Origin of the sequence: Halomicrococcus pelagicus (genome assembly GCF_051917725.1) — an archaeon.
GTDB lineage: Archaea > Halobacteriota > Halobacteria > Halobacteriales > Haladaptataceae > Halomicrococcus.
The window spans coordinates 1-230686 of record NZ_JBQBLX010000007.1 but is presented as its reverse complement, the minus strand read 5'-3'; the positions used below and the strand labels follow the sequence as shown (position 1 = coordinate 230686).

Annotated in this window: 205 protein-coding genes and 1 pseudogene (1 of these 206 cut by a window edge); 98 read left to right on the top strand and 108 right to left on the bottom strand. The window is 65.4% G+C overall.

Translation table 11 applies throughout. The features are described 5' to 3' along the window. The 4 genes from ACTF4R_RS18965 to ACTF4R_RS18950 all read right to left on the bottom strand — a co-directional run. Nucleotides 1-1173, bottom strand: the 5' portion of a protein-coding gene (locus ACTF4R_RS18965; RefSeq protein WP_440009770.1) for an extracellular solute-binding protein. It extends 81 nt beyond the left edge of the window; only the first 1173 of its 1254 coding nucleotides appear in the window; the start codon lies at nt 1171-1173; the stop codon falls past the left edge of the window. 223 nt (nt 1174-1396) lie between these two features. Further along, a complete protein-coding gene (gene iolM, locus ACTF4R_RS18960) occupies nt 1397-2551 on the bottom strand; it encodes a scyllo-inosose 3-dehydrogenase (RefSeq protein ID WP_440009768.1) in 1155 nt (384 codons plus the stop codon). Between the two features lie 103 nt (nt 2552-2654). After that, nucleotides 2655-3458, bottom strand: a complete 804-nt coding sequence (locus ACTF4R_RS18955; RefSeq protein WP_440009767.1) for an HpcH/HpaI aldolase family protein — start codon at nt 3456-3458, stop codon at nt 2655-2657. Continuing rightward, nucleotides 3451-3693: a hypothetical protein gene (locus ACTF4R_RS18950; RefSeq protein ID WP_440009764.1), complete on the bottom strand. Its 243-nt coding sequence runs from the start codon at nt 3691-3693 to the stop codon at nt 3451-3453. The genes ACTF4R_RS18955 and ACTF4R_RS18950 overlap by 8 nt, the downstream gene beginning before the upstream one ends. Before the next feature lie 29 nt (nt 3694-3722). Here ACTF4R_RS18950 and ACTF4R_RS18945 point away from each other — a divergent pair, with 29 nt between their 5' ends. After that, nucleotides 3723-4955: a mandelate racemase/muconate lactonizing enzyme family protein gene (locus tag ACTF4R_RS18945; RefSeq protein WP_440009761.1), complete on the top strand. Its 1233-nt coding sequence runs from the start codon at nt 3723-3725 to the stop codon at nt 4953-4955. 3 nt (nt 4956-4958) lie between these two features. On the opposite strand, the gene ACTF4R_RS18940 is transcribed toward ACTF4R_RS18945, so the two are convergent. Then, nucleotides 4959-6023, bottom strand: a complete 1065-nt coding sequence (locus tag ACTF4R_RS18940) for a Gfo/Idh/MocA family protein (protein ID WP_440009758.1) — start codon at nt 6021-6023, stop codon at nt 4959-4961. A 107-nt stretch (nt 6024-6130) separates the two neighbouring features. Here ACTF4R_RS18940 and ACTF4R_RS18935 point away from each other — a divergent pair, with 107 nt between their 5' ends. Continuing rightward, nucleotides 6131-7138 (top strand): C-terminal binding protein, encoded by a 1008-nt coding sequence (locus tag ACTF4R_RS18935; protein WP_440009756.1) that lies wholly within the window; start codon nt 6131-6133, stop codon nt 7136-7138. 22 nt (nt 7139-7160) lie between these two features. On the opposite strand, the gene ACTF4R_RS18930 is transcribed toward ACTF4R_RS18935, so the two are convergent. Further along, complete coding sequence (locus ACTF4R_RS18930) at nt 7161-8900, bottom strand: thiamine pyrophosphate-binding protein (protein WP_440009754.1); 1740 nt, start codon at nt 8898-8900, stop codon at nt 7161-7163. A gap of 108 nt (nt 8901-9008) precedes the next feature. Then, on the bottom strand, nt 9009-9812 hold the full coding sequence (locus ACTF4R_RS18925) for an aldo/keto reductase (RefSeq protein WP_440009751.1): 804 nt from the start codon (nt 9810-9812) through the stop codon (nt 9009-9011). A 272-nt stretch (nt 9813-10084) separates the two neighbouring features. Here ACTF4R_RS18925 and ACTF4R_RS18920 point away from each other — a divergent pair, with 272 nt between their 5' ends. Continuing rightward, nucleotides 10085-10870: an SDR family NAD(P)-dependent oxidoreductase gene (locus ACTF4R_RS18920; RefSeq protein ID WP_440009749.1), complete on the top strand. Its 786-nt coding sequence runs from the start codon at nt 10085-10087 to the stop codon at nt 10868-10870. Nucleotides 10871-10882: 12 nt separating this feature from the next. Here ACTF4R_RS18920 and ACTF4R_RS18915 read toward each other — a convergent pair whose 3' ends face one another. Then, entirely contained in the window at nt 10883-11860 is a 978-nt protein-coding gene (locus tag ACTF4R_RS18915; RefSeq protein WP_440009747.1) for a TIGR03557 family F420-dependent LLM class oxidoreductase, read from the bottom strand. A 338-nt stretch (nt 11861-12198) separates the two neighbouring features. Between ACTF4R_RS18915 and ACTF4R_RS18910 the strand changes: the two genes are divergently transcribed. Next, nucleotides 12199-12996: a sugar phosphate isomerase/epimerase family protein gene (locus tag ACTF4R_RS18910; protein WP_440009744.1), complete on the top strand. Its 798-nt coding sequence runs from the start codon at nt 12199-12201 to the stop codon at nt 12994-12996. Nucleotides 12997-13129: 133 nt separating this feature from the next. Here ACTF4R_RS18910 and ACTF4R_RS18905 read toward each other — a convergent pair whose 3' ends face one another. Continuing rightward, nucleotides 13130-14629, bottom strand: a complete 1500-nt coding sequence (locus tag ACTF4R_RS18905) for a CoA-acylating methylmalonate-semialdehyde dehydrogenase (protein ID WP_440009742.1) — start codon at nt 14627-14629, stop codon at nt 13130-13132. 249 nt (nt 14630-14878) lie between these two features. Here ACTF4R_RS18905 and ACTF4R_RS18900 point away from each other — a divergent pair, with 249 nt between their 5' ends. After that, on the top strand, nt 14879-15670 hold the full coding sequence (locus ACTF4R_RS18900) for an IclR family transcriptional regulator (protein ID WP_440009740.1): 792 nt from the start codon (nt 14879-14881) through the stop codon (nt 15668-15670). Between the two features lie 177 nt (nt 15671-15847). On the opposite strand, the gene ACTF4R_RS18895 is transcribed toward ACTF4R_RS18900, so the two are convergent. Continuing rightward, nucleotides 15848-17812: an archaea-specific SMC-related protein gene (locus tag ACTF4R_RS18895; RefSeq protein WP_440009737.1), complete on the bottom strand. Its 1965-nt coding sequence runs from the start codon at nt 17810-17812 to the stop codon at nt 15848-15850. Between the two features lie 641 nt (nt 17813-18453). Between ACTF4R_RS18895 and ACTF4R_RS18890 the strand changes: the two genes are divergently transcribed. Continuing rightward, complete coding sequence (locus ACTF4R_RS18890) at nt 18454-19968, top strand: sulfatase family protein (RefSeq protein ID WP_440009735.1); 1515 nt, start codon at nt 18454-18456, stop codon at nt 19966-19968. A 62-nt stretch (nt 19969-20030) separates the two neighbouring features. Here ACTF4R_RS18890 and ACTF4R_RS18885 read toward each other — a convergent pair whose 3' ends face one another. After that, nucleotides 20031-21239 (bottom strand): hypothetical protein, encoded by a 1209-nt coding sequence (locus tag ACTF4R_RS18885; RefSeq protein ID WP_440009733.1) that lies wholly within the window; start codon nt 21237-21239, stop codon nt 20031-20033. Nucleotides 21240-21342: 103 nt separating this feature from the next. Between ACTF4R_RS18885 and ACTF4R_RS18880 the strand changes: the two genes are divergently transcribed. Both ACTF4R_RS18880 and ACTF4R_RS18875 read left to right on the top strand, forming a co-directional pair. Further along, a complete protein-coding gene (locus tag ACTF4R_RS18880) occupies nt 21343-22971 on the top strand; it encodes a bZIP transcription factor (protein ID WP_440009730.1) in 1629 nt (542 codons plus the stop codon). Nucleotides 22972-23151: 180 nt separating this feature from the next. Beyond that, nucleotides 23152-24156 (top strand): hydroxyacid dehydrogenase, encoded by a 1005-nt coding sequence (locus ACTF4R_RS18875; protein ID WP_440009727.1) that lies wholly within the window; start codon nt 23152-23154, stop codon nt 24154-24156. 270 nt (nt 24157-24426) lie between these two features. Here the strand turns inward: ACTF4R_RS18875 and ACTF4R_RS18870 are convergent, their stop codons facing one another. Next, nucleotides 24427-26244: a PQQ-binding-like beta-propeller repeat protein gene (locus tag ACTF4R_RS18870; RefSeq protein ID WP_440009725.1), complete on the bottom strand. Its 1818-nt coding sequence runs from the start codon at nt 26242-26244 to the stop codon at nt 24427-24429. A 657-nt stretch (nt 26245-26901) separates the two neighbouring features. On the opposite strand from ACTF4R_RS18870, the gene ACTF4R_RS18865 reads away from it, so the two are divergent. Beyond that, the gene (locus tag ACTF4R_RS18865) at nt 26902-28239 is read left to right on the top strand and encodes an aminotransferase class III-fold pyridoxal phosphate-dependent enzyme (RefSeq protein WP_440009723.1); all 1338 of its coding nucleotides are present in this window, start codon (nt 26902-26904) and stop codon (nt 28237-28239) included. A gap of 7 nt (nt 28240-28246) precedes the next feature. Here ACTF4R_RS18865 and ACTF4R_RS18860 read toward each other — a convergent pair whose 3' ends face one another. From ACTF4R_RS18860 to ACTF4R_RS18850, 3 genes are all read right to left on the bottom strand, one after another. After that, the gene (locus ACTF4R_RS18860) at nt 28247-29011 is read right to left on the bottom strand and encodes an endonuclease/exonuclease/phosphatase family protein (RefSeq protein WP_440009722.1); all 765 of its coding nucleotides are present in this window, start codon (nt 29009-29011) and stop codon (nt 28247-28249) included. A gap of 85 nt (nt 29012-29096) precedes the next feature. Continuing rightward, nucleotides 29097-29825: a glutamine amidotransferase gene (locus ACTF4R_RS18855; RefSeq protein WP_440009719.1), complete on the bottom strand. Its 729-nt coding sequence runs from the start codon at nt 29823-29825 to the stop codon at nt 29097-29099. A 101-nt stretch (nt 29826-29926) separates the two neighbouring features. Further along, nucleotides 29927-30751 (bottom strand): PIG-L deacetylase family protein, encoded by an 825-nt coding sequence (locus ACTF4R_RS18850; protein ID WP_440009717.1) that lies wholly within the window; start codon nt 30749-30751, stop codon nt 29927-29929. Nucleotides 30752-30926: 175 nt separating this feature from the next. On the opposite strand from ACTF4R_RS18850, the gene ACTF4R_RS18845 reads away from it, so the two are divergent. The 4 genes from ACTF4R_RS18845 (at nt 30927) to ACTF4R_RS18830 (ending at nt 34455) form a co-directional block, all read left to right on the top strand. Further along, nucleotides 30927-31907: a Gfo/Idh/MocA family protein gene (locus tag ACTF4R_RS18845; protein WP_440009715.1), complete on the top strand. Its 981-nt coding sequence runs from the start codon at nt 30927-30929 to the stop codon at nt 31905-31907. Further along, on the top strand, nt 31904-32896 hold the full coding sequence (locus ACTF4R_RS18840; protein ID WP_440009713.1) for a Gfo/Idh/MocA family protein: 993 nt from the start codon (nt 31904-31906) through the stop codon (nt 32894-32896). Before ACTF4R_RS18845 ends, ACTF4R_RS18840 begins: the two co-directional genes overlap by 4 nt. A gap of 120 nt (nt 32897-33016) precedes the next feature. Further along, a complete protein-coding gene (locus ACTF4R_RS18835; RefSeq protein WP_440009710.1) occupies nt 33017-33394 on the top strand; it encodes a Rid family detoxifying hydrolase in 378 nt (125 codons plus the stop codon). Then, nucleotides 33391-34455 carry a glucose 1-dehydrogenase gene (locus ACTF4R_RS18830; protein WP_440009707.1) on the top strand — a complete coding sequence of 355 codons (1065 nt, stop codon included), beginning with the start codon at nt 33391-33393 and terminating at the stop codon, nt 34453-34455. The genes ACTF4R_RS18835 and ACTF4R_RS18830 overlap by 4 nt, the downstream gene beginning before the upstream one ends. Nucleotides 34456-34532: 77 nt before the next feature. Here the strand turns inward: ACTF4R_RS18830 and ACTF4R_RS18825 are convergent, their stop codons facing one another. Then, nucleotides 34533-35741 (bottom strand): aminotransferase class V-fold PLP-dependent enzyme, encoded by a 1209-nt coding sequence (locus tag ACTF4R_RS18825; protein ID WP_440009705.1) that lies wholly within the window; start codon nt 35739-35741, stop codon nt 34533-34535. A 104-nt stretch (nt 35742-35845) separates the two neighbouring features. Here ACTF4R_RS18825 and ACTF4R_RS18820 point away from each other — a divergent pair, with 104 nt between their 5' ends. Next, the gene (locus ACTF4R_RS18820; protein ID WP_440009703.1) at nt 35846-36844 is read left to right on the top strand and encodes a hypothetical protein; all 999 of its coding nucleotides are present in this window, start codon (nt 35846-35848) and stop codon (nt 36842-36844) included. On the opposite strand, the gene ACTF4R_RS18815 is transcribed toward ACTF4R_RS18820, so the two are convergent. Further along, complete coding sequence (locus ACTF4R_RS18815; RefSeq protein ID WP_440009701.1) at nt 36845-38545, bottom strand: amidohydrolase family protein; 1701 nt, start codon at nt 38543-38545, stop codon at nt 36845-36847. A gap of 69 nt (nt 38546-38614) precedes the next feature. Beyond that, complete coding sequence (locus ACTF4R_RS18810) at nt 38615-39931, bottom strand: neutral/alkaline non-lysosomal ceramidase N-terminal domain-containing protein (RefSeq protein ID WP_440009699.1); 1317 nt, start codon at nt 39929-39931, stop codon at nt 38615-38617. Nucleotides 39932-40114: 183 nt separating this feature from the next. Between ACTF4R_RS18810 and ACTF4R_RS18805 the strand changes: the two genes are divergently transcribed. Beyond that, nucleotides 40115-41092 (top strand): mannonate dehydratase, encoded by a 978-nt coding sequence (locus tag ACTF4R_RS18805; RefSeq protein WP_440009930.1) that lies wholly within the window; start codon nt 40115-40117, stop codon nt 41090-41092. A 126-nt stretch (nt 41093-41218) separates the two neighbouring features. After that, on the top strand, nt 41219-41956 hold the full coding sequence (locus ACTF4R_RS18800; RefSeq protein ID WP_440009697.1) for a fumarylacetoacetate hydrolase family protein: 738 nt from the start codon (nt 41219-41221) through the stop codon (nt 41954-41956). Nucleotides 41957-41979: 23 nt separating this feature from the next. On the opposite strand, the gene ACTF4R_RS18795 is transcribed toward ACTF4R_RS18800, so the two are convergent. Next, nucleotides 41980-42105: a hypothetical protein gene (locus ACTF4R_RS18795; protein WP_440009695.1), complete on the bottom strand. Its 126-nt coding sequence runs from the start codon at nt 42103-42105 to the stop codon at nt 41980-41982. Nucleotides 42106-42321: 216 nt separating this feature from the next. Here ACTF4R_RS18795 and ACTF4R_RS18790 point away from each other — a divergent pair, with 216 nt between their 5' ends. Further along, a complete protein-coding gene (locus ACTF4R_RS18790) occupies nt 42322-43314 on the top strand; it encodes a Gfo/Idh/MocA family protein (RefSeq protein WP_440009693.1) in 993 nt (330 codons plus the stop codon). Here the strand turns inward: ACTF4R_RS18790 and ACTF4R_RS18785 are convergent. From ACTF4R_RS18785 to ACTF4R_RS18775, 3 genes are read right to left on the bottom strand one after another with little or no spacing between them, the layout of a single operon-like run. Then, nucleotides 43299-44099, bottom strand: coding sequence for a M55 family metallopeptidase (locus ACTF4R_RS18785; protein WP_440009690.1), 801 nt, complete (start codon nt 44097-44099; stop codon nt 43299-43301). The genes ACTF4R_RS18790 and ACTF4R_RS18785 overlap by 16 nt on opposite strands. A gap of 39 nt (nt 44100-44138) precedes the next feature. Then, a complete protein-coding gene (locus ACTF4R_RS18780) occupies nt 44139-44357 on the bottom strand; it encodes a hypothetical protein (protein ID WP_113278083.1) in 219 nt (72 codons plus the stop codon). A 49-nt stretch (nt 44358-44406) separates the two neighbouring features. Continuing rightward, nucleotides 44407-47613 carry a heparinase II/III domain-containing protein gene (locus tag ACTF4R_RS18775; RefSeq protein WP_440009687.1) on the bottom strand — a complete coding sequence of 1069 codons (3207 nt, stop codon included), beginning with the start codon at nt 47611-47613 and terminating at the stop codon, nt 44407-44409. Between the two features lie 81 nt (nt 47614-47694). Here ACTF4R_RS18775 and ACTF4R_RS18770 point away from each other — a divergent pair, with 81 nt between their 5' ends. Then, nucleotides 47695-48564: a sugar phosphate isomerase/epimerase family protein gene (locus ACTF4R_RS18770; RefSeq protein ID WP_440009684.1), complete on the top strand. Its 870-nt coding sequence runs from the start codon at nt 47695-47697 to the stop codon at nt 48562-48564. Here ACTF4R_RS18770 and ACTF4R_RS18765 read toward each other — a convergent pair whose 3' ends face one another. Next, nucleotides 48565-49803 carry a HEAT repeat domain-containing protein gene (locus tag ACTF4R_RS18765; RefSeq protein WP_440009681.1) on the bottom strand — a complete coding sequence of 413 codons (1239 nt, stop codon included), beginning with the start codon at nt 49801-49803 and terminating at the stop codon, nt 48565-48567. Nucleotide 49804: 1 nt separating this feature from the next. Then, entirely contained in the window at nt 49805-51025 is a 1221-nt protein-coding gene (ilvA, locus tag ACTF4R_RS18760; protein ID WP_440009679.1) for a threonine ammonia-lyase, read from the bottom strand. A 310-nt stretch (nt 51026-51335) separates the two neighbouring features. On the opposite strand from ilvA, the gene ACTF4R_RS18755 reads away from it, so the two are divergent. Then, a complete protein-coding gene (locus ACTF4R_RS18755) occupies nt 51336-52571 on the top strand; it encodes a CapA family protein (protein ID WP_440009677.1) in 1236 nt (411 codons plus the stop codon). Here the strand turns inward: ACTF4R_RS18755 and ACTF4R_RS18750 are convergent. Continuing rightward, entirely contained in the window at nt 52568-53650 is a 1083-nt protein-coding gene (locus ACTF4R_RS18750; protein ID WP_440009674.1) for a Gfo/Idh/MocA family protein, read from the bottom strand. The genes ACTF4R_RS18755 and ACTF4R_RS18750 overlap by 4 nt on opposite strands. An 87-nt stretch (nt 53651-53737) precedes the next feature. On the opposite strand from ACTF4R_RS18750, the gene ACTF4R_RS18745 reads away from it, so the two are divergent. From ACTF4R_RS18745 to ACTF4R_RS18735, 3 genes are all read left to right on the top strand, one after another. Further along, entirely contained in the window at nt 53738-55177 is a 1440-nt protein-coding gene (locus ACTF4R_RS18745) for an enolase-like domain-containing protein (protein WP_440009672.1), read from the top strand. A gap of 261 nt (nt 55178-55438) precedes the next feature. Then, nucleotides 55439-56320, top strand: coding sequence for a Gfo/Idh/MocA family oxidoreductase (locus ACTF4R_RS18740; protein ID WP_440009669.1), 882 nt, complete (start codon nt 55439-55441; stop codon nt 56318-56320). Between the two features lie 4 nt (nt 56321-56324). Further along, on the top strand, nt 56325-56450 hold the full coding sequence (locus ACTF4R_RS18735) for a hypothetical protein (RefSeq protein WP_440009667.1): 126 nt from the start codon (nt 56325-56327) through the stop codon (nt 56448-56450). Nucleotide 56451: 1 nt separating this feature from the next. On the opposite strand, the gene ACTF4R_RS18730 is transcribed toward ACTF4R_RS18735, so the two are convergent. The 3 genes from ACTF4R_RS18730 to ACTF4R_RS18720 form a co-directional block, all read right to left on the bottom strand. After that, nucleotides 56452-57507 (bottom strand): Gfo/Idh/MocA family protein, encoded by a 1056-nt coding sequence (locus tag ACTF4R_RS18730; RefSeq protein WP_440009664.1) that lies wholly within the window; start codon nt 57505-57507, stop codon nt 56452-56454. A gap of 4 nt (nt 57508-57511) precedes the next feature. Further along, nucleotides 57512-58489, bottom strand: a complete 978-nt coding sequence (locus ACTF4R_RS18725; protein WP_440009661.1) for an LLM class flavin-dependent oxidoreductase — start codon at nt 58487-58489, stop codon at nt 57512-57514. Nucleotides 58490-58716: 227 nt separating this feature from the next. Next, on the bottom strand, nt 58717-60459 hold the full coding sequence (locus ACTF4R_RS18720) for an ABC transporter substrate-binding protein (protein WP_440009658.1): 1743 nt from the start codon (nt 60457-60459) through the stop codon (nt 58717-58719). A 201-nt stretch (nt 60460-60660) separates the two neighbouring features. Here ACTF4R_RS18720 and ACTF4R_RS18715 point away from each other — a divergent pair, with 201 nt between their 5' ends. The 9 genes from ACTF4R_RS18715 (at nt 60661) to ACTF4R_RS18675 (ending at nt 68689) form a co-directional block, all read left to right on the top strand. Next, nucleotides 60661-61065: an FxLYD domain-containing protein gene (locus ACTF4R_RS18715; protein WP_440009657.1), complete on the top strand. Its 405-nt coding sequence runs from the start codon at nt 60661-60663 to the stop codon at nt 61063-61065. 229 nt (nt 61066-61294) lie between these two features. Beyond that, the gene (locus tag ACTF4R_RS18710; protein ID WP_440009655.1) at nt 61295-62260 is read left to right on the top strand and encodes an ABC transporter permease; all 966 of its coding nucleotides are present in this window, start codon (nt 61295-61297) and stop codon (nt 62258-62260) included. Then, nucleotides 62247-63239, top strand: a complete 993-nt coding sequence (locus ACTF4R_RS18705) for an ABC transporter permease (protein ID WP_440009653.1) — start codon at nt 62247-62249, stop codon at nt 63237-63239. Before ACTF4R_RS18710 ends, ACTF4R_RS18705 begins: the two co-directional genes overlap by 14 nt. Nucleotides 63240-63243: 4 nt before the next feature. Further along, entirely contained in the window at nt 63244-64308 is a 1065-nt protein-coding gene (locus ACTF4R_RS18700) for an ABC transporter ATP-binding protein (protein WP_440009651.1), read from the top strand. Continuing rightward, on the top strand, nt 64305-65414 hold the full coding sequence (locus ACTF4R_RS18695) for an ABC transporter ATP-binding protein (protein ID WP_440009649.1): 1110 nt from the start codon (nt 64305-64307) through the stop codon (nt 65412-65414). Before ACTF4R_RS18700 ends, ACTF4R_RS18695 begins: the two co-directional genes overlap by 4 nt. A gap of 52 nt (nt 65415-65466) precedes the next feature. Next, nucleotides 65467-65718: a hypothetical protein gene (locus ACTF4R_RS18690; protein WP_440009646.1), complete on the top strand. Its 252-nt coding sequence runs from the start codon at nt 65467-65469 to the stop codon at nt 65716-65718. Nucleotides 65719-65977: 259 nt separating this feature from the next. Next, nucleotides 65978-66733 carry an IclR family transcriptional regulator gene (locus tag ACTF4R_RS18685; protein WP_440009643.1) on the top strand — a complete coding sequence of 252 codons (756 nt, stop codon included), beginning with the start codon at nt 65978-65980 and terminating at the stop codon, nt 66731-66733. Nucleotides 66734-67202: 469 nt separating this feature from the next. Next, nucleotides 67203-67832, top strand: coding sequence for a hypothetical protein (locus ACTF4R_RS18680; RefSeq protein WP_440009641.1), 630 nt, complete (start codon nt 67203-67205; stop codon nt 67830-67832). A gap of 2 nt (nt 67833-67834) precedes the next feature. Then, nucleotides 67835-68689, top strand: a complete 855-nt coding sequence (locus ACTF4R_RS18675) for a metallophosphoesterase family protein (protein ID WP_440009639.1) — start codon at nt 67835-67837, stop codon at nt 68687-68689. Between the two features lie 33 nt (nt 68690-68722). Here the strand turns inward: ACTF4R_RS18675 and ACTF4R_RS18670 are convergent, their stop codons facing one another. The 4 genes from ACTF4R_RS18670 to ACTF4R_RS18655 form a co-directional block, all read right to left on the bottom strand. Next, the gene (locus ACTF4R_RS18670) at nt 68723-69679 is read right to left on the bottom strand and encodes a Gfo/Idh/MocA family protein (RefSeq protein ID WP_440009637.1); all 957 of its coding nucleotides are present in this window, start codon (nt 69677-69679) and stop codon (nt 68723-68725) included. 97 nt (nt 69680-69776) lie between these two features. Further along, a complete protein-coding gene (locus ACTF4R_RS18665; RefSeq protein WP_440009635.1) occupies nt 69777-70541 on the bottom strand; it encodes a sugar phosphate isomerase/epimerase family protein in 765 nt (254 codons plus the stop codon). A 135-nt stretch (nt 70542-70676) separates the two neighbouring features. Next, nucleotides 70677-70823 carry a hypothetical protein gene (locus tag ACTF4R_RS18660; RefSeq protein WP_440009632.1) on the bottom strand — a complete coding sequence of 49 codons (147 nt, stop codon included), beginning with the start codon at nt 70821-70823 and terminating at the stop codon, nt 70677-70679. A 79-nt stretch (nt 70824-70902) separates the two neighbouring features. After that, nucleotides 70903-72132: a DegT/DnrJ/EryC1/StrS family aminotransferase gene (locus ACTF4R_RS18655; RefSeq protein WP_440009630.1), complete on the bottom strand. Its 1230-nt coding sequence runs from the start codon at nt 72130-72132 to the stop codon at nt 70903-70905. Nucleotides 72133-72235: 103 nt separating this feature from the next. Between ACTF4R_RS18655 and ACTF4R_RS18650 the strand changes: the two genes are divergently transcribed. From ACTF4R_RS18650 to ACTF4R_RS18640, 3 genes are all read left to right on the top strand, one after another. Further along, nucleotides 72236-73165, top strand: a complete 930-nt coding sequence (locus tag ACTF4R_RS18650; protein ID WP_440009627.1) for a Gfo/Idh/MocA family protein — start codon at nt 72236-72238, stop codon at nt 73163-73165. Then, nucleotides 73162-74160: a Gfo/Idh/MocA family protein gene (locus tag ACTF4R_RS18645; RefSeq protein ID WP_440009624.1), complete on the top strand. Its 999-nt coding sequence runs from the start codon at nt 73162-73164 to the stop codon at nt 74158-74160. Before ACTF4R_RS18650 ends, ACTF4R_RS18645 begins: the two co-directional genes overlap by 4 nt. 70 nt (nt 74161-74230) lie before the next feature. Beyond that, nucleotides 74231-75376, top strand: coding sequence for a GNAT family N-acetyltransferase (locus ACTF4R_RS18640; protein ID WP_440009621.1), 1146 nt, complete (start codon nt 74231-74233; stop codon nt 75374-75376). A 321-nt stretch (nt 75377-75697) separates the two neighbouring features. Here the strand turns inward: ACTF4R_RS18640 and ACTF4R_RS18635 are convergent, their stop codons facing one another. The 5 genes from ACTF4R_RS18635 to ACTF4R_RS18615 form a co-directional block, all read right to left on the bottom strand. Next, nucleotides 75698-76078, bottom strand: a complete 381-nt coding sequence (locus tag ACTF4R_RS18635; protein ID WP_440009620.1) for a DUF7970 domain-containing protein — start codon at nt 76076-76078, stop codon at nt 75698-75700. Continuing rightward, a complete protein-coding gene (locus ACTF4R_RS18630; protein ID WP_440009617.1) occupies nt 76075-76908 on the bottom strand; it encodes a ParA family protein in 834 nt (277 codons plus the stop codon). Before ACTF4R_RS18630 ends, ACTF4R_RS18635 begins: the two co-directional genes overlap by 4 nt. 412 nt (nt 76909-77320) lie before the next feature. After that, nucleotides 77321-77590: a hypothetical protein gene (locus tag ACTF4R_RS18625; protein ID WP_440009615.1), complete on the bottom strand. Its 270-nt coding sequence runs from the start codon at nt 77588-77590 to the stop codon at nt 77321-77323. 88 nt (nt 77591-77678) lie between these two features. Continuing rightward, nucleotides 77679-79469 carry an ABC transporter permease gene (locus ACTF4R_RS18620; RefSeq protein WP_440009613.1) on the bottom strand — a complete coding sequence of 597 codons (1791 nt, stop codon included), beginning with the start codon at nt 79467-79469 and terminating at the stop codon, nt 77679-77681. Further along, nucleotides 79466-80383, bottom strand: a complete 918-nt coding sequence (locus tag ACTF4R_RS18615; protein WP_440009610.1) for an ABC transporter ATP-binding protein — start codon at nt 80381-80383, stop codon at nt 79466-79468. Before ACTF4R_RS18615 ends, ACTF4R_RS18620 begins: the two co-directional genes overlap by 4 nt. A 239-nt stretch (nt 80384-80622) precedes the next feature. Here ACTF4R_RS18615 and ACTF4R_RS18610 point away from each other — a divergent pair. The 3 genes and pseudogenes from ACTF4R_RS18610 to ACTF4R_RS18600 all read left to right on the top strand — a co-directional run. Then, nucleotides 80623-80784: pseudogene (locus ACTF4R_RS18610) on the top strand (IS200/IS605 family transposon protein TnpB); the annotation flags it as partial. 214 nt (nt 80785-80998) lie between these two features. Then, complete coding sequence (locus tag ACTF4R_RS18605; protein ID WP_440009608.1) at nt 80999-81490, top strand: hypothetical protein; 492 nt, start codon at nt 80999-81001, stop codon at nt 81488-81490. 359 nt (nt 81491-81849) lie between these two features. Beyond that, nucleotides 81850-82155, top strand: coding sequence for a hypothetical protein (locus tag ACTF4R_RS18600; protein ID WP_440009605.1), 306 nt, complete (start codon nt 81850-81852; stop codon nt 82153-82155). A gap of 137 nt (nt 82156-82292) precedes the next feature. Here ACTF4R_RS18600 and ACTF4R_RS18595 read toward each other — a convergent pair whose 3' ends face one another. Next, nucleotides 82293-82721, bottom strand: a complete 429-nt coding sequence (locus ACTF4R_RS18595; RefSeq protein ID WP_440009602.1) for an OsmC family protein — start codon at nt 82719-82721, stop codon at nt 82293-82295. A gap of 150 nt (nt 82722-82871) precedes the next feature. Here ACTF4R_RS18595 and fer point away from each other — a divergent pair, with 150 nt between their 5' ends. Continuing rightward, nucleotides 82872-83531 (top strand): ferredoxin Fer, encoded by a 660-nt coding sequence (fer, locus tag ACTF4R_RS18590; protein WP_440009929.1) that lies wholly within the window; start codon nt 82872-82874, stop codon nt 83529-83531. Between the two features lie 57 nt (nt 83532-83588). On the opposite strand, the gene ACTF4R_RS18585 is transcribed toward fer, so the two are convergent. Beyond that, nucleotides 83589-83759: a hypothetical protein gene (locus ACTF4R_RS18585; protein WP_440009600.1), complete on the bottom strand. Its 171-nt coding sequence runs from the start codon at nt 83757-83759 to the stop codon at nt 83589-83591. 446 nt (nt 83760-84205) lie between these two features. Between ACTF4R_RS18585 and ACTF4R_RS18580 the strand changes: the two genes are divergently transcribed. From ACTF4R_RS18580 to ACTF4R_RS18570, 3 genes are read left to right on the top strand one after another with little or no spacing between them, the layout of a single operon-like run. Further along, the gene (locus tag ACTF4R_RS18580; RefSeq protein ID WP_440009597.1) at nt 84206-84823 is read left to right on the top strand and encodes a hypothetical protein; all 618 of its coding nucleotides are present in this window, start codon (nt 84206-84208) and stop codon (nt 84821-84823) included. Next, nucleotides 84820-86391, top strand: coding sequence for a sodium:solute symporter family transporter (locus tag ACTF4R_RS18575; RefSeq protein ID WP_440009595.1), 1572 nt, complete (start codon nt 84820-84822; stop codon nt 86389-86391). Before ACTF4R_RS18580 ends, ACTF4R_RS18575 begins: the two co-directional genes overlap by 4 nt. Nucleotides 86392-86393: 2 nt before the next feature. Further along, nucleotides 86394-86849 (top strand): hypothetical protein, encoded by a 456-nt coding sequence (locus ACTF4R_RS18570; RefSeq protein ID WP_440009592.1) that lies wholly within the window; start codon nt 86394-86396, stop codon nt 86847-86849. Between the two features lie 6 nt (nt 86850-86855). Here the strand turns inward: ACTF4R_RS18570 and ACTF4R_RS18565 are convergent, their stop codons facing one another. The 3 genes from ACTF4R_RS18565 to ACTF4R_RS18555 form a co-directional block, all read right to left on the bottom strand. Further along, nucleotides 86856-87605: a helix-turn-helix domain-containing protein gene (locus ACTF4R_RS18565; RefSeq protein WP_440009590.1), complete on the bottom strand. Its 750-nt coding sequence runs from the start codon at nt 87603-87605 to the stop codon at nt 86856-86858. 295 nt (nt 87606-87900) lie between these two features. Further along, nucleotides 87901-88446 (bottom strand): NUDIX hydrolase, encoded by a 546-nt coding sequence (locus ACTF4R_RS18560; protein ID WP_440009588.1) that lies wholly within the window; start codon nt 88444-88446, stop codon nt 87901-87903. 84 nt (nt 88447-88530) lie between these two features. Further along, the gene (locus ACTF4R_RS18555) at nt 88531-89190 is read right to left on the bottom strand and encodes a helix-turn-helix domain-containing protein (RefSeq protein WP_440009586.1); all 660 of its coding nucleotides are present in this window, start codon (nt 89188-89190) and stop codon (nt 88531-88533) included. Nucleotides 89191-89277: 87 nt separating this feature from the next. Here ACTF4R_RS18555 and ACTF4R_RS18550 point away from each other — a divergent pair, with 87 nt between their 5' ends. Next, nucleotides 89278-90288, top strand: coding sequence for an NAD-dependent epimerase/dehydratase family protein (locus ACTF4R_RS18550; RefSeq protein ID WP_440009583.1), 1011 nt, complete (start codon nt 89278-89280; stop codon nt 90286-90288). Between the two features lie 119 nt (nt 90289-90407). Here the strand turns inward: ACTF4R_RS18550 and ACTF4R_RS18545 are convergent, their stop codons facing one another. The 4 genes from ACTF4R_RS18545 to ACTF4R_RS18530 form a co-directional block, all read right to left on the bottom strand. Continuing rightward, a complete protein-coding gene (locus ACTF4R_RS18545) occupies nt 90408-91277 on the bottom strand; it encodes an ABC transporter permease (protein ID WP_440009581.1) in 870 nt (289 codons plus the stop codon). 79 nt (nt 91278-91356) lie between these two features. Beyond that, nucleotides 91357-92190, bottom strand: a complete 834-nt coding sequence (locus tag ACTF4R_RS18540; protein WP_440009579.1) for a polysaccharide deacetylase family protein — start codon at nt 92188-92190, stop codon at nt 91357-91359. 138 nt (nt 92191-92328) lie between these two features. Then, nucleotides 92329-94059 (bottom strand): TCP-1/cpn60 chaperonin family protein, encoded by a 1731-nt coding sequence (locus ACTF4R_RS18535; protein WP_440009577.1) that lies wholly within the window; start codon nt 94057-94059, stop codon nt 92329-92331. 77 nt (nt 94060-94136) lie between these two features. After that, entirely contained in the window at nt 94137-95108 is a 972-nt protein-coding gene (locus tag ACTF4R_RS18530) for an asparaginase (RefSeq protein WP_440009576.1), read from the bottom strand. A 197-nt stretch (nt 95109-95305) separates the two neighbouring features. On the opposite strand from ACTF4R_RS18530, the gene ACTF4R_RS18525 reads away from it, so the two are divergent. Beyond that, complete coding sequence (locus ACTF4R_RS18525) at nt 95306-96685, top strand: extracellular solute-binding protein (RefSeq protein WP_440009574.1); 1380 nt, start codon at nt 95306-95308, stop codon at nt 96683-96685. Between the two features lie 19 nt (nt 96686-96704). Then, the gene (locus ACTF4R_RS18520; RefSeq protein WP_440009571.1) at nt 96705-97577 is read left to right on the top strand and encodes an ABC transporter permease; all 873 of its coding nucleotides are present in this window, start codon (nt 96705-96707) and stop codon (nt 97575-97577) included. Nucleotides 97578-97650: 73 nt separating this feature from the next. Here ACTF4R_RS18520 and ACTF4R_RS18515 read toward each other — a convergent pair whose 3' ends face one another. The 3 genes from ACTF4R_RS18515 to ACTF4R_RS18505 form a co-directional block, all read right to left on the bottom strand. Next, on the bottom strand, nt 97651-98862 hold the full coding sequence (locus ACTF4R_RS18515; RefSeq protein ID WP_440009569.1) for an ABC transporter ATP-binding protein: 1212 nt from the start codon (nt 98860-98862) through the stop codon (nt 97651-97653). 3 nt (nt 98863-98865) lie between these two features. After that, nucleotides 98866-99999, bottom strand: coding sequence for an ABC transporter ATP-binding protein (locus ACTF4R_RS18510; RefSeq protein WP_440009567.1), 1134 nt, complete (start codon nt 99997-99999; stop codon nt 98866-98868). 266 nt (nt 100000-100265) lie between these two features. After that, the gene (locus tag ACTF4R_RS18505) at nt 100266-100388 is read right to left on the bottom strand and encodes a hypothetical protein (protein WP_440009564.1); all 123 of its coding nucleotides are present in this window, start codon (nt 100386-100388) and stop codon (nt 100266-100268) included. Between the two features lie 203 nt (nt 100389-100591). Between ACTF4R_RS18505 and ACTF4R_RS18500 the strand changes: the two genes are divergently transcribed. Next, nucleotides 100592-100798, top strand: coding sequence for a heavy-metal-associated domain-containing protein (locus ACTF4R_RS18500; RefSeq protein WP_440009561.1), 207 nt, complete (start codon nt 100592-100594; stop codon nt 100796-100798). On the opposite strand, the gene ACTF4R_RS18495 is transcribed toward ACTF4R_RS18500, so the two are convergent. After that, nucleotides 100780-103068, bottom strand: a complete 2289-nt coding sequence (locus ACTF4R_RS18495; RefSeq protein ID WP_440009559.1) for a heavy metal translocating P-type ATPase — start codon at nt 103066-103068, stop codon at nt 100780-100782. The two genes, ACTF4R_RS18500 and ACTF4R_RS18495, sit on opposite strands and share 19 nt — an antisense overlap. 386 nt (nt 103069-103454) lie before the next feature. On the opposite strand from ACTF4R_RS18495, the gene ACTF4R_RS18490 reads away from it, so the two are divergent. Then, entirely contained in the window at nt 103455-103685 is a 231-nt protein-coding gene (locus ACTF4R_RS18490; protein WP_440009557.1) for a hypothetical protein, read from the top strand. Nucleotides 103686-103784: 99 nt separating this feature from the next. On the opposite strand, the gene ACTF4R_RS18485 is transcribed toward ACTF4R_RS18490, so the two are convergent. Together ACTF4R_RS18485 and ACTF4R_RS18480 are read right to left on the bottom strand one after the other, a co-directional pair. Beyond that, nucleotides 103785-104033: a HalOD1 output domain-containing protein gene (locus ACTF4R_RS18485; RefSeq protein WP_440009554.1), complete on the bottom strand. Its 249-nt coding sequence runs from the start codon at nt 104031-104033 to the stop codon at nt 103785-103787. Between the two features lie 165 nt (nt 104034-104198). Then, nucleotides 104199-104855, bottom strand: coding sequence for a helix-turn-helix domain-containing protein (locus tag ACTF4R_RS18480; protein WP_440009552.1), 657 nt, complete (start codon nt 104853-104855; stop codon nt 104199-104201). Nucleotides 104856-104941: 86 nt separating this feature from the next. On the opposite strand from ACTF4R_RS18480, the gene ACTF4R_RS18475 reads away from it, so the two are divergent. The 3 genes from ACTF4R_RS18475 (at nt 104942) to ACTF4R_RS18465 (ending at nt 107772) form a co-directional block, all read left to right on the top strand. Further along, nucleotides 104942-106159 (top strand): FAD-dependent oxidoreductase, encoded by a 1218-nt coding sequence (locus ACTF4R_RS18475; protein ID WP_440009549.1) that lies wholly within the window; start codon nt 104942-104944, stop codon nt 106157-106159. Between the two features lie 139 nt (nt 106160-106298). Continuing rightward, nucleotides 106299-107198 (top strand): CPBP family intramembrane glutamic endopeptidase, encoded by a 900-nt coding sequence (locus ACTF4R_RS18470; protein WP_440009547.1) that lies wholly within the window; start codon nt 106299-106301, stop codon nt 107196-107198. Nucleotides 107199-107322: 124 nt separating this feature from the next. Next, on the top strand, nt 107323-107772 hold the full coding sequence (locus ACTF4R_RS18465) for an AAA family ATPase (RefSeq protein ID WP_440009544.1): 450 nt from the start codon (nt 107323-107325) through the stop codon (nt 107770-107772). Nucleotides 107773-107880: 108 nt separating this feature from the next. Here ACTF4R_RS18465 and nirK read toward each other — a convergent pair whose 3' ends face one another. The 7 genes from nirK to ACTF4R_RS18430 all read right to left on the bottom strand — a co-directional run bounded on the left by nirK (nt 107881) and on the right by ACTF4R_RS18430 (nt 114833). Beyond that, nucleotides 107881-108945: a copper-containing nitrite reductase gene (gene nirK, locus ACTF4R_RS18460; RefSeq protein ID WP_440009541.1), complete on the bottom strand. Its 1065-nt coding sequence runs from the start codon at nt 108943-108945 to the stop codon at nt 107881-107883. 186 nt (nt 108946-109131) lie between these two features. Beyond that, a complete protein-coding gene (locus tag ACTF4R_RS18455; protein WP_440009539.1) occupies nt 109132-111426 on the bottom strand; it encodes a nitric-oxide reductase large subunit in 2295 nt (764 codons plus the stop codon). Nucleotides 111427-111692: 266 nt separating this feature from the next. Then, on the bottom strand, nt 111693-111920 hold the full coding sequence (locus ACTF4R_RS18450; RefSeq protein WP_113278901.1) for a DUF2249 domain-containing protein: 228 nt from the start codon (nt 111918-111920) through the stop codon (nt 111693-111695). Nucleotides 111921-112100: 180 nt separating this feature from the next. Next, complete coding sequence (locus ACTF4R_RS18445) at nt 112101-112481, bottom strand: cupin domain-containing protein (RefSeq protein ID WP_440009537.1); 381 nt, start codon at nt 112479-112481, stop codon at nt 112101-112103. Between the two features lie 99 nt (nt 112482-112580). Beyond that, nucleotides 112581-113912 carry a hypothetical protein gene (locus tag ACTF4R_RS18440; protein WP_440009535.1) on the bottom strand — a complete coding sequence of 444 codons (1332 nt, stop codon included), beginning with the start codon at nt 113910-113912 and terminating at the stop codon, nt 112581-112583. Further along, the gene (locus ACTF4R_RS18435) at nt 113909-114121 is read right to left on the bottom strand and encodes a DUF2249 domain-containing protein (protein ID WP_440009532.1); all 213 of its coding nucleotides are present in this window, start codon (nt 114119-114121) and stop codon (nt 113909-113911) included. Before ACTF4R_RS18435 ends, ACTF4R_RS18440 begins: the two co-directional genes overlap by 4 nt. Nucleotides 114122-114293: 172 nt before the next feature. Then, nucleotides 114294-114833: a DUF7998 family protein gene (locus tag ACTF4R_RS18430; RefSeq protein WP_440009530.1), complete on the bottom strand. Its 540-nt coding sequence runs from the start codon at nt 114831-114833 to the stop codon at nt 114294-114296. Between the two features lie 194 nt (nt 114834-115027). Between ACTF4R_RS18430 and ACTF4R_RS18425 the strand changes: the two genes are divergently transcribed. From ACTF4R_RS18425 to hemG, 3 genes are read left to right on the top strand one after another with little or no spacing between them, the layout of a single operon-like run. Beyond that, entirely contained in the window at nt 115028-116113 is a 1086-nt protein-coding gene (locus ACTF4R_RS18425; RefSeq protein ID WP_440009528.1) for a radical SAM protein, read from the top strand. A gap of 43 nt (nt 116114-116156) precedes the next feature. Beyond that, nucleotides 116157-116522, top strand: coding sequence for a hypothetical protein (locus tag ACTF4R_RS18420; RefSeq protein WP_440009525.1), 366 nt, complete (start codon nt 116157-116159; stop codon nt 116520-116522). A 26-nt stretch (nt 116523-116548) separates the two neighbouring features. Beyond that, the gene (gene hemG / locus ACTF4R_RS18415) at nt 116549-117850 is read left to right on the top strand and encodes a protoporphyrinogen oxidase (RefSeq protein WP_440009522.1); all 1302 of its coding nucleotides are present in this window, start codon (nt 116549-116551) and stop codon (nt 117848-117850) included. On the opposite strand, the gene ACTF4R_RS18410 is transcribed toward hemG, so the two are convergent. After that, nucleotides 117828-118451: a helix-turn-helix domain-containing protein gene (locus ACTF4R_RS18410; protein ID WP_440009926.1), complete on the bottom strand. Its 624-nt coding sequence runs from the start codon at nt 118449-118451 to the stop codon at nt 117828-117830. The genes hemG and ACTF4R_RS18410 overlap by 23 nt on opposite strands. Before the next feature lie 113 nt (nt 118452-118564). On the opposite strand from ACTF4R_RS18410, the gene ACTF4R_RS18405 reads away from it, so the two are divergent. Further along, a complete protein-coding gene (locus ACTF4R_RS18405; RefSeq protein ID WP_440009519.1) occupies nt 118565-118837 on the top strand; it encodes a DUF2249 domain-containing protein in 273 nt (90 codons plus the stop codon). Nucleotides 118838-119068: 231 nt separating this feature from the next. Here ACTF4R_RS18405 and ACTF4R_RS18400 read toward each other — a convergent pair whose 3' ends face one another. Beyond that, the gene (locus ACTF4R_RS18400) at nt 119069-120436 is read right to left on the bottom strand and encodes an SRPBCC family protein (RefSeq protein ID WP_440009516.1); all 1368 of its coding nucleotides are present in this window, start codon (nt 120434-120436) and stop codon (nt 119069-119071) included. 906 nt (nt 120437-121342) lie between these two features. Here ACTF4R_RS18400 and gfo6 point away from each other — a divergent pair. Then, on the top strand, nt 121343-122428 hold the full coding sequence (gfo6, locus tag ACTF4R_RS18395; RefSeq protein ID WP_440009514.1) for a D-xylose 1-dehydrogenase Gfo6: 1086 nt from the start codon (nt 121343-121345) through the stop codon (nt 122426-122428). A 147-nt stretch (nt 122429-122575) separates the two neighbouring features. On the opposite strand, the gene ACTF4R_RS18390 is transcribed toward gfo6, so the two are convergent. Then, complete coding sequence (locus ACTF4R_RS18390) at nt 122576-124051, bottom strand: aldehyde dehydrogenase family protein (protein WP_440009511.1); 1476 nt, start codon at nt 124049-124051, stop codon at nt 122576-122578. Between the two features lie 170 nt (nt 124052-124221). On the opposite strand from ACTF4R_RS18390, the gene ACTF4R_RS18385 reads away from it, so the two are divergent. Further along, nucleotides 124222-125130 carry a dihydrodipicolinate synthase family protein gene (locus tag ACTF4R_RS18385; protein WP_440009508.1) on the top strand — a complete coding sequence of 303 codons (909 nt, stop codon included), beginning with the start codon at nt 124222-124224 and terminating at the stop codon, nt 125128-125130. Between the two features lie 102 nt (nt 125131-125232). Here ACTF4R_RS18385 and ACTF4R_RS18380 read toward each other — a convergent pair whose 3' ends face one another. From ACTF4R_RS18380 to ACTF4R_RS18355, 6 genes are all read right to left on the bottom strand, one after another. Then, nucleotides 125233-126540 (bottom strand): ABC transporter substrate-binding protein, encoded by a 1308-nt coding sequence (locus ACTF4R_RS18380; protein ID WP_440009505.1) that lies wholly within the window; start codon nt 126538-126540, stop codon nt 125233-125235. A gap of 103 nt (nt 126541-126643) precedes the next feature. Next, complete coding sequence (locus ACTF4R_RS18375) at nt 126644-127648, bottom strand: Ldh family oxidoreductase (RefSeq protein WP_440009503.1); 1005 nt, start codon at nt 127646-127648, stop codon at nt 126644-126646. A 1-nt stretch (nt 127649) separates the two neighbouring features. Continuing rightward, nucleotides 127650-128816, bottom strand: coding sequence for a UxaA family hydrolase (locus ACTF4R_RS18370; RefSeq protein ID WP_440009500.1), 1167 nt, complete (start codon nt 128814-128816; stop codon nt 127650-127652). A gap of 5 nt (nt 128817-128821) precedes the next feature. Next, entirely contained in the window at nt 128822-129148 is a 327-nt protein-coding gene (locus ACTF4R_RS18365) for a UxaA family hydrolase (protein ID WP_433627682.1), read from the bottom strand. A 69-nt stretch (nt 129149-129217) separates the two neighbouring features. After that, nucleotides 129218-130213 (bottom strand): YeiH family protein, encoded by a 996-nt coding sequence (locus tag ACTF4R_RS18360; protein WP_440009497.1) that lies wholly within the window; start codon nt 130211-130213, stop codon nt 129218-129220. Further along, complete coding sequence (locus ACTF4R_RS18355; RefSeq protein WP_440009494.1) at nt 130210-130347, bottom strand: hypothetical protein; 138 nt, start codon at nt 130345-130347, stop codon at nt 130210-130212. Before ACTF4R_RS18355 ends, ACTF4R_RS18360 begins: the two co-directional genes overlap by 4 nt. 108 nt (nt 130348-130455) lie before the next feature. Between ACTF4R_RS18355 and ACTF4R_RS18350 the strand changes: the two genes are divergently transcribed. Beyond that, complete coding sequence (locus tag ACTF4R_RS18350; protein WP_433627688.1) at nt 130456-131430, top strand: carbohydrate ABC transporter permease; 975 nt, start codon at nt 130456-130458, stop codon at nt 131428-131430. A 1-nt stretch (nt 131431) separates the two neighbouring features. Further along, nucleotides 131432-132298: a carbohydrate ABC transporter permease gene (locus ACTF4R_RS18345; RefSeq protein WP_433627691.1), complete on the top strand. Its 867-nt coding sequence runs from the start codon at nt 131432-131434 to the stop codon at nt 132296-132298. A gap of 118 nt (nt 132299-132416) precedes the next feature. Here ACTF4R_RS18345 and ACTF4R_RS18340 read toward each other — a convergent pair whose 3' ends face one another. After that, nucleotides 132417-133385, bottom strand: coding sequence for a C-terminal binding protein (locus ACTF4R_RS18340; protein WP_440009491.1), 969 nt, complete (start codon nt 133383-133385; stop codon nt 132417-132419). Nucleotides 133386-133392: 7 nt separating this feature from the next. Further along, on the bottom strand, nt 133393-134655 hold the full coding sequence (locus ACTF4R_RS18335; RefSeq protein ID WP_440009489.1) for a mandelate racemase/muconate lactonizing enzyme family protein: 1263 nt from the start codon (nt 134653-134655) through the stop codon (nt 133393-133395). Between the two features lie 138 nt (nt 134656-134793). Between ACTF4R_RS18335 and yicI the strand changes: the two genes are divergently transcribed. The 3 genes from yicI (at nt 134794) to ACTF4R_RS18320 (ending at nt 139247) form a co-directional block, all read left to right on the top strand. After that, nucleotides 134794-137133 carry an alpha-xylosidase gene (yicI, locus tag ACTF4R_RS18330; protein ID WP_440009487.1) on the top strand — a complete coding sequence of 780 codons (2340 nt, stop codon included), beginning with the start codon at nt 134794-134796 and terminating at the stop codon, nt 137131-137133. A gap of 69 nt (nt 137134-137202) precedes the next feature. After that, the gene (locus ACTF4R_RS18325) at nt 137203-138333 is read left to right on the top strand and encodes an ABC transporter ATP-binding protein (RefSeq protein ID WP_440009485.1); all 1131 of its coding nucleotides are present in this window, start codon (nt 137203-137205) and stop codon (nt 138331-138333) included. A 134-nt stretch (nt 138334-138467) separates the two neighbouring features. Beyond that, nucleotides 138468-139247, top strand: coding sequence for an IclR family transcriptional regulator (locus tag ACTF4R_RS18320; RefSeq protein ID WP_440009483.1), 780 nt, complete (start codon nt 138468-138470; stop codon nt 139245-139247). A 566-nt stretch (nt 139248-139813) separates the two neighbouring features. Here the strand turns inward: ACTF4R_RS18320 and rdfA are convergent. Continuing rightward, on the bottom strand, nt 139814-140431 hold the full coding sequence (gene rdfA, locus ACTF4R_RS18315) for a rod-determining factor RdfA (protein ID WP_440009481.1): 618 nt from the start codon (nt 140429-140431) through the stop codon (nt 139814-139816). Nucleotides 140432-140598: 167 nt separating this feature from the next. On the opposite strand from rdfA, the gene ACTF4R_RS18310 reads away from it, so the two are divergent. The 3 genes from ACTF4R_RS18310 to ACTF4R_RS18300 all read left to right on the top strand — a co-directional run bounded on the left by ACTF4R_RS18310 (nt 140599) and on the right by ACTF4R_RS18300 (nt 142974). Then, the gene (locus ACTF4R_RS18310; RefSeq protein WP_440009478.1) at nt 140599-140739 is read left to right on the top strand and encodes a hypothetical protein; all 141 of its coding nucleotides are present in this window, start codon (nt 140599-140601) and stop codon (nt 140737-140739) included. A 979-nt stretch (nt 140740-141718) separates the two neighbouring features. Further along, nucleotides 141719-142603, top strand: a complete 885-nt coding sequence (locus tag ACTF4R_RS18305; protein WP_440009475.1) for a ParA family protein — start codon at nt 141719-141721, stop codon at nt 142601-142603. Further along, a complete protein-coding gene (locus tag ACTF4R_RS18300; protein ID WP_440009473.1) occupies nt 142600-142974 on the top strand; it encodes a DUF7970 domain-containing protein in 375 nt (124 codons plus the stop codon). The genes ACTF4R_RS18305 and ACTF4R_RS18300 overlap by 4 nt, the downstream gene beginning before the upstream one ends. Before the next feature lie 787 nt (nt 142975-143761). Here ACTF4R_RS18300 and ACTF4R_RS18295 read toward each other — a convergent pair. Both ACTF4R_RS18295 and ACTF4R_RS18290 read right to left on the bottom strand, forming a co-directional pair. Beyond that, on the bottom strand, nt 143762-145036 hold the full coding sequence (locus tag ACTF4R_RS18295; RefSeq protein WP_440009471.1) for a Cdc6/Cdc18 family protein: 1275 nt from the start codon (nt 145034-145036) through the stop codon (nt 143762-143764). A gap of 1506 nt (nt 145037-146542) precedes the next feature. Further along, entirely contained in the window at nt 146543-147391 is an 849-nt protein-coding gene (locus ACTF4R_RS18290; RefSeq protein ID WP_440009468.1) for a hypothetical protein, read from the bottom strand. A 516-nt stretch (nt 147392-147907) separates the two neighbouring features. Between ACTF4R_RS18290 and ACTF4R_RS18285 the strand changes: the two genes are divergently transcribed. After that, nucleotides 147908-148933: a hypothetical protein gene (locus ACTF4R_RS18285; protein WP_440009466.1), complete on the top strand. Its 1026-nt coding sequence runs from the start codon at nt 147908-147910 to the stop codon at nt 148931-148933. Nucleotides 148934-149227: 294 nt separating this feature from the next. On the opposite strand, the gene tbsP is transcribed toward ACTF4R_RS18285, so the two are convergent. Beyond that, nucleotides 149228-150049, bottom strand: coding sequence for a transcriptional regulator TbsP (gene tbsP, locus ACTF4R_RS18280; protein ID WP_440009464.1), 822 nt, complete (start codon nt 150047-150049; stop codon nt 149228-149230). Nucleotides 150050-150362: 313 nt separating this feature from the next. Here tbsP and ACTF4R_RS18275 point away from each other — a divergent pair, with 313 nt between their 5' ends. Next, the gene (locus ACTF4R_RS18275; protein ID WP_440009462.1) at nt 150363-151004 is read left to right on the top strand and encodes a dienelactone hydrolase family protein; all 642 of its coding nucleotides are present in this window, start codon (nt 150363-150365) and stop codon (nt 151002-151004) included. 75 nt (nt 151005-151079) lie between these two features. Here the strand turns inward: ACTF4R_RS18275 and ACTF4R_RS18270 are convergent, their stop codons facing one another. Beyond that, complete coding sequence (locus tag ACTF4R_RS18270) at nt 151080-152276, bottom strand: AGE family epimerase/isomerase (protein WP_440009459.1); 1197 nt, start codon at nt 152274-152276, stop codon at nt 151080-151082. A gap of 124 nt (nt 152277-152400) precedes the next feature. Between ACTF4R_RS18270 and ACTF4R_RS18265 the strand changes: the two genes are divergently transcribed. From ACTF4R_RS18265 to ACTF4R_RS18230, 8 genes are all read left to right on the top strand, one after another. Beyond that, entirely contained in the window at nt 152401-154533 is a 2133-nt protein-coding gene (locus ACTF4R_RS18265) for a beta-galactosidase (RefSeq protein ID WP_440009457.1), read from the top strand. 2 nt (nt 154534-154535) lie between these two features. Continuing rightward, nucleotides 154536-157055 (top strand): COG1470 family protein, encoded by a 2520-nt coding sequence (locus ACTF4R_RS18260; RefSeq protein ID WP_440009455.1) that lies wholly within the window; start codon nt 154536-154538, stop codon nt 157053-157055. Between the two features lie 348 nt (nt 157056-157403). Continuing rightward, nucleotides 157404-158681: an extracellular solute-binding protein gene (locus ACTF4R_RS18255; RefSeq protein ID WP_440009452.1), complete on the top strand. Its 1278-nt coding sequence runs from the start codon at nt 157404-157406 to the stop codon at nt 158679-158681. A 6-nt stretch (nt 158682-158687) separates the two neighbouring features. Further along, nucleotides 158688-159674: a carbohydrate ABC transporter permease gene (locus ACTF4R_RS18250; protein ID WP_440009450.1), complete on the top strand. Its 987-nt coding sequence runs from the start codon at nt 158688-158690 to the stop codon at nt 159672-159674. Between the two features lies 1 nt (nt 159675). Then, nucleotides 159676-160548: a carbohydrate ABC transporter permease gene (locus tag ACTF4R_RS18245; protein WP_440009449.1), complete on the top strand. Its 873-nt coding sequence runs from the start codon at nt 159676-159678 to the stop codon at nt 160546-160548. A 44-nt stretch (nt 160549-160592) separates the two neighbouring features. Then, a complete protein-coding gene (locus ACTF4R_RS18240; protein WP_440009448.1) occupies nt 160593-161219 on the top strand; it encodes a YesL family protein in 627 nt (208 codons plus the stop codon). Next, nucleotides 161216-161422, top strand: a complete 207-nt coding sequence (locus tag ACTF4R_RS18235) for a hypothetical protein (protein ID WP_440009446.1) — start codon at nt 161216-161218, stop codon at nt 161420-161422. Before ACTF4R_RS18240 ends, ACTF4R_RS18235 begins: the two co-directional genes overlap by 4 nt. A 227-nt stretch (nt 161423-161649) precedes the next feature. Then, nucleotides 161650-163566: a hypothetical protein gene (locus tag ACTF4R_RS18230; RefSeq protein ID WP_440009445.1), complete on the top strand. Its 1917-nt coding sequence runs from the start codon at nt 161650-161652 to the stop codon at nt 163564-163566. Between the two features lie 22 nt (nt 163567-163588). Here the strand turns inward: ACTF4R_RS18230 and ACTF4R_RS18225 are convergent, their stop codons facing one another. Beyond that, nucleotides 163589-163930, bottom strand: coding sequence for an ArsR/SmtB family transcription factor (locus ACTF4R_RS18225; protein WP_440009442.1), 342 nt, complete (start codon nt 163928-163930; stop codon nt 163589-163591). Nucleotides 163931-164119: 189 nt separating this feature from the next. On the opposite strand from ACTF4R_RS18225, the gene ACTF4R_RS18220 reads away from it, so the two are divergent. The 3 genes from ACTF4R_RS18220 (at nt 164120) to ACTF4R_RS18210 (ending at nt 167533) form a co-directional block, all read left to right on the top strand. Further along, the gene (locus ACTF4R_RS18220) at nt 164120-165220 is read left to right on the top strand and encodes a family 10 glycosylhydrolase (protein ID WP_440009441.1); all 1101 of its coding nucleotides are present in this window, start codon (nt 164120-164122) and stop codon (nt 165218-165220) included. A gap of 88 nt (nt 165221-165308) precedes the next feature. Further along, complete coding sequence (locus ACTF4R_RS18215) at nt 165309-166505, top strand: ABC transporter ATP-binding protein (protein WP_440009438.1); 1197 nt, start codon at nt 165309-165311, stop codon at nt 166503-166505. Nucleotides 166506-166507: 2 nt separating this feature from the next. Further along, complete coding sequence (locus ACTF4R_RS18210) at nt 166508-167533, top strand: alcohol dehydrogenase catalytic domain-containing protein (RefSeq protein WP_440009436.1); 1026 nt, start codon at nt 166508-166510, stop codon at nt 167531-167533. A gap of 154 nt (nt 167534-167687) precedes the next feature. Here ACTF4R_RS18210 and ACTF4R_RS18205 read toward each other — a convergent pair whose 3' ends face one another. The 7 genes from ACTF4R_RS18205 to ACTF4R_RS18175 form a co-directional block, all read right to left on the bottom strand. After that, a complete protein-coding gene (locus ACTF4R_RS18205) occupies nt 167688-168476 on the bottom strand; it encodes a sugar phosphate isomerase/epimerase family protein (RefSeq protein WP_440009434.1) in 789 nt (262 codons plus the stop codon). Further along, entirely contained in the window at nt 168473-169528 is a 1056-nt protein-coding gene (locus ACTF4R_RS18200; RefSeq protein ID WP_440009432.1) for a Gfo/Idh/MocA family protein, read from the bottom strand. Before ACTF4R_RS18200 ends, ACTF4R_RS18205 begins: the two co-directional genes overlap by 4 nt. 246 nt (nt 169529-169774) lie before the next feature. Continuing rightward, nucleotides 169775-170620, bottom strand: a complete 846-nt coding sequence (locus ACTF4R_RS18195; protein ID WP_440009429.1) for an ABC transporter permease — start codon at nt 170618-170620, stop codon at nt 169775-169777. After that, nucleotides 170617-171603 (bottom strand): ABC transporter ATP-binding protein, encoded by a 987-nt coding sequence (locus ACTF4R_RS18190; RefSeq protein ID WP_440009427.1) that lies wholly within the window; start codon nt 171601-171603, stop codon nt 170617-170619. Before ACTF4R_RS18190 ends, ACTF4R_RS18195 begins: the two co-directional genes overlap by 4 nt. 218 nt (nt 171604-171821) lie before the next feature. After that, nucleotides 171822-172520, bottom strand: a complete 699-nt coding sequence (locus ACTF4R_RS18185; RefSeq protein ID WP_440009424.1) for a type 1 glutamine amidotransferase domain-containing protein — start codon at nt 172518-172520, stop codon at nt 171822-171824. A 223-nt stretch (nt 172521-172743) separates the two neighbouring features. Next, the gene (locus ACTF4R_RS18180; RefSeq protein ID WP_440009422.1) at nt 172744-173529 is read right to left on the bottom strand and encodes a YihY/virulence factor BrkB family protein; all 786 of its coding nucleotides are present in this window, start codon (nt 173527-173529) and stop codon (nt 172744-172746) included. 201 nt (nt 173530-173730) lie between these two features. Further along, nucleotides 173731-175062, bottom strand: a complete 1332-nt coding sequence (locus ACTF4R_RS18175; RefSeq protein ID WP_440009421.1) for a permease — start codon at nt 175060-175062, stop codon at nt 173731-173733. Between the two features lie 262 nt (nt 175063-175324). Between ACTF4R_RS18175 and ACTF4R_RS18170 the strand changes: the two genes are divergently transcribed. Further along, nucleotides 175325-176029 (top strand): DUF2270 domain-containing protein, encoded by a 705-nt coding sequence (locus ACTF4R_RS18170; RefSeq protein WP_440009419.1) that lies wholly within the window; start codon nt 175325-175327, stop codon nt 176027-176029. 105 nt (nt 176030-176134) lie between these two features. On the opposite strand, the gene ACTF4R_RS18165 is transcribed toward ACTF4R_RS18170, so the two are convergent. Then, entirely contained in the window at nt 176135-178453 is a 2319-nt protein-coding gene (locus tag ACTF4R_RS18165; protein WP_440009923.1) for a nitric-oxide reductase large subunit, read from the bottom strand. Nucleotides 178454-178949: 496 nt separating this feature from the next. On the opposite strand from ACTF4R_RS18165, the gene ACTF4R_RS18160 reads away from it, so the two are divergent. After that, nucleotides 178950-180281, top strand: a complete 1332-nt coding sequence (locus ACTF4R_RS18160) for a M14 family zinc carboxypeptidase (protein WP_440009418.1) — start codon at nt 178950-178952, stop codon at nt 180279-180281. A 246-nt stretch (nt 180282-180527) separates the two neighbouring features. Further along, nucleotides 180528-183350: a M14 family metallopeptidase gene (locus ACTF4R_RS18155; protein WP_440009415.1), complete on the top strand. Its 2823-nt coding sequence runs from the start codon at nt 180528-180530 to the stop codon at nt 183348-183350. A gap of 46 nt (nt 183351-183396) precedes the next feature. Here ACTF4R_RS18155 and ACTF4R_RS18150 read toward each other — a convergent pair whose 3' ends face one another. After that, the gene (locus ACTF4R_RS18150) at nt 183397-185166 is read right to left on the bottom strand and encodes an acyl-CoA dehydrogenase family protein (protein ID WP_440009413.1); all 1770 of its coding nucleotides are present in this window, start codon (nt 185164-185166) and stop codon (nt 183397-183399) included. Nucleotides 185167-185548: 382 nt separating this feature from the next. On the opposite strand from ACTF4R_RS18150, the gene ACTF4R_RS18145 reads away from it, so the two are divergent. The 5 genes from ACTF4R_RS18145 (at nt 185549) to ACTF4R_RS18125 (ending at nt 191670) form a co-directional block, all read left to right on the top strand. After that, nucleotides 185549-187156: an ABC transporter substrate-binding protein gene (locus ACTF4R_RS18145; RefSeq protein WP_440009410.1), complete on the top strand. Its 1608-nt coding sequence runs from the start codon at nt 185549-185551 to the stop codon at nt 187154-187156. A gap of 105 nt (nt 187157-187261) precedes the next feature. After that, nucleotides 187262-188263, top strand: coding sequence for an ABC transporter permease (locus ACTF4R_RS18140; RefSeq protein ID WP_440009408.1), 1002 nt, complete (start codon nt 187262-187264; stop codon nt 188261-188263). A gap of 1 nt (nt 188264) precedes the next feature. Continuing rightward, the gene (locus ACTF4R_RS18135) at nt 188265-189257 is read left to right on the top strand and encodes an ABC transporter permease (RefSeq protein WP_440009407.1); all 993 of its coding nucleotides are present in this window, start codon (nt 188265-188267) and stop codon (nt 189255-189257) included. Between the two features lie 2 nt (nt 189258-189259). Further along, the gene (locus ACTF4R_RS18130; protein WP_440009404.1) at nt 189260-190375 is read left to right on the top strand and encodes an ABC transporter ATP-binding protein; all 1116 of its coding nucleotides are present in this window, start codon (nt 189260-189262) and stop codon (nt 190373-190375) included. Then, the gene (locus ACTF4R_RS18125) at nt 190372-191670 is read left to right on the top strand and encodes an ABC transporter ATP-binding protein (RefSeq protein ID WP_440009402.1); all 1299 of its coding nucleotides are present in this window, start codon (nt 190372-190374) and stop codon (nt 191668-191670) included. Before ACTF4R_RS18130 ends, ACTF4R_RS18125 begins: the two co-directional genes overlap by 4 nt. Here ACTF4R_RS18125 and ACTF4R_RS18120 read toward each other — a convergent pair. Continuing rightward, a complete protein-coding gene (locus tag ACTF4R_RS18120) occupies nt 191661-192182 on the bottom strand; it encodes a DUF7974 family protein (protein WP_440009400.1) in 522 nt (173 codons plus the stop codon). The two genes, ACTF4R_RS18125 and ACTF4R_RS18120, sit on opposite strands and share 10 nt — an antisense overlap. A gap of 173 nt (nt 192183-192355) precedes the next feature. Then, the gene (locus tag ACTF4R_RS18115) at nt 192356-193258 is read right to left on the bottom strand and encodes a DUF6920 family protein (RefSeq protein WP_440009398.1); all 903 of its coding nucleotides are present in this window, start codon (nt 193256-193258) and stop codon (nt 192356-192358) included. 190 nt (nt 193259-193448) lie between these two features. Here ACTF4R_RS18115 and ACTF4R_RS18110 point away from each other — a divergent pair, with 190 nt between their 5' ends. Beyond that, nucleotides 193449-194273: a sugar phosphate isomerase/epimerase family protein gene (locus ACTF4R_RS18110; protein ID WP_440009395.1), complete on the top strand. Its 825-nt coding sequence runs from the start codon at nt 193449-193451 to the stop codon at nt 194271-194273. Nucleotides 194274-194331: 58 nt separating this feature from the next. On the opposite strand, the gene ACTF4R_RS18105 is transcribed toward ACTF4R_RS18110, so the two are convergent. From ACTF4R_RS18105 to ACTF4R_RS18095, 3 genes are all read right to left on the bottom strand, one after another. Continuing rightward, nucleotides 194332-194799, bottom strand: a complete 468-nt coding sequence (locus tag ACTF4R_RS18105; RefSeq protein WP_440009393.1) for a DsrE family protein — start codon at nt 194797-194799, stop codon at nt 194332-194334. Between the two features lie 154 nt (nt 194800-194953). Beyond that, entirely contained in the window at nt 194954-196075 is a 1122-nt protein-coding gene (locus ACTF4R_RS18100; protein WP_440009390.1) for an MBL fold metallo-hydrolase, read from the bottom strand. 259 nt (nt 196076-196334) lie between these two features. Beyond that, nucleotides 196335-197684: an FAD-dependent oxidoreductase gene (locus tag ACTF4R_RS18095; RefSeq protein WP_440009388.1), complete on the bottom strand. Its 1350-nt coding sequence runs from the start codon at nt 197682-197684 to the stop codon at nt 196335-196337. A 98-nt stretch (nt 197685-197782) separates the two neighbouring features. Here ACTF4R_RS18095 and ACTF4R_RS18090 point away from each other — a divergent pair, with 98 nt between their 5' ends. Beyond that, the gene (locus ACTF4R_RS18090) at nt 197783-198322 is read left to right on the top strand and encodes a DUF1684 domain-containing protein (protein WP_440009385.1); all 540 of its coding nucleotides are present in this window, start codon (nt 197783-197785) and stop codon (nt 198320-198322) included. 83 nt (nt 198323-198405) lie between these two features. Here the strand turns inward: ACTF4R_RS18090 and ACTF4R_RS18085 are convergent, their stop codons facing one another. Continuing rightward, nucleotides 198406-198870 (bottom strand): DUF6653 family protein, encoded by a 465-nt coding sequence (locus ACTF4R_RS18085; RefSeq protein ID WP_440009383.1) that lies wholly within the window; start codon nt 198868-198870, stop codon nt 198406-198408. A 177-nt stretch (nt 198871-199047) separates the two neighbouring features. On the opposite strand from ACTF4R_RS18085, the gene ACTF4R_RS18080 reads away from it, so the two are divergent. Further along, complete coding sequence (locus tag ACTF4R_RS18080) at nt 199048-200793, top strand: cation:proton antiporter (RefSeq protein ID WP_440009381.1); 1746 nt, start codon at nt 199048-199050, stop codon at nt 200791-200793. 120 nt (nt 200794-200913) lie between these two features. Here ACTF4R_RS18080 and ACTF4R_RS18075 read toward each other — a convergent pair whose 3' ends face one another. Together ACTF4R_RS18075 and ACTF4R_RS18070 are read right to left on the bottom strand one after the other, a co-directional pair. After that, nucleotides 200914-201177, bottom strand: coding sequence for a hypothetical protein (locus ACTF4R_RS18075; protein WP_440009379.1), 264 nt, complete (start codon nt 201175-201177; stop codon nt 200914-200916). Nucleotides 201178-201277: 100 nt separating this feature from the next. Then, nucleotides 201278-202222 (bottom strand): glycosyltransferase, encoded by a 945-nt coding sequence (locus tag ACTF4R_RS18070; protein ID WP_440009377.1) that lies wholly within the window; start codon nt 202220-202222, stop codon nt 201278-201280. A gap of 707 nt (nt 202223-202929) precedes the next feature. Between ACTF4R_RS18070 and ACTF4R_RS18065 the strand changes: the two genes are divergently transcribed. After that, nucleotides 202930-203907 carry a polysaccharide deacetylase family protein gene (locus ACTF4R_RS18065; RefSeq protein ID WP_440009375.1) on the top strand — a complete coding sequence of 326 codons (978 nt, stop codon included), beginning with the start codon at nt 202930-202932 and terminating at the stop codon, nt 203905-203907. Nucleotides 203908-204108: 201 nt separating this feature from the next. Beyond that, on the top strand, nt 204109-205332 hold the full coding sequence (locus ACTF4R_RS18060; protein WP_440009373.1) for a cellulase family glycosylhydrolase: 1224 nt from the start codon (nt 204109-204111) through the stop codon (nt 205330-205332). A 37-nt stretch (nt 205333-205369) separates the two neighbouring features. On the opposite strand, the gene ACTF4R_RS18055 is transcribed toward ACTF4R_RS18060, so the two are convergent. After that, a complete protein-coding gene (locus ACTF4R_RS18055) occupies nt 205370-206140 on the bottom strand; it encodes a NosD domain-containing protein (protein WP_440009371.1) in 771 nt (256 codons plus the stop codon). 610 nt (nt 206141-206750) lie between these two features. On the opposite strand from ACTF4R_RS18055, the gene ACTF4R_RS18050 reads away from it, so the two are divergent. The 4 genes from ACTF4R_RS18050 to ACTF4R_RS18035 all read left to right on the top strand — a co-directional run bounded on the left by ACTF4R_RS18050 (nt 206751) and on the right by ACTF4R_RS18035 (nt 210808). Then, entirely contained in the window at nt 206751-208130 is a 1380-nt protein-coding gene (locus tag ACTF4R_RS18050; RefSeq protein WP_440009370.1) for a hypothetical protein, read from the top strand. 381 nt (nt 208131-208511) lie between these two features. Continuing rightward, nucleotides 208512-209327 carry an ABC transporter ATP-binding protein gene (locus tag ACTF4R_RS18045; protein ID WP_440009367.1) on the top strand — a complete coding sequence of 272 codons (816 nt, stop codon included), beginning with the start codon at nt 208512-208514 and terminating at the stop codon, nt 209325-209327. Then, nucleotides 209328-210074 (top strand): ABC transporter permease, encoded by a 747-nt coding sequence (locus ACTF4R_RS18040; RefSeq protein WP_440009366.1) that lies wholly within the window; start codon nt 209328-209330, stop codon nt 210072-210074. Continuing rightward, a complete protein-coding gene (locus tag ACTF4R_RS18035) occupies nt 210074-210808 on the top strand; it encodes a hypothetical protein (RefSeq protein ID WP_440009364.1) in 735 nt (244 codons plus the stop codon). The genes ACTF4R_RS18040 and ACTF4R_RS18035 overlap by 1 nt, the downstream gene beginning before the upstream one ends. A 174-nt stretch (nt 210809-210982) precedes the next feature. Here ACTF4R_RS18035 and ACTF4R_RS18030 read toward each other — a convergent pair whose 3' ends face one another. The 4 genes from ACTF4R_RS18030 to ACTF4R_RS18015 form a co-directional block, all read right to left on the bottom strand. Further along, complete coding sequence (locus ACTF4R_RS18030; RefSeq protein WP_440009362.1) at nt 210983-211249, bottom strand: DUF7542 family protein; 267 nt, start codon at nt 211247-211249, stop codon at nt 210983-210985. Between the two features lie 59 nt (nt 211250-211308). Further along, complete coding sequence (locus tag ACTF4R_RS18025; protein ID WP_440009360.1) at nt 211309-212376, bottom strand: endonuclease/exonuclease/phosphatase family protein; 1068 nt, start codon at nt 212374-212376, stop codon at nt 211309-211311. A 130-nt stretch (nt 212377-212506) separates the two neighbouring features. After that, on the bottom strand, nt 212507-212851 hold the full coding sequence (locus tag ACTF4R_RS18020) for a potassium channel family protein (protein WP_440009357.1): 345 nt from the start codon (nt 212849-212851) through the stop codon (nt 212507-212509). A gap of 342 nt (nt 212852-213193) precedes the next feature. Next, nucleotides 213194-213661: a pentapeptide repeat-containing protein gene (locus ACTF4R_RS18015; RefSeq protein ID WP_440009355.1), complete on the bottom strand. Its 468-nt coding sequence runs from the start codon at nt 213659-213661 to the stop codon at nt 213194-213196. A 312-nt stretch (nt 213662-213973) separates the two neighbouring features. Here ACTF4R_RS18015 and ACTF4R_RS18010 point away from each other — a divergent pair, with 312 nt between their 5' ends. Together ACTF4R_RS18010 and ACTF4R_RS18005 are read left to right on the top strand one after the other, a co-directional pair. After that, nucleotides 213974-215323 (top strand): glycerate kinase type-2 family protein, encoded by a 1350-nt coding sequence (locus ACTF4R_RS18010; RefSeq protein WP_440009354.1) that lies wholly within the window; start codon nt 213974-213976, stop codon nt 215321-215323. 111 nt (nt 215324-215434) lie between these two features. Further along, entirely contained in the window at nt 215435-216661 is a 1227-nt protein-coding gene (locus ACTF4R_RS18005) for an MFS transporter (RefSeq protein ID WP_440009353.1), read from the top strand. Nucleotides 216662-216693: 32 nt separating this feature from the next. On the opposite strand, the gene ACTF4R_RS18000 is transcribed toward ACTF4R_RS18005, so the two are convergent. Both ACTF4R_RS18000 and ACTF4R_RS17995 read right to left on the bottom strand, forming a co-directional pair. Beyond that, nucleotides 216694-216939, bottom strand: coding sequence for a hypothetical protein (locus ACTF4R_RS18000; protein WP_440009350.1), 246 nt, complete (start codon nt 216937-216939; stop codon nt 216694-216696). A gap of 366 nt (nt 216940-217305) precedes the next feature. After that, the gene (locus tag ACTF4R_RS17995; protein WP_440009348.1) at nt 217306-218724 is read right to left on the bottom strand and encodes a sugar porter family MFS transporter; all 1419 of its coding nucleotides are present in this window, start codon (nt 218722-218724) and stop codon (nt 217306-217308) included. A gap of 423 nt (nt 218725-219147) precedes the next feature. Between ACTF4R_RS17995 and ACTF4R_RS17990 the strand changes: the two genes are divergently transcribed. Beyond that, entirely contained in the window at nt 219148-220662 is a 1515-nt protein-coding gene (locus ACTF4R_RS17990; RefSeq protein WP_440009346.1) for an alpha,alpha-trehalose-phosphate synthase (UDP-forming), read from the top strand. 75 nt (nt 220663-220737) lie between these two features. Here the strand turns inward: ACTF4R_RS17990 and ACTF4R_RS17985 are convergent, their stop codons facing one another. After that, nucleotides 220738-224061 (bottom strand): PAS domain S-box protein, encoded by a 3324-nt coding sequence (locus ACTF4R_RS17985; RefSeq protein ID WP_440009345.1) that lies wholly within the window; start codon nt 224059-224061, stop codon nt 220738-220740. Between the two features lie 242 nt (nt 224062-224303). On the opposite strand from ACTF4R_RS17985, the gene ACTF4R_RS17980 reads away from it, so the two are divergent. After that, the gene (locus ACTF4R_RS17980) at nt 224304-224726 is read left to right on the top strand and encodes a DUF7344 domain-containing protein (RefSeq protein WP_440009344.1); all 423 of its coding nucleotides are present in this window, start codon (nt 224304-224306) and stop codon (nt 224724-224726) included. A 62-nt stretch (nt 224727-224788) separates the two neighbouring features. Here ACTF4R_RS17980 and ACTF4R_RS17975 read toward each other — a convergent pair whose 3' ends face one another. Then, nucleotides 224789-224986, bottom strand: coding sequence for a heavy-metal-associated domain-containing protein (locus ACTF4R_RS17975; RefSeq protein ID WP_433634664.1), 198 nt, complete (start codon nt 224984-224986; stop codon nt 224789-224791). A gap of 249 nt (nt 224987-225235) precedes the next feature. On the opposite strand from ACTF4R_RS17975, the gene ACTF4R_RS17970 reads away from it, so the two are divergent. Further along, the gene (locus ACTF4R_RS17970) at nt 225236-225391 is read left to right on the top strand and encodes a hypothetical protein (protein ID WP_433634654.1); all 156 of its coding nucleotides are present in this window, start codon (nt 225236-225238) and stop codon (nt 225389-225391) included. A gap of 182 nt (nt 225392-225573) precedes the next feature. Here ACTF4R_RS17970 and ACTF4R_RS17965 read toward each other — a convergent pair whose 3' ends face one another. The 6 genes from ACTF4R_RS17965 to ACTF4R_RS17940 form a co-directional block, all read right to left on the bottom strand. Further along, nucleotides 225574-227112 carry a glycosyltransferase gene (locus ACTF4R_RS17965; RefSeq protein ID WP_440009341.1) on the bottom strand — a complete coding sequence of 513 codons (1539 nt, stop codon included), beginning with the start codon at nt 227110-227112 and terminating at the stop codon, nt 225574-225576. Nucleotides 227113-227324: 212 nt separating this feature from the next. After that, the gene (locus tag ACTF4R_RS17960; protein WP_440009339.1) at nt 227325-227579 is read right to left on the bottom strand and encodes a HalOD1 output domain-containing protein; all 255 of its coding nucleotides are present in this window, start codon (nt 227577-227579) and stop codon (nt 227325-227327) included. Nucleotides 227580-227765: 186 nt separating this feature from the next. After that, nucleotides 227766-227981, bottom strand: a complete 216-nt coding sequence (locus tag ACTF4R_RS17955) for a DUF8119 family protein (protein WP_440009941.1) — start codon at nt 227979-227981, stop codon at nt 227766-227768. Nucleotide 227982: 1 nt separating this feature from the next. Next, nucleotides 227983-228444: a universal stress protein gene (locus ACTF4R_RS17950; protein ID WP_440009338.1), complete on the bottom strand. Its 462-nt coding sequence runs from the start codon at nt 228442-228444 to the stop codon at nt 227983-227985. Between the two features lie 3 nt (nt 228445-228447). Continuing rightward, nucleotides 228448-230118: a VC_2705 family sodium/solute symporter gene (locus tag ACTF4R_RS17945; protein WP_440009335.1), complete on the bottom strand. Its 1671-nt coding sequence runs from the start codon at nt 230116-230118 to the stop codon at nt 228448-228450. Continuing rightward, nucleotides 230115-230543: a DUF4212 domain-containing protein gene (locus tag ACTF4R_RS17940; RefSeq protein WP_440009334.1), complete on the bottom strand. Its 429-nt coding sequence runs from the start codon at nt 230541-230543 to the stop codon at nt 230115-230117. The genes ACTF4R_RS17945 and ACTF4R_RS17940 overlap by 4 nt, the downstream gene beginning before the upstream one ends. Nucleotides 230544-230686: the final 143 nt, after the last annotated feature.

Below are 230686 nucleotides of genomic sequence, written 5' to 3'. Positions count from 1 at the left end.
TCCGGTCAGTGCGGTGTTGAGGAGCCTGCCCTGGGTCGCCTCGAGTTCGCTCCAGAGCGGCGTCCGGGGCCGCCACTGCGCAGTCTGGAGACTCTCGAACAGCGCCGGGAACCACGGCTGAGCGTCCATGTTGTTCTGGAACGTGTCTCGTCGGAAGGGGACGCCGCCAAGGTCGACGTACATCTCCTGTGCTTCCTGCGAGACGAACGACCGCAGCACCTGCCCGGCGGCCCGCTTTTTCGCGTCGCTGACGAACGAGTTGATGCCGGTGATCCAGTTGCCCTGCTGCGGGGCGCGTCGTTGTCCTTCGGGAATCACCGTGAAGCGGATGTTGTCCGCCTCGTCGGCCTGCTCCGGATTGAGGAGAATCGACGCGGCCGCGGGCCACGCGGGTGCCTGTGCGGCGCTTCCGTCCCCGAGGCTGTTGAGCACCTGGTCGCTGTCGAAGGACGCGACGCCATCCGGGCTGATCGACTTCAGGTCGTTGACGTAGAAGCTCACGGTTTCGGCACCGTTCTGGTCGTCCCACCGGTACCGCCAGTTCTCGTCGAACATGTCCCCGATTCTGGACATCCCCAGGCTGAAGAAGTTCGCCATGATGGGATTCCCACGCCTGCCCCGGATGTTGTATCCGCTGGTTCCATCGATCTGCTCGTCGATCTTCCGGCCCGCGCGGAGTACGTCCTGCCACGTGTTCGGTTCCGACTCGTTCACCTGGTCGTAGAACTGCTGATTGTACGCGAACAGTTGCGTGTTACCGACGACGACGAGTCCCTTGAGTTGCTGCTCCTGTCCCTGTGCCGACGGCGGGTTCGGACCGCGCGGCGCTGGCCACGTCGCGATGTCGATCGTGGTGTCGATGAACTGATCTTCCGGGATGTCGCTCGGAAGCCACTGCCGAATCGGGTCGACGTACCGGGCGAACAGTGGGAACCACGGATCGTCCATGAACACGATGTCGAACGCCGTTCCGTTCGTACTCAGGACGCTGTTCGTCCGCTCGAACAGGTTGGCGTACGGGAACAACGAGACGTCGACGTTGACCCCCGTGTCGTCCTGCACGTACTCGTTGATGAGACGACGGAACAGCTCTCCCTCTCCACCCCCGACCGCGGCTACGGAAACGCTCTGTGCGGCCTGGTTCGCTCGGAATCCACTAGCGTATCCCGACACCAATCCAGCCCCGAGTCCTGCCGTCGCACCGAGGAATCGGCGTCGCGTTCGTGAACGAACGGATGACTCTCCCCCCGCATCTCTGCCATGTGATGGCATGACCCGATGTACAATATCACGGATAATAAAACGTTCTCTATTGTTCGCCTATGCTACACGTACGGTTCGATCTACGGTCGCGAACTACGGCCACCCCGAACGACATCTCGGTCGGACGGAGGGGTCATATTTCGATAAGCACCTTCCCGTCGACGCGCTCTGCCGCCTTTCGAACTGCGACGTCGGCGTCCGAAAGGGCGTACGTGTCGGTGACGAGCGGTAGATTGTCCAGATGCCCCGCGGCCATCAGCCGAATCACCCGGGGAAAGATCCGCTGACCGGTGTGGCCCTCGGATCCGTATATCTGGGCGGAGTTGCCCTGGTACTTCCGGAGATCGATCTCCGGGCTCGTTCCGGCGTTGCTGATGTGAACCACGTTCGCTCGCTCCGCCAACGAGTCCTCTATGGCGGGATAGGTCTGTCGCACGGCCCCGGCCGTTTCGACGTGGACGTCGGCCCCCTCGCCGTCGGTCACGTCGTGGACGGTCGTAGCGGGATCCGCCACCGTCGGATCGAAGACGTGTTCGAAGCCGAGCGCGCGCGCGATCTCCCGACGTTCCGGCGACGGTTCGAACGCGATCACCGTCCCGGCCCCGGCGGCGCGCGCAACGTTCATGCCCGTCAGACCGATGGGACCGGCCCCGTGGAAGACGTAGTAGTCGCCGGGGACGATACCCTCCGCCCGGCCGAACAGCCCGTAGTACGTGATCGTACTCGGTTCGACCGTCGCCGCGGCCCGGAGCAGGTCGTCCTCGGAGTCGTACGACGCTCGAAGTGCGGACACGTCCCAGAGGATCTTCTCGGGGACGGCGACGTACTCCGCGTGTGCACCGGGAATCGTGAATCCGATCTGTTCGAAGTTCTCGCAGTGGCCGTGGAACCCCCGTCGGCACGTCTCGCACCGCCCGCAGTAGTCCGTCACCTCTGCCGTGACCAGATCACCCTCGGAAAACAGCCGCACGTCGGGGCCGGTTTCGACCACCTCGCCCGAGAACTCGTGACCGAGAACGTTCGGCAGGCTAGCGTACGCCGAGTAGTGGAGGTATCCCTCGTCGTCCGTCTCTATCATCGAGACGTCGCTGCCGCAGACGCCAGCGTACCGGACCCTGACGAGCGCCTCGTCGGGCGCCGGCGTCGGTCGGTCACGGTCCACGACTCGCAGCGTCGGGTCCGTCCACACCTGAGACGCGTTCGTCGCGTTCCGCGTCCGTCGCTCGTCGTCGGTCAGGTCGTAGTCCGGACGTGGATTCCAGTCCCCGTCGAGGACGAGAGCTTGCATGTGAACCACTGTGCGATCGATCGGTATAATGTTGTGTGGTATCCTGTAACGCCCCGTCAGACGAGGCGTTCGCCCCGTACCTTCGGAGACGATGGCCGCACCGTCAGTCCCGACCCCCGGATTCGGTATCACCGATTCGGGAAACCGTCCGGTCGTAGAGTTCCTTGGCCTCCTCGTTCGCGGTACGGAGATGCGAGGTGTCCTTGCCGACGATCAGGAAGTCGAAGCCCTGTTCGAGTCGAGTCTCGACGTCGTCGGGGTCGACGGTGAGCGTCCCCACGGGAGTGTTCGAGCGATGTCCGGCCTCGACAACTCCTTTCATCGCGTCGGCGAGTCCGGGCGACTCCCACTCCGAGAACATCCCGAGGGAACTCGAGAGGTCCGCCGGCCCGACGAACAGCGCGTCGACGCCGTCGACTGCGGCGATCGCCTCGGCGTTTTCGAGGCCCGCTTCCGTCTCGATCTGGACGATGGTGAGGTTCGTTCCGTTGGCGGTGCGGACGTACTCCTCGAAGTCGCGTCCGTAGCCCGACGCCCGACCGGACGCGACGCCGCGGATTCCGTCCGGCGGATATCGGACCGCCCTGACGAGTTCCCGCGCCTCGTCGGCGGTTTCGACCATCGGTACCATCACGCCGTCGACGCCGATGTCTAGCACTCGCTTGAGTCGAACCGCGTCGTTCCACGGCACTCGGACGACCGCGGCCGTGGGTTCCTGGACGGCGTCGACTGCCCGGACGAGGTTCTCGACGGTTTCGAGATGCATCGCGGTGTGTTCGGTGTCCACGAGGACGAAGTCGAACGCCGACATCGCGCTGACCTCCGCGACGGTCGGATGTCCGATAGATACCCACGTCCCGGCCGGATACTCGTACGCCCGAATGGATTCTTTCAGCTCGTTAGTCATGATTGTACAGTCGCTGGTCGTTTACGTCGGCGGTCTCCTGCCATGAACTGCCCTGCTTCGAGGCGTCATCTGCAGGTCTACTTCCGGTTTTCACGCCGAACGACATAAAAATGCTCGCCGGGTTCGCCCCCGCGAGAAGCAGTCGACACCCACCGGAAAGTATAATCCCGTCGCTACCGACACAGTCGTCGTCGCGGAACGTTCGAAGAGCGGAAGAGGCGGCCACTTTCGCCACGATTTCGCGTTCGCGGAACGGTAAAAGCCATGTACGAGGACTTCGCTTCGAAACTCGCGGCCACGATGTGGGCGGACTTCGACGTGACGCCCGACCGGGACGGGCCGACTGCAGGGGTAGAGATCACCGACCTCTCGACGAGGGTGATCGACGGGAACTTCCCGTGGACGCTCGTCACGGTCGAGACCGACGACGGGACGGTGGGCGTCGGCGAGGCCTACCCCTCCCCCGGCGTCCACGAAATCATCACCGACTACCTTCGACCGGTGTTGGTCGGTGAGAACCCCACCGACGTCGAACGGTTGTACAACCTGATGCGTGCGAGCCTCTCCGGTCGCGGCTCCCAGCAGGGCGTGGGAACGATCGCGATCAGCGGGGTCGAAATCGCGCTGTGGGACGCGACGGGGAAGCTACTCGATCTGCCCGTCTACCAGTTGCTGGGCGGAAAGATGCGGGACTCGGTTCGAGTGTACGCCGATTGCCACGGCGGCGACGCGATGGTCTCGTCGGCCGAAGAGGGACAGACGGAGGAAACGTACCGGCCGGAGGCGTACGCGGCGGCCGCACGGAGCGCGGTCGACGACGGGTTCGACATCGTCAAATTCGACCTGGACGTTCCTGCCGGTCACGGCGGTGATCGGAAGGCGCGCCACCTCGAAACCGCCGAAGTCGAACACAAACGCCGGCTCGTCGAGGCGGTGACCGACGAAGTCGGAACCGAGGCCGAGGTCGCGGTCGACCTGCACTGGAACTTCAGTCCGGAGGCCGCGGAAGCGCTCTGTCGAGCCATCGCGCCGTACGACGTCGCGTGGGTAGAGGACCCACTTCCGCCGGAGAACACCGACGCGCTGGCCGAACTCGGTCGGCGCGTCGACCTGCCGCTCCTGACCGGAGAGAATCGGTACGGTCGCCACGGGTTCCGCGACCTGATCGAGGACGAAGCGGTCGCTTTCCTCGCGCCGGACGTGCCGAAAACGGGCGGCATCGCGGAGACCAAGAAGATCGCCGACCTCGCCGAGACTCACTATCGAACCCTCGTCCCGCACAACATCGGCAGTCCGGTCGCGACCGTCGCCTCGGTGCACGTGGGCGCGGCGGTTCCGAACTTCCTGGCCCTCGAGTACCACGCCCGAGACGTGCCCTGGTGGGACGACCTCGTCGCGGGCGACGACCTCATCGACGACGGACGCATCGAAGTGCCGGACGGTCCGGGACTGGGCATCGAACTCGACTGGGGAGTCGTCGACGAGCACGAGCGGTGAGCATCACTCGTCCCGGTACGTCTCGAAGAGGTCGACGATGAGCGCCACGTCGTCGCGGGCTTCGGCGAACGTCGTACGCACGTCGGCATCACCGCGGACGCAGTCGACGAAGTACTCGAGTTCCCGTTTGAACGCCTCTTCCCGGGTTGGCGTGTAGACGGTGTCGGTGAGGTCCTCGACGCCCTGTTTCACTCGCAACGTTGCGGGATTGTACCGAAGCATCGGATGGCCGAACTCGAGCGTGAGTAGACGGTCGGGCGCGTCGACGCGAACGTACTCCTCGAAGAAGTTACGGCCCGAGAGGCCGGTTTCGAGGATGCACCGTTTCCCGTCCTCGTACTCGAGCGCCGCCGTCGCGTACTTTCCGTCTGCGAAGATGTCGACGTGTCCGATCTCCTCGACGCGACCGAAGAGTCCGCGGAGCACGTTCACGTCGTGACAGACGTGTTCGAGCTGGAAGTCGTACGCCCACGCGAGCGTCTCGTCGGTCGTGCCGATCGCCTCCTCGACCTGCCTCCTGCGCTCGTCGGCGCTGTCCTCGACGAACGCGTCCGGAAGCTCAGGGTCGACGAGGTCGTAGACCGTCGGGACGGTATGGGCGTAATCGGGGTCGACGTCGAGGCAGGTGACGAGGTCGACCTCCTCGACTCGGTCGAGCTCCCGCTTCGCCAACCGATACGCCGGCTCGTAGCGCTTGTTGTACGCGACCATCGCGGTCGCGTCGGCGTCGTCGGCAGCCTCGACGAGTCTGTCGGCGTCCTCGACCGTCACTGCGAGCGGTTTCTCGACGAGCGTGTCGATTCCGGCCTCCAGGGCGGGGACGGCCACGTCCACGTGCGTGTGCATCGGCGTCGTGACGATGACGGCGTCCAGTTCGGCCGCGTGATCCGCGACCAGTTCGGTCGGATCCGTGTATCGGTGCGGGACGGCGTACCGGTCGCCGACGGACTGGAGTACGTTTTCGGCGGGGTCGGCGATAGCGTGCAGCTCCGTCTCGGGGAACGCGGCGACGTTCGGGATGTGCATAATCTGTGCGATGCGCCCACATCCGAGGACTCCGAACTGCATCGTACCCCTCAACAAGCGTCGGGGATAAAAAGGTGTGTATTGGTATCGATTATCATCGTCCTGCGGGACTACCTTTATACTCTGGAACGGTGAAGCGGGGATAGCGTATGAGCACGGACGGAGGTCCACCGTTCGACGTCGGAGTGACCGGTGGGCGGCAGTTCGACCTCGAGGTCGAGCGACGAGTCTTCGAGGGACTCGACGTGCAACTCCGACCGGTCGACATCGAAACGACGGACGACGCGATCGACGCGTTCGCCGACGTCGACGCGATAATCGACCGGCTCCTGACCGCACCGTACACGACTGCGGTCGTCGAGTCGCTCGCGAACTGCGCGGTCATCGCTCGCTGTGGCATCGGCGTCGATGGAATCGACACCGAGACGGCAGCGAGGCGCGGAATCTACGTCGTCAACGTTCCGGATTACTGCCAGGACGAAGTGGCCGAACACACGCTCCTCTTGCTGCTCGCACTCACACGGAACCTCCTCGAGTACGACTCGACGCTGAAAGCGGGCGTGTGGGAACGGCGGGTTCCGGACGCCGATATCCATCGACTGAGCAGTTCGACGCTCGGACTGGTCGGGTTCGGCAGTATCGCCAGAGCCGTGTCACGGAAAGCGCAGGCGTTCGGTATGGACGTCGTGGCAACCGACCCCTACGTCGACGAAAGCGAGATGGCGCACCACGGCGCGTCGAAACTAACGTTCGAACGCGTTCTGAAGACCGCGGACGTCGTCTCCGTCCACGCACCACTTACGGAGGAGACCAGGGGGCTCGTCGACGCAGACGCGTTCCGGACGATGAAGGAGACGGCGGCACTGATCAACGTCTCGCGGGGGGAAATCGTCGTCGAGGACGCTTTGATCGCGGCGCTCGACGCCGGTGAGATAGCGGGGGCGGGCCTCGACGTGTTCGAAACGGAGCCGTCGGGACGGCGAGTGCCGTTCGAGAGCGCCCTCCGGGACCGGGACGACGTCGTGCTCACCCCGCACGTCGCGTGGTACTCCCGGGAGGCGGACAGGGAGCGTCGCCGCAAAGCGGCACGGGACGTCCGCCGCGTTCTCGAGGGGACGCGACCGGAGAACGCGGTGAACCGTCCCGACGTGTCGTAGATCGACGCAAACAGCGAGCGGATCAGTTCTCCAGGTCGGCGAGGTCCCACTCGCCGGTGATGATCGCCCCCGAGTCGGGATCGTCCGGCCGAACCATCGCCTCGACGACGGCTGGTCCGTCGTGTGCGAACGCGTCGTCGAGGACGTCGACGAGCGCTTCGGGTTTCACGACTCGCTCGGCGAACTCGACGTTGAACGCGTCGGCGAGCTTCAGGTAATCGATGTCCGTCTCCGGGTCGAACTCGGTGTCGAGCACCCGGTCCCAGCCGTACTTCTCGACTTGCAGGTTCCGAATCGACTTCCAGCCGTGGTTGTTGAGGACGAGGTACACGAGGTCGACGTCGTGCTGGACCGCGCAGGCGACCTCCTGGTTGGTCTGGAGGAAACTGCCGTCGCCCTCGACCGCGACGACCTGACGACCCGGGCGAGCGAGTTTCGCGCCGATGGCGGCGGACACGCCGAAGCCCATCGTCGAGAACCCGCCGCAGGAAACGTTGGTTCGCGGTTCGTAGACCGGGAATTCGGGATTGGTCGTCTCCTGCGGTTGGCCCGCGCTGGAGACGACGATACCGTCTCGGTCCATGGACTCCCGAAGGGCCGCCAGGACGCGAGAGATGCTCATCGGCACGCCGTCGTCGGCTCTGCGCGCTTCGACCATCTCGACCCACTCGTCCCAGCGTCGCTGGACTTCCTCGTAGTACTCGTTGCCGTCCGTCTCGACCGGGTCGGTCCTGTCGGCCACAGCGTCGTGAATCTGGTCAGTGACGACTTTGGCGTCACCCTGGATGCCCACTTCGACCGGGTAGTTCTTGCCGATTTCGTGGGGGTCGATGTCGACGTGGACGAGCTCGCTCGGCGGAATCTCGAAGCTCACGCCCGGTTCGAACGACGAGGTGTGGAGATCCGAGAACCGCACGCCGATGGCGAGGATCACGTCGGCGTTGCTGGCGAGTTCGTTGGCCGCGGTACTCCCGATCCAGCCCGCGTAGCCGACGAAGAGGTCGTGATCCTCGGGAACGACCCCCTTGCCCTGGAAGGTTGGACTGACCGGTGCCTGCAGATACTCGGCGAGGCTCCGAACCTCGTCCCACGCCTCGGACAACACGCACCCGCCGCCCGGGACGATGACGGGGCGGTCGGCGTCCGCCAGCAGGTCGGCGGCCGCCGCGACCGACTCGGGGTCGCCACCGGGCCGGCTCTGCACCCGCGAGTGCTCCGGGTCGGGTATCTCCACGTCGGCCACGGCACCCTGAACGTCCATCGGCACTTCCACGTGAACCGGGCCGGGACGACCGGTCAGCGCCTCCTGAAATGCACGCCGGAGAATTCGCGGCAGTCGCTCGACGTCGTGGACGACGAAACTCTGTTTCGTGATGGGCTCCATCACGCTCGGGAAGTCGCCCGGCTTCTCGCGCTCTATCTCCTGCAAGATGCCTTCCCCGTACTCGTGGGTCTGGGGACCGCCAGTGAACACGACCATCGGAATCGAATCGACGAAGGCCGTCGCAACTCCCGTCACGGTGTTCGTCGCGCCTGGCCCGATGGAAGTGAACACGGCCAGCGGTTTCCCGCTCGCACGAGCGTATCCGTCCGCGAGGTGGGCCGCCCCCTGCTCGTGTCGAGGCTGTATCACCTCGACGTCGGAGTCGTTGAACGCGTCGAGTAGGTTCGTGCTCCCGTGTCCCGGAATGCCGACGAGATACTCTACTCCCTCCTTTTCGAGATACTCGGCGATGATCTCGCCCCCGTTGAGCTCCGCCATGACAACGAACACCATCGACGATTCGGCGCTTAAAGATTCGGCTTCCGATACTGCTTCTGTTAGCTCGTCGCGAGAAACGAACGGCCGGCGGTGACGGCACCCCTCGAATCACCACATGAAGTCGGGGCTTTCCAGCCGCATCGTCCGGTCGATGCTCTCGATGCGAGCCACGTCCTCGTCGTCGAGTTCCAGGTCGAGTGCGGCGTAGTTGTCCCGGACGTGCTCCTCGCTGGTGGCCTTCGGAATCGGTACCACGTTCTCCTTCGACAGCAACCACGCCAGCGACACCCGGGCTTCGCTGACGCCGTGTTTGGCCGCAATCTCCCGTAACACAGGTACGTCGAACACGTTCCCTTGCGCCAGCGGCGAATAGGCCACGAGAGTCAGGTCTCTGTCGCGGAGGAAATCGAGCAACTCCTCCTGCTGGAGCAACGGATGCATCTCCACCTGGTTCGCGAGAATCGGCGCGTCGGAGACCGCCAGGGCGTCCCGGAGGTGGTCGACGGTGAAGTTGCTGACTCCCAGATGGCGTATCGCACCCTCGTCCCGAAGGTCGTTCATGACGGGGAACACCACCTCGGGGTCGTAGTCGTCGGTCGGCCAGTGGACGTACAGCAGGTCGATGGCGTCGACGCCGAGTGCCTCGCGGCTCTCGGCGACCGCGGCTCTGACGTACTCCGGCGTCGGCTCCGGCTCCGTGAAGTGGCCGAACTTCGTCGCGACGAACAGGTCGTCGCGGTCGATTCCCGACCGTCTGATTCCCTCTCCGACGACGTCCTCGTTTTCGTACATCCGTGCCGTGTCGACGTGCCGGTACCCGACGTCGATAGCGGTAGCCACGGACTCCGCTCCCGTTTCGCCTCGCACGTCGTACGTTCCGTACCCGAGCCGCGGAATATTCGCTCCGCGCATAGCCGGACGTACGCCGAGCGCGACCGTAAAGCTATCTCGGAGACCCGTCGTCCCCGACGAGTGCCGTCCTCGGGAGACAGCCGTGAGGCGTCGGTTCCACCGATGTCGACGAGGACGACGGTGGTCGTCCTGACCGTTGCCGCCAGTTGGACCTCCGTTCGAGCGCCGACGGTGGGGACGTGAGGGCCGTCCCCGTGAACGTTCACCGACCTGTCACGGACGTCGATAGACGCGAAACAGTGATGTCGACGGTCGACGACTATCCTTCTCCAATGGGGCGAGTTAGCTACGACTACACGGGCGAGACCGTCGTCGTCACGGGTGGAAGCTCCGGAATCGGCCGGGAGATAGCGGTACGGTTCGGGGAGGCCGGAGCCACCGTGATCAACGGAGACGTGCGCGAACGACCGAAGGACCGGGGAGAAGAGAGGCCGACTCACGAGGCGATACGGGAGGCCGGCGGGCAGGCCGAGTTCGTCGAAACCGACGTCTCGGACCCGAGCGCGATACGCACGCTCGTCGCGTCGGCCGGCGAGTACGGTGGCGTCGACGTCATGGTGAACAACGCGGGATGGTTCCTCGAATCGTCGCTTCGCGACGTGAGCCCCGAAGAGTTCGACCGGATCACGTCGATCAACGCCGGTGGGGTCTTCTTCGGCTGTCAGGCGGCGGCCGACGACATGATAGAGCGCGGCGAGCCAGGTTCCATCGTCAACACCGCCTCGATCAGTTCGACGCACGCGCAGAAGAACCAGATTCCATACGACGCGACGAAGGGCGCCGTCCGGATGATAACTCGGGGTGCAGCGCTGGAACTGGCGGACCACGACGTCAGAGTCAACGCGGTCGCACCGGGTCACATCGCGACGGAGTTCGGGAGCGGCGCTGAGAAGAAGAAAGAGGCGGTCGCCGCGGGCGAGGTGGCCAAGCCGGTTCCCATCGAGCGCGCGGGCACGCCGGAGGACGTCGCCGGTGCGGTCCTCTTTCTCGCCAGCGAGGACGCCTCCTACGTCACCGGTGAACTCCTCTACGTCGACGGGGGGTGGCAGGTGTACTGAGACGGCCACCGCTCAGAGCGACGGAACGACCTCGTCGCCCATCACCTCGAACAGTCGACCGGGATCGGGACTCGTGTTGGCGACGGCGATGCGGTCGAACCCCATCGCAGCGTACTCCTCCAGTCGGGCGGCGAGCGTCGACGGGTCGTCGGCGACGAGGAACTTCTCCTCGACCTGCTCACGGGTAGCTTTCTCGCCCTCGGCCTCGATCCGCTTCGGGTTCGCGAGCCCCCGGTCGAAGACGTCCTGCGTCGTCGCCCACCACGGCCGCGTCCCCTCGACCGCCCGCTCGTAGTCCGGGTCGTACGACGCGATGACCAACAGCGTCGTCTCTATCGCGTCGGGGTCGCGTCCCTCCTCGGTCGCGTAGCGACGGACGGCCGGATAGAGACGGTCCGTGTACTCGTCGCCTTTGATGACCGTGATGAACCCGTCCGCGTGGCGGGCGGCGAGCCGAGCGGTGTTCGGGCCGTTCGCGGCGACGTGAACTTCGGGGGTCGTCTCGGGCGTCGTGTACAGTTTCGCGTCGTCCAACTGGAACCGTTCCCCCTCGTACGTGACGAAGTCGTCTTCGTCCCAGAGCCGTCGGACGATTTCGAGCGTCTCTTCGAGACGGTCGCGACGTTCGGAGTACTCCGGCCAGTCGAATCCGAGCGGCGTCTCGTTCATCGCCTCGCCGGTGCTCAGCCCCAGCACGACGCGCTCGTCGTGCATCTCCTGGAGCGTGGCGAACGCCTGCGCGACGACGCCAGGATGGTAGTGGCCGGTCGCGGGCGTCACGCAGGTGCCGATCGGAAGGGAGAGGCGCTCGGTTGCGGCCCCCATCCACGACCACGCGAAACCGGCTTCGGCGTCGGTGTGGAACCACGGATGGAAGTGGTCTGACGTCCAGACGAAGTCGTAGCCGGCTCCCTCGGCGCGTTCCGCGTACGACAGTAGCTGACTCGGGCTGTACTGCTCCTGGTGCGCCATGTAGTCAATCGAAACCATGTGTCGGTAGGTTCGAACGCGTTGCTGACGGCGAGTACCGGAGACGGGTTCGCCACCACATCGCCGACTGCCCGGAGTCCGACGACGCTACCGTCGGAGACCCCGCCGTCATCGAGCGCCCCCGTATCGACCCGAGCATCTCGCTGACCGCGGAAGACTACTGCGTTCACGAGTCACCCCCTCTCGCCGTCGAGACCGTTTCGCCCGTTGAACGGGCACTCTCAGTCGACATAAGTTTTCGGTGAGCCTCGGTGGTCTCGGGACCGATACGGCCCGGCCGAACGCCGCCGTCGGGGGTCACCCGAACCGTTAATACTCCGACCGTGGACGGAGTAGCCATGTCGGTGGGGTACTCGACTATCATGTACGATATCGATGAGATGGATAGAGCGATAAGCGACGTCGGAGCGTGTCGCTACGACGGCATCGAGTTCAGCCTCCCGGAAATCCGAGAGGCCGGTCCGGACGAGATACGAGACCGCTGTGCCCGCCACGACCTCGAACCGTACTGCGTGATGGGGGAGTGGCTCGAGTCGGACGAGCAGGTAGAGCGCGTGGCGGCGGGGGCGTCGCTGGTGGCAGACGCCGGCGTCACCCGATACGGACTACTCCCCCCGCGGCGAGGACTCGTCGGCGAGACCACGTTCGAGGACTGGTTGAACGACCTCTGTGCGGCGTGCGACGACGCGGGCGTCACGCCGTTGCTCCACCACCACGGCGCGACGCTCGTCGAACGGCCGAGCGAGATACGGACGTGGCTCGACGCGGGGCCGCCAAACCTGCGGCTCCTCTTCGACACCGCCCACTACTACCCGTACGGCGACGTTCGGGACGGGGTCGACCGGTTCGCGGACGACATCGGATACGTCCACTTCAAGGACGTTCGCCCACCGCACGGGTTCGAGGACCACGTCGAAGCGCTCACCGCGGCGAACTTCAACCTCGATCACGTCATCAACTACTTCCGGTCGTTCACGGACCTCGGCGACGGCGAAATCGAGTTCGGGGACGTTCGGGATCGACTCCGAACCGCGGGGTACGACGGGCCGATTACCGTCGAGGTGGAGAACAGACACCGGAAACCGCTCGTTCACGCGAAGGAGAACTACGACTACTACCACGAGCGCGTCCGCTGAACCGGAAATCCGTCCGTCTCGAATCGACCGACGGGGGACGACGGAAGCCGACCGGTGGACGAACGCGTCGACCCAGGGGTGTCCGGGAACGAACGTGCCCCGAGAAGAACCGCAGTGAACCGACCGCTCGGCACTAGCTGTACCAGCGCTCCATCACGACTTTCTTCTCGGTGTAGAACTGGACCGCGTCCTCGCCCTGCGCGTGGGTGTCTCCGAAGAACGAGTCCTTCCGGCCGCCGAAGTGGAAAAAGCCCATCGGGGCACAGACGCCGACGTTCACTCCGACGTTGCCGGCGTCGACCTCGTACTTGTACTTGCGGGCCTCGCTCCCCCTCTCGGTGAAGATGGACGAGGCGTTGCCGTACCGGGTCGAGTTGACCATCTCGACGGCGTCGTCTAAGTCGTCGGCGCGTGCGAGGCACAACACCGGGCCGAAAATCTCCTCCTGGGCAATCGCCATGTCGGCCGTGACGCCTTCGAGGATGGTCGGTCCGAGGAAGTTGCCGTCGTCGTGGTCGGGATGGTCGAAGTCGCGGCCGTCGAGGACGAGGTCGGCCCCCTCGTCGAGCGCTTCGTCTACCATCGCGACCACGTTCTCGCGGGCGTCCTCCGTGATCAGCGGGCCGACGTCGGTGTCCTCGTCGAGGCCGGTTCCGACGACGAGTTTCTCCGTGTTCGAGACGACCTCCTCGCGCAGGTCGTCGTACACGTCGCCGACGCCGACCACGACGTCGTTCGCGAGACAGCGCTCGCCCGCGTTGCCGTACACCGAACCGACGATGTTCGGAACGGTGTCGTCCAGGATGGCGCTGGGCGTGACGACCACGTAGTTTTTCGCGCCGCCCTGTGCCTGGACGCGCTTTCCGTGCCGGGCGGCGGTTTCGTAGACGTGTTTCGCGACCGGCGTGCTCCCGACGAACGAGACCCCCTCGACGTCCGGATGTTCGAGTATCGCGTTCACCGTGTCGGCCGCACCGTTGACGAGATTGACGACGCCATCGGGGAGTCCGACCGCTTCGATAGCTTCTACGATGAGTTGCGAACTCAGCGGGACGCGCTCGCTCGGCTTGAGGACGAACGTGTTCCCGGTCGCGACGGCGTACGGCAGGAACCACAGCGGAATCATCGCCGGGAAGTTGAACGGAGTGATAGCCGCGAAGACGCCGAGCGGTTGGCGGACGGCCGTCTCGTCCATGCCCGCGGCCACGTCTTCGACGGTTCCACTCCCCTCACGCATCATGTTCGGAATGCCGGCCGCGACCTCGACGTTTTCGATTCCGCGTCGAACCTCGCCGCGTGCTTCCGCGACGGTCTTTCCGTGTTCGCGGGAGAGCGTTCGTGCGATGTCCTCGTGGCGTTTCTCCAGCTCCTGCTTGAGGTCGAACAGGTACTGGACGCGGTCGACCGGGGGTACCCGTCGCCACGATTCGAACGCCTCGCTCGCGGCGTCGACGGCCGTACCGACGTCGCGGTCGGCCGACAGCGTCACCGTCGCCAGTGTCTCACCTGTCGCCGGATTCGTTACCGGAAGAGACGTTTCGGCGGTAGCGTCCACCCACTCCCCGTCGACGTAGTTACTGACGGAGTCGGGTACCGCAGGAGCGTCTCCCGCCTCTTCTTGCCTGCTCGTCATACCCGTAGAGCTACTCTGCACGTTTACAAAGGCATTACGTCCGCTCAGCGGAAAGAGACGGAGACGGCGCGTTCGAAGCCTTCAAACGACGCCCGAGGCGTGGACGCGTTCCGTGACCGTCCGTCCCGGCGATATCCGCCGTACGACGTCGACGAAGCGCCCGTGTTACCGCGCTCGGAGAGCGATCCGGGAAACGACCTCGTTTGAACGACACGAACAGTTATGTGGGAACGAGTGGTAACCTGTCGTATGTCGGGGGAATCCAGTCCGGGAACGCCGGAGGGGGAGACCGGTTCGAGAACGATCCAGGCGGTACAAACGACGCTCGACATCATCGACGTCCTGCAGGAACAAGATGGGGTGCGAGTGACGGAACTGGCGGATCGACTCGACCGCTCGAAGGGAACGATTCACTGTCATCTGGCGACGCTGTTACAGAACGAGCACGTCGTCAAAGAAGGAAACGAGTATCGACTCGGCTTGCGATATCTCGAACTCGGAGAGACGACGAAAGAGCGGTTCGGAATCTACGATATCGTTCGAGACGAGCTTACGGACCTCGCGGCGGAAACCGGCGAACTGGCGCAGTTCGCAACGGAGGAACACGGACGGGCCGTATACATCCACAAAGCCGAAAGCGACGAGGCGGTTCGGACGGCTTCCAGCGTCGGAACGCGCGAACACCTCCACTGTATCGCGCTCGGAAAGGCGATTCTGGCTCACCTCGGTGAACGGCGGGTCGACGAAATCGTCGACCGTCACGGACTGCCAAAGTTCACGGAACGGACGATCACTACTCGCGAGGAACTGTTCGACGAACTGGCCCGCGTGCGGGAACGGGGATACGCCATCGACGACGAGGAGAAGATAGAAGGACTTCGGTGCGTTGCCGCACCCGTGCGAACGTCTTCCGAAGTCCTCGGCGCAGTGAGCGTCTCGGGTCCGTCGAGTCGAATGGAGGGAGACTGGTTCGAGGAGGAACTTCCAGCCATGGTGAAGCGGTCGGCGAACGTGATCGAGATCAACGCCAGGTTCGCCTGAAGGCGGACTCGACGGGTCGTGTCCGCCTCTCACCGCGCGGGGTGCGGAGACGGAAGAGCCGTCCAGTGGAACGTATCAATCCGACAGGGGTTTGAGAGCCTCAAACCCGGCGTTCACGGGATCGGACCGGACGACGAATCACCGCTCGCGAGGAGCCGACCGATGGGGAGTTCGCGCTTAGATTTCGGTCACGCGCTCGTAGCTCTCGTCGAGGGCGGCAGCGTCCTCCGGGAGCAGTGCCGTGACGAGGTAGTCGGAGTACTCGCTGAAGTAGTCCACGAGCGCGGCGATGCGGTCGGAGTCGATCGCCTCCAGCGAGTCGAGGAGGATGAACGGCACTTCCTCGTACACGTCGTGGACGAGATAGCCGGCGAGCGCGAACACCAGCCCCGTGACCTCCCGTTCGGACTCGCTGAGGTGGTCCATGGTGTCCTCGTACGTCGCCCCCGACTCCGTACTCCTGACGACGTGCATGGTGAACGCGGTCTTCGAGACCTTCCGTCTGCCCTCCCGGACCTCCCGTTCGGTACGTTCGATCCAGATCCGGTCGAGGTTCTCGTAATCGAGCAGGTTCAGGACCGTCGCCATGTGCTCGTTGAACTCCTCGACCGCCTGGGCCTCGATCTGGTCGACGCGCGTCCGGAGTTCGGTGAGCTCCTCCTGAACGCTCTCGCGCTGGCTCTCCAGGTCGTCTCTGGTCGCCAGTTCGTCTTCGACCTCGCCGATCTCCTCTTCGACGGCTTCGAGGTCGTCTTCGATGCGACCGATCTCGACCTCGAGCTGGTTCGCCTCCTTGTGGAGATCGAGAATGTCGCCGTAATCGTCCTGTTCGAGCGCTTCGACCTCCTCTTCGAGGGTTGCGATTTCGTCGGCGAACTCGTCGCGGGTCGTCCGCAGTTCTTCGAGACGCGTCTCTCGGTCGTCGATCTCGGATTCCAGCTGTTCGAGACGACGAGTCGCTTCTTCGCGCTTTCGTCGTTCCTCCTCTATCGTGCGTTTCTCCGCCTGCAGGTCGTCGATCTCCGACCCGAGTTCGTTACGTTCGCTGCGTTTCTCGCGGCGAAGCTCGCGAAGTCGGTCGAGCGTCGTCTCGATCTCCTCGCGGTCGACTTCCGACCCGCAGGTCCAGCAGACCACCGTGTCCGTGTCCTCGACCAGTTGATCGGTGAGGGAGCCGTCCGTCTCCGAACCGGCGTCGTCGTCCGTTCGCAACGCGTCGGCCACGTCCTGGCTCGTGCCCTCGAGCATCTCCTCGTTGAACTGGACGACCGACTGGAGCTCCGACATCGTCGCTTCGATCTCCTGTTTCCGGTCGCGTAATTGCCGGATTTCGCTGTCGAGGTCGTCGACCGCTCGCTCATCGACGTCGCCGACGTCGTCCAGGTCGTCTTCGAGTTCCGCGACCTCGGCCTGCAGCGCCTCCAGGCTCTCCTTCTCGGTGTCGATGTCGAAGCGCGTATCTTCGAGTCGGGAGCGCACGTCGCGCAGTTCGTCGAGCTTCTCCTCGAGCGCTTCCTTTTCGGATCGGGTCTCGTCCAGGTCGGCGTCGACGTCCTCGATCTCGGCCTCCTTGTCGGCGAGGTCCTCCCGTTTTGCTTCGAGGTCGGATTCGAGACGCGATCGCTCCCGTTCGAGTTCGGGTAGTCGGTTAGCGAGCGTGTCGAGTTCGTCGAGTCGCTCGTCGAGGTTTCGTTTCTCGCTCTCGAGTTGCTCGATTTCGGCCTGGATTCGGTCCGTGTCGATCGGCCGCATGATGAGGTCGCGCAGGTCGTCGCCGCGCGCGACCGCCCGCCGGGCTTCGTTCGATTCGAGCAGGAACGCGAACAGGTCGGCGAGTTCCGGATCGTCGAGGTACGGGTCGCCGCTCGTCGCGATCGTCCCGTTCGATCGCGTCAGCGTGCGCGTGTACGTCTCGTCGCCGAGTTCCAGCGTGACCGTTCCCTCGTCGGCGTCGGCCTTGAGCGACGCGCGTTCGCTCCCGAGAGCGGCCATGAGGGCCTGTAGCAGCGACGTTCGGTTCGTCGCGTTCCGCCCCGTCAGTGCGGTTACACCGGATGCCAGCGTCACTTCCGTCTCGTCGATGCCACCGATGTTCCGGACCGAAATCACAGGGTGAAGACGTTTATCCTGAGTTGCTCCCATATCACTGTCGTAGTGTTGCTCATATATAAAATCCGGTCTTCGATATCACATCTATTACAGCCCTAAGACTGTAACAGGAGGAGTCACGCCGGACGGGCACAGACACGGACACCGCCTTCGTCGACTCGTCGACCGTGCACGACCGGCCGTGGTGTGACGGAACGCGGAATGTTCGGATTCACCGGGCAGGAGGGCTATTACGGACACAGTTCCGCAGGCTGGCGTTTGGAGATTAGAAACAGTACGAACGCGGGGGGAATTAAAGTTCTCATTCACGGGCAGGGTGGAAGGTACGGTGAGTCGAACTTTCCGAGCGTGACCGAGAAAACCGAGAGTTTCCAGTTTCGACGGTGTTGCTCCCGGACGAAGTGGTCGTCGCGCCGATTCCCTGCCTGCTGATTCATCCCTCGAGGTCGTGATACCACCCGCCGTTTAGTATGATAAAACCCCCTGGGCGTGAGTGGCGGACGGTGGCCGCTCGAAGAACGCCCGCAACCGCAGAGGGCCGAACGAGACGTACGCACGAAGCCGTTTCACTCGACGAGGAACCACCGGAAACGACGCACTGTCGTCGCTCGAACGTGTCACTGGCCTCACGAACCAAAAGAGAATTACTACGGGTCTATCAATTGAGACTGTTCATGCGTATCCTGTACTTCGACGTCGACTCGTTGCGTCCGGACCATCTGGGCTGTTACGGCTACGACCGCAACACCTCGCCGACCGTCGACGCACTCGCTGAGGAGGGCCGTCGCTTCACGAACTACTACGCTTCGGACGTTCCCTGCCTCCCGTCGCGGACCGCGCTGTTCACGGGACGGTTCGGCATCCACACGGGCGTCGTCAACCACGGCGGGCTGACCGCCGAACCGCACCGTCACGGCACGGAGCGGGCGTTCAAGAACCACCCCGACCACCGAACGTTCCCGTCGCTCCTCCGGGAGGCGGGCTATCGGACGGGATTCGTCAGTAGCTTCCCGCAGCGACACGGTGCCTGGCACGTCCTGGACGGGTTCGAGGAGTGGCGCGACCCTGGCGGCGAGGGGAGAGAGACCGCCGACGAGGTCGTACCGCACGCGCTCGACTGGCTCGACGCGCACGCGACCGAAGAGGACTGGTACCTTCACGTCAACGTCTGGGACCCTCACACGCCCTACAACACGCCAGAGGAGTACGAGAACCCGTTCGCCGACGAACCGGCGCCCGCGTTCCCCGACGCGGAGACGATCAGCGAGCAGTACGAGAGCTACGGCCCCCACAGCGCCCGCGAACCGCGAGGGTGGACGGACGGCGCAGCGATGGAGCGGACGCCCGACGAGATTTCTTCCCGGAGCAAGTTCGAGCAGTGGATAGACGGATACGATATCGGCGTCCGCTTCATGGACGACCACCTCTCGATGCTGCTCGAAGCACTGGACGAGCACGGCGTTCGCGAGGAGACGCTGATCGTCGTCTCGGCGGACCACGGCGAGAACCAGGGCGAACTCAACGTCTACGGCGACCACCAGACCGCCGACGAGCGAACGTGCAACGTCCCCCTCGTCGTCTCGGGGCCGGACGTCGAACCCGGCGTCGACGACGAGTTCCACTATCAGGTCGACCTCGCGCCGACACTCTGTGACCTCGCAGGCGTCGACTGGACCGCCGGCTGGGACGGCGAATCGTTTGCTGTCTCGGTCACCGACGGCGAGGACGTCGGCCGCGAATTCGTCGTCTGCAGTCAGGGTGCCTGGGCGGCCCAGAGGATGGTCCGGTGGGACGACTGGCTCCTGATTCGCACCTACCACGACGGTCTCAAAGCGCTCGACCCGGTGATGCTGTTCGACGTGGCCGCCGACCCCCACGAGACGACGAATCTCGCTCGCGAGCACGCAGACGTCGCCCGCCACGGCCTCTCGCTGCTCTCCGACTGGGTCGACGAACGGCTGCTGGAGTCGGCGACTGGCGTCGCGGGAGGGAATCCGTCGTCGCCCGGCGGCGTCACCGACCCACTGTGGGAGATGATTCGCGATGGCGGCCCGTTCCACGCGCAGGGTCACGCCGGGGAGTATGCGGAGCGCCTGCGCGAAACCGGTCGCGAGGAGCACGCCGAGACGGTGCTCGCACGAGGTGGCATCGTCGAGCAGACCGCCGCCGACTATCTCGACGGCGAGTAGGCCTCGCGGCGTCTGTCGGAGTTACCGACGGGTCCACCGCGACCGTCCGCGTCGTCGGGGGCTCAGGAGGGACGGATGACGTCGCCGCCCCAGGTGTACCAGGCACCGTCGTGCCAGACTGCCTGCTCCGGGTGACCCGACGAGGTGTTCGTGCCGTCGTCGTACCCGGAGTCGTGCGCGTACTGGCCGGGTGTGGACGAGAGGTCCGTCGGCAGAATCTCCCCCTCCGAGCGCGTGCGGTCGCCGTTGTCCGCGACGAGGTACGTATCGTCCCAGTTGATGTTCGACTCCATGTGGACGTCGCACTGGGTCGAGTTCTCGTCGACGTAGACGGCGCCCTCGAGGTGGTTCCGGAACAGGCAGTTCCGGACGTGCGAGTTGATGCCGCCCTTGAAGTCGACGCCGCGCTCGGACCGGCCGCCGGCGCCGGCCCCCTGGAAGTAGCAGTTCTCGATGGACGCCTGCGTGTTGTGAACCTGAACGTCCGCGGAGTACTCGTGGTCCTCGTTGGCGCGCTGGTCGTCGCCGTTCCCTTCCAGGTAGGCGTCGCGGACGAACTGGTTCGCGCCGGGGGCGAATCGAATTCCGTGATGGCCGTTGCCCTGGTAGACGCCGCCCGCGATGTGCGTGCCGTAGCCGCCGACGTTCGCGCCGATTCCGTCGTTGTCCCAGGCGACGCAGAACTGGAGTCGACTCGCGTGATTGACGCCGGAGAACGGTAGGTGGAATCCGTTACCGCCCACGGTGAACACGTGGACGTTGTGGAGGTAGTTCATGAAGGACACTCCCGAGTTCCCCGTCTGGTCGAGGCTCGCTACTCCGTGGGAGTTGGTGTTCCGTACGACCAGGTGCTGAATCGTCGCGGACGTTTCCGGCGAGATGAGGACGCCTATCTCTCCTCCCTCGACGCGGAGGTTCTGTATCGCGTGGGTGAGGGGGTACGGCCGCTGGCCGTCGTCGATGCCCTCGCGGATCTCGAAGACGTTCTCGCCGGAGTCGCCCGCGTCGACGACGGTGCTTCCGCGGTGAGCACCGGTTACGTTGACGTGATTGGACAGGACGATGGGGAACGACTCGTTCGCCGAGTCGTAGCTCTCGGTGACGTAGATGCGGCCGCCCGCGTCCACGTCGTCGTGGGCGGCCTGAATCGAATCGTACATCCAGTCCTCGTCGCCCACCACCTGTTCGGTTTCGAACGACGGGTCCGGTTGGCCGGAGGCGGCGTTCGCGGTTCCGCCTGCGACGCCCAGCAACCCGGCTCCGCCCGCCATTACCATCATCGCTCGCCGACTCAGTCGTAGTCCGTCTAGTTGTCTTTCGGCTGTCATAGTCGTATTCCGTGGTGATGGTGTCGAATCCACACCACACTAATGTATGCTACTCGTTACCTCAATAAACTTTATGTACAATTGTAGTCATTCAAGATGCTCACCGGGCGAGACTGGACCTGGTTCGACCGTACACGCGACCGGTCACGGGACCATCTCCACTGTATCACTCCCGAAATTTCTAATCGCAGGAAAATATAAGTATTATAGGAACGAAATAAATTCGTCCGGAACAGAGACGAGTTCCGGCAGGCAAACGATGAGCGAGAGAACTCAGGATAACCACGAGAAGTCCCGTATCGACGCCCTCGAACGACGAATCGAGACCCTCGAAGCCGAGAACGAGAAGTTGAAAGAGCAGACCAGCGGTGGCCTGTTGGGGTCGAAGACGCGGCGACAGGTGCTCGGCGCCATGGTCGGAGGCGGCACTCTCCTCGGCGCGAGCGGAACAGCGAGCGCCTTCGGAGACGATCACAACAGCAACGCCATCAATTACGTGGGCGAAAATGCCGAATACCAGTACGTCCAGAACGCAGTGGACAACCTCGCAGTCGACAACACGGAGTACAACGGCGAACCTCCGGTCCGCGCCGGGAAGGTCGTTATCGAAGGAGACTACGCGGTGCCGGACAGCTTTCCAATCAAACTCGGAACGAACGATTGGGAGGGAGGCAATATCGTAATTCAGGGACACGGTCCCGGAGCGACGAGGATATCCGGAGAAAACCCGATCTTCGAGATCAATCCGACCGACGATGCGGCGACGACACAGGTCACCATCCGGGACCTACAGGTCGAATACAGTCCCAACGTTGCCCGAGTGATGGGTGGCACCAACCACTACTTCGAGAACATCCGGTTCATCAAATCGAGCGGCGGAAGAGCCTTCAAATACGACGTCAACGAAGGCAACGACAACAAGGACAGCCAGTCGTTTTCGGCGACCTTCAGCCACGTCGACACCCACGACGCCGGGCTAATCAACGCGAACGTCGACGACGGAGGCAACAACGCCATGCGATTTTTCGGCTGCGACGTTACCTACCCTAGCGCAGTTCCACTACGGTTCAACAGCGGTGACTCGGATATCTCCCTGTTCGGTTGCACACTGCAACTGGTCAGGGACAGCCACTACCACGTGCTTCTCGACGACATCCAGTCGTTCAAGATGTACGGTGGATACACCGAGTTCAAGAACGACCAGTCCAGCTATCCGGACGGCCAGTGGCTCGTCGGCTCGCTGGACAACGGAGACAACTCCACCGGTAACAACGGGTCGATGATTCTCGTCGACGGCGTCTGGGCAAACGGAGGAACCGGGTACGTTCGGGCGATGGACGACGACGACCGGGTCGTCGTTCGAAACTGCGAGTACACCGGCGGGATGGAATCCCTCGTCAACATCCAGGACGCCAGAAACGTCTTCGTCGAACAGTCGTCGTGTTGGTCGTCGGGGGACAGTTCCGCCGACGAACCGATTTACTCGGGCGATTCGTCGGTGGTGCGTGGTGATGGCGCTCGGTTCGTCCCGCAGGACCTCTCGGCGTCCGGCGCGGCGGAAGGGAGAGACCACGGTGATCTGGCATTCCACACCGGCAGCAGTCCCCCCGTTCCCGCGTACTGGGACGCGAACGTCCCCGGCTGGCGACGGATGGACGACAACAATCTACTCTAGCGGACCGAACGACCGCCACGCAGTGCGTGGCGCAACCCTTCCAGAGGAGTGACGTCAGTCGGCCAGTCGAAGAAATCGCTCACGCGGACGGTACCGGCTACTCGTGGGGGGAGCCGAACGAAGGCGACGACACGTCCGTCGTCAGAACGCTTATTGTGTCACCCCCATACCTGCCAGACGATGGACGTACTGGTTACGCTTCCGGACGGGGAACTGCGCGAGAACGTCCTCCCCCCGGAGCAGCGTCGCCGACTCGAACGGCTGGGAAACGTGACGTACAACGAGACCTCCGAACAGCTGACCCGGACGGAGCTTTCCGACCGGCTCCGGGGCGTCGACGTCTGTGTCACTGGCTGGGGGACGCGGACGCTCGACGAGACGGTGCTGGCCGACGCCGAGGACCTCTCGCTCGTCGCGCACGTCGGGGGGAGCGTCGCGGTGATCGGCTCGCACGCCCTCTACGACGAGGGCGTCATCGTCTGCAGCGCCAACGAGGTGATGGCGAAATACGTCGCCGAGGGGGTTCTCACGTACGTCCTGACCGGGCTCCGGGACGTGGCGAACCTGACCGCGGAGACGAGGGCCGGCGAGTGGCCGGACGGCTGGAACCGGACCGAGACGTTGTTCGACCGGACGGTGGGGTTCGTCGGACTGGGCACCGTCGGTCGCGACCTGCTCGATCTGCTCGACCCGTTCGACGTCACGGCGCTCGTCTACGACCCGTACGTCGAGGAGTCTGCGCTCGACGGGTACGACGCCCGGCTCACGTCCCTCGACACCGTCCTCTCGGAGTCGCCGGTCGTGTCGATTCACGCGTCGCTGACGCCGGAGACCCACTACCTCCTCGACGCCGAGCGACTGGGTCGGCTCCGGGACGGTGCGCTGCTCGTCAACGCCGCCCGGGGGAGGCTCGTCGACCAATCGGCACTGGTCGACGAACTGGAGGCAGAGCGCATCCGGGCGGTCTTAGACGTCTACGAGGAGGAACCGCTCCCCGCCGACAGTCCCCTCCGGACCCTCGAGAACGCCGTCCTGTTTCCCCACGTCGCTGGCGCGCCCTCCCGGAGTCGGCTCGCCGAGACCGTGATATCGGAGATAGAACGTTTCGTCGAGGACGAACCGCTCCGTCACGAGATTCCGCGCGAGCGGTTCGAGCTGATGACCGACGACCACGTCGAGTCCTGAGCGTGGGGGTGGATGGGATTCGAGGACAGGGTGCCAGTCCTCGACGTCCACCGCGACGGTGTGTCCGTTGACGAACACGGCGAACGGCTACGGGGGTCGTCGACGGTCACCGGCTCCGCGACGTGACCCCGCGACCGCAACGGCGGAGCCGAGTTCGGTTCCGAACGCGGAACACCGACGTTTCGCTCGGCGAGAAGGCCATTTCCGAACGAGCGGAGACTCTCGCGGCCCACGTTCTTCGGGGTCGACCCCTTCCGGGGCCACGCTCGGTCACTCGGAGGGCGACGACTCTTCCACGCGGACGAGGTCGTACCCGGAGAGCGCGTAGATTTCGCCCTCGTCGCCAATCGTGATTCTGGGGTTGCCGTACCACTGACCGTCGAGTCCGTCGACGACGGTCGTCACGTCGTACGTTCGAGGATCGATCCTGATAACCGCCTCCGTGCTCAGCCCGTAGACTGCCCCCTCGTGCGTCGCCAGCGTGGTCCAGCCGTCGGTGACCGTCCCACGATGGACGACTTCGGGGACGTCGGGGTCGACGACGAAGAGGTCGCCGTCGACCGTGACCCCGTAAAGCATCCCGTCGAGAGCCACGACGTCGTCGATGCCCGTCGTCTCCTCGACCGGAGCGAGTTCCCACCCCGTCTCGAACGCCTCGGGGTCCCAGGAGACGAGGCGGGGGGTGCTCGCGACCGGTTCGATTCCGAGTCCACCCTGGATCTCGCTCCCGAGGTAGACGTCCTCGCCGTCGCGGGCGATGCTCGAAATCGATTGTTCCGCGACGACGTCCCGGTGGACCCGGACGTCGCCGGTCTCCCTGTCGAATGCGGCCACGGCACCGCCGATGTGCCCGTAATCCGGACGGGTCCCGACGTAGAGGGCGTCGCGACCCTCGTCGTAGTGGATGGTCCGCGACCGGTTCTGGGTCTCGCCGATAGTCGCGAGCGTCCGCCGTTCGTCTCTCTTGGGGTCGTACTCGACGACGCTGGCGTCTGGATACGTGGCGAGATAGATCGTGCCGTCCACGGCCACCATCGCCTTCCCCTCGCCGGGAACGCTCCGGGTTTCGACGGCGTCGCCGTCGCGATGGCGGTGTATCTTCCCGTGGGACGTGACGTAGACGGCGTCGTCGAGCGCGAGAGCTGCCTGGGGCCTTTCCGCGCCGCGACTCATGCCGGCGTCGGCCAGGTCGATCACTTCGACGTCGCCGACTCCGGACGACCAGACCGAGCCGTCCGACGACGCCCCGACGGCGGCCCCGTCGTCGACCGAGAGCCAGAAGGGCTCGAAGTTGTCTATGCCCGATCCGATCGGTTCCGGCCCTCGGTCGACTCCGTACTGGAGGACGGTCCCGTCCTTGAACCCGTACACCGTCTCCGCGTCGACGGCGACCGTCGAGACGCCCTCGTCGACGAGACGGAAAGAGGACGGGTCGTCGCGGTCGATCGCACAGAGCGTCCCGTCGGGAGTCAGCCGAACGATCACCTCGTCGTCGGTCAGCGCCAGTTCGTACGCCGTGTTCTCGTCGGTCAGTTCCGCTGGCAGAATCGATCGCTTCTCGCCACTCTCCCGGTCTACCGCGACGAGCTGTGCCTTCGTGCCCACGCCCACGTAGATGGTGTCCTCGCTGGCGACGATGCTCCGGGCGTAGTCGACGTCCTCGCGCGCCCGTCCCAGCGAACGCGCCTCCCCCGCTTCGACGTCGTACTCGCGGACCGTCGCGTGGGGGTACGTACCCGCGTACACGCACCCGTCGACGGCCGCCACGTCCCAGACGAACGTCTCGTCGTCGAACGTGGCCAGTTCCGTCACGCCCGCACCGTCGGGGTCGATCCGGTAGAGGCTCGCGGGGTGGTAGGTGCCGAAGTAGACGACTCCGTCGTGTTCGACCATCCCGCGGATGCCGCCGACGCCGGGTACCTCGTGCTGGGCGTCTGTCGTCGCACTCGCCAGGTCGAGTGCCGCGACCCTCGTCGGGTGGACGCTCCGGGTCCCGACGTGGACGGCGTCGCCGACGCGACACGACGCCGATATCGAGATGGTCGGTGCTGCCCGCCCGAGACTGGTGACTCGAAATCGCTCCTCCATACACCCCGATGCGGCCGTGCCCCTATAAATCGTATCCCTGCCGCACGAAGAATCGTCGAACTTCGAGCGAGTTGCCGCACTCGTGGCCCCAGTTCACTCGAATCGTCCTTCGTGTCCCGACCGTCTCAGAGGTCGATACCGTCGACCGTGAGCGAACGGAGTCCGTCGTCTCGAAGCCCCGCGTTTCGCGCTCCCAAATCGGCGTCGTTCGGCGGTCGAACCGCCTCTCGATTCCGGACGGCGTTCCATCGAGAGCTCCTCGTTGGCGAGGAGCAAGTCGCTCTCCAACACTTTTCACCGGCCTGTCCTTTACAGAGATAGAGATGTAACGCCTGTGACGCCGAATGGGAGCTATCGTTTGGCAACAGGAAACAGAGCCGGTCAGGAGGAGTGAGCGTCGCGTCGCCAGTGATTGCAGAACGCGTGGTGCAATTCCGGCGGAAAGCCCTGCGTCTGACCGACTCACCGCCCTTTACCGGTACCGGAGTAGCTGGTTCGGCATCACCGCGTTTCAAAGAGTCAAACTCCGCCCGGGAGGTCCGATTCCGAGACGAGGACGGCGGACGAACGACGCACCGATGTCGACCCACGTCCTGTTGACAGGAATCGACAGGGGCGGACGAAGATTTATTCGTCCGCGGTCACGTTCTCACGACAATGGACGACCAGCAGAGAGTCTCGACAGGGGAACGTCCACTGGAACGCTCGCGAGAGCTATTGCACCGCGCGACCGACGTCATCCCCGGCGGTTCACAGACCCAGAGCAAGGGGCCATCGAACTGGGTGCGAGGCGTCGCCCCGACGCACGTCGAACGTGGAGAGGGGTCGCACGTCTGGGACGTCGACGGTAACGAGTACGTCGACTACACGATGGCGCTGGGGCCGGCCATCCTCGGTTACGACTATCCCGCGGTAACCGACGCCGTCGAAGCACAGCTTCACGACGGGACGACGTTCTCGATGCCCCACCCTCTCCAGGTAGAGGTGGCGGAACTGTTCACGGACGTCGTCCCCTGCGCAGAGATGGTGCGGTTCGCCAAGAACGGCAACGACGTGACGACGCTCGCCGCGAAACTCGCCCGAGCGTACACCGGCCGAGACGTCGTCGCGACGCAGGGGTATCACGGCTGGCCGGACGTGTGGACGGGCGCGACGGAGATGGACCGGGGCGTGCCCGCGTCGACCGCAGACCTGACTGCGACGTTCGAGTACAACGACGTCGAAAGCCTCGAACGGATATTCGAGGCGCACCCCGACGACGTGGCGGCCGTCGTCACGACGCCGGTGAACCTCCACCCGCCCGAGGACGACTTCCTCCAGCGGGTTCGCGAACTGACCAGGGAGCACGGCGCGCTCCTCGTCTTCGACGAGGTGCTGACCGGCTTCCGATTCGCCCTCGGCGGCGCGCAGGAGTTCTTCGACGTGACGCCCGACCTCGGCTGTTTCGCCAAGGGGATGGCGAACGGGTTCCCGATATCGGCGCTCGCCGGCCGCGAGGACGTGATGCGGACGCTGGAGGACGACGACGTGTTCTTCTCCACGACGTACGCTGGCGAAGCGATGTCGCTGGCGGCGACGAAGGCCTGCATCGACGTAATTCGCGAGGAGGACGTCACCGACAGAATCGCCGTGCGGGGACGAACGCTCCGCGACGGCTACAACGACCTCGCCGTGGAGTACGGACTCGCGGACCGGACGAGCGCCACGGGGTATCCGTGGCGGTTCGCGGTGCGGTTCCACGACGAGGACGGCGACGTCGACACCGCCGCCAAGAGCCTGTTCATGCAGGAGTGTATGGACCGCGGCGTCCTCTTCTCCGGCACCCACTTGCCGTCGTACAGTCACACGACCGACGACGTCGCCTACACGCTCGACGTCTACGAGACGGCGCTCGCCGAACTGGCGGACGCCGTCGAGGACGACGAGGTCACCGACCGACTGCGCGGAGACCCCGTGGGTGCGACGCTCAGACAGCGCACTGGCGAACGCGACTGAGCCGCCGCTACGACGGCAGTTCGAGCGTCGCCGTCAGCGCGAGGTGGTCCGACGCGGGCGAGTGGACTCGCCCCACCGACCGCACGGCGACGTCCGGCGTGCAGAACACGTAGTCGATGCGGCGCTCCGGAGTCGTCGACTCGCCCGTTCCGTCGTTCGACGACGAAGCGGGGAACGTCGGCGCGTGGCCTGCGCCGCGGTCGTCGAACGCGTCGACGTACGTCTCGGTGAGCGCCGAGATGGGGACGCTGTCGGGCGGAGCGTTGAAATCCCCGACGAGCACCTGCGGCAGTTGCGTCTCTATCGCCACGTCGAGAATGGCCCCGGCCTGCCGTCGGCGTTCGTCGGCGGTCAGGCCGAGGTGCGTCGTGGCGAACGACAGCGACGTCCCCTCCAGTTCGACGTCCGTGACGAGGAGGACCCGCCGTTCCGACTCGGGGTCCGCCGGCAGTTCGAGCGTCCGCGACGACCGGACGGGGCCCTGGCTCAGCACGGCGTTGCCGTACTGTCGGGGGTCGCCGCCGGAGTCGTCGGTCGGCTCCCGTTCCAGCGCCGGTGCGAACACGCCGTGGGCGCCCAGTCGGTCGCGCAGCACCGCGAACTGGTCCTCGTACTCGCTGCTCGCACGGAACCGGCGGTCGACCTCCTGGAGGCCGACGACGTCGGGGTCCACCCGCCGGACGACGCTAGCGACGCGGTCGAGGTCGAGTCTTCCGTCGACGCCGATGCCGCCGTGAACGTTGTACGAGAGCACCCGGAGCGTCTCGCCCATACGCTACGAATAGCGGGCGGAGTGCTTCAAGCGTTCGACCCGGCCGGAGCACGGTCGGGTACCGCCCGCACGTCGACGGGACACGTCACGTCACCCGGTCCACGACGCGCTCCCACACCGTCGGGAGGTGTTCCCAGTCGAGCAGCGCCTCGGGGGCCCAGTGGGGAGCACAGTCTGTGGCGTAGGCGAACGCGCTCCCGTCGCCGGCATCGCCGACGACGAGGAAGGGGTCGTCGTCGACCGTCGCCCAGACCTCCGCCTCCGGTTTCGCCGCGAACCGGTTGTAACCGAGGACGTGGGGCCACTCCTCGGGCAGGTCGGCGTCGGGGACGCCGGCGTTCCGTGGGACGGCACCCGCGGGCTTCTCGACGCGGTCGTCGCCGGTCGACACCTCGACCGGGAGGACGTCGGCGACCGGGGTCGAGCCGTACCGCGCCTGCCCGCCTTTCCCTGCGAAACTCATGTAACCGCCCACCATTCCGAGCGCGCCCCCGTCGCGGACCCACTCCGCGAGCAGCGCACACCGGTCAGCGTCGGTGTCACCCGCAGCGACCCGTTCGGTTATCTGGAGCGTGTCAGCGCCGACGTCGCTCAGAACGACGAGGTCGTACGCGTCTAGCTCCTCGCGCGTCCGGGGGAACGACTCCGCGGCGACGTGACACGGCTGGTAGGTCACCGACGCTCCCAGCCCTTCGAGCAACTCGACGTACCGGTCGGCGGCCTCGCCGTATTCGCTGTCCCGAATGACGTTCCTTCCTTTGATTTCGAGCTGTACGGTCACCCACGATTCGCCGGCCAGGAGGATGTCTGTCATCGTTCGAGGGTCAAATGCATCCTCTATAACGGTGTCGGTCGATGGTAATTTCGCTGACAGGGTGCCAATGACGGACGTGCGGCCTGGCGGTCGGAGTAGGGTTAGAAGGGGAACAGTCGGTCGGCCGCCTCGTCGGTGAGCGGCCGGCCGTACTCGCTGGCCTCGAACGCCTCGGCGTACCGGACGTCTTCGCCGTCGACCCCGTACCGTTCGACGAGTCGGTCGCGGTAGCGGTCGGCGACGTCGGTCAGGGCCTCTACGTGCGGAAGGCCCCCGTCGCGTAGCCATTCGTACCGCTCGTCGGGGGCGTCCGGCACCTCGTCGAGCACGCCCTCGTTGTACGGCAGCCACTCGTACAGTTGGGACTCGTGACGGTCGAGCATCTCGAACTTTCGGTCCGCGACGTCGTCGACGGCGACGACGACGTCCGGTGAGAAGGGGTACGGCCGGTCGAACGCGTCGCTCAGGTAGGCGAAGACGGGGTTGCGGTCGAGCGCCGGCGTCGCAGGGCAGACGTTCGGAACGGTCACCATGTACGCCGCGTCCCGGACGAGCTGCGCCGTGTACCGGTGGTCGGGGTGGTAGTCGTTCGGCCGGTGGCTCAGCACGAGGTCGGGCGCGTACTCCCGTATCAGTCGGATGACGTCGTCGCGGTTCTCGAGCGACGGCCGGAGCCGACCGTCCGGGTTGTCGAACATGCGGAACTCGATGCCGGCGACGTCGGCCGCCGCGTTCGCCTCGGCGCGGCGTCGCTCGACCAGCGTCGCACCGGCCTGTTCGTGGTGCCCGGCAGCACCGTTCGTCATCGAGACGAACCGTACGTGGTGACCGCGGTCGGCGTACTTGCACGCGAGGCCGCCCGCCTTGAGGTCGCAGTCGTCCGGGTGCGCGCCGACGACGAGGACGCGAAGTGTGTCGGTCGTCATCGCTCGACACCAGTTCGCGAGGGGACATAAATGGTGGTGGGGCTCCGGCGCAGACGCCTGCCGTCTCGGAGGTGAGTGACGGGCAGTCATGCCCGGCAGGGATGTACCACTCCGGTGCGACCGGAGCGAGGACCCCACCCCGACGTTCATTACGGTGGCCGGCCATTGCTCCCGCATGCAACGACTCGTACTCGCCGGAACGGGCTTCATGGCCGAGACGCACGTTCCCCAGTGGCAGCGGATGGACGACGTCTCCGTCGAGGCCGTCGTCTCACCGAGCGGTCCCGAACCGTTCCTCGACCGTCACGGCCTCGACGCTGCGGCGTACACCGACACGGCGACGGCCTGCGAGGAGAGCGACGCTGACGCCGTCGACGTCTGCACGCCAACGCACACGCACGCGGACGTCGTCGACGCGGCAGCCGATAACGGTCTCGCGATCTTCTGCGAGAAGCCCCTGGCGCGGTCGCTCGACGAGGCTGCCGCCATCCGCGACACGGTGCGCGAGGCCGGCGTGCAGATCATGGTCGGGCACGTTCTGCGTTACTTCCCGCAGTACGCAGCCGCCAAGCGCGAGGTGGATGCCGGGGCCGTCGGGGGGCCGGGCGTCGCGCGCGCCCGGCGACTCTCGCCGTTCCCGGAGTGGGGGTCGGCGAACTGGTTCGCCGACTCGGACAAGAGCGGCGGCGTCTTCCTCGACCTGGCGATACACGACCTCGACTACCTCCGCTGGGTCTGGGGCGACGTCGACCGCGTGTTCGCCCGGCGAACCGGCGACGGCGCGCGCCAGCACGGCACCGTGACGCTCCGGTTCGCGAACGGGGCCACGGGCTACGTCGAGGCGTCGTGGGCGCAACCCGACTCGCGCGAACTCACGACGTCCCTGGAGTTTGCGGGCGACGAGGGCGTCGTCGCGGTGGACAGCGAGGACGCCCGACCGTACCGGGAGTTCACCGGGGACGGGGCGACCGTCGAGAGTCCCGTCGCGGAGGACGGCTACTACCGCGAACTCGCACACTTCGTCGACTGTCTCGAGAACGGAACCGCGCCGGACGTCGGCATCGACGAGGCGGTGGCGGCGATGCGGCTCTCGCTCGCTGCGCGGCAGTCGGCCACCAGCGGAACGCCGGTCGCCCCAGAGGAGGTGGACGCGTGAGCGTTCCCGTCGGCATCCTCTCGGCGGCCCACGTTCACGCCGGCGCGTACGCCGCGGCGCTCGACACGAACGCAGACGCGGAGTTCGTCGGCGTCGCGGACGAGGACGCGGACCGGGGCCGGAGATTGGCCGACGAGCACGGCACGGACTACTGCTCCACGGACGAACTGCTCGACCGCGCGGCTGGCGTCGTCGTCTGCGCGCCGAACGCGGCGCACCGCGACCGCATCGAGGCCGCCGCGGCGGCCGGCGTCGACGTCCTGTGCGAGAAACCCCTCGCGGCCGACCCGGACGACGCCCACACCGCCGTCGCCGCCTGCGAGGACGCCGGCGTCCGTCTCGGCGTGGCGATGCCGCTCCGGTTCAGCGAACCCGTGCGACGAGTGGAGCGGACGCTCGACGACGGCACGCTCGGCGGCGTACACGCCGTCACGGGGACGAATCGCGGTCGGTGCCCGGGCGGCTGGTTCGTCGACCCCAGCCGGAGCGGTGGCGGCGCGGTCGTCGACCACTCGCCCCACGTCCTCGACCTCGTCCACCACCTCCTCGGCGAGCGCGTCCGGGAGGTGTACGCCGAGTCGGGAACGCGGTTCAACGACATTCCGGTCGAGGACGTGAACCTGCTCTCGATGGAACTCGGCGACGGCACGCAGATAACGCTCGACGGGTCGTGGAGTCGGCCGGACGAGTGGCCGACGTGGGGCGACGCGACGCTCGAACTTCACGGGACCGACGGCGTCGCGACCGTCGACTGCTTCGACCAGACGCTGCTTCGCGTCGGCAGCGGGGGCGACCGCGACGCGACCTGGCCGTTCTGGGGGTCCAACCCGGACCGCGCGCTCGTCGCCGACTTCGTCGACGCCGTCGCGAACGGACGCGAGCCGGCGACGACAGGGCAGGAGGGCGCCGCGGTCGCCGCCGTCATCGAGGCCGCCTACCGGTCTATTGACCGCGGCGAGGCCGTGTCGGTCGACTACCGCGACGAGTGAGACGCGCCGCAATCCGCTCTCCGCCACGGACCCAGTAGAACGGCCGCTCCGCTCGACGGTTCCCGTCGCACGGACCGGCGAGGGATTTATGTCACCGCCGCGGGAGGGTGTAGACGAGTCATGGAAGAGATCAACACCGACGAAGCACCGCCGAGTATCGGTCCTTTCTCGCAAGCCATCCGCGACGGCGGTCGCATCTACGTCTCCGGCCAGGGCCCCGTCGACCCCGAATCGGGAGAGATAGTCGGGGACACCGTTCGGGAACAGACCGCGCGCACGCTCGAAAACGTCGCCGCCGTCCTCGAAGCCGCCGACCGGTCGCTCGACGACGTGGTGAAGGCGACGGTGTTCGTCCGTGACATGGACGATTACGACGCCGTCAACGACGTGTACGCCGACTACATGACGGAACCGTATCCGGCGCGCAGCGCCGTCGAAGTCGCCGACCTACCCATCGACATCGGCGTCGAAATCGAGGTCGTCGCGTCCGACCAATGAAGGCCATCGTCGTCGGCCGCGGGGAGTCGCGGCCGCGCGTCATCGAGAAATCGCGTCCGGAACCCGGGGCGGACGAGGCGCTCGTCCGGACGCTGCGGGTCGGCATCGATGGAACTGACCACGAGGTACTGTCGGGCAACCACGGCGGGTTTCCGGAGGGTACCGACCACCAGGTCCTCGGCCACGAGGCGGTCGGCGTCGTCGAGGACCCCAACGGCACCGACCTGGCGACCGGTGACGTCGTCGTGCCCACGGTGCGACGGCCGCCCGCCGACGGGTCGAATCGGTACTTCGACGCGGGCGAACCCGACATGGCACCCGACGGGATGTACCGCGAGCGCGGCATCGCGGGCGCTCACGGGTTCATGGCCGAGTACTTCACGAGTCCGGCGGAGTTCCTCGTCCCGGTCCCCCGCGAGTTCGCGTCACACGCCTTCCTGGTCGAACCCATCAGCAACTCCGAGAAGGCCTTCGAACTCGCGTACGGGTCGCGGTCGACGTTCGAGTGGACGCCCGAGAGCGCGATGGTCCTGGGCAACGGCCCGCTGGGACTGTTGACGCTGGCGATGCTCGACGAGAGGTTCGACCGCACCTACTGTCTCGGCCGGCGGGACCGCCCCGACAGGACCATCGACATCATCGAACGTCTCGGCGCGACCTACGTCGACTCGCGGGAGACGCCGGTTCCGGCGGTCGCCGACACGCACGAGCCAGTAGACTTCGTCTACGAGGCGACGGGCCACGCGAAACACGCCTTCGAGTGCGTCGACGCGCTCGCGCCGAACGGCGTCGCCGCGCTGCTCGGAATCCCCGAGGACTGGACGTTCGACGTCGACGGCGGCCGACTCCACAGGGAGTTCGTCCTCGAGAACAAGGCGCTCGTCGGCAGCGTCAACTCCTCCGTTCCACACTTCGAGGCGGCGAAGGAGTCGCTGGCCGCCTTCCCCGACTGGTTCCTCGACGAACTGGTCACGGGCGTCTACTCCCCCGACGAGGTCGACGCGGCGTTCGAAACCGGCGACGACGTCATCAAGACCGTCGTCGAGTTCGACTCGCCGTAACGACCGCGCTCCGCGGCCCCGTCCCCGGCATTAGCGGGTGGAGGGACCGTCGAGCGTACGTCGCCCCGGGCGAGTCGTTACGCGTCGAAGTGAGCCCGGAGACGGTCGATTACGTAGTCGGTCTCCTCGTCGGTGAGACACATGGGGTTGACCGTGAATCCCTCGGGGAGGCTGTCGGCCCCGACGAACACGCGCGGTTCCTCCCGGCGGAGCCCGGCGACCACCTCGGTCGCCGTGACGCCGGCCGCGTCGCCGTCGACCGTCGCGGCGACCTCGGGAGCGACCGCCGTCTTGTCGGTGGCGGTTATCGTCGTTTCGACGCCGGGAACCGAATCGAGAGCGTCCGCGACCCGCTCGGAGCGTGCCAGCCACTCCTCCCCGAGGGCGTCGTGGTCCTCCGCGACGAACGCCTTCAGCGCGCTGATGAGGCCGACGAGTTCCTCCTTGCCGACCTTCATCGGTCGGCCGATTCCCTGCCTGGGAACGCCGCCCAGTTCGTCCGGATCGAGGAGCGACGTCGGCGGTTCCCAGACGGACTCGGCTGCGTGCATGTCGAGATGCTGGGCCGCGACCGACGAGACGAGGTCGGCGCGACCCGCGAGGATGCCCGTCGTCTGGGGCCCCCGGATGGCCTTCCCGCCGCTGAACGCGACGAGGTCAGCGCCGGCGTCCGTGAAGCGTTCGAGGTTGGCCGCGGGCGGCAGTTCCGCGGCTGCGTCGACGACGACGGGAACGCCCTCGTCGTGAGCTATCGCGCAGACCGTCTCCAGATCGGGCTCCGTGTACGGTTTCGCCACGTAGGCGACGGCAGCGGTGTCCTCGGTGATGGCGTCGGCGTACTCCCACGGCTCGACGTTCCGTGACCCCGTACCGAGGTGGCGGTCGTTCGTTCCCACGTCGACGATGCGTGCCCCCGACGCCCTGATGGCGTGGTCGTACCCCGTTCGGTGGGTCCGCGCCATCACGACCTCGTCCGCCAGCCCCTCCGTGTCGGGGAGCCGGGCCATCGCGCCGAGGTCGTCGCCCGCGATGCAGGCCGCCGTGCCGAGCGCGAGGGCCGAGGCCGCCCCGCAGGTCACGTAGCCCGCGTCCGCGCCCGTGGCGTCGGCGACGAGGTCGCTCGCCCGGGCCTGCAGGTCGGAGAGCCGGACGAACGCCTCGGCCGCGCGGTCCATCGCCTCCCGGGCCTCGGGGCGGATTCGACTCCCGCCGATGCGCGTCTTGGTCCCCGTCGCGTTGACCACGCTCGGGACGCCCAACTCCTCGTATATCGTGCTCCCTGGCATATCCTACCGGGTAAGGTGGTTCGAACCCTAAATAACTGGTCGTCCACGCCGACCGGTAGGTCTAATTCCCGGGGGGCCGAGGGTGACGGTAACGGAGCACTCACATGACCGGCCTCGAAACTGGAACCAGCTACTTCGACGTGATGGACGTCCGGCACGCAGAGCGAGACCTCGACCGCTTCCGCGACGCCGGGCTAGACGCCGTCCTGCACACGTTCAGCGAACGGGACCGCGAGTACTTCGAACGAACGAAGGCCGACCTCGTGGCCGCGAGCCACGACCGCGACTTCACCGTCTATGTCAACCCCTGGGCCGTGGGCGGCGTCTTCGGCGGCGAGGCGTACTCCGGTCTCGTCGCCCGCGAGCCTTCGGTGCGACAGCGTCTCGCCTCGGGCGAGCGCGTCCCCGCTGCCTGCTTCAACGACCCCGACTTCAGGGAGTACGTCCGCGGATGGACCCGCGACGCCGTCGACATCGGCGCCGACGTGCTGTTCTGGGACGAGCCCCACTGGTACAACGTCGACTGGTTCCAGGAGTACGCCGACGACGACTGGAGCTGTCGGTGCGAGCACTGCCGAGAGCGCTACCGCGAGCGATTCGACGAACCCATGCCCGTGACCGAGACGGAGGCGGTAACGCGGTTCAGGGAGGAGTCGCTACTCGACTTTTTGGACGAGATGATGGCGCTGGGCCACGAGCGCGGCGCGGAGAACGCCGTCTGTCTGATGCCAAAGAAGACGGCCGACTACGGGTTCAGCGACTGGTCCAGGGTGGCGACGAACGACCACCTCGACGTCCTCGCCACCGACCCCTACTGGGAGGCGTTCGGCGAGTCCAACGACCCCGAGACGTTCGTCGCCGAGTTCGGCGAGACGGTGAGCGGCCTCGCGGCCGACAACGACCTGCGCAGCCAGCTCTGGGTGCAGGGGTTCGACCTGGAAGCGGGTGCCGCGGCGGACGTTCGAGCGGCAACGCGTGCGGCCCTCGACGTCGGCGTCGACAGCCTGTTCACGTGGGGCTACGACGGCTGTCGAACGATATCCGGAATCGCCGCCGACGAACCGGACGCGGTCTGGAACGCGTTCCTCGACGAACTGCCCTGATTACTCCAGTATCGACGCGAGGTTCCCGTGGCGGATGCGGTCTTTCGCCTCGTCGTCGACCGGCAACTGCTCGACGTGGACGTAGTGAGCGTCGAAGATGCGGAACGGCAGTTTCGGACCACAGACGAGGTTGTCGACGCCGACGTCGTCGACGATTTCGGCACCCTGGTGGGGAAAGAACATGTAGAGGTCGTCGAGGACGAACAGCGTCTCCCCGTCGCGGACAGCGTTGTGGAGGTGGACGCCGTCGGGGTACGACTGCGTCGTCTCCCTGGCGATACGGGCGGCGTTGTCCCAGGCGTCGGCGACGACGACGTCGGCGTCCGGGGAGGCCTGCAACAGGTCGATTATCGCGTCCGCCTGGTCGTCCGAGAAGTACTTGCTCCGCATCCCCTCGAACCCGTTGAGGACGACTCGCGGATGGCGCTGGCGCTGGTCCTCGATGCTCGCGGCGACGACGACGGGGACGTCCCGCTCCGCGCAGGCGTCCAGGAGTTCCTTCGCCTCGGGCGCGTCCGGGTCGTAGTCGTGGTGCGCCGGCAACATCTTCACCGCTCGCATGTCGAACTCGTCGATGCACTCGTCCAGGTCCTCCTCCCACGCTGGATACGTCGGGTCGATGGTCGCTACCGGAATCAGGCGCTCGTTACCGTCCAGGCGCTCGTGGAGTTCGCGGTTACCCGCGTGGGAGTTGCGATAGAAGAGGCTCTCTGCCGCCGAGACGAGCGCCCGGTCGACGCCCTTCTCGTCCATCGTCGCGAGGAGGTCGTCCGGATCGGCGTCGACCGGTCGGAACGGGAACTGCCCGACGAACGCGTTCGCGTCCACGACAGTGTCGGCGACAGGTTCCTCGGCCCGTTCGAATCGCTCGCGTATCTCCTTCCTGCGCCGGTCCACCTCCGTCTCCGGAAGCTTGTTCGCGGCGTCATCGGGTACGAGGTCCTCCATGTTGTAGGCGACCGTCGCCTTCTGGTCCGGCGTCAAATCGCACCCGAGAAGTTTGCCGACCCCCGGCAGGAACCACGTGTCGGTGCCGAAGACGAGGCGGTCGGCACCGAGGTAGTCGACGGCCATCTCCAGCATGCCGGTATCGGTAACGCTCCCGCTGACGTCGAGGTAGACGTTCTCCTGGTGCTGGATGTTCTTGATACGGTACTCCCAGTCGCCGCCGCCGGCGATGTGAGCGGCGATAATCTGCAGGTCCGGATACCGAGTCGCCAGTTCCATCACGTCCTCCGTGTACGACTCGGTCGGGTACTCCTCCGGATACGGCTCCTCGCGCTGCCCGACGTGGACGATGATGGGAACGCCCATCTCCGCCGCCGCCTCCGCGAGCGGGAAGAACTGGGGGTTCGACACCTTCATGTCCGACCCACAGATGTCCCCGGGACCGAAGTGGTTCTTCAGGCCGACGAGACCGTCTTCCTCGACGGCGCGCTCGAACTCCGCCACGGCGTCGTCGCCCCACCGCGGGTTCGCACGGGCCCACCCGTAGAAGAGGTCGGGGTGTTCCTCGACGTACGACGCCACTATCTCGTTGTTGCGGCGACACTCCTCGACGGTCTCGCCCAAGTCGCCGATGAGACAGATTCGGTCGACTCCCATCGTCTCGGCCATCTCCCGGACCTGCGACGCGCGCTCGGCCCGTTTTTCAGGGGTGGAGTTGTCCTCGGTCCAGAGGTGGAAGTGACTGTCTATCATCCGACAGTGACCGACGCGGGCGACCGATAAATAAGCATGGTCCACACTACGCGACGGTCGAGCGGAGTCTCACTCCACGACCAGGTCGAGGGCGATTTCGCGGAACGCCTCGACTCCGGCCGGTGCGAACTTGCAAGTGCGGACCTCGTAGCCGCCCTCGTCGAACGCCTCGACCGTGGGGAGGTAGCCGACGTACTCGTTCGCGTACCCGGCCACGACCAGCGGGTCGGCGTCCGCGGCCGCCTTGAACGCGAGACCGTGTTCGACGAACGCCTCGCCGGGAATCGAGAGAAAGCCGAGAGGGCCGACGTCGACGTACGCGAGTTCCGTCTCGTACGCGTCGCGGTTGCACTCCGCCAGCCGCCGTTTCTCCTCCAGATACCAGCGGTCCCGGAACAGCGACGCGAGCCGACTATCGTCGTCCTGCAGACTGTGGAAGTCGACGGCAGCGGGGTCGCCGCCAATCCGGTCGATTTCGGCCGTCAGTTCCGCGTGCCGTCGCTCCATCTCCTCGGGCGTCGGCGTCGCCTGGAACGCGAGTTCCACGGTCCGTCGCTCGACTGTCAGGCCCGCGACGGCGAGCGGGTCGGCGTCGCGGGCGTCGGCGACAGCGTCGAGCGCCGTCTCGGCCACCTCCTCGCCGACCGCCGCCACGTAGCGGTAGACCGCCTCGTCCGGTCGCGTCTCGGAACTCCCCCGGGGGTTGACGTCGCCAGCGGCACCGTTCAGGAAGAGCGTCTCCATGCCGGTTTCAGAGCGAACGCGCTCGTACAGCGCCCCCGGCCAGTCCGCGGCGACGAGCGTCGCGTCGGCCGTCGTGCAGACGGGGTGGCAGGCGAAGTTCAACAGCAGCAGGTCCCGTGCGTCCGTCTCGACGACGACGGCGACCAGTTCCGGGTCGACGGGACCGTCCGCCCGTCGGCGGTTCACCGCCACCGCGTCGTCGGTCGCACGCCCCACCCGGAGCGTCGCCGACGAGCTACGGTCGTACGCGTCCGATATCGCGTCGACGACGGCCCGTTCGACGGTCGCAACGTAGTCGGTCGTGTCCGCGTCGTAGGATAGCAGCGGATTCACTTCGAGGAACCGACCCGGGACGTAGGGCGCGGCGTGCGTGTGGGTCGCGGCAACCGTCACGTGGTCGACGCCGAGCGCCGACGCCTCCTCGCGGACGGCCGCCGTCAGTTCGCGGGAGACGTTCAACAGGTCGACGGCGACGACGGCGACGGTCGTCGTCCCGTCGTCGAGGACGAGCGCCGTCGCCGACAGCGGCGAGTGGACGCCGGTCGAGGTTCGGTCGAGCGTCCCCGGTCCGTAGCCGCTCAGCTGAATCGGTTCGTCGGGGGTGATGTCGGTCCGGGCGCTCCCGGCGCGAAGCGTCGGCATGACCGGGAGTTCGTGGCCGTTCACTTCAATCCTTCTCCCGCGCCGTTTCGGACGTCGCATCGTCCACCGGTCGCGTCGCGGTGTCGTGCTTCGACTCCGGGTCGCGACGGGGTAGTGCGGGTCGCTAACGCGCGGCGAAAGGATAAAGACGTTCTCGACCCACGTCTCGTCCGGTGACCACCGATTAAGACCGCAGTCGCACTCCCGGCAGAGCGCGACGAACGCTGGGAGCTGGCAGCACAGATCGGCGTCGAGCAAGCAGTCGTCCACCCGCACATGAGCGAGGTGGACAACGGCCGACGCGGCGACACGCCGTGGGAGTTCGACGACTTGCTCCGCATGAAAAACGCCTTCGAGCACGTGGGACTGGACGTCGGCGTCATCGAAGGCGGAACGCCGCTGACCGACGTGACCCGACTCGGACTCGACGGGCGCGACGAGGAGATAGATCGCTTCTGCGAGTTCGTCCGCACGATGGGTCGCCTCGACATCCCCGTCCTCTGTTACAGTTGGATGACCCACTTCTGGTGGCTGCGCACCAGCGACCAGTATCCGACGCGCGGCGGTGCGCGAACGACCGCGTACGACCACGACCAGATGCAGCGCGGCCCAGTCCCCGACGTCGGGGAGGTGACCGAGGAGGAGTTGTGGGACAGCCTGGAGTACTTCCTCGAACGAGTCGTCCCCGTCGCAGAGGACGCGGGCGTGCGCCTCGCCCTCCACCCGGACGACCCGCCGCTCAGTCCCATCCGTGGCGTCGGCCGCATCGTTACTAGCGTCGAGGCGTACGACCGGGTGATGGACCTCTATCCGAGCGAGGCGAACGGTATCAATTTCTGTCAGGGAAACTTCGCCGCGATGGGTGTCGACGTCCCCGACGCTATCCGGCACTTCGGGGACGACATCGTCTTCGTGCACTATCGCGACATCGAGGGCGACGCCGAACGTCTCGTCGAGACGTGGCACGACGACGGCGAGACCGACATGGTAGCGGCGATGGAGGCCTACCGGGACGTCGGCTTCGACGGACCGGCCCGACCGGACCACGTTCCGACGACGAGCGTCGAGTCCAACGATACCGCGGGGTACGAGTTCCGCGGACGACTGTTCGCCATCGGCTACATGCGCGGACTCATCGACTCGGTGTACGGGGCGACGTGACGCGGGCCTCCGTTCGTCGGTCGCCGACGCGGTACGGATAGCCGGCAGGGCGGGACGACCGGAGACGAAACGGGACGGGTATTCGACCCGAAACTTCGTAAGGCCCCCTCGCGAACGACCCACCGCATGCGCAAGATACGCTTCCGCGACGCGACGGGTATCGAACGAACCGGCGAGTGGCCCGCCGGTGGCGACATCGAGGCGGCCGGGAAGACCTACGACCCCGAGGCAGTCGACGTCCTCCCGCCGTGCGAACCGACGAAGGTCGTCTGTCAGGCCGGCGGCTACATGGACCACCGCGAGGAGTCCGGGTTCGAAGACCGCCCGGAGCGGCCCGAGCTGTTCCTCAAGGGGCCGAACAGCGTCTCCGCGTACGGCGACGCCATCGAGCTGCCGTCGGGCCGCGACGTCGTCGAGTTCGAGGCGGAGTTCGGCGTCGTCATCGGCGAGCAGTGTCGCGCCGTCTCCGAAGACGAGGCGATGGAGTACGTCGCGGGCTACACCTGCGTCAACGACGTCTCCAACCGCGACGACCAGCAGGAGGAGCGAAACTGGGTGCGGGGGAAGGCGTTCGACGGGTCGCTTCCGATGGGGCCGGTCGTCGCCACGCCCGACGAAGTACCGGAAGACGCGACGCTTCGTCTCCGGCACAACGGCGAGGTGAAACAGGAGACGACGACCGAGATGATGATATTCAGCGTGCCGGAGCTCGTCGCGGAGGTCTCCGAACTCATCACGCTCGAACCCGGCGACGTCATCGCGACGGGGACGCCGTACGGCCCGGACTCGCTGAGCGAGGGCGACACAGTCGAGGTCGAGTTCGAAGGCGTCGGCACGCTCGAAAATCACGTGACGACGCGCTAGGGTTTCGGTAGTCCCAGTCGGTCCTACTGGTCCTCGGCTACTGACGGCTCGTGCAGCGCGTCGACCAGCAGTTCCCGCATCGAGTTCTTCGGACCGCCCTCACCCGCGAGGTTCGTCTCCTGGCGCGGGTCGGTGTCGGTATCGAACATCGGGTCGTCGTGGCGGGCGTACGACGCCCCCCTCGAACCGCCAGACCGGACAGACGGTGTACAGCGGGAACTCGCCGACCTCGACGTCCTCCTTCGGTTCCTTCGGCTCGAAGTTGCCGCGCGCGTTCATCATCGTCGAGTGGAGCGCGGCGTCGACGCTCTAGTAACTATCCCGACCGGCGAACCTTTTTCTAACGTCGGGTTCTCGCCAGGGGTATGAGTTCACGAATCGGTATCGTCGGGTGCGGACTGATGGGTACCGAACACGCGAAGCGGATGGAGCGCGCGGGCGGAGACATCGTCGCGGGCGTCGACGTCGCCCCGGAGGCGCGCGAGCGGTTCGCCGACACCTTCGACGCCGACGTCTACGAAGACCACGCCGACCTCTACGCAGGGGATATCGACGGCGTCGTCATCACGTTACCGAACGCGTTCCACGAGGAGGCGGCCGTCGCGACGCTCGACGCCGGCCTCGACGTCCTGCTGGAGAAACCGGTCGCCCACGACCTGGCGAGCGCCGAACGCGTCGTCGCGGCCGCTCGCGACTCCGAGGGGTTCTGCATGACGGGATTCACCATGCGATTCTACGCAGAGGTGACCGAACTGATGGGTCGCATCGAGTCGGGCGAGTTCGGCGACGTCACCCACGTAGAAGCCAGATACGTTCGCCGCGACGGCGTGCCCGAGAGCGGGTGGTTCATCGACCCGGACCTCGCCGGCGGTGGCGCGCTCGTCGACGTCGGCGTCCACGTCCTCGACCTGGCGCTGGCGGCCCTCGACTTCCCCGCCGTCGAGGGCGTGTACGGTCGCACCTGGGCCAAACGCGAGGACATCGACGTGGAGGACTCGGCGACGGCGCTCGTCCGGTGTGACGACGGCGCGACGGTCAGCCTCGACGTGTCGTGGGCGGCGAACGCCGACCCGGGCCAGTCGGTGGCCGTCCGCGGTAGCGACGGCGGTGCCCTCCTCGACGTCGGCGACGGGACGCTACGAGTGTACGACGACGCCGATGACGCCACACGCGTCGAGACGGCCGACCACGACTGGCTCGCGCCCGAGGACGAGGCGTTCGTCGACGCCGTGGAGGACGGCGCACCGCCGGCCGTCAGCGACGTCGAAGAGGGGTTGGCCGTCCAGCGGGTCGTCGACGCGATTTATCGCTCCAGCGAGACCGGAACGCTCGTCGCTCCGTCTCAGAACGCGAGGTAGAACTCGTCGTGCGGCGCGACGACGCTCTCGCCGGTGATGCGGACGGTCCGGTCGTCGACGCGTTCGACGTGGTCGGCGTCCTCGTCCCACCACCCTTCGCCCGGCGGGACGGGGTCGTAGTGTCGAACGTCGAGTTCGTACGGGGGTTCGAGACCGGTGTACGGCGGAACGTCGTCCAGTCGTTCGACGGCGCGGGCGGTGCCGTCGCGGACCGCCGCGCAGGCGTCGTCCGGGTCCCGGTGGACGGCCGACTCCTCGCCGGTGCCGCGCTTGACCGCCACCGTCTCGATTTCCGGGACGAACATCTTCGCCTCGTGGCAGGCCTTGTCGTCGCCCGAGAGGAAGACGGTCGGGACGTCCTGATAACCGGCGACGAGCGCTCGACAGCCGAACTCGCCGACGAACGTGCCGTTCAGCCGGTAGGACTCGACCGACCGCGAGGAGTAGGTGTGTCGGAGTGGCGCGGCGACCGTTCCGGCCATCGCGTGCTGGCCGACGAACAGTTGGCCGTCGTACTCCGAGAGGTCGAAGTACGGCCGGCTATCTCCGGCCACGTACGTCGCGTCCTGGACGTCGTCCTCTCGCAGTCCGCCGGACCCGTGGCCGTCCCAGACGGTGACCTCGGCGTCGGGATAGACGTCTCGGACGCCGGCGATGCAGGCGTCGACCTCGCGGGCCAGCTGGTCCATCGCCGGAGCCTTCTGCGCTTCGTCTCGCGTGCGAGTGCGGTCGAAGGAGTCGATGCCGGCGACGCCTTCGATGTCGGTTACGACGAAAAATCGCATACGGTACGAGATGCCCGTCGGAGACCTTATGTGTTCGGGTCAGCCGCACTTCCGAACCATGTAGCCGGTCGCGACGGCCAACGGCAGTCCGACCGCTGCCGAGAGGATGGTCACGTAGTAGCTCCCCGTCCCGGGTTCGACGATGAGCGCCACGAAGCCGAGCATCACGAGGAACACGACGTTCAGCGCGAACATCAGTCCCCAGACGAAGTCGAACTCGCAGGCGACCGCCCAGAACGTCTCCCTGAACTCGCTCATACGCGCAGTTCGGAGAGGCAGGATTTAGTTCTTCCCGAACGCCGGTCGTCTACGGCTCCGGCGACCAGGTTTCGAACGCCGGCGACCGGACCCGGGCACCGGCCTCGACCACGTACTCGTACCCCGCGTCCGGGTCCTCCGGGTCGACGAACGCCTCGACGGTCGTCGCACCGCCGACGTCGAAGGCGACGCGGTTCTCCCCCCGCCGTTCGACCGATTCGACCGGGTACACGCCGTTGGCGTCGCCAGCAACGTCGACGTAGAGGAAGTCGCCGACGGCCGCCTCGGGGTCGACCGCCTCGTCGAGTTCGACGACGAGTTCGTTCGACGACGAGAGGTCGCGCGTGAACTCGACGAGGGGGCCGGCAAACCGGTGGCGGGACGGGCGGGAGACGAGCGTCGCGCCGTCGGCGGTGTCGAGTTCGTCGCCATCACAGAGCTGGGCGGCCACGGGCGCACCGTCGACCGCGGAGTAGCGAGCGAAGAACCCGCTGAAGGCGAACGCGTCGCCGACCTCGTAGGTGGCGTCCGGGTCCGACGCCCACGCGAGGTAGTCGACGCGGCCAGTGTCGAGTTCCACGCGAACGGCCCTGGCGTCCGGGAGAGCGCCGTCTTCCCCCTCGCCGTTCGACGGGTCGTCCCCCGGCGCGCCGCGGTCGTCCCGGCGGGCCACCGGCACCGCGGAGACGTCACGGACGCGGCGCTCCCCGCAGTGCGGTTCGAGGACGGCGGTGAACGCCGAGTCGGGGTCGTGGCCGCGATTGCGACAGAGCAGATAGCGGAGCGACTCGGGGTTGCCCGCCTTGTTCCGCGGTGGTTCGCCGTCCGCCAGCGTCACCTCGTCGTAGTCGCCGAGCATCGTCAGGGTGAGGCGAACGTCCGCGTCGTCGTCCCGGACGTCCCAGGTGTCGGTCGCGTCCCACTCGACCTCGAACGCCCCGGATGGGTCACCGTCGGTCGCGACGTCGGTGAGGTAGTTGAACCCGCTGCCGACCGCGCGGTCGTAGTCGGTAACCTCCTCGTCGGCCGGCCGCGGGACGTCCACCCCGGCGAAGGTCCCGTCCCGAGCAGTCAGGTCGAGACCCGCCGTCGCGACGTCCCCCTCGGGACCGTGGAAACTGTAGACGTGGTCCTCGCCGCCGGCCACCCGGAACAGGTCGACGACGTAGGCGTCCGACTCGTCTATCCGCACCATCGCCGTCGTTCGGCGGTAGACGTCCGTCTGCGGATAGACGCGGGGGGATTCGACGTCCGTCAGCGCCAGTCCGTCGGCGTCCGCGAAGTGGCGGGGAACGCCGACGGACTGCGGGCGTTGGCGCTCCGCGTCGACGACGACGGTGTTGTGACTGACGGTGTTTTTGGTCCAGAAGCGTCCCTTCGGCCAGTTGCCCGTGAACTCGGGATAGCCGAGGTCCGGCGAGAGACAGAGGCCGTGAGCGTACAGCGAGAGGTTCAGCGAGTCCTGGTGGGCGTGGCTCGTCCCCGTCTCGAAGCTGTTGCGTCCGTAGTACAGCCACAGCGCTCGCCGGTCGTCGTCCGTTCCGGCCGTCCCGCCGGTTCCACCCCGCTCGCTGGCTCCGGCCCCGCCACCTCGCTCGCCGGTTCGGGCCGCCCCGGCCGTCCCGCCCCGGAGCACGGTGAACCCGTACCCGGGGAGCATCCGGCTCTCCGAGTTGAAGCGGCCGCCGCTGGCGACGACGTCGGCGATGTGGTCGGGGAGCGACCCCGCGTCCGCCGAGAAGACGTCCCCGTGCAGCCCCTCGGCCGAGTCGTCGTTCAACAGGTGGGCCGCTCGAGCGAACTCCGGGTCACCGTACCGCTGGAACCCCCGGAGCGCCGTCTCGACGGCGATACCCCGATCCGGTTCGCCGGCTTTCCCGCTGTCGCCGATGGAGGGCATGTACCGGTCGAGCGTGAGCAGCGGGAAGTGCGCCCCCGTCGCCCGCCGGAGTTTGGGATGGGCGTAGAGGTCCGGGTCCACCGGGAGGTCCGCGGCGACGACGTCGGCGTACACGGAGAGGATGTCCGCGACGCGCAGCAGTTGGCGCTGGATGATGAGGTTGTAGTTGGGCGCGGCCTCGTCGGCGTAGCCGTCGCGGTCCAGGCGGTCGACCAGCGCGGCGGCGAGGTTACAGCCGGTCACGCGCCACTCCTGGGCTCTGGCCTCCTCGAATCCGGTTTCGCTGGCCGTCCACGGTTCCCCCGCCGCGTTGCGCAGTTCGCCCGACTCGAAGAGGAAGGAGAGGGCGTCGCCGGTGTAGCCTCCGGGGTCGTCGGCCACCACCGCCGCCATCGCCAGCGCGGAGTGGTGCATCCCGAGATTGCCGCGAATCTGGGCCCGCCTCACGCCGGGGAGCACCCGCCGAACCAGTCGGGTTTCGACGTTCTTCCGAATCGCCGAGACGGAGTCCTTCGACGGAAGGCCCGGGTACTCCTCGGCTTTCCCCGAGAGGAACTCGACGAGTTCGTCGTCGCCGTCCATCGCGGGGAAGAACGCGTCGTACGCCGAGACGTACGCCCGGACGAGGTTCGTCTCCCAGATGGAGCCGACGGCCTTCCCGTCGCCGGTGCCGCCGTGGGAGTTCCAGAACTTGTCGCCGTCGTGCGCCGAGATGTCGAGGTCGGGGTAGGCGTCGGCGATGCGGTCGAGGAGCACCGTCCCGGCGCGGGCGTACCGCTGCTCGCCGGTGTACAGGTACGCGTCCCGGAGTGCGACGACGGCGTCGCGGACGCGGTACCAGACGTAGTAGTGGTTGTACTGGGCGACGACGGTCATCGTCGACCCGGGGTCGGCCACGTCGCCGGCCTCGTCCTCCCAGCCGAAGCCGTCGTCGACGCCCCAGTCCTCGCCCCGCTCGGGGGAGCGTTCGTTGACGAGCAGCGAGTCGTCGGCCAACTCGGGATCGAACCACCCGCGTGCGTCCCGGCCGCTCTCGCGGTACGCCGCGAAGTCGTTCGTCGGCAGGACCGTCTCGCCGTCGGTGACCGTCCAGGGCTCTTCTCCGGAGGTCCAGCGGTCGTCCTGGGTGCCGTCGCCGGCGTAACCGGAGCGAGGTATCGCCTGGCCGGTCACCATCCGCCAGAGGCCGTCGAGGCCCCGTTCCAGGAACTCGGCTGCGGCTTCGACGGCCTCGTCGCGCTGTCGGGCCGCCCACTCGTACTCCTCGACGTTTCGTCGCGCTGCGGCCACTCGTTCGGGCGTGAAGTATGTCGGCCGCATCTTCGGAACGTACTCGGACATGTTGAAGGTCGTCACGCGAGGGTACGTGCATCGGTACCATAAATCCCGATGCCGGACGGGTAAGATACAAGGTCGTTCCGCGTGCAGTTGCGCTCGATGCAGACGTCAGTACTGACGAAGATGTTCGGTGAGCGAGACCTCCGCGACGCCTGCTCGGTGGCCGCCGAGGTGGGCTTCGACGCCGTGGAGTTGATGGGGCGCGACCCTCACTTCGGCGTAGAGACGGACGACGAACAGGCCCGCGAACTGCGGGCGCACCTCGACGATCTCGGTCTCGACGTCTCCTGCGTGGCGTCGTACACCGGAGGGTACGTCGACATGGACGAGACGGAGTGTGCGGAGCAACTCGACCGTCTGGAGCGGTTCTGCGAACTCGCGGACCTCGTGGATTGCGACATGATTCGCCACGGGCCGCGGGGTCCGCCAGAGCATCACGCGACCGACACGGACTACGACAGGGCGGTCGAGTGGATGCGGCGCGCAGCCGACCTCGCCGACGAGTACGACAAGGAACTGCTCGTCGAGATACACTCGGTGACGATAATCGAGTCGGCGTCGACGGCCCGCGAGTTCTTCGAGCGGGTCGACCGGGACAACGTCGGGGCCATCCACGACGCGGGGAACATGTACATCTCACGGACCGACTTCGGCCGCGACTCGGTGGCCGAACTCGGCGACTGGCTCCGGCACGTCCACGTGAAAGACGAACTCCGCGTCGCCGACGAGGCGCTCGGGACCTTCGAGATGGAGACGCCAGCGGGGACCGAACTGTTCCAGCCCCGCCTCCTCGGGGAGGGCGCGGCCGACCACGGCCCGCTGTTCGCGGCGCTCGCGGAGCGAGACTACGACGGCTACGTCGTCGCCGAATGTCACCTCCCGCCGCACGACGCGCTCACGGACCGCTCCATCGCGGAGTGCGAACTCGCCGCGATGGAGCGCCTGGCGACCGAACCGACGAACGCCTGACTACCCGTCCGGAGCAAGTTCGAGCGCGTTCCGAGCGGCGGCGCGCACCTCCGGGTCGGAGTCGTGTTCTGCACACGCCCGGAGGGCCTCGCGTGCCTCCTCGACCCCCGTCGTTCCGAGCGCGTACGCGGCATTCGCTCTGACGAACGCCGTCTCGTCGTCCAGCAACTCGACCAGCGACGGCACGGCGTCGGCCACGGTCGACGGGTCGCGTTCGCCGACGTACGAGAGAGTACCGGCCGCCGTCCCGCGGGTCCGCGCGTACTCGCCGTCCAGCAACTCGACGAGCGACGGCACCACCGCATCGAGCGTTTCGGCGACGCTCCCGGGAGCGGCCTCGGCCAGGGCGCTCATCGCGTACGCCGCCGTCGCGCGATTCCCCTCGTTCCCGTCGGTCGTCAACGTCTCGCACACCGCGTCTCGGCGGCCGAGCACCGCGTCCGGCCGCCGCTCCGCGAGCGCGGCGAGGGCGTCCAGCGCGGCCCGACGGACGCCGTCCGCCTCGTCGTCGAGGAGCGCCGCGAGCGTCGCCACGTGCGGCGCGACCGCCTCGGGGTCGTCGCCGGCGACGACCGCGAGGGTTCGGGCGGCGTGCTCGCGGAACGAGGCGGCCAGCGCGGGGTCGTCCGCCTCGTCCGCGGACGGCAACTCGGCCGGAAGCGCCGTCGCGCCGTCCTCGGCGTCGTCCGTTCCGAGATGCTCGACGAGGGCCGGCACGGCGTCGGCGACTGCGTCCGGTCGAGCGTCCGCGGCCACCGCCAGCGCTCGCGTCGCTCGCTCCCGCGTCGGCAGGCCGTAGTCCTCCGCGACGTACTCGCGGAGCGACTCCGCCAGCGGTGCGGCGACTGCCGGATTGGACTTCCCGAGGTCGGCCAGCGCGAGCAGCGCCGTGTTCCGGGCGTAGTCGAAGTCCCGCTCGACGATGGCCCGGAGCGCCGGCGCGGTCCGCTCCAGGGCGTCGGGATGGCGGTCGGCCAGTTGGGCGACGGTGCGCGCCGCGCCCTGGCGGACGCCAGCCTCATCGGATTCGAGGCGCGTCGTCAGGCGGTCGGCCGCGTCCGGGACGCAATCCGGACGCGCCTCGGTGACGGTCGTGAACGCGTTCGCAGCCTCGTGGCGCGCGCGTTCGTCCTCGGTCGCCAGGCAGTCGACCACGGCCTCGACGTCGACGGTCGCGGGGTCGGCGTCCGCGGCCTCGCGCAGTTCCCGGGCACGCTCGTACGCGTCGTCGTCTCTCATATCAGTTCACCTGCGTGATTTCGTAGCCGCGGTCGCGGATGGTGCGTTTGATGGTCTCGGCGTGTTCGGTGCCGCTGGTCTCCATCTCGAACGTGATGTACGCCTCGCCGACGTCGAGGTCCGCGTTCGCCCGGTAGTGGTGGACGGTGCGGATGTTCGCGCCGTGGTCGCTGGCGACGCCGGATATCTCCTCGAGCACGCCCGGCTGGTCGTCGATGAGCACTCGCAACTGGAGTAGCCGGTTTCGTTCGGTGAGTTCGTGGGTGAGGACGGTCTGAAGCATCGAAACGTCGATGTTGCCGCCGCTCAGTACTGGTACGACGGTTTCCCCAGAGACGTCGATGGCGTCGGTGACGAGCGGTGCGACGGCCGCGGCCCCCGCCCCCTCGACGACCTGCTTCGCACGCTCCATCAGCAGGATGATTCCGCGCGCGATGGTGCCGTCCGAGACGGTCACCACCTCGTCGACGTGCGAGTCGATGAGGTCCAGGGTCAGCGACGCGATACCGCCCGTCGCGATACCGTCGGCGATGGTGTCCACCTCGTCCTCCGTGTGCGGTTCGCCCTTCTCTAGGCTCCGGGGAACCGTCGCCGCCGACTCGGCCTGGACGCCGACGAGACGGACGTCCGGTCGAAGCGCCTTCAGCGCGACGCCCACGCCGCCGATGAGGCCGCCACCCCCGATGGGAACGATGACGGTGTCCACCTCGGAGACGTCCTCGAGGATTTCGAGGCCGACGGTAGCTTGCCCGGCGACGATGTCCGGGTCGTCGTACGCGTGGACGAACTCCGTGCGGTCTGCCTCGGCGAGCGACTCCGCGTGGTCCATCGCCGTCCGGAAGTCTCGCCCGTGGAGCACGACCTCGGCCCCGTACTCCCGGGTCGCGTCTATCTTCGCCTGCGGTGCGTCCTGAGGCATCACGATGGTCGCGTCGAGATTCGCGGCAGACGCGGCCAGTGCGACGCCCTGCGCGTGGTTGCCGGCGCTCGCCGCGACGACCCGCTCCACGACGGAGTCGGCCGCTCGCAGGCTCGCCATCTTGTTCGACGCCCCCCTGGTCTTGAACGAGCCGGTGCGCTGGAGGTGTTCCATCTTCAGAAACACCTCCGCGTCGGCCATCTCTCCCAGTGAGCGACTCCGGTCGACGGGCGTCCGCTCGACGATGTCGTCGTCGAACTGCTCCGCCGCGGCGTGTACGTCCTCGATGTCGACGCCGGTCATGCACGGTAGATACAGGTCATTATATTAGAGCGTTCCGCTACCGTGACCGGCCAGACCCGCCACCCGTGCCCGGTCGTGGGCGGGCGTTCGAATCGCGGGAAACGGAGACCGGGTCGTGGATATCCGTGGATTCCAGCACCCCTGCCGGTGGCGAATCGCCCCGACCGCTTCGCTCGCACCGCCGAACCGTGCGGCGACCGCCGCGCGACCCGCTGGCGGCGCACGGGGCCAACCTATTTATCGCAGGGAGTCCGTGAGGGAGGTGTGCTGTGCATCGAATCCTTCCGGACGCGACGCGGCGGTGATCTCGATGGCTGACGACCTTTCCTTCGACGCCGGGGGCGCTGGCTCGGAGTGGTCGCTGTTCGTCGCGGGCGACTGCGTCCCCGACCGGGACGACACCCCGCTCGTCGCCCCGGCGGTGGTCGACCGCATCGCCGACGCCGACCTCGCGGCCGCGAACCTCGAAGCACCCGTCGAGACGGACGCCGACCCCGTTTCCAAGAGCGGCCCCGCCCTGACGGCCGACCCCGACGCCCCCGAGCGTCTCGCAGACGCCGGGTTCGACGTCCTCGCGCTGGCGAACAACCACGCGATGGACTACGGCGCGACCGGGATGCGAGCGACCCGCGAGGCCTGTGCGACGGCAGGCGTCCGGACGGCGGGCGCCGGCGAGGACCGGACCGACGCCCTCGAACCGGCGCGGTTCGAGGTCCGCGGCACGGACGTCGCGGTGGTGAGCGTCTGCGAGCGCGAGTTCGGCGTCGCCACTGCAGACCGACCGGGAACGGCCTGGAGCGGCCATCGCGACGCGGTCGCGGCCGTTCGCGGGGCGGCCGACGACGCGGACGCGGTCGTCGTCCTCTCCCACGGCGGTGCCGAGTACGTGCCACTCCCGCCGCCGAGTCGCCGGGCGCGCCTTCGCGAGTTCGTCGAGGCGGGCGCGGACCTCGTCGTCGGCCACCACCCGCACGTCGCGCAGGGATGGGAACTGTACGAGGACGCACCGGTGTTCTACAGCCTCGGCAACTTCGTCTTCGACCGGCAGGCCGACGAGGAGAACACGGCACGGGGCCTGGCCCTCGACGTTCGGTTCGCCGACGGCGCCGTGGCGGCCGTCGACCTCGTCCCGACCGTGCTCGACGGGTCGGTTCGGTTTCTCGACGGCGACGCCGCCGACGAGTACCGCGACTACCTCCACAGGGCCGCCGACGTGGTAGCCGACGAGGAGCGGTACGAGGCCCACTGGCAGGCCATCGCCGTCCGACTGTTCTACGAGCGGTACTCGAACTGGCTGATGACCGGCGTCGGCGAGAACCTCGCACTCGCCCGCACCAACCCGCACGACCCGGACGCCCAGCGTCCGCTCTGGGACCCTGAACGGCGACGGCGGGAACTGCTCACGCTGCTGAACCTCTTTCGGAACGAGTCACACGGCGCCGTCGTCACGACGGCGCTCGAAGTGCTGAGCGGCAACCGCTCCGACCGCAGAACCGAGTCGGTCGAGGAGAGCGTCGACGCGCTGCTCGCCTGGACGGAGCGCTAGTCGCCGGCGTCCGACTCGGCGGGACGCGGGGTGAGGTCCTCGGCTTCCACCATCGCGTCCAGCGGGTTGTCCGCGATGTCGAGCGGGAACTCGACGCGGCCGCGCCGCCGCGCAGACTCCCAGCAGCCGTAGATTATCTCGTTGGCGGTCAGGACGTTCTCGGCCCCGATGTCCGGCGTCTCGCCCGATTCCAGACAGTCGACGACCTCCCTGACCGCACCGTGGAGCATCGTCTCGTACGGTTCCTCGACGTCGTAGGCCTCGAACTCCTCCTCGCCGGTCTGTCGCACCCGGAGCTCCGGGCCCTCGTCGGGCCACAGTTCGACGGTGCCTTTGGTTCCGCGGACGCGCACGTAACAGCGAACGCTCTCGTGACCGACGCCGCTGGAGAGAATCGCGTGAACGCCGTTCTCGTACCGCCAGAGCGCGAGCGCCTGGTTCTCGTTGTGCGACCCGTACCGGACGTTCTCCTCCCGGTAGTCGACCTGGCAGAGCGCCCACTCCGCCTCGCACTCGGCGTTGATTCCGTTACAGATGTCGATGAGGTGGCTGCCGAAGTCGAAGAGATTCTGGCCGCCGACCTCGAAACGCCGCGGGTCGCCGATGAAGCCGTCTTCGATGAGATCGTACGCCTTGCGGTACGCGCCGCTGAACCGCCGCTGGTGGTTGAACGTCAACTGGACGTCGGCCCGGTCACAGGTTTCCGTCATCCGGCGACAGTCGCCCCACGTGTCGGCCATCGGTTTCTCACAGTGGATGGCCGCCGGGATACCGCTCTCCGCGCAGTCCACGACGATGTCTGCGTGCGTCGGAACCGGCGTGCAGACGCTGACGACGTCCGGTTCGACGGCCTCCAGCATCTCGACGTAGTCCTCGAAGACGCTGGACGCGGGAAGGTCGAATCGGTCGGCGAACGCCGCTGCGTTCTCGCGGACGAGGTCCGCACAGCCGACGAGCGAACAGTCGTCGAGGTCGTCGTAGGCCGCGGCGTGACGGTAGGCCATCGCCGCGCTCGTGCCCCAGTTCTGGTCCCCGGGGTCCGGGCCGGTTCCGATGAACGCTACACGATAATTGCTCATCTGTTGTTGTTCGTATTTTGTGGAGGTATTTGAATCCCCGTGTCGTTCCCCCGGGGGTTTTTGCGGCGGGCCTACGAACGGGGCCTCATGCTCTCGGTCAGAGACACCGCCGGGTACGTACTCGACATGGAGTTCCGAATGCCGTTCCACTTCGGCGACACGGAGATTACGTCGCTCCCGCACCTGTTTCTCGTCGTCGAGGCCGAGTTCGACGGTGAGCGGGCGACCGGCCTCGCCGCGGAAGGGCTCTCGCCGCTGTGGTTCGTCAAGGACCCCGACCTGACGTTCGCGGGCGGCCTCGCCGACATGGTCGACGTGGTCGACTCGGCCCGCTCCCTCGCGGAGGAGCAGGCGGAGACGGCGTCGGTCTTCGACTACTGGCACCGCCTCTACGAGTCCCAGCGCGAGTGGGCGTCGGACACCGACCATCCACCGCTCCTCTGGGGGTTCGGCGTCAGCATGGTCGAGCGCGGCCTCGTCGACGCCTACTGTCGCCACCACGACGTCTCGTTCGCCTCGGCGCTTCGGTCCGGTGCGTTCGGCGTCGACCCCGGACGCATCTATCCCGAACTCGACGGCGCCGACCCGGCCGACCTCCTCCCGGAGACGCCGGCCCGCGAGTTGACGCTGCGACACACCGTCGGGTTCACGGACCCGCTGACCGACGAGGACCTCGGCCCGAACGACCGCCTCGACGACGGACTACCCCAGACGCTCGCGGAGTACCTCGACGCCCAGCGCCTCACCCATTTCAAAGTGAAGCTGAGCGGTGACCCGTCGGCCGACGCCGACCGCCTCGGGGACCTCGCGTCCCTGTTCGACGACCGCGGCCTCGCCGAGTACGCCGTCACGCTCGACGCGAACGAGCAGTTCGACGACGCGGCGGCGTTCCGCGACGCGTGGACGACGTTCGTCGACGACCCCGACGTAGCGCCGTTGCTCGACCGTACACTGTACGTCGAGCAACCGCTGGCCCGCGACGAGGCGATGACGGCCGAGACTCGACGGACGTTCGCGTCGTGGGACGACCGACCGCCAACCATCGTCGACGAGTCCGACGCGCTGAACGACAGCCTCGGGCGCGCCCTCGACTGCGGCTACGACGGAACGAGTCACAAGAACTGCAAGGGCGTGTTCCGGGGCGTCGTCAACGCCTGCCTGCTGGAACGTCGCCGGCGCGAGAACCCCGACCGAGACTACGTGCTCAGCGGCGAGGACCTCACCACGGTCGGCCCCGTGTCGCTCCTTCAGGACCTCGCGGTCGTCGCCTCCCTCGACGTCGGCCACGTCGAACGCAACGGCCACCACTACTTCACCGGACTCTCGATGCTGCCCGACGACGTGCAGTCGCGGTTGCTCGCGGATCACGGCGACCTCTACCGCGAACACGAGGCCGGATACGCGACGCTCGACGTGACCGACGGTCGCGTCCGCGTCGACTCGACGGTCGACGCCCCGTTCGGCTACGACGTCGACGTGGACCCTTCGCGATTCACGCCGGTCGAGGACTGGACGTTCGACGCGTAACGCTGCAGGGACGCCGGGGATGGTCTCTCCGACTGGCGCACGACCCGAAGGGAGACTCACGGGTGTCACAGCGGGAACGCGGACGGACGATGACGGAACGCGACGGGACGACACGACCATCGCCGTCCGGACGGTCCGGGGGGAACGGTCACTGTCCCACCGCCGACCCGACTTCGCCGGTTCGACGAAGACCGTTCCACGAAATCGACGCAATGGTTTTAAGAGGAAGCCCCGAGGTATTCTCGTTAACGCATGACAGCCATGGGACTCGTAGGTCTAGACACCAGCCACGCCGAGGCTTTCGCAGACGTCCTCTCGGGACGCGACGACGCGTCGGTTCGCGGGGTCTGGGACGGCGGAGCCGTCCGGAATGCAGATTACGCGCGGTCGTTCTGCGAGGAGTACGGTGCCCGCCGGTTCGACGAACCTGCGGCGATGGTCGAAGCGGTCGACGCCGCGATGGTGCTGACCGTGGACTGGAAAACCCACGCCGCGCTCGCGGAACCGTTCCTCGAAGCGGACGTTCCGACGCTCGTCGACAAGCCGCTGGCGGGCAGTTTCGAAGACATCGCGACCCTCGAAGCGGCCGCGGGTGACACGCCGTTGTTCGGTTGTTCGGCCGTCCCGTTCCACGAGGGGTTCACGGCGCTCCCGCGCGGTGGGAGCGAACGAACGCTGTTCGCCGCCGGCTACAACGACTACTTCTACTACCGGACGCATCTGGCCGACACGGTCCGCTTCCTCGCGGACGCCGACTGGACCGAGGTCGTCCCCGGCTCGGAGCCCGGAACGACCGTCGACGTCCACTTCACCAACGACGTTCACGCCACGCTCCGGTTCGACGGATCGCCGGAGGACGCCACGTTCAGCGTCCTCGACATCGGAGAGACGACCCGGACCGTCGAGATGGAGAGCAGTTCCGACGTTCTCTCCCGGACGTACGACCGATTTCTGGACGCGTTCCTCGACGTCACCAGCGGGAACCGCGACGACACCGACCGCATCCTCGACTCCGGCCGCCTCGCGCTGGCCATCGAGGCGGCGCTCGCCGAGGGCCACAGTGTGACCCCCGACTCTCCCGTCCTCGACACGTTCGAAGTGACCGGCGAATCGTTTCTCGCCGACTACGACCCCTACTACTGAGCGAATGACCCCTGCCGACCGACTCCTCGGGTACTGGCCGGGTCGGGTCGCTCCCGACGGACGGGTGCCGGACCGCTCGGGGGCCAGCCATCACGGAGCCTGCGGCCGCGACGCGCGCTGGACCTGGTAACTCAGCGGCCGGCGACGCGGGTCCACTCGCCCGTCTCGGCGGACTCGTAGGTAGCGTCGAGCACGCGGAGCACCGTCAGCGCGTCTTCGAGGGTCGCCGGCGGTTCGCAGACGCCGTTCCGAGCCGCGAAGTACTCCTCGAAGAACTCCAGTCCCCACTTGCCGCCGTACCCGGGGGTTCCGTCGTACTCGTAGGTCTCGGAACGGTGGGGCGTGCTCGCCCACCCGTCGTCGGTGGAGTCGAGTTCGAGAGTCGTCTCCCCGTCGAACCCGAACGTCTTCCCCATCGGGTCCCACTCGCTCCGACCGCGGTCGCCGTAGACGGCGATGTGGGTGTCGTAGCGGCCCTGGCGAAGGAAGTACCCGCACGTCAGCGTTCCGATGACGCCAGACTCCGTCGCGATCTGGAGCGCGGCCCCGTCCTCGACGTCGACCGTCGGCGTGCTAGCCGACGTCCGAGCGTTGACCCGGACTATCGGGTCGTCGAGCATCCAGGGAACGAGGTCCAGCCAGTGGACGCCGAGCCACTGGACGATGCCGCCACGGCTAGCCGATCCGTCGAACAGGTAGTGGTCGGTGTCCCGGGCGTCCAGCGCCGAGGCGACGAAGCGAGCGTCGAAGGCGTCCACGTCCCCGAAGAACCCGGCGTCCGACAGGTCGCGGAGGCGTCGCGAGACGGGGTGGCCTCGCCACGTGTACGAGACGCCGACCGTCGACGAGGAGTGCCGGGCGGCTTCGGCGACCGATTCCAGTTCCGTCGCCGTCCGGGCCGCGGGTTTCTCGGTGAACACGTCCACGTCGCGCTCGATGGCCGACCGGAGTACTGCGGGAGTGTCCCGATTCGAGAGGGTCACCCAGACGAGGTCGACGGCCTCCTCGGCCAGCAACTGATCCGGGTCGCGGTAGAACGCCACGTCGTCGAGGCCGTCCAGGTCGGTCGGCGTCGGGTCGCCGGACGGTTCGCAGGCGCAGGTCACTTCGGCGTCGAGTTGCGCGATGCTCTCCAGGTACGCCGGGCAGTGGTGGTGGTCGAGTCCGATGTAGGCGATGTTCGTCATAGGGTCAGTGGAACGACGGGATTACCTCGTTTCCGAACCTCTCCAGGCACTCCAGCGTCGGTTCCTGCGGTTGGCCGGGGAACTGGCACCGCACGAGCACGTGGTCGACACCGAGTTCCTCGTACGTCCGGAGCTGGTCGACGCACTCCTCTGGCGAACCGATGACGAACTTCTCGGCGAGTTCGTCGTAGTCCACCTCGACCTCGTGTTCGTCCATGTACGTCTGGCCCCAGCGAGCGTACAGCTTGTAGAGGTTGAGGAGATACGGCTCGATAGTTTCGCGGGCCTCCTCGACGGAGTCGGCGACGAAGCAGTCCCGCATCAGGACGACGTCGTTGTCGGCACGGTCCATGCCGAACTCGTCGAGGGCGTCCTCGTACGTTCCGATCTGCTCCCGGAGGTCCTCGGTGGTCGAGGAGGCGCTGGCGATCCAGGCGTCCCCCCGATAGGCGGCGCGTTTGATGGCGACGTCGGCGTGGCCACCGATCCAGACGGGAACGTCGTCCGGGGCGGGACTGACGAACGCCTCGTCGTAGTTCCAGAAGTCCCCGTCGTGGGTGACTTCCTCGCCCGACCAGAAGCGCTTCAGCAGTTCCACGGATTCGAGGAAGCGCCCGACGCGCTCGTCCATCTCGACGCCGAACGCCGCTAGCTCTCGCTCTCGATAACCGAGGGCCGCGCCGAACGCCGCCCGGCCACCGGAGAGGCGGTCGATGGTAGCGACGGTCTCGGCGAGGTGAAGCGGCTCGTACAGGGCCGGGAGCATCGCCGCCGTCCCGAGTTCGAGCGAGTCGGTCCGGGCGGCGAGCGCGGCCAGCCCCGTCAGCGGCTCGACGAACCCCTCCTCGTGAACGTGGCGCTCGCCCAACGTCGCCGAATCGAAGCCGACCGACTCCATGAGTTCGGCCTGTTCGATGAGGTCCGGCGCGTCGAAGGCGTCGTTCTCGGTGTAGTACTGGTTGAGGAACACGCCGAACTTCACTTCGCCATCACCACGGTTCGATACTGCTCGCCGGTTCCAGTCAGCCACGGGGTCGCGACTTCTCTGGGGCTACCGTTTCCAGATCGCATACCCGGTGTTGTGACCCCCCAGGCTAAATAAGTTGCTCCCGGTGATTCGCTCGCACGAACTGTCTGCGGCGCTCGAAGGATGGAAAGCGAGCGACGGAACGTGGAAGCGGCGGCAGCCGACCGGTGCCGTAACACCGGCTACTTGGTCTTCGGAGTGAGATCGCCGGTTCGGAACCCGGTGAAGTACGGCATCATGGGACCGCGCTGCATCTCCTTGGTCGACGGCCAGTTCCAGTCCTTCGTGTCCGCCCAGTGGTTGTGAGTGCCGGACCAGATCTGTGGACTGCAGCCGGTCTGGTTCCACGCCCACGAGAGGAAGTCGAGATGCTTCTGGAACTCGTCTTCGTCGACTGCGCTACCGAGTTTGCGGAAGCGTTCGAGGACGTTGACCTCCCTGATAGTGCCGTTGGGGTCGCCGACCGGCATCGGCACGGGGAAGTTCTCGACGTCCTTGCCCATGGGTCCGACGTACTGGTCGAGTCCGGGATCCCACTCCCACTGCATCTGGAACCACGGATGGTCGGGACCCATCGAGGCACCCCACCAGCTGACGAACACCTGGAAATCGCCGTTGAAGAAGTCCTCGGCCCAGACGGAGCTCGATTTGGTGTCGATCTCCGCTTTGATACCGAACTCCTCCAACTGGTTCTTGAACGGCGTCTGGTACGTCGGGTCGCCACTGTTGTCGAGAACGATTTTGAACCGTTCCCCGTTGGGCTGGTACCACTTGCCGTTTCGCTTCGTGAACCCGGCTTCCTTGAAGAGACTCGCCGCTTTCTGCGGTTTCGGACCCTCGTTGTACTGGTTGAGGTTATTCCGGACCTTGTCCGAGAGCCGATTGGCGAAGTTGTGGCCGACGGGTGGTGGCGTCATGAGGTTGTCGGGGTTCGACGACCCGGACTGGGTCCGCTCGGGGTCGTGGAGCCAGCACATCGCCTGGCGGGCCCGCCAGTCCTGAAAGCTGGGATGGTCGAAGTTCAGCAGGAAGCCGTAGCCGCCGACGGACGGCAGCAGGTCGTGGCGGATGTGATCCGGGAACTGTTGGGCCACCTTCGGATCTGCGTCGCCAGCCACTCCGTCCACGTTGTCGTTGCGCATCTCCGCCCAGGGCTGTCCACCCTTCGCCTTGTGCGCTTCCAGTTTCGGAACGGCGACCCGGTCGGCGTAGTGGTACTTCCTGTGCTTCTTCGCGGTGAGTTTCGAGGGCGTCGCCTTCTCGAACTTGAACGGCCCGTTACCGACGGGGTCGGTCAGCTTGTAGGAACTGACATCCTTCTGCACCTGCTTTTTCTTCTCCTCACTGTCGGCGTTACGGAACCGTTTCGCGAACGTGCCGAACTTGCTGTTCGGCGGAGTGTTGATCCTGATGCTGAGGATGACCGTCTGGAGGAGGTCCCTGTTCCTCGGCTCCGGGAGCGACAGTTCGACCGTCTTCTCGTCGACTGCCTTCGCACCGTCGATGAAGTTGGACGCCGTCGCGCCCATGCCGAGTTCGATGTCCATCTTGTCCTTGACGTGCTGGGCGGTGACGGGGGTTCCGTCGTGCCAGTGTGCGTCGTCCTGGAGCGTGATGGTCATCTTGTTCTCGGTCACCTTCCAGCTCTTGGCGAGGCCCGGAACGTACTCCCCGTCGTTCCGCTTTATCGCGAGGCGGTCGAACCAGAACTGGTTGGTAACCCAGGACTTGTTCTTGGAGTTGTACTGGTTCCACTGCAGTTCGTTCGGGAGGATTCCTTCCCTGGTGCGCGTCGAGTAGACGGGGTCGACTGGTTTCCCACCACCGTTCTTGTTGTTGTCGCCGGTCGACTGCGTTCCACCATCGGTCGTTCCGTCGTTACCGTTGTCCTGATTTCCGCTACATCCCGCAACGCTGGCTGCCAAGCCGGTCGTCCCAGCCATCTTCATCCACTGCCGGCGAGAGACACGGCTCGTAGTGCTATCCATTTTGGAATGGTCTGGCATGCTTCGTCCTCACAAACATTACTAAGAGTATTTATAGTTTAGGGTCTTTCCGTTATGGTTTTCGGCCGTACTACCATCGCGAGGCATACCTTTAAGTCAATAATGGCATATCAACTGACCATGAAACGACGTACGTTCGTTTCGACGACAGTCTCGACGCTAACTGCTATGTCCCTCGCCGGGTGTGCCAACAGCGGGGGGGCGAAGAAGAACGTGGAAGTGGTAACTGCCGAACTGCAGCGGAAGAACGAGGGCGAGACGAACGAGACGGTCCACCTCGTCGGCGAGGTAAAGAACGTCAGCGATGACCCGATAGACGTCACGGTCACCGTCACCTTCTACAAAAAGAGCCAGAAGACGAACAACTACAGCGAGACGCTCGAAGGAGTGAAGGCGGGCGAAACGGCGTCTTTCGACATCGAAGCCGGCGCTATCGGACGGACGGCGTCTCAGATCGACGGTTACGTCCTCGAACTGGATTCGAACGGGTACACGTACACGACGCAGGTCACCGCCAGCGGTTGAGGCGACGCAGGCGAGACGCGACTCCGCCGGCACTCGCGAACGGCGGTCCTCCGCCACCGAGCGTCTCCGCGAATCTATTCGTTTTCTTCCGACGGTTCATATTGTGGTCTAATAGCCGTACGACGGTTGGAAATGGCACCAAAAGGTATAACAGATAGCGTCGGAATGTTGGTAGTGGTAACACATGAACAGGTGGTTCTTAAAACGCACAGCGCAGGTGTTCGTAACGATGTTCGGCGCGATCGGCATCTCGTTCGCGCTGCTCCGCCTCATGCCCGGCGGACCCGTTTCGTACCTGCGAGCGCAGATGATCTCCCAGCCCGGGACGAGTTCGATTTCACAGGTTAACGACCAGATCGAGACGTACACGAACATCAACCCCTCGGACCCGCTCTACGTCCAGTTCCTGGATTACTTCACGGCCGTCCTGAACGGCGACTTCGGACAGTCGATATGGTACCAGAAGCCGGTGGTAGACATCCTCGCCGAGGCGCTCCCGTGGACGATATTCCTCTCCATCGTCTCGCTGGCCATCTCGTTCTCCCTCGCCATCGTCCTCGGGGCCACGATGGCCTACTTCGAAGGAACTCGCTTCGACTACACGAGCTCCTCGCTGTCCATCCTGCTCAGTTCGATTCCGTTCTACGTGGTCGCCATCGCGTTACTCGTCGTACTGGGATACGACCTGGGATGGTTCCCGACGAGTGGTCGGGTTTCGGACGCCGTCGAGCCAGGACTCAACACCGCGTTCATCGGAAGCATCGTCTACCACGCTGTCATGCCGCTCGCGGCCCTCATCGTCGCCGGGTTCGGCGGGACGGCGCTCTCGATGCGGGGTAACAGCATCCGCATCCTCGGCGAGGACTACCTGCGGGTCGCCCGCCTCCGCGGTCTCCCCGAGAAACTCATCGTTCTGCGGTACGTCGGTCGCAACGCACTGCTTCCGCTCTACACCGGCCTGATGATGAGTATCGCCTCCATCTTCGGTGGCTCGATAATCCTCGAGACCATCTTCACCTATCCCGGGATGGGCTGGTACATGAACCGCGCGTTCCAGACCCGGGACTATCCACTGTTGATGGGGAGTTTCCTCCTCACGACCACCATGGTCATACTCGGCATCTACGTCGCCGACCTGACGTACGGAAAGATCGACCCCCGCGTCGAACGAGGTGATCACCGTGAATCGTACTGACGACGACCAGACCTTCGACTTCGAGACGGTATCGGACGTGCAACTGACGCGGAAAGAACGGGCCCGTCGGCTCACCGACGAGTACGTACTGGCTCCGTTCCGCGTGCTCTGGAGCGACTACCGTGCACGCATCGGACTGATAATCATCGGCTTCTTCCTGCTAATGGGGACGGTCGGGACCATGGTCGTTCCCGAACCGGAGTACCACGGAGCGCCGAAGCATCTCCAGCCGTTCGTGAACATGGCTCACCCGCTGGGAACGGACCACCAGGGCCGCGGGCTAATGAGCCAGGTCGTCCACGCCACCGCACCGATGCTGAAGATGATAATCGCCGGTGGGGTGTTCTCGACGTTCATGGCGACCATCATCGGCACGGTCAGCGGTTACAAGGGCGGCCCCGTCGACCGGATTGCGATGTACGTCGTCGACATCGTGATGACGATTCCCAGCCTCCCCCTGGTCATCGTGTTAGCGGCGACCCTGCAGCCGAAAGACCCGGTCGTGGTCGGCCTCGTCCTCTCTATCACCGCCTGGGCGGGGCTCTCTCGGAACATCCGGTCGCAGGTACTCTCCCTGCGCGAAGAACCGTACATCGAGGCATCGCGGACGATGGGTCTCTCGACGGCCACCATCCTCGCCAAGGACGTGACGCCGAACATCATGCCCTACGTGATGGTCCACTTCGTGCAGTCCGCACGGAACGTCATCTTCGCCTCCGTCGCGCTCTACTTCCTCGGGTTCCTCCCCGCGCAGTCGGGGACGAAGAACTGGGGCGTCATGCTGGACCAGGCGTACAACAACGGCGGCCTGATCGCGCCGAGCCTCTACTTCTGGTTCGCCGTGCCGATGGTCGCCATCGTTCTGCTGTCCTACGGCCTCATCATGCTGGGCCAGGGCACGGACAGGATATTCAACCCGCGCATCCGTGCGCGGCACGCGAAGACCGTCGACGATGACGAGACTAACATCAACAGCTAGAACAATGACTGTCAGCGAACACGCGTACGACATGCGAACGGCAGAAGAAACGGTACTCGAAGTAGAGAACGCGAGCGTAACCTTCGACATGGACCGCGGGGAGTCCCGGGTCCTCGACGACGTCTCACTCGACATCCAGCGCGGCGAGATTCTCGGTATCGTCGGCGAGAGCGGGAGCGGAAAGTCGATGTTCGCGTCGTCGCTCCTGGACGCAGTCGTCGACCCGGGAGTGCTCACGGGCGACGTCACGTATCATCCCCCCGACGGCGAACCCGTCGACGTCCTCGACCTGAACAAGCGCGAACTCCGGCAACTGCGCTGGGAAGAGATCTCGATGGTGTTCCAGGGCGCGATGAGTTCGTTCAATCCGACGACGACGATCCGCACTCACTTCGAGGAGACGCTCCAGGCACACGACGCGGACATGAAGGAGGGGATGGAGCGGGCCAGAGAGATTCTCACGGACCTCTACCTCGACCCCGACAGAGTGCTCGACGTCTACCCGCACGAACTCTCCGGCGGGATGCAACAGCGCGCGCTCATCGCGCTGTCGCTCGTGCTCGAACCCGAGGTGCTCGTGATGGACGAGCCGACGGCAGCCCTCGACCTGCTCATGCAGCGGTCCATCCTCAAGATGCTCCGGGAGGTCCGGGACAAGTACGACCTGACGCTCGTGTTCATCACGCACGACCTCCCGCTCGTGGCAGAGCTGGCCGACCGCCTCGCCGTCATGTACGCCTTCGAGTTCGTCGAGGTCGGAGGGTGCCAGGACATCCTCGAAGATGCGACCCACCCGTACACGCGGGCGCTGCTGAACGCCACGCCGAACCTCAGCACGGACGTCGAGGAGATGAAACCGATAGAGGGCTCGAGCCCGGATCCGGTGAACGTTCCCCAGGGATGTTCGTACCATCCGCGGTGCCCGCTGGCGACGGACGAGTGTACCCGGGACGACCCCGACTACTACGACGTCGGCGATGGACACCGTGCCGCCTGCCATCACTGGGAACGGGCGCGTCGGGAACTGCCTCTCAGCACGAGAGAGTCCGTCGAGACGGGGGAACGATGAGCGACGCCGACGACACCGTCGTCTCCCTGCAGGACGTCGAGGTACACTTCGAGGAGGACGACAGCCTCCTCGGACTGTTCTCGGAACCGGACACCGTCCACGCCGTCGACGGGGTCTCTCTCGACATCTCCGAAAACGACGTGGTGGCGCTCGTCGGGGAGTCCGGTTGCGGGAAGACGACGTTAGGGAAGGCGGCCATCGGGATGCGACGACCGACCGGTGGGAGCGTTCGATACCGCGGACAGGACATCTGGGACGCCAAGGACGGCAGAGGCGACGTGACCGTCCCGTACCAGGACATCCGGAAGGCGCTCCAGATCATCCACCAGGACCCCGGGAGCGCGCTCAACCCGTACCGAATGGTGAAGAACAACCTCGAGGAGCCGCTGAAGCGGTGGCAGAAGGACCTCAGCGACGAGGACCGAACGGCCCGTATCCTCCACCTGCTCGAAACCGTGGGGATGGCTCCTCCCGAGGACTACGCCGAGCGGTATCCACACCAGCTTTCGGGCGGGGAGAAACAGCGCGTCGCGCTCATTCGGTCGCTCCTCATGAACCCGGACCTCATCCTCGCCGACGAGTCCGTCAGCGCCCTCGACGTCTCGCTACGGGTCGAGATGATGGACCTGATGCTGGAACTCCAGGACCAGTTCGATACGTCGTACCTCTTCATCTCCCACGACCTCTCGAACGCACGGTACATAACGGAGAAAGCCGACGGCCGCATCGGTATCATGTACCTCGGCAAACTCGTGGAAATCGGACCGCCCGAACAGATCCTGAACGATCCCCAGCACCCGTACACGAAGGCCTTGCGGTGGTCGTCACCGGACCTTCGTATCGACCCGAGCGACGACGAACTCCCCATGCGGAAAATCGACATCCCCGACCCCATCGACCCGCCGTCGGGGTGCCGATTCCACACGCGGTGTCCGGTCGCACGCGAGGCGTGCAAGGGTGAGACGCCGGAGGCATTCCCCGTCGACGACTCGTCCGACCACGGGGCGGCGTGTTATCGCGTGCTCGAGAATCACGAGTACTGGGAGAGCCAGCCACTCGACAACACGGAGGACGAACAGACGTACCGAAAGCAGTTCGGAGACTAACTCCGTTTTCGTGTCAGTGCGATTTCATTCATCGGTAAGACTAAAAGGTTACGTGAAGGAGTTTTCGTGTACGATGTTACCGAAGGTGAAACAGGTCGATCCGTTAGCGGTCCTCCTCGAACCGTTTCAGCGTTTCTGGGTCCTCGCCATCACGTTGCTCGACGCGACCCTGTTCGGCGCTGCCTTCTACTTCGAGAACAACGGCCATCCGGAAGTCGCGGGCATCACGGTAACGATCGCCCTCTTCGTCGCCCTCTTCACGGCCGTCGTGTACGCCGCCATCTGGTGGCTTCGTCAGGTGTAGTCCACGTGAACCGTCTGTGAACGACTACGCCCACGAGCGACGCGACGTTCCAGACCGTTCGGATTTCTCCGTAGCGACGATGGCTGTCTCGCCGTGACCACCGGCTATCCTCCGACCGTAGCCCGTCGAACGGTGGTACTGAACCGCTCCGTCGAGAATCCCTTCTCCGGAGAGGACCGGCCGTACGGTGCGCGAACCGGCGCGGTCGTTTGAACACTCCAAACGCTTAAGTCCCATTGGGCCGTCACCCTTAATACAGATGAACGACGCCCGGAACCCGGTCAAATCGGTGCAAACGTCGCTCGAAATCGTGGAAACGATCAAGGAACACGACGAGATCGGCGTCACCGAGCTCGCCGAGGAGGTCGGTCTCACGAAGGGGACCGTCCACTGTCACCTCGCAACGCTCGAAAACGACGGCTACGTCGTGAACACGAACGGGCGCTACCGTCTCGGACTGCGATTCGTGGACATCGCACACCACGTCCGGAGACGCGTCCCCATCTACGACATCGTGACGGAGGAGGTCGAGAAACTGGCCGAGAAGAGCGGCGAGCTCACGCTGTTCACCGTCGAAGAACAGCGGGAGGGGGTCTGTCTCTACAAGGCGAGTGGGGAGAACGCGGTGCAGACCGAGCTGTACGTCGGCTACCGCAACGAACTCCACCACACTGCCGTCGGAAAGGCCATCCTCGCGTTCAAATCTCAGGAGGAGATCGACGAGATCCTGGCAGAGATGGATCTGCAGAGCCTGACGGACGAGACGATCACCGACGAGCGTGAACTCCGCGAGGAACTGGAGGAGATACGGAAGCGTGGACTGGCGTACAATCGCGGGGAGACCATCCCGGGGCTCGTCGGCGTGGGTGCACCGATTCGTGACCACGACGACGACGTACACGGTGCCATCGCCATCATCGGGCCGACGAGTCGCATGAACGACCGCCTCGACGAGTTCTCGGAGATGCTCAACCACGCTGTCAACGTCATCGAAATCAACGCTACGTCGCTCTAAGCCACCACACCATCTGTTTTGTTATTCCAAACAGCAGGGTAGTCGACCCCGGGTGCCTTCTATTACACCCCTAATGCTGTAACGGCCGAGCCCGTCCCGGACGTCCGACGGTACATCGTCGGCCAGCGACGGCCTGACGGCCAGCAGCGGCGTCCCCTCGTCCGTTGCTACCCTCGTCCGTTCGGTAGCGTCAGACGATTGCAGGCAGTTCATTACAGTATTAGTTCTGTAATTGGCACAGGGGTATCAGCAATGTCGCTCGCGCGATCACCCCCGACGAAACGTGCCGATTTACGATGTGGTCGGCTCCTAGCCGAAGTTATGTTTGGCATTCCCAAACGAATACGGGACAGTAGCTCGCCGGACCACCGGACGAGGAGGGCGATTCGTCGACGATGGCGACGATAGCGGATCATCTCCGACCGTTCGTGTGGGAAAGCTTTACGTACGGGGTGGCGGAACACGCGCCATGGGCGATAGGACCCAGGACAGGAACTGTCGTGAAAGCGCCGAGAGCGAACGAGCCCCGGACAGGGATGTTCCCAGTCCGCAGGTGCCGGACACCGCCGATAATCGGCTCGTAGACCGCCGAGACCCGGTCGACCGGAGCCAGAGCGGTCTCGTCTCGCGGGACTACCAACCCCGACGGGGCGGACCGGAACTGGTCGCCTCGTGGCCGCTCGGAACGCCGCCGCGACAATCCCGACCCGGCAACGTCGACTGGAAGGTCGAAAGCGAGAAGTTCGTCCAGTTGCAGCGCAATCTCACGGTGAACCACTTCCTCGGACCCGTCGAGTTCACGAAACTCTACGTCGGGGTCCGGGGTCGCGGCCGCGTCGAAGGCGACGGGACGCTCGCACTGCGGATCGAACCGATACACCTGGAGGGCGAGGAGTACCGGACGACCGTCGAGTTGGCCGACGGAAGCGACGCGCCGTTCGTGACGCCGATGGTGGAGTTCACACCGGATGCCCCCGACTACCGCCAACATACGTTCATCGGTCGCGAGATGTACGGCGGCTACGTCCTCTCCGCGAGAGCCATCGACGGGACCGGGTACCTCGACCAAGGGACGGCCGTCCACCTCTGGAGCGAGTGACGATGCGTACTATCGGCCTCCTGTACGACCTGCACGTCGGAATCGGACGATACGAGCACGAGGACGAGTCCGTCCAGCGTGCGGCCATCGACAAACTCAACGACGTGGGCGTGGACTGGACGCTGGCCGGCGGAGACCTTCGACTGCTCTCGCCCTGGGAGGAACAGACCCAGTGGGGCGAGTGGCACGGCGACCCGGACGACGCGTTCTACCACAGCGAGTTCGAGCGGGCCCGCGAACTGCTCGAGGACCACCTGGACAGTGGCTACCACGTCATCAGGGGAAACAACGAACGGCCGATGAGCGCGTACCGCAAGCATTTCCCGGCGGAGGAGTTCCCGCCCTGGTTCTACTTCGAGGACGACGGCGCGCGCTACGTCTTCCTCGACTCCAACCCCCACGACGGGTATCACCCGCTCGGCGAGATACAGAACTTCGTCACCGCTCCACAGATTTCCATGCTGGAGCGGTTGATGGACGAGGACCCCGAGATACCGACGTTCGTGTTCTGTCACGCACCGCTGTGCAAACACACGGAGCTGGACGAGAACTGGGAGACGCACGCGAAGCCGTACTTCTACGTCCTCAACTGCCAGACGGTCCAGAGCGTCCTCGAACGCGGAAACACCGTCTTCGTCAACAGCGGCCACTACTACTACGACCACGGTCGGGGAAGTCGCCGCATCGACGGCGTCGAGTACGTTCTCGCCCGCCACCTCAGCCACATGAGCGAGGAGTCGGACTACGGGGGCGACGTGCGCTGGATGAACGTCGACGCCGACGAGAACCGCGCAGCGGTGCACTACTACGACGTCGGCGCGGACGAGGAAGGTCTCCTCACCGAGACGACGTGGTGAGGGGAGAACCGAACGACGAGTGGAAAGACCGGACTACGATAGTTCGAGCGGTTCGGCCCGCTCGGCCGACTCGATGACGGCCCAGTTGAGTTCGAGCGTCCGCGTCGCGTCCGAGAACGACGACCGAACGTGGCTCTGGTCGCCGCGCTCGCAAGCCTCGATGAACTCCGCTACCTCGCGGCGGTAGCGGTCGCAGGTGCCGTCGAAGTCGATTTCCTGACCACCCACGGTGCCGGTCAGCGACTGCGCGGCGTAGTCCAGGGACAACTGGAAGTCCTCGCCCGCAACGTCGATTTCGACCGTCCACTCCGGAGCCGTAATCGACGAGCTGACGGTCCCGACGACGCCGCTCTGGTGTTCGACGGTGGCGGCGACGCCGTCGGCGTAGTCCACCTCGTCAGTCCCGATTCGATCGGTATCGGTAGCGTACACCCGGTCGACGTCGCCGGCGAGATACCGCATCGTGTCGAGCACGTGCGTCGTCCGGATGTTGACGTCGCTGCCCGAGCGGGCCATCTCGTAGCCCCACTCGCTGTTGGGAAGTCCGCTCCAGTAGCGGGCGTGGAGGAGGCCGATGTCCCGATCCCCCACGAGGTCGAGCGTTCGTTCGGTGATCCGGTCGTAACGAAACACGTAGCCGGACCCCGTGACGACGTCTGCGTCCCTCAACTGCTCTTCCACCTCGCGGGCGTCCTCGGGACGGAGACCGACCGGCTTCTCGACGAACAGGTCGACGCCGTGTTCCACGGCTAGTTCCGCCTGGTTTCCGTACGCGAACGGAGGAATCGCGAGGAACACGGCGTCGAAATCGTGGTCCGCGAAGAGCGTCTCGTGGTCGGTGAAGACGGCGGCCCCGCGGGGGTCCGCCGCGGCCACAGCCGCGGACTCGTCGACGTCACAGACGGCCGTGATCTCCGCACCATCGACGTCGTCCACGCACGCCATGAGATCGGACGCCATCTTACCCGCTCCGATAAATGCAACTCGCATGGTCACGTTGACCGTACGAAGGGTGATATTTCAACGTTTGGAACGCGGTAACTTTGACCACACCATCTAGGGCGTGCAGACCGACGCTCGAACGCTTCTATCCGACCGTCGACCGAAGAAAGTCGAGGTCGGCGGCGATCGCTTCCGCGTACGGAGCGCTGTCGTGGACGAACTCGACGTTGACGTATCCCTCGAAGTCGCCCGCCCGGAAGGCAGCCAGAACCCCCGAAACGTCGTAGAACGCCTCCGAGAGCGGACATCTCGACTCACCACCGCGCTCGGGGACGGCCTGTAGGTGGACGTGGTTGCTCAACGGCGCGAGTTCCCGGGCCTCCGCGACGATGGCGTCGGGCGCCGCGTCGAACGAGGGCTGATAGTTCAGACCGAGGTTCGAATCGTCGACGGCCTCGACGAGTCGTCGCGCTCCTTCGCGCTCGTCCGTCAGCGTCCCGGCGTGTCGTTCCACGGTGACCTCGACGCCGCGGTCCGCCGCGAGCGCAGTCAGGTCCCGGAGGTCGGCAACGACCTGCTCCCAGTGGTCGGAGTCCCGTTCGGCGTACCCCTGGGTACCCGCCCAGACGCGGATGCGGTCGGCGGCCAGTCGCTCCGCGACCGCGAGTTCGTGCTCGCGTGCGTCCGCGAAGGCGTCCCCGCCCGCTCGGAGGTAGGAGCCGTAGACCGGCACGTCGAGGCCCAGGCGGTCGGCGTCGCGCCGGATGGCACGACAGGTCCGTTCGGAGCCGTCGCCGACGTGGTCACGACCCCATATCTCGACGCCGTCGTAGCCGGCCCGGGCGGCCTGCGATAACACCGTCTCGACCGCCGCCTCGGCGTTCGATATGGTACAGAGTCCTACTCGCATGACCGGACCGTCGCGTGTCACCGACGTAAGCGTTCCGCCGGAACGGCCCCTCGGGGAACGGAACTCGTTCGACGTCCCGGTTCGAAAGCGCCGCCAGGAGGTGAGGGACGTCTCCGTCGACCACGGCGTACATCTTCACGCCGTGGTCGACGGAGACGTCGCGCGTCGCGCCCGCTCGCGTTCGGCGGCGGCGAACTGACGTTCGGCCATCGACCGCAGGTACGTCGGTGGCCCGTCTTCGACGTCGTAGTATCCGCCGACGTTCCGCTCGAACGGGTCCATCACGCTCCGACCATCGAACAGCGAGCAGGGAAAGGTTCGTCCGCGGCGGTTCGACCGAGTGCCGTTACGGTCGGGTCGGTCACCCCAGTTCCGGCGCACAGCGCCGAATCTTCCGGACGGCGTCCCCGACGGAGCGGACGCCGACCTCGGACGCGAGCAACACCTCGTGAGGCATCGTGACGGTCGTCGCGCACACTTCCTCGACCCCGGGCAGGTGAAGACTGCGATATGCGGGAACGTCGGCGTCCGCCGGGACGAGGGCCTCGACGGTCGCCCGGGAGAACGCAGGTTGGCGATACAGCGGTATCGCGTACCCCGTGCCGGCGGGGACGCCCTCCGCGTTCAACGCCTCGATGAACCGGTCCCGCGGGAGTCCGTCGAAGGCGTCGGGGTCGTACGTCAGGTCGAACAAGCAGTAGCCGCGAGCAGTGATGCGGTCGTCCTCGGGTTTCGCACTGATGCCGTCGACGTCGGCTATCTCCTCGCGTAGCGCCCGCTCGTTGCGTCGCCGGGTCTCGTTCTCCGCCGGGAGCTCGTCGAGTTGGGCACAGAGCAGCGCGCCCTGGAACTCCGTCATCCGGGCGTTCGAGGCTAGCTCGTAGTGGCGGTAGACACTGCCGTCCTGCCGACCGATGTTGTGGAGCAACTCGCCTCGTTCCGCGAGGACGTCGTCGTCGGTGACGACGATTCCCCCTTCGCCGCCGGGGAGCGACTTCGACTCCTGGAAGGAGAAAGTTCCCACGTCGCCGATCGTCCCGACCTTCTCGCCGCGCCACTCGGTGCCCTGCGCGTGGGCGGCGTCCTCGACGAGAAAGAGGTCGTGGTCGTCGAGGACGGGAAGGAGAGCGTCGAAGTCCATCGGGTAGCCGGCGACGTGCACGCCGACCATGCCGACCGTTCGGTCGGTCACCGCGTCGGCGACGGCGTCGGGGTCGACGTTGTACGTGTCGGGGTCGACGTCCACGAACCGCGGCACCGCACCGAGGGAAGTGACGGCGCTCGCCGTGGCGATGAACGTGTACGGCGGTACGAGCACTTCGTCACCCGGCTGGACGTCGAGCATCCGGAGCGCCACTTCCAGGGCGACGGTACCGTTGGCGACGGCGATGGCGTGGTCGGCGTCGTGGTAGTCGGCGAACCGCTCCTCGAATCGGTCCACCCACTGCGCATCGTCGTAGACGCGACACCAGCTTTCGGACTCCAGTGCGTCCAGCACGTTCTCGCGCGCGCCGTCCGGACACCGCGGCCAATCTGGAACGTCGAGCGCTTGCGCTGCCTCTGGGCCGCCACGAAGGGCGAGTTCGTCCATGCCATCTCGACGGACCGGCTCTGTATTAACTTTGTCCCGAGCGGTATCCAGACTCGGACGCGGATGACAACGCTTAATCCCGCCGAGCGGAGTGACTCACTCGATGGTGCGAATTGGTCTCATCGGCCACGGTTCCCTCGCCCAGAAACACGCGCAACGTTGCGCCGAACTACCTCGCGCGGACGTCGTCGCAGTCGCCGGCAGCAGCTCTCTCGATAGCGATATCCTCGCGGACGCGGCAACGTACGACGACCCAGAGGAGATGTTCGACGACGCGGCGCTCAACGCCGTGGACGTGTGCTCGTCGACCGGTCGGCGAAGAGCGGTGACCGCCGCGGCCGACCGTGACCTCCACGTCCTCTGTCCGGGCGCTCTCGCCGACTCGCCCGCGGACGGAGCAGCTATCGTGGAGGCGGTAACGACGGCCGGTGTCGTCTTCGTCGGCGGCCACGCGACGCCGTTCGCGCCCGAGTACGACGCGGCGACGACACGAGTCGAGAGCGGCAACATCGGAGCAGTCGGCAACGCCCGCACGTCGCGCCGCGTCGGCGAGGAGCAGCCGGCCGGACTGTTCGATCTGGTGGGCCGCGACGTCGCGTTCCTGCGCCGGGTCTGCGGCGACGTCGACCGCGTCTTCACCCGAACGACGGAGAGCGACCGCGACGCGCGAGCGTTGATAACGCTCCGGTTCGAGGACGACATCGTCGGGCATCTGGACGTGCGACGGACCGGAGCGGAAGAGCGCCGCCCGGTCCGTCGCTTCGAACTCGCCGGCACCGACGGTCTCATCGAATTCGACAGCGAGGAAGCGACACCACTGGCGATTTCTCGCACTGACCGCGACGACAGGTCCGTCCCGCTTCGCCGAGACGAACACTATCGCCAGATCGAACACTTCCTCGACTGCGTTGCCGGCGGGGAGCAGGAGTCAGGTAACGCCGCAGAGGCCCTCGCGACCCTCCGGGCGTGCGTCGCCGCGCGAGCGTCGGCCGAGCGCGGTACTCCCGTCGACCCGAGGGAGGTGGGCGCGTGACCGTCTCGCTCGGAGTGCTGTCGACGGCCCACGTCCACGCCGACGGGTTCGCCGCGCTCTTGGACCGACGCGAGGACGTGGAGTTCGTCGGCGTCGCGGACGCAGACGCCGACCGCGGTCGCGAGGCGGCCGACCGATACGGTGTCCCGTACATGGCAACCGAAGAGTTACTCGCAGCCGTCGACGGGGCGCTGGTCTTCTCGACGAACACCACCCACGAGCGGTGGGTGACGGCCGCCGCCGATGCGGGCGTGGACGTCCTCTGTGAGAAACCGCTCGCCACGAGCCGCGCCACCGCCCGGCGTCTCGTCGAACGCTGCAAGGACGCCGGCGTGGCCCTGGGGATGAACATGCCGCTACCGTTCTCGGAGCCAGCACGGGCGGCGCGGAGGGCCTACCGGAACGACACTATCGGTGACCTGACGCTGGCGACCGGCACCAACCGTGCGAGATTCCGGAATCGTCACGAGGACGGCTGGTCGGCCAACCCCGAACGCGCCGGGGGCGGTGCGGTGATGGACCACACAGTCCACGTCGTCGACCTGGTCCGCTGGATTACGGGACGGGAAGTGACCGAAGTGCACGCCGAACTCGCGACGATGCGCGACGGCCCCGAGGTCGAGGACATCAACGTCCTCTCGATGGAACTCGACGACGGGACGCCGTTCACGCTCGACGGGTCGTGGGACCGCCCGGACAACTGGGACTACTGGGGCGACGCGACGCTGAATCTCGTCGGCACAGCGGGGGAACTGACCGTCGACTGCTTCGATTACAAGCTCCGTGAAACCCGGGACGTCGGGGAAGACCAGGGCATCGACTCGGTCTACTGGGGGGAGCTCCCGAACGAGGAACTACTCGCCGACTTCGTCGAGACGGTTCGCACGGGGCGGTCCCCCACGATTACCGGCGAGGACGGCTTCCGCGAGACCGCCGTCTGCGTGGCGGCCTACGAGTCGGCCGAGGCGGGCGAACCGGTTTCGGTCGACTACTGAACGTGAACGGCCAGGGACCGGTTTCGGGCGTTACGAATATTTATATATCTGCCGTACCTCATTGTTATCAATGGTCAGTATCGACGGGCCACGACTCGCCAGACCGGACGAGTTCGACGAGATGATGTCGTTGTTGGATCGGTATTTCGCCTACGAGCGCGGCGGCATGGCCGCCAGACTTCCACACGCCTACGACGAGGCCACGCCCGAGAACCACGCTATCGTCAGGAAGGACGGCGACATCGTGAGTCACGTCGGGGCGATACCTCAGACGCTCAGCGTCGGCGAGGGGAACGAAATCGAGTGCTGGGGCGTGTCCGGAGTCACGACCGACAAGCGCCACCGTGGAAACGGCTACATGACGCAGTTGCTCGAGTTCTGGCTCGACCGGATGGCCGAAGAAGGGGTGGCGCTCGCCGACCTCGGCGGAAATCGCCAGCGATACGCTCACTTCGGTTGGGAGCAAGCGGGCCGGGAACACCGCTACGAGATACGCGAGCGCTCCTTCGATGGGAGCGCCGGGGCAGGAACGATCACGACGTACGAGGGAGGTGACGAGCAGGTCGAGACGCTCCGGGAACTCCACGGAGACGAACCGTACCGGGTGAGCCGCGGTCGGGAACGAAGCCGGACGGTGTTCGGACAGCGAGGGCTGGAGACTCTCCTCTACGAGAGCGACGGTGACACTGCCTATCTCAGTCTCACGCGTGAGAGCCGAGAGCGTACCATCGCCGAGTTCGGCGGGGCAGCAAGAGGTATCGAGGCCCTGATAGCCCACCTCTTCTCGGCGTACGACGTCGACTCCCTGACCGCCATCGTGCCACCGCGTCATCCACGAAACCCGGAGTTTCGGCGACACAGCCGGTCGTGGTCGGTGAGCGAACATCGAAAGCTGAACGTCCGCAACCTCCGAGCGGTCCTCGCTCGCTTCGCCGACCAGATGGAGGCCCGTTGGTCGCGACGGGAAGGGACGGCCAGTGGCCGGGTTACGCTCGGTCTCGAAGCGGAGTCGGAGGGAGTCGAACTCGTCTACGACCGGGATGGAATTACAGTCGAAGCGTTCGACGGGACTCCCGACGTTCGACGGGAGCGAGGAGAGATGTCAGGCCTCCTGTTCGGAATGCACGACCGGGAAGCGGAACTCAAGGCCGACTATCCCGTCTTCGAGACGATCTTCCCGCTCGACTTCTTCATCTGGCCCGCCGACCGAGTGTGACTGTCTCGCGTCTCGTCACTGCGACGGCGCCCAGATTCGAGGCGAGGAACGCGACCGTACTCCCACCGACAGTGCTACTTTCTGACTCCCTGCACGTTTCATATACGGTATATCGCTATATCGATTGTGGCGGACCAGAGTGACGGTCCGCCAGATACCGTCATCCCGACGGACGGAGCGCTGCGGGCACGGACGGCACTGGATGCCGGCTTCTACGGAAGTACGGGCAAACATCAGTGTTGCCGACCAGTTCATGCGGTTCAGCGCGGAACCCCCGCGCTGACGCTTTGGCTCTCGTTCGGCGGTCTCGTGGTTCACCCGCTAGTCGTACTCGCACCCCCAGTCCTCCAACAGTTCGGCGACTTCCTCCGGATGCTCCATCGCCACCAGGTAGGCAGCCTCCCGCACGTCCGTCAGGTACGTCGAGAATCCTGCGTCGGCCTCGACATCTCGCTGGAACTCGCTCTCGCGCTCCTGCGTACGTTCCCGAAGGTAGAACTGTACCATCTCTCGCTCGCTCTTCACGCTGTTCCGACGGACCGCCCACGGCACCCTTTCCGCTTCAGTACCATCGTCATCGGTATCAGTCTTGACCTGCTCGGCCGAATTCGCGTCTGCGTCCACGTCCTCTTTTCCCGTCACAGACCCGTCCGTCTCGTCGAGTTCGTCGCTGAACGGATCGTCGCCGGTCCCGCCTTTCATAGATTGGCCACCTCCTCGAGGTGGCCGGCCAGCTCGTCGATCTTCGCGAGTGTTTCCCGTTCGTAGTCGCGTTCACGGTCGCGATGCTCGTCGACGTACTGGAACGCGCTGGACTGTTTGCGCCAGCAGCCTTCGAACATCGACGAGCGTTTCCCGAGGACAACCGGGACGTCGAACCCCAGGCTGGAGACCCCTTCGAGGACGGCTTTCTGGTCGTTGGTCCCTTCGAAACGGTTCGGAACGACTGCCAAGACGCCGACGTTGATATCGAGGTTGTGTTCGATGCCGGCGACCACCGACTGGAGGCCTTCGATGGACTGGTCGCCTTTTCCGGACGGTTCGACCGGGATGGTGAGCGAGCGCGTCGCATTGATGGCGTTGAACAAGTGCGGGCCCGACGTGGCGGGCGGGTCCACGATGAGGACGTCGTACTGGTCGGGAACGTCGTTTTTCGCGAGTACGTGCCGTAGTCGGCCGTATCTCGAGAAGGTTTCGCCCGTCTGTTCGGCGATGCTGGCAGCGTCGCCGAGCAGGTCGCCGAGGCGCTCTAGCATGTTGTGCGACGGAACGACGTCGAAGCCTTCCGTCGTCCGGATGAGGTCGTCGAAGTCGCCTTTTGGCCGGTCGATCATGTGGTGGACGAGCGTGTCCGCGTCGTCGTCGTCGCGACCGGCGTCGACGCCGAGCAGGTAACTCAGGCAGCCGTCTTGGGGGTCGAGGTCGACGACGAGTACGCGGTGACCGTGGTCGGCGTGTGCGCGCGCGAGATTTGCAGAGAGCGTCGTTTTGCCGACGCCGCCTGCCTCGCTGTAGGTCGTATACGTGAGCATGGTAGGCTACTCGAAGAAGTGTGTTATAAAATTCCGTCAGACAACCTGGTTAGGCCATGTGGTTATCCAGTTTAGTTAGGCTAACTAGTTATGCTGCATAATCAGGATTAGTGCTTCTAGTACAAGGCCCCAAGAGGCTCTCCTGAGGCTGGATAGGGAGACTCTCTACGAGGGTAGTACGACCAGCTAACGGACCAGCAACCGGTTAGGTCGTTTCGTTAGGCTGTTTAGTTAGACTAGTGAGATAGGTTACCAACCGACGGTATTCGACACCGCAATTGCCGGACGATGTTTCCGGGGCATGAGCTACCAGATAAGTAGTAGTTCACAGCACTGGTGTACATCCCTATATTTCTATTCTAGAAGGATGTCGATCCACCGTCTGTTTCTTGAACGACACCACGCGGTTGGTTCAGGATGTTAACCCATCTTTCCGTGGCGGTAAATCGCTCATCCTGCCTGTTAGAAGATCGGACGTCAACCAGTCGATGCCGGCGGTCGGGAGCACGCCGACCGAGACGACGTCGTGTTGCTGGCTCGCTGTCAGCACGAAATCTATTACCTTAGCCTGATAGTTGCTGGACCTGGTTGCCGTTGACAGCGGTGTTTTGTTCCAGACATCGACGTGGTTCAGCCAGTTCCGCGAGCCTATGCCGAAAACTGCTATCGGAAATATTGCCATCGCCGTTCGAGCCAGGAGGCACGCTGGTTCTCGTAGGCCAGGAATTAGCTGGCGAAGTTACGATGACGGAACGAATCGAAAGGGTTTGCTAGCTCAGGTCCGCTTGTGCGAACCGTCTGTATCCGGTATACAACGGTACTGTCGCGAACAGCAGGGAGATGGCGACACTGAACAGGAAAACCGGCAGAGGTACACTCGTAAACGTATACTCGTGACCGACTAGTATGAAGAGGCCCTCACGGACCGTCTGAAGTGCGACGAGTGGATTGAGGTGGTCGGTGAACCAGAACCACAGCGGTCCCTGTTCGGTTGCATACACGTACGATTCGTACGCCGCGAATCGGCCGGTGAAGAGAAACGAGAACAGGGGGCGGACTACCGGGTTCCAGAGGCCCACGCCGGTACCGAACAGGAGATACGTACCGAATACCGCCGCCAGGGTTCGGTACCTAGAGGAAGCGGCCGTCGAAACGCCGACGACGAACGTCGTCCACACGAGTCCAGTGCCGAAAGTCCAACCCGCCCAGGCGAGGAACGCTTTCGGGAACGGATCGCCGAACCGCGTCGCGACGAGTACTTCAGCGAAGAGGATCGAAGGCGCGAGTGCGAGACTAACGACGGCGAGACGAGCCCCCAGTTTCCCGACCACGAGATTTCGACGGCTCCCCGCTGATCCGAGGAGGAGCCTGACAGTCCCCAATTCTCGCTCGCCGACGACGGCTCCGTAGTTAACGGCGATACTCAACACGATGATCGGAAGCCCGAACAGGTTGGGTATGCTCGCGACCTGATCGCTCGCGGGGGAAACGCTATTCGGGTCCAGTCTCGACCAGAGTTGCGGAGCGACGAGTAACGTGAACAGTGCGATAGCGCCGACGACGACCCACTGCTGCAGCGCGTGTCGCAGGTCCGCACGCGCTATCGTCGCCGAACGGGAACGTCCGTTCGCCGGCTCCGATGCCCGACGAACGACTGATAGCGTAGCGGCGCCGCTCCGGAGCGGTCGCCGGACTCGCTCCCGCATCCGCGATCCGCTCCCGTCCCGACAGAGGTCCGTCCGCTCGAACCGTCGAACGCCGACGAACAGCCCGACCGCGCCGAAGCAGAGAAACACGGCGGTTCCGAACAGCTGCAAGCCGATGCTAGAGGTGGGCGTTCCGGGCCCGACGGACTCGACGGACCAGCGCATCGCCTGGAAGAACCCGTTCAAGGGGTTGAGCCGCTCCGTAACGCGAAGCCACAACGGTGCCGTAGCCAGTCCGTCGTACGCCGGTGTCACCGTCGATCCGGTGAGCGCGAACGCGAACACCGGGCGGACGAGGACATTCCAGACGTCGAGTGCCGGGCTGAACGTTGCGTAGGTCACGACGATGGCACCCAGCGTCCGGTACTGCGAGGCGAACGCCGCAGAGTAGCCGACGGTGACGGCAGTCCAGACGACGGCGTATGCGAGCATCCACCCGGCCATAACCCAGAACGGGACCAGATAGGGGTTTCCGTACCCGCGCGCGACGAGAACGCATGCGACGGCCAGCACCGCCGCCATCGCCAGGACGACGATCGCCGCACGCCCCAGGAACTTCCCGAGAACGAGGTCGCGACGCGTCCCCGAGAGACCGAGAACGGTCCGGACGGTTCCGGTAGCCCGTTCGCCAACGACCGAGTTGTACCCGACGGCGGCCACCACCACGAGCGCGAACGTGACGAGGTCGATCGACATCGTCAGGAGGAAATCGCCGATTTCTCGATGCCCGGACGACGCGATCGACGCAGTACTCGGCAGGAACATCAGTCCAAGGAGAGCTATCGCTCCCCACACGAGGCGGTCACGGAGCACGTGGCGCAGGTCCCTCCGGGCGATCGTCAGGACGCGAGTCATGATTCGTCGGCTCCGTCTGTGATCGACCGAAACACCTGCTCCAGCGAGGGCACCTCGTTATCGATGTCGACGATGGTCGCTCCCGACCCATCGATGCGAGCGACGACGCCTGCCTTGGCCGTGGATTCGGTACACGCGACCACCAGCGTATCATCCCTCACGCGCACGTCAGCCACACCTTCGACGCTGGCGACGTCCCGAGCGAGGCCATCAGTGACCGATTCGAGGGAGACGCTGAACGTCGCAGGCGTCTCAGTGCTTGCACGTAGTGTCTCGAGAGTGTCTGCAGCGACGAGTTCACCGTCGTGCATGATGCCAACTCTGTCACAGATCGCCTCGACCTGATCCATGATGTGGCTGGAGAAGAACACCGCAGCACCACGGTCCCGTTCCTCGCGAACGATCTGGCGAAGCAATCGTGCCCCGTCCGGATCGAGACCGCCCAGCGGTTCGTCGAGAATCAGCAGTTCCGGCTCCCCGACGAGCGCCATCCCGAGGCCCAGTCGTTGGCGCATCCCCTTGGAGAAACCCCCGACCGGCCGATGGGCAGCGTCGGCGATACCGACCCGTTCGAGGAGGTCGTCGGGATCGTCATCAGCGCGTTTCATCTCGACCGCGAACCGGAGGTGATCGTGGGCGCTGTCACGGCCGTAATAGCCGGTCGCCTCTGCGAGAACACCGGTACGCTCACGGACGGCTCGTGGGGTTTCTTCGGGATCGTGTCCGAGGACGGAGATTTCGCCGGAGGTCCGACGGACGAAATCCAGGAGGATATTGATAGTCGTCGACTTTCCTGCACCGTTTGGCCCGAGAAATCCGAACACTTCACCGCGCTCAACGTGGAGATCGACGTCGCGAACGGCGTGGAGGGAACCGAATCGTTTCGTCAGGGACTGCGTTTCGATGGCGGCCATCTGCCGGCGGGTTCTTCCCCCGGATTTTAAATAATTCCGATATGTCTGGCGATTGTTCTGCGATGTGCGACCACATCCTCCGATACAGGCCCTCGCTGGCTGACTCGGTCGACAGAGTACAGTTTGGATTTTCGTGTACCCTTCGGCACGTTTTTGCGTCGAAACGAGGCTCACGCCCCGTACTCGCCACGGGTTCGAAACGTAGTGGCGGTGACGTATCCGTGAGGCTTCGGGAGGACGCCGACCTCACGGCGTCAGCGACGTTTCTCAGGGAAAACAGCGAGAGCGAAGTCGGGCCGATGGCACGGCCCGTGCGATTCGAACGGGACGACGAACGATCGGAGAAACGACATTCTTACGAAAGTGCCGGAGAAGTGGACACGACCTCGCAAGTTGTGGCCAGGGAGTCGGCAGAGCGAACCCCAACGGAGGAATCCTCTCACTTCATCGCCGAGGAGTGTCGAGACATCCACATCTGTGTTATGGTCAATACCTGCCTATCTCCCGGCGAACAGCATAACGAACAATACCATCGTTTTCGGACTGGAAACTCGTCGTCGAAAGCTAAACGATGGCGGCTCTTTATACAGTCCTCAGCCGAACCGGATTGGCGCGATGGAAGAAAACAAGACACACGACGACGGCATCGAGACGGACGATAGCGCCGGAGGCGAAACGACGGAAGAATCGCGCCGTTCGTTCATGAAGAAGGGAGCGCTCGCTTCGGGGGCGACCGCACTTGGCCTCTCGAGCGTGGACAGCGCAGCAGCGCAGGATGGCCCGGTACAAGTTCTGGTGTACACGTACAACTACTATCCGAACGTGGCCTTCGACGTCATCCAGCAACTGCAGGCGTCGACCACCGTCAACGTCCTCCGCCGTCCGAGTGGCAGGACAGTGCCGGAGATCAGCCAGCCCGATGACTACAACGGCTACGTCATCAACTACCGCCTCGGCGGGCAGGGAGGACAGTCGGCCGGCATCACGACCCTGCTGTTCACCCGAGACGCGCTACAGACGAACGCACGCTATCGACTCTCCGGGAACGCCCAGGTGTTCAGTTCGGACCTGAACCTCCTCTCGACGACCGCTCGTCAAACGGGCTGAGATATCTAGCGCCGCCCGAGAGCAGAGGCCACTCTCCCTCCACACGCCAGTATCCCCGATTAGTTGACCGGTGGCTCGTCTGCACGACGTCTATCGCCACGCACACGACAGGTGTCGAAGACGCCACCATCGACGGCGCCCTCGGCGATTGCTGGTGAACTCCTCTCTCGCTTTCTGTCCCGTCACCGGTCGCTGACGCACGGGTCAGCCGGTACTCGCACAGCGCATCGACGAGACGACTACCGGAGTGGTAACCGCGACTTACTGGATGCGTAGACGATAGTTAGTGGGACTCTTTATCGAGCCTTCGTTGCTACTTTTGGCACATAATCTTATCGGCAGCGATTGCTACTGTGGCCGTGGCCTCGGAACAGCGGTCTCCACTCGACGGGTTCGCAGGCGTCGTCGTCACCTCGCTCGGGCTCTTCTGTACCGCCATCGGAGTGCTCTTGCTCCCCCAATCTAGCCTCACCGGACTCTGGATCGCGGCCATTGGTGCGAACTTCCTTGCCTCGGTTCTCGTCGGAACGACGTGGGGACGACGGCGTCTCGGTCTCGACCCCGGCGGTACCTCGGCAGCGCTGGTATTCGTGGCGATTGCAGTCGTCCTCATCGTTACGTTCATCGTCGTCAACGTCGCGTCCGCGTCGATGGTTTCGGATTGACGACGCTCCCATGCTCGTGGTTCGAGTGACGGTGGTGCGCTCAAGGTGCCCCGGCCATGGTACAACTACCGATGAGGGGTTGCCACCGACGCAGTTGCGTCCTCTGGCCTCGGTAGCGACCCCCTTTCAATGGTCGCTTACTGCGTTAACGTCGCGTCAAGCGTGATGTCCGGTCCGGCGAGCGCCTTCGAGACGGGACAGTTGTCCTTGGCGCGCTGGGCAAGGTCGTCGAAGGTATCCTGGTCGATCTCGGGGATGGCAGCTTCCAGCGTCAGCTCGATACGCGGGATCTCGAATCCGCCACCGTCGGCTCGTTCGAGATGCACGTCCGCCTGCGTGTCGAGGCGGTCGGGCGTGTATCCTTCCTCGTCGAGGAACGCCGTCAACTGCATCGAGAAACACCCGGAGTGTGCGGCTCCGATCAGTTCTTCCGGGTTCGTTCCCGGTTCGTCCTCGAAGCGAGTCGGGAACCGGAAGGTTCCCTCGATCTGCCCGCTCTCGGTTTCGAAGTCACCGCTTCCGTCCTTTCCACCCTGCCAGTGAGTTTCGGCTTGTCTCGAGGTCATCTGCAAGCTCGAGTACGGGCGGAAGCAGTATGGAAATACTGGCCAGAAGATTCCGTCTCTCCGGTGGGCGCTCGCCAGCAGTTCGTTTTCCCGTCCATCCTCCAGGGTACTGCCGTGCTGCTTATCCCGTTGATGTCACTAGAGGGGATAATGGACACCCCGTATGCGGTGTTGGGTCTCGATCCCGACGCCGACGAGGAGGCAATCGAACGCGCGTACAGAGAACGGGTGAAAGAAACGCACCCCGACCAGGGTGGCTCGATAGAGGCGTTTCGAGCGGTGAGAACGGCCTACGAACGACTCAAAGCAGGCTCACGGGGTAGCGACGAGATACCTGGCCGCGACCGGGCGGCCGACTCGAACGACACCCCGGACTACCGAGCGACGCCCTCGCAGGTCACGTACCTGAACTACGACGTCCTCGCCGACTACGGCTGGGAGCCCACGGACGAACGGCTCTTCGAGAAGGCGGCCGCTGCAGACCTCGACGAGACGGACTACGGCCAGTTTCAGGCCGAACCCGGTAAATCGCTCTTAGAAGCGGCCGAGAGCAACGGTCTCGAGTGGCCGTTTTCCTGCCGTGGTGGCGCCTGCGCCAACTGTGCAGTCGCGCTCTCCGCCGGCGAGCTGTCGATGCCGGTCAATCACGTACTCCCCGCGGAGATGCTAGAGCGGAACATCCGATTGTCCTGCAACGGAATCCCCATCACGAAGGACTTGCACGTGATCTACAACGTGAAGCACATGCCGGACCTCGAAGAACTCCTGCTGCCACCGCGCCCGTCCAGACAGCCTTCGCCCGGTGAGTAATCGAGCCTGGTGTTCCGACGGTGTTCACGTCACGAACGCTCGGTGAGGACTGACGACCTACCGCATTTCCTCCAGCGTTTTGACGGTGTCCGACATGATCCACGCCGTCTCGCTCTCCGGTTCTTCGATACAGATGGCGAAAAACGAATCGCGGCCCTCGTCGACGGTGATTTTGTAGCCGCGACTCGCTAATTCGAGACCCTCGCCGGGAGAATCGGGGGTTGTCACACCTGCTCTCAGAGTCAGCGGTAAATAACGGGCACGATTCGAAACGAGTGCTGCCTGGTACGTAGCGGTCGAGGAACTGTCGAATCGGGATGGATGTTCTCCCGGTGAACTATCCTCTTCTCCTCGTTCACGGCCGCCGCCGGTCGCTCCATGCGGGTATGGCTCAGCGCCCGTAATCAGCCGAGCGACGACGTCCAAACGTCGAACGCATTCCGGCATTTCCTCGCGATACCCGACGCGTTAGAGAAGTCGCTGGAAGCGAGATTCTGTGGAGGTGAGCCGGAATCGGAGGGCGGACAGAATCCGGATCGAGTACCCGGTAGGACGTCGTACGCGAGATTTCGGAGGCCGTCCGTGGTCGTCGCGTCCGCGACACCGACATCGAGACTGTTGTTTACATATCAACCCGCCGTTTTTCGCTATTTGCTACCCTGGTTCATGGAAAGATGGTATCCTCACGACCACAGTCGAAACGGGGAGCGCGAAACAAGGTGATGGGCGTGCTCGCCCTGCTGGCGGCCGGGTTGTTACTCTCCGCGGCTACCGGAACGTACCGCGTATTCTCGTACCTCGCGGCGTTCTTCATCGCAGCGGTGCTGGGTACCGCCTCGGTCGAGCGAAACGACGGTGAACTCGACCTCGCGCCGTACTCGTGGCTGGTAGTCGGCCTCGGCGCTATCTTCGTGACCGGGTTGACTATCATCTGGTTCACCTGGCGGCCGGGAACGACCGAGTACACGTACGTACTCGGACTGCCAGTTCCGACGCTAGCGTACGTCGTCTTCCTCTGGTTGCTGCCGATCCTCGGCGCGGTGTACTACGCCCTCGTCTTTCCGAGAATCGGCGACGAGCAGGTCGTCGACGATATCATGAGCGAGGTGCGTCAGGTCCAGGGAACGGGACGCTACCCGCTGTCGTCGTCTCGACCAGAGGCCGACGGCGGCGAGGAGGCAGAAACACCGCGAGCGTCGTCGGGACGCCGTTCGGACGGAACCGAAGGAGGGCCACGCGCAAACGAATCACGTCAGGAGACGGAACGCCCAGACGGAGGTGAGCGGCGATGACCGCGCCACCGCTCGTCCCACTACAGGAGATTCCGGTCACGGACAGCCCGTACGTCCTGCTGTTCGGCAGTCTGTACCTTCTGTTGGTGCTGGCTATCGGCGTCTGGGGCTACCTCCAGACGGAGAGCACGGCGGACTTCCTCATCACCGGCAAGAGCATCGGGACGTGGGTGCTCGCGCTGACGGCGTTCTCGGTCATCCAGTCCGGGTTCGGCTTCGTCGGCGGGCCGGAACTCGTCTACTCGTTCGGGACGACCGCGCTGTGGATCTTCTTCACCGCCCCGCTCGGGTTCGTCGTCACGTGGATACTGCTGGCCAAGCGGATGCGCCTGTTAGCAGACATCCGCGACGTGATGACGATAGCGGACGGGATGTACGTCAGGTACGAGAGCGCGTGGGTACGCGGACTGACGGCGGTCGCGGTCGTCGTCGGCGTAATGGCGTACCTGGCGACCAACCTCGCCGCGTTGCAGTACGTGATGCGGGCGATCTTCGGTCTCCCGGTGGTGTGGGGGCTGTTCATCGGTGCGCTCATTCTCCTGCTCTACAGCATGCTCGGCGGAATGATCGCAGGGGTCTGGACCGACTTCGTGCAGGCCATCACGATGATCGTCGGCGCCGTCTTCGTCTTCGCCTTCGCGCTCTCGTTCGGGGGCGGGATGGAGACCATCTCGCGAAATCTCGCCAGCGCGGACCCGTCGTTCGTCTCGCCGTTCGGAGCCATGGGAGCCCCGGTCGCGACCGTGTTCACGGCGCTCGGCTGGTGGATCCTCTTCTCCATCGGCGCGGCCGGTCAGCCGCATCTGGTGACCAAGTTCTACATGAGTCGTAACCTCCGCATCCTCCGCTGGGGAGCCCCGATCGCCGCGGTGACGTACGCGATTTCGAGCCTCCTCGCGTTCTCGACCGGACTATCGATGCGGTCGATGGTCGAGTCCGGACAGGCCGCGGCACCGAAGAGCGCCTCCGTCGTTGGTCCGGTGTTCGTGCTGGAACACACGCCGGGCGTCCTGGCCGGACTCATCCTGGCGGCGCTGTTGGCGGCGATCATGAGCACGAGCGACTCGTTCCTCAACATCGGGGCGGCGGCCGTCGCCCGGGACATCCCGCGTGCGCTGGGACGACCCATCGAGGACGACGAGACGGAACTGCGGGTGACCCAGGCCGCGCTGGCGGGTATCACCATCGTGTCGACGCTCATCGTCTACTTCTCGGAGGCGCTGGTCGGTATCCTCGGGACCATCGGATGGGGATTCTTCGCTGCGGCGTTCTTCGCCATCGCGGCGCTCGGACTGAACTGGAAGGGGGCCACGAAGGAGGGCGCGATAGCCGCGCTCGTCGGTGGACTGGTGGTCAACCTCTTCTACAGCGCCGTCCCTCGAATCGCGGACACGGCCGGTCTCGGTGGACTCGCCAGCACCGTCGCGAGTCTCTACCCGTTCCCGGAATCGTTCCCGGTCGGAACGGTCGCACTCCTCGTCACCGTCGTCCTCTTCGTCGTCGTCTCGCTGGCGACGCAGGGAGACCGGACGGTGCCACGGGACATCGCCGTCCTCATCGAACGATGACGATGGCCGAATCGAACGAAACCCGGCTCGCACGCTTCACGGGATGGTTCCGGCGACGTCCGACGTCGCTCGAGTTCTGGGAACTGCTCGTGACCGACAGACGCGTCGTCTGGTGTTTCGTCGGCGAGTCGTTCAAATCGCTCCTCCTGCGGGCGGACACCGGCGAACGCGGTCGCCGCGAGGTCGAGCGCTCGTCGGCCGAGCGAGCGCTGGCGCTCGACGACCGAAACTTCGCGGTCGCGCTCGAATCGCTCCAGTCCGTCCGGCTCCGGGAGGGGTCGCGATTTCGGCGCACGGCGCTGACGGTGACGTGGCGCGACGACGACTCCTCGACCTCGGTCGAACTGTACGGCACGCGTTCGAGCGACTCGCAGGTCGACGTCGTCGAAGCGCTCGCAGAAGAGCCGGCGCTATCGCACGTGGATATCGGCGTCGAGACGAGCGGTCGACTGCTCTGACGTCTCCTATCGTTCCGGGACGGAGTTCCCTTCGTCTCGATTCGGTCGGTCCTCTTCGACGAGGGCCGGGAACGCCGCGACGATGCGACGAAGGACCTTCTGTTCGGCTCGTCGCAGGTTCTTCGAGGCCCCGGTCTTCGAGACGTCGAACGCGTCGGCCAGCGTTTCGAGCGTCGCGTCGCGCGGCGTTCGAAAGTACCCGCCGTCCACGGCTTTCTGGAGGGTCAGACGCTCCGTCTCGGAGAGCTCCCGACAGCCGTCGAGGAGCCCCTTCGCCGCGTCGAGGTGCTGGATGACGTCGAGGTAATCCTCGAACGACGTGGCGTTTCGAGCTTCGACCCGGAAATCGTTCTCGACTTCCAGGTCGGCGAGCGCGTCGTCCGCGTCGGCGCCGGTGTCGAACCCGACGTTCCAGAGCTCGCTTCCGTCCTGGATCTGAAACGGCCCGGTGATGTAGCCGTCGTGGTCGCGAATCGTCTGCATCGCGTTCGTCTGTCCGATGAACGACTTGATGACCGCCGTGTCCCCCCGCCGGGACAGGAGTTCGAACCCCAGCATCCGCTCGTGGTCCTGCAACTCGTTGAGGCCGTTCGTCAGCGCGCCGTGGTCGTCCCCCGTGACGAGGATCCTAGTCTCCAGTTCCTGCTGGGCGGTGTTGAAGTCCCAGTGCATCGTGTGAAAGGAGACGTCGGCGACGTCCGTCACGTCGATGTACGGACAGTCGTACTGGACCATGTCCATTGTTACCGATATCATGGGACTCTGTCGTCGTTTATCGGGGAAATAGGTGATGGTATCGGAGGTTAAGATAGAGAAATTTATGTTTCTGTCGGCGTATTTTCCTTCTGACCATTCGAGACGGTGGAGGAGCGGCTAGTTCGGGACGACGCCGGCGACCGGAGTTCCCGACGACGCACAGGAGATGTGAAAAGAACCGCCAGTCCACTTGCGACAGCGGTCCGCCGACCCCGGTGAGGGCGACGACCAGAGGCCCCGTTTCGGTCGACCGCTGGTCGTCCGTCACCGGGAATCGAGAGCGCCGGTGAGAGAGCTACCTCCCCAGCGCCATCTCGATGCGTTCCAGATCCGAGTCCCGTATCCGGTCGGGCGACGCCCTGACGGTTTCGATGGACAGGAACGTAGCCTCGAAGCCCTCCGCCTCAGGGGTTAGCTCCCCCGAGACCCCGGAACGTTCCAGGGCGTACGTGATGAGGTAGAAGGCGACGCGCGAACGCTCGGCGTGGAGGATGGTCAGGAACTGCAGGTCCGGGGGGTCTGCCCGGAGACCGGTCTCTTCCTCTAGCTCCCGGACGGCCGCCCGCTTCGGTCCCTCGTCGTACTTGGCGTGGCCGCCGGGAAGGCTCCAGACGCCCTCGTGCTGCGGTATCGGTTCGTCGAGCAGCAGGACGTGGTCGTCGTCGTGGACGACGACGTGGACGCCCGGAATCGGATTCCGGGAGAGCACGAGTTCGCACTCCGAACACCAGGGATGCTCCCGGCCCTCGAACTCGCAGCTTCCGACGGCGGCGCCACACCGGTGGCAGTGATCGGGGTCGACGGCGACTGAATCGATGTCGACGGATTCGATATCGACCATGTGAACCCGTTCCACGCCAGGAGACGAAAGTGTTCGTTTGCGGTCGCCCGGACACTCCGGGCAAGACGATGCGCCGAAACGCGACTACTTCCCGACCATCGAGGAGACGAGCTTCGACTCGGCTTTCCGCAGGTGTTCGGCGGCAGTACTGGGCGCGCAGTCGATTGCAGCGGCGACGTCCGTGTGGCTGGCTTCGCGCGGAATCTCGTAGTAGCCCAGTTCGAACGCGGTCTCGATGGCCTCGCGCTGGCGCTCGCTCAGGTGCGTTTCCACGGTCGCGGCCGTCGCGTCCAGCCCGCCGATCTCCTCGATGGTCACGTCCACGGGACCGGGCACGGTCTCGATAGCCGCCTGTATCTCAGCGTCCGGGCCGAAGAGCGAGAACGTCACCGTCCCGTCCTCGTGATACCGAATCGGCGGAACGACGACCAGTCCGCCCTGCGTGATGGGGCCGAACAGTTCACCCAACGCGTCGGTCGTGGCGTCCCTGACGTAGACGTAGAAGGCGTCCTCGCCGGCCCGTGCGATGTCGTAACCCAGAACCTCCGGAATCTCCTCGACGGCCGCCTCGAAGGCGTCGGCGTCGCCCACGGCGTAGTGGAGTATTCCCAGCGCGTCGCCCGTGAAGTTCCACTGGAGGGCGGTCGCGCGCTCGACGAAGGAAGCGTTGGCCCACACGTCGTACATCGGGTGAATCTCGGCCTCGCGACCGCCCGCGGTGATGCGAACCCGGACGTGCTTCATGTCGGGGACCACCGCGTCGGCCGCCTTAAACCTCCCGTGCGAATCCGGCGTTAGTATTTCGCAGCGTCAGCGACTATCCACGTCTGTATGAAGGTGTTCATCACGGGCGCTACGGGCGTCCTCGGGCGTCGACTCGTCGACCGACTCACCGACCGCGACCACGAGGTCGTCGGACTGGCTCGTGACGAAGCGGGCGAGCGCATCGTCGGACGCCGGGGTGGAACTGCACGACGCGGTGACGTCCTCGACCCCGAGACGCTGGAGCGAGCGATGGACGACGACGTCGAGGTGGCGGTCCACGCCGCGACGGCCATCCCGGACTCCACCAAGCCCAGCGACGAGGAGTGGGCGCGAAACGACCGCGTCCGGTTCGAGGGCGCGAAGAATCTACTGGACGCAACCCCTGACAGGCTCCGGCAGGTCCTGTTCCCGAGCGTCGTCTGGGTCGCCCGCCAGCCCGACGGCTCGTGGTTCGACGAGACGGCCGACCGCCACCCCGACAGAGCCACGCGGTCGGCTGCCGACGTCGAGGACTTCCTCCAGGAACGCGCCGCCGGGGACGGCTTCGACGCGACGGTCCTCCGCTGCGGGTTCTTCTACGCGCCGGATGCGAGAGACACGCACACCTGGGGCGAACGACTGCTCGACGGCGACCTGCCCGTAGTGGGCGGCGGCCTGCTCGGCCGGCAGGACGCCGAACTCTCGTTCGTTCACGCCGACGACGCGGCGGCGGCGTTCGTCGCAGCCATCGAGACCGAGGCAGGCGGGACGTACCACGTCGTCGACGACGAACCGGTGACCGGGGCCGCGTTCTTCGAGGCGTTCGCGGACCTGCTGGAGGCTCCGGAGCCGGGGCGAATCCCAGCCTGGCTGGCCCGATTTTTCGTCGGGAAGATCAACGCCGAGGGGTTCACCAGCCCGATGCCGACGACCAACGAGAAGGCGAAGCGCGAACTCGACTGGGAGCCGGAGTATCCGACCTACCGGGACGGCCTGGAGCAGGTCGTCGAAACCTGGAAGGCCGACGGCACGCTCGCCGAACTGCGGGACGAATCGACCGCCGAAACGACGACCTCGCCCCGAGGGGAGGCAGCGTGAAGGACGATGGGTACCCTCCGCCGCGACGACTACCCGAGCAGTCACGCGAGACGCCACGGGCCGTGTCGCTCACGCCGACTCGTTCGCAACCGGCGTTGCCCGTCTCGAACGGCGGGCGGCTACGAGCGGGTACGATAGACGACGAAGATTCCCGCGAGCAGTAACAGGAGCGTCGAGAAGACCGTCGTGATACTGCCGAGTGCGAACAACTCCGGCGTCGCTCGCCGGGACGACGCGATCGAGAACACCTGGATGGGCATGGTGTTCTGGCGCCCGACGAGGAGGAGACTCCGCGTCGCCTCGTTGTACGAGAGGGTGAACGCGAAGACCGCCGCCCCCAGGACGGTCGGAGCGATCTGAGGGAGCGTTATCTCCCTGAACACCGTTCGTTCGTCGGCGCCCAGCACGCGCGCCGCCCGTTCGTTCTCCGGGAGGTTCGGCGGAATCCCCGCCAGGAGGACGACCATCGCGAACGGAAGCGTCCAGACGACGTGCACCGTAAGCGCGAGCCACAGACCTTTCGAGAACCCCAGAAGTTGGTTCAGAAAGAGCGTCGCACCGACCCCGTAGGTGATTCCGGGCGTGATGATACCGAGCAAGAGGAGGTACAACACCGCGCGTCGCCCGGGAAACCGTCGGCGGTACGCGAGTACGGTCGCCGTCGCGAGAACCGTCGTGATGAGCATTGTTACGAACGCGAGTTTGAGCGAGCGCTCTACGGCCGTGACGATGCCGCTGCTGGCGAGCAACTCGGCGTACCACCGCGTGCTGAAATCGACGAACGGGAACGTAAGCCCGCCTTCGTTGAACGAGAAGGCGATGAGTGACAGCATCGGGAGGTAGATGTAGAGCGAGATGAGAACGGCGTACGCCGCCAACAACCGTTTCACGCCGAGGCGCTCCGCGAACGAGGTCGCCGTTTCGGCGAGCGAGCGCCCGCCGGTCGGGCGGCGCGTCTCGCGTTCGGTCGCTTCGGTGTCGGCTGTCATCTCTCGGTGGTCCGTCTGACGGGTTGCCAGTCGGCGTTCAGCGAGCGTCCGCCCGTCCCGGGCCGCCCGGCGTTCGGGGCTATCCGTCGAAGTTCTGGGCGACGGTGTCCATCTCCTCGAACTCGACGTCGTCTTTCGCTTGCATGTGCTGGACGAGTTGCTCCAGCCGCTGAAGTCGGTGCGCCTGACCTATGACCTGGGGGTGCATCGTGAGGATGAACACGCCGTCGTCGACGTGGTCGTACATCCAGTCGAACTGGTCGTACCAGCGCTGGAAGATCGAATCTTCGCTGGCGTACCCCATCCGGTGTGGGCGAGACCACGTAAACGTCAACGGCGGCCAGTCGTCGCGCTGCCACGAGACGGGAAGCTCCACGAGGTCGGTCGGCTCTCCACGGTCGTAGGGACCGTCTTCCGGCGCGCTCCAGTTCCCGTAGACGTAGTGCGGTCTGAAATCGGACGCCATCTTGCTCGAATCCCACTCGAACCCGAGGTCCTGCAGGATGTCGAGCGTGTGCTGGGAGAAATCCCAGGCTGGCGAGCGATAGCCGGTCGGTTCCCGGCCGGTGACGTCCTGGATGCTCTCGATGCCGCGTTCGATGTCGGCCTGTTCGTCCTCCTTGCTCTCGAACGTCGCCGGACCGGTGTGGCTCCATCCGTGGTGCTGGATGTCGTACCCCCGGTCCCACACCTCGCCGCAGATCTCCTCGAAGCTGTCGATCGTATGACCGGGGACGAACCAGGTCGCGGGAATGTCGTACTCGTCGTGAAGGTCGAGCAATCGAGGAGCGGCTACTTCCGCCCCGAACACGCCCCGTGAGTGTCTCGTCGGCATCTCCCAGGAGTCGTACGACCAGAGCCACGTCGATACCGCGTCGAAGTCGTATGAGAGACAGACGGTGGCACCCGTCATACGTTACCGCACACCGCGATAAGGGATAAGGATATCATAAAATATTCAGTAGGACCGTGGGTCATGCATCCCGCAATCGCTGCTGAAGTACCGTCGGGACGCGTTGAACCGAAGAAAGCAGGGGGTCGCCCGAATTGCTCACCCGTCCGTAGAGTCCGTACGTCGAGACCCGGGAGTATCGTACAACGCCTCGCCCGGACTCGCTCCTTCGTCACCGCGTTCGGCGTCGATGGCGTCGTCGATCGTGAGGAGTAGCTGGCTCACCTCGGTCGCACAGACGTACTGCTTCCGACGGTACGCGACGGGGTCAAGAACGCCTGCGTCCACGGTGTCCTCGATCGTTCCGTCCGGTAGGACTAACCCGGCCCGTTCGGAGCCGGTCTCGTGGGCTGCCCGGAGGTCCGCAAGTGTCGTCACCGGGTCACGGCCCCCGTTCCTGGCCAGCGTCGTCACGATTCGGTCCACCGCATCGGCGTACGCCTCGATGGCGAGTTGCTCGCGCGTATCCGTAGACCGCGCGGTGGTTCGAAGCGCTCGTGCGATACGCAGTTCCGTCGCCCCGCCCCCGGGAACGACACCTGAACGACGACCGAGCCCTCGAGCGGCGGCGACTGCGGCCGCGGCTTTCCGGACCTGTCTGGCCATCTGGTCTCCCGGCTGTCCAGAGACGCCGGTGAGTACGGCCGTCACGGTCTCGGGAGCGTCGCATTCGTCGAACACCAGGATACGCCGTCGTTTGCGTCGATGTCGGCGTCGTCCGATGCGCTGCTCCTCGACGAGGCCCGCGTGGCCGAGATCCGCCACCGTCGCGTCGTCGGGTTTGATTATCTCGGTCGCCCCCGTCCCGCGACAGACGTGCGAGAAATCGAGGCTCGTGACGCCACGTACCCCGAGAACGCCCGCGTCGACGAGGAGCCGGAGATAGTGGCGGTCGATTCCCGACCGCGTCACGACTACGTCGACGCCGAGTTCGACGAGGTGGTCGACGACCTCGCGGCGGCGAGCGTGCTCCGCGTCGACCAGCGCGGCCTCCGTCGCGACCGAGTCGACTCGAACGCCCGCTATCGACTCCGGTTCCCGAATCTGTAGCCCTCGGTTGTCCTGCCCACCGAGCGCCAGCACCGTCGCGTCACGCTTCTCCCGCTCCATCTCGGGATGCGCTCGGCTGTAGCGGTCGAGCACTGCGCCGCGAACGAGTCTCGACTCGTCGATTCGGCCGTTCGAGAACCGTCGGACGGCGAACGTCGTCTCGTCCGGCGTTCCGACGGTCTCGACGGCGTCGACCGCGAGCGGGGCCCAGTCGTCCGCGAACGCTCCGACGTCGTTGCCCGTCATCGCCGTTCGAGCGACGGCGCTGGCGGCGGCCGTCGAGTCCGGGAACGCGGAGAGGCTCCGGGTCGCGTCGTCCAGGACGTCCGCGACGACGCCGAGAGCGGTCTCGTAGCCCATGCTGACGGTCGTCGGGTGGAGTCCCTTCTCGAGCAACGTCGCCGCCTCGTCGAGCAGCGCGGCGCCGAGGACGACGGTCGTCGTGATTCCGTCCGGAATCCGTTCCCCCTCGACGTCGGTATCGCCGGGGCGTTCGGGGCCGACGACGCGCAACAGAACGGGTGCGATCGGATGTTCGAGCGGGAGTTCTTCGAGGACGGTCGCGCCGTCGCTCGCGACGACGTACTCGTCGGTGCCCGGGATGCCGCGGTCGGCGTCGCCGCTTCGCGTTTCGAGTTGCGACAGGACGAGCGTGTCCTGCGGCGTCGGGCCGAGCGTCGTGCGAAGGATCTCCGCGATGGCCCGGACGGCAGTGATGTTCGCCTGTGGAAATCGAGGCGCCGGGTCGGACCGCGAGCGTCCCGCCTCTCGTTCCCCCATCGTTCAGTTCCTCCACAGCGTTGCGACGCTCTGGCGCCCGGCGGCGAGCGTAGTGTAGTCGGAGCGAGCGGCCACGGTCATTGGAACTGCTGGCGAACGCCGTCAATCCCGTCGTGCTGGTCGCAGGCCAGCATGAGCTTTATTCGGGCCTTGTGCGCCGGGAGGTCGCCCGCGAAGATGGCGCCGTGCTCGCGTAGCGTCTCACCGCCGCCGTCCCCGCCGTAAACCGGGGTGACGCTGCCGGCCGGGCACCGTGAGGCGACGACGACCGGGGTTCCCGCGTCGACGACGTCCGCGATAGCTCTCCCGAGCGGTGCGGTCGTGTTTCCGAGGCCGGTCGCTTCGACGACGATTCCGTCGACGCCTCGGTCCTGGGCGGCCCTGATCGCCGCGTCGTCGACGCCGACGTCCGAGGTGACGACGGCTACCCGGGCGTCGGGGTCGAGGACGGGGATGTGGTCGGTGTAGCTGCCCGGCTGCCGGAAGTGACGAATCGAGTCGCGCGTGGTGACCGCCACCGGCCCCGTTTCGGGGGACTGGAACGTATCGAGGGCGCTCGTGTGCAGCTTCCGAACGTCGCGGGCGGCGTGGACCTGCTGGTCGAACGCGACGTACACGCCGCCCGTCGTCCGGAATCGGTCGTCGGTGGCGACGCGGACGGCGGTTCGGAGGTTGGCCGGTCCGTCGGGGCTCAGTTCGTCGGGACGGCGTTGTGCCCCGGTGAAGACGATCGGCGCGTCGATGTCGAGCGCGAGGTCGAGGTAGTACGCGGACGACTCCATCGTGTCCGTCCCGTGGGTGACGACGACGCCGTCCGCGCCGTCGGCGATGGCCTGCCGTGCTCGTCGGCCGATAGTTGCGACGGTATCGACGTCGAGTTCGAAGCTGGGAACTTGGGCGACCTGTTCGACGTCGACCTCGGCGAACGCGTCGAGACCGGGGACGGCGTCGAGCAGCGCTGCTCCCGGTTCGGTGGGGGAGGCACCGCCTTCGTCCCGGGTGCTCGCGATGGTTCCCCCGGTTCCGAGCACCTTGATTACAGGTGGCATGGAACAGGGTACGGGATTCTCGGGTAAGTGAGTTTATCCGTTTTCGGGACACGACGAGGATATTTTTGCACGTACGGCCGTTCGACGCACGATACTCGCGATTAACTGCCGTCCGATTCGGGTCTATTTGAATCGCGCGGCTCACAGCATCCGACATCAATCATGATTATGGATGGCGTTGGATGTTCACATGCATCATGGGAGACCCCTTAACTAGACGCAACTTCATGAAGTACGCGGGGTCGGCGTCGGCCGGTCTGGCGGTCGCCGACGGCGCCGCCGCAGACGCGGACGCCAGCCGCGTAGAGAGCCAGGACGGTCTCCAGAACGGACAACGGCCGGTTCAATGGGCGAGCACCGCCTACGCGGCTCGCGACGGCCAGAGTCAGAAGTTCGAGGAGATGACCGACATACCGCTGAACCGGACGATCGGCGACCTTCCGACGACCCAGCAGCGTATCCTCGGCGGTGGCAACGAAACCTTCGACGCCGTTTCCGTCGACACCTCGAGCGCCGGCGCGCTCACGATGGACAACGACGTGACCGCGGCTACCCCGACCTCCGCGCTCGACAAGTGGGACAGCGACGCCATCGCCGACCTGTTCACCAGTCCCGAGGAACGGCTGTCCGACCAGATCGGCGCGCAGGCGGAGACGCTCAGCCAGCAGCTCTGGATGGACGTGAACGACCAGCAACGGCTGCGCTTCCCGCCGACGATTTACAACTTCGACGCCATCGGCTACAACCCGAAGTTCGTCGAACCCGGTAGCGTCTCGAAGTGGTCGGCGCTCTTCGACGACCAGTACAGCGGGCAGGTCCTGTACGACGCAATCGCCGCCATCGGGATTCCCGAAGCCCTCATGCACATGATGGACAACAACATGGTCCAGGGGGAAGTCGGCCAGCTCAACGACCCGACCAGGGACCAGCTCGACCAGGCCATCGACTTCCTCGTCAAGCAGAAGCGGAACGGCCAGTTCCGCTCGACGTGGACCGCGTACGGGAACTCGGTGAACCTGATGGCGAGCGAAGAGGCGGTCGTCGGCGACATCTGGCAACCGGCCGCACTGGACGTGCGGCGCTCGGGGACGCCCTGCAAGTACGCGACGATGAGCGAAGGCGTTCAGGGCTACCGCTTCTGGTACGCCGGCATCATCCCGACCAAACCCGGCGCCCAACAGCGGAACAACGTCGACGAGGTCAACACCCTCATCAACGACGTACACTACGGCGCCTGGTTCCCGGGGTTCATCCAGGGGTGGGGCTACTCCGTCCCGCAGTACCCCAACACGGAACTCGTCCGTACCGGGTCGGACGACTCCGGACAGGGGATGGGGCCGGAGTACTACGACTGGGCGTACCGCGGCGAGCGCACGTACCAGCCCGTGGAGAACCCCAACCTGTTCGACCCGCAGAGCTACGACTGGTCGATGGAGGAGGGGGAACCCGACCAGAACGGCCAGCAGCGCGACTCCGGCCCGATCGAGGAGCGAATCGACCGCATCGGCTTCTTCCAGATCTGGCCGAGCAACGCCGACTACATGATCGAACGCTGGCGGGACTTCACGAGCGCCTGACCGTCTCTCACGTCTCGTCATGTCACCGTCACTCCGCTCCCGAGTTCGCCAGGCCGAAACGTCGCTTCTCGTCGGGCCGACGCTCCTCTGGTTCACCGTCCTCCTGCTGTTTCCGCTCGGCGTGATCCTCTACTACAGCTTCCTCACCTACTCGAGTTTCAGCGTCATCCACGAGTTCACGCTCGAAGCCTGGCGGACGAGCGTCTTCGACGAGACCGTCTACGACGTCTTCGTCCGAACGCTCACCATCGGCGCGACCGTCACCGTCGTGACCCTCCTGTTCGGCTATCCCCTCGCGTACTTCCTCCGCTTCTACATGAGCCAGACCGGCGGCATCGTCCTGCTCCTGTTTCTCGTGATTCCGTTCTGGACCTCCGGCGTCATCCGGACGCTCGGCTGGTATCCGGTCCTCGGCCGGACCGGCGTCGTCAACAAACTCCTCGTCTCCAGCGGACTCCTTCAGGAACCGCTCGGCTGGCTGTTGTTCTCCCCGTTCTCGCAGATCGTCGGGTATCTCCAGAACTACGTCGTCTTCATGGCCGCCCCCATCTACATCTCGCTCGCCCAGATCGACCCCGACCTCCTCGACGCGTCCGAGACGTTGCGCGGGAATCCGCTCGCCACGTTCCGGCACGTGACCTGGCCGCTGAGTCTCCCCGGCGTCGTCATCGGCTCCATCTTCGTGTTCGTGCTCTCGATCGGGAACTTCACCGTCCCGCAGTTCCTGAGCGGCGGCGAAAGCACCATCACGACGCTGATCTACCTCTCCGTCAACTCCGGGCTCAACTATCCCGCCGCGTCCGCGCTCTCGATCGCCCTCCTCGTCGTCATCTTCGCGTTCGTCTACGGACTGACTCGCCTCGTCGACATCACCGAGATCAGCCAGGGGTGACCCGGACGGTCGAAACGGACCGCCCGTCTCTACCGCCCGGGGTCGCCCGTAACGGCGGCGACGGTTCGGCCGGTCACTCGCCGAGGATGTCCTTCTGGAGGTCCACGTCGGGGACGACGCTCGTCTCCGCCAGCAGGAGTCCGTCGCCGGCGTCCCACCCGACGGTCACGGTATCCCCGTCGACGTCGACCCGTTCCGGAATCTTGACCTGAACTTCCATCTCCTGTCCGCCGTCGCTGCGCGCCTCGAGAACGAGTCGGGTCCCTCGACTCGGCTGTCGGATGACGTCCACGACCGAGCACGTAAGCGTATTGTCGGCGGTCGAATCGAGCCGGAGCGCCTGCGGTCGCACGACGAACGGGAGTTTCCGGTCGAGGAGGTCGTCGACGTCGGACCGGACCGTGCGTGCACTCGCGGTGAACTCGCCGAACGGCGTCTCGACGTCGACGGTCGCGGCGTCGGATGAGACGTCCGTGACGCGACCCGTGAAGATGTTCGAGTCGCCGACGAAGGCGGCGACGAACGCCGTCGCGGGACGGTTGTAGACCGCCGAGACCGACCCCGACTGTTCGATACGGCCCTCGTTCATGACGACGATCTGGTCGGCGAGCCGCATCGCCTGGGACTGGTCGTGGGTGACGTACACGAACGTCGTGTCCAGTTCGCGGTGGATTCGCAGCAGTTCGCGTTCCATCCGCTTTTGCATCTTGTAGTCGAGGTCGCCCAGCGGCTCGTCCAGCAGCAACAGCTTCGGTTCGAGGACGAGACTCCGAGCGAGCGCGACGCGTTGCTTCTGCCCCGCGGACAGCGATTCCGGCGAACTCCCGCGAAGGGCCGTCAACTGCATCAACTCGAGCACGTCCTCGACGCGGTCGTCGCGGGTCGCGCGGTCGGCCCGCGTCCGTTCCAGCCCGTATCGGACGTTGTCCTCGACGGAGAGGTGCGGAAACAGCTGGAAGTCCTGGAAGACGAGCCCGATGTCGCGCCGGTACGTCGGGACGTCCGTGACGTCCGTATCGCCGAGCACGATCTCCCCCTCGGTCGGTTCGACCTTCCCGATGATCGAGTGGAGCGTCGTCGACTTTCCACAGCCACTCGGCCCGATCAACACGCAGAAGTCGCCCGCCGCGACGCTGAAGTCGATGTCGTCGACGGCGAGCGTTCCGTCGTCGTAGATCTTCGTCAGGCCCCGGACCTGGAGGACGTCCGGTCGCGTTCCGCCCGTGGTCGAGTCGCCCGGACGGGAGGACTGCGGAACCTCCTCTCCTCGTGGCGTGTCGGTCATCGGTCAGAGCACCTCCAGGTCGTCGATCGTCGTCGTTTCGGTCACGCTGATGGTGTCGAAGTAGACGGCGTCCGTCGCGTCCCAGCCGACGGTAACGGACTCGTGGAGATCGCCAGCCGACGCCTCCCCTGGCTCGACGACCGTCAGGGATCGTCGAGTCCCGTCTCTCGCCGGTACGGCCACCGTGAACTCCGTTCGTTCGCCGGTGTACGTCCGTCCTTCGAGCGTTCCCTCGAACGCGTTGGCCTTCGAAGGTTCGCCGAGAGCCGCGTTCTCCGGGCGAACGATGGTCACCGACTCGTCGGGGAGCGACTTCGAGCGTCCCATCGTCGTCGCCGTCATCTCGCCCACGTCCGTCTCGACGGTGACCGCCTCGCCGTTCCGATTCCGTAGCTGGCTCCGGAAGAGATTCGAATCACCGACGAACCGACCGACGAACGCGGTGGCCGGCCGGTCGTACACCTCGGTCGGCGCGCCTACTTGCTCGATCTGGCCGTCGTTCATCACGACGAGCGTATCGGCGAGTTCGAGCGCCTGCTCCTGGTTGTGCGTGACGTAGACGTACGTACTCCCGGAGTCCGCGTGCAGTCGACGGAGTTCGAGTTCCATCCGCTTCTGGAGTTTGTAGTCCAGATCCGCGAGCGGGTCGTCCAGCAGCATCGTCTCGCAGTCGCGTACCAGCTGGCGGGCGAGTTCCACCCGTTGTTGCTGGCCGCCGCTCAACTCGTTCGGAGTGTCGTCTCTCGTCTCGGCGATTGCGAGCAACTCCAGCATCGAATCGACGCGGTCGTCGATGGCCTCCGAGGTGAGATCGCCCTGCTGTTCGAGGCCGAACGCGACGTTCTCGGCAACGGTCTTGTGCGGAAAGAGCGTGTTCTCGAACTCCTGGAAGACGAATCCCACGTTCGTCTCTCGAATCGGCATCGTCGTCACGTCGCGTCCGTCGAGTTCGACGTGGCCGGCGTCGATGTCGTGCAGGCCAGCGATACACTTCAGCAGGGTGCTCTTCCCGCAGCCGCTCGGACCGACGACGACGCAGAACTCGCCCGGGTCGACCGTGAGGCCGACGTCGGTGAGCACCGACTCGCGACCGAACGTCTTCGAGAGATTACTGACGGCGATGCCGTGTGTGGCCATCCCTCCCCACCTGACTACCTAGCTATCGTTCGTGATAGAGAAAAGGATTGCCCAACTCGGTGAGCGGCGAGGAACGTTCCCGGTGTCGTCGCCTGCTCGAAAATTCCCGAGGGTCACCCCGACCGAGACGCGTTCAAGTGGGAGGGCGAGTCCCTAGACGCCCGAGTTCCCGTCGTCGACGACGAAACTCGCGTCCGTCCGACCTACCGAATTGCGGTGGCCAGCGGCCGTGAACCGGTAGTACTCGGTGTCGGGTTCGAGACCCCTCACGTCCACGTGGACGGATGTGCGTGTTCCAGTTTCGCGAAGACGACGCCGGCCTTCTCGACCGACGCCACGTCCTCCGTCGATGCGATCTTCCCCCGAACGGGAACTTTCTTCCGGGGCATCCCACTACCCTCTGGAGAGGGTTCGGCGCGAGACGGGTCCACAACACCACGGAGTCCGGCAAGAGGTCGCGCGAGGCAACCCCCAGCGAGGACGGGTCGCCTTTGAACCGGCCGCCGTCGTCCATCACTGCGTGGTCGTGCCCGACTGTCGTGCATAAAACACGAGGAGCAATAGCTTTCGGCGATGCTCCCCAGGTACGCGCATGAACCGAAAGCTGGTCCCGGTCACGGGAATGTCGTGCAGCAACTGCGAACAGACGATCGAGAGCGCCCTCGGGAGGCTCGACAGCGTAACGCGCGTCGAGGCCGACCACGAGGACGACACCGTCGAGATAGTCGTCGACGACGACGTGGAGGACCGCGACATCCGCGAAACGATCGAGAGCGCGGGCTACGACGTTCCGGCGTAGTCGTCCGGCGTCTCTTCCGTCGCGGGTCCCGTTTCATCACCTTCGACCGCGAAGTCCGCGTTCACGCCTTCGCCGCCGAGCAGTCGTCCCACGAAACTGTTGGCCAGCACCGCGGACACCGACAGTACCATCGCGATCATCGCGAACACCGGATGGACGAGGCCGGTCGTCGCGGCGGCGACGCCGATGCCGTTGAACGAGAACGCGGCGGCGAGATTCTGTCGCGTCTTCCGACGGCTCTCCGCACCAATCTCGTAGGCGTCCATCACGCCGCTGAGTCGCTCGCCCATCAGCACGACATCGGCGGACTCGATGGCGATGTCGGTGCCCGCGCCGATGGCGATGCCGACGTCCGCCTGCGTGAGCGCCGGCGCATCGTTGATTCCGTCGCCGACCATCGCCACGCGGTGGCCCAGGTCCTGCAGGCGGCCTATCTCCTCGCGCTTCTCGCCGGGGAGGACGTCGGCCATCACCCGGTCGATGCCGACCGCGTCCGCGACCGCGTTCGCGGTTCGCTCGTTGTCGCCCGTGATCACCACGGGCGTGACGTCGGCGTCCTCCATCCGCCGGACGGTTTCGGCGGCGTCGCTCTTTATCTCGTCGCCGATGCCGACCAGGCCGACGAGCGCACCGCCCTCCACCACGCCGGAGACGGTGAGCCCGCGGTGCTGAAGTCGCTCGATCTCGTCGCTCGCGGGCGAGAGGTCGACCCCTTCGGTTTCGAGCCAACCGGGCTTGCCCACCAGCACGTCAGAGCCGTCGACGGTGGCAGCAACGCCGTTTCCGGTCGTAGAGTCGAACGCTTCGGGGTCGCCGTACTCGACGCCACGCTCGTCGGCACACGCGAGGATGGCGGCGGCGAGCGGATGCTCGCTGAATACCTCCGCACTCGCTGCCGCGGCCAGCACGTCCGCCTCGTTCCCGTCGAACGCCACGACCTCGGAGACCCCGGGTTCGCCGACGGTGACGGTCCCCGTCTTGTCGAGGACGACGTGGTCGACGTCCGGGAATATCTGGAAGGCGTCGCCACTCCGCATCAGGATGCCCCGATTTGCGGCCTTCCCGCCGCCGCGGACGAGAGCCAGTGGAGTCGCCATGCCGAGCGCACAGGGGTAGCCGAGGACGAGGACGGCGAGTGCGGCGAAGGCACCTCGCTGGACGTTCGGACTACCGCCCCACGTCGGCGGGGCGACCACCCAGAGGAGGAACGAGAGTCCCGCGACGGTGAGCACGCCGGGGACGAAGTACTCGAGGACGCGATCCGCGAGCCGGACGACCGCGGGCTTCGTCGCACGGGCCTCCTCGATTTCGCGAGCGACCCGGTTCAGAAACGCGTCCTCTCCGGTCGCGGTCACCTCGACGAGGAGCGTCCCGGTCTCGTTCACGCTCCCGCCGATCACCTCGTCGCCCGGCCGTTTGTCTTCGGGAGCGGACTCGCCGGTCGCCACCGACTGGTCGACGGTCGACTCCCCATCCACTACGTCACCGTCGACGGGAACGCGTTCGCCGGGCTTGACCCGGACGCGGTCGCCGACAGCGAGGTCGGCGACGGCGACTTCTTCGACGTCACCCTCGACAGTGACGCGGCGAGCGGTGTCCGGTCGGAGGTCGAGCAGGTTCTGCACCGCCTGGGAGGCCCGCGTACGGACGAGCAAGCTGGTGTACTCCGAGAGGACGTGATAGGTGGTGATGAAGACCGAGACGGCGAAGAAGTGGACGGTCGGGAAGTCGGGGAAGACGGACAGACCGAGGAACCCGCCGAACAGCCCTGCGAACGCCCCCGCCTCGAGCAGCACGTGCTGGTTGAGGATGCCCCTGCGGAGGCTGTTGTACGCCTTCTCGATAACGTAACCCCCCGGCCCAAACACCGTTCCGAGCGCGAACGCGAGCGTGACGAGGTCCATCGCCAGCGACTCGGATTCGAAGCGTCCCGTCACGAGTATCATCCACAGCATCAGCGCGGCGGTGGCGATGGAGGCGCCGCCGGCGAGCAGGAGTCGGCGCTTCCCGTCGGCGAGTTCCGCCCGTCGTTCCTCGAATCGCTTCCGCTTGTTCGGGTCACGAATCGTGTACCCCAGGTCGCGGAGCGTGTCCTTCAGTTCGACCTCGCTCAGCGTCGCCTCGTCGTACCGGACGAGGACCTCCTCGTGGGCGAGGCTCACGTCGACGTCTTCGACGCCTTCCGTCCTGTCGTACGCCTTCTCGATGCTCTCGGCGCAGAACGAACAGGCCATACCACCGACGTTGAACTGTTTCTGTGTCGTCCCCACCGTACCTTCACGTCGCCGTGTGGTACCCATAACCATTACGACGTGAATCGTCGCGCGTCGCTGCCAGCGGTGCCGTCTGCGCGCCAGCGTCTCGGGGTCCTACGTATCGCTCGCCGACGATCGAATGGCATCGGGACGGCGGGCCGCTGGGGGAGGCGACGAGGTCGGGGAGCGTCGTTCGGTGGAAACCGTTCACACGTTTCAACGGAGTCGGAGACAGTTCAAAGCGTTCATCGGGCAAAACGATTCCCGGTGTCTAATACCACCCCGTCCGACTCCCGAGACGCATCCGACAGTCCGACGGTGTCCGTGACTCGCGCCGGCGTGGAAGTCGGATGCAGATGCGGTGATGACAGAAGCCACCCGTCGCCTGCGCCCACCGCATCGTGAGCCCCCTGCGCCCGTCGGTCGCAGCGACCGACGCTCACGGCTACCCACCCGCCGACGACGCTGTCATCCCCCCGCCGCTTTCCGACGGAGCGCCCCGACTTCCGCCGTCCGTCTCTATCGTCCCGAAGAGTCCCGTCGCGAGTCGGAAACCGGAACTCCACACCGGGCGGTACGGGAGCCACCGACACCTGCTGGCGAGCGAGCAGGTTGGGGCTGCACGGACGTGAGTCCGGTACCGCAGCTGTTCCGCCCACCGGGAGTTCTCGTCTCTCTTCGGGTCTACGGGCGGACGAGGCGAGTGCCTCGGCAAGTAGCGCCGATGCGGTTCACTCGGGTACTTGCAGCGTTTCGTAGACGAGTATGGTGTTGGTGCTCCGGACGACGACGAGCTTCTCGTCGATCGTGAATCGGACTTCGACGTGGCTCCGTTTGTCCGAACTCGCGTCGATGAGCGCGTCGAGCGCGTCCGGATCGAGATGCTCGTACAGGGTGAGTGTCGTCTGGCCGTCGGGCGGCTCGGTGGCGTCCAGAACGGCGTCGACGACGCCGTGTTTCGGCGACCGGGACGAATCCATCGAATAGGACCCCATCAGAGTGTACTGAGTAGACACGCTCGGGCCGGGACGGTCCGTCTCGGTGCCAAACCAGGTAGTCGTTGTAGCGGTCATCGATGTCCTCCGTGCGAGTACGTTCGGCCTCCATCTGGTTGAGTAATCGGTGCTTATGGCGGAACGAAGCGGTCAGCGAACCAGAGCACCGAACACTCGCTCCTCGATTTTTCGGAGATGTTCGCCCGCAGTCGTAGGTGCGATTCCGACGGCGTCCGCCACGTCTTCGTGCGTCGACTGCCGGGGCGCGCTGTAGTATCCGACTTCGACTGCTGCCTCGAGCACTTCTCGTTGGCGAGTCGTCAGCAGTCTCGTGAACGAACCTTCGTCCGGTTCGTAGGTACCCGTCTCGACGACCTCGAACGTAAGGGCAGTCTCCTCGACGACGTCACGGAACAACGTCTGGAGGTCCGGGTCACTCCCCAGATGGGTTATTCGAAGCGACCCGTCGGTGTTGATGCGAATCGGCATCTCGATGACGACGTCCGATTCGCGTCCGAGTTCCAGGATTCGTCGCGTCGAGGGCGTCGGCTCGAACTGGCTCACTGCCATCCAGCGTTCCTCACCGGAGACGAGATAGTCGACGACGTAGGGCGAGTCTCGCATGATCTCCCGATATCGGTCCTGGGCACCGCTCCCCTCGGCGAGCAACAGCACCGTATCGTCGGCGAGGAGTTCGACGTGGTGAATCGCTTCCCGCTCGAGCGATGGTTCCTCGGCGAGTTCCTTTCCGAGCGGATGGAACGTGCCGGTCTCGGCCGGGTGAGCGAGGACCGTGAGATATCGCATACGCGCGGAGGCAAGCGCCGACTGGACTTAAAGAATCGTGCATGACTTGCAGTCGGCGTTTCGCAGTCGACGACGAACGGAGAGACATGGGACACACGGGAGAGACGCCCGACGTCGCGATCGTCGGTGGCGGCATCTGCGGGCTGACCACGGCACTCGCGCTCGAACAGCGGGGTCTGGAGCCGACCGTCTACGAGGCCGCCTCGGAATATCGACCCGTCGGTGCCGGAATCCTCCTGCAGACGAATGCGTTGCTCGTCTTCGACCATCTCGGTGTCGTCGACCGCATCCGTACCGAGGGAGTTCCCCTCGAGGACAGTCAGATTCGGTCCCCGAGCGGACGGGTTTTGAAACGATTCGACCTGGAGGGGGTCGAACGGAACGACTTCGGCTACGGCTTCGTCGCGATACACCGTGCCAACCTGCTGCGGATACTCCTCGACGAACTGAACACCGAGGTCGAAACGGGAATGGCGTGTACGGCGGTGACCGACGCGGACACGCCGACAGTCCGGTTCGCCGACGGGACGCGCGTTCACCCCGACGTTCTCGTCGGGGCGGACGGCATCGACTCCGCCGTTCGCGACGCGGTCGCTCCGGACGTCGAACTGCAAGCGATGGACGGTATCGTCTATCGGGCCATCGCCACGCTCGAACTGCCCGAGCAGTACCGCGCTCTGGGATTCGAGATATGGGGCGAGGGAACCTACACCGGTGGTGCACCGCTCGACTCCGACCGGTTCTACTGGTTCGCGACGGCACCCGAGCGACTGGCGGCGGATACGACCGACCCACGAGAGACGACCTCGGCGCTCCGCGACCACTTCGCTACGTTCCCCGACCCGATTCCATCCGTCGTCGAATCGCTCGACGAGAACGACGTCATCGTCACCGAGCTGGAGGACGTTCCGCCACTCGAACGATGGTATCGCGGGTCGGTCGTCCTCGCCGGTGACGCTGCCCACGGGATGTTACCGTTCGCCGGACAGGGTGCGGCTCAGGCGATCGAGGACGCGCTCGCGCTGGCCCACTCGATAGATGCGCACGCAGATCGGTCAGCAGCCTTCGCGACGTACGAATCCGAACGAAAGCCCAGAGCCGACCGGATTCGGTCCGAGTCGGAGAGACTGGGGAGGCTCGGGACGATGCAATCGAGCATCGGCTGTCGGGCGCGCAATCTCGCGTTCGAACTGCTTCCGGACGCGCTCTTTCGACGGGTACGGCGGCGGCGCGTATCCGACACCTGGCTCCCCGAGGCTGCCATCGAGGAACACGATGCCAGCACCCGGGCTGCTCCGGACTAACGGTCAAAATGAGACGAGAGCGCGTGTCGTCCGAACTGCGGCTTGCTCACGACCTCGGAAGAGGGCAACACTGCGGGTTCGGACGAGGCACGGTCAGTGGGAAGCGTTATAAAAACAGTCAATTATACAGACATGTGTGATGGAAGATAGTACGACCTCGGAACGAGGTGATTCCACCGCGCCAGGCGAGAACGGGCTTCGTGGACTCGCCCGGCGCCACCAGACGACCGCGTTCTTCCTGGTGACCCTGCTCGTATCGTGGGGGTGCTGGGCCCTCACCTACGTCGCGTTGCCCAGCGACGAGTTGACACAGGTTCATTTCGTCCCGGGCGCGTTCGGGCCGATGATAGCCGCGGCCCTCGTCACCTGGGCGAGCGGGGGTGACCTCCGGGCGTGGGCGGCACAGATCGTCGACTGGCGGGTTTCGCCGCGATGGTATCTCGTCGCGCTGGGACTCCCCATCGTGCTCATGGTCGGGGGCGTCACGGCCGGCGTAGCACTCGCGGGCGCTTCGCTCGACGCGTCCGTACTCACCCGACGGCTTCCCCAGTATCCCGTCGGGCTCCTCTTCGTACTTCTCGTCGGTGGTGGACAGGAGGAGCCGGGCTGGCGGGGATTCGCCTTGCCGCGGCTGCAGGAGACGTACAGTTCCCTCACCGCGAGTCTGATCGTCGGTGGCGTGTGGGCCGTCTGGCACCTGCCGCTGTACGTCATGGGATTCCCCCGAAACGAGACAGGGAGCTTCCTGCTGTACGCACTGTTAGTGGTCGGGGTTTCGATACTCCTGACGTGGTGTTACAACAGCACCGGCGGAAGCGTCCTGCTCGCCATGCTGTTCCACGCCAGCGTGAACACGTCGGGGGGACTCCTCCCGGTTCGAGAAGGCGTCGCGGAACAGTGGCCGCTTGTGGTCGACGGGGCGTTGATTATCGCCATCTGGCTCGCTGCGGTCGCCGTAGTTAGCTGGAACGACGCCGAATCGCTGTCCCGCCGGGGGATTCCCGACCCGAGGAGTGCCGGCGTCGAATCGGACCGGTGAGAACACGGTAGCCGACTCCAGCCGCGACTGCGGCTTCGAACCCGGAGGGCCGGAATCCGTCGACCGGTGCAGAGAGTCCGTTTCGAGACCGCGTCGTTATTCGTCCGGACCACCAACGACGACCGTGTTCGTCGTCCTCTGTGGGCCACCGGCCACCGGGAAGACCACACTCGCGACGGAGTTGCACGAGCGGCTCCGAGCGCGCGGGTACGAGTTCGAACGTCTCTCTTCGGACGAGTTCTCCCGGCGAACGTACGGGCAGATGTACGAACGGGTCGCGGACAGCGACGCGGACTGGCTCGTCGACGGAACCTTCTACAGACGGGAGTGGCAGGAGCGGTTCCGACGATTGGAGGACGTCCACTTCGTCCGCGTGACGGCCGACGTCGAGACGTGTCTGGCTCGCAACCGCGCGCGCGAGGACGCCATCTCCGAGAAGGGACTCCACGTCGTCCACGCGGAGTTCGCGCCGCCGCGGGAGGCGCTTACCATCGACACGGACGAACGGTCCCTCGACGCCGCCCTCGACGGACTCGAAGCGGCCGTCCTGTCCTGGCTGGACGACGAGAACTGAACCGGCCCGTTCGCGGACGATTACGAAGAGAGGAGAGGTTCGAAACGGTCGCGAAAGCGCGTGAGAGCACCCGGTCTCGTGCGGTCGGAGCGACGGACGAGAGCTGGATTACTTGCCCGGGTTGGGGTCGAACACCTCCGGATTTTCGGGGCCGTCGGCCTGGACGATGGCCATACAGCCCTTGCGAGCGACCCGGGTCAACGAGTGGTCGACCAGCTTGAAATCGCCCGGAACCGGGAAGTCCATCGTGGCGACGGTGGTGCTGCCGGGCGCGACCTGTTTGGTCTGGATGTGGGTCTGGGGTCGCGTCGTCAGCGATCCCTCGGGCCAGAGCTTCTCCCAGACGTTGCCGATGGGGTGGAAGCTACTGGTGAGGTTCGGCCCGCCCGTGACGAAGTACACCCGCGCGGTGTCGCCCGTCTCGACCTTGGCGGGGCCGTACTTGTCCGGCGTGCAGGCGTACTTCTCGCCGTTTATGACGACGTACGTCGGTTCCTCGCGGCGCATCGCTCCCATGTCGAACTCGTGTTTCCCCTTCTTGCCCGCGCGCTCGGTGGTGTATATCTCGTGTTGGCCGAAGTAGAACTCGTGGTCTACCTCCGGCAGGCCGTCCTCGGGTTCGACGAGGATGAGGCCGAACATTCCCGCCGAGATGTGCATGTCGAGGTTCGGCACGGCGCAGTGGTAGATGTACGCTCCGGGGTAGGTCGCCTTGAACGTCAGGCGGGCGGTCTCGCCCGGTGCGGTCATCGTGGCTTCGGCACCGCCGCCCGGTCCCGCGGCCGCGTGGAAGTCCACGTTGTGGGGCAGGTCGTTCTCGGCGGGGTTGTCGAAGGTGAGGTTGACCGTGTCACCCTTCCGGACCCGGATGAGCGGGCCGGGAACCTGACCGTTGTAGGTCATGTACGTGAACCGAACCCCGTCCTCGATTTCAGCCGTGACCTCCTCCGGACGGAGGGTCACGTCGACTTCCTTCGGCTCGGTTCGGGTTATCGGGGACGGGATGTCCGCCGGGTCTGCAGCGACGCGATTTGCCGTCTTCTGTTTGTTCGTGGGTTCGTGCGTCTGTGTCTGTGTCGTTTGCGGCGTGGAGCTACTCGAACAGCCGGCGAGCGAGGCCGCACCGCCGAGGCCGATTCCCTGCAGGACCGTTCGTCGAGTGGCTTGTGGCATTGGGGCTCACCTCACAGTTGCAAGTAGTGTCCGACATATCTTGAAACAAACATCCGGTTCTCAGACGGCTGGAAGGCTGGCGAACGTATTCGCGTCGTTCTCGGATTCTGGGAATCGGCGGGCAATCCGGCGAAGTACGGTCGAGCGAATAGCGGAAAAGCGACCGAAAAACGAGCCGAGGGGAGTTCAGTCGTCGCTCTCTAGCGACGACCCGGCCACCACGGGAGCGTCGGCGGGGTCGTCGGTCGGCGTCGTCTCGCCACGGTTCGACACCTTCTTCGCCACGTCGTAGCCGAAGATGACCGTCCCGAGAATGACCAACGTGTCCCCGGGCATCCGCGCCCAGAACAGCAACTGGACGAGGTCGTCCTGGTAGAACGCGAGGCTCCGGGCGGCGTCGTAGGTCTGGGTGAATGCGACCTCGAGCTGGAGGAAGCCCACCGGAAGCAGACTGATGCCGACCATCAGCGCCAGTCCCAGGTTCCAGGCCCAGAACGCCCGCCGGAGGTTGGTCTCGTCCCACTTCGCTTCGGGCACCGCGATGCGCAGCATGTAGGTCACCATTCCGAGCGCGAGGAAGCCGAACGCGCCGAACATCGCGGCGTGGGCGTGAGCGACTGTGAGGTAGGTGCCGTGCTCGAAGTAGTTGATCAGCGGGAGGTTGATGAAGAAGCCGAGCACCCCCGCGCCGACGAAGTTCCACACGCCGCTGGCGACGATGAACATGAACGGGAGCGTGTAGGGAAACCGCTCGCCGCTCGTCGACATCGCCCGGTACTGGCCGATGGCCTCGTAGAGGATGAAGACGAGGGGGATGAGTTCCAGCGTCGAGAAGGCGCTCCCGATGGGGACCCAGAAGTCCGGCTGGCCGACCCACCAGTAGTGGTGGGAGACGCCGATGACGCCCGTACCCATCACCAGCAGGGCCTGAACCATCACGGCCTTCTCCGCCGACCGCTTTTCGAGCAGGTTCATGCTGACCAGCGTCACGCCGACCAGCGCGACGATGAAGAACTCGAAAGCGCCCTCTACCCACATGTGGACGACCCACCAGCGCCAGAACTCCGTGACGACGATGTTGGTCTGGGGCGTGTAGAGGAAGCCCGCGGTGAACAGCAGAGCAATGGAACCGCCCGCGTACAGAATCATGTGCGCGAGGCCCCACTTGGGTTCGCGGTCGAGCAGGGGCTTGAGTCCGCGCGCGGTCAGTCCGGCCCACGCGAGGAAGCCGACGAGGATGCCGACCTGCCAGAGTCGGCCGATTTCGAGGTACTCCAGCCCCTCGTTGCCGAGTATCCACCAGAGCTGGCCGTCGAAGTAGCCGTTCGCGCCGAGCCAGACGCCCGCCAGGCCGCCGACCGAGACCACGACCAGCGCGGCGAGGAGCCAGTTGACGTACCGGCCCTGGTTCTTCGGCTCGCGTTTGGTCAGCAGTGGCGGGAGGAACAGCCCGGCACCGAGCCACAGCGTGGCGATCCAGAGGATGCCGAGGTCGATGTGCCACGTCTTGGCGATGGCGAACGGGAGCAGCCGGAGGAAGTCGACGCCGAGCAGTTCGCCGAGACCGAAAAAGCCCGCGCGCTCAACGTAGTAGTGTGCGAGCAGACCGCCGAGGAGGACCTGCCCGAGGAACAGTCCGACTCCGACCAGGATGAACCGGAGCGCGGCGGCCTGTCCGGGGAACAGGTCCACGTCGTTCGGTCGGGGAATCGAGACGCCTTCGGTCTCGGGTTCGGGGAGTTCGATGGACTTGTAGAGCCAGACGCCGACGCCCGCCCCGCCGACGAGGAGCACCATGGCGACGGCGCTCCAGGTCATGGCCGCGCCGGTCGCTTCGTTACCGGCCGCTGGCTGGTACGGCCAGTCGTTGGTGTAACTGTGGCTCGTACCGGGACGCTCGGTGTGGGAGATCCACGCGGTCCAGAGCGCGAAGTCCGCGAACCGCCTCGCCTCCTCCTCGCTCGATATCATCCCGTCGGGAACGCCCCGCTCGGGTGCGCCGTCGTGGTATCGCTCGACGTACACCTGTCGGACCTGTTCGTGGGCGTACGCCTCGGCTGCGGAGTATCGAATCTTCGCGCCGGGGTCGCCGTCGCCGAGGTCGGATTTCACCTGCGCGTCCACGGACGCCCGTTCGCCCGCGGAGAGCGCCCCGTAGGACTCACCGTACTGCTCCCGGGCGTAGTACTGTCGGACGTACTTCACCTTCAGGTCGAGCGTGTCGGCGGTGAAGTCCTCGCCGTAGTACGCCCCGTTGCCCAGAATCGACCCGTGGTTCATCAGTCCGTCCGACTGGAAGGTCGTCTTGCCCGCCCGCACTTGCTCGGCGGTGACCACCGTCTCGCCGTCCGGACCGACGACCTCTTTCGGGATGGGCGGAGCCTGCTCGTAGGAGTACCACGCGCCGACGCCCATCACGAGCAGATTCAGGACGAAGACCGTCGCCAGTATCTTGCCGAGTGTGCTACGTCTCACTCTCATACACGTCGGAGTTCGTCGACGTGGGGCTTTTAACCGGAACGCAATTCCTGAAAATTGGGAAGGGGTCCGAACGTGTTCGTCCCAGTCTTGGGTCCCGTGTTCGACCTCCGAGTACGACGTTCGAGGAGGCGAGGGGCGGTGTCGGAACGAGGTGGGGGACGGACGTGCGCGACGCTATCTGGTCGACGTTCAAAATAGGACGGCGGTGACGGCGATTCGAACCCGTCGTACTGCTCGCGCGTCGTGGTCGACTGGTCTCCGGCCGACTACTGCTTGGGAAACCTGGCGACGAACTTCTCTGCCGCCTCGCGCTCTACCTCGTAGTTGTCGGCGTCGAACGACTCCACCTCCGCCTGCATCTCGTAGAACAGCGGTTTGGGTTCGTGGTCGTTGACTATCTCGAGGACCTCGCCGCTGTCCATCTCCTCGAACGTCTCGTGTATCTTCGGGTGGCGTTGCGGCGGCGGAATCTCGCGTACGTCTAGCGTCGGCATACACGTACACTGAGACGGACCGGCCTATTCGGGATTCCCCCGAACCTGTTCGGACCGCGCGAAAGAGGAGCGTCTGGAGACCGTGCGCTCCGAGCGAGGCCCCCCGCGTCGGACTGACGAACGTCGTCGCCGTACGCAAACGCCGGGGAAACGGAGGTCGGTCCCCTGGAGGAAGTCGCGTTACGCGTCGGCTTCTGGGTCGAACGCTCCCCTCCGCAGCCCCTCACGCACGGGGTCGTGTTCCGCGTCGGTCGGCGGCGGGGCCGTCACGAGCGTGGCCTCCAGGCGCTCGTCTCCAGCCTTCACGCCTCGACGCTCCCCGGCGGGAACGACCACCACGTCGCCCGGTCCGACATCGCGGTCGGTCTCGCCGTCGCGAACGACGCCCCGGCCGTCCCGGACGGTTATCGCCACGTCGCTGTCGGGTGCGTGGACGGGGATGAACTGTCCCGGTTCGAAGTAGCCGAGGACGACCTTCATCCGGTCGCTCCGGAAGACCGACCGGGCGCTGAATCGCTCGTCGTCGTACTCCCGCTCCGCGTCGAAGTCGGTGGCGACCATGCTAGAACCGTAGCGCGAGTCGGTCGTGGAGGCTTCGCCGAACGTGTTCGGGCCACGGCAGCGATGGTTTCGTCGAGAGAAGCGAACCACGGGGGTCCCCTAGTCCGCGTCGGGGTCGCTCCCGGCCCGCGCGAGGAAGCCGACACGGAGCGACTCGGGGCCGTGACGGACGACGACGCCGACCAGATTCAGCGCGAACACCGCGAAGCCGAGGGTCGCCACGACCCCGCCGACGAGACGGGCGATTTCGACCTCAGCGACCCCACCGCCGACGACCAGGACGAGACCGCCGAGGGTCGCCCAGAAGTCCGCCGCGGCGAGCCGGTCGTCGTAGAGGTCGTCTATCATCGGCACCGGTTCGAGGCCCACGCGGTCGCTGTACTGGCGGACCCAGACGATGAAGGGGACGACGTGGTAGAGCGTCCCGAGCAGGACGAAGCCGACCACCACCGCGAGCAGGAGGTGGGTCGCGTCGGGCGGTCCGAAGGTCGCCGCCGGGTCGGTCGGGTCGGCGACCCACGCCGGCAGCGAGACGAGCACCCAGACGACGAGCGCGAGAGCGACGACCGCGTACCTGGAGAGCATCGGCGTCCACTCGACCCTAGTCTCGTAGAGTTTTCGTCCGAAGACGACCGCGAACGACAGCAGACTCGCCAGCACGAGCAGCGCGCCGATTCGAGCGGGCCACTCGGCCGCGAACAGACGTCCGCCCGCGAGCGCGACCACGCCGACCGGGTAGCCCACCTCCTCGAACCGCCGCAGGGGCGCGTCCACGCCGTGGAGTTCGGTCTGGGTGAACATCGTCGCCAGCTGGTAGAGCGCGCCCACGACCGTCGTGAGCACGACGCCGAACACCGCGAGCGTGGCGTGAGCGGCGACGACTCGCGGACGGGCGAGTCCCGCCGGAGCCAGCGTGGGCCGGACGAAATCGAGCGCGAGGACGAAGCCGAACGCGGTGACGACGACGACGTAGCCGAGCGCGAGCGCGAAGTGACGCTCGGTCACGTCGAGGCTCTCGGCCTGCCGGAGCGTCCGGGCGACGTTGTAGACGAAAGTCCAGAACCCGGCGAGCATCAGCCCGCCGGCGACCGCGAGCCGGTCGAGTCGCCCCGACAGCAGCAGGCCAGCGAATCCGGCGACGCCAGCCGCGACGAGCGCGAGCTGGGCGACTGCGAGCCGCCGCGAGTGGAGGTCCACGCCCGACCAGACCGGAACGAACTGGGTCATCGCACCCATGATGGTGATACAGACCCACCCGACCAGCAGGAGGTGGACGTGGGCCAGCCCCGCGAGTCCACCGTCGAACCCCGCGGCCGAGGCTACACCGAGGGCGCTCCCCGCGAGCAGGAACGCGAAACCGACGAGGAAGTGGCCCAGGGGCACCGTCATCGGCGGGCCACGGTCGGCGTCGACGCCTGCGGGGACGGTCATCGTGGCGTTATCTCGACGCGCCACTCGTCCGGCCTGGTCTGCTCGGTCTCGTGGTCGAAGTCCCGCTGGTCCAACGCCGCGTACAGCGGTTCCGGCTCGAAGCTGTTGACGAGCACCAGCGTCTCGCCGGCGTTCAGTTCGTCGAGTGCCGACATGATATCGCTGAACGGTTCGCCCTCGATTTCACGCACGTCGAGCTCTCGTGGCATGTGTCACTCTCCGTGAGACGTCGGTCTATCGGTTGTCCCGACCATGTTCGACCGGGCACGGCGGAGACCGTGAGCGCACCTCGCAGACGTTCGGCCGGCCGCATCGTTCCGGAGCGGCCACGCAATCGCACGACAACGTCGCGACCACCGACCGACGGCTCGATCCGCCACCTCAGAACGGGGGCGACGGCCCGTCGTCGGCGTTCGAGTCGGGGGGGTCGCTCTGGTCACGAAGCCGACGTTCGAGGTCGCGGAGTTTTCCGTTTATCTCGGTGCTCTGCTGGTGCATCGGTGCGACGGCGACCGACACCCGGTCGTAGTCGTGACGGTCGCTCAGTCCGTTCCACGCACGCAGTGCGCCGACCGTGAGGCTGTCGCTCTGCGGACAGAACTTCGTCGTCGGCGTGAACTCCGCGAGCAAGACGTTTCTCTCTCCGGGGGCGACCGCGTACCGGAACCCGGCATCGGGGTGGCGCGAATCGAGGTTGAGGCGCGCGAGGTTGTAACCGAACGTCGCGTCGTAGACGCCCCGCTCTTCGAATATCTCGCGCGTGAGACGATGGAAGTCGACGTGGTCGTCGCCCGTCAGCACGTCGGTTCCCTCGAGGAACGGACCGGGTTCGGGCAGGTGTCGGGGGACGAACTCGTCGTAGTCGTCGAAGGTTTCGTCGCTGGCATCCTCGCTGGCGAACGGACGCGGGAATCCGGGCATGTGCGTGAGTAGGTCGAGGCGTCCGGTATCGGTGGCCCCGAACACGTTCGGACGGGATTTTCACCCGGCAGGAATCGGAGCTACTGCCATTTACGTACCCCACGAACCCCCGACCGATGACGGAACGCGATACGCTCGACCGACGGACGACGTCGAAGACGAGGGACGCGATCGTCGCGGAGTGAATCACTAGCATGTCCACACCTGCGAGCAACTCCGCCGGACCGCCGCCACGCGTAGACACGGCCGAACGCCCCTTCGTGCTGATATGGGAACTCACGCAGGCCTGCGACCTCGCCTGCGAACACTGCCGGGCCGACGCTCGGCCCGACCGCCACCCGGACGAACTCTCGACGAAGGAGGCGAAGCGCCTCCTCGACCAGACTCGCGAGTTCGGGGAGAATCAACTGGTCGTGTTCTCCGGCGGTGACCCCCTGAAGCGCGACGACGTCGTCGACCTCGTGGAGTACGGAACCGACGTCGGCCTGAGCGTCACGATGACGCCGAGCGGCACCGCCTCGCTGACGCCCGACGCAGTTCGCGAACTCGCCGACGCGGGTCTGCGCCGGATGGCGGTCAGCATCGACGGTGCGACGGCCGACGACCACGACGACTTCCGGGGCGAACCGGGAAGCTTCGACGAGACGTTACGGGCCGCGTGTGCCGCCCGAGACGCGGGACTGCCGCTGCAGATCAACACGACGGTCTGTCGACAGACCGTCTCGGACCTGCCGAAGATAGCCGACCTCGTGGCCGACCTCGGGGCGGTCCTCTGGAGCGTCTTCTTCCTCGTCCCGGTCGGGCGGGGTGCGGCGTTGACGCCCATCTCTCCCGACCGGGCCGAGCGAGTGATGGAGTGGCTGGTCGACACCGACTGGCCGTTCGGCGTCAAGACGACCGAGGCACCCCACTATCGCCGGGTCGCCGTCCAGCAGACCGAGCGACCGCCGGACCGACAGATGGGTATCACCGCGGGTGACGGCTTCGCCTTCGTGAGTCACGTCGGCGAGGTCTACCCGTCGGGGTTCCTCCCGCTATCGGCCGGAAACGTTCGCGACCGGAGCGTGGTGGACGTCTACCGGGACTCGGAACTGTTCGAGTCGCTCCGCGAGAAAGACTCCCTTCGCGGGAAGTGCGGCGCCTGTTCGTTCCGCAACGTCTGCGGCGGAAGTCGGTCCAGAGCCTACGCCTACACGGGCGACCCGCTCGAAAGCGACCCTCTCTGTTCGTTCGTACCGGAGGGGTACGACGGACCGCTTCCGTGGACGGACGCCGAGTGACGTCCGTCGCCGACGTTCCCGTCCGTCGGGCGTCGAGACGAACGTGTTCGGGACAGTCGATTCGGGAGCCGAATCCGAATCCGGGTTCGTGACCCGACTCGCAGCACGGTGCGACCGGAAAACCACCGACGAAGATGCACTCGACGCCCGAGAGGTGGCCGACCTGGTCCGCGACCGGGCCGAGCGAATCCGTCGCCGGGAGCTCCAGACTGCGCTCCGACGGCTGGAGACCCGCGGCGAGGTGGCGGCCGAGGACCGCCGGACGGTGTCTCGCCTCTCGGCCCGGATTACCGACGCGCTCGTCGAACGCTGGGTGGCGAATCTGGCCGACGACGGCGTCGACCACGCGGTCGCGCTCGAACTGCTCGCCGACGGCGAGGAGACCCGAACACGTTCGGAGATGGGATAACCGGGCCTCGCTTCCCGTTTTCGAGTATGAGAGTCGGCATCGTCGGCGGCGGCATCACGGGACTGGCGGTCCACCACTATCTGCGGGCGTCGGGCGTCGAGAGCGTCCTCTTCGAGGCGGCCGACGAACCCGGCGGCGTCGTCCGGAGCGCCGAAATCGAGGGGCGGGTACTCGACTTCGGACCCCAGCGAACTCGCCTCACCCCCGACGTCGCCGGACTCGTGGAGTCGCTCGGACTGACGGAGGAACTGCGGGAGGCCGACGACGTCCCCCTGTACGTCTACCATCACGGGAGGCTTCGGCGGGTGCCTCAGACGCCGCGAGCGGCGGTGACGACCGACCTGCTCTCGTGGCGCGGGAAGGCCCGGGTTCTCCTCGAACCGTTCACCGGTCCGGCCCGCGACGGCGAGACGGTCGAGGAGTTTTTGACCCGGAAGTTCGGGGACGAGGTCGCCCGGTACTACTTCGGACCGCTCTACGGGGGCATCTACGGGTCACGTCCCGGCGAGATGCCGATGGAGTACTCGCTGTCCCGGGCGCTCGACTCGGCCGGCATCGAGGGAAGCGTCCTGACGTCGGTCGTCCGGAAGTTCCTGAACGGCCGGGAGGCTCCGCCGATCGCCTCGTTCGACGACGGTCTCCAGCGATTGCCGGCGGCACTCGCTGATGCCCACGAGGAGAGCGTCCGCCTCGGAACCCCGGTGCGGGCGATGCACCGGGAGGGACCGGGGGCGAGGTTCGTCCTCGAAACGGCGGCTGGCGAGACGGTCGCGGACGAACTCGTTGTCACGACCCCGGCCGACGTGACCGCCGGTCTCCTCTGTGACCTCGCACCCGACTCCGCCGACGCACTCCGAACCCTGAACTACAACCCGCAGGTCGTCGTCCACCTCCACTCCGAGGCCGACCTGACGGGTGCAGGGTATCAGGTCCAGTACGACGAGGAGTTCCGGACGCTCGGCGTGACGTGGAACGCGAGTCTGCTGGACAGGGACGGCGTCTACACCTGTTTTCTCGCCGGGTCACGGAGTCCGGAGATGGTCGAGTGGAGCGACGAGCGCCTGGCAGCAGTGGCGGTCGAGGAGTTCGAAGAAGTCACCGGCCGTCCGGCGCGGGTACTGTCCGTGCATCGACTGGAACGCGGGATGCCCGCCTACGACGCGAGCTGGACCGCACTGGACGGGGTTTCGACGCCCGAGGGAGTCCACCTGTGTACGAACTACACGTCGCGGGCGGGGATTCCGGGCCGGATTCGGGAGGCGAGGGCGACGGCGGAAACCCTGGCCGAGCGCCAGACCGCCGACGTCACCCCTCGCTGTACTCCTTGATAATCTTCTCCTCCACGCGGTGCAGGACCTCGCTGGCGGTCGATTTCGCCACTCCGGCCTCCTCGGCGAGTTCCGTCAGCGAACACTCGCGCGGGGTGTCGTAGTACCCCGCCTCCACCGCGGCGTCCAGCAACTCCTGCTGACGGTCGGTCAGTAGACTCTCGGAGTCGACCATCTCCCGGACGTACTCCACGTCGAAGGACATCCCGAACGCCTCCAGTTGCGTCGTGAACGCCGAGAGACGGTCGCGCGAGGCGGTTATCTCGATCTCCGCCACGCCCTCCTGCACGGTGAACGGAAGCTCGAGCGGTAGCCCCGACTCCTGCACCGAAAACAGCAGGAGGGGTTCGGTCGTCTCGAACTCCACGAGCGCGGTCTCCGCGGAGGCCTCGTGGGGTTCGAGGCTCACGATTTCCTCGTCGTCGTCCATCGCGCGCACGACGGCGGGCAGGTCCGACGACGTGATCTCCAGCAGGCCGACGCCCGTTTCCTCGGCGGGGAAGGCGGCGAGCACGCGGAACTCGGCGTTCGGATGGGTCGACGACACCTGATGAATCCATACGTCTTCCGGGAGCGTGATGTGCAGTTTCGCGGTCGGCATCTGTACGTACATGTTCGGTCCTCGCGCCCCCATAAGTCTTCCCGAACATGTTCGGGAAGTCGTCGAACGTGTTCGGCGCAACGGTCGTAGCAGTACGAGTCGTCGTTCGGACCATGCAGACCGACGGCACCGAAGCGGCGGTCGACCGGACTCGTGCTCCGACCGAACGACCACGCGAGACGCTCGACGTCCGAGCACTCGGCCCGCCAAAGCCGCTGACGCGGACGCTCGAAACACTGGCCGACCTCGACGAGCGGACGGTGCTGGTGCAGGTCAACGACCGTGCGCCCCAACACCTCTACCCGAAGCTCACCGAGAGAGGGTACGAGTACGAGACCGTCACGGACGACGGCGTCGTGGTGACTGCTATCTGGCAGACGAAGTGAGTACCGCGGAGACCACCCCCGTTACTGGTGGTCGACGTCGGTCCGGTGAGCGGACGAGAAACGCAGGCCCTCTGTCGTGCCATCACGGCATTCGGAAGGGACGCGTCACGCGTCCGGGGCGATGAGCCGCGGGAGAACGAGTTCGACGGTCAACGACCGGGGAGCGCTACCGTCCGGGGGTTTCCCGGCGGACGCGTCTCGCTGGGGGTCCCGAACGCGAAGGGACACGTATCACGCCGCCGACCGTGGTTCGGTCGTCGCTTCCCGCTCGGCGCGTCGCTTGATTCCCCGGAGCATCTTCCGCTCCATGACGAAGTGAGCCGGTTCCCAGAAGAGGTAGTCGACGGCGCCGAGGAGTCGGGGACGTCCGACCAGGGGACCGATCGAGGACTCGGCCGGCTTCGACCGCATCCGGGCAAGAAGCCGCGTCGTGTTATCGCCGACCGGTTCGAGGACGAACGCCCACGTCCACGCCGACGACTCGCCCGGCGGCCGGAGGACGAGCGCCCGTTGGGGGTCGAGACGGGCGACTTCGGGCGCCGACTCGGGCGACGATAGCGGGTAGTCGGGAGGAGCGAGCCGTACGACGTCGCCCTCCTCCAGGTCCTGGTACTCCGGAACGATTCGCTCGACGTTGTGGATGTCCGCCCCGATAGCGTTCTCCAGCCAGTCGTAGCTGTAGAACCCGCCGCGGCCCTGCCCCATCTGGACGAGCCACGGCCAGACCTCCCCGGGGGGCGCGTCGATTTCGACCGCGTGCGTGACCTGTCTGGTCGCCCCCGCGAGCAGGTCGTCGCCGGAAAGCGATTTCCTCGCCTCCTCGTCGGTCGCTCCCCAGCGTCGATGCCACGGCCTGACCAGGAAGTGGTACATTCCCGCGAGCACCAGCACGGCCGTCGCCGCGATTCGCCCGCGGGTCCAGGACGAACGGGTCCGTTCGCCGGTTTCGACGCTGCTCGCCGTCGTCTCGTGGACCTGGCGCGCCTGCGTCTCGGCGTCGGTCGCCACGCGGTCCAACGCGCGCGACATCAGGTACCCCGCGAACGGGCCGATGACCCCCCAGTACAGTCCGAAGTTCCGGCTGGCGCGTGCGTCCGTCGTCGCGGTGCGGGCCTCGTAGGAGAGCACCGTCCGGTTCTCGCCGAACGGCCGAACTGACAGGCTGATAGCGAGCTTCGCGTACCCCGGCTCGTCGAACGTCACGAACTCCCCGGGGTCGACCTGTCGCCACTCGATACTGGGCCGCCAGAACTTCCCGACGGCGCCGAAGACGAACTCCTCCCCCGGCGTTTCGTCTAGCAACGTCCACTCGTCGGTCTCCGGAACGTCGGCGAACCGCAGTTGGTCCGGCGGAGCCTCCGGATCGGTTCCCCGGAACAAGTTCGAGAGCGCCACCGGCAGGTCGCGTAGCCGTCCGAGGGCGCGGACGACCGGCCCGAGGTCCAGCAGGTCGGCCGTCAGCATCGCCTCGTAGGTCGTCTCCGGGTCGGCGTCTACAACCGCGTGGCGAACTTCCGTCACGTCGTACTCCGGCAGGTACCTATCGACGAGCATCGACGGTTCCGCCTCGCTCGGTGCCGGGTTCGTCGAGGGGTCCATCGTCCGTTCACCTCTCGCGGGGTACGGTTTCGAAGGTAATAGGTGGGACGGCAGTCCAGTCCGGTCGACGCGACAGTCGCCAAGTCGAGCGCTACGGCGCGAAACTCGCCAGCCACTGTCACTCACGGATATCGATAGTGTGGCAATAGACGTAGAAGGATCTTACCACTCACTTTTTCGAGTCGAATATATTGTAAGCTTCGGTTCGTTTTCGCGCTACTGTTCGTAGACTGGGGGGAGTACTCCCCCGGACGACGTCGGCGGGTGGGGGCGGAGGGGAGCCGTAGGACCCGGAGGGGACCGTTCCAGTAGCCGGCCTCGAGGCGAGCGGTCCCGCGAGTCGGGAGGCGGCGACCCCCTCGTGAAGTCCACGACGGCAGCAGGAACGCCCGTACGAGAAGCGAGGGCTGGGCGAGGAGACGTCTCGAAGTCCGCTCGCGCCCGCGACGGGACTCGGTACGGTTCGTAGTGACTGGCGTCGCGTCGTCGCGTGCGCGAAGACTCCCCCTTGGAGCAGCCCTCCGGTCGGTCCCGTCCCTCGATGCCGTCCGAGTCCGCTCGGAACCCGCGACATCGGCGAGGAGGACGAACCGGACGACGCCGACGATATCGCCAGTCCGTTTCGAACGTGCCGAAACCGGCGTCGACGACGAGTCCGGGTCGAAGAGCAGGCGAGGACAGCGCCGGCGTGGTGCCGGCGTCGCCGCGTCGTTTTTCCGAGTTCGAACGACGCGTCGAACGCTCGTGTAACCTTCACGTATATCCAGTGCGAACGTCAGGTTCGGGGTTCTCCCGCCGGAGGCGTCGGCCGTCCGGTCGCAACTGCCCGCCCCGGAGAGTTGCCGAGGTTCCGGAACGGACTCGGGCAGGGGTGGGCTTAATAGCCATGCCCCAGTGTCCCCCGACATGGAGCTAGATGCGCTTTTCGAGGATAGCTGTGCGCGCGACTGGGAGACGGTCGACGGCGAGGAAACGGCGGCGGTTCGGTTCGCCGTCATCGGCCTCGGCTGGTTCACGAAGGGACGCGCCCTGCCGGCGCTGGAAGCGAGCGACCGCTGCGAGCCGACGGTGATGGTCAGCAGCACGACCGAGAAAGCCGAGCGAGTGGCGGCCGACACGGACGGGGCGGTCGACGGCATCGACTACGACGAGTTCCACGACGGGGTCGCCCGCGACGAGTACGACGCCGTCTACATCTGTACGCCCAACGCGCTGCACCTCGAATACGTGGAGACCGCGGCGACGTACGGGAAACACGTCCTCTGCGAGAAGCCGATGGAACGCGACAGCGAGCGCGCCCGGGAACTCGTCGAGGCGTGCGAGGCGGCCGGCGTCGAACTGATGGTCGCCTACCGGATGCACACCGAACCGGCGGTCCGACGCGCGCGCGAACTCGTCGAGTCGGGGTTCGTCGGGGAACCGATGGAGGTGCGCGGGGACATGTCCCAGCGCTTGCTCGACCGTATCAATCCGGACCCCGACCAGTGGCGGCTCGACGAGGGGCTCGCCGGCGGTGGCGCGCTCTTCGACATCGGCATCTACCCGCTGAACACGGCCCGCTTCCTCCTGGACGCCGACCCCGTGGCCGTCACGGGCCGGACCGCGAGCACGCACGACGCCTTCGACGACGTGGACGAGACGGTGTCCTTCATGCTGGAGTTCCCCGACGAGGTGTACGCGTCCTGTTACGCCAGTCACAACGCTCGCCAGTCCAGCGGTATCACCGTGACCGGCACCGAGGGCCAGGTGCGCGTCGAACCCGCGTTCTTCCAGGACCAGTCGCGGACGCTTCACGTCTCGCGGGGGGACAGCCGGTCGTCCATCACGCTCGAGAAGGTCGACCAGATGCTGGAGGAGTTCGACTACTTCGCCGACCGCGTCCGCGGTGACGCACCGATGCACCCGGACGGCGAGCACGGTCTCGTCGACATGGTGACGATGGAGGCCGTCTACGAGTCGGCGGCGGACCGGACCTGGACTCCCGTCGAGTGAGTCCCGTCCGGCGTGGACCTCCCCGCCCCGGACTTCGGCGTACCGGAGTTGTCCAGACTGGACTTTCCCATCCCGGAGGTCACGCGATACCGGACGGCACGTGAAAAAACAGCGACGCGCGCCGTTACTTCGCTTTCGCGGCTCGACTCAGGCGTTGAACCCCTGGTGGAACCCGACGAGTTTCTCGCGCGAGAAGTGGTCGAGGGCGTACTTGATGCCCTCCTTGCCGACGCCGGAGTCCTTGAACCCGCCGTAGGGCATGTGGTCTGCGCGGAATCCGGAGACGGTGTTGATGTTGACGCCGCCGGCGTCGATCTCGTCCGCGGCGCGTTTCCCGCGGTCGATGTCCTGCGTGAACAGTCCGGCTTCGAGTCCGTAGTTCGTGTTGTTGGCCTCCTCGATGGCCTCGTCGAAGTCGCTCACCGGGATGACGGGCACGAGGGGTCCGAACACCTCCTCGCTGGCCGCGGGCATCTCCGGCGTGACGCCCGAGAGGACGGTCGGTTCGAACACGCGCTCCCCGAGGTCGCCGCCGTAGTTGCCGCCGTACTCCACGGTCGCACCCTGCTCGACCGTCGCCTCGAACAGGTCGACGACGGTCTGGAACTGGTCGTCGTCGACCATCGAGGCGACGTCGGTCTCGTCGTCCGTGGGGTCGCCGACGGTCAGCGATTCGGCGGCGTCGACGAGCGCGTCGACGAGTTCCTCTTCGACGGTCTCGTGGACGAGAACGCGCTCGACGCTGTTGCAGACCTGCCCGGCGTTCGAACAGGCACCGCCGACGAGCTGTTCCGCGGCCTGCTCGATGTCGGTGTCGTCCCAGACGATGGTCGGGTCGTTCCCGCCGAGTTCCAGGGTGAGTTCCTTCATTCCGCTGTTGTTCGCGAGATACTTGCCGACGTCCGTCGACCCCGTGAAGGAGATGGCCTCGACCGCCTCGTGGTCGAGGATGGCGTCGCCGACGGTCGACCCGCTTCCGGTGACGACGTTCACGAGACCGTCGGGGGCGTCCACCTCCTCGGCGGCCTCCGCCAGGCACTCGAACAGCACGATGGAACTCAGGGGCGTGTTGGACGCCGGTTTGCCGACGACGGCGTTGCCCGCGGCGAGGGCAGGACCGACCTTGTGGACCATGAGGTTCAGCGGGAAGTTGAACGGCGTGATGGCGGCGACGACGCCCAGCGGCTCGCGCTGGGTGAAACAGTGGTCCTTCGCGAACCCCTTCTGGCCGTCCATCGGAACGTACTCGCCGAACATCCGCTTTGCCTCCTCGCCGGAGAGCCGCAGCGTCTGTACAGCTCGGTCGACCTCGGTCCGCGACTCCGAGAGCGGTTTCCCCTGTTCGCTCGTCACCACGTTCGCCACCTCGTCCGCACGTTCTTCGAGTCTGTCCGCGGCTGCGGTGAGCAGCTCGTAGCGCTCGTAGGCCGAGAGCGTCGACTCCTGGTACGCACGGTCGGCGGCCTCGATGGCCTCGTTCACTTGCTCCGCACTCGCGACCGGGACGGACCCGACGGTCGATCCGTCGTACGGATAGCTGACGTCCGTTCGGTCGTCGGCGTCGACCCACTCGCCGTCGATGAGCATCTGCTTGTCGAGACGGCTGGCTACTTCCAGGCTCATACCTCAACGTGGCCCAACGTCACAATAAGTGTTGCCCCGGTGAACGCCGCTCGCGCAGTCGCCGTGTGTCCGTCGCCTGCGACACGCGCCGTTTCTGACAGAAAGGAGAGAGTTTAACCGATTGTGACTCCATCCCAAATTATAAATCGGTGCTAGTCCAGTCAATAGTCATGGACCTATCGGGGACAGTCGTTCCCATGGCTACGCCTACCGACAGGCGGAGCGGGGAAATCGATGTGTCTGCGCTCGAGCGATTCACGGACTCCCTCGTCCAGAGTGGCGTTCACGGCCTGTTTCCAGGGAGTTCTATCGGCGAGTTCTCGAGCCTGACGACCGAGCAGAATCGTACCGTCATAGAGACCGTCGCCGCCGTCGCCGACGACCGCGTTCCCGTCTTCGCAGGCTGTGGCCACACGAGCGTCGACGCCGTCGTGGAGAACGTACAGACGGCCGCAGCGGCGGACGCCGACGTCGCCGTCGTCGTCACCCCCTACTACCTGAGTACGACCCAGAGCGGTCTCGACGACTTCTTCACCGACGTCGCGGACCGGTCGCCGCTTCCCGTCGTCCTGTACAACATCCCACAGCTGACCGGCAACGCGATTGAGATAGAGACCGTGGCGTCGCTCGCGGACCACCGGAACGTCGTCGGACTGAAAGACACCTCCGGCGACCTCACCTATCACCACCGGGTCAACGAACGGACCGCCGAGGAGTTCGCCGTCTTCCAGGGCGCGACCGAACTCGCCGCTGCGTCGCTCGAACTCGGGTCCGACGGAATCATCGCGGGGCCCGCGAACGTCTTTCCGGAACACCTCGCTCGCCTGTACGAGGCCTACGAGTCGAACGACCACGACGTCGTCTCCCGCATCATGGAGCGCGTCGTCGTGCCCGCGGTCAGCGCGACGAACGACCTCCCGACCGCCGCGGCGGTCAAGCACCTCGTCGCCGTCCACGAGATGGACATCGGCGACCCGCTGCCGCCCCTGCCGACGCTGACGGAGTCCGAGCGGGCGCGACTGGAGCAGTCCTACAGGCGCATCGTCGACACCGCCGAGAACGAACTCGTCGAGCAGTGAGCGCCCGTTCCGCTCGTCGACATCGTCAGAGTTACCGAACTGAACGCGGTCGCGTCGGTGCGCCTCGGCTGCGGCGGAGACGGCGAAAGAGAAGCAGTTTCGTCAGGCGTTGTTGACCTGGCTGTCGATCTGACTCTGGGCGTCGTCGAGCGCCTTCTTCGGTGACTTGTTCTGGACCAGCGCCTTGTTGCACTCCGTGAAGACGATCTTCGAGAACGTCGAGTACTTCGGCGTCGAGGGGCGAGCGCTCGTCTGCTCGACGATTTTCCCGAACACCTTCAGGTGTTCCGCCTGCTCGAGGTACTTGTCCTTGTAGAGTTCCTTCCGGACCGGGAGTCGACTGTGCTCGAGTGCCATGTTCTTCTGGGCCTTCATCGAGGCCATGAAGTTGGCGAACTGCTGGGCCGCCCCCTTGTTCTTCGAGTTCTTGTTGATGAAGATGTTCCAGCCGCCGAGACAGGAGTTTTTCGCGTTGGAGTTGCCCTCGGCTTTCGGCATCGGCGCGACGTCGAACTTGTCTTTGACCGCCGACCCGTCCTCGTTCATCAGCGCGTAGGCGTACGGCCAGTTGCGCATGAAGATGGTGTTGCCCTGCTGGAACGTCTTCCGGTTCTGGTCGGTGCTGGACGAGGGGATGGATTCCGGCGTCACGTTGTGCTCGTGGATGAGGTCGACGGCGTGGGAGAGCGCGTCGACGCCCTTCTGGGTGTTCACCTTGAGTTTCCCGTTCTTCCGGACGCCGCCGCCCATGCCCCACAGCCAGTTGAGCCACATGATGGTCAGCCCCTCGTTGGCACCACCCTGCCAGATGTAGCCGTTGAGGTCCTCGTCGCTGTTCTGCTTGATGTCTTTCGCCATGTCCACGAGCTCCATGTACGTCTTCGGAGGCTCGTCGTACCCGGCATCTTTCAGGAGGTCGGTGCGGTAGTACAGCGCGTTGGCGTCCGTGTGAATCGGCATCCCGTACATCGAGCCGTCGATGGTGACGGAGTCGACGGGGGTCTTCAGCATCTTGTCGGTGAGGCCGTTCGAATCCTCGACCTTGGCCGCCCAGCCGTTCTTGACGAACTCCGCGGGCCAGACGACGTCCATGTTCCCGACGTCGAACGCCGAGGACTGGGAGATGAACTGGTTGACGTAGTACTTCCGCGTCGACGACGACTCGGCGGGCGTCTTCTGGGAGTTGAGTTGGACGTTCTTCGCCTGCTCGTTGAACATCGGCAGCAGGTCCTTCGCGTCCGCGCTGAAGTAGCCGGGGTAGACGTACTTTATCTTGGTCTTGCCCCCGTCCTGGTCGCCGGAGCCTCCGCCGCCGCCACCACCGGTGCACCCCGCGAGCAGGGCGGTTCCACCGGCGGCCATTCCTTTCAGTAGCTGACGTTTCGAACGGCTAGTATCCTCGTTCCACATACATTGTCACACATGGTCAGGTGGTGTGATAACTGTTATTGTTAACACATATTCATTAACCCTGGAAGAAACCCGGGACGGGTGAAACCGAGTCGCCGGGGCGTCAGGCCAGGCCGGCGAGGGTCCGAATCTCGTGCCAGCGGTCGTCCTCGAGTTCGACGACGTCCCGGTTGCGGTCGCGCGCCACCGACCGCTCGCCGGGAAGGCGAATCTCGTCGACGTCGCTCGCCCGTTCGGACGCCTTCAACTCCCGCAGGAACGCGCTCGCCTCCGACGCGAAGTCGGGTCGGCCGAACGCCGACGGGTCGAGGGCGAGAAGGAAGTCGCCCTTCGTGCAGGGGTCGCCGGTGTGGTACGTGCCGGTCACGTCCGTTCCCATGGCCGCACCGACCAGACCGCCGGCCAGCACCTCGACGGCGATGGCGAGGCCGGACCCCTTCGCGCCCCCGAACGGGAGGATGGTCCCCTCCAGCGCCGCGGCGGGGTCGGTCGTCGGTTCGCCCTCCGCATCGAGCGCGACGGCTTCGGGGAGCGTCTCGCCACGCTCCTTTCGGTGGAGCACCGTTCCGCGCGCGATGGCGGACGTCGACATGTCGAGGTTGAACGGCGGGTCCGTCGGGAGGCCGACGGCGATGGGGTTCGTCCCCAGTATCGGTTCGGCCCCGCCGTACGGCGGCATCGCGGGTTCCGTGTTCGTGATGGCGACGCCGACGTACCCCTCCGACCGTATCCGGTCGGTGTAGTAGCCGAGCATCCCGAGATGGTTCGTGTCGTGGACGCCGACGGCGCCGACGCCGAACTCGTCGGCGCGGTCCATCGCGGTCACCGCCGCTTCGCTCGCGACGACGGGGCCGAGTCGAGAGCCGCCGGAGAGCGTCACGGCACCGCCGCGTTCGGCGACCACCTCGATGGTACCGTCGGGGTCGACGTTCCCGTGTTCGATGCCGCGGACGAACCGCGGCAGACGCAGGAGCCCGTGCGAGTGCTTCCCGCGGGCGTCCGCGCTCACCAGGGTTTCGGCCGTGAGTTCGGCGTCCGACGGCGAGATGCCCTGGTTTTCGAAGGCCGCAGTCGCTACGTCCACGGCGCGCTGACGGTCTACCTCCATCTCACGTGGACGGTCCGATGCGGTGGATGGCGAACTGGCTCTCGCCGAGGGCCTCGCTCATCGTGAGTTTGCCGTTGACGACGTCCTCTATCTCGTCCCAGAGCTGGTCGGTCGCCCAGTCGAAGGACTTGTCGCCGACGAGCGCTTCGCTCACGTCGACGTCGGTCTCTTCGGGGACGCGCTCGGCGCTGCCGGGGTTGCCGGTGACCTTGATGGTCGGCATGACGGCGTTCGAGAGCGTGTGTCCCTGGCCGGTCGAGATGACCATGAAGTGCGCACCGCTCGCGCCGATGCCCGTGACGGACTCGGCGCCGTGGCCGGGCGAGTCCATGATGTACATCCCCGACCTGTCGGGGATCTTCTCGGCGTAGTCGACCATGTCCTGGATGGGACCGTCGCCGGACTTGACGAGCGCGCCGAGCGACTTCTCCTCGATGGTCGTCAGGCCGCCGTCCATGTTGTCCGGGGTGGGCTGGGCGCCGCGGACGTCGTAGCCCGTCGCCTGCAGGCGCTCGTCCCACCACTCGACGCGGTCGAGTATCTTCTGTTTGACCTCCTCGGAGACCGCGCGCTCCGCGAGTTCCGTCTCGCCGCCGAAGAACTCGGGCGTCTCGGCGAAGACGCCACGACCGCCGTGGTCGTCGATGAGTCGCCAGACCGCGCCCGCGGTCGCCTTGTGCTGGCAGAGCCCCGAGGTGGTGTCCGACGTCGCACAGTTGATGCCGAAGGTGAGGTTGGACATGTCCGCCGGAACGCGGCGCTGCGCGCTGGCGTCCCGGACCATCTCCTGGGCGGCGTTGACCGTGGCCTTCAGACCGTTCATCACGCCTTTCTCCCGGTGGACGTTGACCGATTCGCTCGGTCGGCCGGTCTCGGCGACGTCGTCCGCGAGTTCGTCGCCGTCGACGATCTCGCCGGCGTGGGCGACCACGACCGCGCCGTAGGTGTTCGGATGCGTCGCGTAGCCCAGCAGCGTCCGGTACGTCTGGAAGACGTCGGGCTTGGTCTGGCACCGCCCGAGCGGGTGGGTGATGGGGATGGCGTCTTCGACGATGTCGGCCGCGCGCTCGACCGTGTCGTTCGCGTACGGGGCCGTCGAGACGATTACGACGTTGTTCCGGATGCCGATGCTACCGTCGTCGCGTTCGTATCCGAGGAATTCGCTCATGGTGTTCACTCGTGTGCTGCCTGCGCTTGGTTCTGGTCGTCGGCGAGGTCGCCGCGACCGTAGTTCGAGTCGACGTTGTGGACGTGGACCCAGTCGCCGGCCTCGATGTCGGTCGAGGCGTTTCCGATGCTCTTGCCGTACTTGGTGACCGTCTCCCCCTCGGGTATCGGTTCGAGTGCGAGTTTGTGGCCAAACTCGACGTCGTCGTTCATCTCGATGGTTCGTTCCGCGTCGCCGACGGCGACGGTGACCGTCTCGCCGGCCTCGACGTCACGAAGCGCCGTTGCGACGTTGTCTGCAGGTTCTACGACCTCGATAAGCTGGTCGGCCATGCAATCGAGCGAACAGACTCCTTCGTATTAACAGTTGTTGTCAGCGGTACCGCTGGCGGGCGCGGCTGGTTAGAGAAGCGTCACGACGGCGGCCAGCGAGAGGGTACCGACGGTGGCGAGATGAGCGACGACGAGGGCCACCGGCCGCATCCCCGCCGCACCCAGACTGTCGAGGTCCAGGTCGAAGCCGAGGCCGGCGAACGCCAGGGCGAACAGCCAGTCACCGGTGACGTCGATCGCGGCCACGGTCGACGACGGGAGGCTCACGGCGTTCACGATGACGATGACCGCGAGGAACCCCAGGAGGAACTTCGGGAAGCGATTCCAGAGTTCGGTGAGGCCGGTCGAGTCGTCGGTGCCCGCCGTGTACCTGACCGCGTACGCGATGGCCAGCAGGCCGATGAAGGAGTTGCGGACGAGCTTCGTGACGGTCGCCCACCGTCCGGCCGTTTCCGACATCGCGAATCCCACGGCAGCGGTCGGGCCGGTGCTGAACAGGCTCAGGCCGGCCCAGATGCCGAACTGTTTGCCGGTGATACCGAGAACGCTGCCGAGGGCCGGAAAGACGACGAGCGTCACCGCGTCGAACAGCAGTATCGTCGCCACGGCGTACGTGATGTCGGCCTCGTCGACGTCGATACTCCCGGCGACGGCCACCACTGCGGAGACGCCGCAGATACTCGCACCCGCGGCGAGCAACGACGTGGTTCGTCCGTCGACGTCGAGGAGACGTCCGGCGACCGTCTCCATGAAGAAGACGCCGACGACCACGGCCCCGGCGGCCAACCCGACGACGAGCGGGCCGGTGGTGACCAGTTCCTCGACGGTGAGACGGGCCCCGAGGAGGACGATGCCGGTCTCCAGGAGGAGTTTGTGTCGACTCACGCCCGGCGTCGCCCAGTCCGGGACGCCGACCGTGTTGGCGACGAGCGCGCCGACGGCGATGGCGACGATGAGGGGGCTGAGATGCGCGAGGCGCGTTCCGAGCGTGCGAGCGACGACCGCCACGCCCACGAGGAGCGCGAGCCCCGGGAGGAGTCGTCGCGCGTGGGTCCGCGCCGTCATCCGACTACGAGATGGATGGACACGATTCCCACGCCCAGAATCGTCGCCTTCCAGCCGCGGTCGAGCGCGCTCCACCAGCGGAGCGCGACACCGACAGCGTCGCTATCGAGAGACGCGGACGTTGCTGATACCATGGTCGTGTGCGCACCGTCTCCGACGAACTATTTAAAATTCGCGTTGCGACGCTCTGCGGACTCCCGTAGGTTTATTGTCGAGGGTTGCTTCATGTGCGACGTATACGTATGCCAGACACTGTGGACCACGCAAGTAGCTCCCGCCGTGACTCGTCCGACGGGGCGTCGACGCCCGTCCAGTCGCGATGGCAGCGGTACCGAGAACTTCGGCTGACGGAGGAGGAACTGGCGACGGCGCTGTTGACGCCCGTCGTGCTGTTCCTCCTGGCTGTCTCCTTCTATCCCATCGTCGAGACGATACGGAGTAGCCTCTACACGGGGTACATCATCGAATCGCGGCCGACGACCTTCGTCGGCCTACAGAACTACGAGCAGATCCTGAGCAACGGCGGGTTCTGGAACTCGTTCAAGGTGAGCATGATTTACACCTTCGTGTCGGTGCCCGTCGAACTCGTCATCGGGCTCGGCATCGCCCTGCTCCTCCAGCGCGCGTTCAAGGGGAAGTACTTCATCCAGGCGGCGATTCTCTTCCCCTGGGCGCTGCCGACCGTCATCAACGCGAAGATATGGGCGTGGATGTTCCACGGACAGTACGGGGTCATCAACGACGTGCTCATCCGCCTCGGGATTCTCGAGTCGACGTACCCGTTCCTGGCGAAGCCGGACGTCGCGCTCGCGTCGATGATCTTCATCACCATCTGGAAGACCAGTTCCTTCATGGCGCTCATCCTGCTCGCGGGCCTGTCCGGCATCCCGGACCACCTCTACGAGGCGGCGCGCATGGACGGAGCGTCGAAGTGGCGGCAGTTCCGCGACATCACGCTCCCGCTGTTGAAACCGACCATCCTCGTCGCGCTCATCTTCCGGACGCTGCCGGCGTTCCAGGCGTTCGGACTCCCGTACGGCCTGACCGGGGGCGGTCCCGGGGAGGCGACGACGACGCTCGTCCTGTTCGACCACCAGCTCACGTTCACCCAGCTGGCGTTCGGCCGGGGGTCGGCCGCGGCGACGCTCATCACGCTGATGGCGCTGATAATCTCGCTCGTCTACGTCGGAACCCTCTACGAACCGGAGGTGCGCTAACATGAGTACGAAAACCGGCGGTACGTTCGACGTCGATTCGCTACAGGAGGTCGGGGAGAAACTGGGCTTCTACGGCTCGATACTCACCATCGCGGCCATCTCGATGTTTCCCGTCTTCTGGATGTTCCTCACGTCCATCAAGCAACCGTCGAACGTCGTCCAGTTCCCGGTCCACTACCTGCCGCAGAACCCGACGCTCGAGAACTACCGGACGGCGCTCGCAGACGCGCCGTTCATGCGCTACCTCCTCAACAGCGTGATAGTCGCCGGCGGGACGGCCATCGTCGACGTCATCCTGGGTGCGCTCGCCGGATACGCGCTCTCGCGGCTTCGGTTCCGGTTCAAGCTACCCGTCCTCCTGCTCATCCTGGGCACGGCGATGTTGCCGTTCATCTCCCGGCTCATCCCGCTGTTCTCGCTGGCGCGGTCGTGGGGGCTGCTCAACGACTACGTCGGTCTCATCATCCCCTACGCCGCGTTCCAGCTTCCGTTCGCGGTCTGGATCTTCCAGGCGTACTTCAAGGAACTCCCCGACTCGCTGGAGGAAGCCGGACTGATGGACGGACTCTCGCGCATCGGCGTCCTCTTTCGCATCATCCTCCCCGTCTCCGCCCCCGCGATGGCGACGACGGCCATCATCGTCTTCATCTACGCGTGGAACGAGTTCCTCTTCGCGCTGACGTTCATGACCGAGGACAGCATGCGAACGATAACGGTCGGCATCGCGACCTATCAGGGCGAGTTCCAGTACCCGTGGGGCACCATCTCGGCCGCGGTGTTCATGTCTATCGTCCCGCTGATGCTGTTCATGCTGTTCTTCCAGCGGAAGGTCGTCGAGGGGCTCACGGCCGGCACCGGCAAAGCCTGACCGCTCGCCACCCTCCTTCTCCCACCCGGTCGCCGAGACGTCTCCAGTCGCACAGTGCCCGGATTCGCAGTAATCGTTAGCGTCGCTCTCGCGCCAGTTCAGGCGGGAAAAGGGGCCGCTACTCCACGCCGTTGACGACGTTCCACGGGTCGCCGCCCGCGAGGACGGACTCGACGATTTCGGCGACCGTTCGGCGCCGCTCCTCGTTCGCCTCCTCGGAGTACCAGGCGACGTGGGGCGTTGCCACGACGCGGTCGTGGTCGCGCAGGGGGGCGTCGGTCGCCGGCGGTTCGTCGGGGAAGACGTCCAGGCCGGCGCCGGCTATCTCCCCGGCGTTCAGCGCGTCCAGCAGCGCGTCACCGTCGACGATGGGACCGCGCGCGACGTTCACCAGGCACGCCGAGTCCTTCATGCGGGCGAACGCCTCGGCGTCGAACAGCCCGCGAGTGTCGTCCGTCAGCGGCGAGTGGACGCTCACGAAGTCCGCGCGTTCGAGCAGTTCCTCGAACGCGACGAGGTCCGCGGGGTCGTCCGCGAGGTCGTCCGCGGAGAGGAACGGGTCGCTGGCGAGCACGTCAGCGCCCAGCGACGCGGCGCGGGAACCGACCTCGCGGCCGATAGCGCCGTACCCGACGACGCCGACGGTCCGCGTCGAGAACCGGTGGACCGGGGCACCGACGTCTCGGTTCCACTCGCCTCGCTCGATCGAACGGTCGTAGCGGGGGACGCTGCGGGCCATCGCGAGGAGCAGCGTGAGCGCGTGCATCGACACCTCCTCGAGACAGTAGTCGGGGACGTTCGTGACGGGGATGTCGCGGTCGGCGGCCGCGTCCACGTCGACGTTGTCGACGCCGATGCCGTACCGGGAGATGACCCGGACGTCGTCCATCGCGGTGATGGCGTCCGCGTCGATGTCGTAGCGGAGGTTGATGACCGCGTCGGCGGCCGCGAGCGTCTCCTCGACGTCTTCGGCGGTTTCGCCGACGTCGTCGGTGAGTTCCACGACCTCCGCGAGGTCGCCGAGGACGGACCGCTCGATGGACAGGTCTTCGAAGTCGTGGTCGGTGACGACTACGGTGTGAGTCATGGGGAGGTCAGACGATGAGTTCGGAGCCGTCGGTCAGATACTGCTCGCACAGGTCGCGGTTCAGTTCCACGCCGAGACCCGGTCCCTCCGGCACGTCGACGTACCCGTCCTCGAGGATGGGGCCGCTCCCCTCGGTCCTGACGGCCATCTCGTTCCACCACGGGACGTCGCGGGAGTGCCACTCCATGCAGAGGAAGTTGGGAATCGCCGCCGAAACGTGAGCGCCGGCTACCGTACCGAGCGGGCTCGAGATGTTGTGCGAGGCGATGGGGATGCCGTAGAGGTCACAGACGGTCGCGATGTCCACGTACTCGCCGAGGCCGCCGCACTTGTTCACGTCGGGGGCGGCGATGTCCATCATGCCCTGGCGGGCGGCCTTGTTGAACTGGTCGACCGTGACGAGGTTCTCGCCCGTGAGTACGGGTAGGTCGAGTTTCTCGGTGACGCGCTTCTGGGCGTCCCACTTCTCCGGCGGAACCGGGTCCTCGAGCCACGCCAGGTCGAACCGTTCGAGTTTCTTCCCGAGGCGAACGGCCGTCTCGACGGTGAAGTTCCAGTGGAGGTCCATCCCGAGGTCGACGTCGTAGCCGATCTCGTCGCGGACCGCCTCGACCAGCGACACCTTGTGTTCCAGCGCCTCGTTGTCCATCCGGCGGTTGGCCTCGTCGTACGTCTCGTGGGTCGGGACGTCCAGGTCGAACTTCAGGGCGTCGAAGCCCTCGTCGACGACCTCGCGGGCCGCACGAGCGTAGGACTCCGGCGTGTAGACGTCCTTCGGGTCGTGGCTCTCCGCCGCGCCGAGGGACTCGCCCGCGTGCGTGTCACAGTAAATCTTGATGCTGTCGCGGTACTTCCCGCCCAGCAGTTCGTAGACGGGGACGTCGAACATCTTGCCCTTGATGTCGTAACAGGCCGTCTCGATGGCGGTGAACGCTGCCTGGCCGATGCGACCCGTGCCGGTGTAGCGCTGTTCGAGGAGTTCCCGCAGTCGGTGCGTGTCGAGGGGGTTCTCGCCCTCCAGGTCGACGGTCATCCGCTCGGCCATGTCGAGCGCCGCTTCGGCGCGGAACGTCTCGCCGAGACCGTAGATGCCGGCGTCGGTCTCGACCTTGACGATGCCCCACGTGAAGTTGCCGGCGATGGCCATCGTCTTCACGTCGGTGATCTCGACGTCCCGTTCGGACGGCCGGTGGGTCTCCTCCATGCCCATGTCGCGCCAGGGAACGCCACCGCCCTGTGCGATGCGGTAGTCTGGCTTGTCGTTCGTCATCGTGTGTGTTCTTTCGTAACGGGCGAATAAAGATTGCGGTCACGGCAGTGGCAGAACGGAAGACGAGAAGGGTCCGCGACGAGCGCCGGGGGCGACGGGGTAGTTTTAATAGTGCCACTCTCCCTAAATCGACTGTCAATGACGAGCGAACGCATTACCGTCGCGGCGGTCGACGACTACTCCGTCGACGGAACCGACGTCACGCTGGACTGTGCGACCGACGCGCCGGAGACGGCGACGGCGCGCACGCTCCCCGTGACGCTCGAGTTCTACGACCCCAGAACGTTCAGATTCGCGCTCCGGGCGAACCCGGAAGTGAGCGCCGACCGGCAGTACCCCGAGTTCGACGAGGACGCGGTCGCCGAGGACTTCGCGCTCGACGCGACCGAGACGAACGGGGACCTCGTCCTCGACACGGGCGCGCTCCAGGTCGTCGTCGGTCTCGACGAGTGGAGCTTTCGCGTCGAGGACGACGGCGAATCGATTCTTCGGGAACAGCGCCGCGACCTGGACGTGTTCGCGCGGTCGCGCGTGGAGCCGCTCGGGGTCACCCAGGAGGAGATCAACCACAACCCCCGACGCGTCGCCGAGACGGGGACCGCGTTCGGTCTCGACCCGGACGAGAAGCTCTACGGGGCGGGCGAGCAGTTCGTGGAGTTCGACCGTCGCGGTCGGGAGATCGACCTCTGGCACGAGGAGCCGCTCGGCACGGAGACGCCGCGAGCGTACAAGAACGTCCCCTTCCACCTCTCGACGAAGGGGTACGGGATGCTGGTGGACACGACGGCGCGCGTCCACTACGACTTCGGAAAGACGTCGACGGCCAGCGCCTCGGTCTCGGTCGCCGACGACGCGTTCGCGTTCGTCTTCTTCTACGGTCCCGAGTTCGACGACGTTCTGCGAAGGTACACCGCGCTCACCGGTCGGCCGAACCGTCCGCCGAAGTGGAGCTTCGGCACCTGGATGTCGCGACTGGGCTACGAGTCGCGCGACCAGCTGGAAGCCATCGCCGACCGACTGCGCGAGGAGCGGATTCCGAGCGACGTCCTCCACCTCGACCCGTTCTGGATGCGCGACCGCTCCTCGACGGACCTGGAGTGGGACACCGAGCAGTTCCCCGACCCCGAAGGGATGATCGAGGGACTGAACGAGGACGGCTTTCACCTCTCGCTCTGGGAGCATCCTCACGTCCCGGTCGGCACGGACGCGTTCGACGAAGCGGCGCGGGAGGGGTACTTCGTCACCGACGGCACCGGAAAACCGTACGTGATGGACAACACGTGCCAGGGCGACTACCGGGGGGCGCTCGTGGACTTCACGGACCCCGACGCAGTCGAGTGGTGGAAGGACAAGCACCGCCGTCTGCTGGAGATGGGCGTGGACGTGTTCAAGACGGACTACGGCGAGTACGTCCCCGAGGACGCGGTCTTCGCGAACGGAAAGAGCGGGAAGTCGATGCACAACCTCTACCCCTACCTGTACAACGAGGCGGTCTACGAGGTGGTCGGCGAGGTCAACGGCGAAGACGAGGGCATCGTCTGGGGTCGCTCGGCCTGGACGGGGAGCCAGCGGTTCCCGATGCACTGGGGCGGCGACCCGCAGACGACCTGGAACGGGATGAGCGCGGCGCTGCGTGGCGGCCTGTCGGCGTCGCTGTCCGGCATCGCCTACTGGAGCCACGACATCGGCGGGTTCCGCGGGACGCCCACCGACGCGCTCTACGCCCGGTGGTCGCAGTTCGGTCTCCTGTCGAGCAACGCTCGCTGTCACGGGACCACGCCCCGGGAGCCCTGGGAGTTCGGCGAGGACGCGCTGGACGTGTTCCGCGAGTACTCGCGCGTCCGGTACTCGCTGTTGCCGTACATCTACACGTACGCGGAGATCGCCGCGCGGACCGGCCTCCCCGTAATCCGTCCGCTCGTCCTGGAGTACCAGGACGACCCGAACACCCACCGCCTCGATACGCAGTACCTCGTGGGCACCGACCTGCTCGTCGCGCCGGTCTTCGAGGAGTCGGGGACGCGGGACGTCTACCTCCCCGAGGGCGAGTGGGTGGACTTCTGGACCGACGAACGGTACGAGGGAGAGAGGACCGTCGGCGTCGACGCGCCGCTGGAGGTCATGCCGATGTTCGTCCGTGCCGGCAGCGTCGTTCCGCGACGCGACCCGACCGAGACGGTACGGGCGGGGACGCCGGAGTCGCTGACGCTCGACGCGACGCTCGACGCCGAGGGCGCCGCCAGCGGCCGGTTCTACGACGTGGACGGCGACGAACTCGTGGACGTGGCGGTCGCCACCGGAGACGGGACGCTCTCCGTCTCGCTCGGCGAACTGACTGCCGACGCCGTCACCGTCGAGGCCGACGGAGCGACGCCGGACGCGGTCTCCGTCGACGGGGCCACCTTCGAGCGCGTCGACGGGACGCCGACGAGCGGCGAGTGGACGGTGGACGACGGTAGCGTGATCGTCGTCGCGTAGCCCAGCGGACGAGAGGTGGTTTTATTAACCGGGCTGGTAAACTATGCCACAACAGACAACAGGTGAACGATGGGACAGCTAAAACTCAAAGACCTGGTGAAAGTGTTCGACACGGGAGAGAACGAAATCGTAGCAGTCGACGACCTCGACGTTACAGTCGACGACGGGGACTTCCTCGTCCTCGTCGGGCCGTCCGGGTGCGGTAAGTCGACGACGCTTCGGTGTATCGCCGGCCTGGAGACGGTGACGTCGGGACAGATACTGCTCGACGACCGCGAGATAACTCACCTCAAGCCGAAGGAACGCGACATGGCGATGGTGTTCCAGAACTACGCGCTCTACCCGCACATGTCCGTTCGGAAGAACATCGGCTACGGGTTGAAGATCACGACCGACCTCGACAAAAGCGAGATCAACGAACGCGTCGAAGAGACGGCGACGCTCCTCGAAATCGAGGAGTTGCTCGACAAGAAGCCCTCCGAACTCTCCGGCGGCCAGCAACAGCGCGTCGCGCTCGGGCGCGCCATCATCCGGGAACCCGAAGTGTTCCTGATGGACGAACCGCTCAGCAATCTCGACGCGAAGCTGCGGACGACGATGCGCACCGAGATTCAACAGCTCCAGCAGGACATGGACGTGACCACAATCTACGTGACGCACGACCAGACGGAGGCGATGACGATGGGTGATTACATCGCCGTCCTCAACGACGGGAAACTCCAGCAGCTCGGCACGCCGCTCGAATGCTATCACAAACCCAGGAACCGTTTCGTCGCGGGGTTCATCGGGTCACCCTCGATGAACTTCTTCGACGTGAAACGCGGCGGGAACGTTCTGGAACACGAAGCGTTCACCTACGCTATCTCCGGCGAGACGGTCGACGCCATCGACCAGGCGTCCGACCGATTGACGATGGGTATCCGCCCCGAACACATCGCCATCGTCGACGAGAGCGTGGAGAACGCCGTTCGGACCGAAGTCGAAGTGGTCGAACCCATGGGGGAACTCAGTTACGTCTACCTCACGATCGGCGATGCGACGTACACTGCGAGCGTCAGTGGAGAGATGCGTCTCTCCTCCGGCGACGTCGTCGACGTCGAGTTTCCGGAGGACAAGATTCACCTCTTCGACACCGAGACGGGCGAGGCCGTGAAGAACAGTCGGACGACCGAGACCGTCGAATCGGCGTCCCGAGTCTGACTGCGACCCCGTTTCTGGACCGATTTTCGCCGCCGGCGAGTGGGTAGCAACGGGACGGTGACCGATCGACCGACGCCCGAGAGGGACGTTCGCTAGTCGCAAACGATATGGGGCTGTGTCGAGTACGACCACGTATGAGCAAGCACGGCGGTCCGAGCGGCGAGGGACGGCGGGTGAAAGCCGTCCAGACGACGACAGAGATCCTCGAAGCACTGCGGGAACTGGACGGGGCTGGCGTCACCGAACTGGCCGACCATCTCGACATCGCCAAAGCGACGGTGCACAGCCATCTCGCGACGCTCGTCGACAACGAGTTCGTCGTCAAGCGCGGCGACGAGTACCGGGTCAGTCTCCGGTTCGTCGACTTCGGAGAGTACGCGAAGTCGAACGTCGACATCTACGAGATAACGAAGAAGGAGGTAGACCGACTGGCCGAAGAGACCGGCGAAGTCGCCCAGTTCATGATAGAGGAACACGGGAAAGGGGTCTACCTCCACAAGGCGAGTGGAGACAACGCCATCCAGACGGCGTCGTACACGGGCAACCGGAAGGACCTCCACTGCACTGCGCTCGGAAAGGCGATACTCTCACAGCTCTCCAGAACGAGAGTCGACGAGATCATCGACAAAACGGGGTTACCCCAGCGGACTCCGAACACCGTTTCCACTCGCGACGAACTGTTCGAAGAACTGGATGCGATTCGCGAACAGAAAGTCGCGTTCGACGACGAGGAGATCCTCCAGGGGCTGCGATGCGTGGCCGCACCGATAGCGCATCCGAACGGCGATATCCAGGGCGCAATCAGCATCTCTGGCCCGACCAGCCGGTTCAAGGGCGACAGGTTCCGGGAGGAACTGCCCGAGATCGTCCGCGGTGCAGCCAACGTCATCGAAGTGAACGCTACGCAGGTGTAGTCGTTCGCTCGTCGCAAATACGCGGCGACAGTGGCCGAGAGGGCTATTTCGACGATTTTCCGCACGTAATCGAACGAAAAGTGACGAGATGCGCCAGTTCAAGGGGCAGTACCGCCCTCTAGAGTCGTTTTCCGTTGGAACCGGTCGACACCGGGATTCGTGGACGGTGAACGGCGTCGTAGTCGCTCGATTCGGCCAGAGAAACGGTCGACGACGCGCCGTTCGTCCGGTTTCGACGCCTCTTCGTCTACCTGACCGTTCCTCCGACGGAGCGTGCGAAGAGCGTAGCGGTCGGCCGGTATCACCGCTCTTCCCGTCAGTATCGCCGCCTCACCGCCGTGCCCTCCAACCGACGTGTGGGCTCGTCCCACTGCTTTCCGTTCGCAACGGTGTTCGTCGATTGCAAACGGGATGACGCGGCTCTCTACGTAACTGATGGTGCGGACGACACTGGTCGGAGACGTTCGTCCCGTCTCGCGACCGTACGGACCGACCTGGCGTCGCTCGTTCGAGAAAACGGACCTTCGACATCTGGCATTACACCACTAATATTGTAATGGCTAGTTTCACTCCGAGGGAGGACAGCCACAGCCACCGTCTTCGAGGATCTCGTCGACCGTGTACGACCGACCACAGGTGTCACAGAGCACGCGCACGTCGACGATGACGTCGAAGTCGCCCAGCGTGATGCGGTCGGTGGTCTCGAGGTTCTCGAGCGTCGTCTCCGTGACGGCTGCAGTTCTCGTCCGCAATCGCTGTATGGTTTCGGCGCTCTTCTCCACCTGATCCGTCTCGTCCGCGCTCGACTCGTAGCTCACGCCGCGATGTTTCGTCAGGTACGTGTGAATCGCCTGATGGGTGACGAAGTCGTCTTCGAGTTCCTCGACGGCGACGCCGTCACGCGCGAGCGCGTTCCTCGTTTCGGTCCGCACCCCGCTGCTCACCGAGTCGTCCGTCAACAGGCGGTGCGTGTTCTCGACTTCGCCCTCCAGCGGCGAGGCACCCGCCCGGTCCAGCGCGGCGCGCAGCACGGCCCGATTGAAGACGTCGGCCAGTTCTCGGAGACTGTACTCCTCCTCGTCGTCGCCCGTCCAGTACGCTTCGAGTTGCTCGCCCATCCCCGCCAGTTCGTACTCGTCGATAACCCGCTGGACCTTGCTTCGAGTACCCGAGTTCTCGCTCATACCTCACAGTAGCTCACGTTACACCTTTGACTGTTTCGGAGACGGACGGCAGGTCCCGACCACTCGCGGTGACGGAACCCCAGTCACCCCCGGACGGTACGAAACGTCCCGGAGGGGCTCGTTACAGATATAGAAGTGTAATACAGTACTTCGGGACTTTCGAGCAAGTGACCGAGGAGAGAGCGATGGCCTACTGTCACGAAGGTTCGTACGTCCTCCTCGCCGCAGCGACGATACTCGAACGTGAACTCACCGAACGACGCGTCGGCTCCTCCACCGCAGTCAGCGGACTACCGCGACCACATTGATATAGCGGTATGTAGTTTAGAAGTGCGGGGCGGTGGGGATACAGGAGAAACGAAGGTTCGATGGCCGCCGCTGATAGAGGTGACAGCAGAAGTGCACGAGAGTTCGACGTCCGACGGTTCCGGCTTTGCCGAAAGACTGCAGTTCCCATGCCAAAGCTCCGGCGGGTCGCCAGCCCACTGGCTCCGTACCGTCCGGTTCCGTTCACGCATCGTCGTCCGTGAGTCGCACCGAGCGAGGGCCGACGCCGACGTACGAGGATAGCAGAGCTGGTCCGAACGCCGGGATGTCGCCGTTCACCACTCGCGTCACGATCTAGTACCGGGAGACGTTTTCCCCTTCACTGTCCGTCGCATCGAATGGTCCCTCCCTCGTCGGCCGGCGGCGGCGGTGATCACGAAGCACAGAGCCGCGTATCGACGGGGGTTCCGTCCGACTGGGAGACGGCGAGGGCCTCGTCTCACGTTGGGGCAACGAGATAGGTCAGTAGGGTTCGGACGTGACTGGACGAGTCCGCAAAGAACGCAGCTCGTCCACCGGGATATGGGTTCGTCGTCACGTCGCGATTCTAGAGATGTCTGCGATTCGTAGGAATCGGACGAACTGTACTGTTCTAGATAGGTTCGAGAATCGTTGCAGTTCGGCGAGTACCTCCGGATACGACCGTGGCGTGCGGAGGTGGTCGTCGACGAACGAGGCCGTCATCGTGGACGTGACTCCCTTTCCTCGAATTGTTAGAGGGCACAGCGGCGAATTCCACGACACTGGTTCCCGGTAATTACGATGTTTACGACTCTCACGAATCGTGCGATGCCGAGAAATTATACGATGTATACGAGTCGCACAATTCTTAAATAGGGTCCGTACGTGGGTTACGACAGAGTCACCGGCGAGGTGTACGATGCCTACGAATCGTACGAGTCTGGCAGTTCGTAGAACAGCTGGAGTTCGCGAACTTCGCCCGGTGGACAGGAGGTAGACATGACAGACGAGAATACTGACGAACGTGAATCGCGGGCGGTGTCCGTCGGCGTACTCAAAGGCGGATTCGGCAAGACGACGACGGCGCTCAATCTCGCACGAGAGCTCGCACACCGTAACGGCTCTGCGCTGGTCGTCGACCTCGACGACAACGGACACATGAGCCAGAATCTCGGGTACGACGACCAGTATCAGGCCGACGAAAATCACGCAGAAGCGGTCCTCATCGGCAGCGAAGACCCGAAACAGTACATCGAATCAGTGGTCGACGGGCTCGACATCTTCCCCGCACACGAAGCACTCGAAGACGTCCAGAGCGGCCTGAAAGAAGCGACGATGGGGACGACGCGATTGAAGGAGAATCTCGTCGACCCCCTGCTCGGCGACGAGTACGAATACATCGTCGTCGACTGTCCGGCGAACCGCGGCAAGCTCAACGACAACGCGATGTACGCGACCGGAAACATCATCATCCCGCTGCGCGCCGAAAGCGGTTACGAGAGTGGACTCACGAGCACCGTCCAGCGCCTCGTCATGCAAGCGCGGGAATACTTCGAGCTCGACATCCTGGCGGTGACGCCGACCGACCTGGAGAACCGCATCGACTACGACACGCGTGACCGCGCTCTCCTCGAGGAGATCAATTCTCGGGAAGCGGTGGCCAAACTCGTCCCCAACTACGCCCGCCTTACCGACGACGACTGGGCTGCACTCGAGAACGGAAACTACGACGACGACCTCCCCGGCATCAGGCATCGGTCGGCGATCGACCGCGCGCACGACGAGGGGCTCCCGCTCCGCGATTACGACGAGTCGTGCGACCAGCTATCGGCGTACGCCGAACTGTCACAGATCGTCGAGCGCGGCGAGGTGGTTCGGGAATGACGGGTGCGTTCGACGACCTCGAGGACGCAGTCGCCGAACAGGAAGAACCGGAGGAAGAGACGTCGAAGACGACCACGGACGGGGAGGCGCGGACAGAAAGCGAGCAGGAAACGACCCAAGATCCACGGTCGACGCCGGCGTTCGAGTTCTCCTCGGATCTGCGCCGCAGTATCTACACCCGCGAACAGTCCTGGCAGTCATTCGAGGACGGCCGGGACCTCGAGATGACCCGCGTCCTCCGCGACCACGACGTTCGCGACGTAACCTCCCGGGAAGTCCACGACGCCATGGTCCGTCTCGCCGCCGAAAACCCCGACGAACTCGCACGATTAGTCCTCGACAGTCGCGGAATCGACATCGACGAAGAGTAGGTCGACAGCGCGACGGTCACCGACAACGGTCTGTTACACTCGCCGTTCGACTCTCCGAGCTGGTACGACGTCGACGATTTGCACACACTGCGCGAGTTGTGAACGTCGTACGGACTGTGAGAATCGTACGATTCGTAAGTGGTGTAGGAGACCCATCTCACGATTCCCACGGGGACGGCGAAACGTCGACGGTAAACAGGCCCACTCTGCAGTTCAGTTACGTTACGAATCGTGCGACGTTGACGAACCCCACGAATTTTGCGAACTCTCTACGCTGTAACTGCACCACATGCGGCCACTATCGACGCTCCTGAACTCGAAGACGGCCGGTCGAGAAGCCGAGACGAAGTTTGCGATGCTCGAACAGTTTACGATTCTTGAACCGTTTACGATTCCCGAGCCTCGCGAAATTCTCGGCCAAATCCACCGGAAGGAGTGAGTGAACATACTTCGAGAGAATCGTACGAACCTTACGATTCGGACGACTCTTAGACATCCTTCGAACCGAGAGTTTCGTACGAAGTGTAAGCGTCGGACGACTCTCCATAGGGATACGAACACGTTCAATGATGCCTAGGATGTTGACAATTCGTATGATTCGTTAGATTCGTGAGTGTTATATGATTCGTAGGAATTGTAGGATTCGGGGACGCTGGAACTGAGGTAGACTTTCGCTATTTCTCTACCGTCACACCGGATCGCTGGAAATCAGCCGCTGGCGATGTCTTTTGGTGCTGGGCGTGGACGAGAGAACGGAATCGAGGACCGCCGGAGAGACGAGATATCGTCACGCGAGCTCTTCTAGCTGGCTGTCCCGGAGCACGGCCTTCAACACGACGTCGGTGTCTTTCACGAGTCGATGCTCCAGGTAGCTTCCCTGCCCTCGACCGCCGCCCGTCCGCGTCGACTCGACGACGCCGAGGAACGCTTGTTCCTTTAGCAGTTCGTAGACGCGGTGTTCACCGAGAACGTTGACGCTGAGCTGTTTGCAAACGACCTGATAGCGCTCGTAGATCTCGCTCGTCGAGAACTCGTCTCGGGAGTTCTCCTTCGTAAGACGACCGAGAGCGTAGAGGATGAACTTTACCTGGGTCGTCGAGCCTCGAAGGAGTTCTTCGAAGCGATCGATCTCGGCCCACTCCTGCGCTTCGCGGACGTGGTCTTCGGACACCTGTTCGTCGCCCTGGCGTTCGGCGAGTTCACCAGCGTGACGGAGGATCTCGATCGCCTTTCGAGCGTCACCGTGCTCCTGGGCGGCGAACGCGGCAGTGAGGGGAATGACTTCGTCCGTGAGAACGCCGTCTTTGAACGCGTCGCGACGATGGTTCATGATGTCCCGGAGTTGATTGGCATCGTAGGGCTGGAAGACGAACTCCTCCTCGCGGAGGCTACTCTTGACGCGCTCGTTGAGTTCGTCCCGATACTCGATCTTGTTGCTGATCGCCACGATACCGAGATGACAGTCGGCCTTCCCGGATTCGCGTGCGCGCGAGAGTTGCATCAGCACGTCGTCGTCTTCGAGTCTGTCCACCTCGTCGAGAATTATCACGACGGCGTCGTAGACCGCGTCGAGAATCTCCCAGAGATAATCGTAGTACTCACCGCTGCCGATGCCTGCCCGGGGAATGGAAAAGTCGGTTCGGGCCTCGTCGTTGAGGTCGCGAGTGATCGTCCGTGCGACGCGGGTCTGGGTGTTGTGCTGTGCACAGTCGACGTACACGGTGCCGACCGATACGTCCTGAGCGACGGCGGCCCGGCGTGCACGTTCGGTGACGTGACGAGCGACGAGCGACTTGCCCGTTCCCGTTTTCCCGTAGATCATCACGTTGTTCGGCGGTTCGGTGCGGACGATAGGGCGGAGTTCGGCGGCGACTGCTTCGATTTCGCTGTTGCGGCCGACGATCCGGTTACTCTCCGGGACGTGACCGACTTTCAGCAGTTCTTTTCGCTCGAAAATCGACGTGTGGACGGCCTCGTCCTCGTCCCAGTTGAACAGGGGATCCTCCGACGGATCCTCGAAAGGGTCGTCGACGTCGGAGAGACGTGCGGGGTCGTCGGTCATACCTCATGTCCTATCGCTATTGTATAAAAAACTACTCCCTCCTCGGCCAGAGTGTATCGCCCGTAAATACAGCGGGCGAATCGTCGAGGTTTAGAATTTCTGACTCGCAGCTTCACAACCACACACCCCTCGTCCAGACTGTATTCCGATGGACGTCGAAGCGGTCGACCGACGCGGAAATCCCTCGCGAGGTCTCGTCGCGACCCACCCCTGGTCCAGAGTGAAAATGCAGTCTCCGACGAACGTCGAATCGAGGACGATTGCGAGAACCGGAGCGCTGGCCACACCCCTCGTCCAGAGTGTATCGAACTAACGAACCAGCCCCCACCCCTCGTCCAAAGTGAAAGGGACGACCGATTCGTGGTCGTCATCCGCCACTGTGACTCGTCCGGGACACCCCCGATACAGAGTGTACTGTCACAGCGGTCGAAGAGATCTCGGTCCTCACGCCACTCGTCGGTGTCGTCTAGCACGGGCCGTGGGGCGACGTCGTCCTTCTCGTTCCTCACCGGGTTTACTCGGATAGATACGGTGGACGGGTTCGGTCAGCTGGAGTGCGACGAAGTGACGATCCATTCTCTCTCGCCAGTACGTTCCCCTCGTCGCCCCCACGTCTCGTGTTGCCAGTACGCGCTTCCCTCTCGCCGGTACGCCCCCTCATCCCGCAAACACACACCCCTCGTCCAGAGTGAAACGCGACGAAGGTAGGCACGGTCCGTGCAGGCGGTCGCCATCCGACCGTCGTTCGGGGTGGTCTGGCCATCGTTCGAGACAGTCGTCTCGAGGAAATACTCGCCGTACGTAACGCCATCCTTACCGTCGTTTTGGGGGGTATCAGCCCGAACGAGTACAGCTCTATCGTGGAAGCAACCATACGCCGTCCAGGTGGGACAGTCGAACCGACGGGACAATCGAGAGGACTGGGACCCACTTACCGACCAATCACCTCTTGATGTAGAAGTTTACACTCGATGTAGAAGTCGATCTAGAAGTTTTATGTGGTGGCACGGTCTCATAGTCCATTGGATAGTTCGTTCTATAGTGAGGAGAACGACCGTTCGTTCCGAACGGCCGAAACGTACGGTCGTAACGTTCCGTTCGTGTCGTCTCCAGTAGTTTCGTCGAGTGGACGGTATCTCCGACGGTATCCGACGGACATCCCTCGTCTACCCGTTTTCTCTGAAGTCGTCGCCGTATGGCTGGTTCGTTCGACCTCACCCCTACCCCACCCTTCCCCTCCAAGAAATACACTCTGGACGAGGGGTGTGTGTCACCGTCGTCTTCTCGACCGACACGAATTCACTGGGTCCGCAACTGACACCATCTCACCGAGATCATCGTCCGTTTCGACGGCAACGACGGTGCGCTCGTCTCTCCGGTCATTACGTTCACCGCCGGAGGACATCGACCCGACGGCTGGTCGAATCCAACCGACGACGGTCCGCCGCTGGGCCACGTCCGCGATTGCTCGCTATCGCTCGCTTCTGGACGGACACGTGGTGTTCGCTAACGCTCGCTTCTGGTCGTAGACGTAGTGCTCGCTATCGCTCGAACGGCCCCTGCGACGTGCGTCCGTTCGGCGAATCGTCTGCTCGTTCGCTGTAAGTTGTGAACGCCGCTCGCGATAGCTTTCCCGGTCTCGGCGGCGATGTCCCAGCTCGGTCGTTCGACCGACTGGATGCGGGACGTCGCCCACCGACTGGGATGTGCGAGGAGATACAGGTCCTGACACGCTTCCGACTCGAGGGCGCGTATCACGTCGTCGGTAGAGCGAACACGGCCGAAGCCGGGGACGGACACGTTCCAGTCGCGGCCGGTATCGGAACAGTACAGCCGTTCGCTGGTGCCATCGTCGTCGGCCTCTACCTCGTACGCTCTCCCGGTGAGATCGTAGTCCGCCGGTGTCCGGGTACCTTCCCACAGATCCGTGTTCAGGTGGGGAGAGAGCGGACTCCCGTGGGAGCAGATCGTGTCGACGGTAACGTGCTGGCGAAACGACGCCAGGTTGGCGGCGAACCGGGCGTGTGCTCGTCGCACGTCACCGCGTTCGTTCGCCAGGTCCTCGTAGTGATAGCCGATTTCGTGACCGTCCGCCTCCATCGATTCGGCGAGGCCGGGGTCGAACGTACTCGTCCGGAAGTAGTAGGTGGCGTCGATTCCCAGGTCGGTTTCGACCTCGGCCAGTGCGACGGCGTTGTGGACGCGGCGGTCCACGTCGTGCCGGAGCACGATGGAGGGCGTATCTAGGGTCGTCGTGTCGAAGTACTCGGCCACGGTGTAGAACTCGTACCCCTGGTCGAGTGCCGTCCTCAACAGTTGCTTATAGTCCGAGAGGCCGAAGCCGGATAATTGCATGATTCCAGCTCCAAATGGTAGTGATGCCTTAATTGTTATGAGCGCGATACTAACGGAATAGGCTCTCCCTTCCCGTGTCGAACCGCTACCTACAGGATGCAACTAACCGAACAGGTTTCCTCTAGGGACTCTCAATCTTCTCTTTCAGAGAGCGGTTACAGTAATAAGTACTCCCTTCACGGCCGAACCGTGCCGACGACGTCGAACGCAGGTCGGCACTTACAGAACCTGCCCAGCGTCGACGCCGTCGAAGAGCGCCCCTTTCCGTTACGAACGTAACACGGACGGGCTCGCTCGACTCCGATGATTCCGGACGGGTGGCTCGCGACACGCTTCGAACGGCGTCGAGATACGCCGACGATTCGGTCGAGTAATCCTCGTTCGATGGTGATAGGCAGGCGTCGAAAAGACGAATCGAGCGAAACCATCCCCCTCGTTTATTGACCCCATCGCGGTACCGTCGTGGGGATGAGATGGAACGTTCAACGCAGTGTAGCGGTCGTAACGGCGCTGTTGATGCTCACGAGCGTCGCAGGTGCTTCGACAGTGGCGGCCCAATCCGGACAAGCGCGGGAGGGCGTCACGCTCCAGGACGTGACCGTCGACCGGCTTCAGGTCGGGAACGCGACGGTCGAGAACGCGACGATAGGGACGATACAGGCGAACGAGATACAGCTTCGAGACGAAGGCCGGACGCTCACGGGCGTCATGATTACGGACGTCCGTCTCGAACAGTTGACGCTCGCGAACGCCAGTCTCGATAGCGTCAACGGGACGAACCTTTCCGGTAGACAGCAGTCCGCCGGAAACATCGCGGTCGAAAACGCCTCCTTCCAGCAGATGTTGATCCGGCAGGTTACCGTCGATACGGTCGTCGTCGAGGAGTTCCAGACCGGAGCCACGACGGCGACGACGACCACCCGGACGGAGACGGCGAACGAAACGGACAACCAGACGACGACGGAGGCGGCGACTGCCAACGAGACGACGACCGAGATGCCGAACGAGACGACGGCCGACGGGAACGAGAGCCTCGGTACTGCCGTCGTCGATCAGGTCCAACTCGAACAGCTCACTATCGGATCGCTCACCGTCGAGCAGGTGACGACCGGCCAGTCGCAACCGGACGTGGAGTCCATCGCGGAGGGGACCGACCCCGACTTCGACTTCGTGAGCATAGCCGCTAACAACGGATCCGTCGACGAGGCCACGGCACAGATTGCCTCCGCAGGCGACGTCGTCGTCGGAGCGGAGTTCAACGAGACGACGACCACTGCGGCGGCGAACGTGACCACGACGCCCGCTGCGACGGCGACGGAAGCGGCGAACGCCACCACCGAGGCCGCCGGAACGACCACGACCGCGGCGCCGGCTGCCACGGAGACGACCGAGGCACCTGAAGAGACGACCGAGGAACCCGAAGAGACGACCGCTGCGGAGACCACCGAAGCCGCCGGTGAAACCACGGCGACCGAGGCCGCGGAAACGACCGAGGCAGGGGCGACCGTGACCGAAGCCGCGAACGAGACGGCGGCGAACTAGACGTCCAAGTGAGCGGCGGCGTGACCGACGAGGCGTTCGGTCGGGTCAGTAGTCGCTGGCGAAGGGAGAAACGAATCGTCGACCGTGACTTCGGTCGGTGCAGAGGGCGTCCACGGTGGTGACGAACCACGGTAGCGACCACCGACGCCGTCGACTCGTTTTGCCGCTTTCACACGGTTCGGTCGACGCTGGTCGCCAGCGGTCGTCCTCACGGGGTCGTGTCCATCGGCAACGGCCCGGAGAGAACGACCTTCAGTTGCCGTTCGACGGCTGGCTGCTCCGAGTCGGACGGGCCTACGCTTCCAGTTGGGTTCGCACTTCCGAGAGCATCTCGTCGATGCTCGCGTCCTGCAGTTGTTCGTCCGCGAAGCGTAGCCTGAGACGCGGGCGTCCGACCTCGATGGGGACCTTTTCGGTGTCGATGATCCCGTTGTCCTCCAGTCTCGTCTTCGTGCGCGAGAAAGTCGCCTTGCTCGCGAGGCTGACGTCTTCGCCCCACTTGCTGATGTCGTAGAGCAACACCTCGTTTCTCGCAGCAACGAGCAAGCAAATGGTCACCTCGTCGAGGTCACTGTCGCTGTCTACGGTCTCGACTGCGTCGAGAATCTGGTCGAAATCGTCGGCCGCGTCCTCCCCGATGTCTTCCCGCATCGTCTCCCGGACCTGTGACAGCGGAGGCGTCCGGAGCGTGACCTCGTCGGCGTTCTCCCATTCCTCCGAGAACACCGTTCGCATTCGCTCGACCAGTTCCGGGTCGTCCGACTGGAACCCCGTCACGTCTCCCTCCACCTCGACGAGCGGTATGGCCTGGTCCGCAGTGATCAGCAGCGAACTCCGGGCGATGTCTTCCGTCGACCGTGGCGACAGCCGCCCGTCGGCGATCAGGTCTGCCGCGTGGCCCGCGGTGACGAAGTCGTCGAAGATGTCCTTCGGCGTCTGCTCGTCCGTGAGCACGCGCAGTTCGGAGAGGTCGCCCTCGAACTCTATGGCGGCCGTAATCAGACCATTGAACTCGGTCCGTGATGGATTAACCACGAGGATCGGCTCGGTTGTTGTCTCGAAGAGATTGTGAAAGAGGTCGACGATGTCGTGGTCAAGCAGTTCGGCGGATGGCATAATGGGACTTGGTGGCGGTATATACTTTGTTGTTCACCGATTGCTTCTAAGAATTCCCGGCTTAACGCGGATGAAGACTACGGTCACGAGGAAAGAAAAGCGCATAACGTAGCTATCGTTCCCTCCGAAAACGCCCGTCGTGGGGCGCAAGCAGCGGAGTAAGCGGGAATGGCTCACGAGAATCCGGTGTCGTTCCCGTCGGCGATAGCGACGGACGGTCCCGGGTGCTTCGCTGGCACTTCCGCTCCCCGGACGTCTCCGCGTTTCGAGAACTACCGCTGGTATTATGCCACTCAGTGTCGCACGTTCGGCGATGGTGCAACCCGAGGGGGACATCGTTTACGTGCCAGCCGACGGGGTGGACCTCGAAGGAGAACTACGCATCCCCGAGGGTGCGAGGGGACTGGTCGTGTTCGCACACGGAAGCGGGAGCAGTCGTCACAGCCCTCGAAACAACCACGTCGCGGACGTACTCCAGTCGCGCGGCCTCGGTACCTTCCTCTTCGACCTGCTCACGGAAGTGGAGGACCGGTCCCGGGAGAACCGATTCGACGTACCGCTCCTGACGGACCGCCTGACAGCGGTCACGGAGTGGCTCGGAGCGTACGACGTGACGAGGGACCTCACGCTCGGCTATTTCGGCTCCAGCACGGGCGCGGCCGCCGCGCTCCGGGCCGCGGCGCGAGGCGGCTCCGACGTCGCGGCCGTCGTGTCGCGTGGCGGACGAGTCGACATGGCGTCCGGGCACCTGGGTGACGTCCAGGCGGCGACGTTGTTCGTCGTCGGCGGCGAGGACACGGACGTGCTCGAACTCAACCGCGAGGCGTTCGACGCCCTCGACTGCGAGAAGCAACTGGCAGTGATCGAGGGTGCGGGCCACCTGTTCGAGGGACCGGGGGAACTCGATGAGGTGGCCGACCTCGCCGCCGACTGGTTCGCCGACCACCTGTCGTGAGCGTCGGCCCGTAGCGTCCTCCGTCACGAGGACGACCCTTGAGCAGTCACTCCGTCCCCTCGCGCACCGTTCCCGTCAGACGGCGCGTTCGAGCACTTCGAAGCAGGCGCTGAGGGGATGGTAGCCGACGGTGACCGCCGGGGACTGGTCGACGTCGGGGTGGACGTCGTTGTCTCGCGTAAGTTTGAAGAACCAGTTGCCGTACTTCCGGTTCACCACGTTGTCCCAGGCGTACTCCCAGAAGCGGTCGTACCACTCCCAGTAGCGGTCGTCCCCGGTTCGGTCGGCAAGCAGCGCGGCGGCCGCGATGCCCTCCGCGAGCTTCCAGTAGTACTTGTCCGTGACGATGGGCTCGCCATCGCGGTCGAAGGTGTAGTAGAACCCGCCGTACTCGTCGTCCCAGCCGTTCTCGACGGCGCTCTCGAAGAACCGTTCGGCGCGGTCGCACAACCAGGGCTCCTCGCGGTGTCGGTCGAGCATCAGCAGGAGTTTGCTCCACTCCAGCAGGTGGCCGGGCTGGTAGCCCCACGGCCGGAACAGGTGGTCCGGTTCGTCGCGGTTGTACTCCCAGTCGAGGTCCCAGTCGTCCGTGTAATGCTCCCACACGAGGCCGTCACCTCGGTCGGCGAGCCGGCGGGCGAGCGCGTCGGCGATGGCGTACGCGCGGTCGAGATACCGCCGGTCGTCGGTCGCCTCGTACGCGGCGAGCATCGCCTCGCACACGTGCATGTTCGCGTTCTGGCCGCGGTAGGTCGACGTCGGCTCCCAGTCGGCGTCGAGTTCGCTGCGACAGAGGTCGTGGTCGGGCTCCCAGAAGTGCTCGTCGACGAGGTCGTAGACGGCGTCGACTTCCTCGCGCGCACCCGGGAGGTCGGCCTTCGTCGCCGTCGCGAGCGCCAGCAGGACGAACGCGTGGCCGTAACAGGACCGCGTCCCGTCGGTCACGTCGCGGCCGTCGAGCAGCCACGCGAACCCGCCGCTATCCTCGTCGCGGTGCTCGGACAGCAGGAACTGGAGTCCGTGCGTCGCCGCCGAGCGACACCAGTCGGGCCCGTCGAGGAGTTCGCCGACGCTGAAGTTGTACACGAGGCGGCACGTCGCGACGAGATGCTTCGTCCGACCGTCGTAGACGTGGCCGTCGTGGTCGCTCAACTGTGCGACGTACCCGCCGTGGGTGTGGTCGATGCAGTCCGGATAGTAGAAGTTCAGTAGCTGTCCGGCGTGCTGGCGAAGCCACCGCGCGTCACGGAACAGCGTCGGAGTGTCGTCCATCAACACAGTAGTTACCCGTGCGCGCGAATATGATTCATGGTTAGTTCGAGACCGATGCGGTTTCTTTGGATACTTCCAAACTCAAGAAAACGGTTCATTGTGATTGCGTCTGAAGAAATCATCAATGTTCGCGTACGGAGCGCAGTACTATCGGCCGCCAAATCCGCCGTCGGACGTCTGGGCTGACGACCTCGAGCAGATGGCGGATTTGGGCTTCAACACGGTGAAACTGTGGGCGATGTGGAACCACACGCATCCCGCCGAAGACGAGTTCGACTTCTCGGAACTGGACGAACTCGTCGAAATCGCCCGGGAGAACGGTCTCCGGGTCGCAGTTTCGCTCATCCTGGAGAACGCACCGCACTGGCTCGCAGAGCGGTATCCCGCGGCGCGCTACGAGGACCAGAACGGACTGAAAGTCGACCTTCGAGCGCGACCGAACACTCCCGGTGGAGGATGGCCCGGACTGTGTCTGAACCACCCCGGGGTCCGCGAGGAGGCCGAACGATACACGAGGGCGCTCGCCGGGCACTTCTCAGACGAGGACGCCGTCGCGTCGTACACGACGTGGGACGAGGCGTTCTTCGAACCCAACCTCCACTTTCCGGACAAGCGGTTCTGTTACTGCGATGCGTGTACGGACGAGTTCCGACAGTGGCTTCGCGACCGGTACGGCGACCTCGACGGTCTCAACGACGGGTGGGAGACCAGACACACGGACTGGCAACAGGTCGAACCGCCGGCGTTCCACGGCGGGTATCCCCGATTTCTGGACTGGCTCCGATTTCGACTCGACTCACACCAGCGCCACATGCAGTGGCGCGCCGACGCGCTCGACGACGCCGACGATACGGCTATCGTCCGAGCACACGGCATCTCCGGCAATCTCGGCGACCTCCCGCACCGGTTCAACGACGATTGGCGCTCCGCGACGACCGTCGACGAGTGGGGAACGACGACCTTCCCACACTGGGGGCCGGACCACCCGGATATCACGACGGACGCCCGACGACAGACCGTCGACCACCATCTGATGCTCGACGTCGCGCGCGGAGCGGCACAGGGGCGGTCGTTCTGGCAGACGGAACTGCAGGGCGGACACGTCCGGAGCGGGAACAGCGTCGATCCGATGGGACTCACGCGGGGACCGTCACCCGACCGGGAATCGGTCGGGCTCTGGAACTGGAACGCGTTGGCCGGTGGGGCGAGCGGCGTCATGTACTGGCAGTACCGCCCCGAGTTGCTCGGCCACGAGAGCCCGGGATTCGGCCTCGTCCGTCGCGACGGATCGACGACCGAGCGAACGGACGTCGCTGCGGAGTTCGCGAACCTGGTCGACCGACACCCCGTCCTCGAAGCGGCGACGCCAGTTCGCGGAGACGTCGCCATCGGCGTCCTTCCGGAAGGCCCGCTGTTCAACTACGTGGCCGAGAAGGACACGGACCAGTTCGCGAGCGCGGTACGCGGAACCTACCGGGCGTTGTGGAACACGGACTACCGGGTCGACTTCGCGAAACCACATCAGTTCGACGACTACGGCGTGGTCTTCCTCCCGTTCCCGTTGCTGCTTTCCCACGACACCGTCGACCACGTCGAATCGTACGTCAGCGGTGGCGGCATGCTCGTCACCGGTGGTGCGCCAGCCGTGTACGATCACAACGGACGCGCGTTCCGCAGACCGCCCGGTCGCGGTCTCGAGGAGGTGTTCGGTACGCGGCTACGGACGACGCGACACGACGGCGACGAGTCGCTCTCCCTCTCGACCGACCGCGATGCGTCGGTCGACGAGCACAACGTGACCGTTCCGAGCGCTGCCCGGCGCGACGTGTTCGACCCCGAGAGCGCGACGCCGATCGGATACTGGAGCGACGGTGGCGTCGGCGCGACCTCGAACGAGTACGGCGACGGAACCGCTGTCGCACTCGGCACCCTCGTCGGCAGCGCCTACGGTCAGACGGACGAAGGAAAATCGATTCGTACGCTGTTGACCAATCTGGCCGTTCGCGGCGATGTCGTTCCTCGCGTTCGCACCTCCGAGCCGAACGTACAGACGCGTCTCCACCGGCACGACGACGGATGGTTACTGTACCTCGTCAACCCCGCTCTGGAGAAGGAGACGGTCGATGTTCGGTTCGAGGATCTCCCCAGCACCGAGGGGAAGACTATCGGAGACGTACAGGTGCTCTCGGACGACCCGCTTCGGGTCACCGTGGACGAACGGAGCGGTGGGGTACTCCGGTTCGAGGGAGGTCGGTGACGGTGCCGAGAAACGACACCGTCGCGGTCATCGAGGCGAACGGGCGACGAGCGACCGTACGGACCGGTCCGTACACGGTCACCGCCGGTGTCGACCTCGATGCCGTTCGTGTCTCTCGTCGCGACGCCGACCCGAACGGCTGCCTCGCCATCCAGCCCGGTGGTCCCGAGGGGAACCTGCTCAAAGCCGACCGCGTAGACGAAGTGAACGTGGACCCCGATGCCAGCGGCGACGTGACGCTGACGGTGACCGGTCAACTGGACCACGGCGGATTCGAGTTCGAGGTCCGATTACCGGCCACCGACCCTGGGGTCCTCTCCTACGAACTCTCCGTCACCGGCGACTTGACGGCGGCAAACGTCGGCGAATGGGGGCCAGAACTCGTCATCCGCGACGAGACGGGTACGCGCGTCGACGATGCGTTCGTCACGTATCTCGACGGAACGCCCGCCAGCAATCCGGCGGCCGGAACGAGCGACTACAATCAGTTCGTCTACGCTGGCGAGGACGCCGTTCTGGACTCGACGCTCCTGTATCTGGCCGACTGGCCGGCGCTCGACGAGTACTTCCGGCGAACGGGGACGAACATGCGGGCGACGGTTTCCTCGCCTCCCGGCCGGATCGGGTACGAACCGCCGACACCGGTCGACGAACCGGGTACCGACCCCATCACCGTTCTCGCCGCGAATCTTTCGCTGACTCCGGAGGCAGTTGCCGTCGACGACCCCCAGCGTTACTGCGAACGGTTCGTCGACGACGTGGCGGCTCTCTACGATCAACTCGACGAGCCCGATCCGGTAGACGTAGATTGGCGCGAGGTCAGCGGAAAGACGTTGGACGCCGTCCGTGACCCGGCGAACCGGTACGAGTACGACGGAACGTTCCACCCCGGTGGTGTCGAACTGGTCACCGTCATGAGTATCGTGACGCCCTATCGGGCCTACGCCGAGCAGTTCGACGACGAGCGCAGTCGTGACCTCACCGCGGACGTCGCCTCACTCGTCGAGACCTACTACGACCCCGAGTACGAGGACGACGCCGGCAACACGGGGATGATCGGAAACTCCCCGGCACCGCTCACGCTCACGCACGTCGACGCCTGGTACCTCCTCTGGCCGGTCGTCCAGGCTGCCGAGTACGCGCTCGCGTTCGACGACGACCGGATCGCGGAGATGGTCGTCGACACCGCGGACGTGATGGTCGACGTCGGTCGGGAACTCGACTACGAGTTCCCGATGTGGGTCGACGTCGACAATCTCCAGGGGCACGAACCGTCGGACGGCCAGTGGGACGGTTACCAGTACGACTGTACCGGCGCTTACGCCTACCTGATGCTACAGTACCACGACCTGACCGGTGACGACCGGTATCTCGAGGAAGCGGCGGCGGCTGGCGACCGCCTGTTACAGTACGGGTTCGAACTTCCCTACGAGTTCACGACGACGCCGCTCACCCCACTCGCGATGCTCCGACTGGCCGAGCGGACTGGAGACGACCGTTACGTGGGGGCGTCTTACATCGGTCTCGCGAACGTCCTGCGCCACGCTTACTTCTTCGACCCCGATTACGGTGAGTACGAGGGACGGCGCGTGTTCCTGCTGAACGAGGCGATGCCGCCGGACGGCTACGAGGGGAACTTCTTCGCGAACGCCCTGGAGGAGTGGTCGGTCCTCCACCATCTGGAACGGTACCTTCGCGAAGGCGGCGACGCGCTGACGTCGGCGGCCCGCGAAATGGCCGCCGAGTTGCTGCGCCACAAGGGAAGTTCGCTCGCGGACTCGCTCCCCGCGTTCCAGCCGGACCCCTCGCTGATACACGACGACCCCTCGCCACAGTCCGGACGGCGGGTCGACCGGGAGTGGTATCTCCCGATAGAACCGTTCGGAGCTATCGCTCCGATGTTCGACGAGCTGGGGGAAGTCGGACAGGATCTCTACGGCGCGGGCGCTTACCCGGAGATGGCGACGATACAGTACCAGCCACTGGGGGACGACGCGACGCTCTACGTGGGGGGCCCCACCGCGGTCGAGTCCTGCACTGCTCACACCTGGCGCGTCGAACCGCTCGGAGAGCGCGGCACGTACGAAGCCCGCCTCTTCGGGGAGATGGACGCCCTCATCGACTACGTCGTCCGACCGGCAGGCGCGTCCGACGAGGACGTTCCCCTCTGTTACGACGAGGACGACGATTGCTACCGTTTCGAGTTGGCCGTCGACGAATCGTATCTGGTGACACGGACGGTTCCCACGCGCGCTATCATCGTCGAGGACTTCGCCGTAGAGCCAACGTCCATCTCGGTCGACGAAACGGCCACCGTCTCGATGACAGTCGTAAACACGTCCCCGCAATCGGGGGCGTACGAGGTCGCACTCTCCGTCGGGCCGTCGACGCTCACCCGGTCGCTGGAACTCGATTCCTACGGCTCACGGGACGTGAGCTTCGCGGTCTCGCCCGACGAACCCGGCAGGTACAACGTCACCATAGCTCACGAGAACCGGGCCCTTCACGTGGAGCAACGGTAGGTCCCGTACCGCGATGGCGGTTCGTGCGGCGCAATCTATCCGACGTTGCTACCGCCGAACGGCCAGGGGGTCGAGGCCGCGAGACATCGTGAGGCCCCGAAACGGGTCGCCGAACGGGTCGAACGGACCGACGAACTGGCACAACTGACATTTTTATGGCATTTTATGATTAGCCACCGATAGATCGGCAGTCTCACGTAATAGTCTCCAAGAACTTTGATGATATTCAAACTCTAGGGCTGCGTTTAACAATCGTCTCTGGTAACGAGACTCACGATGCCCACGACTGATGGTGACGGTCAGACACGGCGGACGGTTCTCTCCGGTGCAGCGACGAGCACGGCCTTGATGGCCAGTATCGCCGGATGCACCGGAAGTTTCGGTGGCGGCAAGAGCAACGATGGCGGCGCGGGCGGCTCCGACGGCTCGGGGAAGGTGAAGTTCTGGTCGTCGACGAACAAGCAAGAACTCACGTTCCACCAGAACGCGGCGAAAGCGTTCCGAGAGAGCAACTCGACGGGCCTGAAAATCCGACCCGTTCCCGAGGGTGAGAGCTCGGAACAGGTCGTGCTGTCGGCGCTCTCGTCCGGAACCGCACCGGGCGTGTTCGCGAACGTGTTCCCCGGGTTCGCGGCGAAGCTCGAGAAGAACGGCGCAGTCGCGAACCTCTACGAGCTAGACGGCGCGAAGAAGTTCATGAAAGAGCGCTCGGGCCAGAAGATACTGAGCCGGTACGAGTCGCCCGACAACGGCGGCATGTATCAGGCGCCGTGGAAGGCGAACCCGGTCCTCTTCCAGTACAACGACACCGTCTTCGAGGAGAGCGGGTACGAGGCAGACGACTATCCTCAAACCCTGTCTGGACTCATCGAAGCCGGGAAGAAGATAACGAACCAGAAATCGGTCGAGTACCTCTGGGACCGTGCCCCGAAGCCGACCTGGTACGAACGCTGGTTCGACTTCCTCCCGCTTTACCTCTCGGCGACGAAGGGTGGCGACATGATCGAGGCGACGAGTGACGGGAAGCTCAAGCCCGCCTTCAACAACGACGCCGCAGCGAAGGTGCTGTCGTTCTTCCAGGACCTGTACGACAACGACCTCGCCCCATCCCAGTCTACGAAGAAACAGCTGTTCGCGAAGGACAAAGCTGCTATCAACACCGGCGGCCCGTGGGTGATTCCGTTCTTCAAGGAGACGAACGAGAACATCTCGATGTCCCACCGCAAGCCTCCAGTTCCCGACGGGATGTCGCTGAACGGTCACACGTACGCCGACCCGAAGAACACGTCCATCTTCAAATCTGCCAACAACAAGCAAGGCGCCTGGAAGTTCGTCTCGTTCGAGCAGCAGAAAAAGTGGGACACGAAGTTCCTCGAACGGAGCCTCCAGCTTCCGCTCCGGAAGGACCTGGTCGACGTCGCCAGCGGGTTCTTCGAGAAGAATCCCGGGGTCGAAAAGTACGCGAAGGTGCTAGAGACCTCGCACCCGCCGGCGTACACCCCGAACTACACCAAGTACATGAACACGTTCAGCGAGCAGGCGTTCGTACCGGTGTGCCGGGGGAACAAGCAGCCAAAGAAAGCGCTCAACGATGCCGAACAAGCCTTGAAAGGCGTCCTGAACTGATCGCTAATGGCCAGTGGATCATCCGACCGAATCCGCGACGAGTCGACGACCGTGAGCGCGGACGGAGCCCGCGGCACGACGGCCCGGATAGCGGGTCTGCCGCTCGTCGGGACCGCTACCGAGCGACTGGGTAACCACGACGACAACCTCGTCGGATGGGCGATGATGCTACCGTGGCTGGTGTGGGCGTCCGCGTTCCTCATCTTCCCGTTCCTGTTCGCGGTCTATCTCAGCTTCCACGAGTGGTCGATCATCAGTCCCGAAAAGCCGTTCGTCGGCCTCCAGAACTACGTCACCTTGCTGAACGACCCGCTGTTCTGGAAGGCGTTCGGGAACACGGTGTACTTCTTCGTGGTGAACGTCCCGACGCAGATCGTCCTCGCGCTCGCAGTCGCGTTGCTGCTCGACCGCATCGTGCGAGGCCGAACGCTGTACATGGTCGGCTACTTCGTCCCGTACGTGACGAGCGGCGTCGTCGTCGCCGTCGTGTTCCGGTGGATATACGCGCCGAACGGGTATATCAATCAGCTACTCGGCATGTTCGGTGGGAAGATAAACTTCCTCGGGAGTGAACTGTGGGCGATGCCCGCCATCGCGATGATGGTCTCCTGGAAGTTCGTCGGGTACTACGCGATTATCTTCCTCGCGAACCTCCAGTCGCTGCCGGACAACATCTACGAAGCCGCCGCGCTCGACGGTGCGGGCGAGTGGGAGCAGTTTCGCTACATCACCTTCCCACTTCTAAACCCCAGCATCCTCGTCGTGGTCATCCTCTCCACCATCACCGCGTTTCAGGTGTTCACCGAACCGTTCATCATGACTTCGGGTGGACCGAACAACGCGACGACCACGTTCGTGCTGATGATCTACCAGCACGCGTTCTCGTACATCGAGTTCGGGTACGCCGCCACGATCGGCGTGGTGCTCGCCTGCATCATCTTCGTCGTCAGCTACGTCGAGCGCAACTACATCGAGAAGGAGGTGACGATGTGACATGAGCTTCGAACAAGAGACGGACATCCTCGAAGCCGACGAGACGGAGACGGAACAGGGACTGCTCCGGAAAGCGCTCGTCTACGGGGCGCTCACTGTTGGCGTCATCGCACCGCTGTTCCCGTTCCTCCTCATGATCTCGATGTCGTTCAAGCCGACGTCCCAGATATACAGTCTCAACCCGATTCCGTCCGATTTCACGCTCGTACACTATCGGTATCTGCTCGACAACGTGCCGATCGTCCGCCAGCTGTTCAACAGTGTCGTCGTGACCGCGAGCACGGTGTTCAGCGTGGTCGTTACGTCGTGTATCATGGCGTACGCGCTGGCAAAGCTCGATTGGTTCGGGCGGGAGTTCGCGTACAACTTCATCCTCGCCACCATGATGATTCCGGGTATCCTGCTGCTCATCCCCCGGTTCATCGTCGTGGTGTGGCTCGGATGGACCAACACGTACCAGGGGATGATCGTCCCGTTCGCCGTGAGTTCGTTCGGGATCTTCCTCCTCACTCAGTTCTTCAGGCAGGTTCCGGACAACCTCATCGACGCCGCGAAGATGGACGGCTGCAACGAACTCGACGTGGTCTTTCGCATCGTGTTACCCAACTCGATGCCTGCCATCGTGACGGTCGCCATCTTCACGTTCATGAACCGCTGGAACCAGATGCTCTGGGACCTCATCGTCGTCAAGAAGCAGACGCTGTACACCCTTCCGGTGTCCATCACCCTCTTCGCGAAGTCCGGTCTTCACAGCAACAGCTTCGGTGCGCTGATGGCAGGAGCTTCGCTGCTCGCGGTTCCCACCATCCTGCTGTTCCTGTTGCTCCGGAGATATTTCCTCGAGGGCGTCGCGATGCAGGAGGTCGGCGCGTAGCGGTTCCCACATCTTCAACTCACCCCTCTCTGTAATCACTCACAATGGCGCTCGACACCGCGACTGGCCGTCTGAACTTCTTCGACCTCGCCCGCGAAGCCAGCGGGGCCGTCTACCGCTCGGTCCACTGGCTGGTCGTCGTGAGCCTGGGATGGACGCTCTGTGCGGCCACCGTCGTTCTCGCTGCACCGGCCACAGCGACGGCTGTCTGGCTGGGAACCGCGGTCGTCGACCACGACCCCGTCGCTGCTACCGACCTCGCGAGCGCCTTCCGCCGCTACTTCTGGCGAAGTCAGGCCCTCGCTATCCCGGCCTATCTCCTCGTCAACGGGATAGTGTGGCCGGGGTACGTCGCGGTCACCACCGGGAACGCTCTCGCCGGTGTCGCGGCGTTTCTCGCCGTCGACGCCCTGATCGTTTACTGTTTTCTCGCAGTGTACGCCATCCCCATTCTCGTCGAGAGCGACGTCCGAGCCCGAGTGGCGTTTCGACGGAGTGCCGAACTGGCGGTCGCCGACCCGACGACGACGCTCGCAGTCGTCCTGTTCGCCGGGACCGTCACCACCGTCCTGGTCGCGACCGTCGCCGGGTGGGTACTCGTCGGTCCTGGATTCCTGGGCGCGATACTCGCGCTCGCGACCCGATATCGCGTCGCGGGAGAAACCTTATGACCCGGCCGCTCCGACCGGCGACGAAGCTCGCGGGCCTCTTCGCCAGCGTCGCCATCGCCGTCTCTCTCGTCGGCATCGCCGGCGGGTTCGACGCTGCTCCCGCGCTCTGGCGCGAGGCGTGGCCGCTCGCCGCTGCGGTCGAGTTCGGCCTCGCAACGCTCGTCGGATACTACGTCTATCAGAGCGGCGGCCCGAAAATTTGACCGATTCGAACGGTGTTTCAATCCAGCCAAACTCGCAAGTAACCTTTTTCTACGACGGTTCGTCGTCTCCTATCGTGACACGAGACGAGTTACCACAGATCACACGACGGACGTTGCTAGGAACGATGGGCGTGACGGCGACAGGGGGTATCGCAAGTGCGGATTCGGTGCGAGGCGGAGACCGTCGTCGTCGGGCGTCTGCCGACCGCGGTCCACGCCCGGGGCTCGTGACGCTCGACCACCTGGAGCGACTTCACGACACGGTGCAGACGCCCGATGGCGAGACGCTCCACTTCTGGTGGATATACGCGGAACCGACCGGCGAGTACGAGTCGCAACCGCCCGCCGACGCCACCTACGAGATGGTGTACGCGTCCGACGAAGGTGTCGCATGTGTCGACGACGTGGCGCGCATCGCGGTCGCGTACCTCCGTCACTACCAGCAGTTCGGGGACGACCACAGTCGCGTGCGGGCACGACAGGCCCTCGAATTCGTCCGTTACATGCAGCTCGAATCCGGGAAGTTCCTCAACTTCATCACGAAACCCGCGCTCACGGAGGAAGTGTTCGGGAGCGAGGACCCCGACGTGGTCGAAGGCATCAGGGTGAACGGCTCACAAACGAGTGCACCGTCGGTCGGCTGGTGGGCGTGCCGTGCCTGCTGGGCTCTCGGCGTCGGCTACCGCGTGTTCGTCGACGAAGACCCGGAGTACGCCGGGGAACTCGCGGCAGACGTCGAGGCGCTCATGGACGCGTGGGCCGCCGGCCCCCTCGAAGAGTACGGCGAGTACGAAACGCTCCACGGCCGGCGGGTACCGAAGTGGCTCCCCGCGAGTGGCACCGACGCGACCGCACCGGCCGTCCTCGGCCTCGCGACGTTCGTGGAGGCTGGCGGGGGCGGGCGTCGCGCACGTCGACAGCTCAGACGGTTCTCGGAGGGCGTCGCAGCGTACCAGTTCGGCGATAGCGACGAGTATCCTTTCGACGCACACCTCCCCTGGACCGGTTCGGTCGGCCTCTGGCACGCCTGGGGCGCTCGCCAGTCGGCGGCGCTCGCTCGCGCCGGGAGGGTGCTCGGAGAGTCGACGTTCGTCGAGTCCGCGCGCGACGAGGTCACCGCCCTGTTCACCCATCTGCTGGCGTCGTACACTCAAATCAAGGGGTTCTACCCCGCACCGGTGCTCTACAATCAGATCTCCTACGGTGCGAACGCGCTCGTGCAGGGCTGTGTCGAACTCGCCAGAGCGACCGACGACCGCCACTACCGTCGTCTCGCCGGGCTGTTCGCCACCTGGTACACCGGTAACAACGTCGCGGGCGCGGAGATGTACGATTCGACGACCGGCCGGGGATTCGACGGCATCAGGGCCGCCGCCGACGTCAACTGGAACGCGGGAGCGGAGTCGACGGTGTGTGCCGTCCTGACCATGCTGGACGCGGCGATGCACTCCCAGTCCGCCTCGCTCCTCGACCTCGACGGAACGACCGCAGCCGACCCGTTCACCACGGTCGAAGCCGAGAGCGGAACCGTGAACGCCGACGCGTCGGTCGAGAGCGGCGGATGGACCGGCGAGGCGCTCGTCAGCGGCGGACGGTACGTCGAACTGCGGCCGGGCGGTGCGGTCACGCTCGACGGCGGTCCAGATGTCGGAGCGTACCGGCCGTACGTCGTCCTCGAGCGCGACGAGTTCGACCCGGACGGCGTCCTGTCCGTCGAGGTCGGCGACGCCGCTGCACAACTCACCGTCGGGGACGCGGGGAGCGAGTACTTCTGGATGGAGTCTGCGGAGGCGTTCGATTTCGACCACGGGGACGCAGTTACGCTCCGGTACGACGGGCCGTCCGGGACGTCCGTCGACGTGGACGCGGTCGTCTTCCAGCCGGTAGTCGAGTTCCGCGTCGCCGGCGACGGCGACCACGAGCGCTGGGGCGTCGTGCGGAACGTCGTCGACGAGGCCCGTTCCCGTTCCGTCCCCGTCGACGTCGACGGACGAGTTCGGGTGACCGTTCGTCGATTCGACGCGGACGGTCGTTCGTCGGGCGTCACGAACGAGGTGTATCGCGATGGCGTCTCGTCAGTGACGGTCGGGGTCGAACCGCTCGGGTACACGCTTCTCTCGGTCCGGTCGCTCGTCTCCTCCTGACGGTCGGCTCGCGGGAGTCGCCCTACGGCGTTTCGAGGTCGAGGGATATTTCGTCGACCGCGAGTCCGATTTCTTTCTCGACGCCGCCGCTATCGCTGACGTTGTACCGCGAAGCGAGGATGCCGGCTTCCTCCAGTTGCTTTACGTGTACAGAGACGGTCCCCTTCGTGAGATCGACCGTATCCGCGAGTTCGTTGATGGTGCGCGTGTGCTCGGTCAGCGCTTGTACTATCTTCCAGCGGGGAGAGGAGCCGAGCGCCTCCGCGACCTCGAGAACCTCGTCACCGTCGACCGAGAGCGTCTTGGATGGTTGTACCGGCCTGTTCGAGCTTGGAACACGACGTGAAAAGCGCTGGTCGCTCATGGATTGATTCGAGTGGGGGCGTGGCGGTCTCTTTCCACTGGCTATGACGAAAACAACAGTGCAGGTACTACATATGAGTGTCGGGTGGAGTTTGATAGAAATCAAATATAGTGGTAAGAAGACGAATAAATCCGGGACAGATCCATCCACTCATTGATTTTATTCTTGGAGGGAGCGTAGGCGGTGCTAATGACTGCTGACGGCTCGGAGCACGTCCCCGCCGACGCGTGGTGGCAGAAGACCTCGATAAAGGGCGTTACCCTCTATCCGTGGGCGACGATGGACGCGGATGCCGTCCTCGAGCGACTCTCCGAGCGGGGAGTAAACACCGTGTTCGTCATCGCCAAGGAAAGCGACGGCTACGTGTTCTACGACTCCGACCTCGCGCCGAATCAGGTCCCCGAGCGCGACCTCCTCGCAGAACTCGTGGCCGCCGCCGACGATCACGGTCTCCGTATCGTTCCCGTCTTCTTCGCGTTGTGCGACGGATATCTCCTCCAGCAACACCCCGAGGCAGTACAGGTGGCTCGCGACGGGACGGAACTCCAGTATCCGAACGTCTCCTTCGAGTGGATGCACTGGGTGTGTCCCAGCCACGACATCGTCCGGGACCATCTCGTCGGGCTCGCGGAGGAGGTCGCGGAGTACGACATCGACGGAGTACGGTTCGCGCACCTCGAGTTCCAGCCCGTCCGGTCCGGCGACGCCGAGCATCGGTCCTGCTTCTGTGAGCAATGCATTCAACGACACGACAGCCGCGACGACGGGTCCTGGACGGACGAACGGAGTTCGACCCTCACGTCGTTCGTCGCCGACCTCACCGCGCCGTTCGCCGACGACCCCAGCGTGGGCGTCAATCTCCAGCTCGAAGCGTTCGCGGACGTCGACGGGACGCTCGAGGAGAGTCGCGAGGTTCTCGGCGTCGACGTCCGAGAATTGGCCCGGTATGCTGATTTCGTCTCGCCCCGGACCGCCCACGTCGACATGAACCTCCACCCGCTCTGGATACGCGACGTGACGCGGTGGTTCAGACGAACCTGCGACCTGCCGGTCGTCCCCTCCATCCGCGCCGCGAAGGCGGACGAACCCAGCACGCGCGTTCCCAGCGACGAGCTGTTCACGGCGATACAGATGGCGCTGCACGGTCGTGCCGAGGGGGTGGACGTCTTCTCGACCGGTGCCAACGTCGGGCGCATCACCGACGAACAGTGGACCGAGGTCGAGCGTTCGTTCGGGGAGATGGACGACCTGTTCGAGGACGAGGAGGCCACCGTCGGGAACTCAGTTTGATGCCCGTCAAACGTCATTGAGTTCTCTCCTACTCTACAGCAATCTATTACCGTGGGAGGCGTCAACACTCTCTCACGGAGCCACGACCGTGACTGGACTCGATGTAAACGGCGTTACCAAGACGTTCGCATCCGGCGAGGGAGGCAATACGATAGTCGCGGTGAACGACCTCGACTTGAACGTACGACAGGGCGAGTTCCTGGTGTTGCTCGGCCCGTCCGGCTGCGGGAAGTCGACGACGCTCAGATGTATCTCGGGGCTGGAGACGCCGACCGAGGGCGAGATCGCCCTCGACGGTCGAGACGTTACCGAGGAGAAGCCACAGAACCGAGACATGGCGATGGTGTTCCAGGACTTCGCACTCTATCCACACATGACCGCACGGGAGAACATGAGCTTCGGTCTCAAGATGACGACCGACCTCTCTGCGGACGAGCGCGACCGTCGGGTCGACGAAGCCGCGGACATCATGGACATCGGCGACCTCCTCGGGAAGAAACCGGCTCAGCTTTCCGGTGGCCAGAAACAGCGCGTCGCACTCGGTCGCGCAGTCGTCCGCGACCCCGCCGTGTTCCTGATGGACGAACCGCTGTCGAACCTCGACGCCAAACTCCGTACGCAGATGCGGACCGAGATACAGCGGCTCCACCAGCAGATAGACGTCACGACCATCTACGTGACGCACGACCAGACGGAGGCGATGACGATGTCGGACAGGGTGGCCATCCTCAACGACGGCGAACTCCAGCAGATCGGGGCTCCGGACGAGGTGTACGACCACCCCGCTAACCTGTTCGTCGCAGGGTTCATCGGCTCGCCGAGCATGAACTTCATCGAGGGCGAGGTCCGCGAGAGAGACGGTTCGTTCGTGTTCGTCTCGACTCCGGATGCGACGCAGTTCACGTACACCCTCCCCGCTGAAATCGCGGAACGACTCGACGTAGGCGCTGGCGACGTTCTCACGGTCGGCGTTCGCCCGGAGGACATCGACGTGTCCTCGGCCGACGCCGAAGGCAGCGACTATCGGGCGGAAGTCGACGTCGTGGAACCGATGGGAAGCGACAACTATCTTTACCTGAACGTCGGCCGGGATACGTGGACGGCTCGGGTCGAGTCCGACATCGAACCCGACGCTGGCAGCGAAGTCACGTACACGTTCGACGACCACGACGTTCATCTGTTCGCCAGCGACGGTGAGACGCTAAAGTCCAAGGGAATGCCCCACGCTAGAACCGACGCCGGCGACCGTTCCGAGGAGGGCGAGCGTCCCGTCTCCGGCGACTGACGATGAGAGCCGCAGTTCTCCGCGACGATACCCGTCTCGTCGTTGAAGACCGCCCCCGTCCCGAACCGTCGCCCGGGGACGTTATCGTCCGTGTCGAAGCCTGTGGCGTCTGTACGACCGACCTGCACCTGTACGAAGGAAATATCGACGTCGAAACGCCCCTCGTGCCGGGTCACGAACCCGCCGGCGTCGTCGTCGAGTCGAGAAGCGACGCTGTCGACGAAAACGCCCGCGTCGCAGTCAACCCGACAGTTCCCTGTAATGCCTGCGAGAAGTGTAAAGCCGGACGAACGAACCTCTGCGCGTCCAATACGTCACTCGGTGGCGCGGCCGATACCGTCCTCGACGGAGCGTTCGCCGAGTACGTCCGCGTTCCCGCAACGAACGTCGAGCCCGTCGGCGACCTTCCGTTCCGAATCGCGGCGCTCGCCGAACCGGTCGCCTGTTGTGTCCACGGCGTCGACCGCGCGGACGTGGACCACGGCGACAGCGCAGTCGTTTTCGGGGCTGGCCCGATGGGTCTCCTGTTCGCGCAGACGCTCCGAAACCGCGGCGCGAGCCCTATCGCCATCGTCGAACCCGACCAGAGTCGTCGAGAACGAGCACTCGGTCTCGGTGCCGACGAGGCGATCGATCCGACAGGTCGCGATCCGGTCGCCGCCGTCCGTGACCGGTTCGGCGCCGTCAGTCTCGCCGTCGAAGCCGTCGGACACATCGAAACGATCGAGCAGGCTCACGCGGTGACTGCCGACGGTGGAACGACGCTGGTCTTCGGTGTTCCACCCAGGGATGGAACTATCGAAATCAGTCCCTTTCGACTGTTTTTCGACGAACTCGCTCTCGTCGGATCGTACTCCCTCACGGCCGACGCGTTCCGTCGGGCCGTCGACCTCCTCCGCACTGGTCGAATCGATGCCGGCGCTGTCGTGACCGACGAGTGCGAACTGGAGCGTATCACGCGGGCCTTCGAACGGATGGACTCCAACCGGGGCCTTCGACACATCGTGCGGCCACGCGACACGAAGTGACCTGCTCAACACGCTCGCGTTTCGCCACACGGGGCACATCGGCGGCAACGAGGGCTGATACCCCGGACTGTTCGCCCTGCATCTCGGTACGGGTGAAAACCGGTCGCCGTGAAAGGGACGAACGACGCGTTCCGCTCGGAGAGTAGCGACGGAGTCAGTCGAGTTGCGTAGCGAGATACGAGAGGGCCCGTGGAACCATCTCGTAGTCGTCGCCGTCTCCCTCGTACTCCAGCGTCACGTACCCATCGTACCCCTCCTCGTCGATTTCGTCTAACACGTCCGGGTAGTACGGATAGTTCGGGTCGGAGCCGTCGTCGGCTACACGGTCGTAGGCGGCGTGGACGTGTGCCGCGAGATGGCTCGTTCGGCGGACGGATTCGACGCCGTCGACGTAGTTCGCGAGGTCGAGGACGAGCGGGAGGTCGCCGTTCACCCGACGCCGGAGGTCGAACACGTCGTCGGCGGTCTTGATGATGCCGTCGTGGTTGTGGTTCTCGACGGCGAGCGTCACGTCGACCGTGCGCGCGTAATCGAGGCACTCCTGTATCCCGCACGCGATGTCCCGCCAGACCTGCTCGTCGTCGAACTCTCGGTCGTGGAGTCCCGGGAAGCCGGCGAACGCGCGGAGAACGTCGGCATCGAGGCGGTCGGCACGGTCGAGCCACGCTTTCACTTTCTCGACGTCGTCGCGGCGCTCCTCGGCGTCGGGCTTGGCGAAGTCGTTGTAGAACACCGACAGACACGCGATATCGACGCCGTGCTCGTCGGCCGTCGCACGGACCTCCGCGAGCGTGTCCGGGTCCTCCGCCGGCAGGTGCTCGTCGATGAGTTCGACGCCGTCGATGTCGTGTTCTTCACCGCATATTTCGACGAACTCCGCGAGCGTCATTTCGCCGTCGTCGAGTTCATCGTGGTACGAGTAGCTACTACAGGCGAGCTTCATGCCCCATCACCGTCCGTATCGAGCGGCAGCGAGACCGCAGTTCCCTTCTCTGCCGCGCGATAGATAGCCATCACCAGTTCGAGGGCGTCGCGACCTTCTTCGCCGGTGACCGGGGGTTCCCCGTCGCCAAGGGAGGCGTCGACGAATCGCTTGATAGGGCTGCGATACTCGGGGAGTGGCACGTCGACAGTTCCGCGTTCGTCGGAGAGTTCGACGTACAGTTCCTCCGCTATCTTGTCGGCGTACAGTACCCCCTCCGTCCCGACCACCTGCATCTCGATAGCCTCGGGATCGGTCGTCCAGGACACTTCGAACGTGCCGAGCATCCCGTCCTCGAACTGCATACAGGCGACCGCCGTGTCTTCGACGTCGAAGTCGTACTCGAACGTGTCGGTGTAGGCCATCACTTCGTCGACGGCACCGATGGTGTCGAGAACGATGTCGGCGTTGTGGATGCCGATGTCGACCATCGCTCCACCGCCCGACGATTCGGCGTCGGTAAACCAGGTAGAGCGAGGCGACCATCCCGCGGGACCGCTGTGACTGAATCGACTACGGACGGATTCGATCTCACCGATCAGTCCGCTCTCCAGCACCTCTGACGCCTTGACGTACACGGGATGGAAGCGCTCGGACTGGTCGATCATCAAGATAGCCGAGCTGTTCCGCGCCGCCTCTATCATCCGGTCTGCCTCCGCGACGGACGTCGCCATCGGCTTCTCACAGAGCACGTGTACGTCGGCTTCGAGTGCAGCCGTGACGACCTCCTCGTGGAGGTGATTCGGGAGACACACGCTGACCGCGTCTACCGTCCCGGACTCGACGAGGTCACTGTAGTCGGTGTAGTACTCCTCGGCCTCGAACGTGGCCGCGACTTCCTTCGCTTTCTTCTCCTCGACGTCGCAGACGGCCGTGACGACCGCATCCGAGTGGTCCTGGTACTCGGGGATGTGGAACCGCTGTGCGATGGCCCCGGTCCCGACGACGCCGACTCGAAGTTTCTCGTCCTGTACGCCCTCTTCGGCAGTGGAGATCATTATCTCGGTAGACATTGACTACACCGAAGCGTCCGCAAACGCGACTATTAACGACCCGGGGCTAAATTGGGGGCCGACGAACGATAATTGAAGAGGACCAAACTACACCGCAGGCCCGCCAAACGACGGTGTACCGACCGGCTATCCCGGCAGAACGAAGAGCGGCAAATTCAGGTCAGACCCCTCCGATTCACCGGGGACCCATCGGGACCGATTCCGAACACGCAGTTCATCGAGCGGGACCGTCTCCGCGAGAGACGGTCACCCGAGTTCTGAGACGCGGAACTTGAGGTAGCCGAGGAGAGGGGCGACGGTCGCCCAGCAGCCCAGTACCAGGACGTTGAACCAGGACTGTCTGGCGAGCCGGTCGCTCTCGTGGTGGAACGTCCCCAAAATCTGGTACTGGTCGAACACGCCCGCGTACACCACCTCGGTGGCCTGGAGGTACGCCGTCGCCGGGGAGAGCACGCTGACGAGTTCGCGCGTCGACTCCGAGAGCGTTATCCCCAGGGTCGAGGTGAGGGCGTCGATTACCGTGTCGAGGCTGATCACGGGGAGGAATCCGAACCAGAACGGGACGAGGACGAAGTACGCACCGATGACGGCGAACATCGCCCGCGACCGACTCGCGGTCGTCGCCGAGAGGCTGACGAAGATGCCGGTGACCGTCAGCGCGTACAGCGCCGAGACGGCGGCGAACTTGAGAAAACGAATCGGGTCGGCACCGTTCGTGAACGTCGCCGCGGCGATCACGAACCCGACGACGGTCGCCAGTACCACCGCAGACACGGCGACGACAGCGCGGGAGACGTACTTCCCGAGGAAGTACTCGGCGCGACTGTTCGGTAGCCCGAGCACGTACTTTATCGCCCCACCGCTGCGGTCGCCGGCGATGGAGAGGTACGTCAGCGAGGCGACGAACAGCGGAAACGCGAACCCGACGAGCGCGGAGACGTCGTAGAGCGTCCGGTAAGCGTCGTCGTAGATGCTGATTTCGGAGCCGAACACGAGCGCGACGAGCGCAGTGAACACGCCGACGACGCCGAGGACGACGTACGACCGGCGGACGTTCCGGAGGTCGTCTCGCGTGACGGTGTAGAAACTCATTCGGCATCACCCCCGGTTCCGACCGCGGCCCTCGCGTTCGCCTCGGGCGATTCGGCGGTGGGCGCGTCGTCGGTCGCGCCGTCGTCGCCCGTGGTGTACCGTTCGAACAGCGCTTCGAGGGACGCTTCCTCGATTGAGATGTCCGTGACGGTCGCGCGGTCGTCGATTCGGCGGAGCGCTCGCATCTTCGCCGTCGGTCTCGCACACGTCACCCGGACCGTCCGGCCGTCGACGGTGACGTCGGTGACGGCCTCGACGTCGTCGAGCGAGATACCGGACGGCGAGCGCTCGACGGTGGCCTCGACGACCGACTGGGCGCCCAGTTCCGTGCGGAGGTTGTCGACGGTGTCGACGGTGACGAGTTCCCCGGCCTGCATGATGGCGACGCGGTCGCAGACCTTCTCGACCTCGTCGAGCACGTGCGAGGAGAAGAACACTGTCGCGCCGCGGTCGACCTCCTTCCGGACGATCTGGCGGAGGAGCTTGATACCTTTCGGGTCCAGTCCGGAGGATGGTTCGTCGAGGACGAGCACGTCGGGGTCGCCGACGAGCGCGACGCCGAGCGACATCCGCTGTTTCATTCCCTTCGAGTAGTCGCCCGCCGGTCGCCGGGCGTCGTCGGGGTCGAGACCGACGCGGTCGAGGATAGCGTCCGGGTCGTCGTCGGCGCCCTTCGTCTCGATGGCCGAGACGACGTGTTCGCGGCCAGTGAGGTTCTCGTACACGTCGTACCCCTCCGGGAGCAGTCCGATTCGCTTCCGTATCGCCTGCGAGTTCGTGGTGACGTCGTGGCCGAGGATCGATGCCGTTCCCGACGACGGCTTCAGGAACCCGAGAAGCACGCTGATCGTCGTCGACTTACCGGCACCGTTGGGACCGAGGAACCCGAAGACTTCCCCCTCCTCGACGGTCAACGAGAGGTCGTCGACGGCGACGAAGTCCCCGAATCGCCGTGTCAGTCCGTCAGTTTCGATCGCTACCATTGTCCGGAAACAAGTAGAACGACTGATAAAAGCTCGGCGAAATGCGTCTCGCGTTCCTCCGATTCCGGACGATTTCACTACTCCTGGAGAACTCCACGTGAGTCGCCCCGTTCGGAGACGTCTCCGTCCCACGGCAGTCGAGCAGACGGCCTGGTTCCGTGGCGGTCGAGGGAACGACCCCTAACGCGACGGACGGCCGGCGTCGACGATCGCCGGTATCAGGTGGAGGTCTGAACGCCGAGTTCCTCGAGGAGAGTCTCGGCCGCGGCACGGGACGACCGTGGTCCCCGCCCGGTGACGAGATCGCCGTCGACGCGAACGCTCACGTCCTGATCGACTTCGGCGTCCCAGTTGCCGCCGGCGGCCTCGACCTCGTCTTCCACCCAGTACGGAAGCTTCCTGCCGTCCGGGAGCAGGTCGTTCTCGTCGACGATGTCCGCTTCCCACTCGTTGGGGAAGCCGGTGACGTCGCGGCCGCTGGCGAGCGGCTCTCCGTCGCCGTCCCGCGCGAACGCCAGAATTGCGAGGGTGTGACAGACGACGAGCGCCTTGCCGTCCTCCCCTTCGAGCGTCTCGCGGAGCAGCGAACGGGCGTGTCTGTCCTGGTTGACGTCCCACTCGACGCCGTGTCCGCCAGGGAAGACGACGGTGTCGTAGTCGTCGGCGTCGACCTCCGCGATGGGAACCGGGTCGTTGAGCCGTTCGTCGGTCTCGTGGACCTCTTCGACCCGTTCGGCGGTCTCGGCGCCGACGAACGGGTTGTCGGGGTCGATCGACGTGTCGTCGATGACGGGCTTCGACCCCGTCGGCGTCGTGACGGTGACGTCGAAGCCGGCGTCGTCGAGCGTCGTCAGCGGCTCGACGCACTCTTCTCCCCAGTACCCTTTTTCACTTACGACGAAGAGAGCAGATGGCATGCATCTACCATTATTGCGTGACCCGGAAAAGACTGCTGGCGTCCGAACTGCGTGACAACCAGCTAGAAGGAGTGGTTTCACCGGATAGCGCTGCCCTCGTCTCGAACGGTAGTTCACCGGCAACGGATTACCGTTGCGGCGACGAGCGCGCTGGGATGTGGTCCGGCCGTTTCGTCCGTAACGGTCGTCGCGTCGGCGCGCCGGAGGGGACGGTCGGGTGTCGTCACGCTCGGTCGGCCAGTACGGCGTTCGTGGCGACGCCGAACAGGAGGATGAGCATGCTCGAGTACAGCCAGACGAGCACCGAGATGACGATACCGAGTACGCCGTACGCTTCGAGCGTGACCGCGTAGGAACTGTACACCTGGAACAGGACGTGAAAGATCACCCACCCGATGGCCGCGCCGACGGTCCCCGGGAGGACCTCGCGGACCGACACCTCGACGTTCGGAAACACGTAGTAGAGCGGGAAGAAGGCGACCACGAGCACGACGACGAACAGCCCCACGTTCAACGCGCGGACGAGGGGGTCCCAGGGAAACGCCGCGATGACCGTGGCGGCGACGACCGCCGCGAGTAGCGCCAGTGTGACCGCGAGCGCGGCGATGCTGCCGTCTCTGACCTGCCCCCAGACCGATTCGTGCGTCGACGTGTCGTAGATCGTGGCGAAGGCGAGGTCGAGTCCGCGGAAGATTCGAAACAGGCTCCAGACCACGGCGCCGGCGCCGACGATCGCCACGTCGACGCGGTCCGATTGCCCCCTGAGCGTTTCGGCGAGCAACGTTCGCGCGCGTTCCGTGAGATACGGCCGGGTGAAATCGACGAGGTACGCCACGTTGGCGTCCCCTATCAGCGCGGAGAGGGCGACGAGCGCGAACAGCAGGAGCGGCAACAGCAGCAGGAAGCTGTGATACGCGAAGCTTCCCGCCAGAAAGGGAACGTAACTCCCGTTCGCCAGGCGAACGATGCGGCGAACGGTCGTCACCACGTCGTCGACTGACCGTGACACAGGGAGAAAACGACGGCGAGCATCATGAATGCCGCGAAGACGGCCGCCCCGGTTCGGCGACCGCGCCCTTTCACCGCCGGACGCGCCGGTCGGCGCTCGCGCTTCCGCCGCCGTCTCCGGTCCGTCCCTCTCACCGTTCTCCGACGTTCCGGCAGCCCCGTGGTCGAGTCGGCGGGACCGACGGCGAGCCCTCCCGTCCGTTCAGTCTGCGGGGTGGGCGTGCTCGCCGTGGCCGCCCTCGCCCTCCGTCGGCTCCGACCGGTGGAGCCAGTAGAGGAAGAGGAAGAACGCGGTCGCGAGCACGTTCAGAACCATCTTGTAGTTCATCTCGATCTTGACCTCCGCTATCTGGGCGGTCGACCGCGCCGGGATGAGTCCGACGCCGAGGAACAGGAAGTGGATGACGAATCCCGTGAGAACCGCCGAGAGGAAGATCATCCCCGACAGGATGGCCGCGAACTTCGTCCCGTAGTACTCGCGGTAGGCGTCCATGATGGGCGGGACGATGAGGTCGGCGTAGATGTACGACAGCACCGAGCCGAACGGGAGACCGTTCGTAAAGAGAACGGCTGCGAACGGGACGTTCCCGACCGAGCAGACGAACGTCGCGATGCCTATGACGGCACCGACGACGGCGGTCCAGAAGACGTACACGGGCAGTCCGAACGTCGGTTCCGCGAATATCGACGTCCAGACGTGTTCGGGGATGAATCCGGCGATGAGTCCGGCGAAGACGAACCCGATGGCGATCTCGTCCCAGAGCATCCCCCACTCCTTCCACTGCTTGTCGGCCAGCGCCTTCCACCCCGACAGCGACGTCGCCTGCTCGCGTATCGTCGTGTTGGCCTCCTCGGGGTCGAAGCTCTCCTTGCACGACTGCGAGCAGAAGTAGTACGTCCGGTCGTCGTGTTCGGTGGAGTAGTCGGCCTCCTCGGGGTTTACCTCCATGCCGCAGACGGGGTCCTGGACGGTCGGCTGGCCCTCGTCGAGGACGTTCTGGCGCGCCTGCTCGACGACCTCGTCGGGAACGAGGTAGACGAACCCGAGCGCCATCAGGCCGATGAGCATGAACCCGCCGACGATATCGGCGAGGAGGAACTGCCAGCCGAGCAGGATCCAGATGACTGCGCCGATCTCGATGACGAGGTTCGTCGACGCGAACATGAACGCGCCGAGGGTCGCCGCCGCCGACCCGCCCTTCTTGAAGAGGTTCTTCGCGGTCGCGATGGCGCTGTACGAACACGACGAGGAGATGAACCCGAACAGCGACCCGTAGCCGATTTCGCGCGGGCCGTGCCCCTCAAGCAGGTCGGCGACTGCCTCGTTGGACGTCCACGCCTCCACGCCGCCCGCGATGGCGAACCCGACGACCAGCGCCCACCACGTGATCCACGCCATCGCCGCCGTCGTCGTCACGAACTGACGCGTGCTCTCGGCGAAGAACGCACCCAGCGGCTTCGACGTGGTGAACACGCCGACACCGACCGTCGCGAGCGCGATGATCGCGAGGATCGCGTACTCCTTTTTCTCCATGTTCGAATGTACGGCCGCTCCACCTAACGCGGTTGTGCCTAACGCACTGCGGTGAACTCGCCCCGGTTTTTCCGATTCGTTAACCCCCTCCGCCAATGGTGGGTCGCTCGCAGTCCGTCGGCGCGTGCGGTACGATACGGCCACGACTCGCGTCCGTCGACGCTTCGACCCCGTATGCTCGCGACGGCGAGACACGAACCAATTGCAGCGGAGCAGTACTCCCCCATTACGCTCTTTCCGTTCCGTGTCCCTACCGTAAACGATGGCTCGTGACTCACCGGACGACGGCGATTCCACCGACACCAAGGACGAAGAACTCGGCCGGGGACTACTGGAGGAGAACATGGGGCCGAGTTCGGCGGCCGCGCATCTCTACCGGGGTGAAATCCACCGGATGCGATTCTGGCGCGAACGGCTCGACCAGACGACGTACTGGGCTATCGTCATCATGAGCGCGATTCTGACGTGGACCTTCTCTAGTCGGGAGAACCCCCACTACATTCTGCTCCTGGGCATGGCGGCGCTGACGGCGTTCCTGTTCATCGAGGCCCGGCGCTATCGCGGCTACGACATCTGGCGCGGACGCGTCCGAACGCTCCAGAGGAACGTCTTCGCGTACGGACTCGACCCCTCCGCCGGCATCGAGGACCCCAACTGGCGCAGGGAACTGAGCCAGGATTACCGCACGCCGACGATAAAGATCACGATCGAGGAGTCGGTCGCCCATCGGCTTCGACGGGTCTACCTCCTGCTGTTCACAATCATGCTCGCCGCGTGGGTCGTCCGAATCGCGGCGTTCGCGGTGCAATCGTGGCCCGCCAGCGCCAGCATCGGGCGGATTCCCGGCCTTCTGGTGACCGTCGGCGTCGTCCTGTCCTACCTCGTCGCCGTGGTCGTCGCACTGCGACCCCGGACGTGGCACTCCGAGGACGAACTCCACACCCAGTCCGTCGGCAAGCATCGGTGACGGACTCCTTCGAGCGGTCGACGTCGACAGCCGCGTTCGCCTCGACGCCGTGACGCTCTCGACCGACGACGTGCGCCTCCTTCGGGCTACTCCCCGGCGAGTCGCTCAGTCGTCGTCTTCCGGAGCGTACTCGTCGCCGAGGATGCGATTCGCGATCGGTTGGTCGAGCTGGCGATCCACGTCGGCGGCCGTCTTTCGGTGACGGAGTTTGGCGAGCACGTCGGCGGCGAACACGAGCGACCCGACGATTATCATGACGTCTCCCGGGACTCGGAGCCAGAACGTCGTCTGAACTACGTCGCGGTTGTAGAACGCGAGGCTCCGGGCGGCGGCGTAGCCCTCGGTGAACGCGGCCTCGAGCTGGAGGAACCCCACCGGCAGTACCGAGGTGAGGACCATCACCCCGAGTCCGACGTTCATCAGCCAGAACGACCACCGAATCCGTCGCCTGCTCCACCGGTCGCTGAACGTCGTGATACGGAGCATGTAGATGACCATCCCCATGGCCAGAAATCCGAACGCGCCGAACATCGCGGCGTGGGCGTGAGCGACCGTGAGGTAGGTGCCGTGCTCGAAGTAGTTGATCAGCGGCAGGTTGATGAAGAATCCGAGCACCCCAGCGCCGACGAAGTTCCAGAACCCGCTCGCGATGATGAATAGGAACGCCCACCGGTAGGGAAACGTCTCGCCGGCCTCCGAGAGCGTCGCGTACTCGTTGAGCGCCTCGAAGAGGATGAACACGAGCGGAATGAGTTCGAGCGTGGAGAACACCGACCCGAACGGAATCCAGACGTCGGGCTGGCCGACCCACCAGTAGTGGTGGGAGACGCCGATGACGCCCGTGCCCATGATGAACAGCACCTCGAAAATGACGGCCTTCTCCGCGGACCGTCGCCGGAGCAGCCCCATGCTGACGAGCGTGAGGCCGACGACGGCGACGATGAAGAACTCGAAGGCGCCCTCGACCCACATGTGGACGACCCACCAGCGCCAGAACTCCGTCATGACGATGTTGGTCTGGGGGGTGTACAGCATGCCCGCGGTGAACAGGAGGCCGATAGACCCGCCCGCGTACAGTATCATGTGCGCCAGCCCGTACCGTGGCTCGTCGTCGAGCAGCGGCCGAAAGCCCCGCCAGACCAGGAACGTCCAGAAAGCGAAGCCGGCGAGCAGACCGACCTGCCAGATGCGCCCGACCTCGACGTACTCCAGCCCCTCGTTGCCGACGAGCCACCAGTACCACTGGTCGGTGTCGACGTAGCCGTTGATCCCCAGCCAGATGCCGAGAAATCCGCCGACGGTCACCAGGACGAGCGCCCCAAGGAGCAACCAGACGAACGTGCTCTGTCGATGCGGTTCGTACCCGGTGAGCAGGGACGCGAGAAAGATGCCGGCGGCCAGCCACATGGCCGCTATCCAGAGGATACCCAGGTCGAGGTGGAACGTCTTGGCGGCCGTGAACGACAGCAGCTGGAGGACGTCGACGCCGGCGATCTCCCGGAGGCCGAAGAAGGCGTCGCGTTCGATGTAGTAGTGGGCGAGCAGTCCGCCGAGCAGCGTCTGGGCGACGAACAGCAACGCCGCGACCGGGACGTACCACAGCGTGGCGACCTGACTCGGGAGGACGTCGATTTCCTCGGGACCCGGAACCGAGAGGCCGCCGGTCACGTCGGGTTCCGGAAGCTGGACCGATTTGTACAGCCAGATGCCGACGCCTGCGGCGCCCACCAGCAGAATTATGCTAATCGCACTCCAGATGACGTTCGCTCCCGTCGGAACGTTGCCCGCGCCCGGCGCGGGGGGCCAGCCGTTCGTGTACGAGTGGTCCGACCCCGGTCGATCGGTGTGTGAAATCCAGGCCGTCCAGAGCGCGAAATCGGCGAACCGGCGAGCGTCCTGCTCGTCGCCGATCATGTCTGCAGGAACGCCTCGTTCGCGGGCCCCGTCGTGATACCGGTCGACGTACACCTGTCGTACTTGCCGGTGAGCGTAGACCTCGGCCGCGGAGTACTGCGCCGTTCCCCGGATGGTCCCCTCGTCCAGGTCCGTTTTCACTATCTGGTCTACCGCAGCCTGCTCCGGCGGGTCGAGGTCGCCGTACTCCGCGTCGTACCGCTCGCGGGCGTAGTAACGCCGCATGAACTTCGTCTTGAGCCGCAACGCGTCCGCGGTGTAGTCGACGCCGAAGTACGCGCCGTTCCCGAGAATCGACCCGTGGTTCATCATGCCCTCGGACTGGAACACGGCCTTGCCCCGCTGAATCTGGGCGTCGCTGGCAACAGTGTTCCCGTCCGGTCCCCGGACGGTGTCGGGTATCGGCGGTACGTTCTGGGAGGAGTACCACGCGCCGACGCCCATCACCACGAGATTGAACACGAAGACCCCGACGAGTATCTTCGCCAACGTCCGCCGACGAACTCCGATTTCGTGGAACTCGATTCTCACCCCGGGCCCCTCCGTTCACGACGAGTCGCTCCCTGCGAACGGTAACGACTCGTTGTTCGTGATGTTTCGTTCCATTCTACTTAGTAATGCGGGAGAAATGAACGAACGGCTCGAATCCGGAGCTACGTTCCGGGAGTCTCGCCGTAAAACTTTAGAGGTGCTATGGTGAATCACCGAACGGCGAGGGTCCCCGAACGAACGTCGCGTCTGGCGCCATCACCACGACGCCTTCGACATCCCCCTCGCCGCCCTGATTATCTCGTTTCTATCGTTGCGGCCGCCGGTACCGTCAGGTCGTGAGGCGGGATGCGGTGTTTCCCACGACCGACGCGAACGCACTCACCGCTCTTCCCGGTACTCTCGTCGACGCCAGCGACGGCCGACACCGGCCACCTCTCTCCCGTAGATTCGTAAGACGATATACTATAATACAACTAAATAAGTACTATACTTTTCCAGTGGCATAGTCGTAGATATGGATCGCAGAACGTACCTGACGGCGCTCGGGGCGACGATAACGGGCGCGGCGACGACGGGTATCGCCGCCGCGAAAGACCCTCCCGTGTATCGTCCGGGCGGCCCCTGGCCGGGGCAGTTGCAGGCGATCAACCTGAACGGGCTGCTCACCAACGAGCAACTCGCGGAGCGCCTACAGCAGATCGACCGACGGAGCGACAGGCTCGACCTCCGCCAGATAGGCCAGTCTGCGGGGCGGAACGCCCCGATATGGGAGGCGACGGTCGGCACTGGTGACACGAACGTCCACCTCATCACGCAGATTCACGGCGACGAACCCGTCGGAACCGAGGTCGCGGTGGACCTCCTCCGCGAACTCGCGCTGAGCGACTCCGGGCAGGTCCGGTCGATTCTCGACGAACTCACGCTCACGGTCGTACCGCGCGTCAACCCCGACGGGGCGATGTTCCACTACGACATCGACGACGACGGTCGCAGCGAATGGGTCGGCCGGCGGACGAACACCCAGCGGTGGACCGCCGACGACTCGCGACACGAACCCTGGTACCATTACACGCACCCGGCCGGAACGACACCCGGCTACGACATGAATCGCGATTTCAACGTTCGGCCGCCCTCCGAGTTCGACCCGCGCACGGACACCGACCCCGAGTGGTGGTCGCAGGTGGACGGGGACTGGTACCTGGACATGCCGTACGAGGGGTACACGCTGCTCGCGAGCGGTCTCCGGCTGGCACCCGAAGTCAGGGCCGTCACGCGGTCGTATCTCGACGCCGACCCCGACATCGCTATCACGCACCACCACCAGGGCGCCTATCTCGTCCCGGACTCCGGGAACGGAAACGGGCCCGCCGACCAGATCATCATGAGTGTCATGGGCCAGTACGGACCCGCGTACATAGAGAAATCGCCGTTCTACGACCCGGACGTCCCCGTCGAACAGGTCGTCAACCCGTTCGTCGACGCGGCCACCAGCACGCGCTCGCTCCGTCTCAACGCGCTCGTCGCGAACGCGCTCGCCGAGCGCGGCAACAGCGTCTTCGACACCATCACCCGATACAGCTACCTCCCGCTGTGGGGGTCGTATCTCGACGCCCTGACGCCGCACACGGACGCCGCCGGCATGCTCTACGAGGTGTCCTACCAGACCGACGACCGCGGGCAGATGTCGCTCGGACGGATGGTCGAGGCGACGAGAGTCGGCTTCGTCGAATCGCTCGAAGCACTGGCGACGGAGACGCTCGACCAGGTCTCGGCGAGCGACTACTTCGACATCCCGACCCACGGGAGGTCGCTCGACAACCCCCACCTGAGCATGCGACGGCGCTAGTACGTCTCCCCGACGTTCGACCGCACGGACGGGGCGTCCCGCCGTCTGGGGCCGTCCCGGGGCCGTCTCGCGGTCGCGTTCCGAGGTTTCGACCCGAGTTCGACGGGTGAGGACCGCTACGACCGAGTCAGGGAATATAATCTCCTACAAAGCTATTTTAACTTTCTAATTCTTACAATAAATTAATCTATCCTCGTTACCATTACTCACACTGCTCGCTGGCGCACGCAGCGAGCGGACCCAACCATGTCAGAAACACCCGGCGGTTCCGACCGTGAATCGCGTTTCGAACGGAGCGGTATCTCGCGGCGTCAGTTCGTCAGGCTCTCCGCCGCGACGGCCGGCGCGCTGACGCTTCCCGGCAACGCCGTCGCGGACACCACCTCGCCGAAGTTCTCGGACCTGTACGAGTACGTCGTCACCCACGTCCCCGAGGACTACTCCATCCCGACGCTCGTCGAACTCTCCGATACGGCCGGCTTTCGGGAGCTAGCGGCCAACGGCTTCGACCCTGTCACGACCACTTCCCCCACTATCGCGGCGTACGTCTCGGTCACGCCGGCCGACGTCGACGCCGTCACCAGCGTCGACAGCGTCACGGCGCTCCGTTACTCGCCAGGCTCGAACCCCTTCTGGCTGCTGGACCACTATCCGGACGGCGTCTTCCCCGCGCCCGACGACAGCGTCGACTTCATCGACTTCGAACAGATGGTCGACGGTATGCGGTACCTGGAGGGACGGAACGACGACCGAATGCGATTCTACTCCGTCGGCGAGAGTCCCGGCCACTACAACCTCTTTCTCGACGAGGCTGGCCCACAGAACCTCTGGGTCGCCGAACTGACGAACGACGTCCACGACGACGCCGCCTTCGCGGAGAAACAGAAAGTCGTCTTCACCCTCTCGATACACGGCGACGAACGGTCCGGGGCAGAGGCGGGCACGCGATTCGTCGAGCAACTCCTCGCGGGCGACGAACCCGAGGTCGAGGCCCTGCTCGACGACGTCGTCCTCGTGTTCCTCTACCCGAACCCAGACGGCTGGGTCGCGCGCAACCAGCAGTACCGCGTCGACACCGACGGCGACGGCGAACCGGAGCACAACTCCTTCAGGCGCGTCACCGCGACGGGCGTCGATCCGAACCGCCAGTACCCGACCGTCGGTTGGATCGACAGCGAACACAATCCGGCCGAACCGAACGGAACCGACCTGGTGGACGACGAGCAAGGCGTCGACGGCGACGTGCCACCCCGGTACACAGACACCGTCCCGGACGCGCTCGACATCGTCGAGTTCCTCCGTGGATACGACAACGTCCGCATCGGTTCGGACCTCCACGGTATGTTCTGGTCCTCGGACTTCATCGAGGGCCTCATCGTCAACGACCAGTACGACACCGACGAGTTCCACGACCTCTACGAGTGGAACCGTCGCACCGAACATCGGGTCGAGAACGCGCTCGCCGACGAACTCGACGCTCATCGAGACCGGTTCCGGGAACTGAACGAGACGTACGGAAACGAGTGGGGATTCGACGGCTCGGCGCTGCCGACGCCTGAGGAGGCGTACGACTACGGGACGATCCTCGACACGATTGGCTACACGACGAGCGGGACGCTCATCAGCTGGATGAGCCAGCCCCGCGACCAGGGCGGGCTCGACATCCAGATGATGGCCCACGAGATGGGCTGGGACAACCGCGTTCTCGACCGGATTCCGTTCCGTCCCTGGCTCGTCGACCTCCAGGTCACCGGCTACCAGGAGGTGATACGGGAGACCGCCCAGCACGCCGTACGGACGGTCACCGGGACGATAGAGACGGGCGGCGAAACCACGGCCTACGTCGACACGGACGCCCTCACCCGGACGTCGGCCGCGCTGTCGTTCACCGACGCACGGACGCGGACGACGACGCATCACGTCACCGTCGGACCGGCACCCGAGCGAGTGACTCTCGACGTCCCGGATACGACGCGGTCCGTCTCGGTGTCGCTGACGGCGTCGGGGTTGATACTGGCGCGACTCCGCACCCCGACAGGGCGGGTCGTACAGCGATACAACGCCGCCGCGGCCGACTCGTCCGAGGGAAGCGTCGAGTGGACCGTCCAGACGCCCCGCGCCGGCGAGTGGACCATCGACGTCAAGACGGTCGGTGGTTCGAAGGAGGCGGCGGTGACCGTGCGCGAGTCGCTCGTCCTCACCGACGCCGACGACGCGGTCACGGCACCCGACCCGGTCGACGTCCTCGGCTACCAGCAGCGGCCGTACAGCGTGTCGCCGCTCGAGTACTTCCCGGACTACGCCGCGGCTATCTCGGGACCCGACCAGCGGGCGACGAACGACGGGCGGCGACGGAACGAACGCGGTAACGGCAACGTCGTCGATGACGTGACGGGAATGACGGTCGACGACGTCGGCGACGGCGCGCTGTTCCGCGGTCGGAGCGAACGACGGGCGGTCGACAACCTCGTCGTCAACCACGCACGAGGCGCGTCGAGTGACGCGTACACGGCCGAACTGGACAGGTTCGTCGAAGCGGGGGGCACCCTCGTACTGACCGACCGCGGCGTGTCGCTGCTGGCCGCGCTCGAGAACGACCTCGTCGACGCGATCGGCGACGACGACGTCACCGAAATCGAACGGTTCAGCGTGTTCCTCTCGGAACGCGTCGGCGACCATCCGCTGCTCGCCGACACGCGTCCGATTCAGCGGGAACTGTGGAAGCCGGCGCCGCTCGGCTACCCCATCTCGACGCCGGGAACCGCGCCGCTCACGGTCGTCGAACCGGCGGCGTTCACGGCCGCCGGTGGCACCGTCGCGGGGTACACGAACGAGACCGGCGGTTCGGGACGGTACGTCTCCGCCGGTTCGTTCACGGCCGGTGACGGAGAAATCCACGTCGTCGGCGGCTTGCTGCCCCCGGCGCACCAGTCCAGCCTCCATCCGTTCGGAATGCTTGACTACACGGCGACGTTCCTGGGACACACCGTGTTGACGAACGCCCTCGGACACCGACAACTCCGGTACGTCGACGGCGAGTTGGTGGCGACGTACGGTAATCTGGAGTAGGTCGACTCCGGTCACGTCTTCCGGACGTCGACGCCCGACGGGCCGTTCAGTCGGCCACCTCCGGGTGGGGAATCGCGTCGGGGTCGAGACGGTGGTACCGTACCACCGCGTCGTAGGCGTCGAGGTTGGGCGGATTGTCGTCCGGAATCCCTCGGCCGCGGTCCGTGCCGAAGCAGTCGTCGACGAACGTCCTGGCGACGACCGCCTCGCGGGCGTCGTCCTCGTCGTCGAGGCGCCGCTGTGCGGCCGAGAGCAACAGCGCGGCCGCGTAGACGTCGAAGACGTAGTCCGCGAGTTCCTTCGCGACCAGTTGTGCCTCGTCGGGGTCGGTGGCCGCGAGCGACGAGAGCACGTCGTGAAGGGCGTCGAGTTCGGTTTCGACCGTCCCCGTCGGGTCGGCCAGCGACGGATGGGTGGGGGTCTGCAGATACTCGCCGACCCGTGCCAGGAGGCGTTCGCCGGCGTCGCCGCGCGACAGCGACCGAAGCAGCTCCAACGAGAGGACGTTCGAGGTGCCTTCCCAGATGGGAAGGACCTGCGCGTCACGGAGGAGGCGGTTGGTGACGAACTCGTCGACGTATCCGTTTCCGCCGAGAACCTCCATCGCGTACGAGGTCGTCTCGACCGCCATGCGTCCGGTTCGATACTTCGCGACGGGGACGACGGCCCGCATCAGCGAGACCGCGTCGTCGCCGTCGCCGCGTTCGGCGGCGTCCAGCAGCGACGTCGCCTCCATCGTGAACGCGGTCATCGCCTCGTAGTCGACGGTGAGTTCGAACAGGTCTCGCCGCAGCAGCGGATGTTCGTCGAGCCGTTTCCCGAACGCCTCCCGGTTCGCGGCGTGAACCTTCGCCTCCAGGAGCGCGCGACCCGAGACGCCCGTCGCGCCCGCGGCGTTGGCGACGCGCTCGAAGTTGAGCATCCGCGTCATCTGCTTGAACCCGTTCTCCGGTTCGCCGACGAGGTAGCCGAGGGCGCCGTCCAGCTCGACTTCGCCGGTCGGAACGCTGACGGTGCCGAGTTTGTCCTTGAGTCGGCGGTAGGTCTGGTCGTTGAGCGACCCGTCGGGTTTCGTGTGGGGGACGAGGAACAGCGAGAGGCCGTCCGTACCGTCGGGGGCTCCCTCGCGGCGCGCGAGGACGAGCGTTCCTTCGGCGTCGACGTTCGAACAGAACCACTTCTCGCCCGTGAGTCGGTACGTGCCGTCGTCGGCTTCGACGGCAGTCGTCTCGTTCGCACCGACGTCGCTACCGCCCTGTTTCTCGGTGAGGAACATCGCACCTTCGACGTGGTCGTCGACGTCGCGTGCGGTGAGACGCTCGTAGTACCGCCGGAGGACGTCCGCGTGCTCGGAGTCGTCGGCGTAGTTCTCGAGGACCAGTGCCGCGCCGGCGGTCATCGAGACGGGACAGGCGAACCCGATGTCGCAGTAGGCGAGCAGCGTCTGCATCACGAGCGTGTGGGTCAGTCCGAGCCGTTCGTCTCGGTCGGGTGGTGCCTCGAACGAGTCCGCGACGACGCCGGCCTCGTACGCGAGCCGGTCGTTCTCCGCCTGCGCGGGGTGGTACTCGACGCGGTTCTGGACGTCGCCGTGTCTGTCGTAGGTGTGGAGGACGGGTCCGTGCCGGTTCGCCACGTCGGCGTTGTCGGCGATTCGCGTCCCGACGACGCTACCCCACTCGTCCAGTTTCGGCTCCGCCCAGTCGAACTCGTCGCCGTACGCGCTTCGAGCGTGCCGTCTGAGCGTCGGGTCCATCCGCCAGTAGTTACAATCGCGGCCTTCGCTGAGGTCCGCGTACGGACGTTGGAGTGTCATATGGTAACGCTTACTACCAACGACGATTACTCTATTGAAATCGTCGGTCGTGCGACCACTCGGGCCACCGCTCCGGGCGGTCTCCCCTCACGGTCGCGTCGTCGGAACGCTCGGTCCGACGACTGTACCGCGTTTCGCGCGCGAGCACGGACGAGCGCCACCGATCCGTTCGTTCGACGCAGTGGCTGTCACGCCGAGGTAGGAACGGGTTGCATTCCGATTAGCTGCTGAAAATATTTTGCCGAGAACTGGTTTGGCTGGAAAAACTTAGGTAACTCAACAGTAAAGGAGTTAATGTATCGTTGTAGACTGGTCAGTGTCGATAGATTTTTATTGGCTGTCGAACGTTGTTGCTTACCATCACCTGTGGTGGTGTGTCACAATGGCGGTAAACGAGAAAGACGAACGACGAGAAGAGAGCGGAACCTCCGGCGTCGACCGACGGAGCGTGTTACGCGGTATCGGGGCAGCGGGGACGATATCAGTCCTCGGATTCACCGGGACGACCGGAGCGCAGGGCGACCAGATGCTGAAACTCGCACAGGTCAAGAGTCCACTGGAGTTCGACCCGATCGTCCTCAACGACGTTCCCTCCGCGCAGGTGTCGGACCGCGTGTTCGAGGGGTTGTATCGGTACGACGAATCGACGACCGTGATCCCCGAGTTGGCGACGGGCGAGCCCGAAGTCAGTAACGACGGCAGCACCTACGTCGTCCAGATAAAAGACGGAGCGACGTTCCAGAACGGCGACCCGGTGACGGCGGAGGACGTGAAGTACTCCTTCGAGGCTCCGGTCGACGAGGAGACCGAGAACGCCTCGGAGCTGAACATGATCGACACGGTGACGGCACAGGACGAGCGCACGGTCCAGTTCGACCTCAAGTATCCGTTCGGGGCGTTCAACCACACGCTCACGTGGTCCATCGTCCCCAAGTCGGTCCGCGAACAGGACAAGGAAGCCTTCAACACGAAGAAACCCGTCGGGTCCGGACCGTTCGAGTTCGTCGACTGGCAGGAGGGTAACTTCGCCGAGGTCAGGCGCTGGGACGACTACTGGGGCGAGCCGAAGCCGCAGCTCTCGGGCATCCGATTCGTGCCCGTCGAGGAACCGACGACGCGCGTCACCACCCTACGAAACGGCGAGAACGACGTCATCGAGGAGATTCCGCCGAAGCTCTACCCGCAGGTCCGGGGGATGGGCGACGCCGGCATCGAAGAAGTCCTCGGCATCGGCTACTTCTACCTCGCGTTCAACTGCAAGGAGGGACCGACGGCGGACCCCGCGGTCCGGGAGGCCATCGACTACACCTTCAGTATGGACCAGGCGGTGTCGAACTTCGTCGAACCGACGGGCGAGCGCCAGTACAGCCCGCTCCCCCAACCGGTCGTGGAGGAGTGGGGGATGCCAGTCGACAGGTGGAAAGAGATTCCCAACGACAAGGACGTCGACCAGGCGAAGTCGATGCTCGACGACTCCGACTCCGTCCCGGACGACTGGAACGCGAACATCATCGTCCCGCCGGACGACAAGCGCGAACAGATCGGCGTCACCGTCGCGAACGGGCTCAAGGAGGCCGGGTACAACGCCAACGTCCAGCGCCTCGACTGGGGTGCGTTCCTCGACAAGTACGTCTCCGGCGACCCGAACGACTACAACATGTACACCCTGGGCTGGGCGGGCGTACCAGACCCCGACGCGTTCACCTACTACTTCTTCGCCGAGGAGTCACACGGCGTGACCGACGGGACGTTCTACGGCGAGGTAAGCGACCAGATCGTCTCGGCGAGGGAGTCCAACGACCGGGCGGAGCGAAAGCAGCTCTACGTGGACGCCATCACGACGATGCTGGAAGACCGCGCGCATCTGTCGGCGTACAACCTCAAGAACAGCTTCGGGGTGAAACAGTACGTTCAGAACTTCCGTTCGCACCCGGTGGGGAGTTTCACCGTGGCAGAGGAGTACGCTAACACCTCGCTCTCCAGTCAGTAGGCGAACGGCTCCCTCTCCCCGTCTCCGAGGCGAAATGACGACGACATTCCGAAAAAGCGTGGTAACCATTACAGCCGAACGAAGCGACGCCGGAGGTGACCGGTCGTGGGTCTGCTGAGGTACGCGATCAGACGATTCCTGCAGGCCATTCCGGTCGTCATCGGCATCGTGACGATCACGTTCCTGTTGACCGACGCCATTCCCGGCGACCCGGTCAGCATCATGCTCGGGCCGTCGCCGAGCGCCGAACAGGCGGCGGAGATACGCGCGAAGTACGGACTGGACCGGCCGCTGTACGTCAGGTACTTCAACTACCTGGCGGACGTCCTCCTCCACGGGGACCTCGGACGGAGCCTCTACTACAACGTGCCGGTCTCGCAGAAGATCATGGAGCGAGCGCCGGTGACGATACTGTTGCTCCTGTCGAGTTACGCGTTCGCCATCGCGGCCGCCATTCCGCTCGGCATTATCTCCGCGAAGCGACGGAACCAGCCCACCGACCACGTCTCCCGCGTCGTCGCGCTCGTCGGCGTGAGTACGCCGTCGTTCTGGATCGGCCTGATGCTCATCATCGTCTTCGCGTACCACATCAACGTGCTTCCCGCCACGGGACTCGTCCTGCCGTGGGCGGCCCCCGCTTCGGTGGAAGGCGCACAGACGCAACTCGACGTGGTCGTCGCCTCGATAGAGCACCTGCTCTTGCCGACGCTCTCGCTGGGGACGCTCCAGATGGCGGCGATCATGCGCATCGAGCGCTCCTCGATGCTCGAGGTGCTCGGACAGGACTACGTTCGGCTGGCCCGCGCGTACGGCATCCCGGAGCGGACGATCGTCACCAAGCACGCGTTCCGGAACGCACAGCTTCCGGTCATCACCGTCGTCGGCCTCCAGCTGACCTCGATACTCGGGGGAGCGGTGCTGACCGAGACGGTGTTCAACATCAACGGCATGGGCCGGCTCATCATCACCGCGATAAACAACCAGGACTTCCAGCTCGTGATGGGGACGACGTTCGTGTTCGGACTGACGTTCGTCGTCGGGGTCGTCCTGACCGACCTCTCGTACGCGTACGTCGACCCGCGAGTGTCCTACGACGAGGCGGATTGACATGGCAACAGGCGAAACCCAGTCGGACGATTTCGTCACGCGCGAATCGGAGCGAGAACTCGGCGAGGAGCGCGAGGAAGTCGAATCGCGAGTCGGATGGCGGTACACCGTCCGGCAGGTCAAACGGGACACGACCGCCCGCATCGGACTGTACATCATCGGTTTCATGACGGCGATGGCCGCGTTCGCGTTCGTCGACTCCCAGGTCCTCGACTACGCGGTCGCCGAGGCGGTCTGGTACAATCCCAACCACGACCCGGCGAATCCGAAGATGCTCTATCCGCCGGTGGGTATCGAGAACGTGTACGGGACGGGGTCGTGGGCGCATCCGCTCGGCACCGACCACCGCGGCCGCGACATACTGGTTCGGCTGGTGTACGGGTCGCGCATCGCCATCCAGGTGGGCATCATCTCGACCGTCATCGGCATGGTCGTCGGGACGCTCGTCGGTGCGGTCGCGGGCTACTACGGCGACTGGATCGACGACGCGCTCATGCGCGTGGTCGAGACGCTGTACGCCATCCCGTTCCTCGTGCTGGTCATCGCGTTCATGGCCGCGTTCGGCCGCGACCTCACGTTCGCGATGATAGGCGTCGGCATTACGACGATTCCGGTGTTCGCCCGCCTCATCCGTTCGCGCGTCGTCAGCGTCCGCGAGGAAGACTACGTCGAGGCCGCTCGCGCAGCGGGCGTCCGCGACCGCAACATCATCCTCAGACACGTCATTCCGAACAGCTTCGCGCCGGTGCTCGTGCAGGCGACGCTCCAGGTCGGCATCAGCATCCTCATCGTCGCCGGTCTCTCGTTCCTCGGGTTCGGCGCCCAGCCGCCCACGCCGTCGTGGGGCCAGATGCTGTCCCAGTCGCGCGGGTTCATGCTTCCCGACCCGTGGTTCAGCGTCTGGCCGGGCATCGCCATCCTCGTCACCGTGATGGGGTTCAACCTGCTCGGCGACGGCCTCCGCGACGCGCTGGACCCACGCATCAAGAACTAACCATGACGGAACCACTGCTACGAGTCGACGACCTCAGCACCCACTTCTACACGGAGGGGGGCGTCGTCCGCGCGGTCGACGGAGTGTCGTTCACGGTCGAGGAGGGCGAAATCGTCGGACTGGTCGGCGAGAGCGGCGCGGGCAAGAGCGTCGCGGTCGCCTCCGTCCTCCGCCTCATCGAGGCACCCGGCGAAATCGTCGGCGGCGAGGTCCGGTTCCGGGACGAACTCCTGTTCGGCGTCGAGGAGGGACCGGACGGCGAGTTACGCCCCCGGGAGGCGATGCTGTCGAACCGCGAGATGCGCCAGCAGATCCGAGGCAACGAGATAGCCATCATCTTCCAGGACCCGATGGAGAGCCTGAATCCGGTGTTCACCGTCGGCGGTCAGCTCCGCGAGGTGATCGAACTCAACCGGGGGCTGGACGAACGCGCGGCGAAAGCGGAGGCGATACGGATGCTCCGCGAGGTCGGCATCCCCGAACCCGAGGAGCGGTACGACAGCTACCCCCACCAGTTCAGCGGCGGGATGCGCCAGCGAGTCCTCATCGCGATGGCGCTGTCGTGCGAGCCGAGCCTCATCATCGCCGACGAGCCGACCACCGCGCTCGACGTGACCGTCGAGGGACAGATCATCGAACTCGTCGACGAACTCCAGTCGAAGTACGGAACGAGCTTCGTCTGGGTGACCCACGACATGGGCGTCGTCGCCGAGATCTGCGACCGGGTGAACGTGATGTATCTCGGCGAGGTCGTCGAACAGGCGGCGGTCGACGACCTCTTCTACGACACGAAACACCCCTACACCGAGGCGTTGCTCGACTCGATTCCTCGGCCCGACCAGACGATAGAGGAGCTGAATCCCATCAGCGGCGTGATGCCGGAGGCCATCGACCCGCCGCCGGGGTGTCGCTTCCACACGCGCTGTCCGGACGCACGCGAAGCGTGTACGCGCGTCCATCCCGACCTCCGTTCGGTGACCGACGAGGACGAACCCCACCGTGCGGCCTGCATCAAACACGACGCCTTCGACGTGGACTACTGGCAGAGCGACCCGATCGAGAACGAGACGCGTCGGCGATTCGACGACGACCTCGTCGCCGAGGGGGAGAGACGATGAGCGACGCCGCCACGCCATCGTCCACGGGCGAAGTGGACGACGGCGAGGAACCGCTCGTCCGGGTCGACGGCCTGACGAAGCACTTCTCGAACCAGCAGGGCATGCTCGCGGGGCTGACGGTCGACGGCGACGGGGACGGTTTCCCGGTGCGGTTCGACCGACAGAGCGTACGGGCTGTGGAGGACGTGAGCTTCGACATCCGGCGTGGCGAGACGCTCGGGCTGGTCGGCGAGTCCGGCTGTGGCAAGTCCACGCTGGCCCGCACGATTCTCAGGCTCCTCGAACCGACGGCCGGGAGCGTGTACTTCAAGGGCGAGGACGTGGCGTCGATGGATGGCGAACGGTTGCGCTCGCGGCGCGCCGACATGCAGATGATATTCCAGGACCCCCAGTCGAGTCTCGACCCGCGGATGAAGGTCGGTCGAATCGTCGAGGAACCGCTGAAGGCCCACGGGATGCTGGACGAGGAGGGACGCGAGGACCACGCCCGGGAACTGCTCGAGAAGGTCGGACTCGACCAGCAACACTACAACCGCTACCCACACGAGTTCTCCGGCGGCCAGCGCCAGCGCATCAACCTGGCCCGGGCGCTGTCGGTCGAACCCGACTTCATCGTCTGCGACGAACCGGTGTCGGCACTCGACGTGTCGATACAGGCCCAGGTGCTGAACACGATGCGTCGCCTCCAGCGCGAGTTCGGACTGACCTACCTGTTCATCGCGCACGACCTGAGCGTCATCCGGCACATCTCCGACCGCGTGGCCGTGATGTATCTCGGCCAGCTGGTCGAACTCGCCGACAAGGAGGAACTGTTCGAGAACCCACAGCATCCGTACACGCGGGCGCTGCTCGACTCGATTCCGGTTCCGGACCCGCGCGAGACCGGAACGCGCGGCGTACTGGAAGGCGACGTGCCGAGTCCCATCGACCCGCCGTCGGGGTGTCGGTTCCGCACCAGATGTCCCCGGCTCATCGCGCCGCCCGAGTACGACCTCGCCGACGAGGAGTGGGCGAACGTCCGACGGTTCGTGCGGGCGGTCGACCGGCGGTCGTTCGACGTCGACGAGACGGACATCACCGAGACGTTCTTCGCCGACGTCACACCCCGGGGGGCCGCCGGACGCATCGTCGACGAGGCTATCGACCGCGTGCTGGCCGGCGACTGGGAGGCGGCGAGCGAACTGCTGAACGAGTCGTTCGCCGAGCGGAGCATCTGCGCCCGCGAAGAACCCGACTACGAGGTGCCGTCGGAGTACGGCGGCCGCCACTTCGCGGCCTGTCACCTTCACCGGTGAGGCTCTCCCGACTCGGAACGGCGGACGTCGCTCCCCGGCGCACGACGGTCGACGACGACGGTCGTCGCGTCGCTCGGCCGTCGGCCGTCGGTCGCCACGAAGGCGGCGATCTCGTGCTCGCCCGGCTCCGCGTCCTCTCGCTCCTGCTCGCCCGCTCGCTCGAACCGCGCGTCCCACGTCCGGCGGAATCGCTTGCGCTCGCGGGGTCGGAAGACGAACTCGGCGGACGTCGCCCGGTGGTACCGGGGTTCGTCGCTCGCTTCGAGCAGGCCGTCGACCGACCACCCCCACAGGCGGAGGCCGGGCGTCGAGACGGAGACGGGCACCGGCAGGCGGTTGCGGAACTCGATGTCTATCGCGACCGTGTCGCCCGGCCGATAGCGACGGTGGTCGGTCGCGACGCTGACGGTAACCGCCCGGCGCGCGAGCGACTGCGGAACGAGCGCCCCGAGCGCCGACGCGAGGTAGTTGCGCCCCGGAAACCCGAAACGGTCGTCGTCAGCGTCGTCCATGCGTGTTCAGTGGAACGTTCGGGCGAGAGCGACGGTCGTCCGTCGCGTCGCACTGGCTGTCCCCACCGTCCGATGGTTCACCGGTACCACGGTCCCGTGCCAGTCAAATCTTCCGGGGCGGAGTCGAACGCGAACGCGAGAGCGGACGCTCACGAGGACCGGTGTCGACCGGGTCAGTCCACCGGCCGGTGGTCGAGCGCCGTTATCCTCGCGCGCCAGTAGGGGAGGTTCCCGTCCGGCAGGTTCCACTCCACCTCCGCGTCGACGGGGACGAACATCCCGTTTCTGTGCCGGTAGTTCCTGAAGTAGCCCGTCCACCGGGTCGGCTCGAAGCCATCGTCGACCCGCCGGTAACGGTCCTCGGCGACGACGCGCTCGACCGTGTTCCGGTCGTCGAAGTGGAAGACCAGCGAGACCGTGGTTCCGTCGTGGTCGAGCGTCGCCCGCGCCGACCGCTCGTCGATGGGCTCCCACTCGACGCCCTCGGTCGGCAAGAGGGCCGTCGGGAACCAGACGCTCTCGGCGAGATACCGCATCAGCTCTCCGGCGTTCGTCTCCGGGGACGGTTCGGCCTCGGCCACCGTGACGGCCGAGAGAAGTCGGGCGCGAAGCGACCCCTCGCCGTCCCTGTACTGGTCGACGACGCGAACCGGGACGAGCGGCGCCATCGCTACCGTGGCGTCCCAGACGAACCCCGGGGGGTCGACGGTGTAGTGCTGGGTCGCTTCGAGCGTTCTCCACGGCGCGTCCGCGTCGCCGAGCCGGAACTGGCCGCGCTGCTCCAGCCGGACCGTCCGAACGTACGGCTGGCCCTCTTCGAGCACGGTGTCGAAGTACCGCCGTACGGGGGGCGGTAGCCCCTCGACGTCGTCCCTCGTGAACGCGCGCTCCGAGCGAGCGTCGGCGGCTCCCAGCAGTTCCTCGACGAGTCTGGCACGGGAGCGCTCCAGTCGGAGCTTGCCGACGAGGACGCCGGCCAGGAGCGCGACGAGTCCCCCGAGGACCGCCCGCAGCGAGACCGACGTTCGAACTCCCTCCCCTCCGACGTCCGCGTCTGGCAGGTCAATCGATACCATCGTAAGTCCCGTCTACTCCGTCTCCCTCGCGTCGGATATACCCCGTAGTCGGTTCTCGCCCGCTACGAACCACCTCCGTCCCGGCCGGACGAAAGGACGGCGTGGTCCCCGCGCCGACGGCTACCGGGAACGGCGTCGGACGAGCCACGATCGGAACCGATATGATCGGGGGCCGCGAGGTTCGGGCTCCATGACGAGCAGCGACACCGAAGCCCGGGGGGACGTCGACCTCGACGTCGGTTTCACCCTCGGTCTCGACCTGCCGTTCGAGAGGAGCGTCGAGTGGGCCGCCGACGTCGGGTTCGAGTTCGTGGAACTACTGCTCGACGGCCGGTACGCCCGCGAGCGCATCGCCGACCGACGTGACGCGATGCGGGGGACGCTCGCCGACGCCGGAGTCGGCCTCGTCGTTCACCTCCCGTTCACCGTCGACCCCGGGTCGCCGTTCACCCCCGTCCGGGACGGCGCCGTCGCCGAGTTCACCGCCGGCATGGACTTCGCGGCCGGTCTGGGCGCGGAGACGGTCGTGTTTCATCCCTCCTCGGACGCCTGGGAGCTCGGCTGGACCGAGTCCGAGCGCCGGGAGTTCGTCCACGCGAGCCTCGACGAGCTGATTCCCGCGGCTCGCGAACGCGGGCTGGTTCCCTGCGTCGAGAACGTCGTCTCCAGTTACTACGACGCCACCGCGTTCCCGGAACTGCTGGAGCGGTACCCCGACGCGTCGATGACGTTCGACACCAGCCACGCGCTGCTCGCCGGGATGGACGAGACCGAGATGGCGCGGTTCTGCCGCGAGCACGCCGACCGGATCGGACACCTCCACCTGGTCGACACCCGCGGCGGTGACGACGAGCATCTCCCCGTCGGGATGGGTCGCATCGACTTCGCGACGGTGTTCGCGGGTCTCGCGGACGCCGACTGGTCCGGCACGGCGACGCTGGAGGTCGGGACCGAGGACTACGACACCATCGCCCTCGGGAAGGACCACGTCGAGGAACTGCTGGCGGCCGTCTGACTCTCCTGCTCTCGTCTCCCGGCGGACGGCGACGGGCGTCTGCCCGCTATCGACCGGGTCACGGCGCCTTGATGTATCCGTACTCCAGCTCCTGGAGGCGTGCGAGTTCGCCGACGGCGGAGGGGACGGGTTCGACGCCGTCGATAAGGTCGTCTTTCGTCAGTCCCAGCGCCTCCATCGCGTTCCCGCAGGCGCGGAAGGCGACGCCGCGCTCCTGCAGCGACGTGACGAGGTCGTAGAACTCGTTGTCTTCAGTCGACGGCGTGTAGAGCGTGACGCCCTTGCCGTTCGCGACGAAGACGAGTTCCTTCACGGGGACCGTGTCGTCCTCGAGCAGGTTCTTCGCGTTGAGCAGCGCGTGGCGCTGGGCCTTGGTCTCGCCACTCGACAGGTGGACGACCGTCTTCGCGGGCGGCGACGGCCGGGGGTCGCCGGTACATCGGTCGCGCGTCGCACCGACCGATTCGCTCCCGAACAGGAGGGCGCTGACCGTTCCGACAGCCGAAACGAAGCTTCGTCGTTCCATACAGGATTTCTACATAGCAGACAGTACTAAAAGTTTCTTAAAAAATAATAAAACAAAAGGCTGTCACGCTCGCACCTTCAGGGTCGGCCGGATGCGTCGCTCAGGAGTCGACGGGCGTTCCCGGCGGAGGAACCGCCGGCCGGGACGACGCCCGTCAGTTCGCGGCGCAGTTGTTCGGGCCGAGTTCGAGGTCCTCGGCGTCGTCGTCGAGCGGTTCGTCGCCCCAGTTGATGTGTTTGATCCGCTGGTAGTTGTTGGGGGTGTCCGCGAGACTCTCGACGATGGTCTCGACGAACAGTTCCTCGTCGTCTTCTTCGACCAACTGGAACAGTTCGTTGTCGGTGGCGAGACGCTCGAGCGTCGTCGCGAGCGGACGGATCTCCTCGTCGCTGAAGTGGCCGGGGAGGACGACGGTGTCGTCGGGCAGGTCGGCGAGTCGCTGGAGGCTGTCGAAGAGGTCGTCCGCCGCCTCCCGAATCGCGTCCTCGCTACCGTCTTCGAGGTCGGGACGTCCGACGCTCCGGAGGAAGAGCGTGTCCCCCGACAGAATCGCGTCGCCGAACTCGAAGGATGCGCTCCCGGGCGTGTGGCCGGGCGTGTGCAGGACGTCGAGTTCGCGGTCGCCGACGGGTATCGTCTCCCCGTCCTCGAGCGGCGTGTACTCGTCGAGCGAACCGGAGTCGTCCTCGTGAAGGTAGTACGGCACGTCGAACCGATCGGCGATCTCTCGCCCGCCGCTGACGTGGTCGGCGTGGGCGTGCGTGTCGACCGCCCCGACGATTTCGAGGCCCCGTTCGTCGGCCATGTCGCCGTACTGCTCGACGTACTGGCTCGGGTCGACGACGAGCGCCTCGCCGTCGTCGAAGACGAGGTACGAGATGCAGCCGGTGCCCGGACGGACTATCTGGCTGACGCCGCGCTCGTCGACGTCGTAGGTCTGATGGACGCGCCCCCAGCCGCGCATCCCGTCGGTCATCGAACGCGCGTCGTACCCTCGCTCGTTCAGGAAGCCGGCGGCGTCGTCCGACGTGATTCCGCCGACGCAGACGACCGCGATCTCCTTGTCCTCGGGAATCTCGTCGAGCGCCGCTTCGAGGCCCGAGAAGTCCCCGTCGAGCAGTTCGTCGTAGATGGGAAGGTTGTGGCTTCCGCCGATGGCCCACTCCTCGTAATCGTCCTCGTTGCGGACGTCGAGGACGAACAGGTCGTCGTCGTCGCGTCGTTCGGCTACTTCGCTCGGAGCGATGTCGGCCGATCCGAATTTGGTATTGCTCATTCTGTACACTACTACTCACTCCCTACGTATAAAGGGTTCGCCCGATGAGAGGGTGGAGGAAAGACTGGATAGCGGTCGGAAAGGTGGAGATTCAGATGGGCAACGAAGGAGTATAGTGAGAAATTGGAATAACAGCGCGATGATTTCCCCGTCAGCCCTCACCGTCACCGCCGAACGCGACCGAGAGCACGGCGGTCAGTCCACCGTCGCGTCGGCGCGCCAGCGGGAGGCGAGTCGACCGGTGCCGAACTCACGACCGTCACCCGTCGAGCTTTCCGTTCAGGACCTTCGCCGCCGTCAGGACGGGGTCCCAGGTGGGACTGAACGGCGGGGCGTACGCGAGGTCGAGGTTCTGTAGCTCGGTGACCGTGAGGTCGGCGTGAAGCGCCGTGGCGACCGTGTCGACGCGTTTCACGCCCTCTCTTCCCACGACGCTCCCGCCGAGGACGCGTTCCGTCTCTCGGTCGGCGACGAGGGTCACGGTGAGGTCCTCGGCACCGGGGTAGTAGTGTGCTCGTGACGACGCCGTGATCTCGACCGAGACCGGGTCGAACCCGGCGTTGCGCGCCGTCGCCTCGTCGAGGATCCCCGTCCGTGCTGCGCCGAGGTCGAACGCCTTGACGATCGCCGTGCCGGCCGTCTCGCCCACCTCCGTCGGCGTTCCGGTCACCGTCTGGCCGATCGCACGGCCGGCGCGGTTGGCGGTCAGCGCCAGCGGGACGTGGTCCGGTTCGCCGGTGACGACGTTGGTCGTCTCCGCACAGTCTCCGGCCGCGTAGACGTCCTCGTAGTTCGTTCGCCCGTACTCGTCGGTGGCTATCGCGCCCGTCTCGCCGATCTCGATGCCGGCCCGTTCGGCGAGTTCGACGTTCGGCGCGACGCCCACGCCGACGACGACGATGTCCGCCGGCACCGTCTCGTCCGCCGTCTCGACGGCGGAGACCGCGCCGTCGCCGGCGAATCCCTCGACGGGCGTGTCGAGACGGAGGTCGACGTCCTGCTCCCGGAGGTGGTCCTCGACGGCGGTGGCGACCGTCTCGCCGAACGGCTGGAGGACGTGCGGCAGCATCTCGAACAGGTGGACGTCGAGTCCGCGTCCGGCGAGCGCCTCGGCCATCTCGATGCCCACGTAGCCGCCGCCGACGATCGCTGCCGTCTCCGGCGCGGCGTCGCCGACGTAGTCGTGAATCGCACCCGCTTCGTCCATGTCGTGGATGGTGAACACGCCGTCGCGGTCGAACCCCTCGAACGGCGGTTCGATCGCGCTGGCACCGGTCCCGACGATCAGGTGGTCGTAGGGCTGCTCGAACCGGTCTCCGTCCGCGGACACCGTCACGGTCCCTTCCTCCGGATTTATCGCGACGACCTCGTGGTTCGTCCGGACGTCGATGTCCCGTTCCGTCTGGAACTCTTCGGGGGTTATCTGGACGAGGTCGTCCAGCGACTCGACCTCCTCTTTCACGTAGTAGGGCATGCCGCACGCGGCGTACGACACCCAGTCGCCCTTCTCGAACGCGACGACGTCCAGGTCCGGATTCTCTCGCTTCGCCTTGCTGGCAGCGCTCATTCCGGCCGCGTCACCACCGACGACGACGAACGCATCGACCATACTGGGCGTACGTGGGGATACCGCTAATGACTGGTGGTAGTTCGCACCTCCCTGGAACAGCCGAAAGCGTGGAGATGGCCCGGCCCGTAGTTACGAGCATGAGCTCTGATTGGCAATCCCGCATCCGTCACAGACGCGAAGAGAAAGACGAGTACTTCGGCTCGAATCCCCACTCACCGATTCCGTCCGACGAACGCGAGTCGTTCGACGGGCTCTCGTACTATCCCGTCGACGAGGCGTACCGGTTCGAGCTGTCGCTCGACGAACACGACGACAGAGAGACGGTGACGGTCGGGACCAGCACCGGCGGCGAACAGGAGTATCTCCGCTGGGGCGAGTTCCGGTTCGAGGTGGACGGCGAGGCGGTCGCGCTCCAGGCGTACAAGAGCGACCCCGACGACGACCGACTGTGGGTTCCGTTCCGCGACGCGACCAGCGGCGAGGAGACCTACGGGGCGGGTCGCTACCTCGACCTGGAAGCCGCCAGCCACCGGACGGACGAGGAGACGTGGATTCTCGACCTCAACGAGGCGTACAACCCGACCTGTGCGTACTCGGAACAGTACGAGTGTCCCCTTCCGCCGACCGAGAACTGGCTCGACGTCCCCATCGAGGCGGGCGAGAAGACGTACCACTAGCTACCGCCACCTTCGCAGTGCACGCCGAGAACGGATTCGACGCCAGTCGAGCCTCGCTCTCCGGTGTCGACGTCGATAGAACGCTAGCGGGTCTCCGCGTCGAGTGCCGCGTCGTAACGCCTGGCGACGAGTTCGACCCACCCGAGTTTCAGCCCCATCGAGAGCGCCGTCGCGAGCGCCGCACGGACGGGCTTTCGGGCGTACGCGGCGGCCAGCGCGTAGGCGAACGCGGGCACGTTCACCGTGTTGAGGACGTTCGGCCACCCGAGTCCCAACGAACCGTTGCCCGCTTCGATCCACCACCGCTCTGCGCGCACCGCTCTCGTCATCCAGCTATCCGTGTCCGGGTCCGGCGGGCCGAACGCGACAGGATTGACGACGGTCGCGAGCACCGCCAGGGCGACCAGCCGCCGGTCCCGGCGATAGAGCGCGAACACCAACAGCGGCGAGACCAGCAGGCGCGACCAGCCGCTCTTCGGATTCGAGTGACGTTCCCAGAACGTGTCTTCGAGCCGACTGCGAAGCGGCGCGTCCGGTTCCGTGTCCATATCACCGCTACTACCGCCCCGACGATAACTCGTTCCGCCGTTTCGCCGCCGCTGCGGCGGACGCCGGCCCGGGAGGGCCGCCGTGTCAATCCTCGTTCGCGGCGTCGTCCGAACGCCGGCGTCCGACCCGCCGGCCGGTGGCGGTGGTTAATGAGGCTCGGACGCGTACGTCGTACGATGGTTGGGGGGTTTCAACCGACGGCGGGTATCGAGGCACAGCTGCTCACGCTTCTCGCCGTCTTCGCCATCGCGGGGGGCGTCGGCGTGCTCACGACGAAAGTCGTTCGCATCCCCTACACCGTTGGTCTCGTGCTCGCGGGACTGACGGTGTCCATCCTCGACCTTCCGCTGAGGACGCCGCTCTCGGGCGAACTCATCCTGCTCGTCGTTCTCCCGACGTTGATCTTCCAGAGCGCGATGAACATCGACACCGAACGGTTGCGCGAGAACGTCGGTCCAATCCTGGTGCTGGCGGTGGTCGGTCTCGTTCTCTCGGTCGGCGTCGTCGGCGTCGTCGGTGCGTCGGTGTTCGGACTCTCCGTCGCCGCGGCCCTCCTCCTCGGAGCGATGGCGATGCCGACCGACCCGGTTTCGGTCGTCGCCCTGTTCGACGAACTCGGCGCACCGGAACGCCTCTCGGTCCTCGTCGAAGGTGAGAGCATCCTGAACGACGGCGTCGCCATCGTGCTCTACTCGGTCGTCCTGTCCGTGCTGCTCGAGGCCCAGGCCGAAGGAGTCGCCGCCAGCGAGGTGGTCACGTCCGACCTTCTCGTCAGGGACGTCGGGTTCGGCATCGTGTTCGCTATCGTCGGCGGAACCCTCGTCGGCGGGGTCGCCGGCTACGTCGCGTATCGTCTCCTCGTTCTCGTCGACGACCCGATGACCGGTATCGTGTTCACCGTCGTGCTCGCCTACGGAGTGTACCTGCTCGCGGAGCACCTCGGCGTCAGCGGCGTCATCGCGACGCTCGGCGCGGGACTCGTCGTCGGGACTCACGGCCCCGGTGACGAGGTGAGCGCACGAACGCGGCTGACGCTCGGGACGGTCTGGGCGAGCGCGGCGTTCATCGCGAACACCGTCATCTTCGTCGCCATCGGGGTCGCCATCCCGCTCGACCTGCTCGCGCAGTACGCCGGGGAGATTCTGGTCGCCATGGTTCTCGTCTTCCTCGCGCGGGCCGTCGTCGTGTACCCGCTGATCGAGTTGACGAACAGGCGGCTGGCGGACCCGGTTCCGCGGTCGTACCAACACACCATCGTCTGGAGCGGCATCCACGCCTCCGTCCCCATCGCTCTCGTCCTCGGGCTTCCGGAGCGCCTTCCCGCTGGACTGCGAGAGGAACTCGCCGCGCTCGTCTTCGGCGTCGCGGCTATCACGCTGGTCGTCAACGGACTCACCGTGGCGAGACTCATCGAGCACCTCGGTATCGTCAGGACGTCCGCGGCGGAACGGCGCTACGAACTGCTGATGGGGCGCCTCCACGGCGTCGACGCCGCACTCGCGGGCGCCCGGGAGCTTCACGAACGGGACGACATACCCACCGAGTTCTACGAGAGTATCGTCAGCCGGTACGCGGACCGGAAGCGGCGGCTGGAAGACGACGTCGCTGACCTGCTCGACGAACATCCTCATCTGCGCGAGCGAGAGGCGCTCGCCGCGGAGAGCCAGATCACTCGTCGCGAGATTCTCGGCATCAAGACGGCGATGGAACGGGGAATCGTCAGCACCGACGTCGGCAACCGTCTCCTCGAAGAGACGGAACGGAGACTCGAACGCGTCGCCGACGACCAGCGCGCGCTCGATGCCGATTCCCTGGACGGCGAAAGGGGACGGGTGCCGGTGCCCCCCGAGCTCGAGGCCGACGACGAGCACTCGGCGGACTCGTCAGTAGACGACGACCGGCGAGGTGACCCGGATTCGTGAAACGCCCGGCTCCGAACGGTCTTGCTGTCGTTCACCACGTCGGGTCGAACTGGTTCCTGACGGGGCTGTGGGTTCGCGAGTTCGCGGTCTCCGAGGCGCGTCCGGCGGAGGGTGTTCTCGTTACAGTCGGCCCTCGCCGAACGGTCGGCACGCCGCTTTCATCGCCGCTCGCTTCGAAAAGGTCAGCAGCATTCCGAGGCCGACGACGCCGGCCGCGAGTGCGGAGTGCTGGACGTACCACGGAGCGTCCTCTATTCGCAGTACGGTGTACGCCGACAGTACGAGGAACAGTCCGGCCAGCGAGAGCAGCGTCTCCCCGACCCGCGTTTGATACCAGCTCACGGGGTCCAACGCCCCATCCGTCAAAGCACCACTCTCTCCCATCGTTACCACCGGTTCGACGTACAGTATAATACCATATGAATCTATACTTGATGTTCATAAAGGGATTGAACGTTCTCCGCTCCGAGCGTCGTCGAACGACTCACCCTCCGGTGTCGAGCACCGTCTCGTAGACGTGCTGGAGACGGTCGCCCATCCGAGAGAGGCTCACCTCTTTCGCGGCCGTCCGACCGTTCGACGGGCGCGGAGCGGAGAGGACATCGACGAGGCCGGTCACCAGTTCGGCATCGGACTGACAGACGTACGAGGGGGAGACGCCCGACAGTCGTTCGCGAACGTCACCGACGTCCGTCGCGACCACCGGAAGATTGCAGGCGAGCGCCTCCTTGACCGCGTTCGGCGAGCCCTCCCAGCGCGACGTCACGAGGAGGACGTCCGCCGCGTTCATGTACAGCGGCATGCGCTCGTGTGGAACGTCGAAGACGGTCTGGATCTCTATCGGTACGTCGGCGTCGAGATACTCCCGTGCAGCGGCGACGACCCGCTCGGCGCGCGGATAGTTCTTCACCTCGCGATGCGGTGGGTACGGGTAGAGGACGTGTCTGTTCGCGGGGTCCCAGCGTACCGCGGCTTGCGCCTCCTCCTGTGGCATCGGACGGAACTGGTCGGTGTCGACGCCGTGGGGCACGACGTAGCAGTCCTGGTCGAGTTCGCGTGCCATCGCCTGCGACATGACGACGACCGCGTCGCACCAGCGGGAACAGAGCTTGCTCACCCAGCCGTACTTTCCGAACAGGTCCGTCCCCCAGAGCGAGAGCACCACCGGCAAGTGTGTCTGTGCGAGCGCGAACGGCGCCGTCAACCCGTAGTTAGCGTGGACGAGGTCGTAGGAGTCGGGCACGTGCGCTCGCACCCGCGGATAGAACCGGAGATAATCCACCACGGACCTGTTCCCCGCCACTTCTTCGCGGACGTGTTCCCCCGGCGGCGTTATCGTCGTACAAGCGGTGTCGTTCGCTTCGAGCGCCTCTATCTGCTTGCGGTAGAACGCGTCGTTTGCACTCGCGACGAGCTGCAGGGCTCTCATCGGGCCTGTCACCTCCTCCGTGGTACCGCACGCCTGAACGCTGGTTTCTGCACGGTCGGAGTGTCGCGCTCACCGAGTTTTGTTATATGTAACTTATCGGTAGTTATCGTCGTTAGGAGAGGTGCGGTGAATTTAGTCCGACGACAGAGATAGACGATTATGGTGCGTTAGCCACGGCCGATACTTCCTCTCCACCGGCAGTTCGTAGCTACGGGGGACTGTCCGTCCGCGAACCGGGTCGGACTCGAACGGCCCCTCCCCGGTCGGTGTCGTCCATACCCACGTCCGGACCGGCAGGTCGAGCGGTCGGAACCGACCGCGTTCGAAACTACCTGTGGTACCTCCGCGGAGGAGACTCGTTCGACGTGCCGAGAGCGACGGCCCACCGACGCGGTTGCGAGGCGTTCGGTGCAGTCCCTCGTACCGCTCGCTGATGACCAATCCGGTCCCGCGAGACCGCACCGGCGTTTCCTCTCTCGACGGACGAACGCGGTCAGGGCGTCCCTACTACGGCCCTCTGACGCCACACGCTCTCGCATACGCCCGGTGTACCCCGCCGAAGCACGACCATAACAAAGCCGTAACCCGGCGTCGTGGCGGGTGGCTTTCGTTACCATGACGGCTTTACTACCGACGGGCGACCTTTCTGGATCGAGCGACCGCGACGACGGCTGCGATACGGTCACCGACGGCGGTGAGAGGCTCGGATGACGGGCGTCGTCACGCTCAGCGTCGAAATCGAACTCGGATGGGGCTATCACGACCTCGACCACGACGGCCGCGTGAGCGAAGACCGCGACCAGGAGGACGTCGCGCTCGACAGGCTTCTGGACCGCTGTGACGAACTCGACGTTCCGTTCACGTTCGACGTGGTCGGACACCTGTTCCAGGACCGGCGGCCGGCGTACGACTCGCCCCATCCCGATGGCTGGTTCGACGGCGTCCCGGACGGTCCCGACCCGGCGTTCTACGCCCCTGACATGATAGAGCGGATCAAGCGGACCGACGTCGACCACGAGCTCTGCACGCACACGTACTCTCACACCCTCTGTTCGCAGGTCGACCCCGACGTGGTCGCGTGGGACCTCCAGCGGGCGGCCGACGCCCACCGTGCGGCGGGCGAACCGGCACCCGTCTCGCTGGTCCCGCCTCGTCACTCGCCACCGCCGCGGGACGTCTTGCGCGACGCCGGCATCGAGATCGTTCGGACGGTCGGCTACGACCGCGAACCGAAGCGGGTTCACAAACTCCGTCGCCTGCTGTTCGAACCGCCGCCGCCGAAAGCGCCGCGTCTGGTCGACGGCGTCGTCGAGACGTACTGCGCGCCGTTTACGACGCTGACCGCGTCGTCGCTGGCCTCGGGGTCGGAACCACCGCTAGCGATGTTCCGCTGTGTCCCCCGCCGACTCCGCCAGCGTCTCCACGAGCGCTATCTGACGCGAGCGGTCGAGACGGCGGCCGAGCAGGACTCGTACACGCACCTCTGGTGTCACCTCCACGACATGGCGAACGATTCCCAGTGGCCCCCCATCCGGTCGTTCCTCGGGACGCTCGCCGAACTGCGTGACCGCGGCGCGGTCGAGGTCCTGCCGATGGTGGCGCTCAACGACCGCGTCCGCGACCGGACCGGCGAGACCGACCGGCAGTCCGACGACCTCGTCGTTCAGTCCGTGAAGACACCGTGAAGACTGACGCTCGCCCGGCCCGTGAGTCCCCCACGAGACCCTCCCCGAGGGGTCTGGCGTACGCTCGCTCTTCCAGCGTTTGCGCCGCCGGCCCCCGTGCCGTCCGACCGTCGAGTTACGGGCCGTCCGTCCAGCACGCCCGACGCCGAGACGTATACCAGAGATAACACTTTAGTAGCTGGCTGCCGTGTCCGTTCGAGAATGAGCCAGCACACCTCTCGCCGGCAGTTCCTGGCTCTGGGGGTCGGCACCGTCGTCGGGGGACTGCCCAGCGACACCGCACTTCAGAGCGTCGACGCCGAACGGGACGATACGTCCGGGACGCAATCCGGCGACGCGAGGAGCCAGATCCTGACCAACCTGCCGAACGCCGACGGGCCAGTCGCCCTGCGCGGTGCTATCTACGTTCCGGCGCGGGCGTTCAACCGGTACCAGATGTGGAAGGACTACGACCGCGCGGTCATCGAGCGCGACCTGGGGTACGCGGCCCGCCTGAACCTCAACGCCATCCGGACGTGGATGAGTTACGCATACTGGCTCGAAGACCCCGAGGGCCACGAGGACCGACTCGAACACTTCCTTGACGCCGCCGCCGACCGCGACATGCGCGTGGTCCTCGGCCTCCACGACAGCGTCGGACGCGAACCGACGTACGAGAACCTGATCGACGACGACCCGCTCACGGGCGTCCACACGTTCTCGCCCGCGACCCGGACGATGCGAAACGAGCGGCTCTGGACGAAGCCGCGGGAGTACATCCGGTGGTTCATGCAGCGGTATCGCAGCGACTCGCGGCTGCTGGCCATCGAGTTGACCAACGAACCGGGGTGGGACCGGAAGGACGTCGAGTTCATGGCGAAGATGGCGAAGACGCTCACGGCTTACCGGGGCGACCTGCCGCTGACGGTGGGGGCGACGAGCCTCACGAACAACACCCGCTATCTCGACTGGGGGATGGACATCCTGCAGTTCCACTACAACTTCGCACAGACGCCCGCCCAGTATCGTCGGACGCTCCGACTGGCGAACCGTATCGCGAGCCAGGTCGACGCCCCCGTCTGGCTGTCGGAGTGGCAGCGCATCCGCCCCGGTGAGGGGTTCTTCGCGAACGTGGACGAGGAGTCTGCGGTCCCCGACTACTCCTCGCTGGCGCCGATAATCGCGGACGCGGGCATCGGCAACTTCTTCTGGTCGCTGATGGTCAAACCGGCGTACTCGGTCCGCCTCCGGCGGATGGGCGTCATCAACGGCCTCTTCCACGAGGACGGGGCGGTCTGGAGCAAGGACGACGCCAGCGCCATCAAGGCCATGTCCGGCGACCCGACGTTCGAGGGACGCGAGCGACGCGAGTTCCCGGAGTGGGCCGCGAAGATCAAGCCCGGCCGACGTGACGTCGAGTTGCCGGGGACGGAGTACCCCCGGTGAGGCTGCGACGGCAGCGTGGAGTCGGGGCTGACAGTCGTCACGATGGGATGTCACGGCTGCGGCCCCGGAACCGAGACCCGCGATGTTCGACCGACGTCGTTTCGGCTGGTCGGGTAGTAAGACGAACTCCCGGCGCTCTCGTCTCGTTCTGCCCCGCCCCGCTTCGCTGTAGCTGCTCCCGACTACTGTTCCGCATGATGGCAGCGCCGTAGTTCTCGTCGAAGTAGTTGTTCCCGGTCGTGATCCGACTGCTCGCGTCGTCGACTGTGATGGCGATTATGTTGCGCTGGAAGCCGGACTTCCTGACGGAACTTCGGGTCGCGTTCCAGAACGCTATTCCCTCGGCGTTGTGCGACACGTTCATCCGTCGAATCGTGACCCGAGACGCGTTGCGAACGAGCAACCCCCGATTCCACTCGGTCAGCGTCACCGTCCGAACGGTGACGTTCGACACTGATTGCGGGTGCGAGATTCGAATGCCGGTGGAGTTCGTCACGCCCCCGCCCCCGACCGTGTGACCGAATCCGTCGAGCGTGACGTTGCTCGAACGAATCACGATACAGCTATCCGAGAGTCCCGTTGCGCCGCCGACGTTCCGCCTGAGTGCGTACCGGCCGGGTTCCGTAATCGTCGTACACTGCGTGATGTTCGTGAACGTCGGTGACGAGTCGGTCGAGGTGCTACCGGCTCCGTCGGGGTCGTCCGTGATGATGCCGATCGCTACGATTCCGCCGGCAACGAGGACGCCCAGCACGAACGCTCCGAGTAGCATCCATCGTTGCCGGACCGCTGCATCGGATGCCGCCATCGAGAATCAGTCGTTACGACGGCAGGTGTCAAAAAGCTACACTTCGTTCCCGCGGTGAGGCGTACGCTGCGGTCGCGTCAATCACTCCGTGACCCACGAGTGTCGGGTCGTCGAGTCGTTCGAGCCTGCCGTCGCAGACTCGACGCCACCGCCGTCGCTACCCCATCGTTCCGCGCTTCTCGATACTACGGCGGCCCGTCGCGGGCCGCGCGTAGCACCGTAGGCGGCCCCTACCATGGGGACGAAGCCAGATTCGTCGAGGCACCGTCCGCTCTCGTAGTGCGGTTTTGCGTTTCGTCCGACCCGTCGTGCGTTCGAACCACCTCCCCGCTGATTGAAGCGTTCGCACGGATAGAACTATTACCGAACCAATGGTTTTCGTTGAGGAGACGACCGTTGTAACTAGCGTTTACTGCGTAACTATTGGCCTCAGGAGACTCATAACGAAGTGTAAATCCCTCTTCGACCAGAGTGCGCTATGCGAGAAAACAACGGAAATCGTAGCAAGGTTAAGCGCAGAGGCTATCTAAAAGGAATCGCAGCGGCAGGAATGAGCGTGGGTGCTGTCACCCAGTTTTCCGGCTCGGCGAGTGCGGCTTCGGACGACACCGTGCACGCGGACGGGGAGAGCGTCTATCTCGTCTTCGGTGCGGACACGTCGTCGACCGACCTCGAATCGTGGGTCGAGAATCACAAGGGAGACATCGCAGCGAGTTCACAGCAGTCCTCGTCGGAAGTCATCCAGTATCAGAACGTCTCGCAACTGAACGTCAACGAGCAGGGCAACGCCGTCGCCATCTCCATCGACGGTGGCGACGCCGAGGCCATCCAGCGGACGTACCAGAACAACCGGAACACCCAGCAGGGTAGCGCGCAGTCGATAAACGTGAAGAAGGAGACGAAGGAACAGACGTTCACTGGTGTCGGGAACGCGTACGTCGTCTTCGCAGAGGAAACGGAGTGCCGTGAGTTCTCGGGATGGGTCGTCAGCGACGACGCATACCAGAGCGAGCAGTCCGCCGAGGCGGATATCGACCAGACGCAGGCGGTCCAGCAGTTCAATTACAACAGCCAGAGCACCGCAGTCGCGATTGCAGAAGACAGCAGCTACTCCCGGGCGTATCAGCGAAGCTACCAGGAGAACAACAACCTTCAGTCCGCCGAAGCGCTGGCAGCGAACGCCGGTGACGGCGACTCCCAGAACGCCGACTCGTCGGTCGACCAGTGGCAGGACGTAAACCAGCTGAACGTCAACGAACAGGGCGTCGCGGTCGCTATCGCAGTCGGCGACGGAAGCGTCGCGAAAGCGTGGCAGATAAGCTGCCAGTTCAACGTGAACAAGCAGATCGCCAGCGCGACGGCGATCAACTTCGAGCCGAAGACGATGGCGGAGGTCACCGCGAGCGCCGACATGAACGGCGACTTCTCGGACTCGGACGTGACGCGTTCCGGGGACGGTTCGGAGCAGTCGAACCAGCAGGTTGCGTCGGCCGACATCGACCAGGTCCAGAGCGTCGGCCAGGAGAACATCAACATACAGAACGCGGCCATCGCCGTCGCTCTCGAGGACAGCCAGGCCACGGCCACGCAGGCCAGCTACCAGGGCAACTTCAACGCGCAGATCGCGTCGGCGGCCGCGGTGAACGTCGAGGACGGTCGGTACAGCGCGTCCAAAGTGATGGACGGCACGGACGCGAAGGGCGACGAGTCCTGGGCGGTCGCCTACGAGAACGGTGGCGACCAGGCCAACCAGCAGACGGCCAACGTCGACATCACGCAACTGCAGATCGTCGAACAGCTGAACGTCAACGAACAGTTCAGCGCGCTCGCGTTCGCCACCAACTGCGGCAACGCGTCGGCGGAACAGATCAACTACCAGGTGAACGAGAACGTGCAGATCGCCGAAGGGACCGCGACCAACGAGGGCGACGACGGTAGCCAGGACAGAACGTGGGACGTCGGTCGACGCTTCGCTCCCCAGCGATTGTAGGACCGCTCCTTTTTTCGAAGGAAGTGACGAGGGCGAGGTGATGGTACCAGACTCTGGGTGGTTTTCGACCGCCAGGCCCTCGTCACAGTGACGGTTCTGTAGATCTGGTAAGTACTTTCTGGATTGCCCGACGGGAGTAGGGTCGCTCACGTCGGAACGCAGGCGGCGAGTACTGCACTTCAACCGTACCCTGAGGAGGTCGAACGTCCCGGTCGCGAACCGTGACGACGATGCAACGACGGCTTCGGAGCGAGCGACGCGTGAAACTCCCCGGCGAATCGTTTCTCGATAGACACTTTGGATACAAAAGATCGGAGTCGTTGGACTGGACAAAACGTAAGAGAAATTGCATTAGGAACGGAGCCCGTATGTACGGTACTGATGGCAGATCGGAACGACGGACACGGCGAACAGGCAGCGAAGCGACAGGAGACGGGAAGCCCGGTCGTGACTGCGTCGGGCGTCGCGAAGACGTACGACTCGCCACTCCCGTTCGGCCGGTCGGTTGCAGTCCTCGAGGGAGCCACACTCGAGGTCAATCGCGGAGAGGTCGTCGGGATTATGGGCGAGAACGGGAGCGGCAAATCGACGCTCATGCAGATTCTCGCGGGTGTCCTCGACTACGACGAGGGGGAGGTAACACGCGCCGGTACGGTCGGATGGTGTCCGCAGGAGCCACGTCTCTACGACCGACTGACCGTCGACGAGACCTTCCGCCTCTTCGGACGGGCGTACGGGATGGACGACGCGGAAATCGAAGACGCCCGGCGGTGGCTGACCGACGTGCTCGACTTCGAGCGGTTCCGTGACCGGCAGGTTCGGCATCTGAGTGGCGGCAACCGGCAGAAGGTCAACCTGTCCGTGGCGCTGATGCACCAGCCGGACCTGCTCTTGCTGGACGAACCGTACACCGGATTCGACTGGGAGACGTTCCTCGCGTTCTGGGACCTGACCGCGGAGCTGCGAGAGCGTGGCGTGGGCGTCGCTATCATCTCCCACATCATCAGCGAGCGCGACCGGTTCGACGTCATCTACGAACTCCACGAGGGACACCTCCACCGCCAGGAGATCGGCGGAGACGAGACCGTGAATCCCGAACCGACCGCCGATGGCGTCTCCTGCGGGCGAACCGCGGAGTTCTTCGAGCGGAGGGGGACCGACGACGGTGGAAACGCCGTGACGCAGGAGGTGGAGTGAATGAGCGGGTCACGCCGCATCTCGGCGGGCGTCCGTGCGAGCACGTTGTCGTTCTTTCGGGAACCGCTAAACGTGGCACTGTTGCTGATACTGCCCGCCCTCTCCATCCAGATCTACGGCGTCAGCCTCGCCCAGTTCCCCGAACTGGGGCTGTTCGATACGACGAGGCCGCTCGAAATCACCGGCCGCATCACCGGTGCCGTCTTCGCGACTGGCGCTCTCGCCGGCGTGCTCGGCCTGTTCCAGATGATCAGCGCGCGGAACGCGGACCGCCGGCTCTCTATCTGTGGCTTTCGGTCCTCCGAACTCGTCGGCTCCCGGTTCGCGACGGTGCTCGTCGTCAGCATCGTCATCAGCGCCGTCGCTGCCGTCACGCTCGGCATCTTGCTCTCGACCCCCATCGGCGCACCGGTGGTCGCGTTCGCCGGGCTCGTGCTCGCCGGTGTCGTCTACGGTTTGCTCGGTCTCCTGGTGGGAACCGTGCTCCCCAGAGAACTCGAGGGCTCGCTCGTGCTGGTCGTCCTCGCGGACGTGGACAACGTCTTCGCCAGCGGGCTGTTCGACATCGACGAGAGCATCACCCGCTTCGCGCCGCTCTCCCATCCGCACGAGATCGTCACGCAGGCCGTCGTCGACGGGACGCTCGCGACCGACCACGTCCTCCCGGCGCTGGCACACGTGCTCGTCTTCGCCCTACTCGGCGTCGGGGTGTACTCCTTCACCGTCGCAAACGGAGGTGAGGCCTGATGCGACGGCGGGTCTCGACCGCTCTCTCGATGGGTGCCCGCGAGTTCGTCCGCACGCCCCTGTTGCTCGCGCTGCTTGCGTTCCTTCCCGTCTACATCATCGGCGTCTTCGTCTGGCTCGTTCCCGATACGTCCGTCCCGGTAACGGTCGACGGAACGCGGGTGACGGTAGCGATGACCGCGTTCGCGGCCGCGTACATGACGCCGGTCGCCGTCGCTATCCTGTCGGGAATCGTCGGTCTGTTTCTCGTCCAGTCGTCCCAGACGGCCGACGACCGCCTTCGACTCGCGGGATACCGGGCTGGCGAACTCGTCGTCGCCCGCGTCGGCCTCCTCGCCGCCGGCACCCTCGTCGCCACCACTGCGTCGCTGGCAGTCGCCCTCCTCTCTTTCTCCCCCGAGGCGGTTCTCGCGTTCGCGCTCGCGACCGCCCTCTGCGGACTCACGTACGGCGTCCTGGGCGTCATCGTCGGGACCGTCCTCGACCGACTTCCCGGCGTGTACGTCATGCTCTTCGCGCCGATGGTGGACGTTCTCATGTTCCAGAGTCCGCTCGCGACGGATTCGCCCGGCTGGACTGCGGCCTTGCCGGGCCACTTCGCGACGAACGCGCTGATGGAGGCGGCGTTCACGTCCGGGTCGAGCCTCGACGCGCTGGCGACCGCCGGCGGATACCTCCTCCTTCTCCTGGTGGTCAGCGTCCTGGCCTTCTATCGGACGACGACGGTCGAGTGACCTCCCCTGCACGGGGCCACGCTTCGCTCGTGCTGCGCGAGTCTCGCGTTGGACGGAGAGACGCCGCCAGTACGTTCCGACGTCAGGGTGGCGGTTACACTCGCCGACGAGGCGGGAACCTCGTCGCCGGCTACGTCGTGACGCCGTCTCGCGGAACGACGTCAGCCGCGAGAGTCACGTCTCCGTTTCGTCGTCGGCTGACCGCCGGGCGAGCGGTCGTCTGAGCGGCGAGTCAGCGTTCGCACAGCCCGGTTTTCCGCAGACGCCGGCGTCGTCTCCGGCCTGCTCGACGCCGGGGCTGAGCCGATGGAGTTCCCACGTCGCCTCGTGACCCGTCTCCGCGCGGTGGTCTTCGATGCGGGAACGGGCCGCCGAGAGCCTGGTAAACGTCTCCTCGAGCTCACACGCCGGGCACGTAACCGTCGCGCGCTTGCTTGCCATCGTACGAAACGACGATTGGAAGCCGGATAACCTCGTCGGGTCGGTCGTCGACGGGACGGTCAGCCACCGTCTACGACGACCCACACCGGGAAGTGGTCGGACGCTCGCTCGGCGACCGCGCGACGGTTCTCGTCCGTCGGCCAGCCGACGCCGGACGACCGGACGGCGAACTCCGTCGACGGCAGGACGTAGTCGGCCCGCGTCGGCCCGCGGGAGAGAACGCCGGTCGCGCGAGCGGTGCCGCGCTCACGACCCTCCGGACTGGACGGGTTCGTCGCAGTCACCCGCGGATTGTCGAGCAGATAGCGCGTAATCGCGTCGTCGGTCACCGTCCCGCCGGGTTCGGCGTTCATGTCGCCGAGCACGACGAACCGCTCGTCGGTCGCCAGACCGCCCTCCCGGCCGTCGTCGTCGTACGGATAGTCCGCGTCGGTGACGTAGTCGCCGATGAAGCGAATCTCGTCGTGACACCGCGGGGCGTTGAGGGTCTCCATGCCGTCTGCGAGCGGCGGCGACGGGTGTGCGACGACGGCGTGGACCGTTCCGGTGGGAAACTCGATCGGCACGTCCGCGACCGTCTTCGCGGGGAGTCGAAACCGCTCGCGCTCGTCGGCGGTGAGGTACACGTCGCCGTCGGAGTCGGTGGGAATCCGGTGACGCGGGAGGTCGGTCCAGCGAAACTCCCGGAAGGTACGGACGCCGTCGGCGTCGATGGGAAACCGACTGTACAACGCCATCGCGTATCGCCCCGGATACGGGGCGTAGCTGAAACAGTCCCGGGCGTAGGCGTCGGTTCCGGGTTCGACGCCGAGTCCGTCTTTCCCGACGTCCATCCCGCTCGGGATACCGGTGTTACACCGCGGGGCGAACCACGTCTCGAAGTCGACGCCCTGGAGGTCCGGGGCCTGGGGCGTGCGGAGATAGTTCTCCAGGAACGCCGCCGCGTTGTGCGTCCGTTCCCACCCCTGCACGAAGTTGTCGTCCATCTCGTTGACCAGGAGAACGTCCGGCGTCGGCAACCGCTGGACCATCTCCGCGGCCGCCTCCAGTTGGTCGGTTCCCTCGCGCTGGACCTTCTCCGTCGTCAACCGTTCGACGTTGTACTGAGCGAAGACGTAGTCCTCCATCGTCCCACCGTCACCTGTAGTGTCCGGACGTACGACAACCCGTCGCCGGTGCCGTGACGGTCGACCACGGTCGGCGTCCGCCCGTCACCGGGCAACGTGCGGCGTCACGCCGGCGCGTTCGTCCGAGCCGCTACCACGTGACGGTGCGCGAGAGGACGAACACGAGCAGGGCGATGAGCACCGAGCCGAGAATCGTCTCGGTCGTCGCCAGAAGGCGAGCCCAGCCGCCGAGTGGCTGCATATCGCCGAACCCGAGCGTGGTGAACGTGACGACGCTGAAGTAGAGCCCCCTGAGGAACGGGCCGGTGAGATACCACCTCGGGGCGTCGGTGGCGACGTCCGCATCGAAATACCCGATGACCCTGTCGTTCGCACCGTCGTGTATGCCGCCGACGAGGGGGTAGACCGCCGCGTACATCAGGATGGTGATAGCCGAGACGGCGATGACTCGCCACGGGTTACTGCCGTGTTCCATCACCCAGCGCGAGAGCTCGGCCTTGACCGCCTTCCGGTAGCGGCCCTCCTCCCAGGCGAGTTTCCGGCGGGACTCCTTCTCGCGGACGTAGTACGTCCGGTGTTTCTTCGGAAGCGCGTTCTCCTCGCAGAGCTTCTGGAGCGCGCGGTACGTCCAGGCCGCCGCTTCGTGGTGCAGTACCGTCCGCGCGTCGCGCTCTATCGCCTTCTCTTCGGCTTCGTAGCGACAGAACTCGCCGATTTCGGTGTTCTCGTTGATCCAGGTGTCGGCGAAGGCGATCTCGTAGAGCGCGGCGTTCTCGATGTTGGCGTTGCGGAAGTTGGTCCGGGTGACCGTACAGTTCTACAGGTTCGCGTCCTCGAACGTCGCGCCGCGAGCGTTGGCGTCGGTCAGGTCCGCGCCCCGGAGGTTCGCACCGGTGAAATCCGCGTCTCGCAGGTCGGCGTTCGCGAGGTTCGCCCCGCCGAGGTCCGCCTCGCTGAGGTCCACGCCCGAGAGGTCGCTTCCCGAGAAGTCCCCGCTCGAAAACCGCCGACCGGCGAGCGAGTCTCCGCCGGACAGGACCGAACCGCGAAACACGCCGCCGACGAGGTTCGTCTCGTCCCGAAAGTCGTCTTCCCGGAGGACGTCGGCCTTGTCGGCGTCGAGATGCCACTTGCAGCGGTCCTTTCCGTCCCACGCCTCTCGTAGACAACAGCCATCCCCCTCCGTCGAGAGCGAGTCTCCCGCCTCGAATACGTAGCCGCACCGGTCGTCAGGGACTGACGGTGCTGACGTTCGTGGCGACTCCGTGCGGTCCGAAGCTTTCACGTCGGGTATCTGGCGTTCCGTGTGGTTTACAGTTCGGCTTGCGTAATCGGGGGTGGCCGTCCGGCCCGTAGGTCGACGCTCCCGCCGTGCTCACCCTGGCGCGTTCCGGGGATGAACCTCTCCGGTACGGTGTACGTGAACGACGGGTTGGAGGCCGCGTACGCCGCCCGAACGCGATACTCGTCGAACGATTTCGCAGGACCACACGTCCGAACGGCGTTTCCTGGTTCCGGGGTATCCTCGCAGTAGTAAGGCGGTTTCGTCGACCGCGGGACCGGAGTTACTTTACGGGGCGCGTCGTCTCGAAGCGGTATGTCCAGTGATCGCGCACCGGACGAACGTTCCTCCCCGCACACGGTCGCACGGTCGTGTATCGACGGCGGAATCGAGGCGGCGCATCCAGCGACCGTCGTCGGGGACTCGGTCGCGCTGACTGGGGACGAACTCACCGTCGACGGTACGGTCTACGACCTCTCTTCGTACGAAGACGTCGTCGTCCTCGGCGGCGGGAACGCCGCCGGAAAGGTCGCCGCCGCGCTCGAATCGGTACTCGGCGAGCGTCTCACCGACGGCGTCGTGGTCACGGACGTCCCGGAGACGACGTCGACTATCGACGTCGTCGACGGAAGCCATCCGGTACCGGACGAGCAGGGACTGGCCGGCGCCGAGCGGGTCCTCGACCGCGCCGGCGAAGCGACCGCGGACACGCTCGTGCTCGGCGTCGTCACGGGCGGCGGGAGCGCCCTGCTTCCAGCGCCTGCCGGCGACGTCACGCTCGACGACCTCCAGACGGTCACCGACGACCTGCTCGGCAGCGGCGCGACGATCCACGAGATAAACGCCGTGCGAAAACACCTTTCGGCGATCAAAGGCGGCCGACTCGCGGCCGCGGCGGCACCGGCGACCGTCGTCGGACTCGTGTTCAGCGACGTCGTCGGTGACGACCTCGACGTCATCGCGAGCGGGCCGCTCGTTCCGGACGCGTCGACGTACGCGGACGCGCTCGACGTCGTCGACCGCTACGACGTGGCGCTGCCACCTCGCGTCGAGCACCACCTCGAACGGGGCGTCGACGGTGACATCGCCGAGACCCCGGCACCCGGCGCGGACGCGTTCGCGACGGTGGACACGCACGTCCTCGCGAACGGACTGACCGCGCTGACGGCCGCCGGTGACGTGGCGGCCGACCACGGCTACACGCCCCTCGTCCTCAGTTCGCGCGTGCGCGGCGAGGCGCGCGAGGCGGCCAAAACGCACGTCGGAATCGCGGAGGAGATTCACGCTACCGGGCATCCGATCGCGCCGCCGGCGGTCGTGCTCTCCGGCGGTGAGACGACGGTGACGCTGTCCGACGACGCCGGTGCCGGCGGGCCGAACCAGGAGTTCGCGCTCAGCGCGGCGATCGAACTCGATGCCGACGCCGACGTCGTCGTCGGGAGCGTCGACACCGACGGTATCGACGGCGCGTCCGACGCTGCCGGCGCCATCGTCGACGGGGAAACGACCGAGCGGACGTCGATGGACGCACGGACGGCGCTGGCAGCGAACGAGTCCTCCCCGTTCCTCGAAGCCGCCGGCGCGCTCGTCGAAACGGGGCCGACGGGGACGAACGTGAACGACCTGCGCGTTCTCGTCGTCGACGCCGACGCTGAGACGGCCTAGGGGAAGGGGGGTCCGGGACCGCCCGCTTCCGGATTCGCGACCAGTGGTACCGGAGAAATCGAGGCGTATCCACTCGCTTAAACCGCCGCCGGACGACCATCGAACAACCCGATGACGTCGAGTCGCAACCCGGTCGCTGGCCGCCTCCGAGACGCAGTTCACGGGCTCCGGGGCGACGGTCGCGGCTGGATCCTGTTCTCCGTCGCGCTCGGCTGGGCGTTCACGCTCGGCCTCCGCTTCCTCGTTCCGGCGCTGTTGCCGCAGGTGAAGGGGGCCTTCGACGTCACCAACGCCACCGCCGGACTCGCCATCACGGCTCTCTGGGTCGGTTACGCCGTCATGCAGTTTCCGGCGGGCGTGATGGTCGACCGGTTCGGCGAACGGACGCTACTCACGGCGAGTCTCTGTCTCTCGGGGGTGAGTCTCTGCCTGCTCGGGCTCTCCCCGGTGTTCGCCGTCTTCTTCGCGGCGAGCGCGGCGTTCGGGCTCGGCTCCGGCATCTACGGTCCGAGTCGCGGAACCGTTCTCTCGCGCACGTTCACGACGAACGCCGGCGCGGCGTTCGGCATCACGCTCGCCGTCGGGAGCCTCGGCTCCGCACTCCTGCCGAACGTCGCGACGGCCGTCGTCGGCCGGGTCGGCTGGCGGTTCGTCCTCGCCGGTCTCGCCGTGCCGTTCTTCGTCGCCGCGGCGCTGACGTGGCGGGTCGTCCCCGAGCGGTCGACGGCCGAAACGAACCCGGCGGCGGCCGACCGCTCGCCTCGTCGTCTCGCCCGCGACATCGTGAACACGCTCTCCGACAGGTCGATTCGCCTCGCGACGGTCGCGGTGGCGCTTCTCCTGTTCGTCTACCAGGGACTGACCGCGTTCCTGCCGCTGTATCTCCAGACCAAGGGGCTCGACCAGCAGACCGCCGCACTGCTGTTCGGTCTCATGTTCATCACGGGCGCGATGTCGCAGGTGGTCGCCGGGAGCGCGGCCGACCGCGTCGGCATGAAACCCGTCCTCCTCGTCGTCACCGCCGTCGGCGTCGTGACCCCCGCCGTCCTCACGGTCACGTCCGGAACGGCGGCCCTCGCCGTCGTCGTCGCCGTTCTCGGTTCCCGGATGGCCGTCAATCCCGTCACGAACGCCTACATCGTCGGTGCCCTGCCGGACCAGATCGAGGGTGCGGCGTGGGGGTTCATCCGCACCGCGTTCTTCCTCGTCGGCGCGACCGGGTCGACGTTCGTCGGGTTCTTCGCGGACGCCGGCCAGTTCGACCTCGCGTTCCTCGCGCTAGCGGGCCTCTCAGCGGTCGCTCTCGGCTGCTACGCTCTACTGCCGGGCGAAACGTGACCCCGGTGCGTTCTTCCCGTCCGGCGCTCGGCTCAGGAGACGAGGACGTAGTCGCTGCGGCCCACCGCCTCCTTCGCGGTGTCCAGTCCCTCTTCGTCGATTCCCTCCTCACGGGAGACCGTCGTCGCCCCCGTCGCCAGCTCGTACCCCATCCGGTCTTCGTCTTTCACGAAGTAGTAGAGCCAGTGGTCGCCGTCGGCGTTCCACGTGTCGACTCTGAGCGTCTCCCTCTCCATCCCCCCGCCCGACATGTGCGTGATGTCGTAGTTCTGTGGCACTGGGCGGAAGTGAGTCCCCCACTGGATTAGCGCTTCCGGCAGGGGTGGTGCCCCTTCGCGGGGGCGGCGGCGACCGACTCGGCGCGTGTCGCCCGCGAAACCGCGGTCGAAGCGGTGATTTCGTGCGGTCGCGTTCCCCGCGGACAGGCGACGGTCGGGGACGTCGCGACGCGCGCCGACGCTCCCGGACAGGTTTCGACACCGCCGAGGATATCTGTCCGTGCTCCCGTGCAATCGAAACGTGTCCTCGACGAACCTCCTGGAGTCGGTCGACCTCACGCTCGAGTTCTTCCTCTCGCTCGGCGCGTTCGCGTCCGTCCCCGAGGGGTACGAACTCCTGTTGGTCCCCGGGGATACCGGCGGTCCTTACTCGCGCGATGTCGTCGACGATTCGTCTGCAGCAGTCGCGACCGTGTCGGTGACGTTCTCGCGGAGGTCGTTCTCGATGGCTTCGAGGGACCGACCCTTGGTCTCGGGGACGAGCCGGTAGGTGAACGCGAGCGCCGCGAGGCTACAGACGCCGAACAGCCAGAACGTCGACGGTTTGCCGAGATTCGCCGTCAACAGGGGGAACGCGAGCGACACGACGAGGTTCGCCCCCCAGTTGGCGACGGTGACCGTCCCCATCGCGCTCCCGCGAACCGAGAGCGGGTAGATTTCGGAGATGAGCAGCCAGAACACCGGACCGAGGCCGATGGCGAAGAACGCCACGAACAGCATCAAACTGGCGGTGGCGACCCATCCGAGGACGCCGCTGAACCCCGGGAGGTAGAAGACGACGCCGAGGACGGCGAGCGTGACGACCATACCGCCGATGCCGACGAGCAACAGCAGGCGTCGACCGACGCGGTCGATGAGCGCGATGGCGACGACCGTCATGAGGACGTTGATGACGCCGATGCCGACCGTGGCGAGGATCGACGTCGCGCTGCCGAAGCCGGTCGATTCGAGGATGGTCGGAGCGTAGTAGATGACGGCGTTGATGCCGGTTATCTGCTGGAAGACGGCGAGTCCGAGCCCGACGACGAGCGCGGGGCGCAGCCAGGGCTGGAGCAGGTCGCGGAGACTCGTTCCGGACTGCTTTTCGACCGTCTGCTCTATCTCGGCGAGTTCGTCGTCGACGTCGCCCTCGCGGGTGCGTTCGAGGACCGCGCGGGCGTCGTCTCGCCGTCCGTGTTCGTAGAGCCAGCGCGGACTTTCGGGCATCTTCACCATGCCGACGGCGAGGACGACCGCCGGAATCATTCCGGTTCCGAGCATCAGTCGCCACGCGCCAGCGTCGGCGAAGGCGTAGTTGACGAAGTACGATATCAGGATTCCGAGCGTCACCATGAGCTGGTTGAGCGAGGTGAGCGCGCCGCGAATCTTCGGTGGCGCTATCTCGGAGATGTAGAGCGGGCCGACGATGGAGGCGAACCCGATCGCGACGCCGTCGATGAGTCGACCGGCCACGAGGACGGGGACGTTCGGGGCGATAGCCATCGTCAGCGACCCGACGAAGAACACGACGGCGCCGATGAGGATGAGTCGGCGACGGCCGAGACGGTCGGCCAACTTCCCGCCGACCGCCGCGCCGAGGGCCGCGCCCGCCATCGCGCCGCTCATGACGATGCCCTCGACGAGCGGCGACATGGTGAACGTATCGTTGATGTAGAGGAAAGCGCCGGAGATGATGCCGGTGTCGAATCCGAACAGTAGTCCGTTGAGCGCCGCCAGTGCGGCGGTGAGATAGATGAACCGGTCGCCACTACCCGCTACTGCCTCTCGTATGTCGGTCGTAGCCATGGAAGCTGTACGTTCACCCTCGTCGAATCGAGTAAGAAGTGTTTTGGAATATTATCGGTCGACGATAATCAACAACTAAACCACCTGAAATTAAGGCGCTAATTCATGCAGGAGTCGTTCTAAAACCCTGACAGAGTCCTGTCGCATCGTACGCATCGACCGGAGCGTCCCGGAGAGTCGCCGACGATACCTCCACCGGTGCCGGTCGGCGAGATGGGCCGGTAGCGCGGCCTCGCCCCTGCTATACCGTCTCGAGCGAGTGGACGAGACGCCGTTCGCGGGGAGTGCTACAGGCGGTGTCAGTCCGTGGAGCTGTGCGCGTCGATACGGTGAGGGAACGGGATTTGCCCCCGCCTCGACCGCGCTGTCGGAGACGGAGGGCCCAAGGGATTATCTTGTGTCGCTCGAAACTCAACAGAAGCAATGGAATCCGCCACCGACGAGCAGCTCTCTCTCCACGACGACACCGCGACCGACGAGAGCCGGGACCCCGCGTCGATACTGGAGAAAGAACTCGTCCTCGTTTCCAATCGACAGCCGTACCAGCACAGCTACGCCGAGGACGGCAGCGTCGAGATAGACCGCCCCGCCGGCGGTCTCACCGCAGCGCTGGACCCCGTTCTGCGACGCACCGGCGGCACCTGGATCGCGTGGGGCGACGGCGAGGCGGACGGGGAGGTCACGGACGACGACGGTACCGTCCGGATGCCGCCCGAAGAGGAATCGTACACGCTCAAACGGATATGGCTCTCGGACGAGGAGGTGAGCGGCTACTACTACGGGTACAGCAACCGCGTCCTGTGGCCGCTCAGTCACGGCGGCCTCTGGAAGCCCGAGTACAACGACCGCCACTGGGCGCGGTACCAGCAGGTGAACGAGCGGTTCGCCGCCGCCGCCGCCGAGTACGCGACCGAGGAGTCGATGGTCTGGTTCCAGGACTACCACTTCGCACTCGCGCCGCGACGCCTCCGAGACGCCGTCGACGACGCCTTCGTGATGCATTTCTGGCACATCCCGTGGCCCGGCTGGGAGACGTTCCGGACGTGTCCGCAGCGGCAGGAACTTCTCGACGGACTCCTGGCCAACGACCTGCTCGGATTCCACATCGACCGGTACTGCGAGAACTTCCTCGACTGCGTCGACGAATGCCTGGACGACGCGTTCGTCGACCGGGACGGTGGGGAGGTACGCTACGACGGTCGAACGACGACCGTTCGCGCCTTCCCGATGGGCGTCGACGCCGACGAGATTCGAACGGCGAGCGAGGCGGCCGACGAATCGTTCTGGCGGGAGTTCCAGCGCGAGTACGGTATCGCGCCGGGGACGAGAACGGTGGTCGGCGTCGACCGCCTCGACTACACGAAAGGCATCGTCGACCGCCTCGACGCGCTCGAACGCCTCTGGACGACCGACACCGAGTGGCGCGGCGAGTTCACGTACGTCCAGAAGGCCAACGAGAGCCGGTCGCTCATCCCGGAGTACCGGGACCTCCAGCAGAACGTCGAAGACGCGGTCGAGCGCATCAACGAGCGGTTCGGGACCGACGACTGGCAGCCGATAGTCTACATCGACGACTGGCTCAGCGAGGAGGAACTCGCCGGCCTGTACCGTCACGGCGACGCGATGATCGTCAGTGCGATACGCGACGGCATGAACCTCACCGCCAAGGAGTACGTCGCCGCCCAGACCGGCGACCCCGGCGTGCTCGTTCTCAGCGACCAGACCGGCGCACACGAAGAGCTCGGCGACCACGCCATCAGCATCAACCCCCTCCAGACCGACGATTTCGCGACCGCCATCACCTCGGCGCTGACGATGGACGACGCCGACCGCCGCGACCGGATGGAGACGCTGCGACAGCGCGTCGAGGCGAACGACCTCACCACGTGGATGACGGACGTCTTCGAGACGGCCCGCCGACTCCAGCGCGACGAGTGAGTCCGCGCTCGGCCGGGCAGGGGTCGGCGGGAACGTTCTCTCGGCACGTCGATTCGGACGGTCCCTCGGCGACGTCTACCGTCGAGAACGCACCGTCGAGGTCCGCAGTATCGTTTCGAACGTCTTCCGTTCCGCCTTCCGAAGGTGCTGGTGGAACGTCGGCGGCGAGACGCCGAGCGACTCGGCGACGTCCTCGCCGGAGGTCGCCCGGGGCCACTCGAAGAATCCGGCGTTGTAGGCGGCTTCGAGGCACGTCCGCTGTCGGTCGGTGAGTTTCTCGCGGAACAGCCCCCGCAACCGTGGTGGCGAGTCGTCGGTGCGCGAGGTCTGACGGTGGGCGAGCAGTTCGGTGCCCGGAAACTCCTCCTTGACGACGTCGGTGATCGAACGAACGTCGACGTTCGGTGAGAGGTGAATCCGCATGTGAAGGTCACCCTGGTCGACCCGGGCCGTATCGACGTAGCCGCCTCGCGAGGCGACTGCCGACAGAATGGGCGGCTCGGTGAACCGAAGTTCGAATCTGGAGACCGTCCCCTCCTCGTCGATAATCCGCATCGAATCCCAGTGATCGAACCGTTCGGTCAGGGCGTCGAGCGCCTCGCGGGCGTCGTTCGTCGTGGTGCCGTACACGAGGTAGGTTCCGTCGCTGGCCGGAACGGCACTGTCGAGGGTGATCTGGCCGTCGGTCGTCGCGTCGACGCCGAGGGCCTCGAAGACGTCCGAGAGGTGGAACTCGAGTTCGACGACGTCGTCGCTCATCAGCGCGCGCTTGCGCTCGACGGCGGCGATAGCGTGACCGGCGATCTCGCCGAGTCGCCCGATCACCTCGCACTCCTCAGCCGTGAACGCGTCGGGTCGGTCGGAGTAGACGTTGAGCACGCCGTACAGCGTCTCCTCGTGGGCTATCGGAATCGCCGCCGAGGACCTGACGTCGGCCCCTCGGACGTGGTCGCTCCAGGGCCCGTCCCCCTCGTCGGCGGGGATGTCCTGTGCGGTCTGCATCTCGCGCCGTACGATAGCTCTGGCCGTGGGACCGCCGCTGCGTTCGTCGTCCGGATCCGCGGAAATCGTCGTTCCGTCGAGATAGCCCTCGACGCCCGCCTCCGTCCGAAGGTTCACCGTCTCCGTGTGACCGTCGACGTCACCGATCCAGGCGAACAGGTACGAGTCGGTGTCGGCGAGACGCTCGCAGATGCTCGCCTCGATGTCCTCACGCGTCGACTGGTCGATGGCGGCTTCGTTGATGTCGTGGACGACGTCGTTGATGTGGTCGAGTGCGGTGAGATGCTCGCGCTGGCGTTCCAGTTCCCGTTCGCGCTCGATGCGCTCGGTGACGTCCTGGGACATCGCCATACCGGCGAAGACCGCTCCCTGGTCGTCGTGGACCGGGAAGATTCGGACGTGGCGGACCTGCCCGTCGAATTCGAGTTCGAATTCGCTCGCCTCGCCGTCGAAGACCGCGCTGTGCTTCGGTTCGAGTTCGTCGCGTAGCTCCGGCGGGAGTCGTTCGGTCAGCACGTCCCCTTCCATGTCGGCAGTCGAGAACTCCAGGCCCTCGAAGACCTCTCCGCCAGCCGTCAGGTATCGCAGGTCCTCGTCGAACAGTATGACGACGCCGTTCGGGAAGTTGTCCACGAGCGCCTGATACCGTTGCTCCGACTTCTCGAGTTCGCGCTCGCGTTCGACGCGTTCGGTCACGTCACGGACGATTCCGACGCGACCCGTCTCACCGCTATCGAGTTCGAACACGGTGAACCGGCTCTCCACCGTGAGCGGAGAGCCGCTGGCCGTCTGGATGTCCTCCTGGTGCTTCGCGACGGCGTACTCGTCGGACTCCCGTTCGGTCCGCTTCTCCCCGACGTCGACGAGGTCGTCCCCGAAGACGGTGGCCGCGCGAGCGCCGATGAGGTCGTCGCGTTCGTACCCCGTCATCGACGCGAACCCGTTGTTCACCATCGTGAACCGGTGGTCGCTGTCGAGTACGTAGATTCCGTCGTCGACGGTCTCGACGATGCGCTCGTACTGTTCGAGTTTCCGCTTGCTCTGTTTGCGCTCGGTCACGTCCTCGAAGTAGACCGAGACGCCCGTCTCCGAGGGATAGACGTGGATTTCGAACCAGGTGTCGAGCGCCTCGTAGAACTCCGCGTACGCGCCCGGTTCCCGGGTCTCCACGGCCTCGGTGATCGCCGCCTCGGCTCTCCGGTCCCGTTCGAACGCGTCCCAGATGTGTTCGCCGACGAGTTCCCCGGGAAGTCGCTCCAGGAGGTCGCCCGCGCGTTCGTTGACGTACGTGAACCGGAGGTCGTCGTCGAGCGTGAAGAACCCGTCGTCCATCCGCTCGAACACGTCATCGAGTTCGCTCTCGTGGAGTTCCCGTTCGGTCATCTTCTGCGCCGTGATGTCGGTTACGACCCCTTCGAGCATCGGGGAGCCCTCGAACGCGTCGGCGACGCTACGACCGCGTTCCCAGACCCACCGAGTTTCGCCGTCCGCCGTCTGGACGCGGTACTGGACGGTGAACTCCCCGTCCCGGTCGAGGCCGGACTGGACGGCTTCCCAGACCCGGCCTCGGTCGTCGGGGTGGACGACGTCGTCTCCCCAGTCGACGTCACCGGACTCGACGGCGTCGGCGTCGTACCCGGTCAGGTCGGTGCAGGCGTCGCTGACGAACTCCATCGGCCACGCCTGTTCGTTCCGACAGCGGTAGACCATCCCGGGCAGGTTCCCGACGAGGTTCGAGTACCGTTCCTTGCTCTCTTCCAGCGACCGTTCGGTTCGTTTCCGCTCTGTGACGTCGTAGTAGAGTTCGACCCGACCGCCGGCGTACGCGCCGGAGTCGATGGGTTTGCTTCGGTGTTCGAGCCACCGCTCCTCGCGTCCATCGCCGGACGTCACGCGGCACTCGAACCGTTCGGTGTACGTGTTGTCGTCGTACGTCGCGAGAACCGTCTCCGCGAACGTCGCCGAGTCACCGATGGTCGCTGCGATGTGCTCGTTGACGAGCGCACGCTTGTCCCGTCCGACGACCCGCTCGCGGTCGAGCCCGAAGTACCGCTCCGTCGCGTCGTTGATCCACCGCACCCGAAAGTCGTCGTCGAGGACGAACACACCGACCTCGGCGTCGTCGAGCACGTCGTCGATGAGCGACTCGGCGGCAGCCGACCAGTCCGGAGCGTCCATCCCTGCGGTCGCGGACGGTCGCCACCAGACGCGTGCGCTGGCACCGACCTTCTTCGTTTCCAGTCGGCCGTGCTCGACGAGGCGCTCCAGTCTGGCGTAGGAACTCCGGTGTCCGAGGTCGAGGCGTTCCGCCACCTCGCTCGTCGTCCGTGGCGTTCCCTTCTCGGCGAAAAGGGCCAGGGTTTCCCGGAGCGCGTCGGTCAACGATTCTGTCGACATTACCCCGTCAGTCGTGGTTCACGCTTATCAACTCTCCGCCGACGGAGTCTCCTTCGGACCCTGCCTCCGAAATTATCTGTAGACCCCCGCCGATTTGGAATTTCTGAGCAAATACAGTTCTGCTCGGCGACGTCGAAACGACTGTGCCCGGCACGGCCTAAACAGTTTGGGCGAACCCTTACCCACAGACGGTACTTTCTGCAGGTAGACGCTGGCAGACGCCGGCGAGGCTGGTAATACACATGAACGAGTCCCCGAACCGAAACGTGACCGAGTCCTCGAACGCGAGTACGGGGGGACGCTGGAACGACCCCTCGTCTCCCGAACAGGAGCCGTCACTGGACACCGTCCTCGACGTGTTGGCGGACGCGTATCGCCGGCGGTTGCTGGTCACGCTTCTAGAACGCGACTCGCAGGACGCCGACGACGCCCGTATCCCTGCCGACGTGACCAGCAGCGACGAGGAGTGGGACCGACTCGACGTCGAACTGGTCCACGTTCACCTCCCGAAGCTCGAAGACGCGGGGCTCGTCGAGTGGGACCGAGAGACCCGTGAACTCCGAACCGGCTCGCACTTCGATGCCGTCCGTCCGCTGTTACGGTTCATGCGGGACAACGCGGACGAACTTCCCGACGAACGCCCCTCGTCCGGTACTACGACGTAATCCGAGCAGACGGGGGCGTACTGCTTACGCTAAAAAACGTCTCCGTCGAGTGGGTTTCCGGACTACCGCTTCACCGTGTAGCCTGCGTCTTCGATCGTCTGCGCGACGGCGTCGGCGTCCGGATTCCCTTCGACGGTGACGCGGTCGGCTTCGTTGTCGGCGGTGGCGCTCTCGACGTTCTCCATCTCCTCGAGTGCCGATACGACCGTCTGCTCGCAGCCACCACAGCTCATACCTTCGACGGTGAGTTCGGTCGTCATCCAGTAATCGTAGTGGCGGGTCGCTTTTTCCCGTTTCGCCTCACAATCCGAGAAATACGGGCAGACGACCTCGGATTTCGAAGGCGACTCGACGACCGTTTCGGCCAACGCGCGAGGAACGCGGGAACGATTGTCGGTCCACCGGCTAGCCAGTACTGGCTAGAACGGCCACTATCGGCCGGTAATGGCTTCGAGACGCCCGTACTCGATTCCGAATGATGTATGAGTGTCGCTCCCCGACGGGAAACCATGAGTGTTCTCTCGCGGGTTCGGCGGTTCATCTCGCCCGGCGACGAGCCGGCCGTCGTCGTCGAGTGCCGACAGTGTGGGACCACGCTCGAGGCCTCCCGCGACCGATGCCCTGAATGTGGCAGCGACGACGTCGTCGCCACCGTCATCGACTGACGCGGCACGCCCGGCGGTCGGCCAGTCTCGCCGTTCGGAAAAACATCGTGACCCCCGCCAGGAGACCATCGAACGAGGCCGGGTGGACTGTCGTAGCCGTCTCTCGAACCGCTCGCCGATGCGGAACGGGCCCGCCCGGAACCCCGTCTCGAAGTTTCCGTCGGGACGTCGTTCTCGCGACGTCACCGGACGAGCGCGCCGAGCACGTCGAGCCATCGGGTCACCTGCTCGAAGACGAGGTAGTTGTCGGCGACGCGCCGCTGGGCGCTGTGCGACCACTCGTCCCACCGGTCGGGAGCCCCGAACACGGCGTCGAGCGTCTCCGCGACCGACCCGGGGTCGGCGGCGTCCGGCACCAGTCGACCGTCCTCGCCGTCGCGGATTTGCGCGCCGATACCGCCGGTGTCCGACCCCATCAGGACCGCGCGTTTCCACATCGCCTCCGTGACCGTGAGGCCGAACCCTTCGCGGAGCGAGTTCTGTGCGACGACCGTGGCACAGCGCTGCAGCGCGTTGATGACGAGCGCGCTGTCGTGTCTGTCCGGCGGCATGACGACGACCGCGACGTCCCGCCGAATCGAGGGGTCGAGCGAGTGCCACGCTTCCTCTATCGCTTCGAGCGCTGCCTGCCCCTCGGGGTCGTCGGCGACCGACGACGGGTCCGGTCCGGCGAGGACCAGTCGGGCGTCCTCGATTCGCCGCCGGTGGGCGTCGGTGCGAGCCGTCCCCTCCGCTCGCCTGCCGCCGTTCGTCGCCCCCTTCTCTTCTCTCTCGCTCGTCTCCTCGACGTCCGCGCCGGCGTCGCCTGCCGGCCGAACTTCGCGTTTCAGCCGGGCGAACCCGCGCAGTAGCGGGAGAAACCCCTTGAGACTATCCCAGCGGGATATCTGACAGACGACGGGGCGAAAGAGCAGCCCGAGGTCGGCCGGTTCGGTCGCGGGCGCGAACGTGCCGTCGGCCTGCAGTCGTCGCGCCGGCTCGTCGAACGGCTCGGTCGGGTGGTCCGTGGCGACGAGTTCGGCCCGCGCGAGGATGCCGGCGACCTCCTGTGGCTTGAGACGTTCGTTCTTCGCACTGAACGGGTCGATAGCTGGCGGGACGATGGTCGCGTCGTCGTGCAGGAACTCGGGCACGTACGCGGGCAGCGAGAAGATGGCCCGGTCGTAGTCGCGCACCCACGGCTGCAAGAACTCCCACGCGGCCCGCGACTTTTCGGTCTGTCGCTCGGAGCCGATGTGACAGCGCCAGACGGCGGGTAGTCCGAGTTCTTCGACGACTTTCGCACCGGCCGCGAGCGGCTGTGGGTCGTGAACGACGAGCACGTCTTCGGGGGCGAGTCGGTCGGCGAGTTCGTCGGCCACCGAACGGCTCGCTCGCTCGTAGAGTGCGCGTTCGCGGTCCACGATCTCGGGGTCGCCCGTCCCGTGGAGGAGGTTGTGTACGTCTTTCGTGAACTCGAAGAATCCGGGGTCGTCCACGTCGATGACCGCCCACTCCGCGTCCACGCCGAGCGTGCGGAAGATGCCGAGGAGTTTCGGCATCATCTCGGCGACGCCGCCGCCGCTCGCGGTCGAGTTCACCATCCAGACGGTGCGGCCTTCGAGCGCCGCCACGTCGTCGGTGACGGCGTCCTGCATCTCCCGGACGGACTCGCGGAGGACGACGTCGGTCGCGTACTCGGCCAGCGTGTGCTCCATCTCGACGTCGATGAGTCGAACCATTGGAATCTCCGAGATACTATGCGAGTCGTTCCCATACATTAAACAGATTTTGTTCGGACGGTGAAAGCTCTCCGCAGCGTGGCTACCGGTCGTCTTCGACGCGGTGAATCCCCGAGTACAGCCGGTACGAGAGCCGTCCGAACGCGCCGCATCGCTCGCCGCGTCTGGGCCTGTCGACGTACTCGGAGGTGTTCGGGTCGCCCGGGAGCGGTCTACGTGCTACCGTCGCTGATACGCGCCCGTATCTCGTCGTCGTCTCGCTGGACGGTTACCGTCGCTTCTCGGACGTCGAACTCCACGGAGAGGTTCGCGTCTCGCTGATGGGAGAACAGGCTATCGAGCGCGTCGGGGTCGATGACGTCGTAGAGTCGAAAGTCGCTCCCGTCGACGTCGATCTCAGCGTATTGCGACAGGGCTTCAAGTACGACTGAACTCGCCCGGGAACTGCTCGTACGTTCAGAACCCACACTTACGGTGATCGCTGCCATCGTATTCGTGTACCCGTTCTCCCGTGAGACGCATAAGAGTATTGGACATAATTCACAACATTGTACTGTAGTGTCTAGCTCTCTCGCAGTGTATTTAACCCGGATCACACGACGAAAGGGCTGCGGCACCGCCGCAGTAACCGTGACCGACTCCGCGGACGACCGTCACTGCGCGTCTCGCGCCACCTCCAGCGACGCGAAGAACCCGAAGTAGGCGACGACGCCAGCGGCCAGCGACAGATGATAGGCCCACGTCGGACCCTGGAGCAGGTCGAACAACGCCGACACCACCGTCACCCAGGTGACGGCGAACGCGAGGTCGACGACCATCCCCGACCGATGTTCGCGGACGTGGTCGCGGAGTGTTCCGACGAGACGCACGTTACTCGTCCTCCCGCCCGTCCACCACCAGCACGGACCGGTGCGTCGACCGCAGCACGCGTTCGGTGACGCTCCCCAGTAGCATTCGCCGGATGCCGGAGCGGCCGTGACTGCCCACGACGATGAGGCCCACGTCGTGGTCCTCGGCGAAGTCGGCGATGACCTTGTGGGGTCGGCCACCGCGGAACTGCTCTTCGACCGCGATACCGCGTTCGCGCCCGCGGTCGACGACGTATCCGGTCGCCGCCTTCGCACGGTCTTCCAGTTCGTCCATCTCGCCGAACCGACCGGAGTGGATGCGGTCGACCTGTTCCGTGCCGAGGCTGACGTCCACGGCGTCCGTGTCGACGACGTAGAGCGCGTGGACCTCGGAGTCGAACCGTTCCGCGACCGCCAGCGCTTCGTCGACGGCCCGTTCTGCGGTTTCGCTACCGTCCGTGGGGATGAGGATGCGTTCGTACATGGGTCAGTCGTCTCCGAGCCGTTCGCCGCCGTCGGTGCTGACGACGTCCTCGGCGGCCTGTTGTTGCCCCATCGGCTCGGGGCTGTGACACTGCCGGACGATCCGTTTGATTCGCTCCGGCGGTTCGTCGGTGACGAGCGAGACGCCGATGGTCACGACGAACACGATGGGCGTGCCGGCGAGCGCCGCGCCGATGGCGGGGAACACGTCGGCGAACACCGGCACTATCGCGCCGCTTTCGCCGGCGGCGTCCCCGAGGAACCCGACGTACGCGGGCAGGACCTCGTTGAGGATGGCGGCGAACCAGATGAGGAGGCCCGTGGTCATGCCGGCGAGCGCACCCTGACGGTTGGTGTTCTCCCACCAGAGCCCGAGGAAGAACATCGGGAACAGTACGAGTCCGGCCAGCGAGAAGGCGTAGGCGACCAGTTCCCCGACCAGCGCCGGCGGGTTGAGCGCGGTGACCGTCACGATCGCGCCCAGGACGATGATGGTGGCGCGACCGACGACGAGCTGCTGGCGCTGGGTCGCGTCGGGATTGACGATGTTCGTGTAGATGTCGTGTGCGGCCGCCGAGGAGGCGGCGATGAACAGCCCGGCCGTGGTCGCGATAGCCGCGGCGATACCGCCCGCCGCGACGAGTCCCACGAACCACGTCGGCAGGTTCGCGAGCTGGGACGCCAGGACGACGATGACGTCACCCTCGGCGCCGCTCATGCCGTTGGCCCCGTACACGTTTCCGACCGAGTTCGCGTAGAGGTCGGTTCCGAACGCCGCGAACGCGGGAGCGCTCAGGTACAGCAGACAGATGAAAAACAGGCCCCACACGGTCGACCAGCGGGCGGTTCGCTCGCTCTCGACCGTGTAGAAGCGCACCAGCACGTGCGGGAGGCCACACGTGCCGACGATGAGCGAGAAGGCCGTCGCGACCCAGAGGTAGAATCCCCCGGTCGTGAACGGCTCGGTGAACTCCGAGTTGAGCGAGCCCAGCAGTGCGCCGTACTCGATCTGCGGGAGAATCGTGGAGTATCCCTGGCTGAAGCCGACGGCGTACAGGCCCGCGAGGAACGCGACGATGAGGATGACGTACTGGACGGCCATGTTCTTCGTCGCGCCGAGCATCCCGGACAGCGCCAGGTAGCCGACCGTAATGCCCATCATGAGGATGACCATGGTGGCGTAGTCGCCGCCGAAGACGTACAGGCCGACCAGTCCCATCCCGCGCGCCTGGCCGACCGAGTAGACGAATCCGATGAGGATGGTCGTCAGGGCCGCGATGGCGCGCGCTGTGTCGGAGTTGAACCGGTCGCCGACGAAGTCCGGTGCGGTGTACTTGCCGAACCGACGCATCTGTGCGGCCATGAAGATGAGCAGGATGAAGTAGCCCGTCGACCAGCCGATGACGAACGACAGCCCGTAGTAGCCCGACAGCGCGATGAGCGCGGCCATGCCGAGATACGACGCGGCGGACATCCAGTTGGCGCCGATCGCCATCCCGTTCTCGATGTTCCCGATGGAACGCCCGGCGACCCACAGGTCCTCGGTGTCGGCGACGCGGAACGCGTACCCGATGCCCAGGAACAACAGCAACATCCCGGAGACCATGATCGCCGGGATTATCTTGAACGACGCGTTGAGCGCGTCCGGGAGCAACCCCAGCGGCGTCGGCATCATTCGTCGATTCCTCCGTCAGTCGCCGCCGGTTCGGTCTCCCTCTCTCGCTGCGTGGACGAGTGGTCGATACCGTACTTCGCGTCCAGCTTGTCGCGTTTGCGCGCGTAGATGAACGAGAGGACGAGCGCGCCCGACGGAGCACAGACCGCGGTCAAGAAGTAGTGGAGCGGGAAGCCGAGTACGGTGATACTCGTCATGAAGTCGGTCGCGAGGTACGTCGCCGTTACGGGGCCGAAGACGACGATGGCCCACGCGACGAACATCGTCCACACGATTTTGAGGTGGTCCCGCATGAACGGGGTCGACGGGCTGAAGATGTTGATTCGTGCGTCGAGGTAGTCGGCGGTCTCTCGACTGGCCGCGACGCCGCCGTCCGTCTCGACGTCCGATTCCGGTGCCTGTTGTGATATGTCGTTGTCGGTCATAGTTCGAGTTGGTGGTGTCGGTCGAAACGCTGGTCAGTCGTCGTCTACCTTCGCCGCTATCTCCTGGACGACCTCGGGGTTGCGGAGGGTGGAGGTGTCGCCGAGCTGTTCGTCGTTGGCGATGTCCTCCAAGAGCCGGCGCA

Bases quoted from the DNA above. Each gene is read 5' to 3' on its own strand.
- iolM (WP_440009768.1), bottom strand. From the start codon at position 2,551: ATGCAAGCTCTCGTCCTCGACGGGGACTGGAATCCACGTCCGGACTAC.
- ACTF4R_RS18955 (WP_440009767.1), bottom strand. From the start codon at position 3,458: ATGACTAACGAGCTGAAAGAATCCATTCGGGCGTACGAGTATCCGGCC.
- ACTF4R_RS18945 (WP_440009761.1), top strand. From the start codon at position 3,723: ATGTACGAGGACTTCGCTTCGAAACTCGCGGCCACGATGTGGGCGGAC.
- ACTF4R_RS18940 (WP_440009758.1), bottom strand. From the start codon at position 6,023: ATGCAGTTCGGAGTCCTCGGATGTGGGCGCATCGCACAGATTATGCAC.
- ACTF4R_RS18935 (WP_440009756.1), top strand. From the start codon at position 6,131: ATGAGCACGGACGGAGGTCCACCGTTCGACGTCGGAGTGACCGGTGGG.
- ACTF4R_RS18930 (WP_440009754.1), bottom strand. From the start codon at position 8,900: ATGGCGGAGCTCAACGGGGGCGAGATCATCGCCGAGTATCTCGAAAAG.
- ACTF4R_RS18925 (WP_440009751.1), bottom strand. From the start codon at position 9,812: ATGCGCGGAGCGAATATTCCGCGGCTCGGGTACGGAACGTACGACGTG.
- ACTF4R_RS18920 (WP_440009749.1), top strand. From the start codon at position 10,085: ATGGGGCGAGTTAGCTACGACTACACGGGCGAGACCGTCGTCGTCACG.
- ACTF4R_RS18915 (WP_440009747.1), bottom strand. From the start codon at position 11,860: ATGGTTTCGATTGACTACATGGCGCACCAGGAGCAGTACAGCCCGAGT.
- ACTF4R_RS18910 (WP_440009744.1), top strand. From the start codon at position 12,199: ATGTCGGTGGGGTACTCGACTATCATGTACGATATCGATGAGATGGAT.
- ACTF4R_RS18905 (WP_440009742.1), bottom strand. From the start codon at position 14,629: ATGACGAGCAGGCAAGAAGAGGCGGGAGACGCTCCTGCGGTACCCGAC.
- ACTF4R_RS18900 (WP_440009740.1), top strand. From the start codon at position 14,879: ATGTCGGGGGAATCCAGTCCGGGAACGCCGGAGGGGGAGACCGGTTCG.
- ACTF4R_RS18895 (WP_440009737.1), bottom strand. From the start codon at position 17,812: ATGGGAGCAACTCAGGATAAACGTCTTCACCCTGTGATTTCGGTCCGG.
- ACTF4R_RS18890 (WP_440009735.1), top strand. From the start codon at position 18,454: ATGCGTATCCTGTACTTCGACGTCGACTCGTTGCGTCCGGACCATCTG.
- ACTF4R_RS18885 (WP_440009733.1), bottom strand. From the start codon at position 21,239: ATGGCGGGCGGAGCCGGGTTGCTGGGCGTCGCAGGCGGAACCGCGAAC.
- ACTF4R_RS18880 (WP_440009730.1), top strand. From the start codon at position 21,343: ATGCTACTCGTTACCTCAATAAACTTTATGTACAATTGTAGTCATTCA.
- ACTF4R_RS18875 (WP_440009727.1), top strand. From the start codon at position 23,152: ATGGACGTACTGGTTACGCTTCCGGACGGGGAACTGCGCGAGAACGTC.
- ACTF4R_RS18870 (WP_440009725.1), bottom strand. From the start codon at position 26,244: ATGGAGGAGCGATTTCGAGTCACCAGTCTCGGGCGGGCAGCACCGACC.
- ACTF4R_RS18865 (WP_440009723.1), top strand. From the start codon at position 26,902: ATGGACGACCAGCAGAGAGTCTCGACAGGGGAACGTCCACTGGAACGC.
- ACTF4R_RS18860 (WP_440009722.1), bottom strand. From the start codon at position 29,011: ATGGGCGAGACGCTCCGGGTGCTCTCGTACAACGTTCACGGCGGCATC.
- ACTF4R_RS18855 (WP_440009719.1), bottom strand. From the start codon at position 29,825: ATGACAGACATCCTCCTGGCCGGCGAATCGTGGGTGACCGTACAGCTC.
- ACTF4R_RS18850 (WP_440009717.1), bottom strand. From the start codon at position 30,751: ATGACGACCGACACACTTCGCGTCCTCGTCGTCGGCGCGCACCCGGAC.
- ACTF4R_RS18845 (WP_440009715.1), top strand. From the start codon at position 30,927: ATGCAACGACTCGTACTCGCCGGAACGGGCTTCATGGCCGAGACGCAC.
- ACTF4R_RS18835 (WP_440009710.1), top strand. From the start codon at position 33,017: ATGGAAGAGATCAACACCGACGAAGCACCGCCGAGTATCGGTCCTTTC.
- ACTF4R_RS18830 (WP_440009707.1), top strand. From the start codon at position 33,391: ATGAAGGCCATCGTCGTCGGCCGCGGGGAGTCGCGGCCGCGCGTCATC.
- ACTF4R_RS18825 (WP_440009705.1), bottom strand. From the start codon at position 35,741: ATGCCAGGGAGCACGATATACGAGGAGTTGGGCGTCCCGAGCGTGGTC.
- ACTF4R_RS18820 (WP_440009703.1), top strand. From the start codon at position 35,846: ATGACCGGCCTCGAAACTGGAACCAGCTACTTCGACGTGATGGACGTC.
- ACTF4R_RS18815 (WP_440009701.1), bottom strand. From the start codon at position 38,545: ATGATAGACAGTCACTTCCACCTCTGGACCGAGGACAACTCCACCCCT.
- ACTF4R_RS18810 (WP_440009699.1), bottom strand. From the start codon at position 39,931: ATGCCGACGCTTCGCGCCGGGAGCGCCCGGACCGACATCACCCCCGAC.
- ACTF4R_RS18800 (WP_440009697.1), top strand. From the start codon at position 41,219: ATGCGCAAGATACGCTTCCGCGACGCGACGGGTATCGAACGAACCGGC.
- ACTF4R_RS18795 (WP_440009695.1), bottom strand. From the start codon at position 42,105: ATGTTCGATACCGACACCGACCCGCGCCAGGAGACGAACCTCGCGGGT.
- ACTF4R_RS18790 (WP_440009693.1), top strand. From the start codon at position 42,322: ATGAGTTCACGAATCGGTATCGTCGGGTGCGGACTGATGGGTACCGAA.
- ACTF4R_RS18785 (WP_440009690.1), bottom strand. From the start codon at position 44,099: ATGCGATTTTTCGTCGTAACCGACATCGAAGGCGTCGCCGGCATCGAC.
- ACTF4R_RS18780 (WP_113278083.1), bottom strand. From the start codon at position 44,357: ATGAGCGAGTTCAGGGAGACGTTCTGGGCGGTCGCCTGCGAGTTCGAC.
- ACTF4R_RS18770 (WP_440009684.1), top strand. From the start codon at position 47,695: ATGCAGACGTCAGTACTGACGAAGATGTTCGGTGAGCGAGACCTCCGC.
- ACTF4R_RS18765 (WP_440009681.1), bottom strand. From the start codon at position 49,803: ATGAGAGACGACGACGCGTACGAGCGTGCCCGGGAACTGCGCGAGGCC.
- ilvA (WP_440009679.1), bottom strand. From the start codon at position 51,025: ATGACCGGCGTCGACATCGAGGACGTACACGCCGCGGCGGAGCAGTTC.
- ACTF4R_RS18755 (WP_440009677.1), top strand. From the start codon at position 51,336: ATGGCTGACGACCTTTCCTTCGACGCCGGGGGCGCTGGCTCGGAGTGG.
- ACTF4R_RS18750 (WP_440009674.1), bottom strand. From the start codon at position 53,650: ATGAGCAATTATCGTGTAGCGTTCATCGGAACCGGCCCGGACCCCGGG.
- ACTF4R_RS18745 (WP_440009672.1), top strand. From the start codon at position 53,738: ATGCTCTCGGTCAGAGACACCGCCGGGTACGTACTCGACATGGAGTTC.
- ACTF4R_RS18740 (WP_440009669.1), top strand. From the start codon at position 55,439: ATGGGACTCGTAGGTCTAGACACCAGCCACGCCGAGGCTTTCGCAGAC.
- ACTF4R_RS18735 (WP_440009667.1), top strand. From the start codon at position 56,325: ATGACCCCTGCCGACCGACTCCTCGGGTACTGGCCGGGTCGGGTCGCT.
- ACTF4R_RS18730 (WP_440009664.1), bottom strand. From the start codon at position 57,507: ATGACGAACATCGCCTACATCGGACTCGACCACCACCACTGCCCGGCG.
- ACTF4R_RS18715 (WP_440009657.1), top strand. From the start codon at position 60,661: ATGAAACGACGTACGTTCGTTTCGACGACAGTCTCGACGCTAACTGCT.
- ACTF4R_RS18710 (WP_440009655.1), top strand. From the start codon at position 61,295: ATGTTCGGCGCGATCGGCATCTCGTTCGCGCTGCTCCGCCTCATGCCC.
- ACTF4R_RS18700 (WP_440009651.1), top strand. From the start codon at position 63,244: ATGACTGTCAGCGAACACGCGTACGACATGCGAACGGCAGAAGAAACG.
- ACTF4R_RS18695 (WP_440009649.1), top strand. From the start codon at position 64,305: ATGAGCGACGCCGACGACACCGTCGTCTCCCTGCAGGACGTCGAGGTA.
- ACTF4R_RS18685 (WP_440009643.1), top strand. From the start codon at position 65,978: ATGAACGACGCCCGGAACCCGGTCAAATCGGTGCAAACGTCGCTCGAA.
- ACTF4R_RS18680 (WP_440009641.1), top strand. From the start codon at position 67,203: ATGGGCGATAGGACCCAGGACAGGAACTGTCGTGAAAGCGCCGAGAGC.
- ACTF4R_RS18675 (WP_440009639.1), top strand. From the start codon at position 67,835: ATGCGTACTATCGGCCTCCTGTACGACCTGCACGTCGGAATCGGACGA.
- ACTF4R_RS18670 (WP_440009637.1), bottom strand. From the start codon at position 69,679: ATGCGAGTTGCATTTATCGGAGCGGGTAAGATGGCGTCCGATCTCATG.
- ACTF4R_RS18665 (WP_440009635.1), bottom strand. From the start codon at position 70,541: ATGCGAGTAGGACTCTGTACCATATCGAACGCCGAGGCGGCGGTCGAG.
- ACTF4R_RS18660 (WP_440009632.1), bottom strand. From the start codon at position 70,823: ATGGACCCGTTCGAGCGGAACGTCGGCGGATACTACGACGTCGAAGAC.
- ACTF4R_RS18655 (WP_440009630.1), bottom strand. From the start codon at position 72,132: ATGGACGAACTCGCCCTTCGTGGCGGCCCAGAGGCAGCGCAAGCGCTC.
- ACTF4R_RS18650 (WP_440009627.1), top strand. From the start codon at position 72,236: ATGGTGCGAATTGGTCTCATCGGCCACGGTTCCCTCGCCCAGAAACAC.
- ACTF4R_RS18640 (WP_440009621.1), top strand. From the start codon at position 74,231: ATGGTCAGTATCGACGGGCCACGACTCGCCAGACCGGACGAGTTCGAC.
- ACTF4R_RS18635 (WP_440009620.1), bottom strand. From the start codon at position 76,078: ATGAAAGGCGGGACCGGCGACGATCCGTTCAGCGACGAACTCGACGAG.
- ACTF4R_RS18630 (WP_440009617.1), bottom strand. From the start codon at position 76,908: ATGCTCACGTATACGACCTACAGCGAGGCAGGCGGCGTCGGCAAAACG.
- ACTF4R_RS18625 (WP_440009615.1), bottom strand. From the start codon at position 77,590: ATGGCAATATTTCCGATAGCAGTTTTCGGCATAGGCTCGCGGAACTGG.
- ACTF4R_RS18620 (WP_440009613.1), bottom strand. From the start codon at position 79,469: ATGACTCGCGTCCTGACGATCGCCCGGAGGGACCTGCGCCACGTGCTC.
- ACTF4R_RS18615 (WP_440009610.1), bottom strand. From the start codon at position 80,383: ATGGCCGCCATCGAAACGCAGTCCCTGACGAAACGATTCGGTTCCCTC.
- ACTF4R_RS18605 (WP_440009608.1), top strand. From the start codon at position 80,999: ATGGAAGAAAACAAGACACACGACGACGGCATCGAGACGGACGATAGC.
- ACTF4R_RS18595 (WP_440009602.1), bottom strand. From the start codon at position 82,721: ATGACCTCGAGACAAGCCGAAACTCACTGGCAGGGTGGAAAGGACGGA.
- fer (WP_440009929.1), top strand. From the start codon at position 82,872: ATGGACACCCCGTATGCGGTGTTGGGTCTCGATCCCGACGCCGACGAG.
- ACTF4R_RS18580 (WP_440009597.1), top strand. From the start codon at position 84,206: ATGGTATCCTCACGACCACAGTCGAAACGGGGAGCGCGAAACAAGGTG.
- ACTF4R_RS18575 (WP_440009595.1), top strand. From the start codon at position 84,820: ATGACCGCGCCACCGCTCGTCCCACTACAGGAGATTCCGGTCACGGAC.
- ACTF4R_RS18570 (WP_440009592.1), top strand. From the start codon at position 86,394: ATGGCCGAATCGAACGAAACCCGGCTCGCACGCTTCACGGGATGGTTC.
- ACTF4R_RS18565 (WP_440009590.1), bottom strand. From the start codon at position 87,605: ATGATATCGGTAACAATGGACATGGTCCAGTACGACTGTCCGTACATC.
- ACTF4R_RS18560 (WP_440009588.1), bottom strand. From the start codon at position 88,446: ATGGTCGATATCGAATCCGTCGACATCGATTCAGTCGCCGTCGACCCC.
- ACTF4R_RS18555 (WP_440009586.1), bottom strand. From the start codon at position 89,190: ATGAAGCACGTCCGGGTTCGCATCACCGCGGGCGGTCGCGAGGCCGAG.
- ACTF4R_RS18550 (WP_440009583.1), top strand. From the start codon at position 89,278: ATGAAGGTGTTCATCACGGGCGCTACGGGCGTCCTCGGGCGTCGACTC.
- ACTF4R_RS18545 (WP_440009581.1), bottom strand. From the start codon at position 91,277: ATGACAGCCGACACCGAAGCGACCGAACGCGAGACGCGCCGCCCGACC.
- ACTF4R_RS18540 (WP_440009579.1), bottom strand. From the start codon at position 92,190: ATGACGGGTGCCACCGTCTGTCTCTCATACGACTTCGACGCGGTATCG.
- ACTF4R_RS18535 (WP_440009577.1), bottom strand. From the start codon at position 94,059: ATGGGGGAACGAGAGGCGGGACGCTCGCGGTCCGACCCGGCGCCTCGA.
- ACTF4R_RS18530 (WP_440009576.1), bottom strand. From the start codon at position 95,108: ATGCCACCTGTAATCAAGGTGCTCGGAACCGGGGGAACCATCGCGAGC.
- ACTF4R_RS18525 (WP_440009574.1), top strand. From the start codon at position 95,306: ATGGGAGACCCCTTAACTAGACGCAACTTCATGAAGTACGCGGGGTCG.
- ACTF4R_RS18520 (WP_440009571.1), top strand. From the start codon at position 96,705: ATGTCACCGTCACTCCGCTCCCGAGTTCGCCAGGCCGAAACGTCGCTT.
- ACTF4R_RS18515 (WP_440009569.1), bottom strand. From the start codon at position 98,862: ATGACCGACACGCCACGAGGAGAGGAGGTTCCGCAGTCCTCCCGTCCG.
- ACTF4R_RS18510 (WP_440009567.1), bottom strand. From the start codon at position 99,999: ATGGCCACACACGGCATCGCCGTCAGTAATCTCTCGAAGACGTTCGGT.
- ACTF4R_RS18505 (WP_440009564.1), bottom strand. From the start codon at position 100,388: ATGCCCCGGAAGAAAGTTCCCGTTCGGGGGAAGATCGCATCGACGGAG.
- ACTF4R_RS18500 (WP_440009561.1), top strand. From the start codon at position 100,592: ATGAACCGAAAGCTGGTCCCGGTCACGGGAATGTCGTGCAGCAACTGC.
- ACTF4R_RS18485 (WP_440009554.1), bottom strand. From the start codon at position 104,033: ATGGATTCGTCCCGGTCGCCGAAACACGGCGTCGTCGACGCCGTTCTG.
- ACTF4R_RS18480 (WP_440009552.1), bottom strand. From the start codon at position 104,855: ATGCGATATCTCACGGTCCTCGCTCACCCGGCCGAGACCGGCACGTTC.
- ACTF4R_RS18475 (WP_440009549.1), top strand. From the start codon at position 104,942: ATGGGACACACGGGAGAGACGCCCGACGTCGCGATCGTCGGTGGCGGC.
- ACTF4R_RS18470 (WP_440009547.1), top strand. From the start codon at position 106,299: ATGGAAGATAGTACGACCTCGGAACGAGGTGATTCCACCGCGCCAGGC.
- nirK (WP_440009541.1), bottom strand. From the start codon at position 108,945: ATGCCACAAGCCACTCGACGAACGGTCCTGCAGGGAATCGGCCTCGGC.
- ACTF4R_RS18455 (WP_440009539.1), bottom strand. From the start codon at position 111,426: ATGAGAGTGAGACGTAGCACACTCGGCAAGATACTGGCGACGGTCTTC.
- ACTF4R_RS18450 (WP_113278901.1), bottom strand. From the start codon at position 111,920: ATGCCGACGCTAGACGTACGCGAGATTCCGCCGCCGCAACGCCACCCG.
- ACTF4R_RS18445 (WP_440009537.1), bottom strand. From the start codon at position 112,481: ATGGTCGCCACCGACTTCGACGCGGAGCGGGAGTACGACGACGAGCGA.
- ACTF4R_RS18440 (WP_440009535.1), bottom strand. From the start codon at position 113,912: ATGACCGTCCCCGCAGGCGTCGACGCCGACCGTGGCCCGCCGATGACG.
- ACTF4R_RS18435 (WP_440009532.1), bottom strand. From the start codon at position 114,121: ATGCCACGAGAGCTCGACGTGCGTGAAATCGAGGGCGAACCGTTCAGC.
- ACTF4R_RS18430 (WP_440009530.1), bottom strand. From the start codon at position 114,833: ATGCCCGGATTCCCGCGTCCGTTCGCCAGCGAGGATGCCAGCGACGAA.
- ACTF4R_RS18425 (WP_440009528.1), top strand. From the start codon at position 115,028: ATGTCCACACCTGCGAGCAACTCCGCCGGACCGCCGCCACGCGTAGAC.
- hemG (WP_440009522.1), top strand. From the start codon at position 116,549: ATGAGAGTCGGCATCGTCGGCGGCGGCATCACGGGACTGGCGGTCCAC.
- ACTF4R_RS18410 (WP_440009926.1), bottom strand. From the start codon at position 118,451: ATGCCGACCGCGAAACTGCACATCACGCTCCCGGAAGACGTATGGATT.
- ACTF4R_RS18405 (WP_440009519.1), top strand. From the start codon at position 118,565: ATGCAGACCGACGGCACCGAAGCGGCGGTCGACCGGACTCGTGCTCCG.
- ACTF4R_RS18400 (WP_440009516.1), bottom strand. From the start codon at position 120,436: ATGGACCCCTCGACGAACCCGGCACCGAGCGAGGCGGAACCGTCGATG.
- gfo6 (WP_440009514.1), top strand. From the start codon at position 121,343: ATGGAGCTAGATGCGCTTTTCGAGGATAGCTGTGCGCGCGACTGGGAG.
- ACTF4R_RS18390 (WP_440009511.1), bottom strand. From the start codon at position 124,051: ATGAGCCTGGAAGTAGCCAGCCGTCTCGACAAGCAGATGCTCATCGAC.
- ACTF4R_RS18385 (WP_440009508.1), top strand. From the start codon at position 124,222: ATGGACCTATCGGGGACAGTCGTTCCCATGGCTACGCCTACCGACAGG.
- ACTF4R_RS18380 (WP_440009505.1), bottom strand. From the start codon at position 126,540: ATGTGGAACGAGGATACTAGCCGTTCGAAACGTCAGCTACTGAAAGGA.
- ACTF4R_RS18375 (WP_440009503.1), bottom strand. From the start codon at position 127,648: ATGGAGGTAGACCGTCAGCGCGCCGTGGACGTAGCGACTGCGGCCTTC.
- ACTF4R_RS18370 (WP_440009500.1), bottom strand. From the start codon at position 128,816: ATGAGCGAATTCCTCGGATACGAACGCGACGACGGTAGCATCGGCATC.
- ACTF4R_RS18365 (WP_433627682.1), bottom strand. From the start codon at position 129,148: ATGGCCGACCAGCTTATCGAGGTCGTAGAACCTGCAGACAACGTCGCA.
- ACTF4R_RS18360 (WP_440009497.1), bottom strand. From the start codon at position 130,213: ATGACGGCGCGGACCCACGCGCGACGACTCCTCCCGGGGCTCGCGCTC.
- ACTF4R_RS18355 (WP_440009494.1), bottom strand. From the start codon at position 130,347: ATGGTATCAGCAACGTCCGCGTCTCTCGATAGCGACGCTGTCGGTGTC.
- ACTF4R_RS18350 (WP_433627688.1), top strand. From the start codon at position 130,456: ATGCCAGACACTGTGGACCACGCAAGTAGCTCCCGCCGTGACTCGTCC.
- ACTF4R_RS18345 (WP_433627691.1), top strand. From the start codon at position 131,432: ATGAGTACGAAAACCGGCGGTACGTTCGACGTCGATTCGCTACAGGAG.
- ACTF4R_RS18340 (WP_440009491.1), bottom strand. From the start codon at position 133,385: ATGACTCACACCGTAGTCGTCACCGACCACGACTTCGAAGACCTGTCC.
- ACTF4R_RS18335 (WP_440009489.1), bottom strand. From the start codon at position 134,655: ATGACGAACGACAAGCCAGACTACCGCATCGCACAGGGCGGTGGCGTT.
- yicI (WP_440009487.1), top strand. From the start codon at position 134,794: ATGACGAGCGAACGCATTACCGTCGCGGCGGTCGACGACTACTCCGTC.
- ACTF4R_RS18325 (WP_440009485.1), top strand. From the start codon at position 137,203: ATGGGACAGCTAAAACTCAAAGACCTGGTGAAAGTGTTCGACACGGGA.
- ACTF4R_RS18320 (WP_440009483.1), top strand. From the start codon at position 138,468: ATGAGCAAGCACGGCGGTCCGAGCGGCGAGGGACGGCGGGTGAAAGCC.
- rdfA (WP_440009481.1), bottom strand. From the start codon at position 140,431: ATGAGCGAGAACTCGGGTACTCGAAGCAAGGTCCAGCGGGTTATCGAC.
- ACTF4R_RS18305 (WP_440009475.1), top strand. From the start codon at position 141,719: ATGACAGACGAGAATACTGACGAACGTGAATCGCGGGCGGTGTCCGTC.
- ACTF4R_RS18300 (WP_440009473.1), top strand. From the start codon at position 142,600: ATGACGGGTGCGTTCGACGACCTCGAGGACGCAGTCGCCGAACAGGAA.
- ACTF4R_RS18295 (WP_440009471.1), bottom strand. From the start codon at position 145,036: ATGACCGACGACCCCGCACGTCTCTCCGACGTCGACGACCCTTTCGAG.
- ACTF4R_RS18290 (WP_440009468.1), bottom strand. From the start codon at position 147,391: ATGCAATTATCCGGCTTCGGCCTCTCGGACTATAAGCAACTGTTGAGG.
- ACTF4R_RS18285 (WP_440009466.1), top strand. From the start codon at position 147,908: ATGCTCACGAGCGTCGCAGGTGCTTCGACAGTGGCGGCCCAATCCGGA.
- tbsP (WP_440009464.1), bottom strand. From the start codon at position 150,049: ATGCCATCCGCCGAACTGCTTGACCACGACATCGTCGACCTCTTTCAC.
- ACTF4R_RS18275 (WP_440009462.1), top strand. From the start codon at position 150,363: ATGGTGCAACCCGAGGGGGACATCGTTTACGTGCCAGCCGACGGGGTG.
- ACTF4R_RS18270 (WP_440009459.1), bottom strand. From the start codon at position 152,276: ATGGACGACACTCCGACGCTGTTCCGTGACGCGCGGTGGCTTCGCCAG.
- ACTF4R_RS18265 (WP_440009457.1), top strand. From the start codon at position 152,401: ATGTTCGCGTACGGAGCGCAGTACTATCGGCCGCCAAATCCGCCGTCG.
- ACTF4R_RS18255 (WP_440009452.1), top strand. From the start codon at position 157,404: ATGGCCAGTATCGCCGGATGCACCGGAAGTTTCGGTGGCGGCAAGAGC.
- ACTF4R_RS18250 (WP_440009450.1), top strand. From the start codon at position 158,688: ATGGCCAGTGGATCATCCGACCGAATCCGCGACGAGTCGACGACCGTG.
- ACTF4R_RS18245 (WP_440009449.1), top strand. From the start codon at position 159,676: ATGAGCTTCGAACAAGAGACGGACATCCTCGAAGCCGACGAGACGGAG.
- ACTF4R_RS18240 (WP_440009448.1), top strand. From the start codon at position 160,593: ATGGCGCTCGACACCGCGACTGGCCGTCTGAACTTCTTCGACCTCGCC.
- ACTF4R_RS18235 (WP_440009446.1), top strand. From the start codon at position 161,216: ATGACCCGGCCGCTCCGACCGGCGACGAAGCTCGCGGGCCTCTTCGCC.
- ACTF4R_RS18225 (WP_440009442.1), bottom strand. From the start codon at position 163,930: ATGAGCGACCAGCGCTTTTCACGTCGTGTTCCAAGCTCGAACAGGCCG.
- ACTF4R_RS18220 (WP_440009441.1), top strand. From the start codon at position 164,120: ATGACTGCTGACGGCTCGGAGCACGTCCCCGCCGACGCGTGGTGGCAG.
- ACTF4R_RS18210 (WP_440009436.1), top strand. From the start codon at position 166,508: ATGAGAGCCGCAGTTCTCCGCGACGATACCCGTCTCGTCGTTGAAGAC.
- ACTF4R_RS18205 (WP_440009434.1), bottom strand. From the start codon at position 168,476: ATGAAGCTCGCCTGTAGTAGCTACTCGTACCACGATGAACTCGACGAC.
- ACTF4R_RS18200 (WP_440009432.1), bottom strand. From the start codon at position 169,528: ATGTCTACCGAGATAATGATCTCCACTGCCGAAGAGGGCGTACAGGAC.
- ACTF4R_RS18195 (WP_440009429.1), bottom strand. From the start codon at position 170,620: ATGAGTTTCTACACCGTCACGCGAGACGACCTCCGGAACGTCCGCCGG.
- ACTF4R_RS18190 (WP_440009427.1), bottom strand. From the start codon at position 171,603: ATGGTAGCGATCGAAACTGACGGACTGACACGGCGATTCGGGGACTTC.
- ACTF4R_RS18185 (WP_440009424.1), bottom strand. From the start codon at position 172,520: ATGCCATCTGCTCTCTTCGTCGTAAGTGAAAAAGGGTACTGGGGAGAA.
- ACTF4R_RS18175 (WP_440009421.1), bottom strand. From the start codon at position 175,062: ATGGAGAAAAAGGAGTACGCGATCCTCGCGATCATCGCGCTCGCGACG.
- ACTF4R_RS18170 (WP_440009419.1), top strand. From the start codon at position 175,325: ATGGCTCGTGACTCACCGGACGACGGCGATTCCACCGACACCAAGGAC.
- ACTF4R_RS18160 (WP_440009418.1), top strand. From the start codon at position 178,950: ATGGATCGCAGAACGTACCTGACGGCGCTCGGGGCGACGATAACGGGC.
- ACTF4R_RS18155 (WP_440009415.1), top strand. From the start codon at position 180,528: ATGTCAGAAACACCCGGCGGTTCCGACCGTGAATCGCGTTTCGAACGG.
- ACTF4R_RS18150 (WP_440009413.1), bottom strand. From the start codon at position 185,166: ATGACACTCCAACGTCCGTACGCGGACCTCAGCGAAGGCCGCGATTGT.
- ACTF4R_RS18145 (WP_440009410.1), top strand. From the start codon at position 185,549: ATGGCGGTAAACGAGAAAGACGAACGACGAGAAGAGAGCGGAACCTCC.
- ACTF4R_RS18135 (WP_440009407.1), top strand. From the start codon at position 188,265: ATGGCAACAGGCGAAACCCAGTCGGACGATTTCGTCACGCGCGAATCG.
- ACTF4R_RS18130 (WP_440009404.1), top strand. From the start codon at position 189,260: ATGACGGAACCACTGCTACGAGTCGACGACCTCAGCACCCACTTCTAC.
- ACTF4R_RS18125 (WP_440009402.1), top strand. From the start codon at position 190,372: ATGAGCGACGCCGCCACGCCATCGTCCACGGGCGAAGTGGACGACGGC.
- ACTF4R_RS18120 (WP_440009400.1), bottom strand. From the start codon at position 192,182: ATGGACGACGCTGACGACGACCGTTTCGGGTTTCCGGGGCGCAACTAC.
- ACTF4R_RS18115 (WP_440009398.1), bottom strand. From the start codon at position 193,258: ATGGTATCGATTGACCTGCCAGACGCGGACGTCGGAGGGGAGGGAGTT.
- ACTF4R_RS18110 (WP_440009395.1), top strand. From the start codon at position 193,449: ATGACGAGCAGCGACACCGAAGCCCGGGGGGACGTCGACCTCGACGTC.
- ACTF4R_RS18105 (WP_440009393.1), bottom strand. From the start codon at position 194,799: ATGGAACGACGAAGCTTCGTTTCGGCTGTCGGAACGGTCAGCGCCCTC.
- ACTF4R_RS18100 (WP_440009390.1), bottom strand. From the start codon at position 196,075: ATGAGCAATACCAAATTCGGATCGGCCGACATCGCTCCGAGCGAAGTA.
- ACTF4R_RS18095 (WP_440009388.1), bottom strand. From the start codon at position 197,684: ATGGTCGATGCGTTCGTCGTCGTCGGTGGTGACGCGGCCGGAATGAGC.
- ACTF4R_RS18090 (WP_440009385.1), top strand. From the start codon at position 197,783: ATGAGCTCTGATTGGCAATCCCGCATCCGTCACAGACGCGAAGAGAAA.
- ACTF4R_RS18085 (WP_440009383.1), bottom strand. From the start codon at position 198,870: ATGGACACGGAACCGGACGCGCCGCTTCGCAGTCGGCTCGAAGACACG.
- ACTF4R_RS18080 (WP_440009381.1), top strand. From the start codon at position 199,048: ATGGTTGGGGGGTTTCAACCGACGGCGGGTATCGAGGCACAGCTGCTC.
- ACTF4R_RS18075 (WP_440009379.1), bottom strand. From the start codon at position 201,177: ATGGGAGAGAGTGGTGCTTTGACGGATGGGGCGTTGGACCCCGTGAGC.
- ACTF4R_RS18070 (WP_440009377.1), bottom strand. From the start codon at position 202,222: ATGAGAGCCCTGCAGCTCGTCGCGAGTGCAAACGACGCGTTCTACCGC.
- ACTF4R_RS18065 (WP_440009375.1), top strand. From the start codon at position 202,930: ATGACGGGCGTCGTCACGCTCAGCGTCGAAATCGAACTCGGATGGGGC.
- ACTF4R_RS18060 (WP_440009373.1), top strand. From the start codon at position 204,109: ATGAGCCAGCACACCTCTCGCCGGCAGTTCCTGGCTCTGGGGGTCGGC.
- ACTF4R_RS18055 (WP_440009371.1), bottom strand. From the start codon at position 206,140: ATGGCGGCATCCGATGCAGCGGTCCGGCAACGATGGATGCTACTCGGA.
- ACTF4R_RS18045 (WP_440009367.1), top strand. From the start codon at position 208,512: ATGGCAGATCGGAACGACGGACACGGCGAACAGGCAGCGAAGCGACAG.
- ACTF4R_RS18040 (WP_440009366.1), top strand. From the start codon at position 209,328: ATGAGCGGGTCACGCCGCATCTCGGCGGGCGTCCGTGCGAGCACGTTG.
- ACTF4R_RS18035 (WP_440009364.1), top strand. From the start codon at position 210,074: ATGCGACGGCGGGTCTCGACCGCTCTCTCGATGGGTGCCCGCGAGTTC.
- ACTF4R_RS18030 (WP_440009362.1), bottom strand. From the start codon at position 211,249: ATGGCAAGCAAGCGCGCGACGGTTACGTGCCCGGCGTGTGAGCTCGAG.
- ACTF4R_RS18025 (WP_440009360.1), bottom strand. From the start codon at position 212,376: ATGGAGGACTACGTCTTCGCTCAGTACAACGTCGAACGGTTGACGACG.
- ACTF4R_RS18020 (WP_440009357.1), bottom strand. From the start codon at position 212,851: ATGGAACACGGCAGTAACCCGTGGCGAGTCATCGCCGTCTCGGCTATC.
- ACTF4R_RS18010 (WP_440009354.1), top strand. From the start codon at position 213,974: ATGTCCAGTGATCGCGCACCGGACGAACGTTCCTCCCCGCACACGGTC.
- ACTF4R_RS18005 (WP_440009353.1), top strand. From the start codon at position 215,435: ATGACGTCGAGTCGCAACCCGGTCGCTGGCCGCCTCCGAGACGCAGTT.
- ACTF4R_RS17995 (WP_440009348.1), bottom strand. From the start codon at position 218,724: ATGGCTACGACCGACATACGAGAGGCAGTAGCGGGTAGTGGCGACCGG.
- ACTF4R_RS17990 (WP_440009346.1), top strand. From the start codon at position 219,148: ATGGAATCCGCCACCGACGAGCAGCTCTCTCTCCACGACGACACCGCG.
- ACTF4R_RS17985 (WP_440009345.1), bottom strand. From the start codon at position 224,061: ATGTCGACAGAATCGTTGACCGACGCGCTCCGGGAAACCCTGGCCCTT.
- ACTF4R_RS17980 (WP_440009344.1), top strand. From the start codon at position 224,304: ATGAACGAGTCCCCGAACCGAAACGTGACCGAGTCCTCGAACGCGAGT.
- ACTF4R_RS17975 (WP_433634664.1), bottom strand. From the start codon at position 224,986: ATGACGACCGAACTCACCGTCGAAGGTATGAGCTGTGGTGGCTGCGAG.
- ACTF4R_RS17970 (WP_433634654.1), top strand. From the start codon at position 225,236: ATGAGTGTTCTCTCGCGGGTTCGGCGGTTCATCTCGCCCGGCGACGAG.
- ACTF4R_RS17965 (WP_440009341.1), bottom strand. From the start codon at position 227,112: ATGGTTCGACTCATCGACGTCGAGATGGAGCACACGCTGGCCGAGTAC.
- ACTF4R_RS17950 (WP_440009338.1), bottom strand. From the start codon at position 228,444: ATGTACGAACGCATCCTCATCCCCACGGACGGTAGCGAAACCGCAGAA.
- ACTF4R_RS17945 (WP_440009335.1), bottom strand. From the start codon at position 230,118: ATGATGCCGACGCCGCTGGGGTTGCTCCCGGACGCGCTCAACGCGTCG.
- ACTF4R_RS17940 (WP_440009334.1), bottom strand. From the start codon at position 230,543: ATGACCGACAACGACATATCACAACAGGCACCGGAATCGGACGTCGAG.